Origin of the sequence: Sphingomonas sp. So64.6b (assembly GCF_014171475.1) — a bacterium.
Classification (GTDB): domain Bacteria; phylum Pseudomonadota; class Alphaproteobacteria; order Sphingomonadales; family Sphingomonadaceae; genus Sphingomonas; species Sphingomonas alpina_A.
Map to the genome: position 1 here is coordinate 170,698 of NZ_CP048817.1, position 230,686 is coordinate 401,383.

The 230,686-nt window shown below is 63.8% G+C and carries 209 protein-coding genes, 2 tRNA genes and 1 pseudogene (2 of these 212 running past the window's edge); 106 read left to right on the forward strand and 106 right to left on the reverse strand.

Going from position 1 to position 230,686, the window contains the following annotated elements; all coding sequences use genetic code 11:
- Positions 1–729, forward strand: partial view of an efflux transporter outer membrane subunit gene (locus G4G27_RS00820; protein WP_183111262.1) — the 3' portion only. 669 nt of this gene lie to the left of the window's left edge; only the last 729 of its 1,398 coding nucleotides appear in the window; the start codon falls outside the window, past its left edge; it ends in the stop codon at positions 727–729.
- Positions 730–733: 4 nt separating this feature from the next.
- Here the strand turns inward: G4G27_RS00820 and G4G27_RS00825 are convergent, their stop codons facing one another.
- Complete coding sequence (locus tag G4G27_RS00825; protein WP_183111264.1) at positions 734–1,117, reverse strand: VOC family protein; 384 nt, start codon at positions 1,115–1,117, stop codon at positions 734–736.
- 141 nt (positions 1,118–1,258) lie between these two features.
- On the opposite strand from G4G27_RS00825, the gene G4G27_RS00830 reads away from it, so the two are divergent.
- A complete protein-coding gene (locus G4G27_RS00830; protein WP_183111266.1) occupies positions 1,259–1,774 on the forward strand; it encodes a hypothetical protein in 516 nt (171 codons plus the stop codon).
- 75 nt (positions 1,775–1,849) lie between these two features.
- Here G4G27_RS00830 and G4G27_RS00835 read toward each other — a convergent pair whose 3' ends face one another.
- Together G4G27_RS00835 and G4G27_RS00840 are read right to left on the reverse strand one after the other, a co-directional pair.
- Positions 1,850–2,233, reverse strand: a complete 384-nt coding sequence (locus tag G4G27_RS00835; RefSeq protein WP_183111268.1) for a VOC family protein — start codon at positions 2,231–2,233, stop codon at positions 1,850–1,852.
- A gap of 13 nt (positions 2,234–2,246) precedes the next feature.
- Positions 2,247–5,006 (reverse strand): [protein-PII] uridylyltransferase, encoded by a 2,760-nt coding sequence (locus tag G4G27_RS00840; RefSeq protein ID WP_183111270.1) that lies wholly within the window; start codon positions 5,004–5,006, stop codon positions 2,247–2,249.
- A gap of 98 nt (positions 5,007–5,104) precedes the next feature.
- Here G4G27_RS00840 and G4G27_RS00845 point away from each other — a divergent pair, with 98 nt between their 5' ends.
- Positions 5,105–5,803 (forward strand): GNAT family N-acetyltransferase, encoded by a 699-nt coding sequence (locus G4G27_RS00845; protein ID WP_183111272.1) that lies wholly within the window; start codon positions 5,105–5,107, stop codon positions 5,801–5,803.
- A 24-nt stretch (positions 5,804–5,827) separates the two neighbouring features.
- Here G4G27_RS00845 and G4G27_RS00850 read toward each other — a convergent pair whose 3' ends face one another.
- The 3 genes from G4G27_RS00850 to mutS form a co-directional block, all read right to left on the reverse strand.
- The gene (locus G4G27_RS00850; protein WP_183111274.1) at positions 5,828–6,247 is read right to left on the reverse strand and encodes a lysozyme inhibitor LprI family protein; all 420 of its coding nucleotides are present in this window, start codon (positions 6,245–6,247) and stop codon (positions 5,828–5,830) included.
- 14 nt (positions 6,248–6,261) lie between these two features.
- Complete coding sequence (locus tag G4G27_RS00855) at positions 6,262–6,630, reverse strand: hypothetical protein (RefSeq protein ID WP_244624496.1); 369 nt, start codon at positions 6,628–6,630, stop codon at positions 6,262–6,264.
- 113 nt (positions 6,631–6,743) lie between these two features.
- Complete coding sequence (gene mutS, locus G4G27_RS00860) at positions 6,744–9,338, reverse strand: DNA mismatch repair protein MutS (RefSeq protein WP_183111276.1); 2,595 nt, start codon at positions 9,336–9,338, stop codon at positions 6,744–6,746.
- A gap of 578 nt (positions 9,339–9,916) precedes the next feature.
- Between mutS and G4G27_RS24065 the strand changes: the two are divergent.
- A pseudogene (locus tag G4G27_RS24065) lies at positions 9,917–10,174 on the forward strand (TrbC/VirB2 family protein); the annotation flags it as partial.
- Positions 10,175–10,364: 190 nt separating this feature from the next.
- On the opposite strand, the gene radC reads toward G4G27_RS24065, so the two are convergent.
- Positions 10,365–10,943, reverse strand: a complete 579-nt coding sequence (radC, locus tag G4G27_RS00870; RefSeq protein WP_183111278.1) for a DNA repair protein RadC — start codon at positions 10,941–10,943, stop codon at positions 10,365–10,367.
- Between the two features lie 1,111 nt (positions 10,944–12,054).
- Here radC and G4G27_RS00875 point away from each other — a divergent pair.
- Both G4G27_RS00875 and G4G27_RS00880 read left to right on the forward strand, forming a co-directional pair.
- Positions 12,055–12,903: a metal-dependent hydrolase gene (locus tag G4G27_RS00875; RefSeq protein ID WP_183111280.1), complete on the forward strand. Its 849-nt coding sequence runs from the start codon at positions 12,055–12,057 to the stop codon at positions 12,901–12,903.
- A 20-nt stretch (positions 12,904–12,923) separates the two neighbouring features.
- Positions 12,924–13,367 (forward strand): DUF2147 domain-containing protein, encoded by a 444-nt coding sequence (locus tag G4G27_RS00880; protein ID WP_183111282.1) that lies wholly within the window; start codon positions 12,924–12,926, stop codon positions 13,365–13,367.
- 213 nt (positions 13,368–13,580) lie between these two features.
- Here G4G27_RS00880 and G4G27_RS00885 read toward each other — a convergent pair whose 3' ends face one another.
- Positions 13,581–14,192, reverse strand: coding sequence for a TetR/AcrR family transcriptional regulator (locus G4G27_RS00885; RefSeq protein WP_183111284.1), 612 nt, complete (start codon positions 14,190–14,192; stop codon positions 13,581–13,583).
- Positions 14,193–14,416: 224 nt separating this feature from the next.
- On the opposite strand from G4G27_RS00885, the gene G4G27_RS00890 reads away from it, so the two are divergent.
- Positions 14,417–15,268: a PD40 domain-containing protein gene (locus tag G4G27_RS00890; protein WP_183111286.1), complete on the forward strand. Its 852-nt coding sequence runs from the start codon at positions 14,417–14,419 to the stop codon at positions 15,266–15,268.
- 194 nt (positions 15,269–15,462) lie between these two features.
- Positions 15,463–15,672, forward strand: coding sequence for a hypothetical protein (locus G4G27_RS00895; RefSeq protein ID WP_183111288.1), 210 nt, complete (start codon positions 15,463–15,465; stop codon positions 15,670–15,672).
- A gap of 78 nt (positions 15,673–15,750) precedes the next feature.
- Here G4G27_RS00895 and G4G27_RS00900 read toward each other — a convergent pair whose 3' ends face one another.
- Positions 15,751–16,635 (reverse strand): PD40 domain-containing protein, encoded by an 885-nt coding sequence (locus G4G27_RS00900; RefSeq protein ID WP_183111290.1) that lies wholly within the window; start codon positions 16,633–16,635, stop codon positions 15,751–15,753.
- A complete protein-coding gene (locus G4G27_RS00905) occupies positions 16,632–17,717 on the reverse strand; it encodes a hypothetical protein (protein ID WP_202049643.1) in 1,086 nt (361 codons plus the stop codon). Before G4G27_RS00905 ends, G4G27_RS00900 begins: the two co-directional genes overlap by 4 nt.
- 100 nt (positions 17,718–17,817) lie before the next feature.
- On the opposite strand from G4G27_RS00905, the gene G4G27_RS00910 reads away from it, so the two are divergent.
- Together G4G27_RS00910 and G4G27_RS00915 are read left to right on the forward strand one after the other, a co-directional pair.
- Positions 17,818–18,771: a LysR substrate-binding domain-containing protein gene (locus tag G4G27_RS00910; RefSeq protein WP_183111292.1), complete on the forward strand. Its 954-nt coding sequence runs from the start codon at positions 17,818–17,820 to the stop codon at positions 18,769–18,771.
- A gap of 118 nt (positions 18,772–18,889) precedes the next feature.
- Positions 18,890–19,453, forward strand: a complete 564-nt coding sequence (locus G4G27_RS00915; RefSeq protein ID WP_183111294.1) for a hypothetical protein — start codon at positions 18,890–18,892, stop codon at positions 19,451–19,453.
- Here G4G27_RS00915 and G4G27_RS00920 read toward each other — a convergent pair.
- Entirely contained in the window at positions 19,448–19,789 is a 342-nt protein-coding gene (locus tag G4G27_RS00920) for a helix-turn-helix domain-containing protein (protein WP_183111296.1), read from the reverse strand. The genes G4G27_RS00915 and G4G27_RS00920 overlap by 6 nt on opposite strands.
- A 101-nt stretch (positions 19,790–19,890) precedes the next feature.
- Between G4G27_RS00920 and G4G27_RS00925 the strand changes: the two genes are divergently transcribed.
- The 3 genes from G4G27_RS00925 (at position 19,891) to G4G27_RS00935 (ending at position 22,308) form a co-directional block, all read left to right on the forward strand.
- Positions 19,891–20,763, forward strand: a complete 873-nt coding sequence (locus G4G27_RS00925; protein ID WP_183111298.1) for an NAD(P)-binding domain-containing protein — start codon at positions 19,891–19,893, stop codon at positions 20,761–20,763.
- A gap of 76 nt (positions 20,764–20,839) precedes the next feature.
- The gene (locus G4G27_RS00930) at positions 20,840–21,730 is read left to right on the forward strand and encodes an MBL fold metallo-hydrolase (protein ID WP_244624497.1); all 891 of its coding nucleotides are present in this window, start codon (positions 20,840–20,842) and stop codon (positions 21,728–21,730) included.
- A gap of 20 nt (positions 21,731–21,750) precedes the next feature.
- Complete coding sequence (locus G4G27_RS00935; protein ID WP_183111302.1) at positions 21,751–22,308, forward strand: hypothetical protein; 558 nt, start codon at positions 21,751–21,753, stop codon at positions 22,306–22,308.
- Positions 22,309–22,414: 106 nt separating this feature from the next.
- Here G4G27_RS00935 and G4G27_RS00940 read toward each other — a convergent pair whose 3' ends face one another.
- From G4G27_RS00940 to G4G27_RS00955, 5 genes are all read right to left on the reverse strand, one after another.
- On the reverse strand, positions 22,415–23,896 hold the full coding sequence (locus tag G4G27_RS00940) for a PAS domain-containing sensor histidine kinase (protein ID WP_244624498.1): 1,482 nt from the start codon (positions 23,894–23,896) through the stop codon (positions 22,415–22,417).
- The gene (locus G4G27_RS24070; protein ID WP_244624499.1) at positions 23,796–24,380 is read right to left on the reverse strand and encodes a PAS domain-containing protein; all 585 of its coding nucleotides are present in this window, start codon (positions 24,378–24,380) and stop codon (positions 23,796–23,798) included. Before G4G27_RS24070 ends, G4G27_RS00940 begins: the two co-directional genes overlap by 101 nt.
- Positions 24,381–24,535: 155 nt before the next feature.
- Positions 24,536–24,967 carry a hypothetical protein gene (locus tag G4G27_RS00945; protein ID WP_183111304.1) on the reverse strand — a complete coding sequence of 144 codons (432 nt, stop codon included), beginning with the start codon at positions 24,965–24,967 and terminating at the stop codon, positions 24,536–24,538.
- On the reverse strand, positions 24,967–27,285 hold the full coding sequence (locus G4G27_RS00950; protein WP_183111306.1) for a GH92 family glycosyl hydrolase: 2,319 nt from the start codon (positions 27,283–27,285) through the stop codon (positions 24,967–24,969). Before G4G27_RS00950 ends, G4G27_RS00945 begins: the two co-directional genes overlap by 1 nt.
- Positions 27,286–27,475: 190 nt before the next feature.
- On the reverse strand, positions 27,476–28,012 hold the full coding sequence (locus tag G4G27_RS00955) for a hypothetical protein (protein ID WP_183111308.1): 537 nt from the start codon (positions 28,010–28,012) through the stop codon (positions 27,476–27,478).
- A 309-nt stretch (positions 28,013–28,321) separates the two neighbouring features.
- Between G4G27_RS00955 and G4G27_RS00960 the strand changes: the two genes are divergently transcribed.
- The gene (locus G4G27_RS00960; protein WP_183111310.1) at positions 28,322–28,723 is read left to right on the forward strand and encodes a hypothetical protein; all 402 of its coding nucleotides are present in this window, start codon (positions 28,322–28,324) and stop codon (positions 28,721–28,723) included.
- A gap of 28 nt (positions 28,724–28,751) precedes the next feature.
- Here the strand turns inward: G4G27_RS00960 and G4G27_RS00965 are convergent, their stop codons facing one another.
- Together G4G27_RS00965 and G4G27_RS00970 are read right to left on the reverse strand one after the other, a co-directional pair.
- Positions 28,752–30,065: an ATP-binding protein gene (locus G4G27_RS00965; RefSeq protein WP_183111311.1), complete on the reverse strand. Its 1,314-nt coding sequence runs from the start codon at positions 30,063–30,065 to the stop codon at positions 28,752–28,754.
- The gene (locus G4G27_RS00970; RefSeq protein WP_244624500.1) at positions 30,055–31,470 is read right to left on the reverse strand and encodes a sigma-54 dependent transcriptional regulator; all 1,416 of its coding nucleotides are present in this window, start codon (positions 31,468–31,470) and stop codon (positions 30,055–30,057) included. Before G4G27_RS00970 ends, G4G27_RS00965 begins: the two co-directional genes overlap by 11 nt.
- Positions 31,471–31,558: 88 nt before the next feature.
- Here G4G27_RS00970 and G4G27_RS00975 point away from each other — a divergent pair, with 88 nt between their 5' ends.
- The 6 genes from G4G27_RS00975 to G4G27_RS01000 all read left to right on the forward strand — a co-directional run bounded on the left by G4G27_RS00975 (position 31,559) and on the right by G4G27_RS01000 (position 38,345).
- Positions 31,559–31,744, forward strand: coding sequence for a hypothetical protein (locus G4G27_RS00975; RefSeq protein WP_183111315.1), 186 nt, complete (start codon positions 31,559–31,561; stop codon positions 31,742–31,744).
- Between the two features lie 155 nt (positions 31,745–31,899).
- Entirely contained in the window at positions 31,900–33,225 is a 1,326-nt protein-coding gene (locus tag G4G27_RS00980; RefSeq protein WP_244624501.1) for an efflux RND transporter periplasmic adaptor subunit, read from the forward strand.
- Positions 33,226–33,228: 3 nt separating this feature from the next.
- Entirely contained in the window at positions 33,229–33,909 is a 681-nt protein-coding gene (locus G4G27_RS00985) for an ABC transporter ATP-binding protein (protein WP_183111317.1), read from the forward strand.
- 29 nt (positions 33,910–33,938) lie between these two features.
- Positions 33,939–36,446, forward strand: coding sequence for an ABC transporter permease (locus G4G27_RS00990; protein WP_183111318.1), 2,508 nt, complete (start codon positions 33,939–33,941; stop codon positions 36,444–36,446).
- A gap of 259 nt (positions 36,447–36,705) precedes the next feature.
- The gene (locus G4G27_RS00995; protein WP_183111320.1) at positions 36,706–37,611 is read left to right on the forward strand and encodes a DUF3829 domain-containing protein; all 906 of its coding nucleotides are present in this window, start codon (positions 36,706–36,708) and stop codon (positions 37,609–37,611) included.
- 68 nt (positions 37,612–37,679) lie between these two features.
- Positions 37,680–38,345 (forward strand): hypothetical protein, encoded by a 666-nt coding sequence (locus G4G27_RS01000; protein ID WP_244624502.1) that lies wholly within the window; start codon positions 37,680–37,682, stop codon positions 38,343–38,345.
- A 91-nt stretch (positions 38,346–38,436) separates the two neighbouring features.
- Here the strand turns inward: G4G27_RS01000 and G4G27_RS24290 are convergent, their stop codons facing one another.
- From G4G27_RS24290 to G4G27_RS01025, 5 genes are all read right to left on the reverse strand, one after another.
- Entirely contained in the window at positions 38,437–41,025 is a 2,589-nt protein-coding gene (locus tag G4G27_RS24290; RefSeq protein ID WP_183111324.1) for a calcium-binding protein, read from the reverse strand.
- Positions 41,026–41,264: 239 nt separating this feature from the next.
- Positions 41,265–41,765, reverse strand: coding sequence for a GNAT family N-acetyltransferase (locus G4G27_RS01010; protein ID WP_244624503.1), 501 nt, complete (start codon positions 41,763–41,765; stop codon positions 41,265–41,267).
- A gap of 131 nt (positions 41,766–41,896) precedes the next feature.
- A complete protein-coding gene (locus G4G27_RS01015) occupies positions 41,897–43,450 on the reverse strand; it encodes a DHA2 family efflux MFS transporter permease subunit (RefSeq protein ID WP_183111326.1) in 1,554 nt (517 codons plus the stop codon).
- A gap of 1 nt (position 43,451) precedes the next feature.
- Positions 43,452–44,612: an HlyD family efflux transporter periplasmic adaptor subunit gene (locus G4G27_RS01020; protein ID WP_183111328.1), complete on the reverse strand. Its 1,161-nt coding sequence runs from the start codon at positions 44,610–44,612 to the stop codon at positions 43,452–43,454.
- The gene (locus G4G27_RS01025; RefSeq protein WP_183111330.1) at positions 44,613–46,049 is read right to left on the reverse strand and encodes an efflux transporter outer membrane subunit; all 1,437 of its coding nucleotides are present in this window, start codon (positions 46,047–46,049) and stop codon (positions 44,613–44,615) included. It abuts the gene before it with no gap.
- 198 nt (positions 46,050–46,247) lie between these two features.
- Between G4G27_RS01025 and G4G27_RS01030 the strand changes: the two genes are divergently transcribed.
- The 4 genes from G4G27_RS01030 to G4G27_RS01045 all read left to right on the forward strand — a co-directional run bounded on the left by G4G27_RS01030 (position 46,248) and on the right by G4G27_RS01045 (position 51,048).
- On the forward strand, positions 46,248–46,784 hold the full coding sequence (locus G4G27_RS01030) for a TetR/AcrR family transcriptional regulator C-terminal domain-containing protein (protein WP_244624504.1): 537 nt from the start codon (positions 46,248–46,250) through the stop codon (positions 46,782–46,784).
- A gap of 118 nt (positions 46,785–46,902) precedes the next feature.
- Positions 46,903–47,310, forward strand: coding sequence for a hypothetical protein (locus G4G27_RS01035; protein ID WP_183111334.1), 408 nt, complete (start codon positions 46,903–46,905; stop codon positions 47,308–47,310).
- A gap of 46 nt (positions 47,311–47,356) precedes the next feature.
- The gene (locus tag G4G27_RS01040) at positions 47,357–49,687 is read left to right on the forward strand and encodes a TonB-dependent receptor (protein ID WP_244624505.1); all 2,331 of its coding nucleotides are present in this window, start codon (positions 47,357–47,359) and stop codon (positions 49,685–49,687) included.
- Complete coding sequence (locus G4G27_RS01045) at positions 49,684–51,048, forward strand: PepSY domain-containing protein (protein ID WP_183111335.1); 1,365 nt, start codon at positions 49,684–49,686, stop codon at positions 51,046–51,048. The genes G4G27_RS01040 and G4G27_RS01045 overlap by 4 nt, the downstream gene beginning before the upstream one ends.
- A 154-nt stretch (positions 51,049–51,202) precedes the next feature.
- Here the strand turns inward: G4G27_RS01045 and G4G27_RS01050 are convergent, their stop codons facing one another.
- The 3 genes from G4G27_RS01050 to acs form a co-directional block, all read right to left on the reverse strand.
- Complete coding sequence (locus tag G4G27_RS01050; protein WP_183111337.1) at positions 51,203–53,245, reverse strand: M13 family metallopeptidase; 2,043 nt, start codon at positions 53,243–53,245, stop codon at positions 51,203–51,205.
- Positions 53,246–53,353: 108 nt separating this feature from the next.
- Positions 53,354–53,968, reverse strand: coding sequence for a hypothetical protein (locus tag G4G27_RS01055; RefSeq protein WP_183111339.1), 615 nt, complete (start codon positions 53,966–53,968; stop codon positions 53,354–53,356).
- Positions 53,969–54,100: 132 nt separating this feature from the next.
- A complete protein-coding gene (gene acs, locus G4G27_RS01060; RefSeq protein ID WP_183111341.1) occupies positions 54,101–56,041 on the reverse strand; it encodes an acetate--CoA ligase in 1,941 nt (646 codons plus the stop codon).
- Positions 56,042–56,155: 114 nt separating this feature from the next.
- Between acs and G4G27_RS01065 the strand changes: the two genes are divergently transcribed.
- On the forward strand, positions 56,156–57,172 hold the full coding sequence (locus G4G27_RS01065) for an NAD-dependent epimerase/dehydratase family protein (RefSeq protein WP_183111343.1): 1,017 nt from the start codon (positions 56,156–56,158) through the stop codon (positions 57,170–57,172).
- Here the strand turns inward: G4G27_RS01065 and G4G27_RS01070 are convergent, their stop codons facing one another.
- From G4G27_RS01070 to G4G27_RS01105, 8 genes are all read right to left on the reverse strand, one after another.
- Entirely contained in the window at positions 57,173–57,877 is a 705-nt protein-coding gene (locus G4G27_RS01070) for a Stf0 family sulfotransferase (protein WP_183111345.1), read from the reverse strand.
- A 4-nt stretch (positions 57,878–57,881) separates the two neighbouring features.
- On the reverse strand, positions 57,882–58,520 hold the full coding sequence (locus G4G27_RS01075; protein WP_183111347.1) for a 2OG-Fe(II) oxygenase: 639 nt from the start codon (positions 58,518–58,520) through the stop codon (positions 57,882–57,884).
- The gene (locus tag G4G27_RS01080; RefSeq protein ID WP_183111349.1) at positions 58,517–59,236 is read right to left on the reverse strand and encodes a hypothetical protein; all 720 of its coding nucleotides are present in this window, start codon (positions 59,234–59,236) and stop codon (positions 58,517–58,519) included. Before G4G27_RS01080 ends, G4G27_RS01075 begins: the two co-directional genes overlap by 4 nt.
- Positions 59,236–60,117: a hypothetical protein gene (locus tag G4G27_RS01085; protein WP_183111351.1), complete on the reverse strand. Its 882-nt coding sequence runs from the start codon at positions 60,115–60,117 to the stop codon at positions 59,236–59,238. Before G4G27_RS01085 ends, G4G27_RS01080 begins: the two co-directional genes overlap by 1 nt.
- On the reverse strand, positions 60,114–60,884 hold the full coding sequence (locus tag G4G27_RS01090; protein ID WP_183111353.1) for a hypothetical protein: 771 nt from the start codon (positions 60,882–60,884) through the stop codon (positions 60,114–60,116). Before G4G27_RS01090 ends, G4G27_RS01085 begins: the two co-directional genes overlap by 4 nt.
- Before the next feature lie 49 nt (positions 60,885–60,933).
- On the reverse strand, positions 60,934–61,443 hold the full coding sequence (locus G4G27_RS01095; RefSeq protein ID WP_183111355.1) for a hypothetical protein: 510 nt from the start codon (positions 61,441–61,443) through the stop codon (positions 60,934–60,936).
- An 11-nt stretch (positions 61,444–61,454) separates the two neighbouring features.
- Positions 61,455–61,766: a pentapeptide repeat-containing protein gene (locus tag G4G27_RS01100; RefSeq protein ID WP_183111356.1), complete on the reverse strand. Its 312-nt coding sequence runs from the start codon at positions 61,764–61,766 to the stop codon at positions 61,455–61,457.
- Between the two features lie 237 nt (positions 61,767–62,003).
- Positions 62,004–63,404 carry a helix-turn-helix transcriptional regulator gene (locus G4G27_RS01105; protein ID WP_183111358.1) on the reverse strand — a complete coding sequence of 467 codons (1,401 nt, stop codon included), beginning with the start codon at positions 63,402–63,404 and terminating at the stop codon, positions 62,004–62,006.
- 278 nt (positions 63,405–63,682) lie between these two features.
- Between G4G27_RS01105 and G4G27_RS01110 the strand changes: the two genes are divergently transcribed.
- The 9 genes from G4G27_RS01110 (at position 63,683) to G4G27_RS01150 (ending at position 73,690) form a co-directional block, all read left to right on the forward strand.
- Positions 63,683–65,209, forward strand: a complete 1,527-nt coding sequence (locus G4G27_RS01110) for an acyl-CoA carboxylase subunit beta (protein WP_183111360.1) — start codon at positions 63,683–63,685, stop codon at positions 65,207–65,209.
- Between the two features lie 20 nt (positions 65,210–65,229).
- A complete protein-coding gene (locus G4G27_RS01115) occupies positions 65,230–65,805 on the forward strand; it encodes a hypothetical protein (RefSeq protein ID WP_183111362.1) in 576 nt (191 codons plus the stop codon).
- Positions 65,806–65,815: 10 nt separating this feature from the next.
- Complete coding sequence (gene mce / locus G4G27_RS01120) at positions 65,816–66,235, forward strand: methylmalonyl-CoA epimerase (protein WP_183111363.1); 420 nt, start codon at positions 65,816–65,818, stop codon at positions 66,233–66,235.
- 58 nt (positions 66,236–66,293) lie between these two features.
- A complete protein-coding gene (locus G4G27_RS01125) occupies positions 66,294–67,034 on the forward strand; it encodes an enoyl-CoA hydratase-related protein (RefSeq protein ID WP_183113543.1) in 741 nt (246 codons plus the stop codon).
- A 4-nt stretch (positions 67,035–67,038) separates the two neighbouring features.
- Positions 67,039–67,635 carry a histidine phosphatase family protein gene (locus G4G27_RS01130; protein WP_202049645.1) on the forward strand — a complete coding sequence of 199 codons (597 nt, stop codon included), beginning with the start codon at positions 67,039–67,041 and terminating at the stop codon, positions 67,633–67,635.
- Complete coding sequence (scpA, locus tag G4G27_RS01135; protein ID WP_183111367.1) at positions 67,635–69,788, forward strand: methylmalonyl-CoA mutase; 2,154 nt, start codon at positions 67,635–67,637, stop codon at positions 69,786–69,788. Before G4G27_RS01130 ends, scpA begins: the two co-directional genes overlap by 1 nt.
- Before the next feature lie 77 nt (positions 69,789–69,865).
- The gene (gene bioB / locus G4G27_RS01140; protein ID WP_183111368.1) at positions 69,866–70,906 is read left to right on the forward strand and encodes a biotin synthase BioB; all 1,041 of its coding nucleotides are present in this window, start codon (positions 69,866–69,868) and stop codon (positions 70,904–70,906) included.
- Positions 70,897–71,268 carry a lysozyme inhibitor LprI family protein gene (locus tag G4G27_RS01145; protein ID WP_183111370.1) on the forward strand — a complete coding sequence of 124 codons (372 nt, stop codon included), beginning with the start codon at positions 70,897–70,899 and terminating at the stop codon, positions 71,266–71,268. The genes bioB and G4G27_RS01145 overlap by 10 nt, the downstream gene beginning before the upstream one ends.
- Before the next feature lie 403 nt (positions 71,269–71,671).
- On the forward strand, positions 71,672–73,690 hold the full coding sequence (locus G4G27_RS01150) for an acetyl/propionyl/methylcrotonyl-CoA carboxylase subunit alpha (RefSeq protein WP_183111372.1): 2,019 nt from the start codon (positions 71,672–71,674) through the stop codon (positions 73,688–73,690).
- Positions 73,691–73,707: 17 nt separating this feature from the next.
- Here the strand turns inward: G4G27_RS01150 and G4G27_RS01155 are convergent, their stop codons facing one another.
- From G4G27_RS01155 to G4G27_RS01165, 3 genes are all read right to left on the reverse strand, one after another.
- Positions 73,708–74,202 carry a helix-turn-helix domain-containing protein gene (locus tag G4G27_RS01155; RefSeq protein ID WP_183111374.1) on the reverse strand — a complete coding sequence of 165 codons (495 nt, stop codon included), beginning with the start codon at positions 74,200–74,202 and terminating at the stop codon, positions 73,708–73,710.
- Between the two features lie 261 nt (positions 74,203–74,463).
- Positions 74,464–74,823 (reverse strand): hypothetical protein, encoded by a 360-nt coding sequence (locus G4G27_RS01160; protein WP_183111376.1) that lies wholly within the window; start codon positions 74,821–74,823, stop codon positions 74,464–74,466.
- A gap of 143 nt (positions 74,824–74,966) precedes the next feature.
- Positions 74,967–75,509 carry a hypothetical protein gene (locus tag G4G27_RS01165; RefSeq protein ID WP_183111378.1) on the reverse strand — a complete coding sequence of 181 codons (543 nt, stop codon included), beginning with the start codon at positions 75,507–75,509 and terminating at the stop codon, positions 74,967–74,969.
- 136 nt (positions 75,510–75,645) lie between these two features.
- Between G4G27_RS01165 and G4G27_RS01170 the strand changes: the two genes are divergently transcribed.
- Genes G4G27_RS01170 through G4G27_RS01185 form a run of 4 tightly spaced genes read left to right on the forward strand, consistent with a single transcriptional unit; the run spans position 75,646 to position 80,505 of the window.
- Positions 75,646–77,115, forward strand: a complete 1,470-nt coding sequence (locus G4G27_RS01170) for an efflux transporter outer membrane subunit (RefSeq protein ID WP_244624506.1) — start codon at positions 75,646–75,648, stop codon at positions 77,113–77,115.
- A gap of 3 nt (positions 77,116–77,118) precedes the next feature.
- Positions 77,119–78,513 carry an efflux RND transporter periplasmic adaptor subunit gene (locus G4G27_RS01175; RefSeq protein WP_183111380.1) on the forward strand — a complete coding sequence of 465 codons (1,395 nt, stop codon included), beginning with the start codon at positions 77,119–77,121 and terminating at the stop codon, positions 78,511–78,513.
- On the forward strand, positions 78,503–79,246 hold the full coding sequence (locus tag G4G27_RS01180) for an ABC transporter ATP-binding protein (RefSeq protein ID WP_183111382.1): 744 nt from the start codon (positions 78,503–78,505) through the stop codon (positions 79,244–79,246). Before G4G27_RS01175 ends, G4G27_RS01180 begins: the two co-directional genes overlap by 11 nt.
- Positions 79,247–79,296: 50 nt before the next feature.
- Positions 79,297–80,505: an ABC transporter permease gene (locus G4G27_RS01185; protein ID WP_183111383.1), complete on the forward strand. Its 1,209-nt coding sequence runs from the start codon at positions 79,297–79,299 to the stop codon at positions 80,503–80,505.
- Here the strand turns inward: G4G27_RS01185 and G4G27_RS01190 are convergent.
- The 5 genes from G4G27_RS01190 to G4G27_RS01210 form a co-directional block, all read right to left on the reverse strand.
- Complete coding sequence (locus tag G4G27_RS01190; RefSeq protein WP_183111385.1) at positions 80,496–81,101, reverse strand: nucleotidyltransferase family protein; 606 nt, start codon at positions 81,099–81,101, stop codon at positions 80,496–80,498. The two genes, G4G27_RS01185 and G4G27_RS01190, sit on opposite strands and share 10 nt — an antisense overlap.
- 20 nt (positions 81,102–81,121) lie before the next feature.
- Complete coding sequence (locus tag G4G27_RS01195) at positions 81,122–82,045, reverse strand: XdhC family protein (protein ID WP_183111387.1); 924 nt, start codon at positions 82,043–82,045, stop codon at positions 81,122–81,124.
- Between the two features lie 69 nt (positions 82,046–82,114).
- A complete protein-coding gene (locus G4G27_RS01200) occupies positions 82,115–84,319 on the reverse strand; it encodes a xanthine dehydrogenase family protein molybdopterin-binding subunit (protein WP_183111389.1) in 2,205 nt (734 codons plus the stop codon).
- The gene (locus G4G27_RS01205; protein WP_183111391.1) at positions 84,316–85,308 is read right to left on the reverse strand and encodes a xanthine dehydrogenase family protein subunit M; all 993 of its coding nucleotides are present in this window, start codon (positions 85,306–85,308) and stop codon (positions 84,316–84,318) included. The genes G4G27_RS01200 and G4G27_RS01205 overlap by 4 nt, the downstream gene beginning before the upstream one ends.
- Positions 85,305–85,847, reverse strand: coding sequence for a 2Fe-2S iron-sulfur cluster-binding protein (locus tag G4G27_RS01210; RefSeq protein WP_183111392.1), 543 nt, complete (start codon positions 85,845–85,847; stop codon positions 85,305–85,307). The genes G4G27_RS01205 and G4G27_RS01210 overlap by 4 nt, the downstream gene beginning before the upstream one ends.
- A gap of 165 nt (positions 85,848–86,012) precedes the next feature.
- Between G4G27_RS01210 and G4G27_RS01215 the strand changes: the two genes are divergently transcribed.
- Together G4G27_RS01215 and G4G27_RS01220 are read left to right on the forward strand one after the other, a co-directional pair.
- Positions 86,013–87,014, forward strand: coding sequence for a glycerophosphodiester phosphodiesterase (locus G4G27_RS01215; RefSeq protein ID WP_244624507.1), 1,002 nt, complete (start codon positions 86,013–86,015; stop codon positions 87,012–87,014).
- Positions 87,015–87,022: 8 nt separating this feature from the next.
- A complete protein-coding gene (locus G4G27_RS01220; protein ID WP_183111396.1) occupies positions 87,023–87,322 on the forward strand; it encodes a hypothetical protein in 300 nt (99 codons plus the stop codon).
- 37 nt (positions 87,323–87,359) lie between these two features.
- On the opposite strand, the gene G4G27_RS01225 is transcribed toward G4G27_RS01220, so the two are convergent.
- The 7 genes from G4G27_RS01225 to G4G27_RS01255 all read right to left on the reverse strand — a co-directional run bounded on the left by G4G27_RS01225 (position 87,360) and on the right by G4G27_RS01255 (position 93,177).
- On the reverse strand, positions 87,360–88,367 hold the full coding sequence (locus G4G27_RS01225) for a sugar kinase (protein ID WP_183111398.1): 1,008 nt from the start codon (positions 88,365–88,367) through the stop codon (positions 87,360–87,362).
- Positions 88,364–89,119, reverse strand: coding sequence for a 2-dehydro-3-deoxy-D-gluconate 5-dehydrogenase KduD (gene kduD / locus G4G27_RS01230; protein WP_183111400.1), 756 nt, complete (start codon positions 89,117–89,119; stop codon positions 88,364–88,366). Before kduD ends, G4G27_RS01225 begins: the two co-directional genes overlap by 4 nt.
- Before the next feature lie 9 nt (positions 89,120–89,128).
- Positions 89,129–89,968, reverse strand: coding sequence for a 5-dehydro-4-deoxy-D-glucuronate isomerase (gene kduI / locus G4G27_RS01235; protein ID WP_183111402.1), 840 nt, complete (start codon positions 89,966–89,968; stop codon positions 89,129–89,131).
- Between the two features lie 153 nt (positions 89,969–90,121).
- Positions 90,122–91,153: a LacI family DNA-binding transcriptional regulator gene (locus G4G27_RS01240; protein ID WP_183111403.1), complete on the reverse strand. Its 1,032-nt coding sequence runs from the start codon at positions 91,151–91,153 to the stop codon at positions 90,122–90,124.
- A complete protein-coding gene (locus G4G27_RS01245; RefSeq protein ID WP_183111405.1) occupies positions 91,150–91,626 on the reverse strand; it encodes a right-handed parallel beta-helix repeat-containing protein in 477 nt (158 codons plus the stop codon). Before G4G27_RS01245 ends, G4G27_RS01240 begins: the two co-directional genes overlap by 4 nt.
- Positions 91,627–91,785: 159 nt before the next feature.
- Positions 91,786–92,088 (reverse strand): antibiotic biosynthesis monooxygenase, encoded by a 303-nt coding sequence (locus G4G27_RS01250; RefSeq protein WP_183111407.1) that lies wholly within the window; start codon positions 92,086–92,088, stop codon positions 91,786–91,788.
- A 96-nt stretch (positions 92,089–92,184) separates the two neighbouring features.
- On the reverse strand, positions 92,185–93,177 hold the full coding sequence (locus tag G4G27_RS01255) for a helix-turn-helix domain-containing protein (protein WP_183111409.1): 993 nt from the start codon (positions 93,175–93,177) through the stop codon (positions 92,185–92,187).
- A gap of 108 nt (positions 93,178–93,285) precedes the next feature.
- Between G4G27_RS01255 and G4G27_RS01260 the strand changes: the two genes are divergently transcribed.
- Both G4G27_RS01260 and G4G27_RS01265 read left to right on the forward strand, forming a co-directional pair.
- Entirely contained in the window at positions 93,286–93,984 is a 699-nt protein-coding gene (locus G4G27_RS01260; protein ID WP_183111411.1) for an AzlC family ABC transporter permease, read from the forward strand.
- Position 93,985: 1 nt separating this feature from the next.
- Complete coding sequence (locus G4G27_RS01265; RefSeq protein WP_183111413.1) at positions 93,986–94,270, forward strand: AzlD domain-containing protein; 285 nt, start codon at positions 93,986–93,988, stop codon at positions 94,268–94,270.
- 15 nt (positions 94,271–94,285) lie between these two features.
- On the opposite strand, the gene G4G27_RS01270 is transcribed toward G4G27_RS01265, so the two are convergent.
- From G4G27_RS01270 to G4G27_RS01280, 3 genes are read right to left on the reverse strand one after another with little or no spacing between them, the layout of a single operon-like run.
- On the reverse strand, positions 94,286–95,386 hold the full coding sequence (locus G4G27_RS01270; protein WP_183111415.1) for a hypothetical protein: 1,101 nt from the start codon (positions 95,384–95,386) through the stop codon (positions 94,286–94,288).
- Positions 95,387–95,429: 43 nt separating this feature from the next.
- Complete coding sequence (locus G4G27_RS01275) at positions 95,430–96,200, reverse strand: NIPSNAP family protein (RefSeq protein WP_183111417.1); 771 nt, start codon at positions 96,198–96,200, stop codon at positions 95,430–95,432.
- 41 nt (positions 96,201–96,241) lie between these two features.
- A complete protein-coding gene (locus G4G27_RS01280) occupies positions 96,242–96,697 on the reverse strand; it encodes a DUF1579 domain-containing protein (RefSeq protein WP_202049646.1) in 456 nt (151 codons plus the stop codon).
- Between the two features lie 122 nt (positions 96,698–96,819).
- Here G4G27_RS01280 and G4G27_RS01285 point away from each other — a divergent pair, with 122 nt between their 5' ends.
- On the forward strand, positions 96,820–97,461 hold the full coding sequence (locus G4G27_RS01285; RefSeq protein ID WP_183111419.1) for a TetR/AcrR family transcriptional regulator: 642 nt from the start codon (positions 96,820–96,822) through the stop codon (positions 97,459–97,461).
- Here the strand turns inward: G4G27_RS01285 and G4G27_RS01290 are convergent.
- Complete coding sequence (locus G4G27_RS01290; RefSeq protein ID WP_183111421.1) at positions 97,452–98,837, reverse strand: peptide MFS transporter; 1,386 nt, start codon at positions 98,835–98,837, stop codon at positions 97,452–97,454. The two genes, G4G27_RS01285 and G4G27_RS01290, sit on opposite strands and share 10 nt — an antisense overlap.
- Before the next feature lie 303 nt (positions 98,838–99,140).
- Here G4G27_RS01290 and G4G27_RS01295 point away from each other — a divergent pair, with 303 nt between their 5' ends.
- Positions 99,141–101,222, forward strand: a complete 2,082-nt coding sequence (locus G4G27_RS01295) for a TonB-dependent siderophore receptor (RefSeq protein ID WP_183111423.1) — start codon at positions 99,141–99,143, stop codon at positions 101,220–101,222.
- A gap of 145 nt (positions 101,223–101,367) precedes the next feature.
- Here the strand turns inward: G4G27_RS01295 and G4G27_RS01300 are convergent, their stop codons facing one another.
- Positions 101,368–102,102: a helix-turn-helix transcriptional regulator gene (locus G4G27_RS01300; RefSeq protein ID WP_244624508.1), complete on the reverse strand. Its 735-nt coding sequence runs from the start codon at positions 102,100–102,102 to the stop codon at positions 101,368–101,370.
- A 190-nt stretch (positions 102,103–102,292) separates the two neighbouring features.
- Between G4G27_RS01300 and G4G27_RS01305 the strand changes: the two genes are divergently transcribed.
- Positions 102,293–102,688 carry a hypothetical protein gene (locus G4G27_RS01305; RefSeq protein ID WP_183111427.1) on the forward strand — a complete coding sequence of 132 codons (396 nt, stop codon included), beginning with the start codon at positions 102,293–102,295 and terminating at the stop codon, positions 102,686–102,688.
- 79 nt (positions 102,689–102,767) lie between these two features.
- Here the strand turns inward: G4G27_RS01305 and G4G27_RS01310 are convergent, their stop codons facing one another.
- The 5 genes from G4G27_RS01310 to G4G27_RS01330 all read right to left on the reverse strand — a co-directional run bounded on the left by G4G27_RS01310 (position 102,768) and on the right by G4G27_RS01330 (position 110,241).
- A complete protein-coding gene (locus tag G4G27_RS01310; protein ID WP_183111429.1) occupies positions 102,768–104,390 on the reverse strand; it encodes an SDR family oxidoreductase in 1,623 nt (540 codons plus the stop codon).
- Positions 104,387–104,818 (reverse strand): DCC1-like thiol-disulfide oxidoreductase family protein, encoded by a 432-nt coding sequence (locus tag G4G27_RS01315; protein WP_183111431.1) that lies wholly within the window; start codon positions 104,816–104,818, stop codon positions 104,387–104,389. The genes G4G27_RS01310 and G4G27_RS01315 overlap by 4 nt, the downstream gene beginning before the upstream one ends.
- Positions 104,819–104,884: 66 nt before the next feature.
- Complete coding sequence (locus G4G27_RS01320) at positions 104,885–105,763, reverse strand: DUF4886 domain-containing protein (protein WP_183111432.1); 879 nt, start codon at positions 105,761–105,763, stop codon at positions 104,885–104,887.
- A gap of 9 nt (positions 105,764–105,772) precedes the next feature.
- Positions 105,773–108,892: a TonB-dependent receptor gene (locus G4G27_RS01325; RefSeq protein WP_183111433.1), complete on the reverse strand. Its 3,120-nt coding sequence runs from the start codon at positions 108,890–108,892 to the stop codon at positions 105,773–105,775.
- 2 nt (positions 108,893–108,894) lie between these two features.
- Positions 108,895–110,241, reverse strand: coding sequence for a dicarboxylate/amino acid:cation symporter (locus tag G4G27_RS01330; protein WP_183111435.1), 1,347 nt, complete (start codon positions 110,239–110,241; stop codon positions 108,895–108,897).
- Positions 110,242–110,455: 214 nt separating this feature from the next.
- Between G4G27_RS01330 and G4G27_RS01335 the strand changes: the two genes are divergently transcribed.
- Positions 110,456–112,234: an ATP-binding protein gene (locus tag G4G27_RS01335; protein WP_183111437.1), complete on the forward strand. Its 1,779-nt coding sequence runs from the start codon at positions 110,456–110,458 to the stop codon at positions 112,232–112,234.
- Entirely contained in the window at positions 112,234–113,571 is a 1,338-nt protein-coding gene (locus G4G27_RS01340; RefSeq protein ID WP_183111439.1) for a sigma-54 dependent transcriptional regulator, read from the forward strand. Before G4G27_RS01335 ends, G4G27_RS01340 begins: the two co-directional genes overlap by 1 nt.
- 40 nt (positions 113,572–113,611) lie before the next feature.
- Here the strand turns inward: G4G27_RS01340 and G4G27_RS01345 are convergent, their stop codons facing one another.
- The 3 genes from G4G27_RS01345 to G4G27_RS01355 form a co-directional block, all read right to left on the reverse strand.
- Complete coding sequence (locus G4G27_RS01345; protein ID WP_183111441.1) at positions 113,612–115,147, reverse strand: hypothetical protein; 1,536 nt, start codon at positions 115,145–115,147, stop codon at positions 113,612–113,614.
- Positions 115,148–115,169: 22 nt separating this feature from the next.
- Positions 115,170–116,624 carry an ATP-binding protein gene (locus tag G4G27_RS01350; protein WP_183111443.1) on the reverse strand — a complete coding sequence of 485 codons (1,455 nt, stop codon included), beginning with the start codon at positions 116,622–116,624 and terminating at the stop codon, positions 115,170–115,172.
- Between the two features lie 188 nt (positions 116,625–116,812).
- Positions 116,813–117,640 carry a CoA ester lyase gene (locus tag G4G27_RS01355; RefSeq protein ID WP_275944105.1) on the reverse strand — a complete coding sequence of 276 codons (828 nt, stop codon included), beginning with the start codon at positions 117,638–117,640 and terminating at the stop codon, positions 116,813–116,815.
- 359 nt (positions 117,641–117,999) lie between these two features.
- Between G4G27_RS01355 and G4G27_RS01360 the strand changes: the two genes are divergently transcribed.
- The 6 genes from G4G27_RS01360 (at position 118,000) to G4G27_RS01385 (ending at position 124,406) form a co-directional block, all read left to right on the forward strand.
- The gene (locus G4G27_RS01360) at positions 118,000–119,454 is read left to right on the forward strand and encodes a carotenoid oxygenase family protein (RefSeq protein ID WP_183111446.1); all 1,455 of its coding nucleotides are present in this window, start codon (positions 118,000–118,002) and stop codon (positions 119,452–119,454) included.
- A gap of 156 nt (positions 119,455–119,610) precedes the next feature.
- Positions 119,611–120,738, forward strand: a complete 1,128-nt coding sequence (locus G4G27_RS01365) for a hypothetical protein (RefSeq protein WP_183111448.1) — start codon at positions 119,611–119,613, stop codon at positions 120,736–120,738.
- The gene (locus tag G4G27_RS01370) at positions 120,735–121,730 is read left to right on the forward strand and encodes a hypothetical protein (protein WP_183111450.1); all 996 of its coding nucleotides are present in this window, start codon (positions 120,735–120,737) and stop codon (positions 121,728–121,730) included. The genes G4G27_RS01365 and G4G27_RS01370 overlap by 4 nt, the downstream gene beginning before the upstream one ends.
- 53 nt (positions 121,731–121,783) lie before the next feature.
- On the forward strand, positions 121,784–122,809 hold the full coding sequence (locus G4G27_RS01375) for a hypothetical protein (protein ID WP_202049647.1): 1,026 nt from the start codon (positions 121,784–121,786) through the stop codon (positions 122,807–122,809).
- Between the two features lie 361 nt (positions 122,810–123,170).
- Positions 123,171–123,833 (forward strand): hypothetical protein, encoded by a 663-nt coding sequence (locus G4G27_RS01380; protein WP_183111453.1) that lies wholly within the window; start codon positions 123,171–123,173, stop codon positions 123,831–123,833.
- Positions 123,834–123,893: 60 nt separating this feature from the next.
- Positions 123,894–124,406, forward strand: a complete 513-nt coding sequence (locus G4G27_RS01385; RefSeq protein ID WP_183111455.1) for a nuclear transport factor 2 family protein — start codon at positions 123,894–123,896, stop codon at positions 124,404–124,406.
- Here the strand turns inward: G4G27_RS01385 and G4G27_RS01390 are convergent.
- The 3 genes from G4G27_RS01390 to G4G27_RS01400 all read right to left on the reverse strand — a co-directional run bounded on the left by G4G27_RS01390 (position 124,348) and on the right by G4G27_RS01400 (position 126,895).
- The gene (locus G4G27_RS01390; protein ID WP_183111457.1) at positions 124,348–125,469 is read right to left on the reverse strand and encodes an alpha/beta fold hydrolase; all 1,122 of its coding nucleotides are present in this window, start codon (positions 125,467–125,469) and stop codon (positions 124,348–124,350) included. The two genes, G4G27_RS01385 and G4G27_RS01390, sit on opposite strands and share 59 nt — an antisense overlap.
- A gap of 219 nt (positions 125,470–125,688) precedes the next feature.
- The gene (locus G4G27_RS01395) at positions 125,689–126,267 is read right to left on the reverse strand and encodes a hypothetical protein (RefSeq protein ID WP_183111459.1); all 579 of its coding nucleotides are present in this window, start codon (positions 126,265–126,267) and stop codon (positions 125,689–125,691) included.
- Positions 126,242–126,895, reverse strand: a complete 654-nt coding sequence (locus G4G27_RS01400) for a TetR/AcrR family transcriptional regulator (protein WP_183111461.1) — start codon at positions 126,893–126,895, stop codon at positions 126,242–126,244. The genes G4G27_RS01395 and G4G27_RS01400 overlap by 26 nt, the downstream gene beginning before the upstream one ends.
- 99 nt (positions 126,896–126,994) lie before the next feature.
- Between G4G27_RS01400 and G4G27_RS01405 the strand changes: the two genes are divergently transcribed.
- Together G4G27_RS01405 and G4G27_RS01410 are read left to right on the forward strand one after the other, a co-directional pair.
- On the forward strand, positions 126,995–127,519 hold the full coding sequence (locus G4G27_RS01405) for a hypothetical protein (protein WP_183111463.1): 525 nt from the start codon (positions 126,995–126,997) through the stop codon (positions 127,517–127,519).
- A 424-nt stretch (positions 127,520–127,943) separates the two neighbouring features.
- Complete coding sequence (locus tag G4G27_RS01410; RefSeq protein ID WP_183111465.1) at positions 127,944–128,432, forward strand: helix-turn-helix domain-containing protein; 489 nt, start codon at positions 127,944–127,946, stop codon at positions 128,430–128,432.
- A gap of 163 nt (positions 128,433–128,595) precedes the next feature.
- On the opposite strand, the gene G4G27_RS01415 is transcribed toward G4G27_RS01410, so the two are convergent.
- The 3 genes from G4G27_RS01415 to G4G27_RS01425 form a co-directional block, all read right to left on the reverse strand.
- The gene (locus G4G27_RS01415) at positions 128,596–129,405 is read right to left on the reverse strand and encodes a class I SAM-dependent methyltransferase (protein WP_183111467.1); all 810 of its coding nucleotides are present in this window, start codon (positions 129,403–129,405) and stop codon (positions 128,596–128,598) included.
- Positions 129,406–129,681: 276 nt separating this feature from the next.
- The gene (locus G4G27_RS01420) at positions 129,682–130,839 is read right to left on the reverse strand and encodes an HD-GYP domain-containing protein (RefSeq protein WP_183111469.1); all 1,158 of its coding nucleotides are present in this window, start codon (positions 130,837–130,839) and stop codon (positions 129,682–129,684) included.
- A 131-nt stretch (positions 130,840–130,970) separates the two neighbouring features.
- Positions 130,971–131,408, reverse strand: a complete 438-nt coding sequence (locus tag G4G27_RS01425; RefSeq protein ID WP_183111471.1) for a helix-turn-helix domain-containing protein — start codon at positions 131,406–131,408, stop codon at positions 130,971–130,973.
- A gap of 72 nt (positions 131,409–131,480) precedes the next feature.
- Between G4G27_RS01425 and G4G27_RS01430 the strand changes: the two genes are divergently transcribed.
- The 3 genes from G4G27_RS01430 to G4G27_RS01440 all read left to right on the forward strand — a co-directional run bounded on the left by G4G27_RS01430 (position 131,481) and on the right by G4G27_RS01440 (position 133,946).
- Positions 131,481–132,341, forward strand: coding sequence for a class I SAM-dependent methyltransferase (locus G4G27_RS01430; protein WP_183111473.1), 861 nt, complete (start codon positions 131,481–131,483; stop codon positions 132,339–132,341).
- Positions 132,342–132,414: 73 nt separating this feature from the next.
- A complete protein-coding gene (locus G4G27_RS01435; protein ID WP_183111474.1) occupies positions 132,415–133,650 on the forward strand; it encodes a nucleotidyltransferase family protein in 1,236 nt (411 codons plus the stop codon).
- The gene (locus G4G27_RS01440) at positions 133,647–133,946 is read left to right on the forward strand and encodes a hypothetical protein (protein ID WP_183111476.1); all 300 of its coding nucleotides are present in this window, start codon (positions 133,647–133,649) and stop codon (positions 133,944–133,946) included. The genes G4G27_RS01435 and G4G27_RS01440 overlap by 4 nt, the downstream gene beginning before the upstream one ends.
- Here the strand turns inward: G4G27_RS01440 and G4G27_RS01445 are convergent.
- The 4 genes from G4G27_RS01445 to G4G27_RS01460 are packed head-to-tail and all read right to left on the reverse strand — an operon-like array spanning position 133,925 to position 136,147.
- Entirely contained in the window at positions 133,925–134,446 is a 522-nt protein-coding gene (locus tag G4G27_RS01445; protein ID WP_183111478.1) for a GNAT family N-acetyltransferase, read from the reverse strand. The two genes, G4G27_RS01440 and G4G27_RS01445, sit on opposite strands and share 22 nt — an antisense overlap.
- 4 nt (positions 134,447–134,450) lie before the next feature.
- On the reverse strand, positions 134,451–135,014 hold the full coding sequence (locus G4G27_RS01450) for a tail fiber protein (protein WP_183111480.1): 564 nt from the start codon (positions 135,012–135,014) through the stop codon (positions 134,451–134,453).
- A gap of 21 nt (positions 135,015–135,035) precedes the next feature.
- Positions 135,036–135,566: a tail fiber protein gene (locus tag G4G27_RS01455; RefSeq protein WP_183111482.1), complete on the reverse strand. Its 531-nt coding sequence runs from the start codon at positions 135,564–135,566 to the stop codon at positions 135,036–135,038.
- Positions 135,567–135,604: 38 nt separating this feature from the next.
- The gene (locus G4G27_RS01460) at positions 135,605–136,147 is read right to left on the reverse strand and encodes a tail fiber protein (RefSeq protein WP_183111484.1); all 543 of its coding nucleotides are present in this window, start codon (positions 136,145–136,147) and stop codon (positions 135,605–135,607) included.
- 448 nt (positions 136,148–136,595) lie between these two features.
- On the opposite strand from G4G27_RS01460, the gene G4G27_RS01465 reads away from it, so the two are divergent.
- Positions 136,596–136,766 carry a hypothetical protein gene (locus tag G4G27_RS01465; protein WP_183111486.1) on the forward strand — a complete coding sequence of 57 codons (171 nt, stop codon included), beginning with the start codon at positions 136,596–136,598 and terminating at the stop codon, positions 136,764–136,766.
- 28 nt (positions 136,767–136,794) lie between these two features.
- A complete protein-coding gene (locus G4G27_RS01470) occupies positions 136,795–138,702 on the forward strand; it encodes an asparagine synthase-related protein (protein WP_183111488.1) in 1,908 nt (635 codons plus the stop codon).
- Positions 138,703–138,749: 47 nt separating this feature from the next.
- On the opposite strand, the gene G4G27_RS01475 is transcribed toward G4G27_RS01470, so the two are convergent.
- Positions 138,750–140,453 carry an ABC transporter ATP-binding protein gene (locus G4G27_RS01475; protein ID WP_183111490.1) on the reverse strand — a complete coding sequence of 568 codons (1,704 nt, stop codon included), beginning with the start codon at positions 140,451–140,453 and terminating at the stop codon, positions 138,750–138,752.
- Positions 140,454–140,868: 415 nt separating this feature from the next.
- Between G4G27_RS01475 and G4G27_RS01480 the strand changes: the two genes are divergently transcribed.
- The 3 genes from G4G27_RS01480 to G4G27_RS01490 are packed head-to-tail and all read left to right on the forward strand — an operon-like array spanning position 140,869 to position 146,706.
- Positions 140,869–142,074 carry an efflux RND transporter periplasmic adaptor subunit gene (locus tag G4G27_RS01480; RefSeq protein WP_244624509.1) on the forward strand — a complete coding sequence of 402 codons (1,206 nt, stop codon included), beginning with the start codon at positions 140,869–140,871 and terminating at the stop codon, positions 142,072–142,074.
- A 4-nt stretch (positions 142,075–142,078) separates the two neighbouring features.
- Positions 142,079–145,273 (forward strand): multidrug efflux RND transporter permease subunit, encoded by a 3,195-nt coding sequence (locus G4G27_RS01485; RefSeq protein WP_183111492.1) that lies wholly within the window; start codon positions 142,079–142,081, stop codon positions 145,271–145,273.
- Positions 145,270–146,706: an efflux transporter outer membrane subunit gene (locus tag G4G27_RS01490; RefSeq protein WP_183111494.1), complete on the forward strand. Its 1,437-nt coding sequence runs from the start codon at positions 145,270–145,272 to the stop codon at positions 146,704–146,706. The genes G4G27_RS01485 and G4G27_RS01490 overlap by 4 nt, the downstream gene beginning before the upstream one ends.
- Position 146,707: 1 nt before the next feature.
- Here the strand turns inward: G4G27_RS01490 and G4G27_RS01495 are convergent, their stop codons facing one another.
- Together G4G27_RS01495 and G4G27_RS01500 are read right to left on the reverse strand one after the other, a co-directional pair.
- Positions 146,708–147,655, reverse strand: coding sequence for a FecR domain-containing protein (locus tag G4G27_RS01495; protein WP_183111496.1), 948 nt, complete (start codon positions 147,653–147,655; stop codon positions 146,708–146,710).
- Positions 147,652–148,173, reverse strand: a complete 522-nt coding sequence (locus G4G27_RS01500; RefSeq protein WP_244624510.1) for a sigma-70 family RNA polymerase sigma factor — start codon at positions 148,171–148,173, stop codon at positions 147,652–147,654. The genes G4G27_RS01495 and G4G27_RS01500 overlap by 4 nt, the downstream gene beginning before the upstream one ends.
- A 179-nt stretch (positions 148,174–148,352) precedes the next feature.
- Here G4G27_RS01500 and G4G27_RS01505 point away from each other — a divergent pair, with 179 nt between their 5' ends.
- The 3 genes from G4G27_RS01505 to G4G27_RS01515 are packed head-to-tail and all read left to right on the forward strand — an operon-like array spanning position 148,353 to position 154,976.
- A complete protein-coding gene (locus tag G4G27_RS01505; protein WP_202049648.1) occupies positions 148,353–151,742 on the forward strand; it encodes a TonB-dependent receptor in 3,390 nt (1,129 codons plus the stop codon).
- Complete coding sequence (gene ggt, locus G4G27_RS01510; RefSeq protein WP_183111498.1) at positions 151,742–153,496, forward strand: gamma-glutamyltransferase; 1,755 nt, start codon at positions 151,742–151,744, stop codon at positions 153,494–153,496. Before G4G27_RS01505 ends, ggt begins: the two co-directional genes overlap by 1 nt.
- A 16-nt stretch (positions 153,497–153,512) precedes the next feature.
- Positions 153,513–154,976: an amidohydrolase gene (locus tag G4G27_RS01515; protein ID WP_244624511.1), complete on the forward strand. Its 1,464-nt coding sequence runs from the start codon at positions 153,513–153,515 to the stop codon at positions 154,974–154,976.
- A 72-nt stretch (positions 154,977–155,048) separates the two neighbouring features.
- Here the strand turns inward: G4G27_RS01515 and G4G27_RS01520 are convergent, their stop codons facing one another.
- Both G4G27_RS01520 and G4G27_RS01525 read right to left on the reverse strand, forming a co-directional pair.
- Positions 155,049–156,383, reverse strand: a complete 1,335-nt coding sequence (locus G4G27_RS01520; protein WP_183111500.1) for an Nramp family divalent metal transporter — start codon at positions 156,381–156,383, stop codon at positions 155,049–155,051.
- Between the two features lie 71 nt (positions 156,384–156,454).
- Positions 156,455–157,327 carry an S-methyl-5'-thioadenosine phosphorylase gene (locus tag G4G27_RS01525; RefSeq protein ID WP_183111502.1) on the reverse strand — a complete coding sequence of 291 codons (873 nt, stop codon included), beginning with the start codon at positions 157,325–157,327 and terminating at the stop codon, positions 156,455–156,457.
- Between the two features lie 64 nt (positions 157,328–157,391).
- On the opposite strand from G4G27_RS01525, the gene G4G27_RS01530 reads away from it, so the two are divergent.
- The 6 genes from G4G27_RS01530 (at position 157,392) to G4G27_RS01555 (ending at position 162,661) form a co-directional block, all read left to right on the forward strand.
- Complete coding sequence (locus G4G27_RS01530) at positions 157,392–157,814, forward strand: DUF2147 domain-containing protein (protein WP_244624512.1); 423 nt, start codon at positions 157,392–157,394, stop codon at positions 157,812–157,814.
- Between the two features lie 144 nt (positions 157,815–157,958).
- Positions 157,959–158,288, forward strand: a complete 330-nt coding sequence (locus G4G27_RS01535) for a hypothetical protein (protein WP_183111504.1) — start codon at positions 157,959–157,961, stop codon at positions 158,286–158,288.
- A 313-nt stretch (positions 158,289–158,601) separates the two neighbouring features.
- Positions 158,602–159,105, forward strand: coding sequence for a spore coat U domain-containing protein (locus G4G27_RS01540; protein WP_183113551.1), 504 nt, complete (start codon positions 158,602–158,604; stop codon positions 159,103–159,105).
- A 22-nt stretch (positions 159,106–159,127) separates the two neighbouring features.
- On the forward strand, positions 159,128–159,856 hold the full coding sequence (locus tag G4G27_RS01545; RefSeq protein ID WP_183111506.1) for a fimbria/pilus periplasmic chaperone: 729 nt from the start codon (positions 159,128–159,130) through the stop codon (positions 159,854–159,856).
- Positions 159,837–162,167 (forward strand): fimbria/pilus outer membrane usher protein, encoded by a 2,331-nt coding sequence (locus G4G27_RS01550; RefSeq protein ID WP_183111508.1) that lies wholly within the window; start codon positions 159,837–159,839, stop codon positions 162,165–162,167. Before G4G27_RS01545 ends, G4G27_RS01550 begins: the two co-directional genes overlap by 20 nt.
- A complete protein-coding gene (locus G4G27_RS01555) occupies positions 162,164–162,661 on the forward strand; it encodes a spore coat U domain-containing protein (RefSeq protein ID WP_183111510.1) in 498 nt (165 codons plus the stop codon). Before G4G27_RS01550 ends, G4G27_RS01555 begins: the two co-directional genes overlap by 4 nt.
- Before the next feature lie 12 nt (positions 162,662–162,673).
- Here G4G27_RS01555 and G4G27_RS01560 read toward each other — a convergent pair whose 3' ends face one another.
- Entirely contained in the window at positions 162,674–163,297 is a 624-nt protein-coding gene (locus G4G27_RS01560) for a DNA-3-methyladenine glycosylase 2 family protein (RefSeq protein WP_183111511.1), read from the reverse strand.
- Positions 163,298–163,369: 72 nt separating this feature from the next.
- Here G4G27_RS01560 and G4G27_RS01565 point away from each other — a divergent pair, with 72 nt between their 5' ends.
- Complete coding sequence (locus tag G4G27_RS01565) at positions 163,370–163,687, forward strand: 2Fe-2S iron-sulfur cluster-binding protein (RefSeq protein ID WP_183111513.1); 318 nt, start codon at positions 163,370–163,372, stop codon at positions 163,685–163,687.
- A 144-nt stretch (positions 163,688–163,831) separates the two neighbouring features.
- Here the strand turns inward: G4G27_RS01565 and G4G27_RS01570 are convergent, their stop codons facing one another.
- From G4G27_RS01570 to G4G27_RS01580, 3 genes are read right to left on the reverse strand one after another with little or no spacing between them, the layout of a single operon-like run.
- Positions 163,832–164,617, reverse strand: a complete 786-nt coding sequence (locus G4G27_RS01570; RefSeq protein ID WP_183111515.1) for a hypothetical protein — start codon at positions 164,615–164,617, stop codon at positions 163,832–163,834.
- 27 nt (positions 164,618–164,644) lie between these two features.
- Entirely contained in the window at positions 164,645–165,391 is a 747-nt protein-coding gene (gene rlmB, locus G4G27_RS01575; RefSeq protein ID WP_183113552.1) for a 23S rRNA (guanosine(2251)-2'-O)-methyltransferase RlmB, read from the reverse strand.
- A 2-nt stretch (positions 165,392–165,393) separates the two neighbouring features.
- A complete protein-coding gene (locus G4G27_RS01580) occupies positions 165,394–167,025 on the reverse strand; it encodes a M20/M25/M40 family metallo-hydrolase (RefSeq protein WP_183111517.1) in 1,632 nt (543 codons plus the stop codon).
- 151 nt (positions 167,026–167,176) lie between these two features.
- On the opposite strand from G4G27_RS01580, the gene G4G27_RS01585 reads away from it, so the two are divergent.
- A tRNA-Tyr gene (locus tag G4G27_RS01585) sits at positions 167,177–167,262 on the forward strand.
- A 197-nt stretch (positions 167,263–167,459) separates the two neighbouring features.
- Here G4G27_RS01585 and G4G27_RS01590 read toward each other — a convergent pair.
- From G4G27_RS01590 to G4G27_RS01610, 5 genes are all read right to left on the reverse strand, one after another.
- A complete protein-coding gene (locus tag G4G27_RS01590) occupies positions 167,460–168,398 on the reverse strand; it encodes a BadF/BadG/BcrA/BcrD ATPase family protein (protein WP_183111518.1) in 939 nt (312 codons plus the stop codon).
- Positions 168,395–169,534, reverse strand: coding sequence for an SIS domain-containing protein (locus G4G27_RS01595; protein ID WP_183111520.1), 1,140 nt, complete (start codon positions 169,532–169,534; stop codon positions 168,395–168,397). The genes G4G27_RS01590 and G4G27_RS01595 overlap by 4 nt, the downstream gene beginning before the upstream one ends.
- Positions 169,527–170,810 carry a D-tagatose-bisphosphate aldolase, class II, non-catalytic subunit gene (locus G4G27_RS01600; RefSeq protein ID WP_183111522.1) on the reverse strand — a complete coding sequence of 428 codons (1,284 nt, stop codon included), beginning with the start codon at positions 170,808–170,810 and terminating at the stop codon, positions 169,527–169,529. Before G4G27_RS01600 ends, G4G27_RS01595 begins: the two co-directional genes overlap by 8 nt.
- A 69-nt stretch (positions 170,811–170,879) precedes the next feature.
- Entirely contained in the window at positions 170,880–171,800 is a 921-nt protein-coding gene (locus G4G27_RS01605; RefSeq protein ID WP_183111524.1) for a DMT family transporter, read from the reverse strand.
- On the reverse strand, positions 171,797–173,890 hold the full coding sequence (locus G4G27_RS01610) for a glycoside hydrolase family 36 protein (RefSeq protein WP_183111526.1): 2,094 nt from the start codon (positions 173,888–173,890) through the stop codon (positions 171,797–171,799). Before G4G27_RS01610 ends, G4G27_RS01605 begins: the two co-directional genes overlap by 4 nt.
- A 147-nt stretch (positions 173,891–174,037) precedes the next feature.
- Here G4G27_RS01610 and G4G27_RS01615 point away from each other — a divergent pair, with 147 nt between their 5' ends.
- On the forward strand, positions 174,038–175,156 hold the full coding sequence (locus G4G27_RS01615) for an amidohydrolase family protein (protein WP_183111528.1): 1,119 nt from the start codon (positions 174,038–174,040) through the stop codon (positions 175,154–175,156).
- Positions 175,157–175,167: 11 nt separating this feature from the next.
- On the opposite strand, the gene agaR is transcribed toward G4G27_RS01615, so the two are convergent.
- Positions 175,168–175,944 (reverse strand): transcriptional repressor AgaR, encoded by a 777-nt coding sequence (gene agaR / locus G4G27_RS01620; protein WP_183111530.1) that lies wholly within the window; start codon positions 175,942–175,944, stop codon positions 175,168–175,170.
- A 173-nt stretch (positions 175,945–176,117) separates the two neighbouring features.
- On the opposite strand from agaR, the gene G4G27_RS01625 reads away from it, so the two are divergent.
- Positions 176,118–179,012 carry a TonB-dependent receptor gene (locus G4G27_RS01625; RefSeq protein ID WP_183111532.1) on the forward strand — a complete coding sequence of 965 codons (2,895 nt, stop codon included), beginning with the start codon at positions 176,118–176,120 and terminating at the stop codon, positions 179,010–179,012.
- Between the two features lie 10 nt (positions 179,013–179,022).
- Positions 179,023–180,588 carry a twin-arginine translocation signal domain-containing protein gene (locus G4G27_RS01630; RefSeq protein ID WP_202049649.1) on the forward strand — a complete coding sequence of 522 codons (1,566 nt, stop codon included), beginning with the start codon at positions 179,023–179,025 and terminating at the stop codon, positions 180,586–180,588.
- Positions 180,589–180,656: 68 nt separating this feature from the next.
- On the opposite strand, the gene G4G27_RS01635 is transcribed toward G4G27_RS01630, so the two are convergent.
- Positions 180,657–182,117, reverse strand: coding sequence for an efflux transporter outer membrane subunit (locus G4G27_RS01635; protein WP_183111534.1), 1,461 nt, complete (start codon positions 182,115–182,117; stop codon positions 180,657–180,659).
- Between the two features lie 535 nt (positions 182,118–182,652).
- Here G4G27_RS01635 and G4G27_RS01640 point away from each other — a divergent pair.
- Both G4G27_RS01640 and G4G27_RS01645 read left to right on the forward strand, forming a co-directional pair.
- The gene (locus G4G27_RS01640; protein WP_183111536.1) at positions 182,653–183,897 is read left to right on the forward strand and encodes an HlyD family efflux transporter periplasmic adaptor subunit; all 1,245 of its coding nucleotides are present in this window, start codon (positions 182,653–182,655) and stop codon (positions 183,895–183,897) included.
- Positions 183,894–186,026, forward strand: coding sequence for a peptidase domain-containing ABC transporter (locus tag G4G27_RS01645; protein WP_183111538.1), 2,133 nt, complete (start codon positions 183,894–183,896; stop codon positions 186,024–186,026). Before G4G27_RS01640 ends, G4G27_RS01645 begins: the two co-directional genes overlap by 4 nt.
- Positions 186,027–186,075: 49 nt before the next feature.
- Here the strand turns inward: G4G27_RS01645 and G4G27_RS01650 are convergent, their stop codons facing one another.
- Positions 186,076–186,663: an isochorismatase family cysteine hydrolase gene (locus G4G27_RS01650; RefSeq protein WP_183111540.1), complete on the reverse strand. Its 588-nt coding sequence runs from the start codon at positions 186,661–186,663 to the stop codon at positions 186,076–186,078.
- Between the two features lie 80 nt (positions 186,664–186,743).
- Between G4G27_RS01650 and G4G27_RS01655 the strand changes: the two genes are divergently transcribed.
- From G4G27_RS01655 to pncB, 4 genes are read left to right on the forward strand one after another with little or no spacing between them, the layout of a single operon-like run.
- A complete protein-coding gene (locus tag G4G27_RS01655) occupies positions 186,744–187,481 on the forward strand; it encodes an NUDIX domain-containing protein (protein ID WP_183111541.1) in 738 nt (245 codons plus the stop codon).
- Positions 187,481–188,479, forward strand: a complete 999-nt coding sequence (locus G4G27_RS01660; protein ID WP_183111543.1) for an SPFH domain-containing protein — start codon at positions 187,481–187,483, stop codon at positions 188,477–188,479. Before G4G27_RS01655 ends, G4G27_RS01660 begins: the two co-directional genes overlap by 1 nt.
- A gap of 8 nt (positions 188,480–188,487) precedes the next feature.
- Positions 188,488–189,381 (forward strand): NAD(+)/NADH kinase, encoded by an 894-nt coding sequence (locus G4G27_RS01665; protein ID WP_183111545.1) that lies wholly within the window; start codon positions 188,488–188,490, stop codon positions 189,379–189,381.
- A 15-nt stretch (positions 189,382–189,396) separates the two neighbouring features.
- A complete protein-coding gene (gene pncB / locus G4G27_RS01670; RefSeq protein WP_183111547.1) occupies positions 189,397–190,701 on the forward strand; it encodes a nicotinate phosphoribosyltransferase in 1,305 nt (434 codons plus the stop codon).
- Between the two features lie 282 nt (positions 190,702–190,983).
- Here the strand turns inward: pncB and G4G27_RS01675 are convergent, their stop codons facing one another.
- From G4G27_RS01675 to G4G27_RS01695, 5 genes are all read right to left on the reverse strand, one after another.
- A complete protein-coding gene (locus G4G27_RS01675; RefSeq protein WP_183111549.1) occupies positions 190,984–191,742 on the reverse strand; it encodes a hypothetical protein in 759 nt (252 codons plus the stop codon).
- Between the two features lie 119 nt (positions 191,743–191,861).
- The gene (locus tag G4G27_RS01680) at positions 191,862–192,242 is read right to left on the reverse strand and encodes a nuclear transport factor 2 family protein (RefSeq protein ID WP_183111551.1); all 381 of its coding nucleotides are present in this window, start codon (positions 192,240–192,242) and stop codon (positions 191,862–191,864) included.
- A 73-nt stretch (positions 192,243–192,315) separates the two neighbouring features.
- Entirely contained in the window at positions 192,316–192,903 is a 588-nt protein-coding gene (locus G4G27_RS01685; RefSeq protein WP_183111553.1) for a TetR/AcrR family transcriptional regulator, read from the reverse strand.
- 93 nt (positions 192,904–192,996) lie between these two features.
- Positions 192,997–193,710: an SDR family oxidoreductase gene (gene bdcA, locus G4G27_RS01690; RefSeq protein ID WP_183111555.1), complete on the reverse strand. Its 714-nt coding sequence runs from the start codon at positions 193,708–193,710 to the stop codon at positions 192,997–192,999.
- 55 nt (positions 193,711–193,765) lie between these two features.
- A complete protein-coding gene (locus G4G27_RS01695) occupies positions 193,766–194,680 on the reverse strand; it encodes an alpha/beta hydrolase (RefSeq protein WP_183111557.1) in 915 nt (304 codons plus the stop codon).
- 116 nt (positions 194,681–194,796) lie between these two features.
- Here G4G27_RS01695 and G4G27_RS01700 point away from each other — a divergent pair, with 116 nt between their 5' ends.
- Positions 194,797–195,693, forward strand: a complete 897-nt coding sequence (locus G4G27_RS01700; RefSeq protein ID WP_183111559.1) for a LysR family transcriptional regulator — start codon at positions 194,797–194,799, stop codon at positions 195,691–195,693.
- Positions 195,694–195,697: 4 nt separating this feature from the next.
- On the opposite strand, the gene G4G27_RS01705 is transcribed toward G4G27_RS01700, so the two are convergent.
- A complete protein-coding gene (locus G4G27_RS01705) occupies positions 195,698–196,009 on the reverse strand; it encodes a cupin (RefSeq protein ID WP_183111561.1) in 312 nt (103 codons plus the stop codon).
- A 114-nt stretch (positions 196,010–196,123) separates the two neighbouring features.
- Here G4G27_RS01705 and G4G27_RS01710 point away from each other — a divergent pair, with 114 nt between their 5' ends.
- The 4 genes from G4G27_RS01710 (at position 196,124) to G4G27_RS01725 (ending at position 199,045) form a co-directional block, all read left to right on the forward strand.
- Positions 196,124–196,570: an Lrp/AsnC family transcriptional regulator gene (locus tag G4G27_RS01710; RefSeq protein WP_183111562.1), complete on the forward strand. Its 447-nt coding sequence runs from the start codon at positions 196,124–196,126 to the stop codon at positions 196,568–196,570.
- A 172-nt stretch (positions 196,571–196,742) separates the two neighbouring features.
- Positions 196,743–197,405, forward strand: a complete 663-nt coding sequence (locus G4G27_RS01715; protein ID WP_202049650.1) for a glutathione S-transferase family protein — start codon at positions 196,743–196,745, stop codon at positions 197,403–197,405.
- Positions 197,406–197,426: 21 nt separating this feature from the next.
- Complete coding sequence (locus G4G27_RS01720) at positions 197,427–197,852, forward strand: GNAT family N-acetyltransferase (RefSeq protein WP_202049651.1); 426 nt, start codon at positions 197,427–197,429, stop codon at positions 197,850–197,852.
- 50 nt (positions 197,853–197,902) lie between these two features.
- Positions 197,903–199,045 (forward strand): aminotransferase, encoded by a 1,143-nt coding sequence (locus tag G4G27_RS01725; RefSeq protein WP_183111564.1) that lies wholly within the window; start codon positions 197,903–197,905, stop codon positions 199,043–199,045.
- 9 nt (positions 199,046–199,054) lie between these two features.
- Here G4G27_RS01725 and G4G27_RS01730 read toward each other — a convergent pair whose 3' ends face one another.
- Positions 199,055–199,888 (reverse strand): DUF2306 domain-containing protein, encoded by an 834-nt coding sequence (locus tag G4G27_RS01730; RefSeq protein WP_183111566.1) that lies wholly within the window; start codon positions 199,886–199,888, stop codon positions 199,055–199,057.
- 114 nt (positions 199,889–200,002) lie between these two features.
- On the opposite strand from G4G27_RS01730, the gene G4G27_RS01735 reads away from it, so the two are divergent.
- Both G4G27_RS01735 and G4G27_RS01740 read left to right on the forward strand, forming a co-directional pair.
- Positions 200,003–201,016: an AraC family transcriptional regulator gene (locus tag G4G27_RS01735; protein WP_183111568.1), complete on the forward strand. Its 1,014-nt coding sequence runs from the start codon at positions 200,003–200,005 to the stop codon at positions 201,014–201,016.
- Between the two features lie 121 nt (positions 201,017–201,137).
- On the forward strand, positions 201,138–201,527 hold the full coding sequence (locus G4G27_RS01740) for a VOC family protein (RefSeq protein ID WP_183111570.1): 390 nt from the start codon (positions 201,138–201,140) through the stop codon (positions 201,525–201,527).
- Between the two features lie 7 nt (positions 201,528–201,534).
- On the opposite strand, the gene G4G27_RS01745 is transcribed toward G4G27_RS01740, so the two are convergent.
- Positions 201,535–201,608 (reverse strand) — tRNA-Gly (locus G4G27_RS01745).
- 149 nt (positions 201,609–201,757) lie between these two features.
- Here G4G27_RS01745 and G4G27_RS01750 point away from each other — a divergent pair.
- From G4G27_RS01750 to G4G27_RS01770, 5 genes are all read left to right on the forward strand, one after another.
- Positions 201,758–202,270, forward strand: coding sequence for a sigma-70 family RNA polymerase sigma factor (locus tag G4G27_RS01750; protein WP_183111571.1), 513 nt, complete (start codon positions 201,758–201,760; stop codon positions 202,268–202,270).
- Positions 202,271–202,303: 33 nt separating this feature from the next.
- On the forward strand, positions 202,304–203,254 hold the full coding sequence (locus G4G27_RS01755; protein ID WP_183111573.1) for a FecR domain-containing protein: 951 nt from the start codon (positions 202,304–202,306) through the stop codon (positions 203,252–203,254).
- The gene (locus tag G4G27_RS01760) at positions 203,241–205,733 is read left to right on the forward strand and encodes a TonB-dependent receptor (RefSeq protein WP_244624513.1); all 2,493 of its coding nucleotides are present in this window, start codon (positions 203,241–203,243) and stop codon (positions 205,731–205,733) included. The genes G4G27_RS01755 and G4G27_RS01760 overlap by 14 nt, the downstream gene beginning before the upstream one ends.
- A gap of 103 nt (positions 205,734–205,836) precedes the next feature.
- Positions 205,837–209,172 carry an autotransporter outer membrane beta-barrel domain-containing protein gene (locus G4G27_RS01765; protein ID WP_183111583.1) on the forward strand — a complete coding sequence of 1,112 codons (3,336 nt, stop codon included), beginning with the start codon at positions 205,837–205,839 and terminating at the stop codon, positions 209,170–209,172.
- A gap of 145 nt (positions 209,173–209,317) precedes the next feature.
- Positions 209,318–210,616 carry an isoprenylcysteine carboxylmethyltransferase family protein gene (locus tag G4G27_RS01770; protein WP_183111585.1) on the forward strand — a complete coding sequence of 433 codons (1,299 nt, stop codon included), beginning with the start codon at positions 209,318–209,320 and terminating at the stop codon, positions 210,614–210,616.
- Here the strand turns inward: G4G27_RS01770 and G4G27_RS01775 are convergent.
- The 4 genes from G4G27_RS01775 to G4G27_RS01790 form a co-directional block, all read right to left on the reverse strand.
- Positions 210,613–211,872, reverse strand: coding sequence for an RNA polymerase sigma factor (locus G4G27_RS01775; RefSeq protein ID WP_183111587.1), 1,260 nt, complete (start codon positions 211,870–211,872; stop codon positions 210,613–210,615). The genes G4G27_RS01770 and G4G27_RS01775 overlap by 4 nt on opposite strands.
- A 43-nt stretch (positions 211,873–211,915) precedes the next feature.
- The gene (locus G4G27_RS01780; protein ID WP_183111589.1) at positions 211,916–212,344 is read right to left on the reverse strand and encodes a YciI family protein; all 429 of its coding nucleotides are present in this window, start codon (positions 212,342–212,344) and stop codon (positions 211,916–211,918) included.
- Between the two features lie 188 nt (positions 212,345–212,532).
- Entirely contained in the window at positions 212,533–213,906 is a 1,374-nt protein-coding gene (locus tag G4G27_RS01785) for a glutamate--cysteine ligase (protein WP_183111591.1), read from the reverse strand.
- Positions 213,907–213,954: 48 nt separating this feature from the next.
- Positions 213,955–214,656: a Crp/Fnr family transcriptional regulator gene (locus G4G27_RS01790; protein ID WP_183111593.1), complete on the reverse strand. Its 702-nt coding sequence runs from the start codon at positions 214,654–214,656 to the stop codon at positions 213,955–213,957.
- Between the two features lie 173 nt (positions 214,657–214,829).
- On the opposite strand from G4G27_RS01790, the gene G4G27_RS01795 reads away from it, so the two are divergent.
- From G4G27_RS01795 to G4G27_RS01810, 4 genes are read left to right on the forward strand one after another with little or no spacing between them, the layout of a single operon-like run.
- Entirely contained in the window at positions 214,830–217,067 is a 2,238-nt protein-coding gene (locus G4G27_RS01795) for a TonB-dependent receptor (protein WP_183111594.1), read from the forward strand.
- 30 nt (positions 217,068–217,097) lie between these two features.
- Entirely contained in the window at positions 217,098–218,420 is a 1,323-nt protein-coding gene (locus G4G27_RS01800; RefSeq protein WP_183111595.1) for a citrate:proton symporter, read from the forward strand.
- A 7-nt stretch (positions 218,421–218,427) separates the two neighbouring features.
- Positions 218,428–219,825, forward strand: a complete 1,398-nt coding sequence (locus tag G4G27_RS01805) for an acyclic terpene utilization AtuA family protein (protein ID WP_183111596.1) — start codon at positions 218,428–218,430, stop codon at positions 219,823–219,825.
- A complete protein-coding gene (locus tag G4G27_RS01810) occupies positions 219,812–220,114 on the forward strand; it encodes a DUF4387 domain-containing protein (RefSeq protein ID WP_183111597.1) in 303 nt (100 codons plus the stop codon). Before G4G27_RS01805 ends, G4G27_RS01810 begins: the two co-directional genes overlap by 14 nt.
- A gap of 3 nt (positions 220,115–220,117) precedes the next feature.
- Here G4G27_RS01810 and G4G27_RS01815 read toward each other — a convergent pair whose 3' ends face one another.
- The gene (locus G4G27_RS01815; RefSeq protein WP_183111598.1) at positions 220,118–220,858 is read right to left on the reverse strand and encodes a 16S rRNA (uracil(1498)-N(3))-methyltransferase; all 741 of its coding nucleotides are present in this window, start codon (positions 220,856–220,858) and stop codon (positions 220,118–220,120) included.
- 137 nt (positions 220,859–220,995) lie between these two features.
- Here G4G27_RS01815 and G4G27_RS01820 point away from each other — a divergent pair, with 137 nt between their 5' ends.
- The 5 genes from G4G27_RS01820 to G4G27_RS01840 all read left to right on the forward strand — a co-directional run bounded on the left by G4G27_RS01820 (position 220,996) and on the right by G4G27_RS01840 (position 225,220).
- Complete coding sequence (locus G4G27_RS01820; RefSeq protein WP_183111599.1) at positions 220,996–221,628, forward strand: LysE family translocator; 633 nt, start codon at positions 220,996–220,998, stop codon at positions 221,626–221,628.
- Positions 221,629–221,695: 67 nt separating this feature from the next.
- Complete coding sequence (locus tag G4G27_RS01825; RefSeq protein WP_183111600.1) at positions 221,696–222,106, forward strand: hypothetical protein; 411 nt, start codon at positions 221,696–221,698, stop codon at positions 222,104–222,106.
- A 45-nt stretch (positions 222,107–222,151) separates the two neighbouring features.
- Positions 222,152–223,063 (forward strand): 4-hydroxybenzoate octaprenyltransferase, encoded by a 912-nt coding sequence (ubiA, locus tag G4G27_RS01830; protein WP_183111601.1) that lies wholly within the window; start codon positions 222,152–222,154, stop codon positions 223,061–223,063.
- A gap of 41 nt (positions 223,064–223,104) precedes the next feature.
- Positions 223,105–224,451 carry a TldD/PmbA family protein gene (locus G4G27_RS01835; protein ID WP_183111602.1) on the forward strand — a complete coding sequence of 449 codons (1,347 nt, stop codon included), beginning with the start codon at positions 223,105–223,107 and terminating at the stop codon, positions 224,449–224,451.
- Complete coding sequence (locus G4G27_RS01840) at positions 224,444–225,220, forward strand: 3'(2'),5'-bisphosphate nucleotidase CysQ (RefSeq protein ID WP_183111603.1); 777 nt, start codon at positions 224,444–224,446, stop codon at positions 225,218–225,220. Before G4G27_RS01835 ends, G4G27_RS01840 begins: the two co-directional genes overlap by 8 nt.
- On the opposite strand, the gene G4G27_RS01845 is transcribed toward G4G27_RS01840, so the two are convergent.
- Positions 225,166–225,621 (reverse strand): hypothetical protein, encoded by a 456-nt coding sequence (locus tag G4G27_RS01845; protein ID WP_183111604.1) that lies wholly within the window; start codon positions 225,619–225,621, stop codon positions 225,166–225,168. The genes G4G27_RS01840 and G4G27_RS01845 overlap by 55 nt on opposite strands.
- 164 nt (positions 225,622–225,785) lie before the next feature.
- On the opposite strand from G4G27_RS01845, the gene G4G27_RS01850 reads away from it, so the two are divergent.
- Both G4G27_RS01850 and G4G27_RS01855 read left to right on the forward strand, forming a co-directional pair.
- Entirely contained in the window at positions 225,786–226,916 is a 1,131-nt protein-coding gene (locus G4G27_RS01850) for a serine hydrolase domain-containing protein (protein WP_202049652.1), read from the forward strand.
- A 211-nt stretch (positions 226,917–227,127) separates the two neighbouring features.
- Positions 227,128–228,039 carry a creatininase family protein gene (locus tag G4G27_RS01855; RefSeq protein ID WP_183111606.1) on the forward strand — a complete coding sequence of 304 codons (912 nt, stop codon included), beginning with the start codon at positions 227,128–227,130 and terminating at the stop codon, positions 228,037–228,039.
- Positions 228,040–228,086: 47 nt separating this feature from the next.
- Here the strand turns inward: G4G27_RS01855 and G4G27_RS01860 are convergent, their stop codons facing one another.
- From G4G27_RS01860 to G4G27_RS01870, 3 genes are all read right to left on the reverse strand, one after another.
- On the reverse strand, positions 228,087–229,190 hold the full coding sequence (locus G4G27_RS01860) for a DUF4272 domain-containing protein (protein WP_183111608.1): 1,104 nt from the start codon (positions 229,188–229,190) through the stop codon (positions 228,087–228,089).
- A gap of 175 nt (positions 229,191–229,365) precedes the next feature.
- Positions 229,366–230,073, reverse strand: coding sequence for a hypothetical protein (locus G4G27_RS01865; RefSeq protein ID WP_183111609.1), 708 nt, complete (start codon positions 230,071–230,073; stop codon positions 229,366–229,368).
- A 16-nt stretch (positions 230,074–230,089) separates the two neighbouring features.
- Positions 230,090–230,686, reverse strand: partial view of a toxic anion resistance protein gene (locus tag G4G27_RS01870; RefSeq protein WP_183111610.1) — the end only. It continues 630 nt past the right edge of the window; only the last 597 of its 1,227 coding nucleotides appear in the window; its start codon lies beyond the right edge, outside the window; its stop codon occupies positions 230,090–230,092.

Here is a 230,686-nt window from a genome sequence, read left to right on the forward strand (position 1 = left end):
GCCGCTTTGCTGTCGAGTGCGCGTGCCGAGCTGTCCGCGGTGGCGGGCGACCGTGCCGCGTTCGAACATGCCATTGCCGCACTGGTCGGGGAGTCGCCGTCGAGCTTCTCGATTCCCGTCGCCGAGACGCAACGCCAGCCGCCGGCTATTCCAGTCGGCGTGCCCTCGACGCTGTTGCAGCGCCGCCCCGATATCGTCGCCGCGGAACGTCGCGTTGCCGCCGCCAACGCGCGGATCGGCGTGGCGCGCGCGGCGCTGTTCCCATCCTTGACGCTCGGCGCAAGCGGCGGGTTCGAGGCGGGCAATCGCGACATCCTCAGCGCGCCGAACGGTTTCTGGGCGCTCGGGCCGCTGTCGGCGGCGTTGTCGATCTTCGATGGCGGCGCGCGCCGCGCGCGCGTGCGGATCAGCCGTGCGCAATATGACGAGGCAGTTGCCAGCTATCGCTCGACCGTGCTCGCCGCGTTTCGCGAGGTCGAGGACGACCTGGCGCGTGCGCACAGTCTCGCTGCGCAGGAACAGGATCAGCAGGCCGCGACCCGCGCCGCAGAGCGCACCCGCGACCTCGCGCTGATCCGCTACCGCGACGGCGCGTCGGACTATCTCGAAGTCGTCACCGCACAGACCGCCGCGCTCGATGCGCAGCGGTCCTTACTCGAGGTGCAGAGCCGTCGGCTGCAGATCGCGGTCGATACGGTTCGCGCGGTCGGCGGCACGACGGCCGAATGATCGATCAGGCAGGAATGCGGTGCATCGCGCACAGCTTGTTGCCCGCCGGATCACGCAGATAGGCGAGGTAGAGCTGGCCGAAACTGCCCTGGCGGATGCCGGGCGGATCCTCGCAGGTCGACCCGCCATTGGCGATACCGGCGGCGTGCCAGGCATCGACCAGCTCCGGAGTTTCCGCAGCGAAGCCGATCGTCGCCCCGTTCGCACATGATGCGGGCTTGCCGTCGATCGGCTTGCTGATCGCGAAGATGCCGGTCTGCGTCACGTAGAAAACGCGGCCCTTATCGTCGATCCTGCCAGGCTTCACGCCCAACACATCGAGCGTGGAGTCGTAGAATGTCTTGGACACATCGATGCTGTCCGCACCGACCATGATATGACTGAACATCTTTTCTCTCCGCTGTAATGTCCCGTCGGTCGAATGCCGGAGATCATCCGCCCTGTCGACCGGCTACGCGTTGGCACGGCAAAGCGACGGCGGTTGACGGCTGCCGATCGATTGCGCGATCGGTGGCTCATGGACGATCTCATGCCCAAGCAACACTTTGCCGATGCGCTGATTAGCGCAGCGCCGAGCGGATCCATTCCGCCGGAGCAACGCATCTTCGCGCCCTTTATCGGATCGTGGAGTCTTGCGATCAACTGGATCGATCTAGAAGGAAGGGTCGAGCGCGAGGAGCGTGGAGAGTGGCATTTCTCCTGGGTGCTCGACGGGTGCGGGATACAGGATGTGTGGATCTGGCCGCCGCGTGCCGAGCGCGAGGCGCGACCCGGCGTGGGTGAATATGGCACGAGCCTCCGCTTCTACGACGCCGATCTCGGCGCCTGGCAGTCCATATGGGTCGGACCAGCGCACCGCTATGTGCGGCGCTTCACCGCGAGTGGTGTGGCGGGCGAGGTGACGCTCCAGACGCAGCCGGATGAGAAACCGGCGATGCGCTGGACCTTCCACGACGTGCAGGCCGATTCGTTCAAGTGGCGCAACGAAGTGTATGAGGATGGCCGCTGGCGCGTGCAGCAGCGGTTCGTCGCGCGGCGAGTCTGATCACCGCCGTAGTAAGGGCCACGCACCAGCGATTTTCCCGTGCAATCCGCGTCGGCAGCGCGGGCTGCCGATCAGTCATTTGATCGGCGGTTCCCACAGTTCGATCGCATTGCCTTCGGGATCGTGGATGCGGGCGAACTGGCCGATCGACGGGTCGTTCCATTCCGGCTTGGTGATGATGTCGATGCCCGAAGCGTTGAGCTGTTCGAGCAGCGAATCCAGATCGCGCACGCGCAAATTGAGCATGAACTGCTTGTCGGCGGCGAAATAGTCGGTCTCGTGCTTGAACGGCGCGAACACCACCGGGCCACCCTCTGCCTGCCATGACCATTCGTCCGGCGTCGCGCCCTCGGTCGTGACGCAGCCCGCGCCGATGCCGAGATGCTCACGGTACCAGGCGGACAATGCGTCCGGATCCTTCGCGCGAAAGAACAGGCCTCCAATTCCCAATACCGGCATCGTCCGTCTCCTTTTATTCGGTTTCGACCATATCCCGTCCCGCCGCCGCGTCGAGCAAGCGGCGTTCGATCGTTTTCAACCGCGGTCCGCCGGCGATCTTGTCGCCGAGCAAATCGGTCAGATAAAAGGTATCGACCGCGCGCTCGCCATAAGTGGCGACGTGCGACGAGTGGATCGTCACCTTCGACTGGAAGAGCGTGTAGGCAAGCTGGTGCAGCAGCGCCGGGCGGTCGCGGGCATTGACCTCGACCACGGTGAAGCGGTTCGACGCCTTGTTGTCGATCAGCACATTGGGCGCGATCTCGAATGCTTCGGCGCGCGTGCGGGGCAGGGGCTTGGCCATCAGTCGGTCGAGCATCTTGCCGCGATTGGCGAGCGCGTCCTCGATCGCGGTCTGCAGCCGGTCGAGCTGCCCGGCATCGTCGAACGGGCGGCCGAACGGGTCCTGGACGAGGAAATTGTCGAGCGCCATGCCGTCGCGCGTCGTGTGGATGCGCGCGTCGATGATGTTGCCGCCCGCGACATGGATCGCCCCGGCGATGCGGTAGAACAGGCCGGGATGGTCGGCGGCATAGACAGTGACCAGGGTCGCGCCGCGTTCGGGATAGACCTGCGCCGCGATCGATAGTTGCGCGCCATTCGGTCCCGGGCCGGCCGCCTCGATCAGCCGGGCATTGCGCGCCAGCACATCGTCGGGTTCGGCCACCCAATAGGGTTCGGGCAAGCGCTTGACCAAGCGAGCGAAGGTCGCCTCGTCCCAGCCGAGCGCCGCCTGCAACGCCTCTTGTTTGGCCGCGATGCGTTCGGTGCGGCCCTTCTGCTTGTGGCCAAGGCGCAGCACTTCTTCGGCGGATTCGTAGAGGTCGGACAGCAATTGGCGTTTCCAGCCGTTCCACACCCCCGGACCAACCGCGCGGATATCGACCACGGTCAGGGTGAGCAGCAAGCGCAGCCGTTCCGGGCTCTGCACGGCTTCGGCGAAATCGAGGATCGTCTTGAAATCCGACAGGTCGCGCTTGAACGCGGTCGCCGACATCAACAGATGCGCGCGGACCAGCCAGGCGACCGTCTCGGTCTCCGCCGGAGAGAGGCCGAAGCGTGGGCAGAGCCGATGTGCGACCTCAGCGCCGAGCACCGAATGGTCGCCGCCGCGTCCCTTGGCGATGTCGTGCAGCAGCACCGCGACGTAAAGCACGCGGCGCGACACGATCTGCTTCATGATCGCGGTGGAGAGCGGGTGATCCTCGTTGAGCTCGCCATGTTCGATCTTCGACAACAGGCCGATCGCGCGGATCGTGTGCTCGTCGACCGTATAGTGATGATACATGTCGAACTGCATCTGCGCGACGACACGGCCGAAATCGGGCACGAAGCGTCCGAACACGCCCGCCTCATTCATCCAGCGCAGCACCGTTTCGGGATCACGCGGACTGGTCAGCACGTCGAGGAAGAAGGCGTTGGCCTCGGGATCCTTGCGGATGTCGTCGGCAAGTTTCGCATCGCGCGCGGCGGCGCGCATCGCCAGCGGGTGGATTTCCAGCCCATGCTTGTCGGCGAGGGCGAACATCTCGATCAGTCGCACCGGTTTCTTCACCAGAAAATCGTCCGACGGCAGCGTAATCCGGCCGCGTTCGAGCCGGAAGCCGTTGAGCTTGCTCGGATGACGCCGAAGCGTCGGCAGGCCGAAGCGGCGCCCGCGCGCGGCGAACTTCTCGTCGAGATGCGCGAGGAAGACGCCAGTCAAATTGCCGACGGTCTTGGCCTGCAGGAAGTAATATTGCATGAAGCGCTCGACGCTCGATTTGCCCGGGCGATCGGCGAAGCGCAATCGCTCGGCGATCTCGCGCTGCAGGTCGAAAGTCAGCCGGTCCTCGGCGCGGCCGGCGATGCTGTGCAGCTGGCAGCGCACCGCCCAGAGGAAATTCTCTGCGCGGTGGAACTGGCGATATTCGTCGGCGGTCAACAGCCCGGCACCGACCAGCTCGGCCGAGCTTTGCACGTTATAGGCGTATTTGCCGATCCAGAAGAGCGTATGGAGATCGCGCAGGCCGCCCTTGCCTTCCTTCACATTGGGTTCGACGACGTAGCGCGTGTCGCCCATCTTGCGGTGACGGATGTCGCGCTCGACCAGCTTGTCGGCGATGAAGGCGCGCGCGGTGTCGGTCTGTATCTCCGCCTTGAAACGCCGCGCGGCTTCTTCATACAGTTCGGTATCGCCCCACACATAACGCGCCTCGAGCAGGGCGGTACGGATCGTGATGTCGCTCTTCGCCTGGCGCACCATCTCATCAAGCGAGCGGCTGCTATGGCCGACCTTCAGGCCAAGATCCCATAGCGCATAGAGCATGGTCTCGATCACCTGCTCGCTCCACCCGGTCTGCTTCCAGGGGGTGAGGAAGCCGATGTCGATATCCGAATGCGGCGCCATCTCGCCGCGGCCATAACCGCCGACCGCGATCAGCGTGAGCCGTTCCGAGGCGGTCGCATTGTTGACCGGATAAAGCCGGGTGACGGTGAAATCGTAGAGCAGCCGCAGCAGCTGGTCGGTCAGGAACGCCTGGGCGGCAGCTGCCTCGAGTCCGCGCGAAGGGTGTTCGACCAGCCGGCGCGCGATCTCCGCACGCCCGGCGTCGAGCGCCGCCTTGAGCTGCATCGCGGCGGCGCGGCGCAGCGCGACCTTGTCGTCGCCCTTCAGCGCGGCGAGCGTGTCGGCAAGGGCGCGGCGATCGATGATCGCGCGGCGCTGGGGTAAGGAGTCGAAGCGGCCGGTCATGCGGATCAGATAGTGGGTTCCGCGGCTTGCGTCACGAGCGATAGTTTGGGCACATGATACGGGGTGATCCCGCGCACCGATCGTGTTTGAAGGCAGCCATGACGAACAATCTTCATCCGCTCGACCGGCCCGTCTGGAATTCGCTGACCACGCGCCAGGCGCATCTTGCGCTCGGCGATACGCGTGCGCTGCGTTATGCGCCGGCGATCAACCTGTTCGGCGCCGCAGCCGATAACAGTCCGGCCAATCTGTTCGCGCTCGCCTGCCTGTTGCCGCCGGGCGGAACGCTTGGGCTGGTCGAGGCCGGCGACGTGGCGTTGCCGCCAGACAGCGCGATCCGGTCGCGCGCGACGATCAATCAGATGGTGCTGACCGAACTGAATGCGCCCGGATCGCAGATTGGGGGCGATCCGATCGACTTCGTCGCGCTGAGCGATGACGACGCACCGGAGATGCTCGCGCTGGCGACGCTGACCGCGCCGGGACCGTTCTTCGCCCAGACCAATCGGCTCGGTGATTTCATTGGCGTGAAGCAGGACGGGCGGCTCGTCGCGATGGCCGGCGAGCGGATGAAACCGACCGGCTTCACCGAGGTCAGCGCGGTATGCACCCATCCCGACCATCGCGGCCATGGCTACGCCCGCGTCCTGATGCAGATAGTGATCGAGCGCATTCTTGCGCGGAATGAAACGGCATTCCTGCACGTCTATCCTGGCAATGGTGCGATCCCGCTTTATGAAGCGCTGGGTTTCTCGTTGCGCGCGGCGATGACTTATACGGTGCTGGAGCGTAGCTGAATCGGAACAGTCAGATCGCGGTAATCAGGAATCGATCGCAACGATCCGCGCATCGCTTTCGAGTTGAAGCGCACGGTCGCGAACGATGACCGTCGCGCCGGCCGCCTGCATCGGCACATACATCGTGCCTTGCCGGGTCGCGAAGAGCGCGCCGCGCGCCTTGCTCTCGGCGTCGCGAAAGGCGAGCCACGCTTGCTGGGTCTGGCGCAGCGTCTGCGCCGCGGGCCGGGGCAGAGTACGCATCAATATCGCATAGGCGGCATTCATGCGGCGATCATAGGCGCGCGCCGCGTCCACTTCGCATTGGGTCTGGCCGGCGGTCGACGCGTTGGCGGCATCGTCGAGGCAGCGGGTCAGCGCGACAGCGGTCGCGTCCCCCTGAGGCGTCGCCGCCATGCCTGTCGATCCGATGCCGGCCAGCAGTATGATCGACGGCTTGATCATGTTCGCCATCCTCATCACCGGTCACGCTGGACCCGTGATTTCCGCACCGCGACAGCGCCACCGATCGTCACAGCCAGCCCGATCCCGATCAGGAACATCGCCAGCGTATTGCCGCCGATTTCACGACTATTGGCGGCGCTGATCGCCCGTGCCGCACTGTCCGCATCCGTCGCGGTCATTGCGGCGGCGAAGGCGGTGTCGCGGCATTTCTCCAGCATCCCCGGCTCCTGATCCGCGCCGCGATCCCTGACCTGCTCCTGGCACTGTGTCACCATCGCGGAATCCGCCTGGGGCGGGCCGCCGGTCAGGCTCAGGATCGCGCCGGCGGCGAGCAGCACCAGGCCGAGGATGACCAGCAGCAGCGGATATTTCTTCAGCACCATCGACTCCCGTCACACGACCGCTTTGTCGCCAGCAGCTTTAACGGGCGATCGATGGCCTTTGTTTCGCCGATCCGGAATAGAGCATGTCGTTCAGTGCGTAAGCGTCACCGCCCTCAACCATTTCCCTCGCGCGCCAGCGCCTTGAGCCGATACAACACCTCCAGCGCTTCGCGCGGGGTGAGAGCATCGACGTCGAGCGTTTCGACTTCGGCGCGGATCGCGTCGCTTTCCTCCTCCGCCGTCTCGACCATCGCGGCGAACAGGGGAAGGTCGTCGAGGCCGGCGGCAAGGCCACCGGTTTTCGCACGACCTGCCTCGAGTTTTGCGAGGACCGATTTCGCACGCGCGATGGTGATCGGCGGCAAGCCGGCGAGACGGGCGACGGCGAGGCCGTAGCTGCGGTCGGCAGGCCCTTCGGAAACCTCGTGCAGCAACACCAGCTCACCCTTCCATTCGCGGGCGCGGACATGGTGCAGGGTGAGTGCGTCGCAGCGTTCGGCGAGGCGGGTCAGTTCGTGATAATGCGTCGCGAACAGGCAGCGGCAGCGATTATCCTCATGGATCGCCTCGACCACAGCCCAGGCGATAGCGAGGCCGTCATAAGTGCTGGTGCCGCGCCCGACTTCATCGAGGATGACGAAGCTGCGCGGGGTCGCCTGTGCCAGGATCGCGGCGGTTTCGACCATCTCGACCATGAAGGTCGAGCGGCCGCGGGCGAGATTGTCCGACGCGCCGACCCGGCTGAACAGCCGATCGACCAGGCCAAGTGTTGCGGAAGAAGCGGGCACATAGCTGCCGGCTTGCGCCAGCACCGCGATCAGTGCGTTCTGGCGCAGGAAGGTCGATTTGCCGCCCATGTTCGGGCCGGTGACGAGCCACAGGCGCGAGTCCTCGGACAAGCGGCAGTCATTGGCGACGAAGCGTTCGCCGCGCTTGGCCAGCGCGTCCTCGACCACCGGATGGCGGCCGCCTTCGATCTCAAAACAGGCATGGTCGACCAGAGCCGGGCGAGTCCAGCCGCCTTCGCTGGCGCGTTCGGCAAGGCCGGCGGCGACGTCCAGCCGGGCAAGCGCATCGGCGGTTGCGGCGATTGGTTCGCGCCGGTCGAGTGCTGCTTGAGTCAGGTCTTCGAGATGCGCAGCCTCGGCGGCGAGCGCATGCGCACCCGCCTGAGTCACCTTGAGCGCGACCTCATGCAGTTCAGGCGCGTTGAAGCGCACCGCGCCGGCCATGGTCTGGCGGTGCGTGAAGCCGCTTTCGGGTTTCATCAAGGCGTCGGCGACACGCGCCGGCACTTCGATATGATAACCGAGCACGCCATTGTGGCGGATCTTCAATTGGGCGATGCCGGTACGCGAGCGATAATCGGCTTCCAGCGCGGCGATGGCGCGCCTGCCGCCGGCGCCGGCATCGCGCAGGTCGTCGAGCGCGGCGTCGTACCCCGGGGCGATATAACCGCCGTCCGAGGCATCGATCGGGGGCGAGGGGGCCAGCGCGCGGGTCAGCAGGTCGATCAGCGCGCTATGCCCGCGAAGCTGCGGCGCGAGCATGGCGAGCAACGCGGGCGGCTCGTCAACGCGGTCGAGCCGCTCGCCCAATCGCCCACTGAGACTCTGGGCGCCATTGAGCCCGTCGCGGAGCTGACCAAGATCGCGCGGTGAGCCGCGTCCCGCCGCGAGCCGGCCGAGCGCGCGGCCGATATCGGGCAGACTGCGCAGGGTGGCGCGGAGCTGTTCGCGCAGGCCTGAATCATCGGCGAGCGACTGGACGAGGTTGAGCCGGTCCTCGATGCCCGTACGGTCCATCAGCGGTGCGCCGATATCGGCGGCGAGCAGGCGCGCGCCGGCGCCGGTGACGGTGCGGTCGATCGCGTCGAGCAGGCTGCCCTTGCGTTGCCCGGTTGCGGTCTGAGTCAGTTCGAGACTTTCGCGCGTCGCGGCATCGATCGCCATCTGGCGCGCCGCCTGATGCAGGCGCGGCGGGCGCAAAAAGGGTAGCGACCCGCGCGCGGTATGGTCGAGATAGGCGACCAGTCCGCCCGCCGCAGCGAGGGCGGCGCGGCTGAACTGGCCGAAACCGTCGAGCGTCGCGACGCCGAACAGCTCCTTCAACCGCGCTTCACCGCGCGCGCTGTCGAACTCGGTTTTCGGGCGCAGCATCGTCGCCGCCTCGCCGAATGCGGTTGCGTCCGACGCGATCGTCTCGGCCGGATTGAGCCGGGCGAGTTGCGCGCCGAGGCCGGCCGCATCGGCCTCGATCAATTCGAAACGGCCGGTCGAGACGTCGGCGGCGGCGATCGCCACTGAGCCTTGCGCTTCGCCGATCGCGACGCACCAATTGGCGGTGCGCGCGTCGAGCAGCGCCTCTTCGGTCAGCGTACCGGCGGTGACGACGCGGACGATGGCGCGGCCGACCAATGTCTTGCCGCCGCGCTTCTTGGCTTCGGCCGGGCTTTCGGTCTGTTCGGCCAGGGCGACGCGGTGGCCGGCCTTGATCAGGCGCGCGAGATATCCTTCAGCCGAATGCGCGGGTACGCCGCACATCGGGATCGGCACGCCGTCATGCTCGCCACGCGCGGTGAGCGCGATGTCGAGACAGGCGGCGGCGATCTTCGCGTCTTCGAAGAACATTTCGAAGAAATCGCCCATGCGATAGAAAAGAAGGCAATCATCGGCCTCCGCTTTCAGCGCGAGATATTGCGCCATCATCGGAGTCGGGGCGGGGAGGTCTGGACGGGAATCTGGGTGGGGGCCATGGCCATTCGGTTAGCGGGAAATTCCCGGCTCGTCATGCCGGAGTTAGGCCCGCGCGACGCAATAAATAGAGCGTGGATTTTCATAGCAGGTGCGGACCGGCCTTATGCGCCCGCCGCCCGGCGGCAATCCTGTTTGCGACAATAAGAAAGAGCGCGCCGATATGGAGCCGGCAAGCGATGCCAGACCATATGCGGAGCCATGGTTGAATCATTGCACATGGCCGACCCGGGACCTGGAATAGCGAGATATGGGACACCGGTAACGTGCCGTTTCTCAGGCTGTTGCTTCAGGCGAAATCGTTATAATATCTATAAATATCAAATACTTAATCTTCAAACAGGCGAGATTGATGGTTGCCGGGATCTGACGAGATATAGGACATCGAGCGACCCTGAAATCGACCGGGCTTTCGCGCGCCAACGACATTTCGTGCGAGTTGCGATGTGGCTTTGGGGAGATGGTCAAGTCGCTGGCTGATCGACCGGCGCGCTGCTAAACGATCCGGCACAACATCCGGGACGCCCATCGCCATGGCGAGCTTCGCCGTCTTTTCCTATTCGCTGGCCGATCCGATCGGGTCCGATCCGCTGGTCGCAGCGATGGCGTGGTTGCAAGGAAGCTTGCTCGGCACAGTAGCGACGACAATCGCGGTCGTCGCGGTCGCGGTGATCGGGCTGATGATGCTGAGCGGACGGATCAACTGGCGCTATGGCGCAACGGTGATCACGGGGTGTTTCATCTTGTTCGGCGCAGGCACCATCGCCGCGGGAATCCGCTCAGCATCTGGCGGCGGCGGTAGCTATGAACCGGTCGTCGCAGCGCCTTATGTCGCTGCGCCGGTGCCGCCGCCGCCCGTCATTCGGGCGCCGCCACCAACCGCTTACGATCCTTATGCCGGGGCTGCACCGCGCAATATGTAGGTAAAGGAGCCGGGCTGGCCGAGAGGGTCGGGGCTATCGCGCCCGCCACCGTAATCGCTCACCACAGCCCCAGATCGACCATACTCGCATGGCCCGTGCTGCCGATGATCAGATGATCGATCACGGAGACCCCGACGGTCTTGGTCGCGGCGGCGACCGCGCGGGTCAGGTCGGTGTCGGAACGGCTTGGCGTGACATCGCCGGAGGGATGGTTGTGCACCAGGATCAGCCCGTTTGCGTCGAGTTCCAGCGCGCGCTTGACGATCGTGCGGATATGGACCTGGCATTGGTCGACCGTCCCGGTCCACATTTCCTCGTCGCGGATCAGCCGATGGCGCACGTCGAGGAAGAGCACGCGAAAATGCTCATCGCCGGCATAGGCCAGTTCGGCACGGAGATAATCGAGCACCGCCGTCATGTTAGGCATCAGCGGCCGTTGCCGCAGGTCGGTGCGCAGCGCGTGCCGCATCGCCTGGCGGAACGCGGCGATCAGGCTGACCGCACGGGTGTCGCCACCTGTCGCGCGCATCTGCGCCCGGCGTGTCGCAGCAAGGACGCCGGGAAAGGAACCGAACTCCGCGATCAGCGCGGCAGCGGTAGCGGAGACGGCCGGGCCGGGGGGGGGATCCGCCGGCAATGACCCCTTCGAGGATACGTCGGCACCCAGCGGCGCCCGCCGATGCTGATGCCTTCAGGCTACGACGACGAGAAGTATTGCCGCCGGCCAGCTCCAAAACGACAGCATGATTTGAGACGCGGTTCGGATGACGTGCGGATCGAGCAGCTTCGTGATGTCCCCGCCGGCCGCTATTAATAAAAAGACGCTCATCCATATCGGCCACACCCCTGTTGGCTCGGAGCATCATAGCCAAGATGACGAGAAATAACAAGTCATTGATGACGAGAATCGCGCCTCAATTTTTGAAGTAGTGCAGCTATTTGTATGCTCAGCTAACAATCATCGGTTCATCGGTGGCAAGACAGGCACAAGCAGTGAGGCGTGAGGTGCCCGGCTAATATCTGGCACCTTGAGCAAAGTGATGCGTAACAGCTCCAGGAAGGCAATGATTCATCCACTACGGCGATGTATATTGTATACGTAGCCAAGTTAATAATCCATCTGCATTACAACTCCAGACAGCGCTGATCGGCTGGAAAAGAATATCGCAGTCGAGCCAAGCCGCACAGACCGGCGTCGTCGTGCGTGCGGCAGGGCCGGCCGGACGAAGTCACGCCGCGCCTCGATCAAGCGGCTGGAAAGAAGGCTTCGTGATTGTCTCCATCGGGGTCCCGATCGCAGACTGGTTCGAAGGGGGCGGGTATGTAAGGACCAACTCCGCCGCGCTCGACCCGGTTGTCGCGCCGCGCAGCCTAGTCGTGTCTTCGGTTTCGCGACGGATGGTGTGATGCGACCCGCCGAGAAGACGAGCAATATCCTCGCTACGCTTGCCTTGGCCAACGAGGCGCAGGCACTCGATTTGCCTTGCCGGCAGCTGATCAAGCCCGTCTTCGGTCATTTCCCACCGTCATCGAAACGATCTTAAGCTAAAGTGAAAGCGATGTCGCCATCAACAAAATTACAATTTTAACGCTCATTACGGCTCGATCAGAACGCGAAGCCGCCGGCTGCTTTTCGTTTCGCTGGTCATCGTCAAGGCAAAAAAGGCGACGTGCCGGGCATATTGACATTGATGTCAAAATCTATATGAACATCAATCTCAATATAGTTTCCATAAAGCGAGGCCGTCATGAACCAAACCCTCACGCCGCCCGACATCGCCATTCCGCTGCGCGATCTGCGGTTCAATCGCGACGCCGCTCAGCATCCGCGCTGGTGGCATGGCGGCGATCCCGTCGCGACCGCCTTTTTCAACGCGCTGTCCTGCACATTCCCAGCGGGCGAGAAATTCTTCATGGACAGCGTGCGGGCGTATCGGCGCTCGGTCGATCCAGTGCTGCAGAAGCAGATCGGAGGCTTCATCGCGCAGGAAGCGGTGCACAGCCGCGAGCATGCCGCGTTCAACAAACTGGCGGCGGATAGTGGTTATACCGTCGCGACGCTCGAGGCGCGGACCAAGCGCGTGCTCGATTTCGCGCGCACCCGGGCAAAGGAACATCAGCTTGCCGCAACCTGTGCGCTGGAGCATTTCACCGCGATCCTGGCGCATGAACTGCTCGCCACCAACGGCCGCGACATGGACGCAGCACCCGAGGATGCGGCGCGGCTGTGGGGATGGCACGCGATCGAGGAGGTGGAGCACAAGGCCGTCGCCTTCGACACTTTTCTCGCGGTTACCGCCCATTGGTCGGGCTTGCGGCGCTATGCATTGCGAGTGCGGGCGATGATCCTCGCGACGATCATTCTGGTCGTTACGATGCGCGCCAATATGGCCGATCTGTACCGTGAGGATGGTCTGCGTGGCCCGCGCATCTGGTGGCGCACGCTCAAATTCCTGTTCGGCCGCCCCGGCATGCTGCGCCGCGTGACGCCCGCCTGGCTGACCTATTTTCGCCCCGGTTTCCATCCCTGGCAGCATGACGACCGGGCGGTGCTCGCGTCGGCGCAGAAGCGGCTGGGCATCGCGGCGGCCATATGATTAAGGGGGCTATGACGAAAATGATCAGGATCGCGCCCGTCACCGCTATCGCCACGGCATTGCTGGCAACCTGCTGGACCGGATCTGCGCTGGCTGCGAACGACGATGCCCTGATCGGGCGCTGGCGTACGCAGGAGCGCGGCGGGGTGGTCGAGATTCATCGATGCGGCGCGGCCTTGTGCGGGCGCGTCGTCGATGGCGCGCCGCTCCGTGCAAATCCCGATCAGCGCGATGTGAAGAATGGCGACAAGGCGCTACGCACGCGCAAGCTGATGGGCTTGCGCATTCTGGGCGGCTTCACCGGCGGGCCGACCGAATGGAAGGGTGGGCCGCTCTACGATCCCAATAGCGGCGATGGCGCGGCGACCGGTTATCTGATGCTGGCCGGACCCGACACGCTCAAGGTGAAGGGGTGTCTGGCGCTGTTCCTGTGCCGGACACAGACCTGGCAGCGCGCACGCTAAACGGCAGGAGGCTGTTTGAAAACTCGCGGTAGAGCGAGTTTTGAAGGCGGTTCCGCCCGCCGCAGCCTTTCCATCAATGCTTCGCATCGCCGAAACCTTGGGCTGCTCCGCCCGCCCGCCTCCCGACCACCCATTCAGGATATGCTGTGGGCGGTCGGGAGGGGGAGCGGGCCGGAACCGCCAAATGCGCCTCAGCGCATTTCCAAACAGATCCTAAAGTCCCGACTGGATCAGGGCCGGCAGAATTTGCGCCATCACGCCACGCCCCGCATCGGGTTTCTGACCAAGCATCTCGCGCAGCTGCGGGCCGATCACCGCGTCGCCGAACGCGCAGACCGCGATGAGCAGGACGATCGAGCGGATCTTCGCGTCCGATTCCGGGCCGATGGCGAGTTTCTCACCGATCGCGCCGACCAGGTCGAGCACCGCCTGACGGATCGGCTCGAGATGGTCGAACTCGCGCGACAGCATCAGCCAGGCGGCCAGTTGCCCCGCGCCGCCGCCGTCGAACGCATCGAACACTTTCTCGACCAGGATCGACGGTGCGCCGGCATCGGTTTTGAGATGCGCCACGGCATCGTCGAGCGCGTCGGCGAGGTCGCGGATCATCGATGCCATCAGCGCGCTCTGCATTTCGCCCGCCGAACCGAAATGATGGATCAGGTTGGTGTGCGACATGCCGATGCGATTGCCGACATTGGCCAGCGTGACTGCCGCCGGCCCACCCTCCAGCAAGAGTTCACGCGCCGCGACAAGGCCTTCCTCGCGCGCTTCCGCGGCGTTGCGCTTGCGCCGCTTCGCGCGAACCGGACCGGTGACCTCCAAGATAATTCCCCCCCCGGCCTTGCCGCTACGGAAAGGCCAGGGGGCACTATGACGCAGCGGGCGGGGTGGGATCAACAGTTAACGCGTTCGCGCGTCGTGCCGTATCCGTCATGTGTGTCCGTCGGCCGCCCGAGCTGATCGTTTGGCAGCTAACCGCTTCGTATCGGCGTGCAGGGCGTTATAACTGGACTCACCACCGAAACCGGTTGAGGGTATAAATCCGCATGTTGAAGAATATCATGCTTGCCGTGCTGTTCGTGTCGGCGCCGGGTGTCGCCGCCGAACATGCCGAGCGCCTGTCGATCTCGACCATGGTGTCAGATGTGCGCCTCGCCGTCTCGCCTGACGAGACGCACCGGTTATGGGGACTGGTCAACCGCACGCCCGGCGCCGGGCTGGAGATCGTCGAATCGCGGCTCGTCGAGGGTCAATGGAGCGCGCCGTTGCCGGTCTCGTTCAACGGGCCGGCGAATGACTTCGACCCGAGCTTCTCGCCCGATGGCCGGACGGTCTATTTCTTCTCCAACCGCCCCGGCGGCGCGGGGGGCGACGATCTCTATGCGGTATCCTATGATCCGGGGACACGCGTCTATGGCGAACCACGCAACCTTGGACCCAAGGTCAACACCGATGGCGACGAATGGGCGCCGACCGTCTCGCCCGATGGCCGCACGCTGATGTTCGCATCGAACCGACATGGCCTGTCCGGCGGGCAGAATCTGTTCGTCGCGCCGCTCAAAGGGGGCGAGATCGGCACGCCGGTCGCGCTCGACGCGGTGATCGATACCGCCGAGGACGAATATGATGCGACCTTTGTCGGTGGCGCGGACCGTATCGTATTTGCACGCGGCGATGCCTATGGCGACAAGGGTGCGAAGCTCCATTCGGCGGTGAAGGATGGGAAGGGCTGGCGCGACGAAGGGCCGTTGCCGCCGACGATCAATTGCTCGGCCGAGCTCAATATCGGCCCCTCGGTGTCGCCCTCGGGAAAATTCTACTGGTCGGCGGCGTGCGGTCCGGGGGAGACGCGGCTCGACCTGTGGACCGGCGACTTGCCCTCCGTCACGCGCCGGTAAGAAGCGCGGCGGTAGGGTGTTCCCACTGCGGGAATTCAGTCGCTCGCTAAATCAGGTCCGATCATCTATAGCGGGCCAATCGCCGGCGCGACGCCGGGACATGCAGCGACCGGAAGCCGATCCGCTCCCCTTTTGCCGACGTCCTCGCCAACGTCCGGCCGCCTGACGATCCCGTCGGCGGTGAGGAGAAGACTATGTCGAGAATTCCCGTTCGCCCATTCCTAATCGCCAAGGACGAGGATGGCGTGTTTCGCCTGACCGTGCGCAGCACGCGCTACAATTCGCAGAATTACCCGATCGTCACCGCCGCGCTGCAGGACGAGACTTTCAAGACCGCCACCGCGGCGCGCGCCTTTGCGCGCGACAATTTCGGCGCCGAACCGGGGCAATACGCCTCCAAATAACGACGTCCGCCGGCCTCCCGGGATTTTAGCCGGTTTTGATCCGGACGGTCCCGGAACGTGCCCGCCGCGTGCGGCGCATCACCGTCGGTAGCGTATCAGATAAAGCTCCATTGACGTTGCCTCGGCCCGCTGCCCCGAAAAGGTCAGCCGGTCGGGTTGCGACCAGTCGAGCATTGCGCCGTAACTGTCCTTGTCAGACATGTTGACGCTCGCCGGCAGGACGGTGCCCGCGTGGTAGCGGCCGCCGGCGGGGCGCGTCTGGAACAGGTCGATGCGGTCGACACTGAAATCGGCGGCGCGCGCGAAGACGATCGCCGCACTGTCGGACAGGAAGGTCGCGTCGAACTCGTCGCCCGCCGTGTTGACCGCGCCGGGCAAGGGCCGCGCAGGCGCGAAGCGGACGCCTTGCCGGGTCGCGATATACAGGTCCTGGCGACCAGCGCCGCCGGGGCGGTCGCTCGAGAAGAGCAGGGTCTTGCCGTCGGGCGAGATCATCGGGGCGAACTCGTTGCCCGCGCTGTTGACGGCCGCGTCCAAGCGCTCGACCGGCCCGAAGCCGTCGCGCGTCACGGCCACGCGATAGACATCGTCGCCGCCCAGTCCGCCCGGCCGGTCGGAACAGAAATAGACCTGACGTCCGTCGGCCGAGAAAGCCGGGTCGAAGTCGCGCGTCGGCGAATTGAACGGTACCGGCTGCGCTTGCGCCCATCGTCCAGCCACCAGGCGCGATATCCAGATGTCATAGCCCCCCGCGCCGCCGGGGCGGTTGCGGCTGAACCACAAGGCGGTACGGCCATCGGGGCTGATCGTCAGCCGCACCTCCGACGACGCGGTCGAGGCGATGCCCGGCGCGAAGAGCTCCGCGGATCCGACGATTTCGATACCCGGCCGGCGTGGAGCGGCCGCGCCGCCCAGCGCAGCGATCAAGCCGATCGCGGCGGCGATGCGGTATGCGCGCCTCATGCGACCCTCGTGAAGTCGCTGGTCCAGTTGACTTCCCAGGTCGCACCGCCATCGGCCGACAGCGCCTGTTCCCAGCGCGCCGTGGTGGCCGAGATGCGCGACCAGATGATCCGCGCCTTGACCGGCTTGCCTTCATGCTCATCGTCGCCGAGCAGCATGCGGGTGCCATCGGCGAACTTGCCGCGGACCGGCGCGGCGATCGCGGCGGGCGTGCGGCCATCGAGCCACCAGCTGGTCCATTCGCCTGTATCTCCATCGAGCGCGCGCAAGCCGATGCCACGGTACGGCGCGCCGGGCACGTTCATCACATTGTCCCCGACATTGCCGCGCCCGCCAAGCACCGGCCAGTTGGTGAAGGTGCCATCGAACTCGATCCAGTCATTGCTGCCGACCAGCCGCCGCGCGAGCTTGCGGTGCCGCACCGTCCAGTTGCCGGCCAGGAAATCCCAATCGCCCATACCCGGTGCGCTATCGGTCCGCGCCGGCAATGGTGCCGGTGTCGGCGAGGTGCGCGTAAAATAGTTGCGCCAGTTGATCTCCCAGTTCTTGCCGCCATCGGCCGACAGCGCCTGGTCCCAATGCGGCCGGACGCTATGGATCTCGTGCCAGCGAAACCGTGCGATGACCGGACGACCCTCGAACAGGTCCGGGCCGGAGAACTCGCCCTCATCGCCGTGGAAGCCGCCGCGGACCGGAGCGTCGATCCGCGTCGCGTTGCGCCCGTCGAGCCACCAGATTGACCAGGTCCCGCTGGCGGGATCGAACGCGCGGATGCCGAGCCCGCGATAGGTGCCGCCGGGCAAGTCGAGCGCATTGTCGTCGATCGTGCCGAGCCCGCCGAGCGTGGTCCACAACACGCTCTTGCCGGCAAATTCTTCCCAGTCATTATTGCCGGCGAGGCGCTTCTTCAGCCTTTGGTGCGACACGTCCCAGGTGCCACGCAGCCAGTCCCAGTCATGCGCATGCGCGGCCGCGTCGCCCGGCAGCGCCAAGGCAGCTGTGTCGGGAAGCAGCGCCGCGCCGCCTGCCATCGCCATGCCGGCAAGTACATTGCGGCGCGAACAGAGAAATGGCTCGGTCAAAGTCGCGTCCTCTCGAAACCTGGTCGTGATGTCATCGGAATGGCAGGGCAGGGCGATCATTGGCTATGCGAAGATAGCGGAGTGAGGCTAAGTCAGGCTTATGGTCGATCTACACCGATTCCCCTCACTCGCCTCGATCCGCGCATTCGAATGCGCGGCTCGGCTCGGCAGCTTCACCCGGGCGGCGGCGGAGTTGGGCACCTCCTCGGCCTCGGTCAGCTATCATGTCCGCCAGCTCGAAGCGCAGATCGGCGTTGTGCTGTTTCGCCGCCATGCCCAGCGCGTCGAACTGACCGGACCCGGCGCGATCGTCGCGAAGGAGACGATCGCCGCTTTCGCGGCGCTGCGCGCGACCTTTGTGCGCGCGGGCGAAGCGGACGAAAAGAAGCTGTCGATCACCGCGCTTCCGACCTTCGGCACGAGCTGGCTGACGCCGCGGCTCGGCCGCTTCCGTGCGCAGCAGCCGGAGATATTGCTCGATCTGGATTTGTCGGTCGAGGCGCATGACCTGGGCGCCGGAGGATTCGATGCGGCGATCCGCAACGGCTATGGGCGCTGGCCCGGGTTGCGCGCCGTGAAGCTTATGCCGAGCATCTTCGCGCCGCTCTGCGCGCCGGCATTGGCGGAGACGGCGGCCGGTTTCGCCGATCCGCGCCGGCCTTCGACGATACCGCTGCTCGGCCGCCCCGACTGGTGGGCCTTATGGTATGGAGCGCTCGGGGTGGCCGATGCGGTACCGCCCGAGCGTTTCGGCACGACCCTGTCGGCAGAGTATCTCGACATGGCGGCGGCGATCGCCGGTCACGGTATCGCAATGGGGTCGCCTTTGCTGTTCGCCGATGAAATCAGGGCCGGCCGCCTGGTCCTTGCGCATGATCTGGTGATCGACACCGGCCGGTCGTTCTGGCTGACTTTCCCGGTGACGCGCCAGCGCAGCCGGAAGATTGCGCGCTTCCGTGAATGGGTCTGCGATGAAGCGCTGCGCGAATGCGCGGCGGCGGCGGCGTTGATCCGGCGCGCCGTTCCGGCCGCGGATCAGGACATGCCATCCTGATTGAAGAGGGCGACATTCGACCATGGCCGTCGCTGTCTGCACCAAAATCTCACACGTCGCTCATCCGGATCACATGTCACCGCGTTAGAACAAGGCCTCATAATGTGGGAGCAACGCAATGGCAGGGGTAGCGCAAGGCGATAATAAGCGGCGTGGAATTCCGTGGAGGATTGCCGGCTGGGGTGCGGCCGCGTTCGTCCTTCTGTTGCCCCTGATCGCGAGAGCGCCCTGGACCCTGTCCGACTTCGTCGTCATGGGCATCCTGATAGGGAGCGCGGGACTGGCGTTGGAACTCGCGGTGAGGGCGTCCGGCAGCATCTACTATCGGGCCGGCGCCGGCGTTGCGGTTGCTGCCGCTTTCCTCCTCATCTGGGTGAACGGAGCGGTCGGTTTCCTCGGCGACGAGAGCAACCCGGCCAATCTGATGTTTGCCGGCGTGCTCGCCATCGCGGTTCTCGGCTCGGTCCTTGCGCGTTTTCGACCTGGCGGAATGGCCCGGGCAATGTTCTTGACCGCTGCCGCGCAGATTCTGGTCGGCGTGGTCGCGCTGGCCGTCGGACTGGGCTCCCCGGGGTATGAGGGGCTCTACGAAGTCGTGATCGGCACGAGCCTCTTCGCCGCGTTGTGGCGGATCTCGGCCGGGCTTTTCCGCAAGGCGGCGGGTGGCGGTTCTGCTTCATGAAGCGGCTCCCGGATACCGACCCATCGTCCTGGCATAGGCTTCGCCCCAATCGGCCACCGGGGCCAGTGCCGCATTGAGCGTCGCGCCCCAGCTCGTGAGCGCGTAATCGACGCGCGGCGGTACTTGGCTGAATACTTCGCGCGTGATCAACGAATCGCGTTCAAGCTCGCGCAATTGCTGGATCAGCATCTTCTCGGTCACGCCGACCACGCGACGCTTGAGCTCGCCGAAGCGCACCGGGCCGGCGTTGAGTTCCCACAATATCACCGCTTTCCACTTGCCGCCGACGACGTCGAACGCCGGACCGACGCCGCAGGCATAAGGTTTTTCCGCCATGATATCAGTATTACTCCCAAAAAGGTAAGTACCTGACAAAATAGTCGGTACTTGCTTGGTGGATCGTGGTCTTCCTATCTCCTGCCGCGTTGAAAGAGGAGATGAAAATGACCGACGTTACGATAATCGGGCTGGGTTCGATGGGCCTGACAATGGCGGAGCTGATGCTTGGCGCGGGCAGGTCGGTTACGTTGTGGAATCGCAGCGCGGACAAAGCCACCGATCTGGTCGCGCGGGGCGCGCATTTTGCGCCGAGCCCGGCGGCGGCAATCGCGGCCAGCCCGGTCATATTGATCTGTGTGTTCGACTATACGGCGGCACAAGCCATTCTCGATGCGGACGGCGCGGCGGCCGCGCTCGACGGTCGGCTGCTGGTCAATCTCGGCACAGGCAGCCCGGAAGATGCGCGCGATGCCGAGATATTCGTTGCCGGTCATGGCGGGCGTTACCTCGACGGTGCGATCCAGGCGGCACCGAGCCAGATGGGGCAGGACGACACGCCGATCCTCGTTTCCGGCGCAGCAACGGTGTTCGCCGAGGCGCTGCCGCTGCTGAGGGTGCTGGCGGGCAGTCCGATGCATCTCGGCGAGCGTATCGACGCGGCGGCGTTCATGGACCTCGCCACTTTGTCCTATGTCTATGGCGCGTTCGGCGGCTTCCTGCACGGCGCACGGATTGCAGAATCGGTCGATATCAGCGTCGCGACCTTCGGCAGGATCGTCGAGCAGATATCGCCGACCTTCGGCGCTTTCTTCAAGCATGAGGCAGCGGTGATCGAGTCCGGCGATTTCGCCATCACCGAAAGCCCGTTGCGCATTTCGATCCCGGCGGTCGAGCGCATCCTGCGCACCTCCGAAGCACTTGGTATCAATACCGAGCTGCCGGCGCTGGTGCACGAATGGCTTGGCCGGGCCGACCGGGCTGGTCTTGCGAATGAGGAACTGGCCTCGCTGATCAAGATTCTCCGCGGTTGAATGGGAAGGTCGCGGCGGGCATCATGGGAGGCCCTCCGTCCCCCTGGGCGCGTGGGTCTAGTTCATGGAGCCGGTGATGCCCGCGAACCCGATTATCGAGGCGTTCTTCGACGAGCCGACCAATACGATCAGTTATCTGGTGGCCGACCCCGTCACGGGCGATGCGGCGGTGATCGATCCGGTGCTGGATTTCGATCTGGCGAGCGGCGAGGCCGATATCCGCTCGGCCGAACGCATTCTGGCGTGCGCCGCCGCACGCGGCTGGACCATCGTCATGGTGCTGGAGACGCATGCGCATGCCGATCATTTATCGGCCGCGCCGTATATCAAGGCGAAGACCGGCGCGGCGATCGGTATCGGCGATCATATCCGCGACGTGCAGAAGATTTTCCGGCCCATGTTCGCGTTCGACGATCTCGCGACCGACGGATCGGATTTCGACCGCCTGTTCAGCGACGGTGACCGGTTTGCGATCGGCCAGCTCGATGTGACGGTGATGTATGTCCCCGGCCATACCCCGGCCGATATTGCTTATCGTATCGGCGACGCGGCCTTTGTCGGCGATACCCTGTTCATGCCCGATTACGGCACCGCGCGTGCGGACTTCCCCGGCGGCGACGCGCGCCAGCTCTATCGGTCGATCCGGCGTGTGTTGAGCCTGCCCGACGAAACGCGGCTGTTCCTGTGCCATGACTATAAGGCACCGGGACGTGAGGAGTATCGCTGGGAAACGACGGTGGGCGAAGTGCGGTGCACCAGCGTCCATGTTCGTGACGAGATCGGCGAGGACGCTTTCGTTGCGATGCGTGAGGCGCGCGATGCGACGCTGTCGGTGCCGAAGCTGCTCCTGCCCGCGATCCAGGTGAACATCCGCGCCGGGCGCTTTCCGGCGGCGGAGGCGAATGGCGTCAATTATTTGCGCATCCCGGTTACGGCGACGTTCGGAATGGACGGGACGGGTATTTGATCGAAACGTCGGAGTAAATGATGGCGAGCGATACAAATCCCCGATCCGCAATCGCCTCGCTCCTGGCGGCCGCCCCGCTCGGGGCGTTGGAGCGCCGCTATCGCGAGCCATGGCGGCATTACCATGCTTGGGATCACCCGAAGGCGATGCTGGCGCATCTCGACCGGGCGATTGGCGATGCGGTACCGGTGGTCGATCCGGCCGCCTGTGCCGGTTTCGTCCTGTGGCATGACTCGATCTATGATCCACAGGCGCCGCACGGGCGCAACGAAGAACTGAGTGCGGCGCTCTGTGTGGCGGAAATGAGCCTCATCGCGAATGCTCTCGTTACCGCTCGCGCCGGTGCGGCGATCCTGGCTACGATCCGCCACCTGCCGCCAGCCCCAAACGACTGCCCAGATGGTGCGCTGCTACTGGATATCGATCTGTCGATCCTGGGCCAGTCGCCGACGATGTTCGACGTGTATGACCGGCAGATCCGCGCGGAATATGCTCATGTCGAGCCCTCGCTTTACGGCACGGCACGGCACGCGCGAGCATCCTGCGCAATTTCCTGGCTCGCGACCGCCTGTTCCTGACCGATTGGGGTTTCGCGCAATGGGAGCAGCCGGCTCGCGATAATCTGCGCCGCGCAATCCCCTTGCTGGAGGAGCCGACTCTCGCGACGTGAGCGCCGCGCCACCGCTATGCCAGCGGGCGATTCTTCGCTCCGACTACTTCTGCCAAGGCTGCAGCGAGGCTCTCCGCGCCATAGGGTTTGGGCAAGACGGTGAGGTCGCCGGCCGTACCCAGGGCGACCTCTTCGCTATAGCCGCTGGCGAGCAGCACCGGGATGTCGGGGAATCGTGCGCGTACGATGCGCTCCAGCTCGACGCCGCTCAGTCCCGGCATGACGACGTCGGAAAAGACCAGGTCGATCCGCTCGGCCTCAAGCCGTTCGACCGCCGTTTCCGCGCAATCCACGCTGATCACGCGATAACCAAGCTCAGTCAGCAGGCCATGGGCGAAGTCGCGTACCGCGGCATTGTCCTCGACCAATAACAATGTCCGGCCATCGCCATTCGCGCTGCCCGACCTGAGCGTCACGGCGGTAGTGGCCGGCTTGTCCGTGCGGGGCAGCAGGATGTGGACCGTCGTGCCTTTTTCGGGGACCGACGTCAGCTCCACTCGGCCGCCGGCCTGGGCGGCAAAGCCGTGGATCTGCGATAAGCCGAGTCCGGTGCCCTTGCCGATCACCTTGGTGGTGAAAAACGGCTCGAACACCCGATCCAGCACTTCAGGCGTCATGCCCTCACCGGTATCACTCAGCGCGACGCAGACCATTTTTCCCGCCGCATCATCGATATTGCGCGTCGAGAGTGTCAGCGTACCACCGCCCGGCATCGCGTCGCGGGCGTTGATCGCGGCATTGAGCAACGCGGTTTCGAGTTGCGTGGAATCGACTTCGACCAGGCCGAGCGCGGGTGACAGGTCCAAACTCACTTCGATCTTGCCACCCAGCGTGCGCGATAGCATTTCGGCAAAGGCATCGAGCCGGACATTGAGGTCGATGACCTCAGGCTTGAGCGCCTGGCGACGGCCAAAGGCGAGCAAATGGCTGGTCAGAGTCGCGGCATGATCCGCCGTTTCGACGATCGCGGCCAGATACTGGTCGCGTTTTTGCGTGCTCAAGCCTTCGCGGCGCAGCAGGTCGGCCGAACCGCGGATGACGGTGAGCAGATTGTTGAAGTCATGCGCGATACCGCCGGTCAGCTCACCCAGCGCTTGAAGCTTTTGCGATTGGAACAGCGCGTCGCGCGTTTCCTCCAGCTGCTTCTGGGTTTCGCGCTTCTCCGTCACGTCGCGGGTGATCTTGGCGAAGCCGATATGCCGGCCGTCATCGTTGCGGATCGGGTCAATTACGACATGTGCCCAGAAGATCGCGCCGCCCTTGCGCACACGTTGCGCTTCGGCCTCATATTTGCCTTCGCGCAGCGCCGTGTCGAGCGCCCGCGCGGGTTCGCCCGTCGCGCGGTCCTGTTCGGTGTAGAAGCGCGAGAAATGCTCGCCGATGATCTCGGCTGCGTCATAGCCCTTGATCGTTGCCGCGCCGCTGTTCCAGCTGGTCACGCGGCCCTGCGGGTCGAGCATGTAGATGGCGTAATCGGTCACACCTTGCACGAGCATGCGGAAATGTTGTTCGCTGGAAAACAGCTTCTGCTCGGCTTCGCGCTTTGCGGTAATGTCGCGCGTGATCTTCGAAACCGATCAGCACCCCGGCATCGTCGCGAATCGGATCAATCACCGCGCTCACCCAGAAGCGCGACCCGTCTTTCCTGACCCGCCAGCCTTCCGCCTCGAACCGTCCTTCCGCCGCCGCGGTGCGCAACGCATGTCCGGGCAAGCCCGCCGCGCGATCTTTCTCTTCGAAGAAGCGGGAGAAATGCTGGCCGATGATCTCGTCGGCCTCATAACCCTTGAAACGCCGCGCGCCGGGGTTCCAGCTGACGACATGGCCCGCGGGGTCAAGCATGTAGATCGCATAGTCTGTGACGGCATTGACCAGCAGTTGGAATCGCTGGTCGGACAGGTGCAGATCGAAACCGGGTTTATCTGTCATCAGTCGTGTGAAGGCCATGTTCCGAAAGGGAAATCGGCCGAAGCCGAACACCGACCTTATCCTTCCCGGCCGCCATTCGGCAAGCGACATGGATCAAGGTCGGTGTAGGAAAATGGGGCAATGGCGCTCGATCGGTTTGTGCAGGTGGCGCGTCGCATCGCTGATGCTCAAAGTAGGCGAATCCGCGCCGTGCAACGATTTGGACCTTAGCTACCGCATTGTCCCGTGAGTGTTGCCAGAGGTCTTTCGCGTCGCATCATCGCCTGTATCTGGTCGCGGAAGCGCTCGAGATCTGGATAGTTGGCGCGAAACGCGGTTCGACAAAGATGTTGCTCGTCATTCATATCGGCGATCGTGACGATCACGTCGAGATCACCTGTCTTGTTCGCGGGAGCGATCCTGATCTTGACGATCGAGCGGTAATTGCCGTCGTTATCCCACTGACCCCAATCGGCTTCCGGCGGATCGTCGTCCGGAATCGGATAGGCGAGTAGCAGGGCGCTCCATTCCGCAACATCTTGCCATTGCACCCAAAATCCGCCGGACCCGCTAAACCGCGGAGTGTGGACCCTGGTCTCCAGCCAGCCAAAGTCATCATCCCGGCCGAACTCATATTGGAGCGTGAGGCTGGCGCTCATTACCGCGCCGTGCTCGACGAAAAGGGTCGGTCGCCCGCTGCCGTCGCCCACGCCTTGTTCGGCTGGGCTTGCATCGTGAAGCGCAATTCGCCGCCGGCCATGATCTCGGCGTGCCGGATATACCCGCGCGCAAGGGGACGCCCATTGAGCGACACGCTCCCGACATAGGGATGCGCGTCGTCAAGCCCGTTGGCGACCACGATGAATTTCTTGCCCCCCGGCAGGGCCAGCGCCGCACGCTTCACGAACGGGCGGCCGATGACATATTCCAGGCTGCCCGGCGTGACCGGATAGAAACCGAGCGCGGTGAACACCAGCCAAGCCGACATCTGCCCCAGATCGTCATTGCCCGACAGGCCGTCCGGGGTCGGTTTGTACTGGCTCGCGACGATCTGAGTCAGCCGCGCCTGTGTGCGCCACGGCGCGCCGGCATAATTGTAGAGATAGGCGACATGATGGCTCGGTTCGTTGCCATGGATATACTGGCCGATCAGCCCGGCGATATCCTCGGCATGGCTATAGTCGAGCTTCGAATTGTCGTAATCGAACATCGCATCAAGCTTGGTGACGCTTGCCTTGTCGCCGCCCATTGCACGCACCAGCCCGGCCTGATCCTGCGGCACGAACCAGCTATATTGCCACGCATTGCCCTCGGTATAATCCGACCCGTAATTGATTGCGGTCGGGTCGAACGGGACACGGAAAGCGCCGTCGCTCTTGCGTGCGCGGACAAAGCCGGTCTTCGCATCGAAACTGTTGCGCCAGTTGGCCCCGCGCTTGTCGAACGCGTCGGCGATATCCTTGCGCCCCATCGCCCGCGCCATCCGTGCAATGGTCCAGTCGTCATAGGCATATTCGACCGTCTTCGATGCAGCCTCAGGCTCGCGGTCGATCGCGACGTAACCGAGCTTCATATAGTCGCCGAGCCCGCCATAGGGCGCATAGCTCGCGCTCGCGACCATTGCGTCGAGCGCCTCTTTCGCATCGAACCCGCCCACGCCTTTCAGATACGCGTCGGCGATTACCGGCACGGCGTGATAGCCGATCATCGTCCAGGTCTCGCGCCCCTGGAACTGCCACACCGGCAGGATGCCGTCGGGGCTGTATCTGCGGCTGGCAAGCAGCGAGCGGACGATATCGCTATTGGTCTTTTCCGGCTGCACCAGGGTCAGCAGCGGATGTTCGGCGCGAAACGTGTCCCAGAGCGAAAAGGTCGAGCGGAAGGTGAAGTCCTTCGCCTGATGCACCTGGTCGTCGGGGCCGCGATAGCGCCCATCGGCATCGCCCGCGACCGAGGGGGCCAGCAGCGCATGATAGAGCGCGGTGGCGACATTAGTCTTCATCGGCGTGGGCGCGTCGATGTCGAGCACGCCAAGCGCCTTGTCCCATGCGGCTTTGGTCTTTGCCCGCACCGTGTCGAAATCGCCCGGCTCGCTGTCGAGATTGGCGGTCGCGCCGGCTTCATCGACCGAGGAGATCGCGACCTTGACCTCGAGCGGCTTGTCGAGCGCACCGAAATCGAGCCGTGCGACCAAGGCCCTGCCGCTCTTTTCGGCCAGCGCATCGCTGCCACGCCCCGGCCCCTGGAACCCCTTATAGGGCACGTCTTTTTCGGTGCTGACGAATGCATGGTCGGTCAGTGACGCGGAGAAGCGCATCGCGAAATACAGCTTGCGCCCCGGTGCCCAGCCGCGCGTTTCGCGCGCGCCGGTGATCGTGCCGTCCGAATTCAGGCGAAGTGACGACCACAGGATCTTACCGGGATAATTATACAGCGAACTGCGCAGATCGATCAGCAGATGCGCCGCTTTGCCGACTGGAAAGGCGTAGCGATGCACCCCGATCCGCGTGCCTGCGGTCATCTCCGCGCGAATGCCGGGATCGCTGAGCGTCACCGCATAATAGCCCGGCTTGGACACTTCGTCCTTGTGATCGAAGCGCGAGCGATAGCCCGATCCCGGCTTTGCGGGATCGCCGGGCTCGAGCACCACCTTGTCGCCGGCGACCGGCATGACCAGGAAATCGCCCAGGTCGGAATGTCCCGCACCGGAGAAATGCGTGTGCGAAAAGCCCTGGATCGTCGGGTCGGTGTAGCGATAGCCCGCCGCCCATTTGTAGCTGTCGCGGATGACATGGCTGGTGTCGGTGTCGGGGCTCAGCTGCACCATCCCGAACGGCGCGACCGCGCCTGGGAAAGTGTGCCCCTCGCCGCCGGTGCCGATGAACGGATCGACCGCGTCGGATGCGGACTGGCCGAGCGAAGGAGTGGCCAGGCTCAGCGCGAGCAGGGCGGCGATGGTGCGACGGGGGATCGACATGGCCGGAGTAGAGCAGGGGATTGGAGGAAGGGGAAGGTACCTTAATCCTCCCTCGCTTTAGCGGGGGAGGGGGACCATTTGCTCCTTTGCAAATGGTGGAGGGGGCTTGGCCGGCTGCGGGCCGCTCGCTTCGCTCCCCCGTTGCATAATTTCGACGTCTCGATCGACTATTGCGCGGGCGGCGGCATGGTCATTTTTCGCCGGGCAGTTTCACATCGGTGACATAGGAGCATCCGAGCAGCGTCTTGCCGGGATGGCTGGATACGTTGGACAGGTTGCGCGTGATCCGCGTCGTGATGGTCCAACCATTTTCCGGATCTTTTTCGACCTTGTTGAGCATTTCGCGCTCGCCGAGAAATTTGCCCGAGCCCGGCGCGACATTCTCGATCCCTTCCTGCTCCGCCAGGTCGTTTGGGTCGGGGATATCGAGCACCGCGAGCACTGCATTGCTGCTGAACACGATGGTGCGCGTCTGGTGACCGCCAATCTCGATCGGTGCCGGCAAGCGATATTGCGACAGGAACGGATTGCCCGACTCCTGCTTGATCCAGCCGCGCTTGCGGTAGCCGCTATCCTCGTCGCCCAGCGTGATGGAGAAGCCCATATAGTCGCGCGCATCGATCGCGCAGTTGATCGCATCGACGACATCGACCTTGGCCGGATCGAACTCTTCGTCCGATTGCGCTGTCGCCGGCGAGGCGAACAGGATCAGCGCCGACAATGCCACTCGAAATATCATAAGCCGCGCTCCGCAAATCCGCTTTGGTCGGGCGCGGCGTTACCATGGGCCGGCGTGCGCGCAAATCCCGCGCGGGTCCGCCCCGACAAGCTTGACCGCCGGGAACGATCTTTGATGTGCGGCAATTACGTAAGGAGCGCGTGACCATTGATTAATGGCATTCGCGCATTGTCGTTGAATGAAGACGATGGCGGATCAGTATAGCATGGGCCTCCGCAAATTCGATCGGGTTACAATCCGTCAAAACCGGCCCGTTAATCATCTGGCTGTATCGATGGTTTTTGCGGATCAGGACGAATGATGACGCCGAGCTATAATTTCGATTATGATGCTCGGCGACGGTTGCTCAAATTGACCCTTTCCGGAATGTGGGACCGTGCGACTCTCTCCGCTTTCCAGCGCGAGGCGGCGGCCCTGTTGAACAGAGTCGAGAACGCCGGGCATACCGATCTCGGCGGCAGAATCCTGATCGACCTGACCGACTTTGCCGTACAGTCGCAGGATATCGCCGATGATGTCAGCACGCTCATCCCGACTTATGCGATCAGGGCAGGGCGCATCGCGGTGATCCGGTCCCAATCCGCGCTGCAGAAAATGCAGATGCGGCGACTTTTGTCGTCCACCAAACTCTGCTTCGTGACGTCGGAAGCGGAAGGGCTTGCCTGGCTGTTCGAGGAGGCGCCGACAGCGGCGGAGTGACGCTCCCCGGGATCCGGAGCGCTGGAATTTACAACAGGATCCGGAACACCGCGCCTTCCTGTGTATCGACCAGATCGATTGAGCCACCATGAGCGATCACGATCTGCCGTACGAGATTCAGCCCAACCCCGGTGCCCGCCGCGCGCGTCGTGAAGAAGGGCAGGAACACGTCTTTCCGCACCGCTTCGGGCACGCCGGGGCCATTGTCCGCCACCTCGATCAGCGTGGCGCCATCGGCGCGCTTCGTGATCGTCATACGCACTTCGCCGTCGCGGCCGGCCTCACTGGTCGCCTGCGCGGCATTGCGCAGCAAGTTGATCAGCGCCTGGGCAAGCAGGTCGGGATCGGCCTCCAGAATAAGGTTCGGCGCCACTTCGATGGTCAGTGCGACATTTGGCCAATCTGCTGCGAACAGGCGGTCGAGTTCTTGCGCAAAGGGTTCGGCGCCGAATGCCCGCGCCCTGACTTCAGGTGGCTTTGCCACCGCGCGATAACTGTCGATGAAATGGCGCAATCCATCCGCGCGTCGCACCAAAGTGTTCATCGCGGTACGCGCCGAATCGATATCCGGCGGATCGGTATCGAGGACCGCGGCCGCGGTCCCGGCAAGCGACGTCACCGGAGTCAAGGAATTGAGGATCTCATGCGTCAGCACGCGGACCAGATCGGTCTGCGCGGCCATTTCGACCGCGTCGAGCGTGCCCTGTACTGGCTCGACGGTAACCGCGCGGACCTGCAGGCCGAGCCGGTCGAGCGCCCCGGTGCGCACGATCGCGCGTTGTGGCCCGGCCGGCAGGCGCAGGATCAACACCTCCTGACCCGCATTGCCGGCGCGCGCGAGGCGCGCGGCGAAGGTCGCGCCGTAACGCGCGAAATCCTCCGGCCTGGTGCCCTGATCATGGTCGAACAACCGCCGCGCGGCCTTGTTGACCAGCCGAACGCCATGGGCGTCGTCGACCGTCAGCAGTGCGACCGGCACATCGTCGACCAACGCCTCGAGGAAACGGAGTTCGCGCAGGCCCTCGTCGCGCTGGACGTGCAGCTTGCGCATCGCATCGTCGAGCGCGCTACCCAGAGTCGCGAAACCCGCGCCGCCGCGCCCGTCGAAACGCGCCGTGACGTCGCCGAAACGCAGCGCCTCGACAAAGCGCGCGATCAGCAAATTGGTGCGCTCGACATGGCGCCACAGGCCCCACACGACCGCCGCGACGATCGCCACCGCCAGGATTCGCGCGACCGCCAGCCCGGGCGTCTGAAAGGCGAGCTGCGCTACCACCAACGCGAGGATCAGCCCGGCGACCCACCCCGCCAGCACCAGGGTAAAACGGCGGTCAAAGCCCATGCTTTTCCATCCGGCGATACAGCGCGGCGCGTGACAGGCCCAGCTCGGAGGCAGCAGACGAGATGTTATAGGCGTGTTTCTTCAGCGCCTGTTCGACCAATTGCCGTTCGACCCGGTCGAGGTTGAGATCGGTCGCGGCCGGAGCGACCACCGCCTCGGGCGCGAGGCGTGGTGCGATGTGGGACGCGGCTGGCGTGACGGGGCTGCCGAGCGGAAAATCCTCCGGCTCGAGCGGTGCGTCGCCGGCAAGGATCACCGCGCGCTCGATCGCATGACGCAGCGCGCGGACATTGCCCGGCCAGTCATGCGCGGTGAGCGCAGCGCGCGCGGCCGATGTCAGGGTCGGGGCAGGGCGATTATAACGTTTCGCATAATGGCTGAGGAAATGATCGACCAGGGCTGGCACGTCTTCCTGTCGGTCGCGCAAGGGGGGCAGCTCGATCTCGACCGTGTTGAGCCGGAACAGCAGATCCTGGCGAAACAGGCGATCGTCGCGCAACTGCGCCGGGGTCATGTTGGTCGCCGCGATCACCCGGATATCGACCGGCACGGGGCGGTTGGCGCCGACCGGAGTGACTTGCCGCTGTTCGAGCACGGTAAGCAATTTGGGTTGCAGATGAAGTGGCAGGTTGCCGATTTCGTCGAGGAACAAGGTACCGCCGCTCGCCGCCTGGATGCGCCCGATCCGGTCGCCCTTGGCATCGGTAAAGGCGCCCTTCACATGGCCGAACAGTTCGGAATCGATCAGCTCGGTGGCGATCGCGCCAAGATCAACGGTCAACATCGGTTGCCCGGCGCGCAGCGACTGACGGTGCAGCGCACGCGCGACCAGTTCCTTGCCGGTGCCGTTCTCGCCCAGCACCAGAACATTGGCGTCGGTCGGTGCGGCGCGCGCGATCAGCGAATTGACCCGCGCCATGCCCGGCGCCGTGCCGATCAGGGGCGGGGTACTGCCCGGTACCGGGTCGGCGACAGCGGCGACCCGCGCGCGTTCCGTCGCGACGGTGCGTTTCGATCGGCGTAACGTGGCGGCGGTGCGTACCGTGGTCATCAGCCGTTCGTTCGACCATGGCTTGGACACGAAATCGGTCGCGCCGCGCTTCATCGCCTCGACCGCGACATTTACGCCCGCATGCGCGGTGATCATCACCACAATCAATTCGGGATCGGCGGCGAGCAGCCGGTCAAGCAGAGCCAACCCCTCCGCCGCATTGGTCGCGCCGCGCGCAAAATTGGCATCGAGCAGAGCGACGTCCGGCGAATGCGCCGCCAACGCCGTCATCGCTTCGTCCGGGCTCGACGCGGTGATCACCTCACGGAACAGGGTACGCAGCAACAGTCGCGCAGCGGTCAGGATGTCCTCGTCATCGTCGATGACCAGGCAGCAATCGAATTCTTTGTTCATTTCGTTCGCCATGTGACCGCTCCCGTACAGTCGGTGTGCGGAATCGGACAATCAATTTCCGTGCCATAGGCCGCGATAATTGCCTAAAATGGCAGAAATCAGCCATTTTCTGAAAACTGGCACGGTCGATGCGATGCTGTTCACATCGGCACTCATGCCGACTTGGAGAATGATCGTGAAAAGCCCCTTCGCCTTCCGCATGCTGAGCGTCACCGGCGCCGTTTTTGCCACGTTGTGCCTGACCATCGCGTCGGCACCACCGGTCTTTGCATGAATGCGGCCGGATGCGGTTCCCGGCGTCCGTTTTCGGACACAAGTGTTCGAAAACGGACAATCGGTCCGGATTTCTGAATCTGAAATACTCATGCCCGCCTTGGGCAAGCCGCTGGCACGGCGCTTGCTAGTTCCGAAGCGGAAAGGAAGAGCCGTATGAGCGTTGTGCGAATGCCCCAGGACCAGGTCATCCCGAAAAAGGCCGTCACTGGCTCCGGCATGGACCGCGCCGTCGAAGTGCGCCGTCTGCCCGGCTGGACCAAATGGGCCGTCATCGCGGCCGTCCTGATTGCCGCATTCGCCGCCTTCTGGCTTTACGCCCCGCGCACCGGTTCGCAGACCGTCGCCGCCGACCGGCTGACCATCTCGCCCGTGCGTTCCGGCAAGTTCGAGGATTTCGTACCGCTTCGCGCCCGCGTCACGCCATTGTTCACCGTTTTCCTCGATGCGATCGAGGGCGGGCGGGTCGAGAAGGTCATTGCCGAGGACGGCGCCGACCTCGCCCCCGGCGAACTCATCGTCGTGTTGTCCAACGCCGAACTGCAGCTCTCGGTGCTCGCGCGCCAGACCGAGGTCGAGCAGCAAGTCAACAATATGCGCAGCCAGGAACTGGCGCTGTCGCAGACCCGCATTGCCAACCAGCGCTCGGTGCTCGAAGCCGATCTGTCTGCCGAAAAGGCGCGTCGCCAATATGAGCGCGAGGCACCACTCGCCGCCAAGGGTTTCGTCGCGGGCAAGCAGTTCGCCGACACCAGCGACCAATATCGTTACGAACGGCAACGCCTCGCCGTGGTGCGCCGCGGTCAGGGGATCGACGAGCGCCTGCAGGGCAGCCAGCTCGCGCAGCAACGCGCCTCGTCCGCCTCGCTCCAGTCAAGCTTGAAACTCGCTCGCGCCAGCCTTGAGGCGCTTAACCTGCGCGCGCCCGTTGGCGGCAAGCTGTCCGGTTTCGACATCCAGGTCGGTCAATCGCTCAAACGCGGCGAACGCATCGGCCAGGTCGACAGCCCGGGGCGCAACAAGCTGATGGCCGGTGTCGACGAATTCTATCTCGGCCGCGTACAGCTGGGTCAGAAGGCGAGCGTCGAGCTTGCCGGCAAAACCTATCCGGCGCGCGTCACCAAAATCTATCCGCAGGTGCAAAACGGTCAGTTCCAGGTCGATCTGCAATTCAACGGCGCGGAACCGGCCGCGATCCAGCGCGGCCAGACATTGCAGGCCAAACTGACGCTTGGCGATCCGGAACCCGCCCGGCTGATTCCGGCCGGCGCCTTTTACAACGAGACCGGCGGCAACTGGGTGTTTGTCGTCTCACCCGACGGCAAGTCGGCGGTGAAACGCACCGTTCGCCTCGGCCGGCGCAATCCGGACTCGATCGAGGTGCTCGAAGGCCTCGACGCCGGGGAGCGCGTCATCACCTCGCCCTATACCGGTTTCGTCGACAAGGACCGGCTCGATATCGACCTCACGGCAAAGGACTGAAACATGCTTGAGATGCGTTCACTTTCGCGGACCTACCGCACCGACACGATCGAAACGACCGCACTCGATGCGATCGACCTGGACATTGCCGATGGCGAATTCGTCGCGATCATGGGCCCATCGGGCTGCGGCAAATCGACCCTGCTCAACTTAATGGGGATGCTCGATGCGCCCTCGTCCGGCTCTTATGTGTTCAACGGCACTGAGGTCGCCGGGCTTGGCGAGGGCAAGCTTGCCGCGTTCCGCAAGGAAAATATCGGCTTCATCTTCCAAAGCTTCAATCTGGTCGACGAATTGTCGGTGCGCGAGAATATCGAGCTCGCTCTGCTCTATCACGACGTCTCTGCCGCCGATCGCCGCACCCGCACCGATGCGGTGATGGACCGGGTCGGGGTCGGCCACCGCGCGCGCCATCGGCCTAGCCAATTGTCGGGCGGCCAGCAGCAACGCGTTGCGGTCGCGCGCGCATTGGTCGCCGAACCCAAGCTGATCCTTGCCGACGAACCGACCGGCAACCTCGATACCAATCATGGCGAGGAAGTGATGCGCATGCTCCAGCAATTGAATGCCGAAGGATCGACCATCGTGATGGTGACGCACAGCCCGGCGCATGCCGATTACGCCAGCCGCGTGGTCAACATGCTCGATGGCCGCATCCTGCAGCAGCAGCGCCGCGCGGCCTGACAACTTCTTTTGATCCTCGGAGAAAGCCCATGTGGCGCAATTATCTGACCGTCGGCATCCGCGCACTCGCCAAGAATCGCGTCTATGCCGCCATCAACATTGCCGGCCTTGCGCTCGGCATCGCCGCATGCCTGCTGATCCTCGGCTTTGTACGCTACGAATTCAGCTATGATAGCTGGCTGCCCAATTCCGACCGCACGTTCCAGCTCCAGGCCTATTACAAGGCCACCCCGCAAGGCGGCGAGGAGATGAAGCTGCAACAGACCAGCTATATCTCCGGCCAGGCGCTGAAGAAGGACTTCCCTCAGGTCGACCATCTCGCCTTTGTCAGCAGCCAGCAGATCGTAATCATCAAGGATGGGCAGCCTTCCACCGTGGCTGGCGCGCTGTTTACTGACGCCAATCTGTTCGACGTGCTCGAAGTGCCGTTCCTCAAAGGCGATCCGAAACACGCGCTCGACGATCCCCATGCGCTGGTGCTCGGCGAAAGGGCGGCGATCAAATTGTTCGGTAACGCCGATCCGATGGGCAAGACCGTCACCCTGACCAGCGGTGACATGAAGGCCGATTACCGCGTCACCGGTGTTCACCAGGATTTGCCCAAGAACAGCTCACTCGCCTTTGGCATGGTCGCGCGGTACGATCCCGCCACCTATAACGCGACGACGCCCGATATGCTGACCAGCTGGAACTGGCAGGAGGGCAGTTATTGGGTGAAGCTCAAACCGGGCTCTGATGTCAACCAGATGAACGGACAGATGAACGCTTGGGAACAGCGCAACATCCCGCCCTCGGACAGCGTCGTCGAAGGCGAGGATCCAAGCAAGTTCCAGGACTTCAAACTGGTCAACATCCGCGACGTCCATCTCGGTGAGGCGCAGAATGGCGCGCAACGGCCGGGCAATGATCGCGGCACGATCGTCACCTTCGCGGTGATTGCCCTGCTCATTCTCGGCATGGCGTGCGTCAACTTCACCAATCTTGCCACTGCCCGCGCCACCCAACGTGCCCGCGAAGTCGCATTGCGCAAGGTGCTCGGCGCGACGCGCGGGCAATTGATCACTCAGTTCATCGGTGAATCGATCCTGCTCGCCACCGCCGCGATGGTCGTCGCGCTGGCGATCGTCGAACTGGCGCTGCCCGCGCTCAATGGCTTTCTCGATGCGCAGATCACGATCCGTTATTTCGCGCTCGACGGGCTGGTCGGCCCGATCATCCTGCTGACCTTGCTTGTCGGCCTCGCCGGCGGCATTTATCCCGCACTTGTCCTGTCGCGTTTCGAGCCCGCTCGGGTGCTCAAGGCGAACAAATCGGCGGCCGACGCGGAAGGCTCGGGGCGCCTGCGCAACATTCTCGTCGTCAGTCAGTTCGCGGTGTCGATCGGCCTGATCATCTGTACTTTGATCGTCTATAGCCAGACGGCATATGCACGTAATGCGGATGGCGGTTTCCGCCGCGATGGATTGCTTCAGATCGACAACCTCGGTCGACCGCAGGTCGATCAGGCCGCGACCTCGCTGATGCAGGAGATCAAGCGCATCCCCGGCGTGACCAGCGTCGGCCGTACCACCATTGCGGTCGATAATGGCCGCCATTCGGCAACCGGCGTGCAGCTTGCCGGCCGTCCGGAAAAAATCCAGCTCGGCGTCTATGGCGTCGATCCGGGTTTCGTGCCCGCGATGGGCATGAAGCTGCTCGCGGGCCGCAACTTTATCGAAAACCAGCCGATGGACGATGCCAGCCTGCCTTTGCCGGTCACGCCAGAGGCTGAACGCGCTCTGGTCCAGCGCGGCGTCAACATTCTGGTCAGCGCGGAGGCGGCGCGACGGCTCGGCTATAACAACCCGGCCGACGCGATCGGCAAGCAGATCGGCACCAGCCTGGTCGATGACAGTTTGGGGCTGGTGCCCTCGACCATCATCGGCGTAGTCAACGATGTGCGCTTCCGCTCCGCGCGCGAACCGATCCAGCCCAATTTCTACTTCAACAAAACGCACAATTTCTCGCAGTTGCTGGTGCGGTTCCAGGGCGTGGAGCCCAAGGCGCTGTCCGGCCGGGTCGAGACGAGCTGGAAACGAGTGGCGCCCGACATCCCGTTCCGCGCCCGCTTCATGACTGACATCATCACCACGCTGTACAATCAGGATGCGGCGCGCGCGGCGCTGTTCGGCGCCTTCGCGATCCTTGCGGTGGTGATCGGGTGCCTCGGCTTGTTCGGCCTTGCTGCTTTCACCGCGGAACGCCGCACCAAGGAGATCGGCATCCGCAAGGTATTGGGCGCCGGCAACCGCGATATCGTCCAGCTATTGGTATGGCAGTTCAGCCGCCCGGTGCTGATCGCCAATCTGATTGCTTGGCCACTCGCCTGGTGGGTGATGCGCGGCTGGCTCAATGGCTTCGATACACGCATGACGCTGACCCCGATGCCGTTCGTGATGGCCGGCACTCTCGCACTGATCATCGCGATCGGCACGATCAGTGCGCATGCTTACCGCGTTGCCCGAACCAACCCAATCAAGGCGCTGCGATACGAATAGGGCGGGCCGCAAGTCCGACCCTTGGGGTGACGCGGAGGCCGCTCGCGTCACCCTCTTATCTTGATCCGATATCTCGTCGGCTCCACCCGCCGCTGTGCTCAACCATTTTCGGGCGATCGCCGCAGCGTGACAACGGCCCACCGCATGTCAGCCGTTTAATTCCCTGCACCCATCGTCTTTCCGGGAACCGGAATCGCTTTCCCGCGCTATCGTTTCGGTAGAGGTACAAACGGGGGTACACACATTGCAACGTAACAACATGATTCTCATCGTGGCGGCGACACTCGCACTGTCGGCCTGCGACAAGCCCGGACAGTCATCCGCCACGGGGTCCGGCATATTTGGACAGGGCGACGAAGCCGCCAAGGCCAAGCTCAGCGCCTATACCGAGGGTTATAACAAGCTGCTCGACACATTTGGCCTGCAGGAAACAGCCGAAGCCTATGCCAAGCAGGATATCCCCAACCAGTCGCCCTCCGACACTATTGTGGTGACCACAGGCTGGCTCGAACAAGGCATTACATTGCTCAAGGCGGCGCGCGCCAAGTCCGGCGGTCCGGCCGATCTGGACAAAGCGGGGGATGCGTTGATCGGCGCGCTCGACACCGCACTCAAGCGGCTGACCGGCCTCAACGTCTATTATGAGAGCAAGGCCTATCGCGAAGACGGCTTGGCACGCGGCAAGAAAGAAGATGCCGCGATGAAGGCCGAGTTCCAGGCGGCGTTCACCGCGATGGAGCAACTGGGGACGATCATCGACCGCGAACGCAAGTCCGTGACGACCGCAGAACTCGCCGCGCTAAAAGCCAAGGGCGACATGCTCGGTTACAATACCAAGCTCGCGCTGCAAGAGGCCGCGTCGCTGGTCGCCCTGTTCAAGGGTCCGGACGACATCAACAATGCGGCAGTTTTCGTTGAGGCGGACAAGCAGCTGGCGACGCTGGAGAAGACTCTGGCGGCGCAGCGCGACGAACTGGCCAAGGCCAAGGCGGCGATCAAACCCGGCGAGCATGTCGATGTCAATTACGAGCTGGTCAATGGGCGGCTCAACACCTTCGTCGGCGGTTACCGCGAGCTGCGTGGAAGCCATAAGCCGGAGGATTATAATCGCCTGGTCGACAATTATAACGACGCGATCGGCGACGCGAACGACATCCGGGAATGATCGCTGCGGCGATCGCATCTGGGTCCGGATATCGCCGCGCCGGACGGGCGGTTCTCGCGGCGGCCTGCATGTTCCACATGACCCCGGCGACAGCGCAGGCTGTTGCCGGGGAAACGCCGACCATGGACCTGCATGTCCCGCCACCGACACCGCCCGCGAATAGCTGGGCGGGCGAATACCGTATTTCCCAACACGAACTCGTTGCGGGCATCGCGCTGAATACCGACGGCACCTTCCGTTACGGCCTGACGGTGGGCTCCCTCGACGAGACCGCCAGTGGCCGCTGGAGCGCGACGGGCAACCATATCCAGCTGGTCAGCGAGCCTCGCCCGGTGCCGCCGGCGATCACCGTGGGGCCGGCACTGCGCGATCCAAAGGTGGGCCTGTCGCTCAAGGTCATCGCGCCGAAAGGGCGCGGCGTGGCCGGCGTCGATCTGGTGGTCGGCTTCGACGACGGCGGCACCGTGCAGGATTATACTCAGGTCTATGGCTGGACCGTGCCGGATGAGGAGAAACGCGCGCCCCGCTGGGTGCAATTCTCGCTCGAATCCTATGGTCTCAGGTCGCCGCGCTTTCCGGTCGATCGGAACGTCGCGAACACATTGACCTTCATCCTGACGCCGAATGATTTCGGCGTGGTCGATTTCACCGGCGTGCCGGTCGAGGTCGACAGCGACAGCCTGGTGATCCACCGTGAAGGCGGCGACATGCGCTTCCGCAGGGTGCGCGACTAGATGCCGGAAGCGATCAAGGTCCGCGCCAATGGGCTGGGATATTGTCTGTGCGGAACCCGTTGGAGCGGCGAGCGACCGCCGCCCCAAATGATCAGATGATGACAAAATCCGCGCTCGAGATCGTCGGGTGACCCTGTAGCGTGGCGAAAATGATTGCGGCACCTGCGCCCGACCCATCGGCATCGTAGGACAAATTGCCCGTGGCGGCATCGTACAGGATATGCTGCGCGGTCGTTGTCGCCGCGCCGATCGCGAAGCCGGTGGTCGCGAGCGTGCCGACACCCATAGCGGCGAAGATCGAGTGGCTCAGTTCGATCCGGTCGGCGCCATGAACGAAGTCGTTGATCGTATCGACATTGCCCGCTCCGAGTGCTGTGTTGAACACGAAAGTGTCGGCACCGCCCGCGCCGACCAGCGTATCGTTGCCCTGGCGCCCTTCCAGGCGATTGGCCTGTGCATCGCCGATGATGAAATCATTGTAGAGATTGCCGATGATATTCTCGATTCCCGAGAAGGTATCACCCTCGGCGGCGTTGCCATAACCGAGGCCGGTCGAGAGGTTGATGAAGATCGGGCCCTGATTATCCTCATATGAGGCCGTATCATTGCCGTCACCGCCGATGATCGCATCGGCCCCGAGCGCGCCGATGATGTAATCGTCGCCCGCGCCGCCATCGATGCGGTTGCCGACCGCGCTGCCGATGATGAAGTCGGCATAGATTCCGCCGGTGATGTTCTCGATGCCGATGAAGCTGTCACCCTGCGCGGCATTGTTATACCCGGGCCCCGAGGTCAGGTTGATGAAGATCGGCCCCTGATTGTCGATATAGCTGACCGTATCGATCCCCGCACCGCCGTCGAACACATCCGCGCCAAGCGATCCGATTAGGGTGTCGTTGCCACCCAACCCCTCAAGCCGGTTAGCGGCATTGTCGCCGATGACGAAGTCGTCGAGGTTGGTGCCGCGGACATTCTCGATGCCGCTATACGTATCGCCCTGTGCAGCGCCGCCAAAGCCGAGCCCGGTGGTCAGGTTGACGAAGATCGCGCCGAAATTGTCGTCATATGCTGCCGTGTCGACGCCCGCGCCGCCGATTAATTGGTCGGCACCAAGCCCGCCGGTCAGCACGTCATTGCCGCCCGCGCCGTTCAATATGTTCACGCCGCTGGTGCCGACGAAATTATTCGTGCCGGCGCTTCCGATCACATTTTCGAAGCCGTTATAATATTCGTTGATGAAATTGCTTTGCCCGGTGGTCAGGTTCACATTCTGGATCGCACCTTCCAGAACGAACGAGAAATCTATCGTGTCGGTGCCATTTCCACCGTCGAAATGCTGAATCGAGCTGTCATCGGCGATGATAGTATCGTTGCCCTCGCCGCCGAAGATCGCGGCGCCGTTGACGCTGGTGATCACGTCGTTGCCGGCTCCGCCATAGACGAAGAATGACGAGGCATGGACGGTGAAAACGTCATTGCCGACCGTACCAACCTGTGTTTCGGTATTGCCCAGGCTGGGTGCCGGCGTCGCGTTGACCGCATCGCGCGTGTCGAGGAATTCGAGCGAGATGTTGGAACTTGCGTCCCAAGTCACGCTGGCGAACCGTCCGTCATTCAATGCGATGATGTTTGGCTGATCGTTTCCGATGGCGGCATAGATGAAGGAGCCGAGAGCGACGCCGGTCGCGCTGAAATGCGTGGCTTCCAGTCCATTCACGCCGCTTTCATTGCTTTCGAACGCAACGATGAAAGAGCCGTCGGGCAGGCCGGTGATGGTTGGATGGCTATTATTGTTGTTCGCGACATCGGTTCCGGCCGTGGCGGTGACGATCGGTATGCCGCCGGAATTATAGGTTCGAACCAATACATTGGTTTCGCCGCCCGGCGTTGTGCTGGTGTAGGCGATCGCAAACCCACCGCCGGCCAGGCCGGCGACAACGGGCTCGCGATCGAAGCCGCCGCCCTGTGTCCCACTGATCGGGCTCATCGTCAGGCTGGCACCGGTATCTGATCGGACGTTGACGTAAAGACCGTTATCTGTGCCCGACGTCGGCGCTTCCCGTCCGACGATGACGAAATAACCATTGGTCAAGGCCGCCACGTCGACATCGACGTTGATGCCGCCAGTGATGGAGGTGAATGGTATTCCGAAGGTGGCTGTCGCTGGATTGTAAATGACCCCTTCGATAAAGGCGTCGGTCGCGCTGTTATACTGGGTATAGGCGATGAGTACCGTGCCGGTCGACGAGACCGTCACCTGTGGATCCGCGAAATTGGGATAGGAAAGGGATCCCAGCGCGATCGACGGGGTGAATGCGCCGGCAACGCCGGCGCCGTCGAACTGATCGATGCAGAGCCGGGTGCCGGCATCTTCGGCGCGGCTATACACCACGACAAATCCACCGTTCGGCAATGCGGCCACATCGGGGAATTCCTCGTTAAACGCAAACGCGCCGTCGTTGAGGAGAATCTCCCCGGTGACCGGATTGCCGACGGCATCAAAGATGCGGCCGATGATATCGGTGCCCGCAGGGCTGCCCACGCCACTGCTGTCCGCGCTGCGCCATGCGACCAGAATGTTGCCATTGGCGAGCTGAGTCACGACCGGCTGGTCCTGGGTGCTGACATTTGCGGTGCTGACGGTGAACTGGTCGCGCCAAGTAACGGGGGCTGCGGGCATGGCATGATCCTTCGGCATGGCGGCGGCGCCGCGTTGATACGGGACGCCGGACGTTGAGCCCGTCGCCTGCCTCGCCCGGCCGTACCCAATCAATTCCGCTGCCGTATCCAAGACAGCCCGTAAAACGGCAAATCCCCGTCGATTAGGACACGGGGTTCAAATTTATTTGCAATGCCTATTGCGGGTTCGTGTCGCGCCACGGCAAATGGCCGCAGGAAGCGCCGGTCGATGACCCTCCTTCAAAGCCATCGATGCATCACGTTCAGCGCCACATCGCCGTGCACTGGATGAGCGAACGCCCCCGGCACCACGCCGACCACCTCAAAGCCTAGCGAGCGCCAGAGATGCACTGCCGCCGCATTGGTCGAGACCACCGCGTTAAACTGCATCGCGCGGAATCCCGCCGTTCGCGCCCAGTCGATCGCCGCCTCGCCCAGTGTGCGGCCGACGCCGCCTCCGCGCCCCGCTGGCGACACCATGAAGCTCGCTGTCGCGACATGGCTGCCGGCGCCGGCCTGGTTGCGATTGATCTTGGCGGTACCGAGGATCGTGCCGTTCGCATCCGTCGCGACGATCGTCCGGCCCGGCGGCGCTTCCATCCACAACGCCTTGGCGGTGTGCTCGTCCAGATCGCGCGGATAGGTGAAAGTGTCGCCAGCCGCAGCGACGGCGCGCAGGATCGGCCAGAGCGCAGGCCAATCGTCGCCTGTCGCGGTGCGGATGGTCACGTCGTAGCGCACGAATGCTCCCTTGCTTGCTGGCCGGGAAAGGCGGCCTAAACGAGTGCGACAATGCGCCGGCCCAGCCAAGGGTCAAGCTGCGTGCTTGCCGACCCGCATGGCGGTCGTGCCAATGCAGGCTATACAGCGCCTCAGTGCGCAGCGCCCATTTGAACCCCGCGCTTCGGTTTGGGCGCCACCCACACGATCGCCGCCGCCATCAGGAACACGGTGAACGCCAGTGCGAAGACATGCGTCGCGCCGACCGTCGATGCCTGCGCATCGACCAGTCGGTCGATCGCGCCGCGTGCCTGTTCGGTCGACAGCCCGCGCGCCTCGAGCTGACTCATCCGGTCGGCCACCCCGTTAAGCGCCGGGACCATCTCCGACCGGCTGACCCGGCTGGCATTGTCCCAGGCGGTCGTCGCCATCGCCGTGCCAATCGCGCCGCACAAGGTCCGTACGAAACTCATGATGCCCGCCGCCGACGTCGTCTCGCTCGGCTTGACCGCCGACAGCGCCAGCGCGGTCAGGCCGATGAAGAAGAACGGCATGCCGAAACCTTGCAATAGTTGCGGCATCGACAGCGCCCAGAAGGTGGAATCGGTACTCCAGCCTGTGCGCAACAGCGACATTACCGCCAGCCAGGTGATCCCAGCACAGACCGAGATGCGCAGATCGACTTTGCCGATGAGCCGCGCCGCGATCGGCGACATCACGATCGCGAACACGCCGACGAACGCGGTGGCATAACCCGCCTCGGTCGCGGTGTAACCGACCACCGACTGCAACCATAGCGGCGTCAGCACGACCGATGCGAAGAACGCGCCGAAGCCCAATGCAACCGCGATCGTGCCGACCGCGAAGCCACGGTGGCGGAACACCTTGATATCGACGATCGGATTTTTCTCGCCCAGCTCCCAGATCACGAACGCAGGAAAGCCGATCGCCGCGACGATCGCCATCGCGACAACGAAGGGGGAGGAGAACCAGTCATGCTCGCGCCCTGTGTCGAGCATCAGCTGGAATGCGCCGACCCACACCACCAGCAGGACAAGTCCGACTACGTCCATGCCGACCTTGGCTTTCTTGGTCTCGAACGGCGTGACCAGCCGCGATACCGCGAAGATGCACAAAGCGACGACCGGAATGTTGATGAAGAAGATCCACGGCCAGGTCCAATTGTCGCTGATCAGCCCGCCCAGGATCGGCCCGGCGACCGGCGCGCAGACCGTGGTCATCGCCCATAAGCCCATTGCCGCGCCGGCGCTCTTCTTGGGGAAGATGCGCAGCAGCAGCGATTGCGACAGCGGCATCAGCGGGCCGCCCGACAAGCCCTGCAGGATGCGGAAGATGACCAGCATCGACAGGCTGCCCGACAGGCCGCACATCATCGAGAAGAAACCGAATCCGATCAGCGACATGATGAACCAGCGCACCGTGCCGAAGCGCGATGCGAGCCAGCCGGTCAGCGGCACGCTGATTGCGTCGGCCACCGAATAGGAAGTGATCACCCAGGTGCCTTGCGTGGGCGAAATCGCCAGCCCGCCGGCGATGTGCGGTACCGAGACATTGGCGATCGTCGTGTCGAGCACCACGACGAAATTGGCCAGCGCCAGCGCGACTCCGGCGAGCAGCAGCTTGGCGCCGCTCAGCGGTGTCGGCTCGGCGTCTTCACCGCCCGCTTCAAGCGCCGCGTTGGCCATCTTATTTGCCGCGCGTGTCGATGACCGCATCCATCGTCAGCCCGACGCGAAGCGGATGATCGCGCAGGTCCTTCGGGTCGATCGTCACGCGCACCGGCAGGCGTTGCACGACCTTGACCCAATTGCCCGTCGCGTTTTGCGCGGGGATCAGCGAGAAGGCCGCGCCGGTGCCGCCGGCAAAGCCGGTGACCTTGCCGTGGAACACCACGTCGCCGCCGTAGAAGTCGGACGTCAGCTCGACCGGCTGGCCAAAGCGCACTTCGCGCAACTGACTCTCTTTGAAATTGGCGTCGACATAGGCGGTCGCGACCGGGACGATCGTCATGATCGGCGCACCGGCCGCGATGCGCTGGCCGATCTGCACCTGGCGGTTGGTGACGATGCCGTCGACCGGCGCGCGGATCACGGTACGCGCAAGATCGAGTTGCGCCTTGTCGAGCCGCGCACGCGCGGTCGCGACATCGGGCGCGGTGTCGATCGTGGTGCCGCGCACCAGCGCCTCGCTCGCTGCGGCGTCCCCGCCGGCCGAGGTTTGTGTCGCGATCGCGGAGGTGATCCCGGCCCGCGCCAGGTCGCGCCCAGCGAGTGCTGTCTGATAGGCGGCACGCGCGGTGCTCAATTCCTCACCTGACGCGGCGCCGCTGCCGATCAATTGCTGGCGTCGGTCGAGATCGATTTTCGCACGGGCGAGCGTGGCATTGGCTTCTACCAGTTGGGCGCGGGCCTGAGCGATCTCGGCACTGCGCGACTGTGCCTTTGCGCGCGCCGATCCGGCGAGCGCGGCGGACTGGCCGAAGCGCTGCTGCGCCTGGCGCAGCGCGGCCTCGGCGGTCGCGACGTCGATCTTCGCATCGGCCGGGTCGATCACGACCAGGATATCGCCCTTTTTGACCACTTGCGTGCCGCCGACCCGAACATCGATCACCGCGCCCGAGACGAGCGAGGTCACCTGCGCCGAATCCGCGCCGACATAGGCATTGTCGGTATGCACCCGGCCCGCCTGGGTCAGGAAATACCACAGGCCCCAGATCGCCGCCGCGACGACCACCACGATCGCGAGGATCGTCAGCAGTTTCCTGCGCTTGCCGGCAGTCGGCGGCGCGATGGTGTCGGATGCGGGGGCGGCGTTGGCGGTTGGCTCCGCGGCGGGGGCATCGGCCATTTACTTGGTCTCCGTGGTATTGGTCTGGCGGTATCCACCGCCGAGCGCGCGGATCAGCGCGATATCCAGTGTGAGGCGTCGCGCCTCCAGGTCCGCTACCGCACGTCGCGCCGTCAGCTCGAAATCATTGGCGGTTAGCACGGTCAGCTGGGTCGACAGCCCGCCTTCATAACGCAGCGTCGCGATCCGGCTCGCATCCGCCGCCGCGACAAGCGAGGCGCGTTGCTCGGCAAGCCGCTGGTCGAGCGCACGCTGGCTTGCGACCGCATCGGCGGCTTCGTGCAGCGCAGTGACCAGCACCCCATCATAACGCGCGACAGCGGTGTCGTAATCGGCGCGTGCCTCGGCATAGCGCCCCCTGATCCGCCCGCCGTCGAAGATCGGCAAGCTAAATGCTGGACCGGCATTGCCATAGCTCGATCCGCCCTCGAACAGCTGCCCGAGACCAAGCGATTGCAGCCCGACCAAAGCGGTCAGGTTGATATTGGGATAGAAATCCGCCTTCGCGATCTTGATCCGTTTGCTCGCCGCCTCGGCGCGCAGCCGCGCCGCGACGATGTCCGGACGCCGGCCGATCAGATCGATTCCGACATTGTCGGGCAGGCCAGCAGGGGCGGTGGCAATGGCCGGCCGCTTTATGCTCAAGCCGCGATCGGGGCCTGCGCCGGCTAGCGCGGCCAACCGGTTACGGGTGAGGGCGATCGCTTCGTCGAGCGCGGCGATGTCGGCGCGAGCGGCGGGCACGCGCGACTCGGCCTGGCGCTGGCTGCCGCGTGCATCGACGCCGACCGCGACGCGTTGCGCAGTCAATGTCGCGCTTGCGCTACGCACTCTGAGCGCTTCGACCGCAACATCGCGCTCGGCATGATATTGCGCCAGCTCGGCATAGGCGGCGGCGATATTGGTGGTCAGCATCAGTCGCGCCTGATCGGCATCGACTCGCGCTGCTTCGGCCTCGGATGTCGCGGCGGCGAGCGCAGCGCGGTTCTTGCCCCACAGATCGAGGTTGAACGATGCCGTCGCCGTGAGCCGCCCGGTATCCTGGATGCCATTGGGCACGAATTGTGGCGGGATGCCGAGATTTTTGCTCTGCTTGTTGCCGCCGACCGTGCCGTCCACCGTCAGCCCTGGCTGCAGCGCCGCGCCGGTCTGTCGCGCCAAGGCCTCGGCGGCGGCGATCCGCGCCGTCGCGGCGGCGACATCAGGCGACGCTTTCAACGCTTCGTCGATCAGTCCGTCGAGCTGTGGATCGCCAAACGCCTTCCACCAATCGGCGGCTGGCCAGTTGCGCTGTTGGACACCCGATGCGGCAAGCGCTTGTGACGATTCGAGCGCTGCCGGCCCACGCAATTCCGGTTTCGCACCGAGATCGGGCACGCTCGCGCACCCGCCGAGCAGGGCGGCGAGACTCACGGAAATGAGAAGAAATCGACTCATGGTCAGGCCTGATACTATCTGGTATCATTGCGCCCCTGATCCTGTTCGCAACGGCTGTCAACAAAAATGATACCAGATAGTACTGTTCTTGCCGAAGCCGCTGAGACCGCGCCATCGGACGCGCGAGCGCTCCGGCGACAGGCCTTTGTCGTTGTCGCGCGCGAGGCATTTTTCGAACATGGTTATGGAGAGACGGCCATGTCCTCGATCGCGTCCGAAGTCGGCGGATCGAAGACCACGCTCTGGTCCTATTTTCCGTCCAAGCAGGATCTGTTCGCCGCTGTGGTCGACGACATTGTCGAGCGATATGCCGCTGCGCTGACCATCGAGTTGGACGATGCCGAACCGGTCGAGCCGGCGTTGCGCCGCTTCGGTAACGCGATGATGGCGACCATTCTGGCGCCGTCGATCGTCGCGCTGCACCGTGTGGTGATCGGCGAGGCGCGGCGTTTCCCCGAGCTTGGTGAACTATTCTATGCGCGGGGTTCGCGGCGCGGCAAGGAACGGCTCGCCGGCTTCGTTGCCGCCGCGATGGCCGACGGGCGGCTCCGTCAGGGCGACCCGATGGTCGCGGCCCGCCAGTTCGCCTCGATGTGCCAGTCTGGCTGTTTCCAGGAATCGCTGCTTGGTATCGACCAAGGGCGCTGCGCCGATCGGATCGCGCAGGACGTCGATACCGCGCTCGACAGCTTCATGCGCGCTTGGGCGCCGGATCCGGTTGAGCTCGGGGGCTAACCCTGCGGGGCGCGGCCTCGGGGCACTTTGGGGAAATACCGCAGTCATCGGGCGCGACGTCAAACTGGATCAAAGTCCGCTTGCCGATCCGCCGCCGGTACGCCAGATACGCGCCGCAATGGGGCTCCGTCATTCCATCAGCGTCGGCCGGCGCACCCTGATCCTCGCGGTCTTCGCGTGTGCGATCCTGGTGCGCGCGCTCGTGCCGGCGGGATGGATGCCGTCGGTCGGCGCAGATGGCGGCGTGGTGATTTCGCTCTGCACCGGCGCCGGCGCGGTCGACATGGTGCTCGCCGCCGATGGCACGGTGCATGAAAAGGCTCCGGTCAAGCATGACGGCGCCAACGATCACCCTTGCGCCTTTGCCGGCCTGGCTCAGGCTTTCGCCGCCGCCGATCCTGTCGTACTGCCCGGTACTCTGCCAGCGCCGGTCATCGATCCGCCGCTTGTGTCCGCCAGCGTTGCGGTCGGTCGCGGTCTGGCCGCGCCACCACCGCCGCAAACCGGACCGCCGCTCCTCGTCTGAACCCTTACGCGCCCGAGGGCGCACCCGTTCGGACAGGATTCTCTCAATGCCCAGTTTCAAACGCGCCATGCTGCGCGTCTCGCTTTGTGCGGTCGCCGTTGCGATCGCGCACCCGGCTTTGGCCGCCGATGACGACGATAAGGACATCCTGGTCATCGGACAGAAAGATGCGCCCATCTCGATCGAACCACGTGGCCTGTCGGTGAGCCTCGGCCAGGATCAATTCGACGGCGTCAATGCCTTCAATACCGAAGATCTGATCAAATATGCGCCCGATTTCTTCGTGCGCACCCGCTATATCGGTGACAATAACGCGGTGCCGGGCTTTCGCGGCACCCATAGTGCGCAGAGTGCCCGGTCGCTGGTGATGGTCGACGGCTTCGTTGTTTCCAACTTCCTCGGCAATTCGTTCGGTTTTCCACCCGCCTGGGGCATTGTCAGCCCGACCGAGGTCAAGCAGTTCGATATCGTCTACGGCCCCTATTCGGCACGTTATCCGGGCAATTCGATGGGTGGCATCGTCAACATCTCCACCCGCGCGCCCGACCGCAACGAAGCGTTCGGCACCGTGCAGACCTTCGTCCAGCCCTATCGCCAATATGGTACGCGCGACGATTTCTACGGCTATGCTGCAGAGGCCGGTTTCGCGCTGAAGGGCGATAACAGCCCGTTCGGCTTTCGCGCCTCGGTGCGGCGGCTGCGCAACGACAGCCAGCCGATGCAATATTATCAGTTCGGTTATTCGGCCACGCTCTACGACAAGCCCAATGACGGGACGCCGGTCACCGGTGCCTATGCCGATCCGGCGCTGATCCCCGTTGCAGGCGCGAACGTCGTTGCCCCGGTGATCGGCGACTATAGCTCGGTCGCGACGCGGCAGGATCAAGTCCGTGCGCAACTCCGCTTCGACCACGGGGAGTTCCATGCCGAAGCGCTGTTCACCTATTGGTGGAACCGCGAGGAGACACTCCATCCGAAAACCTATCTCCGCGATGCAGCGGGCAACCCCTTTTACGGTGATGCAACCGGGCAGGCGAGTTTCGGCGGGCATACATACACGCTCAATCCCACGAGCAGTTTCCGCCTCGGCCTTGCCGCCAAGGACGAATGGCTGGCGGGGTTGAAGCTGGAAGGCCCGATCGCCGGTTTTGACGTGCGCGCCAATCTTTCGACGCTGCGCTTTGACCGGCAAGAAAGCCGCAGCTCGGGCGGTTATGCCGCCGGCATCGCCAACGGCGCGGGACAGGTGACCGAACAGGGACCGACCGGCTGGTACACCGGCGACTTGATCGTCACCCGGACATTGGGCAGCCATGACATTGCGTTCGGCGTGAACGGCAATCTCTATGAAACTGATCAGTCGGTGTTCGACACGACCAATTGGCGCGCCGCCAGCGGCCGAACTCAGCGCACCCGCACCTTTGGACGCACGCGCACGATCGGAGTCTTCGCCGAGGATGTGATTGGCCTCGATGCCGATACGCTGCTGACCCTGGGGCTACGCGCCGACTGGTGGCGCGGTTATGATGGCGGTCTGACGGCACGTGCGACCAGCGGTGCGCAGGCCGGGCAATTGGTCATGCAGCGCTATGCCGCGCGCACGGAAACCGCGCTTAACCCCAAGCTCGCGCTCAAGCGTGGTCTGGGCGATGGCTGGGCGGCCGAGCTCTCCCTCGCGCTGGCGACGCGCTTTCCTACCGTTGGCGAGCTGTTCCAAGGATCGCTCAATGGCGATGGCAGCTTCAATCAGAACAGTTTCGATCCCAATCTGAAGCCCGAGAAGAGCCGCGACGCGAACTTCCTGCTGCGCAAGCGCTTTGGCCCCGTCACGCTGACCGGTAGCCTGTTCTACCAGCGCATCCGCGATGCGATCTTCAGCTATGTCGGGTTCAATCAGGCAGGCGTCTCGACGTCCAATTTCAAGAATATCGACCTGACCCGCCAATATGGCGCAGAACTGATCGCGGAGGTACGCGACTGGCCCGCACAAGGCCTGGATATCGACGCCAATGCCGCCTGGATCAATGTCGAAACGGTGCGCAACCGCGCCGATCGAAACTCGGAAGGGGTGCAATTCCCGCGCATCCCGAGCTGGCGGCTCAACGGCAATCTGCGCTGGCGGCTTTTGCCATCGCTGCAGGCCGTGATCGGCGTGCGTTTTGCGAGCCGGCCCAATACCGATCTCGACGGGCTGCAGCGCGGCGACGCCTATGGTTATACCTCGGAATTGTTCGCACTCGACCTCAAGGCAAATCTGGACCTGGCGAAGAATCTGCGTCTTGCGGCCGGGGTCAACAATCTCACCAATGACAGCGCCTGGGTGTTTCATCCCTATCCGCAGCGCACCTTCCTGATCGAAGCGGGGATCAAGCTATGAGCGTCAAGCCGCCCGGAACGCGCTGGTACAATGCGGTGTGGCGCTGGCATTTCTACGCCGCCTTGCTGTGCGTGCCGTTCGTCATCTGGCTCGCGCTGACCGGCACGATCTATACTTGGAAACCGCAGATCGAGGGCTGGATTGATCGCCCTTATGACACGCTGGCGGTCGCGCCGGCGGCGAGTGTCGAGGCGCAGGTCGCCGCCGCGCTAGCGGCGGTGCCGCGCGCGCGGCTGCACAAATATGAACTGCCCGAAGGACCCGGCCATGCCGCGCGGGTGATCGTCGGCACGGGCAAGATGCAGACACGTGTCTATGTCGATCCGGCAACGCTTCGCGTGCTGAAGCAGGTCGGCGAGGAAGAGCGCTTCATGCGTTATATCTTCCGCCTGCATGGCGAACTGATGGCCGGCAATCCCGGCAGCTATCTGGTCGAGCTTGCCGCATGCTGGGCGATCGTGATGATCCTGACCGGCCTGTACCTGTGGTGGCCGCGCGGTGCGACCGGGCTGGGCGGGTTGCTCTATCCCAGGCTGCGCCAGGGGCGCCGCCTGTTCTGGCGCGACATCCACGCGGTGTCGGGAATCTGGGTCTCGTTGCTCGCGCTCGGTCTGATCACGACAGGACTGCCCTGGGCCAAGGCCTGGGGGGGCTATTTCAAGGAGGTGCGCGCCATCACCGGCACTGCCGATGGTCCGGTGGACTGGCCGACCGGAGTGACCTCTGTCGCCGCGCCGCCCGCCGTCACGACACCTGGCGAACGCGCGATGCTCGACGAGCATGCCGAACATATGGGCATGTCGATGGCGCATCTCGCGCCGCGCGCCGGCGATCTCGACCGTGTCGTCCGCACGATCATGCCGCTGCGCATTGCGCCGCCGGTGCTGGTTGCGCCGCCAGCGGATGGGGCGCTGGCCTGGACGGTCACGTCGGACGCGGACAACCGCCCGCTGCGCACGCAGCTGACGATCGACGGCCGGAGCGGAGAGATCCTCAGCCGTCGTAATTTCGACCAGCGGCACTGGATCGATCGCGCGGTCGGCTATGGTATCGCCGCGCATGAGGGCGCGCTGTTTGGTATCGCCAACCAGCTGCTGGGTACGCTCGCTGCCTTGCTGCTCGTGACGCTGGCGGTGTCGGGCACGGTGCTGTGGTGGCGCCGAAGGCCGGTCGGCCTGATCGGAGCGCCAATCCCGCTGTCCCGGCCGCGCTTTGGCCCGGTGCTGATCGGCGTCGTGGTGTTGCTTGGCGTGCTACTGCCGCTGTTCGGCGCCTCGCTGATCGCCGTGCTGGTGATCGAGCGGCTGGCGCTGCGCAGGATCCCGCCGGTTCGCTACTGGCTCGGGTTGCGCGCGGCCTAGCAAAAAAGCCGTTCGTGCTGAGCTTGTCGAAGCACCGTCTTTTTTCTCCGGCGTGAGAGAAAGAACAGCGGCCCCTTTCGACTGCCTGCTAAGGCAGGCGCTCAGGACAGGCTTCAACAGGCTCAGGGCGAACGGGGAGGAAAGCCCCCTCAGCTTACCAGATGTGAACGCGCTGCTCGGGCGGCAGGTACAGCTTGTCGCCCGGCTTCACGTCGAACGCCGCATACCAGGCATCGACATTGCGCAGGATGCCGTTGACCCGAAACATCGCTGGCGAATGCGGATCGGTGAGCAGCAATTGCCGCGCCAGCGCCTCGCGCCGCTTGGTCTGCCATGCCTGGGCATAGGCGAGGAAGAAGCGCTGATCGCCGGTTAGCCCGCCGATCACCGGCGCCTTGCCGTGCTTCTGTTGGTAGATTTTGTACGCGGTATAAGCCGCTTCGACCCCGCCGAGATCGCCGATATTCTCGCCCAGGGTCAGCTTGCCGTTGATCTTGGTGCCGGGGACCGGTTCATACTGGTCATATTGCGCGGCCAGCGCGCCGGTGCTGCCCTTGAACGCGGTCGATGACGCGGGCGTCCACCAATTCTCGAACTTGCCGGTCGGGCCGAACTGGCTGCCCTGATCGTCGAAGCCATGGCCCATCTCATGGCCGATGATCGCGCCGATCGCGCCATAATTGACCGCCGGATCGGCATTGGGATCAAAGAAGGGCGGCTGCAGGATCGCTGCCGGGAACGTGATCTGGTTCGACAGCGGATTGTAATAGGCATTCACCGTCTGCGGGGTCATTTCCCACAAGCTGCGATCGACCGGCTTGGGAAAACGCGACAGTTGCAGCTGCTGCTCGAATTCGCCCGAGCGCATCGCATTGCCAAGCAGATCGCCGCGTTCCACTTTCAACGCCGAATAATCGACATAACGCACCGGGTGACCGATGCGCGGCTCGAACGCGGCGAGCTTGACCAGCGCCGCCTTGCGGGTGGCATCATCCATCCAGGTCGACGCCGAAATACGCTGCTGATAGGCTTCGCGCAGATTCTCGATCAGCTCGCCCATCTGTTTTTCGGCTGCGGGCGGGAAATATTTCGCGACATAAATCTGGCCGACCGCCTCGCCGAGCGATCCGTTCATCAACTGGATGCCGCGCTTCCAGCGATCGCGCTGCACCTGCACGCCTGACAGGGTCTTGGAGAAGAAATTGAACTGTGCGTCGTCGAACGCCTTGGGCAGGAAGGTCGCGTGGTCGCTGACGAAGTGGAAGGCGATATAGTCCTTCCAGGTCTGCAGCGGGGTCGCCACCAGCAGCTTGCCCATCGCGGTCAGCGCGGTGTTCTGCGTCATCAGCACGGTCGGTGACGAATCGAGGCCGGAGGTCTTCAGCAGCAGCGCCCAGTCGAATTCCGGCGCCTTTTCCTCGAGGCCGGCCAGCGGCTGCGGATCGTTCAACTTGGCGATGTCGCGGCTTTGTTCGGGCGACCATTGCTCCTTGGCCATCGCGGTTTCGAGCGCCATGATCGCGTCGGCCTTGGCGCTGGCATCGGGGATGCCGGCCAGTTCCTGGATCTGCTGGATATAGGCGCGGTACGCCTTGCGGTAGCCGTCATACTTTTCGCCCGGCAGCAGGTAGTTGTCGCGTGCCATGCCGAGACCGCTCTGGCCCGCAGCAGCGGTGTAGCGCGTCGGATCGGCCAGGTCCGGGATGATCCCGATCCCGACTGGAGAGGCATAGCCCACGGTCGCGAACAGCGTCTGCAACCCGGTCAGATCCTTCACCGCGGCGATCTTCGTGAGATAGGGCTTCAGCGGCGCCGTGCCCTTCGCTTCGATCCCGGCAGTGTCCATCCAGCTGGCATAGAAATCGCCGACCTGCTTGCCGGTCGCGCCATATTGCGCGGGGTTGGCGGCCATGTCGTCGAGGATCTTGCGGACATTGACCTCGGCTTCGTCGGACAGGATCGAGCCGAACCCGGCCGAGCCTTTGTCGGCGGGAATCTCGGTCTTCGCGGCCCAGCCACCATTGGCATAGGTCCAGAAATCATCGCCGGGCTTCACGCCTGTTTGACGCGCTGTTTGATCGATGCCGAACGCGCCGTAGCGCGCGACCTTGGTGGCAGCGTCCTTGGACAGCGCCGGAATGGCGATAGCGAGAGCGGCGGTAGCCGCGGTGAGACGAACCAGAACGGAAACGCGCATTGGGAGAATCCTCGGACAAGTGTATTGCCGTGGCATAGCGGTGGGTCAGGGTTGAGGCAATCGACAAGGCATGCACCGCTTGCCGCGCTTTCCTATCGAGCGGTGCGTCTATTTGAACTGGGCGATCCGCTCCACCGCGCGAACCTGATCGTCCGCGCAGGAATCGATCATCACCCAGTCAGGCCCATCTTTTTTGCTCCAGCGCGTACGGCAGACCGCAAAGGCGCGATCGAGCGCAGGACCGCCATAGGCCTTTTTAAGCAATGCGAACGCGCGATGGCCGATCGCCTGATCGGTGAGGCATTCTTCCGCGGTCGTCGGCAGACGCTCGATCCCTGGTATACTCGTGTGGATTTCCACGTCGCACAGGCGGCGAGACTGTTTGACATCGAAGTCGCTGCCCGCACGCGTTGCTTCGGCCAACGGCGTGCTGTCCTCGTTGAAACATACCCGGGCCATCTGCCAGTCGATCGCCTCGGCCTTGCGCCATTTCTCGATGCACCCCTCCTGCATCGTCTTGCTGCCGGGGCCGAGATGCTGCGCCAGCAGCGCGAATTCGCGATACCCTAGCCATTGTCCTTCGAGACAGCTGAGCTGCGCATCGAGATCATCGGCATCGTCGCCCTGCGCGCATTGCCGGGCGACGATGGCCGTATCGAACGGGACGGTGTTGCGGATCACCGGAAGATCCGCCGCCAGCAGTGTTAGTGCGAGAAAAAGCATGGGCATGTCCCCGAAACCCCGCCTGCGATCGGCGCGTGGTTTGACGGCGTATGCGGACAGGCTTTTGAGTTGCGTCCGCGATCGTCGCAAGACCCGTTCATCAGCGCGCTAACCGCAGTTGGAGGCGGTCGCTCATGCCACCCGGTTGGCCAACAGATCGTCGACCACCGCCGGATCGGCCAGCGTGCTGGTATCGCCGAGCGACGAAACATCGCCCTCGGCGATCTTGCGCAGGATGCGGCGCATGATCTTGCCCGACCTGGTCTTGGGCAGGCCCGGCGCGAACTGCAGCTTGTCGGGTGCGGCGATCGGGCCGATTTCGCTGCGCACCCATTTTATCAGCGTGCCGCGCAATTCGTCCGACGCCGTCTCGCCCGAATTGAGCGTGACATAGGCATAGATGCCCTGGCCCTTGATATCGTGCGGCATGCCGACCACGGCGGCCTCGGCGACCTGCGGGTGAAGCACCAGCGCGGATTCGACTTCGGCGGTGCCCATGCGGTGGCCCGACACGTTGATCACATCATCGACCCGGCCGGTGATCCACCAATAACCGTCTTCGTCACGCCGTGCGCCGTCGCCGGTGAAATATTTGCCCGGATAGGTGGTGAAATAGGTCTGGAAGAAGCGCGCATGATCGCCCCACACAGTGCGCATCTGGCCCGGCCAGCTCCTGGCGATGACGAGATTGCCCTCGGTCGCACCGTTCAGCACCTCGCCTTCGGCATCGACCAGTTGCGGATCGACCCCCGGCATCGGCCGCGTCGCGCTGCCTGGCTTCAGGTCGGTCGCGCCGGGCATCGGCGCGATCATCGCAGCTCCGGTCTCGGTCTGCCACCAGGTGTCGATGATCGGGCAGCGGCCTTCGCCGACCACTTCATGATACCAGCGCCACGCCTCGGGATTGATCGGTTCGCCGACCGTGCCGAGCAATTTCAGTGAGGAGCGGTTGGTCTTCGTGACAAAGTCGTCGCCATCCTTCATCAGCGCGCGGAGCGCGGTCGGCGCGGTGAAGATGGTGTGGACCTTATGCCGGTCGACCACTTGCCAGATGCGGCTCGCATCGGGCCAGTTGGGCAGGCCTTCGTACATCAGGGTCGTCGCGCCATTGGCGAGCGGGCCGTAGAGGATATAGCTGTGCCCGGTGACCCAGCCGATATCAGCTGCGCACCACCACACATCGCCGGGCCGGTAATCGAAGGCGAGCTCATGCGTCAGGCTTGCCCAGAGCAGATAGCCGCCGCTGCTGTGCAGCACACCCTTGGGCTGGCCAGTCGATCCGCTGGTGTAGAGGATGAACAACGGGTCTTCCGCGCCCATCGGCTCTGGCGGGCAGGTCGTCGGCTGATCCGCCGCTGCCTCATGATACCAGATGTCGCGACCGTCGCGCATCGTCACATCGCCGCCTGTCGCCCTGACCACGATCACCGTCTTCAGCGCCGGCGCGCGTTCCGCAGCGGCGTCGACATTGGCCTTGAGCGGGACCTTCTTGCCGCCGCGGCGCCCCTCATCGGCGGTGACGACGATGTTCGAATCGCAATCGGTGACCCGCCCCGCCAGCGCCTCGGGTGAGAAGCCGCCGAACACCACCGAATGGATCGCGCCGATCCGCGCGCAAGCGAGGATCGCAAACGCCGCTTCGGGGATCATCGGCATATAAATGGTGACGCGGTCGCCCTTCTTCGCACCTTGCGCCTTCAGCACATTGGCGAAGCGGCACACCTCGGCATGAAGCTGGCGATAGGTGAATTGGCGCGGCTGTTCGCTTGGCTCGTCCGGTTCCCAGATCAACGCGACCTGCTCGCCGCGCCTGGCGAGATGTCGGTCGAGGCAGTTCGCGGCAACATTGAGCCGCCCGTCGGCGAACCACTGGATGTGGAAATCTTTTTCCGCGAACGACCAGTCGCCAGCGATCTCGGGCCGCTTGATCCAGTCGAGACGGCGCGCTTGTTCGAGCCAGAAGCTGCCCGGATCGGCCAGCGAGCGGCCGTAAAGCTGCTCATATCCCGCCGCATCGAACCGCGCGCGCTTCGCCCATTCTGGGGGCACGGGGTAGAGATCCTGATCGGCCATGTAACGCTCTCCTGCCGTCCCATTTGCCGGGGGGAGACAGGCGAATGCAAGGCCCAGCTTGCCATAAATTAGGTTTCAATATAAAACCTTATTCATATAGACGGGAGTGGATCGATGGCGGGCACGGTTTTGGTGACGGGCGGCAGCGGTTACATCGCCGGCTATCTTATTCGGCAGCTGGTCCGCGAAGGCTGGACCGTTCACACGACGATCCGCTCGCTCGGGCGAGAAGCGGAAGTACGCGAAACACTCGGCATTGCGGGACCGGAGCTGCAATTCTTCGCCGCCGACCTGATGAACGACGCGGGTTGGGCCGACGCGGTCGCCGGTTGCACCCATGTCGCGCATGTCGCGTCACCTTTTCCCCCCGGCGCGATCAAGCATGAGGACGATCTTATCGTTCCGGCGCGCGAGGGCGCGTTGAGGGCGCTGCGTTTCGCCCGGGAAGCCGGCGTCCAGCGCTTCGTTCAGACCTCGTCAGTCGCGGCAATCGCTTATGGCCGCGATGATCTGGACCGGCCCTTTACCGAGGCGGACTGGAGCGACATGACCTCACCAAACGTTGCCGCCTATCCCAAGTCGAAGACGATTGCCGAACGCGCCGCGCGCGACTGGATGACGGCGAACGGCGGCGCGATGGAATATTGCTCGATCAATCCGGCGGCTGTGCTGGGTCCGGTCCTGAGCGCCGATTATTCGGCTTCGATCGAGTTCGTCAAACGCGCGATCGACGGGTCGGTCCCGGGTTTCCCGCGACTTGGCTTCGCTGTCGTCGATGTCCGCGACCTCGCCGATCTTCATGTCCGCGCACTGACCGTGCCGGGTCTCGCCAATGAACGCTTCATCGCGGCCGGTCGGTTTTTGATGATGAACGAAGTGGGCCAGATCCTGCGCGATCGGCTCGGGCCCGACGCGAGGAAGGTGCCGAAGCGCAACATCCCCGATTTCGCCGTCAGGCTGATCGCGTTGTTCGATGGTAGCCTGCGCCAGGTGCTTGGCGAATTGGGCCGGGTCCGTGCCGTCGATTCCAGCCATGCGCTCGAGGTATTTGGCTGGCAGACGCGTCCGATCGAGGACTCGATTGTGGATACCGCGCGGAGTTTGATCGATCGGGGGATTGTGAAAATCTGATCAGGCCGCACTTTCCGCGACGAAGCGGTCGCGCCACGCGCGCGACTGATCGTCGGCTTGCTGCTTGAGCTGCGTGATATGGGCCGGCCGCTGTTGCGTCTCCACCCCCAAAAACGGAAGCAATGCCGCGATCTCGCCGCGTGCTACGTCCTCGTAGAACAGGCGCAACGGGTCGATCGCGTGGCGCACGAAGAACGTCTCCCATAGTTGGCGATTTTCCTCGATCACGGACAGGGCGCCGGCGATCGCGGTGCGGCTGTAGGTCAGTCGCGGCGGCGGGAGCGTCCGATAAGATGACCAGATGTTCGTTTCCATCGCACGTACCAGCGATATGGCCTGCATGACGATATCGCGTCGGTCGAGGAATATGAGCTTGAGCGGGCCGGTCATCGCCTCGATCGGTTCCAGCCCCCCTCCACCGATGCGGGTATATCGCCTGATATCACGGCGAAGGCCAGCGAACTGGGGCCACATCAGCTTGCAGCCGAACACGCCGTTGCGCGTGGAGCAGAACCGGAAAAAATCGTAGAAATAGGCGATATGGCTGGCATGGCCGTGATGGCCGGACCATGTCGCCCCGTCGTCCAGCAGGCCATATTCCTGCGGATAGCCGACCGATCCAAGCGTCGCCAGCATCTCACACAGCAGAAAGCTGCCCGTGCGGGGTAGCGCCGCGATGATATAACCCCGGTCGATGCCGTACAATGTTTCAAATCCAGCTGGTGAGAGCGAAGCGCCGGTCGGCAAAGCACGGCGTGGACAACGATACCGGCAAAATCTCATGGAGTGTGTTCGATGGGAAAATCGTCGCGACATTATGACGCGGCGCGATCGTCTGCACCGGACCGAAGCGCTGCCGCGCCGCGTCCTGAAAGCCGTGCAGGGTGAGTTCCCCACCGGCAAAGCGACAGGGGAAGCGATGCAGGTAGACGACGACCGTGAAGGATCGGTGCGCGACGGGGGCGGCGCCGTCATCACGATGCGGGCCGAACCAGTCGCCGTCGCCGCTCGCGGCGAGCTCGGATTCTTCGACGGGCGCCGTCAGTATCCGGTCGCCGAAGCGCGCGCGAAGTGCATCGCCGTGTCTCAAGGCGATCGTCGCCATCAGGTCGCGATGCATTTCATGCTGTGCCAGCGTCCGCGCACTGCGATGTCGTCCGGCATGCAATTCCAGGTGCGACGACAATGTCAGCGCATCGCCGAACATCGCCTCGCTGGCGATCGCGAAAGTAAGCAACGCCGCTGCGTCGGCTTTGGGTAGCGCATCGGACAGGACCAGCGCCGGGAGTGCTGGCATCGCCTCGGGCATGGCGCGCGCGGGATAGGCCGATTTGCGGGCGTCGCTCACCAGTAAAGGATCCAGCGGCCGGCAATGCGCAATCCGTGCCCCTGCAACGTTATCCGACGATCATCGCCATGGATGGTGCCAGGCGACGATATCCGGTGCAGCCACAGCCCGCGATGAATCAATAACTGGCCGACGGAATAGGGATGATACGCAAGGATCCGGCGACGTGCCATGTCGTCGAGCGTCGCGACGCGACCCGCCTTGAATGCCCGGTCGAAATCCTCGACCGTGACGTCCCACAGGTCGAGCCCGCTGCCCTCCGTCGGCAGTTCGAGTGCCAGCGTGAACGATATCGGATCGTCCTCGACCGGTCCCGGCGGGAAGCGCAAACGTTCGTACTGGATATCGAAATGCCGCCCGCTTTTTCCGGCGCCGAGAATGCCGCGGCCCAGGAAGATGTGAAACCCGGGAATGGCGAGCCTATCGGCCAGCACCACCTCGCCCTGCAATTCGGCGGCCAGCCGGTCGAGCAGGGAGGCGTAGAGATCACCGAACATCGCAATCAATTCACCGTTGGCGGCGTCGATCTTGCCATAATAGGTGCTTTGTGGATCGGCATCCGGTGGGCACGCATCGAGATAACTGGCACGCCCGAGCGTGAAGAATGTCGCGTCGCCGCGCGGGCTGCGGTCGATCCAATTGTCCCGATTGCCGACCACACGCTCGACCACTGAGCGACAGCCATTCGTATCCAGCAGGCCCGTGGCGGCGATCATCACCGCGCCTTCATCAATATGGCGATCAGCGCGGCGGTGATGCTGCCGTCCAGACGATTGTCGTAGGAATTATAGCCAGGCATCGGGTTGGCCTCGAGCAACCAGAACTGCCCGTCCCGGTCGATCTTGAAGTCCCACCCCGAAAAGATCAGCCCCATGTCGTGCGCGGCGCGCGTCATGCGTGCGACCAATGCGTCCGGCAATTTGATCGGGGCATAGTTCGCATCGCCGTCGATGCGGTAATCGGTCGCCTCGCTGTCGATGCGCAGCGCGAGCACGGTATCGCCAACGACATGGGCGCGCACGTCCGCGCCCTCCACCCGTCGCTGCAGATGGATCGGCCCGCTTTCCGGCTGGAAGGCAGTGAAATCGTCCGGCGTCACGCTCCAGCAATCGGCGCGGGCGCCGGAAACAGTTTTCACGATCGACGGCGCGCGCGCAAAGGCCGATAGCGCCTCGCCGTCCGAACTGGTCAGCGATGCGGGCACGAGGAAACCGCTGCGCGCCAGCAGCGCCTCATGCAGCGGCTTTGACCCGTTATCCTGGACATGACCCGGCCGGTTGACGACAATCGCCTCGCCAATGCTTTCCAGCCACGCACACAATGCCTGTACCATCGACTGCCAGGACATGCCGTTACGCTGCGACGCGATGACTGACGACAGGTCGATCGGGCGAACATAGTATCGGCCGCCGGCGGACAATCGCCGCTCCTTCTCGCCATCGCGCCAGATCGCGTCATGGCCAGGCAGCGGGAACATCCAGTCCGCCAGCGCCAGGTCGTGCAGGTCGACCAGTTCCACCTCGGTGCCGCTCGCTTCGCATCGTGCCACGAAATGCCGGATGGTCGGATCCGTGCCCAGGCCGATCGCGGTGATCATTGCGTCAGGTGCGAAATGGCGGCGGATGCGAACGCATCCCAGGCGAAACCGATGTCTTCACGGTGCGGCCAGGGTGTTATTCGCGCCAGATACGGGTCGTGCAGATCCTCCGACAGCGCCCATATGATCAGCGCCATGTCAAGCCCGAGCCGCTCGGCCAGCATCACGCTATCCAGTGCGAGATCATGGCCGGCAACCTGCTGTCCGCTGCGGCACCATGCGTCCCGGCCGAGCACCAGCACGAATTCATATTGTTCGCCCGGCCTTACATATCGCCCGCGTTGCGGCCCCGGATAGGCGGCACGCTGATCGTGGCTCAACGGTTCCAGGGAATCGGGCGATTTGAAATACCAACCGGTGTCGCTTTGCGGCCATGTCGCGCCCTGCATGAACAACTCCATGCGATCGGTGCGCAGCCCGCCGCGTAGTTCGTTCACCGATGCCGACAGACTGCAGCCGCCGCCAAAGCCCATTGGCCCCGGGCGTCCCAGCACCGGCGCGGTGCTCAACGCGCCGATTGCCCATAACGCGGCCAACGCCTCGCCCTGCAGGAATCGTGCGTCGGCGCTTCGCGTACCGGACACGCGCGGCGCGCGGATGATCATCGGTATTCGCGGCGTCACGATGGCATCGCCATCCTGCACCATGACCGTGAACCGCTGTGCCGCGGCCGTCGCATCGAGGCAGACCGGGATCCGACCGGCCGCGGCGATCGGACCCGCCAGCGCATTTGCAAAGCTGTCACCCGGTTCGCTCACGATCAGCACGATATTGTCGGTGGCGTCGTGGCCGGAGGCCTCGAGAGCGCCCCCGGGGTCAGAACATCTGGACACTCTTGATGAACCCCCGCACGCCATTGGCGTGCTGTTGCGCAACCTGATTCATCAGCGACCAGTTCAACCGTTCGACTTCGCCAAAGCGGCTGAACGGGTCCGAAGCCTCGCTTCCCGCCATCTTGCCCCCATCGGAGCTTTCCTTGCCGGCTTCCTTGGAATCCTTGGATTCCTTACCCTCCTTGCTTTCCTTCGAGTCTTTGGATTCCTTGCCTTCCTTGCTTTCCTTGCCCTTGGGGAATTTGGGCGGCTGCCAGGGAGAGTAAACCGTCTCGTCGGCGACCTCGATGCCGCCAAGGCTGACCGAGATGCCATCCATGCCGCCATTCTTGCCGTCGAGCTTGACCTCTTCCGGATTGCGGATTCCGTTTGCGACAGCGTCGTTAACGGCGCTGTCGAATGCGCGAATTCGGGTGCCCGCAAGTTGCGCGAGCAGGTCGTGGCGATGCGTTGCGCCGATGAACGGAGCGGGGTCGGACTTGTCGTTGGGCATTGTCTCGCTCCTTATTTCACGAGTAGAAGTTTAAGCAGCGAACCAATATTGATTCCGTCGATCACGAGTCCATCGACGTCGCAGTTTTTCAATTGCACAGCACGAAGAGAGCAATTTTCCATAACAGCGCCATCGAATTCGCATGCACTAAAATGCGTGCTTTCGAAGTTACTGCGGTGAAATGCGGAATTGAAAAAATTGGATGCTCCAAAAATGGAGTGTCCAACTGTCATGTTGCTGAAGGTAGAACTCGTCGCGTCTTGTGCAACGCAGATCATATTAGGGGATAATAAAGGTTTTTGCTCAGCGGCACTTTTTGTCATTCAAGCCTCCACTACCCCTGCGAACAGAGGCGATTGTTTGGCGCGGCCCGAATCATCAGGTCTACAATAATGTGACCCGTTTCATGTACAATGACACAAGTGGACTACAGGAGTCTAGGTTATTGGGATGATAGATGGTGTCGGTACGGGTAACCAATTTGAACCATACTGGATCAAATCATGCGAACGATGGATGTATATGAGACGAGCCGCGGTTATGGCGCGCCGGATTTCGCCTTATACGATGCGGTACGGCACTGTTCCGCGCAGATCGGGATCGACCGCGATACTTCGGTCGGCGGGTGGGAAGGCGCGCTGATCGCAATTGTCGCGCGGACACAAGCGACAGGATATACCGATTGGCGTTGCGGCCGAGTGCCGGTCCAATGCATCGGCATAGACAAAGTCTGCGGCATGTTCAGCTTCGCATCCGAGCGTGACGGCGTAGCGACGCGGGGTGCGCATGAAACTGCCTGATGGCTTCACCAATCCCTTGGCCATCGACACATATTGCACCCCGTCGGGCGTCGCCGCGTGCTGGACCACGATGCGATCGGGGATCGCCGCGGCCTCATGCACGATCCATAATGGGCAGGCGCCGCCAAAGCGCGCGAATTGAAACCGTGTCGCGGAGTGGCGCTTGGTGATGTTGCCGGCCATATCGACGCGGCAGAAATAGAAGGGGATGCCTTCCTCGCCGGGCCGCTGCAGCGTCGAGAGCCGGTGGCAACATTGCTCGAAGCTCACCCCGAAACTTCGGCACAGCCGATCGATATCGTGCCGTGCTGCCCGCGCGGCGGCGCGGAACGTTGCATAAGGCATCATCAGCGCGCCGGCGGCATAATTGGCCAGGCCGATACGCAACAGATTGCGCGCAGCATCGCTGGTCAGCGGTGCACCCGCCACGATCGCCTCGATCGCGCCGTCGAATTCGATCGCGGCAAGCTGATGCGCGATGAGGAAGCGGCGGCTTTCCGGCGGCAGCGCGCCACCAAGAGTCAGTGTGCCGGATGCCCGGTCAAACGATCTGAGCGGAGCAGGGTCGTCGCTGGCCGTCTCGATCGCGATCCCGTGACGTGCCAGCCCCGCAACAAAAGCCGGCTCACCAAGGCCGAGCGTTTCAGTCAGGGTCTCTGCTGCCCGGTCGAGCGGATCGACATAATTGCCCGCATGGTGAAACCAGTCGCGCACCGATTCCCACGGCATGCGTCCTCCGGTGTCCGGCGATCCCGCGCCGGAAGAGATCGTTTCCTCGACCATCTGCAGCCGTTCCTCCGCCGCACGCACCGCGCCGTGCAGCGCGATGATCCGGTCGGCGATCTCCGGCCGCTCCTCGGCGAGCCGGGCGATCGTCTCGGGCGGCGGAGCAGGGGGGAGCAATGGATCGGCGAGCGCCTCGGCAAGCGACGCGATGCGCATCGCCGGTGCGCTGTCCTCGATCGCCGCGAGCGCGTTGGGGTGATTGCGCCGCAACGCCGCGGTCACCGCCGGGGTCAGCGGCCGGATGCCGCTTTCGAGTTGCGACAGATAACTGACCGACAACCCGAGCCGCGCCGCCATCGCCGCCTGGTTGAGGCCGGCCGACTGGCGCAGGGCGCGGAGCTGTTCTCCGGCGAAGAGGCGGGTGGGGCGGGGCATCTCGACTTTCTCCACTCGCTGCAAGGGAGGGGGGGGGGTGGGTGCGCGCGTCTGCGCGCTCGAAAGGCCTTGTCTCACCAAGTGCCGAAGCATCGAAACGGGCATCGAGCCCGCTCCGACGCTAACCCACCCCTTACCCCTCCCTTGCAGGGAGGGGTGAAGAAGTAAGTATCTTCGGGTGTTACTTCACAATACAACCCTTCACAACTTCGCAAATTCACATTTGCAAAACCGGCGACTCCTTGAAAGAGAGGCGGTCCGCACTTCCGGAGAGCCGCATGTCGTCGACGATCGCCGAACTCGAACGCAAGCGCCAGGCGGCACGCATGGGCGGCGGCGAAAAGCGCATCGCGGCGCAACACGCCAAAGGCAAGCTGACCGCGCGCGAACGCCTCGATGTCCTGCTCGATGAAGGATCGTTCGAGGAACTCGACATGTATGTCGAACATAACTGCGTCGATTTCGGCATGCAGGACCAGATCATTCCCGGCGATGGCGTGGTTACGGGATCGGGCACGATCAACGGCCGGCTGGTCTTCGTGTTCAGTCAGGATTTCACCGTGTTCGGCGGCAGCCTCAGCGAACGCCATGCGCAGAAAATCTGCAAGGTGATGGATACCGCGCTAAAGGTCGGCGCCCCTGTGATCGGCCTCAACGATTCGGGTGGCGCGCGTATTCAGGAAGGCGTCGCCTCGCTTGGCGGTTATGCCGAGGTGTTCCAGCGCAACGTGCTCGCTTCGGGCGTCGTGCCGCAGATTTCGCTGATCATGGGGCCGTGCGCGGGCGGCGCAGTCTATTCCCCGGCCATGACCGACTTCATCTTCATGGTGAAGGACAGCTCCTACATGTTCGTCACCGGCCCCGATGTGGTGAAGACCGTCACCAACGAGATCGTCACGCAGGAGGAACTCGGCGGGGCGGTGACGCACACCACCAAGTCGGGCGTGGCCGATGTGGCGTTCGAGAATGATATCGAGGCACTGCTCGCGGCGCGCGACTTTGTCGATTTCCTGCCCGCATCGAACCGCGAAACCTCACCCGAGCGCCCGAGCTCGGACCCATGGGACCGGATCGAGGACAGTCTCGACACGCTGATCCCGGCTAGCGCCAATCAGCCCTATGATATGCATGAACTGATCCGGAAGACGGTCGACGAAGGCGATTTCTTCGAGGTCCAGCCGACCCATGCCGCCAATATCATCATTGGCTTTGGCCGGATCGAAGGGCGTACGGTCGGCTTCGTCGCCAATCAGCCGATGGTCCTGGCCGGCTGCCTCGACATCAATTCGTCGAAGAAGGCGGCCCGCTTCGTGCGCTTTTGCGACGCGTTCGACATTCCGATCGTGACATTCGTCGATGTGCCCGGCTTCCTGCCCGGCACCAGCCAGGAACTGAACGGCATCATTAAACATGGTGCGAAACTGCTCTTCGCCTATGCCGAGGCGACCGTGCCCAAGATCACCGTGATCACACGCAAGGCCTATGGCGGCGCGTATGACGTGATGGCCTCCAAGCATCTGCGCGGCGATCTCAACTATGCCTGGCCGACCGCGGAAATCGCGGTGATGGGCGCAAAAGGTGCGGTCGAGATCATCTTTCGCGGTAAGACGCCGGAAGAGATCGCCGAGCGCACCGCGCAATATGAGGCGCGCTTCGCCAACCCGTTCGTCGCCGCGTCGAAGGGTTTCATCGACGAGGTGATCCAGCCGCACTCGACCCGGCGGCGTGTCGCGCTAGGGTTGCGCAAGCTCCGCGGCAAGTCGCTCGAAAATCCGTGGAAGAAACACGACAACATTCCCCTGTGATATTCAGCGAGGCAAACATCATGCTCCCCATCATCCTTTTAGCGCTGCAAGCCGCCACGCCAGCGGCACCGGTTGCCGCTCCGCCCGCACCGGCTCCGGCACCCGTTGCGGCTCCAGCGCCTTGGGCGATACGCGAGCGTGCCGACGCGGCGAGCGGCGTCGCGACCACCTCGGCTTCCGCGATCGCGCGTGACGGATCGTCGCGGCTGACCGTGAAATGCGATCGTGCGGCCGAATCGATCGTCTCGGTTCAGTTCATCGCCAAACAACCGTTGCAGACCGCGTCGGATACCGGCGAGTTTGCCGATAAGCAGGTCTCGATGCGTTTCAACGGCGGCCCTGCGATCACCGACAATTGGCAGTTCCGCGCCACCGCGGCCTATATCGCCAGCTCGACGCCGGTCACCGCGCTGACCGTCCAGCTCGCCAAGGCAAAGGCGATCACGGTGGAGACGACCACCGCCGGCAATTTCGCTTTCTCCGCGACCTTCGATGGTCCGGCGACCAGCGCCCCGATCGTCCAGGTACTGACCGCCTGCGGTTACAAGCTCGGCGAAGTCCCGCCACCGCCGCCTGCGGAAAAGCCGAAGAAGTGAAGTTCGCCAAATGAAACTTGGGCGTCTCAATCATGTCGGCGTCGCTACGCCATCGATCACGGCGTCGATCGAGACCTATCGCACGCTGCTCGGCGCGAGCGCGATCGGCGAGCCGTTCGATTTGCCTGCGCAAGGCGTGAAAGTGTGTTTCATCGACGCGCCCAATACGCAGATTGAGTTGATCGAGCCCTATGACGACAGTTCGCCGATCGCCGGTTTCCTTCGCAAGAACCCGGCGGGTGGGCAGCATCATGTGTGTTTCGAAGTGCCCGACATTCATGAGGCGGTCGCGGACCTGAAAGCGAAGGGTGCAACGGTGCTCGGCGAACCGCGCATCGGCGCACACGGCACGCCGATCGTCTTCGTCCATCCGAAGGATTTCGGCGGGATGCTGGTCGAACTGATGGAAACGCCACCCGGCGATCATTGAGACGGAGAGATACGTGCCTGAATTCGAAACGATCCTGGCCGAACGGCGCGGCGACGTGATGCTGATCACGCTTAACCGTCCGGAGCGCCTCAACGCCGCGCCGCCGCAAATGGCGGACGAGATCGGCGCGGTGCTCGATCACCTCGATGGCGCGCGCGCGATCGTCATCACCGGCGCGGGCCGGGCTTTCTGTTCGGGGGCGGATCTGCAGGCGCGCGGCGGTGGGTCGATCAGCGGCGGGCGCGGATCGTACAATGCGCTGACCCGCCATTATAATCCGACAATGATGAAGCTCGCCGAGCTTGAGGTGCCGATCATCACCGCGGTCAATGGTCCGGCGGCAGGCATCGGTTGCTCGATCGCACTGTCCGGCGACTTCGTGCTCGCCGGGCGCTCGGCTTATTTCCTTCAGGCGTTCGTCAATATCGGTCTGGTGCCCGATGGCGGTGCGTCATGGATGCTGACCCGCCTGGTCGGCAAGGCGCGCGCGACCGAGATGATGCTGCTCGGCGAAAAGATCGGCGGCGAGAAGGCCGAAAGCTGGGGGATGATTTACAAGTGCGTCGACGACGACGCGCTGCTTTACGATGCGATGGCGCTGGCCGATCGGCTTGCGGCCGGTCCGACGCTTGCGCTCGGCATCATGCGCCGCAATATCGCCGCCGCGATGGACGGCACTTATGCCGAGGCCCTGAGCCGCGAGGCCAATGGTCAGCGCCTCGCCGGCGACAGCGCCGATGCGATGGAGGGGGCGATGTCCTTCCTGCAGAAGCGCAAGCCTGCGTTCAAGGGCGGCTGAAATAGTGGCGATCGCTTATTATCTTTCCCACCCAGAGGTCAGTGTCGATCCGGCGGTACCGGTGCCCGATTGGGGTTTGTCGGACGCTGGCCGTGATCGGCTGTCCGCGCTTGCCGGACGGGGCTGGCTGACCGGTGTTCGGCGCATCGTCTCGAGCGGTGAACGCAAGGCGATCGAGACGGCGGAGATGCTCGCCCCGATGACCGGCGCCACGGTGGAGGTGGTTGCGGCCATGCACGAGAATGATCGCAGCGCGACCGGGTTCCTGCCGCCCGAAGAGTTCGAGGCGACCGCCGACCTGTTCTTCGCGCAGCCCGCCCAGTCCGTTCGCGGCTGGGAGCGCGCGGTTGATGCCCAGGCGCGGATCGCGCGCGCCGTCCGGCGCAGTCTCGCGGACCGTGCCGATGACGAGACGATCCTGTTCGTCGGCCATGGCGGTGTCGGCACGCTGCTGAAATGCGCCATCGCAGGCGATCCGATCGACCGGCGCCACGACCAGGCGGCGGCAGGCGGCCATCCTGGCGGCGGCAATGTCCATGCGTTCGAAGCGGATCTCTCGGCATCGCGCTTTGGCTGGACGGCAATGGAAGAGCTTGCGTGATGACTGACAAATCCACCAGCGGTCCCACCCTCGACCAATGGCAGGCCGCGGCCGCCAAGGAAGTCAAAGGCAAGGATCTCAATTGGCCGACGCCCGAGGGCATCAGGGTCAAGCCGCTCTATACGGCGGAGGATGTGGCGGAGATCGATCCCGGCCTGCCCGGTTTCGCGCCGTTCACGCGCGGGGTGCGCGCATCGATGTATGCCGGTCGGCCCTGGACGATCCGTCAATATGCCGGTTTCTCCACCGCCGAGGCAAGCAACGCATTCTATCGCCGCAACCTCGCCGCCGGGCAGAAGGGGCTGTCGGTCGCGTTCGATCTCGCCACGCACCGCGGCTACGACAGCGACCATCCGCGCGTGACCGGCGATGTCGGCAAGGCGGGCGTCGCGATCGACACGATCGACGACATGAAGATCCTGTTCGACGGCATCCCGCTCGACAAGATGAGCGTGTCGATGACGATGAACGGCGCGGTGATCCCGATCCTCGCTTTCTTCATCGTTGCGGGCGAGGAGCAGGGCGTGCCTCAGGAACTGCTCGACGGCACGATCCAGAACGACATCCTCAAGGAGTTCATGGTCCGCAACACCTATATCTACCCGCCCGAACCGAGCATGCGGATCATCTCGGACATCATTGGCTACACGTCGCGGCACATGCCGAAGTTCAACTCGATCTCGATCTCCGGCTATCACATGCAGGAAGCCGGGGCGACGCAGCTCCAGGAACTCGCCTTCACCATCGCCGACGGGCGTGAGTACGCGAAAGCGGCGATGGCATCGGGGCTCAACCTCGATGCCTTTGCCGGGCGGCTGTCCTTCTTTTTCGCGATCGGGATGAACTTCTTCATGGAAGTCGCGAAACTGCGCGCGGCGCGGAAACTGTGGCACCGGGTGATGACCGATCTCGGCGCGAAGGACGAGCGCTCGAAGATGCTGCGCACGCATTGCCAGACCAGCGGCGTGTCGCTGACCGAGCAGGACCCGTACAACAACGTCATCCGCACCACCATCGAGGCGATGGCGGCGATGCTCGGCGGCACGCAAAGCCTCCACACCAACGCGCTCGACGAAGCGATCGCGCTGCCGACCGATTTCTCCGCCCGCATCGCGCGCAACACGCAGATCGTGATCCAGGAAGAGACGGGGATGACCAAGGTCGTCGATCCGCTCGGCGGCTCCTATTATATCGAGAGCCTCACGCAGGAACTCTACGACAAGGCGTGGGAGATCATCGAGCGCGTCGAGAGCGAAGGCGGCATGGCCAAGGCGGTCGCCGCCGGCTGGCCCAAGGCGATGATCGAAGAGGCGAGCGCAGGCCGCGCCGCGCGCGTCGATATGGGGCAGGATGTCATCGTCGGCGTCAACAAGTACAAGCTCGCCGAGGAAGACGATATCGACATCCTCGACGTCGACAATGTCGCTGTCCGTGAATCGCAGATCGCCCGGATCAAGAAATCCAAGGCTGGCCGCGACGAGGCAAAATGCGCAGCGGCGCTCGACGCGCTGCGTGACGGCGCGCGCGGTACCGAAAACGTACTCGGTCTCGCGGTCGAAGCGGCGCGTCAACGCGCGACGCTTGGCGAGATCAGCCAGGCGATGGAAGATGTGTTCGGCCGCTATGGCACCAAGCCGACCCCGGTCTCGGGAATCTATGGTGGCGCGCATGAATTCGACAAACGCTGGCAGGGGCTGCTCGACGGGGTCGGATCGCTCACGCAGCGCAAGGGCCGTCGCCCGCGTCTGCTCGTCGCCAAGATGGGGCAGGATGGGCATGATCGCGGCGCCAATCTGGTGTCTTCGGCGTTCGGCGATCTCGGTTTCGAGGTCGTGCCCGGCCCGCTGTTCCAGACGCCCAAGGAGGCTGCGGATCTCGCGATCAGCTCGGACGTAGACGTGGTCGGCGCTTCGTCGCTGGCGGCGGGCCACAAGACGCTGATCCCCGAACTGATCGGCCATCTGCGCGACGCGGGGCGCAGCGACATCAAGGTGATCGCCGGCGGGGTCATCCCGGCACAGGATTATCAATATCTGCGCGACGCGGGCGTGCAGGGAATTTTCGGGCCGGGCACCAACCTGGTCAATGCGGCGGGCGAAGTGCTCAAGCTGCTCGGACACAATATGCCCCCGATAGAGGAAGCTGCGGAATGAGTGATTCGATCGATCTCCCCTCCCGCTTGCGGGAGGGGCCAGGGGTGGGCCCGCGCTCTCAGCCGGACGATTCGACGATGGCGGGAGCCCACCCCCCAACCCCCTCCCGCGAGCGGGAGGGGGAGCAGAGAACCGACTGGACCCGCGAAGAAATCGCCGCCTTGTTCGACCTGCCATTCACCGACCTTGTCCTGCGCGCCGCGCAGACTCACGCCGCGCATCACGCGACCGGCGAGGTGCAGCTCTGCACGCTCCTGTCGATCAAGACCGGCGGCTGTCCCGAGGACTGCGGTTATTGCAACCAGTCCGCCAGCGCCGAGACCGATCTCAAGGCGACCAAGCTGATGGACGTCCGTGCCGTGCTGCAATCGGCGGCGCAGGCGCGCGATGCCGGGTCGCAGCGTTTCTGCATGGGCGCCGCCTGGCGTAATCCCAAGGATCGCGACATGCCCGCGATCATCGAGATGGTGAAGGGCGTGCGGCAGATGGGGCTGGAGACCTGCATGACGCTGGGTATGCTCGAGCCGCATCAGGCGCAGCAACTGGCCGATGCGGGGCTCGATTACTACAACCACAATATCGACACCGCGCCGGAGAAATACGGCGACATCATCACCACGCGGACCTTTCAGGACCGGCTCGACACGTTGGAGAATGTGCGCGAGGCGGGGATCAACGTGTGCTGCGGCGGCATTGTCGGCATGGGTGAGACGCGGAGCGACCGGGTCGGCTTCATCCATGCGCTCGCCACACTGCCGCGCCATCCGGAAAGCGTGCCGGTCAATGCGCTGATCCCGATCAAGGGCACGGTGCTCGGCAACATGCTTGCCGACACGCCGCTCGCCAAGATCGACGATATCGAGTTCGTCCGGACCGTTGCAGTGGCGCGCATCACCATGCCGATGAGCATGGTGCGCTTGTCGGCCGGTCGCGAGAGCATGTCCGATGCGACCCAGGCGTTGTGCTTCATGGCCGGTGCCAATTCGATCTTCACCGGCGACAAGCTGCTCACCTCGGGCAATGCCGGCGACGATGCCGACGCCGCGCTGTTCGCCAAGCTCGGCTTGCGGCCGATGCAGGGCGAAGAGCCGATGCGGCAGGAAAAGACATGCTGCTGATCGCCCTGCTGCTCGCCGCCGCACCTGCCAATTGCGCCAACCCACAAACCCAGGCGGACATAACGCAATGCGCCGGCCGTGCGGCGCAGCGCGCCGATGCGGAGATGACCCGGCAGTGGAACGCGACCTATGCGTATATGAAGCGGCGCGACGCGCAGGACAGGTCGCGCGGCGGTGGATTCGGTTATGCGCCCGCGTTGCTGGCAAGCCAGCGCGCCTGGCTGAAGTTCCGCGACACCCAATGCGTGATCGAAGGCGGCCAGTTCGCCGGTGGCTCGGCCCAGCCGATGGCGCAGGCGCAGTGTAAGGAGCGGCTGACCAAGGCTCGGACCGTGCAGTTGCGCGGGTTGGTGTGGAAGTGAGGGCGATCCCGGTCTTCATCGGCGACAATTTGCTCACCGCTGGCAATGCCGGTCACGAACCCGCGCTGTTTGCCAAGCGGGGACTGCGTCTGATGCAGTGTGTTGAGTTGATTCGGGTGACGGCGGGGTGAGCCTTGCCGCTATCGGATGTGTGTGGTTGGCGTTTGTCTTGCCACTGGTAGTCGCTGCCATTGGACGGCACCGCACTAGCACAAAAATCTGGACCTTGGTCGCACTTGCCTTGGTACTTGCCGCGAGTTGGTTGCTCGTCATCCTGGTGCTGGGCGATCTTTCCGCCAACCATGACTCCGCTTCGTGGCCATCACCGCTGGCCATCGCTGGAGCGTTTCTCATTACTTACACGGTGGTGGCAGTTGCTGCCTTTCGACGGAAGCTTGCATAGATGTTCAAGAAAATCCTCGTCGCCAATCGCGGCGAAATCGCTTGCCGCGTCATGCGCACTGCCAAGAAGATGGGTATCGCCACCGTGGCGGTCTATTCCGACGCGGATGCCCGTGCGCCGCATGTGCTGATGGCCGATGAGGCGGTCCGGCTCGGGCCGCCGCCGGCGGGTGAGAGCTATCTGCTCGCCGATCTGATCCTGCTTGCCGCCAAGGAAACCGGCGCGGACTGCATCCATCCCGGTTACGGCTTTCTGTCCGAACGCGAGAGTTTCGCCAAAGCCTGTGCAGAGGCGGGGATCGCCTTTGTCGGGCCGCCGCCGAACGCGATCGCGGCGATGGGCGACAAGATCGAATCCAAGAAGCTCGCCAAGGCCGCGGGCGTCAATGTCGTGCCCGGCTTCCTCGGCGAGATCGCCGATACCGACGATGCGGTCAGGATCGCCGGCGAGATCGGCTATCCGGTGATGATGAAAGCCTCGGCCGGCGGTGGCGGCAAGGGCATGCGGCTTGCCTATAGCGAACAAGATGTCCGCGAAGGGTTCGAAGCGACCAAGCGCGAGGGGCTCGCCAGCTTCGGCGACGACCGCGTGTTCATCGAGAAGTTCATCGAAAGCCCGCGCCACATCGAAATTCAGGTGATGGGCGACCAGCACGGCAACATCGTCTATCTCGGCGAGCGTGAGTGCTCGATCCAGCGCCGCCACCAGAAGGTCGTCGAGGAAGCGCCGTCGCCTTTCGTCACGCCAGTCATGCGCAAGGCGATGGGCGAACAGGCGGTCGCGCTGGCGCGTGCGGTCGGCTATTATTCCGCCGGCACGGTCGAGCTGATCGTCTCCGGTGCCGACACGACGGGGCAGGGTTTCTACTTCCTCGAAATGAACACACGGCTGCAGGTCGAACACCCGGTAACCGAAGCGATCACTGGCCTCGATCTGGTCGAACTGATGATCCGCGTTGCCGCCGGCGAGCCGCTCGGCTTTGCGCAGGACGACGTCACGCTGACCGGCTGGGCGATCGAAAATCGCGTCTATGCCGAAGACCCGTATCGCGGTTTCCTGCCCTCGATCGGGCGGCTGGTGCGCTACAATCCGCCCGAGGATGCGCGGCCCGACTATGGCACGGTCGACCCGGACGGGGCGGGCTATGTCCGCGTCGATGACGGCGTACGCGAGGGCGGCGAAGTGTCGATGTTCTACGACCCGATGATCGCCAAGCTGATCACTCATGCCGGCACGCGCGAAGCTGCGATTGAATTGCAAATCGCTGCGCTCGACCAGTTCGAGATCGATGGCCCCGGCAACAATATCGATTTCCTCTCCGCACTGATGCAGCATCCGCGCTTCCGTTCGGGCGCGATCACCACCGGCTTTATCGCCGAGGAATATCCCGACGGTTTCCACGGCGCGCCCGCCAATGCCGATCTGTTGCGCAGCCTGTCGGCAATCGCCGCCTTCGCCGCCACGGCGGAAGCGGACCGCGCGCGTCGTATCGACGGGCAACTCGGCAAGCGCTTGCGCCCGCCAGCCGACTGGTCGGTCAGGATCGATGGCGCGGAGCATGATGTGTCGATCTCCACAGACGGCGTCATCGTCGATGGCGAGGATCTCGACATCGCGCTCGAATACACGCCGGGCGACCGCGTTGTGCATGCCGAGATCGGCGAGGACGACCTCTCGGTGCGCATCGCCAGGACACGCGGCGGCTTCAAGCTGACGGCGCGCGGTGCTTCGCACGTTGCTCGGGTCCTGCCGGCGCATGTCGCGCCCTACACACAGCATTTGATCGACAAGATTCCGCCCGATCTGTCGAAATTCCTGCTTTGCCCGATGCCCGGCCTGCTGATGCGGCTGGACGTCGGTGCCGGAGACAAGGTCGAGGCCGGCCAGCCGCTTGCGGTGGTCGAGGCGATGAAAATGGAGAATATCCTGCGCGCCGAGAAAGCGGGCACGGTGAAGTCGGTCAACGCCAAGCCGGGTGACAGCCTCGCCGTGGATGAGGTCATTCTGGAGATGGAGTGACGCCCTGTCGGGCATATTCAGCCTGATCCGGATGCAAGATGCGGCGGCTGACCGGAGGATCGCGAGCCCGCGATTCGCTCCACCCGCTCCATCGCCTTGCGGATTTCTTCGGCGATATTGGTATCCTCCTCAGGCGGCGGGGTGGGGCAGGCCCAGACCGCGGGGCGCCGCGCGCGCAGCCACTGGTGTGCCGCGGTGACATCGGCGCGGACTTCCCGCTTGTAGCGCACGATCACCGGCTCCTTCGCGCCGGCCGGTAGTGATACGCTGACCGCCTCCTCCTCATAGCCGATCGCTCGTTCGTAGAGCGCTCGCTCGACGCGATCGTCGGCAACCTCCTTGCCGAGCCTTGTCGCCTCGGCGAACTCAGGGTGCGCGGCGCGCCAGCGGAAGATCGTGCTGCGCGAGACCCCGAACGCTGCGGCGAGCTCGCGATCGGTCAGGCCCTCGGCGTAAAGCTCGCGAGCCTGGCGGATGTAAGCGGGTTTGAAGGTCGAGGGGCGAGTTTCCATGCCGGTCGCGATAGCGGAGCCGGAATAGTGGTTGAATCGATCCGCACAGGGCAGACATAAATGGTCGGCAGAGATATGGGACACCGGATTGTCGCATATCTTAGATGCCGGATTAGTCAATTAAGGCATAAAACTCAATAGTTTATCTGAATTAAGGTATTGGCGAAATAATCTTATCGGCAAGATGAATGTTGTGTTCCACAATTCTCGCCGCCCGTTTTCTCACGACGGGGCGCTGAATGATTGTCGCCATGTCCAACTTCAGCCGCTGGGATTGGCCATCGGCTCAAGTTTGTCCTTGACGCTCTCGAACTCTGCTATGTCCGAGGGCGATAGGTTGGGATTGCTGGACATCAGCCCAACGGCGATTTCGCATTTGACGAAATAGGTTTCGCCGGCTTCAATCTCCAGGTTGACGGCGTCTTTGGACAGATTCTTTGCCCAGTATTGATGCGTGCCTGGGTCGGCATAGTGGACAAAATACCGGTCCTTAGTCAGCTTCGAGAGACGGGTTTCGGCCGCGCGTTCGCCTTCGCGAACCATGCAACCCAACGCCAAGGGCGGGCCGCCAGCGCGATAGAAGATGACCTGACCTTTGTTCACCGGTGGAGGATCAAACATCCCGGCTATTTTGGCCGCCGATTGGGGCGCGGCATTCGCGGAGACAGATTGCGCAGTGGTCCCGGATTGGTCTGCGGCTTTCGAACTTTGCGCTGAGGCAGGGGCGGCGAGTATCAGTAGCGGAATCACGACGGACGGAAGTCTCACTTCTTAAACCCCTGTTGCTCTGCGATGCCGGGTGTGACGACACAACTCCCTGCCACCTTTGCTACGGCTGTGCTGCCGGCGGGAATGTCCGTGTTGTTAGCAATGGCGATCGGACCAGCCACGGACGAATAGACGTAGCCATTGATACCGGCGCGATTGATGCGCAATCCCCGCAACGGGAGTCGTGCATCCTTGAGGTTGAGATAACGTGCGGCGACGATGAGCTCGCCGGGCTTGTTGGTCATGAATCGCACATGTGTTGCGTGAATGACTTCGCCAATGCCCGGCGTTCCTACGGGCAGGAGAGCCTTTCCGTCGATGACAAGCGGTGCCGACAGCCGAATGGTGAATTTGTCGCCGATCTTCGCCGTCCGGGATTGAACCGCATCGACGACTTCGATCTCGATCGCCGTATCGGGAGGAATCAGGCGACATGCCTCAGTATCGACGCTAGTTCCGGGCTCGATTGATGAGCCTTGGGGTGCCGTCAGCCAAACGGGAACAACGGCTAGCGCCGCCCATGCTGTTAGGATCATCATAATTCCGCCCCGATCATATAAAACCTAAAGTTCGATCGGCAATTTGCAAGTGAATAAGATCGCACAGCTACTGCCTTAGCGGGGCATTTTTAAACCGTTCACATCTGGGCAAGCGACAAATTGCGACAATAAAACGATGGACCAAAAGCCGCACCACGACCATTTGAGCAGCATGGTCAGTTCGCGCATCTCTCTTCTGTTCGTCATCGCCCTGCCACTTCAGGCTTGCGCGGTTGGCCCGAACTACAGGCCACCGGCCACAGCGTCGCTCGGCGTACCCGGGACTTATTCGACGCCGGCGCCAACGGGGGCGTTGCCCGACATTACGACCTGGTGGACCAGTTTCAACGATCCGCTGCTCGACTCGATCGTCGATCGCGCGCGGCGCGACAATCTCGATATTGCCCAGGCATTATCGCGCCTGCGCCAGGCACGCGAAGGGCTGGTCCAGTCGCGCGCCGATCTCCTGCCGCAGGTCGGTGCATCGGCGGGCTATTCGCGCACTTTCAACCTGAAAGGGCAGAGTTTCGGCAACGTCACCGATGCCGGGATCGTCAACCAGAGCTATTCCGTGTCGGGCGACGTGTCCTATCAGGCCGACATATTCGGCGGGGTAAGGCGTTCGATCGAGGCGGCACGCGGCACTTATGAAGCGAGCGGCTTCGACCTCGCCACGGTGCAGACCTCGATCGCGTCGGAAGTGGCGCGCAACTATATCCTCGCGCGTTCGGCGCAAGCCAATCTCGCCATCGCCCGCGCCTCGCTCGCGATCCAGGACGACAATCTCGAAATCGCCGGCTTCCGCGTCCAGGCGGGGCTCGTGTCATCACTCGATAGCGAACAGGCACGCGCGCAGCGGGCACAGACCGCGGCGCAAGTGCCGTCGCTCGAACAGAGTTTCCAGCAAGCGGCGAACCGGCTCGGCGTATTGACCGGCCAGGCGCCGGGTTCGCTCAAGACCGAACTGGCGGCGACCGCGCCGATTCCGATCGGGCCCATGGCCGTGCCGGTCGGCCTGCCCGCCGACATCATCCGCCAGCGTCCCGATGTCCGCGCCGCCGAACGCAATCTCGCCGTCGCGACCGCGCAGATCGGCGTGGCCGAGGCGCAGCTTTACCCCGCACTCAATATCGGCGGCAGCATCAGCACCAATGCCGGCGTGCTCAGCTCGCTCGCCGATGTCATCACCGGCCGACTGTTCGCCAACATCGCGCAGACGATCTTCGATGGCGGGCGTAATCGCTCGGTAGTGCGCGCGCGCAAGGCGGCCGCCGATGGAGCATTCGCGGCATATAAATCGACCGTGCTGACATCGCTGGAGGATGTCGAGAATGCGCTGACCGCGCTCGATACCGCAAAGGCGCGTCAGCGCGAATTCGCGATCCAGCTCGACGCGTCGAACAATGCCGCGATCCTGGCGCGCAGCCAATATCGTGCCGGCCTGACCGACATCACCACGCTCAACGGTTCGGAAAGCTCATTGCTGTCCGCGCAGAATGGTCTGGCGGGCGCAAAGGCCGATCAGGCGCAGGCGCTGGTGCAACTCTATCTCGCGCTGGGCGGTGGCTGGAACAGCACCGAAACCCCGCAAGCCCCCCAGGAATAAGCCATGGCCGACAGCAATCTCGACGAATTCCTCGGCGCCAAGCCGCAGCCGGCCTGGCAGCGCTATTTGAAATGGGTGCTGATCGCGATCGGCGTGATCCTGCTGGCGCTGGCGGCCAGAAGCTATTTCGGTGGTGGCGGTACGCCCGATTACACGACCGAAAAGGTCGCGCAGGGCTCGTTCCAGGTGACGGTGTCGGCCACCGGCAAACTCGCCCCGACCAACCAGGTGCAGGTCGGCTCGGAACTGTCCGGCCTGGTCACCAAGGTGGTGGTCGACGTCAACGACCGGGTCGTGGTCGGTCAGCCGCTTGCGCTGGTCGATCCCTCGCGCTTCCAGGATACGGTCAACCAGAGCAAGGCCGCGCTTGCCGCCAATGTCGCCGCCGTGGCGCAGGCGCAAGCGACACTGTCCCAGTCGAGCGCGCAGCTTGCGCGCCTGCAGGAGGTCAGCCGGTTGTCGGGCGGTCGCGTGCCCGCCAAGACCGAGATGGAGCAGGCGATCGCCGATCGCTCGCGCGCGGTCGCCAATCTCCGTGCCGCACAGGCCAATGTCCAATCGGCTCAGGCGACGCTGTCGTCCAACGCGACACAGCTGGTGAAGACGGTGATCCGCTCGCCGGTCAACGGCGTCGTCCTCGCGCGCCAGATCGAGCCCGGCCAGACCGTCGCCGCATCGTTCAGCACGCCGACCTTGTTCGTCATCGCCGAGGATCTGTCGGCGATGAAGCTCGAAGTCGCGATCGACGAAGCCGATGTCGGCTCGGTCAAGCAGGGGCAGAAGGCGACCTTCACCGTCGATGCCTTTCCGGGCCAGACCTTCCCCGCCGACATCACCCGCGTCGATCTCGGCTCGAACCTGAGCGCGCAGACCACCACGACGACTGCGAGTACGACCACCGCGCAAGTGGTGTCTTATGGCGCGACGCTGAGCGTGGCCAATCCCAAGCTCGAGCTGCGCCCGGGCATGACCGCCACCGCCGACATCGTCACGACGGCGAAGAGCAATGTCCTACTCGTCCCCAACGCCGCGCTGCGCTTCAAACCCGATACAAGCGGCACCCCCGCTGCGAGCAGCAGTGGCGGGATCGCCGGCGCACTCGTCCCATCCCGCCCGCGTCGCGGCGGTGGCGGTGGTGGTGGCGCGCGCACCGCGAAAATCGAGCGCGGTGGCCATCAGACCGTCTATATCAAGGACGAGACCGGACAGCCCAAGGCGATTGACATCACCACCGGCGAAACCAATGGATCGGTCACCGAAGTCACCGGCGGCGACCTGAAGCCGGGCATGGAAGTGATCACCGGCCAGCTGGCAAGCGGCGACAAGGCGTCGTCGCGCAGCGGCGGTGGCCAGCGTCGTCGCCAAGGCGCGTCGGGTGGCGCTGCAAGTGGCCAGTAAACTTTCAGCCAATAACGTTGGCCCCCAGCCGCTGATCCGGCTGCGCGGCGTCACCAAGACCTATGGCGAGGGTGCGACCGCGTTCCAGGCGCTGAAAGGTATCGATCTCGACATCCAGGCGGGCGATTTCGTCGCGGTGATGGGTGCGTCGGGATCGGGCAAGTCGACGACGATGAATATCCTCGGCTGCCTCGATGTGCCGACCGGCGGGACGTTCGAGTTTCGCGGCCATCATGTCGAGACGCTCGACCGCGACCAGCGCGCGCTGCTGCGGCGCAAATATCTCGGTTTCGTATTCCAGGGTTTCAACCTGCTTGCCCGCACCAGCGCATTGGAGAATGTCGAGCTGCCCCTGCTTTATCGCGGCGATGCCAAAAAGGCGCGCCATGATGCGGCGATGGCCGCGCTTGACAAGGTCGGGCTGGCCGAGTGGTGGGATCATACCCCGGCCGAATTGTCCGGCGGTCAGCAACAGCGTGTCGCGATCGCCCGCGCGATCGTCACCTCACCCGATGTGCTGCTGGCCGACGAACCGACCGGCAACCTCGATTCCGAACGCTCGGTCGAGATCATGGAATTGCTCAGCGGTCTCAACCGCGACAACGACATCACCGTGCTGATGGTGACGCACGAACCCGACATGGCCGCTTTCGCGCGCACCGTGGTGCATTTCAAGGACGGGCTGGTCGAGCGCATCGAGGCGCAACACCGCCAGGGCGAGGCGGTGTCGTGATGAATGGTTTTCCTTCCCCCTTCCCGCGTGCGGGAGGGGAGGAGACCATAATGCTCGGAACCACCTTCCTTCTCGCGATCCGGTCGATCATGCGCCACAAGCTGCGCTCGATCCTGACCGCGCTCGGCATCATCATCGGTGTCGCGGCGGTGGTGACGATGGTCACGCTTGGCCAGGCGACGACCGCCGCAGTGCAGAAGCAGATCGCCGCACTCGGCACCAATATCCTGCAGATCCGGCCGGGTCAGGGATTCGGCCGCGGTGGCGGCGGGCCGCGTCCGCCCGACTTCGATCAGCGCGATGTCGAGGCGATCACGCGCCAGATCGCCGGTGTCACTGCGGTTGCGCCGCAAGCGCAATCGACCGCCACCGCAATCTATGAAGGCGCGAACTGGTCGACCACGATCAACGGCACGACCTCGGCCTATTTCCAGGTCCAGCCCTGGCCGCTGACCACCGGCCGGTTGTTCACCCCGGCGGAGGAGCAGGCGGGCAAGTCGGTGTGCATCATCGGCACCACCGTGCAAACCAACCTGTTCCGCGGTGGGCGCAGCGTCGGGCGGCGCATCCGGCTCGGCGGTATCTCGTGCGATGTGATCGGGGTGCTCTCGACGCGTGGCCAGGCGGGGTTTGGCGGCGATCAGGACGATGTCGTGATCATGCCGATCAAGACCGTGCAGCGGCGCTTCACCGGTACGCAGGATATCCGCCTGATGCTGGTCGGGGTCGATCAGGCTTATTCGACCGCCACCGTCCAGGCCGCGATCAGCGATCTTTTGCGCGAACGCCGCAACATTACGGGATCGAAGGACGACGACTTCAACATCTTCGATACCAAGCAGATTTCCGACACGCTGACCGGTACGACGACCTTGCTCACCGGGATCGTCACGGCGGTCGCGGCGATCAGCCTGATCGTCGGCGGGATCGGCATCATGAACATCATGCTGGTGTCGGTGACCGAGCGCACGCGCGAGATCGGCATCCGGCTCGCGATCGGCGCGGTCGCGGGTGAGGTGTTGCTGCAATTCCTGGTCGAGGCGGTGGCGCTGTCGATGATGGGCGGCTTGATCGGTCTGGTGGTCGCGCAGATCGCGGTGGTCTCGCTCGCGCCGGTGATGAAGGTCGACTGGATCTTCGTGCCGCAGATCAATTTGATCGCGTTCGGTATTTCGGCGGTGATCGGCGTGGTGTTCGGATATTTCCCGGCGCGGCGTGCGGCGGCGCTCAATCCGATCGACGCGCTCCGTCACGAATAAGGCGGGACGTCACGAATAGGACGAACGAGCGCACGCAGCCGCTCCAGATCTTCGGGTGTGTCGATATCGATCAGTTCGTTGACCGGGGCGACGACATGTTTGCCAGCGCGAACCATCTCGCGTGCGCCGTAGTCGCCTTGCAAGGCCAGTAAGGCTTCGCACTGATCGATACCGAATACGGCGGGCGGACGGGGGTGTCTTCCGTCGCTCGACGCGACCACCGCGTCGCGGCCATCGGCGACCTCGAGCAGGCTGTGGATGAGGGAGGCGGTAACACGCGGCATGTCGGCCAGCGCGAACAACACCGCCTCAGGTTCCAGTTCGCGCGCGGCCGCGACGCCGAGGCGGATCGAACTCGACAAATTGCCCTTCGGCGTATCGTTGGGAACGACCCGGTAGCCGCGCGACGCGAAGTCCAATTTGGTATGGCTGGTCACCGCGATGCGGCCGAGAAACGGCACGCTTTCCAGCGCGGTGACGACGTGGAAGGCGAGTGGCTTATGCAGGAATTCCTGCTCCAGCTTGTCCTTGTCGCCAAACCGCAGCGACCGGCCAGCGGCGAGCAGAATCAGAACGGTGCGGTTGACGGGGATCATCAATCTCTCCTGTTCATGTGCTAACGCCGTGGTGCGTTGAAGGCTCCGACCATCGCCGCGGCGATCGACAGCGCGATCTCGGCCGGGCCGATCGCCCCGATATCAAGGCCGACCGGTGCATCGATCCGGTCGAGATCGGCCTCGCCCAGTCCGGTCGCCGCGAGCCGTTCGCGCCGTGCGGCATGGCTGCGCCTCGAGCCGAGCGCACCGACATAGGCGGCATTGGTCGCCAGCGCCGCGATCAGTGCGGGGTCGTCGATCTTGGTGTCGTGGCTGAGCGTCACCACGGCAGTCGACGGACCGGGCGCGTAAGCGGTCACCGCCTCGTCGGGCCAGCGATCGTCGAGCGTCACGCCGGGGAAGCGCTCTTCGGTGAGGAAACGCGCGCGCGGATCGATCACCACCGTGTCGATGCCGAGTTCGCGCGCCAGGCCGGCCAGCGCTTGGGCGATCTGCACCGCGCCGATGATCAACAGGCGGCGCGGCGGATCGTAGCGATTGACGAACGCGGCGCCCTCGATCTCGCGCAGCGAACTTGTCCCGCTGTCGAGGTCGGTCGCGACGTTCAGCGCCTTGCCCGCATCACGGGCTTCGGCGATGCGGTCGAACAGTTCGGGGTCGAACCCGGTCGCCGATACCGGCTGCACCATCACCGCGATCTGTCCGCCGCACGGCAGGCCGACTTCCCATGCGGCGGCGTCCTCGACGCCATAGTTCTTCACCACGAAAGGTGCGCCGGCGATCACATCAGCGGCGGTGGCAAGGATATCGCTCTCGACGCAGCCGCCCGAGACTGAGCCCTCGAACCGGCCATCGGCATGAACCAGCATATGGCTGCCGCGGGGGCGCGGTGCGGAGCCCCAAGTCGAGACGACCGTGGCGAGCGCCATCGGTGCGCCTTTCCAGGTGCCGGCGGCGGTCAGGACGGAATCGTTATCGGCCATCAGCTATTTCTCATTTCATTCACCGGCGGTCCGCTCGAAACGACCGGGGAGCGCGCGTGACGCGTTAAATCAAACCGGCGGCAAGCCTGCCAATATCTTGTCCAGCGTCATCGGAAACTCGCGCACCCGCACGCCACAGGCATTGTAGATCGCGTTGGTCACCGCCGCGCCCGCGCCCGAAATGGTCAGCTCGCCCAACCCCTTTACGCCGATCGGATTGGCGTGATGGTCGATATCCTCGATGAAATGCACGTCGAGATGCGGCACATCGGCATGGACCGGCACATGATATTCGCCGAGATCGTGATTGACGAACTGGCCGTATCGTTTGTCGAGCACGGCATCTTCCATCAGCGCATAACCGATGCCCCAGATCATCCCGCCGATCGCCTGGCTGCGTGCGGTCTTGGCATTGAGGATGCGGCCCGCCTCGAACACGCCGAGCATGCGCCGCACGCGGACTTCGCCGGTCACCGCGTTGACGCCGACCTCGGCGAATTGCGCGCCGTGTGCCGCCTGGCTGAACGTGCGCGCATTGCTGCCCTGGCTGATCTTGCCGGTCGCGACGATCGGCGCGTCGCCAACCAGTTGGTCGAGCGACACGCGGCGATTGCCGGCGATCGCGTGACCGTCCTTCAGCGTCATGTCTTCCGGCCTGGCTTTCATGCGGTTGGCCAGTTCGGCGACGATGTCCTCGCACGCGAGCGCAACGGACGAGCCGGCACTCGCGGCGCCGAACGATCCGCCCGAGCCGGAGCCCGGCGGCAGATCGGTATCGCCCAGCTTCACATCGACGCAGTGCACCGGGAGGCCAAGTGACTCGCCGGCGATCTGCGACAGGATCGTGTAGGTGCCGGTGCCGATATCGGTCATGTCGGTTTCGACCGTCGCGCGGCCATCGACGCCCAGCGTCACGCGTGCTTCGGAATCGATCAGCAGGTTGATGCGCACCGCCGCTGCCACGCCCATGCCGACCAGCCATTCGCCGTCGCGCACCGATCCTGGCGTTGCTTCGCGCTGTGTCCAGCCGAAACGCTTCGCGCCTTCGTCGAGGCATTCGACCAGCCGCCTGGTCGAGAAGGGCGCGCCGGTGGTCGGATCGACCTCGGGTTCGTTGAGCTTGCGGAAATCGATCGGGTCGCGGCCAAGCTGTTCGGCCATTTCGTCGATCGCGGTTTCCAGCGCGAGCATGCCGACCGCTTCGCCCGGCGCACGCACCGCGCCCGCCTGCACCATGTCGAGCGTGACCACCTTGTGGCTGAAGTGCCGCGTTGCAGCCGCATAAAGCGCGATCGTGCCGAGCGCGACCGGCTCCATGAAACCGCCATCCGGCCCCTGGCTCACCACATTGTCATGGCCGATCGCGGTCAGGCGACCATCGGCACCGGCGGCGAGGCGGATGCGCTGATGCGTATCGGTGCGGCGATAGACGTTATGGAACAGCTGCGCGCGCGCCATCGCGATCTTGACCGGCCGGCCAAGGCGCTGCGACGCGATTGCCGCCATCACAGCTTCGGGCCCGAGCATCTTCCCGCCGAATCCGCCGCCGATATAGGGCGAAATGATGCGGACATTGGCGGGGGCGATGCCGACCGCCTTGGCCAGTACGGGTTTGGCGACGTTGAGGATCTGCAGGCTCGAATAGAGTGTCAGCTTGCCATCTTCCCAGGTCGCGATCGAAGCGTGCGGTTCCATTGCGGCATGGACCTGGTTCGGCGTGCTGTAGAGTTGATCCACGGTGACGTCGGCCACGGCCATTGCCGCGTCGATATCGCCCTTGGCCACATCCTGCAGACGCGACTCCTTTGGCGGTCCGCTTGCTTTGGCAATGTCTGCCATCGTGTCGAACCGGCCGTCCTCGGCGGCAATCTCGACTCGTACCGCACGAGCTGCGGCGCGTGCAGCCTCGAAGCTTGTCGCGATCGCGGCGCCGAGTACCTGATCGAAATGATCAACCGCCTCATTGCCATTGGCCGCCGTGACGAAGCTCGCCGCCTGGCGCGCGACGCGCTGATCGTCGATGATGATCTCGAGTACGCCGGGCATTGCCCGTGCCGCCGCGATATCGAAGCCGATTACCTTGCCCTTGGCGACCGGTGCGGTGATCAGATAGCCATAGGCTACATTTTCGAGTTGATGTTCATAACCATAGGTCGCTGCGCCCATGACCTTGAGCACACCCTCGACCCGGTCGATGCCTTTGCCGAGCACACCCTGCACGCCGCGATCCATCGCCAGACCGGCATGGTCGGCGTCCATCTTGAATGCGGTCATCGCGCGTTCCCCGGAGCATCCGTCAGGTCGCGCAGGCAGGCAATGAGCAGACGGCGCGTTAGTGGTATCTTGAAGTCGTTCGATCCGAAACCTCGCGCATCGGCAAGCAGCGCGTCGGCCGCCGCCTCGAACGTCGCTGTGGACGGCGGCTGGCCGATGAGCGCCGCCTCGACCGCCGCATCGCGCCAGGGCATCGGCCCGAGCCCGCCAAAGGCAAGCGCCGCGACGGAAATCTTGCCGTTCTCGACCGATATGATACCGGCCAGCGACACCAACGCAAAGGCATAGGACGCCCGGTCGCGCACTTTGCGATAGAGTTGCGCGCCTTTGGGTGGCGGCGGCAACTCGACATGCGTGATCAGTTCGCCGGGCTTAAGCACGGTCTCGATCTGCGGCGTGTCGCCGGGCAGGCGATAGAAGTCGCCGATCGCGATCCGGCGCTTGTCACCGTCCGGCTTCAATGTGACGATCGTCGCATCCAGCGCGCGCATCGCCACCGCCATATCGCTCGGATGAGTCGCGATGCATTGCTCGCTCGTGCCGAGGATCGCGAGGATTCGGTTGAATCCACCGATCGCCGAACAGCCCGAACCGGGGGCGCGTTTGTTGCACGCCATCGCGGTGTCGTAGAAATAATAGCAGCGCGTCCGTTGCAGCAGATTGCCGCCAGTCGTCGCCTTGTTGCGCAACTGTCCCGAGGCGCCGGCGAGCAGCGCACGGCTTAGCACTGGATAACCCGCTATGATCCGCCGGTCGGCAGCGAGGTCGCTATTCGGTACAAGCGCGCCGATCGACACGCCGCCATCGGCAGTGTCCTCGATCGCCGCCAGGTCGAGCCGGGAGATATCGACGAGTTTGTCGGGCGTCTCGATCTGCAGCTTCATCAGGTCGAGCAAATTGGTGCCGCCGGCGATGAATTTGGTGCCTGCGCCGATATCAGCGACTGCCGCTTCGGGGCTGTCTGCCTTGGCATATTCGAAAATCTTCATGCGTCTGTTCCGGCGACTTCACGGCCAGCGGGCGAGAGCCCGGATACTTCGCGACCGGATACTTCACGAATCGCATCGACGATGTTGGGATAAGCCGAGCAGCGGCAGATATTGCCGCTCATCCGTTCGGATATCTCGGCATCGGTCAGTTCGATATCGGTCAGGTCGCCGCTGGCATGGCTTGGCCAGCCCTTCCTGACCTCGTCGAGCATCGCCACCGCCGAGCAGATCTGCCCTGGCGTGCAATAACCGCATTGATAACCGTCGTGGCGAATAAATGCCGATTGCATTGGATGCAGATCATCGGCGCTGCCCAGCCCTTCGATCGTCAATATGTCATCTTCCTGGTGCATCACCGCGAGCGTGAGACAGGAATTGATCCGCCGCCCGTTGACGATCACCGTGCATGCGCCACACTGGCCATGGTCGCAGCCCTTTTTGGTGCCGATCAGGCCAAGATGTTCGCGCAACAGGTCGAGCAGCGAGGCACGAATGTCCGGCTCGGCGGTGTGGACCTTGCCGTTAATGGTGAAATGCATGGGAATCACGCCTTGTTCGAAGTCGGATTAACGCGTTTGATGAAATCGGTATCCAGGATCGGTAGCGTAATGAAATCTTTTATCGCTGTGTACTGCAACCGCTTTGTCGCGGCTTGTCTCTTCGTGCTGCTGGCATCCGGCGGCGTCACGATGCAAGATAGGGCCATGGCCGCCGATACCAAGAGCCCGATCGTTATTGCGCATCGCGGCGCGAGCGGCCTGCGGCCCGAACACACCATCGCGTCCTATACGCTGGCGATCGAGCAGGGTGCCGATTTCATCGAACCCGATCTGGTCCTGACCAAGGACAATGTCTTCGTCGCGCGGCATGAGAATGACATCACCGGCACCACCGATGTCGCCGCCCATCCCGAATTCGCCGATCGCAAGAGAACCAAGGTGATCGACGGCGAAAGCCATACCGGCTGGTTTACCGAGGATTTCACGCTCGCCGAGTTGCAGACGCTCCGCGCGAAAGAGCGGCTGCCGCAACTTCGGCCTGACAATGCCAAATATGATGGTCAGTTCGAGATACCGACGCTTGCCGAGATCATCGCGCTCGCCAAGGCGCAATCCAAGGCGACAGGCCGGACGATCGGTATCTATCCGGAGACCAAGCACCCCAGCTATTTCGCCTCGATCGGGTTGCCGATGGAAGCGAAGCTCGTCGCCGAGTTGAAAGCCGTGGGATGGAGCGATGCCAAGGCGCCGGTGTTCATCCAGTCGTTCGAAGTCGATAATCTCAAGCGCCTGCACAAGCTGACCCATATCCGGCTGATCCAGTTGATGGATGCGGCCGGTGGTCCCGCCGACAAGGCGGTCGCGAGCTATGCCGAGATGGCCACTCCGGCCGGGCTCAAGGTCGTGGCGACCTATGCCTATGGCATTGGTCCGTCCAAATCGATGATCCGTAATGGTGACGCGCCGCCGACCATGCTGATCGTGGACGCGCATAAGGCGGGTTTACGCGTCCATCCCTGGACGTTCCGTGCGGAGAATTTCTTCTTGCCGCCGAGCCTGAAGACCGGAGTCGACCCTGCCGCCCATGGCCGTCTTTCGGACGAAATTGCGCTTTATATCAAAGATGGCGTCGACGGGTTCTTCACCGATTTCCCGGGGATCGGCGCCGAAGCGCGCGATGCGAGCAAGCATCCGCGTCAACCATAGAGATCATCATGCGCAAGTTGCTTATCGCTTCCATCGCCCTCACGCCGCTGCTCTCTGGCGGCTGCGTGCGTACCGTGGCCAGTGTGGTCACCGCGCCGGTCAAGGTTGCCGGCAAGGCGGTCGACTGGACGACCACCAGCCAGTCCGAGGCCGACCGCAATTACGGCCGCAAGATGCGCAAACAGGAGGAACGCGAAGGTCGCGAGCGCAAAAAGGCGGAAAAGGCGTGCCGCAAGGATCCGGACAACTGCCAGCCCTATGACGGGTATCGCGCGGGTCAGAGCGAGCCGGAGTACGAACCGCGATAGCGGCTGCCACCCGGCCATGGCCGGGGAAATCTATCGACTATCGCCGCACATCCAGCCCGCCCGCCAGGAACGCGTCGATATCGGCCTGGCGGAACAGGCTCGCATCGCCGGGCAGCGAATGTTTGAGTGCGGTCAGCGCCAGGCCGATGCGTGCCGCTTCGGTTATGTCGCCGCCGCTGCGCAAGGCATGGAGCACGCCGCTGGCAAAGGCATCGCCCGCGCCGATCCGATCGACGATCCCGGCAAGCACGACCTCCTCGGTCTGCGCAAAGCCGTTACGCGCATCAATCCGCGCGGACAGGCGGTGGTCGTCGACCGTGACGACATGGCGTGCGGTCGAAGCGATCATCTGCAGGTTGGGAAAGGCGGCGAACGCCGCATCCGCGGCCTCGCGCCGCCGATCCTCGCCGTCCGCGGTAAAGTCGCGGCCGAGCAGCAGCGCGACGTCGCGGTGATTGCCAAACATCAGATCGGCATGGCGCACCAGCTCGGTCAGCGTGGTGCGCGGGTCGCTGTCCCAGCGCTCCCACAGCTTCGCGCGGAAATTGCCGTCGAACGACACGGCAATGCCGCGCGCCTTTGCCGCGCGCACCGCGGCGATCGCGCTCTCACCCGGCACCGGACCGAGCGCCGGCGTGATACCCGACAGATGCAGCCGGTCGACCCCGTCGAACAGTGCGTCCCAGTCCCAGGCGCTCACCGGCGCCTCGGCAAAGGCGGAACCGGCGCGATCGTAGATCACTTCGGTTGCGCGCATGCCGGTGCCCGAGGTGACGAAATACAGCCCGATCCGCTCACCGCCAAAGGCGATGCCGCGGGTGTCGACGCCGTGTCCGCGCAAGGTCGCGATCGCCGATCGGCCGAGATCGTTATCGGGTACCATGCTGGCAAAACCGACCTCATGGCCAAGTCGCGCCAGTGCGGTCGCGACATTGGCCTCCGCGCCGGCGACCCACACGTCGAGCTTGGGTGTCTGGAGCAACAGCTCGCGCCCCGGTGGGGAGAGGCGGAGCATGATTTCGCCAAAGGCAAGCAGCTTGGTCATCGTGCGAGCCACCCGCCATCGACGGCGAGGATATGGCCGTTGACATAACCGGCGCTGCGCGAGGCAAGGAACACCGCCGCGCCGCCGAGATCCTCAGGGTCGCCCCAGCGGCCCGCCGGGATGCGCTCGAGGATCGATCTGTTGCGCGCTTCGTCGGCGCGTAGCGCGGTGGTGTTGTTGGTGGCGATATAACCCGGCGCGATTGCGTTCACGGTCACCCCCCTTGCCGCCCATTCATTGGCAAGCAGCTTGGTCAGCCCGCCGATCCCCGATTTGGAGGCGGTATAGCTCGGCACGCGGATGCCGCCCTGGAACGTCAGCATCGAGGCGATGTTGATGATCCGCCCCGACTGCTGCGCGATCATGTGCCGCCCCGCTGCCTGACACAGGAAGAACACCGATTTCAGATTGGTGTCGATCACCGCATCCCAGTCTTCTTCAGTGAAGTCGACCGAGTCCGCGCGGCGGATGATGCCGGCATTGTTGACCAATATGTCGAGCCGGCCAAGCTTAGCGATCGTCTCGTCGACGACGCGCTGCACCGGCTCGATCGTCGAGAGGTCGGCCGAGACGATCTCCGCCCGTCGCCCGAGCGCGCGGACCCTGGCCACGGTCTCCTCGGCCGGGGTGCGCCCGACCGCGGCGATGTCCGCGCCGGCAGCAGCAAGCGCCAGCGCGATCGACTGGCCGATGCCGGTATTGGCACCGGTGACGATCGCGACCTGGCCGCCAAGGTCGAAGGGATTGGTCATGCGCTCAACTCAAGCCAACTGACAAATGTCGAGGACGGTCATGTCGGTATAATCCTGGTTCTCGCCCGCCATCGCCCAGATAAAGGCATAGGCCTTGGTGCCCGATCCCATATGCACCGACCAGGGCGGGCTGATCACCGCTTCTTCATTGGCGATGACGATATGGCGCAGCGCTTCGCCTTCGCCCATATAATGGAACACGCGGTCGGCCTGGCCGTCCAGTTCGAAGTAGAAATAGATTTCCGAACGCCGTTCATGGATGTGCGGCGGCATGGTGTTCCACACGCTGCCCGGCTTGAGCACGGTCAGGCCCATGACCAGCTGGGCTGAATCGCATATGCCGGGAATGACGAGCTGGAAGATGGTCCGCTCATTCGATTCCTCAAGGCTGCCGCGCTCCAGCGCATTGGCGTCGCCAATGCCGAGCTTGCGCGTGACGAACGCCTTGTGCGCCGGGCAGGAGGCGAGATAGAAACGCGCGCCCGCGCCGGAGAAGCTCACGTCCTTTGCGCCCATCGTGACGTACAGGCAGTCCTTGTTGCCCAGCGTGAACGTCTCGCCATCGACGGTGACCACACCCTCCACCGCACCGACATTGACCACCGCCAGTTCGCGCCGTTCAAGGAACGGATGACCCACAGCCGAGGCCGGCTCGCTCTGGTCGGGCAACTTCACCGCACCGCTGCCCACCGCAACGCCACCGATCACAAAACGGTCGGCATGCGTGTAATTGAGCACGCACTCACCCTCGCGGAACAAATCGTCGATCAAATACCGATCGCGCAACTCGTCGTTCGACACGCACTCCATCATGTCCGGATGCGTCGCGTAATAAGTCCGGTCGAACATCATTCTCTCCATTGGAATCTCAAGAGCACCATAGCGTGAGCGGATCGGCCTCGGAACAATTGATCGCGGCCGAGGATCGTTGGACGGGTCATCTGCTGGTCACAGCGCGTTCCCGCGTCGCTAGCCTAGACACCGGTGTCAATGGAAGCCAAATCATTCCGGCTGAGGCCGCGCAACCGAGGCACGGCGGATCAGTTTGGAAAGGAACAGCGATGGCTCCTCGATCCCGTTATCGTCGTCGAGCGTGCCGGCGAGCAGCTTCAGCGCGGCAGAGCGCGCCATCGACTGGATCGGCCAACGCACGGTGGTCAGCGGCGGCCAGACATGCCCGGCAATTTCGGTATCGTCGAAGCCGATCACCGACAAATCCTGCGGCACCGCCAGGTTTCGCTGGCGCGCGGCGTGAAGCACGCCGGCGGCCATTTCGTCGTTGGAGGCAAAGATCGCAGTCGGTATCGGCACCTGATCGAGCAGGCGATTGCCCGCCTCGACCCCTGATTCGAAGCGATAATCGCCCGTTGCGACGAGCCCGCGCGGCAATTTGATCCCCGCCTCGGCGAGCGCCTTTTCGAAGCCGCTGCGCCGTTCGAATGCGGAGCGGAAACCATGCGGCCCGGTGACCAGGCCAATGCGGCGATGGCCCTGTTCGATCAGATAGCGCGTCGCCTCGGTCACCGCCTCGGCATCGTTCGACGCGACCGAATGATGATCGTCATCAAGCTTGGCCGACCCCATCCGGACGTAGCGGCAGCCGAGCGATTCGCACAATTTAGCGAGCTCGTCATTCTCCGAGATCGGTGGCAGCAGCAGCACGCCGAACAAGCGCTGGCGTTCGAGAAAATGCCGCACATCATCGAGCATCGCGCCCGACCCACGATCGACCGGGCGCACGACCAATGCGAATTCGGTCTCGCGGATCGCTTCGAGAATACCCTGCTGCACCCCCAGCACCATTTGCGAGTTGGGGTTATCGTGGATCAGCCCGATCAGGAAATTGCGCCTGAGCGCGAGCCCGCGCGCCTGCGGGTTGGGGATATAACCAAGCTCGCCAATCACCGCCTCGACACGCAGGCGCGTTTCATCGGTGAGCAGCGGCGAGCGATTAATCACCCGGCTGACGGTCTTTTTCGAAACGCCGGCCAAGCGGGCAACGTCGTTGATTGTGGGATTGCCGCCTGCCTTCATGGGTATGGAGCATATCGCCGCGCCCGGTCCTTGGGAAGGATCGAGGAGAACGCCCCGTCGGTCGTATTCCCGTCCAGGCGATTGTCGCCATAGCTTTTCACAGTTGCCGAACCGAGAAGGGTGATGCCGGTCCCGTCATTGGTGACCGTCGTGTTGCCGACGCGTGCCGTTGTTGCCGCACCGTTGATGATCATGCCGAAGCCGGTATTCTGGGCGACGTTCGAATCCGTCAGCGTGAAATCTGCAGCCCCGGTGAACGAACAACTGCGCATTGGAGCTGGGCGAAAGTCGATCCCGTAGCCATTCCGGAAACCGCGGATCTTGGTGTTGCGGACGATCAACGATGCACCGTTGAGGAAGTTGATGCCGTTAACGCCTGGCGATACCGAGTTGCCCAGACCCTCGATATCGAAGCCGGATATGACGACGCTGATGTTCGTGCCATTGATGATGAAAGCGGTGGTGCCCGCCACCAGGATGCCCGCTTCGGTATAGTCGCAGATCAGCGATATCGATTTGGTGATGGTGAGCGCGCCGAAGCCGCCCGGATCGAGGCAGTTGATCTCGCCGCCAGCGGCGGAGGCGTAACTGGCATTTGTGCCATCTCGTTACTCCGACGTATCGTCTGAACGTCAGGCCGCCAGCATCTCGTGATGCTCGACGCGGGGCGTCATCTCGATCAGGAAATCGGGATCGAACGGATAATATTTCGCCACGTCCGGATCGCTCCCGGCAAAGCGCGCGATCGCCGCCATATCGGTCCAGAAAGTGAGCATTGTAATGTGCGTGAGATGATCGCTCTCGTGGTGGAGACACCATGCACCGGCATTGCCCTCGATCGCGCGATAGTCGGGCAGCGACACCGACCGCATCAAGTCGAGATAATCGGCGGCCTTTGCCGTCGGCACCGCGCCCTTCCAGATTCTGGCAATCATCGCAAATCTCGCTCGGCTATTTGGTGGCCGATTATCCGCCGATCGGTCGGAAATGGCGATCATCGGGCATGCCAAAGGGGCGGAAGATCGCGCCAATCATTCGGCTGCCCGGAGCCATTCCCCATTGTGCTGGAAGGCGGCGCGGAACTGGCTCGGCGTGGTGCCAACGACGCGGCGAAAATGGTGCCGAAAGGTATCGGCCGCACCGAATCCGGCGCGCTCCGCGATGCGCTCGACCGGCAGATCGCCTTCCGCGAGCATTGCCTTGGCCAGCCGGATGCGTTCGAGCAGGATCCAGTCATAGGGGGTATGTCCGGTCGCGGCGCGAAATTTACGGAAAAAAGTGCGCGGGCTCATCGCGGCCATCGCGGCGAGCGTCTCGATCCGGTGGTCGCCCGCGGGATCGCGCCGCAACTGCTCGATCACCATCGAAAAGGCCTTGTGGTGAACCTCGGGAATAGGGGTTTCGGCATATTGCGCCTGGCCGCCTTCGCGGTGTGGCGGCACGACCATCGCGCGGGCAGCCTCGTTGCACGCGGCGGATCCGAAATCGCGACGCATGAGATGGAGCAACATGTCGATCCCGGCCGACGATCCGGCCGAGGTGACGATACTGCCTTCGTCGATATAGAGCGCCATCGGATCGACCGTGACTCGTGGATGGTCGTGCGCGAGCTGTTCGGCGAATTGCCAATGCGTCGTCGCGCGCCGCTCGTCGATAAGCCCCGCTGCCGCCAGCACGAACGCGCCGGTACAGATCGATACGATCCGCGCGCCGCCGCGATGCGCCATGGCCAGCGCGGCGGCGATCTGATCCGGCACCGGTCCCATGCGCCATCCCGGCACGACAATGGTTTGCGCGTCGTAAAATACCTCGTCCGATGCCTCGACCATGATCGACACCCCGCGATCGGTCAGGATCGAAGAGCCTTCGAGCGAGAAGCTGGCAACCGCATAAAGTGGCTCACCGTTAGTGGAACGGCGGTTGCTCAGCACCTCCAGCGCGGTCGCATATTCGAACAGGCAGAGGCCCTGATAGGCCAGGATCGCAACCGAATGCGTTGAATTGGGATAGCGAGCATTTGGCATGATATTCGTTTAACGGAATATCATGCCAATTTCAATGATTGGCGCGATGTTCATTGCATTGGCATTGGCATCGCTTGCCCGGCGCGCGTGGGACGATAGGGTCGCGTGATGCCTGTTGCCTCAACAGATTTGTCCCTTGCCGGTGTCGGGCGTGGGTTTCGCGACCTGTTCGCCGCCGCGATCGCGGTCGCCGTATTCGGCATCGGCTTCGGCGCGGCGGCGGTCGAAGCAGGCCTGAGCCCTGCGGCGGCCGCAGCGATGAGCGGTTTCGTTTTCGCCGGCGCGGCGCAATATGCGGTGCTCGATTTGTGGCATTATCCGCTGCCCTGGCTCGCGATCCTGATGACCACATTGGCGATCAATGGACGCCATGTCGTGCTTGGCGCGACGCTGGGGGACTATCTCGGTGCCGCGCCACCAGTGCGGCGTTATGCCGTGCTTGCGGTGCTCAGCGACGCCAACTGGGCATCGACCCGTCAAGCGATTTCGGGTGGCGAGCGCGACCTCGGCCATCTGCTCGGCGGCGGCCTGTTGCTCTGGCTGACCTGGATCGCCGGAACCTTGGTTGGCGCCTTTGCCGGCGAGGCGATCGGCGATCCGCGACACTTCGGCGTGGATGCGCTGATGCCGGCATTCTTCGTCTGCGTCCTGATCGGCGCCGCAAAGGGCGTGCGCGACGTGCCGCCCTGGATCGTCGCGGGTGGCGCGGCGGCGGGGCTCTCGCTCGCCATGCCGACGCATTGGGCGGTCATCTCGGGCGCACTTGGTGGCGCGCTGTTCGGCTATTGCTTCGATGCCCGGCGCTGAAATGACTGCGCTTGCGATCGGCATGATGGCGCTCGCCACCTATGCCACGCGCATCCTTGGCGCCTGGCTGGTCGCGACCGGCCGCGTGCCCGATTCCGTACGCCGGCTGCTCGACCATCTCGCGACCTGCACGCTCGCCGCATTCGTCGTGCCGGTGATCCTGGCTGGTGACGTGGCGCTGGCGGCGGGTGTCGCCGGGGCGATGATTGCGATGCTGATCTGGCGCTCGCCGCTCCTGTCGATGGGGGTTGCGGTGGTAGGGACCGCGCTGATCAGGCTGATCTGAAGCGCATAAGCGAGGTCATGAGGTCGATGGCTGGACCGGGCATTCGCCATCGCGCTTTCCGCTGACGCTGCCGACACCGAGGATGATCTTCGCCCGCCGTTCGAAGGTCAGTGCCTGCCACCGCCCGCTATTGCCGATCGCGGTGCGGCTGCGCAGAAAAGTGAGGCTGAGCAGCTCATATTGCTCCGCATCGATCGCGCCGGCATCGATCATGCAGGTCCAGCGCTGCGCATTCCATTGATAGTCGCGGCTCACGCCATCCTGGTCGATCGTCTCGGCCAGCGCCTTGTACCAGGTGATGATCGCGCGCAGTCGCGGCCAGCGTTCGACCTCGGGCACCGCAGCCAACTTCGCTCGCAGCCGCGCCACATCCTCGTCGCCGGGCAGAAAGCCTTGCTGCACTCGGGTGTCGATCGCCCAACGGACCTTGCGCAGGGTCATCGGCCCGGTCGGAAAGACGCGCAACAGATCGAGCCGCACCGCATCGAGCAGTTCGATATAGGTATCGGTCTGGACCTGCAGCATGGCGTCGCTTTCGAAGATCGCGGTCAGTTCCGCCGCGATCGCCGGGTTCAGCCGCCCGGTCGCATCCTCCGCCGCAAGGATCGCGGCGCGGCATTTGTCGCGCACCGGCACCGCGCGGCAATCCTTCGAGAAGAGCATTTTGCCATAGGTCGGCGCGAGCGCCTTCAGCGCGCGTTTGAACCGCCCGCCCGAGTCGAATCCTTCGCGCCAGCGGAGCAGCACCGGCTGCAGGCTGCCGGTGCCGAAATTCCACTGCGCCATGCCGACCGAGATCAGCTGGCTGTCGAAATTACCCGCCGGCATGGCCCAGCAGCCCATCGTCTCGGGGATCGAGGTTTCCGCCATGCGCGCGAAAATGCCTGCACGGTCGAGCCCGATTTCGGCCATGCGCGTGGCGGCTGCGGGATCGATGCGGATGAACTGTGGCACGCCTGCCGCGCTCGACACGTCGCCGACCATGCGGCACGGCGGCGGGGCAGGGGGCTCGGCCGGAAGCGCGTCCTGCGCCCGGGCGCCCGTTGCAACGAGTGCCAACAGCGCGGCGCCGATCACGGCGGTTGCCCGGCTGGCGTGGAATGCTTCGATGGTCATGCCGCCAGCTTACCGCGCCGGCGGGCCGGAGCAATGTGCCTGCTCAGCGCAACGTCGAGCGGGAGGCCGGTGCGAGCCGCAGTATCTGTGCCGCGCGCTCTTCGAAATCGTCGAGCGCGGGGCCGGTCGTGGCATGCCAGAGCTTGTTCGCACGCAATCTCGCCATTGCCTCGTTATAAGCGGCGGCATCCGGAACGCGCGTGAACCAGACGAACAGCTTCTCGCTTTGCCGCACCGGCAAACGCGGGAAATTATTCGGTTCGCGCTCGGGGACATAGGCGGACAGGACGGGCAGGCCCGCCGTGGTGAGCGCCGGTTGCATCCGTTCCTGAAAGAAGCTGCCAAACCCCTCGCCGGCATCTTTCCACAGATAATGGATCGTCGCGATCACCAGGCCCGCGGGGCCGCCCGCCATGACCGGGCGCGTCAGCGGGCCGAAGCCAAACCCGGCGGCGGCGGGATGCAGCAACAGGACATTGTCATTGTCGTCGAGCAGGGCATTGGCGGCATCGCGATGCGCTTGCCAGACGGGCCCGAAATAAAAGGCGTTGAGCGCGGTGGCACGCGCCGCCATGCTCTCGAATTCGCGAACCCAGATGAAGCGGTCGGGATCGTTGAGATCGCGGAATTGCCCGATGATGCGCATGCCGAGCGCTTCCTGGCTCTCGACGAACTCGCGCTCGAACAGGGCGATCATCGCGTCGCGGCGACCCTTGAGGATCTTGTACTGGCGCAGCTCGATCACCTTCTGTGTCGTCGGCGCGTCGGCGGCAATGGCGCCGCTGCTCAGCGCCGCAAGTCCGGTCATGGTCATTCCGATCAGTCTCCTGCGCGATAAAAGAGTGTCGATCTCGGTCATTGGCGGTGGAATTCCATGATCCAATTGACCTCCCAGCTCGCCCCGCCATCGGCCGAGAAGGCCTGAGTCCATTCCGCACGCGTGTCATCGAAGGGTTCATAGGTCGTCCGGACGCGGATCGGTTTTCCGGCGAACAGATCGTCGCCGAAGAATGTCCCTTTGCGTCCCTCGAACCCGCCGATCACCGGCGGATCGATCGTGGTCGAGCGCCGGTCGATCCACCATATCGACCACAGGCCGGTCGACGCATCGAACAGCCGGAGCGAGTGCGCGCGATACGCGCCGTTCGGGTCGTCCAGCACGTTGACGTCGATATTGCCCAGGCCGTCCAGCACCGGATCGACCTGCAGCGTGCCGGGGAAATCGAACCAGTCCCGAGCACCGGCCAGCCGCGCGCCGAGCTTCCGGTGCGTGACCCGCCATTGTCCATGGAGGAAGTCGAAGCCCGCCATTCGGCCTGTCATCGCTTTAATCCGCTTCACGACTCGCCTTCTCCTCCGTTTCGTATGCCATAACAGACCGGTTGTCCGGTTTTGTCAATGATGCTAGTGGAGAATGCGATCAGGAGGCATGAATGGTACGGGCGGAGCGGGCGAAATTTCGGAAGAATGATCCGGCGGGCATGCGCAAGCGCGTGATCGATGCCGCGGCCTGCGCATTCCAGGCGCAGGGCTATGGCGCGACCAGCATGCATGATGTGGTGCGCGCGGCGGCGGTGACCGGCGGTGCGCTTTATCATCATTTTCCGACCAAGAAAGACCTCGCGCTGGCGGTGGTCGCGGAGCGCGTCTCGGGGGAGATCGCCGATACCTGGATCGCGGCGGTCGATGGTGCGCCGTCCGGGGCGGAAGGGATCGTCGGCGTGTTCGAGGAGACCGCCGACGCGCTCGATCGGCAGGGCTCGGTCTCGGGTTGCCCGCTCGGCAATCTCGCGCTCGAACTGTCGCTCGCCGATGACGGATTGCGCCGCGCGGTGGAGGACGAATATCGCGCCTGGCAGGACGCGATCGCCGCGCGGCTCGATCGTGACGAACGTGCGGGGCGGGCCGATTTCGTCGCGGGCGATGCGGCGGGGCTGGCCGGCACGGTGGTGGCGATGTTTACCGGTGCCATGTCGATCGCCAAGGCGCGGCAGGACGCGACGGCGCTGCGCGCCTGTGCCCGCCGGTTGCGGCGGATGATGGGATTACCGGCCGGGAGTGGGGATCAGGGCTGAGGCGGGCCGCCCGTCAGCCGACGGGTGAGCGCACGGCCGAACAGCAGCACCAGCAGCGCGCCGATCATCGAGATGCCGGCATTCAGCATCCAGAATGCTCCCGGCGTCATCGTCTCGTACAGCGTCCCGACCGAGCCCATGATGATGTTGCCGATGAACAGCGAGAGATAGGCGCACCCCATCATCGTCGCATTCACGTTGGGCGGCGCCGCGCGTGACATCAATGCGAGATAGGGCGGCCAGTAATAAAGGAACGCGACCCCGACCAGCGCGAAGGCCGCGAACGGGATCAATGCGCTCGCCGTGCCCGCGCCGGCGAGCATCGCCGCCAGTGCCATGATCGCGGCCGAGATCGCGGCGAGCACAGCGCCAATGCCGATCTTGGTCAGGTCGCTCGATTCCTGCCCGCGCCGAGCCTCGCGCGCCCACAGCCAGATCAAGGGCGGCACCGCGATGACGCTGAAAAATGCATCGACCGAATTGAACCAGGGGGCGGGGATATGGCCGAGCGGCGTGGTTAGATCGGCGTGGCTATCGATCCATACCAGCCCGACATTGAAGAACTGGAAATAGGTGATGGTCTGGAACACCGTGATGCCCATCACCACCACCAGCAGCAGCACGGTGCGCCACTCCGCAGCGGTCAGCGGCACCGCCGCCACGCGATCGCGTCGACGCGGACGCTGGTCGGGCAGATAGCGCTGTCCCGCCAGATAGGTGACGGTGGCGAGCAGCATCAGCACTCCGGCGGTGCCGAAGCCGACATGCCAGCCATAGGCCTGGGCCAATCCAGCGCACACCAGCGGCCCGAGCACCGCGCCGATATTGATCGCCATGCTGAAGATGGTGAAGGCGCGCGTCCGCCGTGATTCGTCGTCGGCCGGATAGAGGTGCCCGATCTGCGCCGAGATATTGCCCTTGAGACACCCGGACCCGAGGATCAGCAACAGCAAGGCGAGCAGGAAACTATGGTCGAACGCCATGGCGAAATGCCCCGCGCTCATCAGCAGTGCGCCGATCACCACGGTCCGCTTCGCGCCGAGCAGCCGATCGGCGATCCACCCGCCCAGGATCGGCGTGAAATAGACCAGACCGGAATATAATCCGAAGGTCTGCGACGCGAGGCCCTGCGCCGATAGCGGGCCGAGTACCGATTCGAGCGCCGCGCGATAGGTCGGCAGCCCGGCGACATTCTCGACATGGCCGGGCAGGAACAGTTGCTGGACCATGTAAAGCACGACCAGAGCGGTCATGCCGTAATAGGAAAACCGTTCCCACGCTTCGGTGAAGGCGAGATAGGCCAGGCCCTTGGGATGGCCGAGAAAGGAGCGGTCGGCAGTGATCGAAGCAGTGATCAGCGGGGCTGGGTCCGACATGGTTTGTGCCTTCGTTTCCATGATCGTCACATCCCAGTTCGAGCGCGCAACAGTCTGACGCACCGCGGTGATGCGCTAGGGTTCAAACGCGATCACCGCAATGGTCGGGCACCGCAATGGCCGGAATCATCCGGAGCTTTGTCCGTGCGGCCAACACTGGCAACGCCTTGGCGAATCGGAAGCTTCAACCAGGTCGCGATGACCGGCGATGCGACGTTGCCGGGGCGGAAGCATCGCGGTAGATTTTATCGTTGCGATCAATTCGCATTAGCGATAGAGGCTCGCCCCGCTAAGGGGATCGCAATGACATCGAGCAAGTTTCTTGGGCTTTCGGGCGCCGTATTGATCGCGCTGACAAGCGGCACGGCATGGGCGGCGGACGGCGCGCCAACCGGGACGCCGGACGGCGACCGGCGCGATGATATCATCGTCACGGGCGAGCGCGCCAAGCAGGATGCAGGTGCCGGCACCAAGACCGCCACCCCGCTGATCGAGACGCCGCAGCCAATCACGATCCTGACCGAAGACATGTTCCGCGCGCAGGGCGCGATCAGTATCAGTGACACGGTGCGTTATGCCGCCGGGATCACGGCGAATCCCTATGGCCGCGACACGCGCGTCGACAGCTTTGCCATTCGCGGCATCGATGCGCTGCAGTTCCGTGACGGCATGCGTGACATTTTCGGCTCCTATGTCAGCACCACGTCCGACCCGTATAATTTTTCGCGGGTTGAGGTGGTGCGCGGGCCAGCTTCGGTCCTGTTTGGCCAGGGGTCGATCGGCGGCATCGTCAACCTTGTGTCAAAGACTCCCGAGTTCACGACCCGCGGTGAGATCGCGGCAGTTTATGGCAGCGACAACCGCAAGGAGCTGCTCGCCGACATCAACGGCCCGATCGCCGACGGCTTGGCCGCGCGGCTGGTCGCACGGGTGCGTGATTCCGATACGTTCATCGACAATGTGCGTGACGATCGCGTGATGATCGCGCCGTCGCTGCGCTGGCAGCCCGGCACCGACACGGACATCACGCTGCTGGGTCTTTATCAGAACGATCATGGCGGCTCGACACCGCAATTCCTGCCGATCGTCGGCACGCTGTACGACAATCCCGGCAATCCGCGGCTGCCGCGCACCTTGTTCGTCGGAAAGCCGGGCCATGACCGCTATGATGGCCGGCTGCTGCAGGGCACGGCGATGGTCAAGCAGCGCATCACCGACCAGATCGAGCTGAACCTGAAGGCGCGTTATATCGACAGCGATGTGAGCTATTTCACGCATTATACCAACAGCTATTCAAATCCGACCGACCCTTATCTGGCCGGTAGCAACGGGCGGTTGATCCAGCTTTACAGCGACGACAAGCTGGCGACGCTGAACGTCTTCACCACCGACAATAACCTTCAGATCAAGTTCGATACGGGCGCCGGGATCAGTCATCTGCTGCTCGTGGGCGTGGATTATAGCTGGAACCGCTTTACCGAGCGTTATGGGTCAGGCGTCGAAACCGTCGACCTGTACAATATTGATCGTGCCGCGCTGTCTATTCCGGTGATCGACCCCGTCGCGGCGCGACAATCGCAAAAACAGCTTGGCCTTTATGTCCAGGACCAGATCCGCTTTGCCGACCGCGTCTCGGTAGTGCTCGGCGCGCGGCGCGATCATGTCTCAAGCCCCGGCGTGCCGTCCGATAATGCCACGACCTTCCGCGCCGGCATCATCGGCGAGATCGGCGCCGGCATCTCGCCCTTTTTCAGCTACACCGAAAGCTTCCAGCCGATCGCCGGGTTCAGCACCGGCGGTTCGGCGTTCAAACCCCAGAAGGGAACCCAATATGAGGCTGGTGTGAAATGGCAGCCCGACGCTTCTACGCTGGTGACCGTCACAGGATTCCATATCCGGGAGAGCAACCGTCCGATCGCTGACCCGGCCAATCCGCTCGGTCAGATCCAGTCGGGCGAACTGACAACCAAGGGGTTCGAGGTCGAAGCGACCCGCACCCTGCCGGGCAATTACGAGCTGTCGGTCAACTATGGTTATAACAAGCTCGAGACGAAGGACTCGCCCTACTTCGACTATTACCCGCGTCACAACGCATCGATCTGGGGCATGAAGACGCTGCCGGTGAGTGATGCCGTCTCGCTCCGGCTCGGCGCCGGCGTTCGCTACACTGGAAATCGCAAGTCGGTCGGTCCGGTCTGGACGATTGTGACGGGCGACAACACACTGGTCGATGCGCTGGCCGAACTCGAATGGAGCAAATGGCGCCTGTCGGTGAACGCCACGAACCTGTTCAACCAATCTTATTTCGCTTCTTGCCTGTCGCGCGGTGATTGCTTCATCGGCGCGCCCCGCAACGTGATGGGCACGCTGGCCTACCACTTCTGACCCGAGTGAGCGGCGCGGCTGCCTGGGTTGGCCGAATCAAACCACCTCCGTTCGGGCTGAGCTTGTCGAAGCCCAAGCGCTGCACATGCCCTTCGACAAGCTCAGGGCGAACGGTGGGTGGTGGATGAAGCCAGTGCGAACTGCCCTAGCCGTTGCCGCTTGCCGACGCCCTGACCATCTCCGCTGTCGCGTCGTCGGCGGGAAAAAAGGTTTCCAGCGTCAGTTCCGACAAGGTCACGTCCTGCGCCGTGCCGAACACGGTGGTGGTACTGAGGAAGCTCAACACCTGATCGCCGGCGAGTAATTTCAGCGGCACGGCGATACCGCCCAGATCCTGCGGCCGTACATCGGCCATTGGCGGGGCCGGATAGCTTTCCAGTTCGATGACGAGATCGTCCAGGTCGGCGTCGCCGACCGCCTGCGCCTGTTGCCTGAGGCGTGTGATCAGATGGTGACGCCATTCCGCGAGGTTGACGATGCGCGGCGCGAGCCCTTCAGGATGCAGCGCCAGCCGTAGGACGTTGGGTGCCTCAAGCAGTGCCGGCGCCACGCCGACGAGGAGCGGGGCGACCCCGCGATTCGCCGCGATCAGGTTCCAGCGCCGGTCGGCCACCAGGGCGGGCCAGGGTTCGTGGCCCGTCAGGATCAGGTCGATCGCGCGCCGCGCGCCGGCCATCTCCGGATCGTCGAGCGATCGTTCGCCGAACAGCGGCGCGAAGCCGGCGGCGGTCAGCATCAAATTGCGCTCGCGCATCGGCACGTCGAGCTGTTCCGACAGGCGTAGCACCATGTCGCGGCTCGGCCGCGCGCGCCCAGTTTCGACGAAACTCAGATGGCGTGCGGAAATCTCCGTATCGAGCGCGAGATCAAGCTGGCTCATGCGCCGTTTACGGCGCCATTCGCGCAAATGATCTCCAACGTTCCGTGCAGCAACCGACATGGGCGTTCCTCCGTGACAGGTGAATAGATCGGCATACGACGAGCCGCCATTACCTTCGACGTAATCGACGCGCCTACCTCGTTCGGCGAGAACCTCCTCACCAACAACGCCTGCCCAAATGGAGGACATCATGACCGACACGACCAATCAGACCGTCCGCAAGATCCTCGGCCTCGATGCGCTGACTTGCCTGCTCGCCGGTGCGGCGATGAGCCTTGGTGCGACGATGCTCGCCGGGCCGACCGGCCTTCATGCGACTCTCTTGCTGATTGCCGGGGTCAGCCTGTTCCCGGTTGCTGCGCTGTTTGCCTGGATGGCCAGAACGCCGCTGCTCAATACACCGCTCGTCCTGCTGGCGGTGATCGGCAATATCGGCTGGGTTGCAGCAAGTATCGCCGTGCTGCTGATGACCGAGCCGACCGCGTTCGGTGCGATCTTCGTGCTCGCCCAGGCGCTGGTGGTCGCGCTGCTCGCCTGGCTTGAGTTCAATCATCGTCCGCAGGCTCGCGCGACGCTCGCCGTCTGAAAAAATCAATGGTTCTTTGGCGGTGGTCCCATAAGGGGCCGCCGCCTTCTTTCGCGGGTCGCCCGTGGCGGGGCGGAGTTTAAGCCGGCACCAGCCATCCCCGATAATGGATCACCGGCCCGATCAGCGGCAACGCGATCGGCACGTCGAACTTGAACCGCCCATCCTCGACCCATTCCCGCGCCACCGTGCGCGGCGCGAGGAACAGAGGCAGGGGGAGGCGCAGAACGGACCAGCCTCGCATTAGCATCGTCAATCCCTGCTCGTCCGAGGGCAAGTCGAAGCGGAATCGTAAAGGTCCGAAACGCTCGACCAACTGCCCGCTTTCCTCGCAAAGATTGCTATGGAAAGCCTGGTCCGAAAAGGTCCGCGTCCAGCGCTCGACCCCATGCTCTTCGCGAAACCCGACATGCAGCGTATGCTCGCCCGCGGCCGGAAAGCGCATCAGTGCGCCGATCAGCCGGGCCAGCGGATTGCGCCCGCGCTCGACCGTCGCCCGCCCGCTCGCGCCGCCGTCACGCAGCACCTGGTGCATGGCCCGCACCTCGAGCGGCAGCGCCGCGAAACGAACGCCCATGACGCGGTCGTACAGCGCGGGCCGCTGCTCGAATTCCTCGCTCTCATGCCGGATCGATAGCCCGGTAAAGCTGGGCTCGAAGTCGGCAAGATCGAGCAGTGGTCCGGCATCGCCCGCACCGTGCGGCATGCCGGCGATCCGGTCGGCGATGATTTCGGCGGCCAGCGTCGGAATCTCCGGCCCGTCGCCATCGCTCGCGATCAATGTCCAGCGGCGTTCGACCCTTCTGCCCGCGACCAGCCCGAACACGCGCACGACCATCGCGGAGCGGTCCGACCCCCAGCCGGCGGTCAGTCGCTGCAACGGCAACAACCACCGCGCCAGGCCGGCCAGCGACCCGAGCCAGCCCCATCGCACCAGCCAGCTCGCCATCCATAAGGTCAGGTTCTGGAACGCCAGCTCGGTCCCGGCGCGAAAGATGACCGCCGGCTTACCCGGCAGCCGGCCTGGCAGCAGATCGAGATCGGGCACATCGGCCAGCGCGACCAGCCGGTGGCTGAGCGCGGTGCCGTCGCGCAGTGCGAAGCGCTCGCGCCGCATCTCCTGCCAGCCATGCGACGTGAACCGGCGTGCGCCGCGCCACAGGGACAGGGGTTTGCCGGCATAACTCAGAATTGCCGCAGCGACCGACGCACCCGCCGCCGCCCGGTTGGACGCGCTGATCGCCATTTCGACTGCTGTCACCCGCTCCATGCCGATTGTCAGGTTTCGAATCACGGCACCCGATAAGGCGGGGACGCTGGACGCGCCCGATACAACCGCCACGCCGGCTTCCTTTGCCGCCCCATCAAGCATTGAGATGCCCGCGACGAAGGCGCGACCATCGGCAAGATCGAGATAATGGACCTGCGCGTCGATACAGGCCTGGACGACATGGTGACCGCTGCCCTGGAACGGCCCGGCCGCATCGATCAGCAGGTCGGGATGATGTTCGGCCAACACCGCGCCGAGATCGCCATCGCGATCGGCGACGACCGGCATGGCATTGGGCAGATCATCGCAGAATGCCGCCGCCTTGCCGAGATGCCGCCCCGCCACCAGTATGTCATGCCCCCGGGCAGCAAGGCGCCGCGACAGTCGCGCGCCGAACCCGCCATAGCCGCCGAGAATCAGGATGCGGCTCACAATACGCGTGCGCGATCGGCGGGGGAGGGCAGCCAGCATGTCTCGCGCTTACCAAACAGCCGGTAGCGGTTGCTCGCGATCAGGCGATAGATCGGGTCACGCAGGATATGCGGCACCAGGCGAAACACTTCCGCCGCGCGCCATGGCCAGCCGCAGCCCGACCAGATCGCGATCACCGCATCGGAATCGGTCAGGACTTGCCGCCCATCGACGACGATCAGCGTCTCGGGTCTGGCCGGGTCGATGCCATGCGCGCGATACAGCGCATCACCGATCGGTCCCTGCATCGACGCCAGGCGGAAATGGTGGCGCTTGTCATGGCGCAGGACGAACCGGGCATTCGCCGAACACAATATGCACAGCGCATCGAACACGATGATCGGGCCGTCGCGAGTGATCCTGTCGAGGTCGAGCGTGTCGGGCGGCATTGGCTGCCTTAAGCCCGTGGGGAGGGCGCGTGTCCAGCATATCCTCCCCGTGCCGGGGATTAGGGATCAGCCCTTCCTCAGTTGCTCCGACGCCACTCGCTGCAACGCCACCGCCTCGCTTGGCGAGATACCCAGCTCGTCTGCCGCGCGTTCCTTATCGCCGAGCGTGCGCGGATCGACGCCGGTGATCTTCCCGAACACCATCAGCGCTTCGAGATAATAGCCATAGGTGCTGCCGTGATACTGGTCATAGGTCCACAGATCGACCTGGCCAAACGGCTTGCCATCATAAGGATTGGCGTCGGCGACACCTTCACTCATCGCACGGGTCCAGGCTTCGCCGACCGGGATCACGCCGTCGATGTCGCGTGATGACCGTTTCGCCAGATCCGACGCCGCGCGCAGGTTGGCGGTCATCACGGTGATCGGCTTGTCCAGCCATGGGCTCTTCTTCCTGTACACCAGATCGGCGCGCGCCCAGGTCGCGATCAGCTCGACATCGACCGCCGGATTGGCGGCGGTGAACATTGCGGCGAGCAGGCCGGCATTGGCGACATGCGAGCGCGGATCGCCCGGCGCGTCGCGGTTGAGCGTGCTGTGGCCCTGCAAGATGACCACGTCCCAGGCCCGGTTGAGCAGCGCGCGCTTGGTCTGGTAATGCCGGTCCAGGCCCTGGCCGCCGATCGTCTCCAGGCTGACGGCGTAGTTCAGTCCGGCCTGTTCGGTGAAGGTCTTGAACAGCGCGGGTATGCCACCGACGCGCTCGTTGTTCAGGTCGGTCACCGCGTCGCTGCGATAGTAATGCACCGCCGAATGGCCGCCATAGGTGAAGCTGTTGCCGACGAACAGGATCGTGCGCGCCTTTTCCTGCGCTGCGGCGGGCGCGATGCTCGCCCCCAGCGCCGCTAACGCCAGACCCGTCCTCAGCAAAAGCTTGATCATCATGTCGTCCTTTTAGAATTTCTTGCCGATGGTGACATAAAGCTGGCGACCATAGGGGCTGTAAAGCGATCCCAGATAGCCGTCCGCGGTGATCGGCGGCTGCTTATCGAACAGGTTGCGCGCGCCAAGCCGGATGCGCGTGCCGTCCAGCGCGCCGCCCTTGAAGCGATATTGCGCGTAGAGGTTGAACGTCGTCTGGCCCTCGATGACATAGGGGTTGCCCTCCGTGTCGAGGAAGTTGGTGTCGTAGACCGAACTGGTCAGATTGGCGAAGCCGCCGATCTGGATCCGGTCGAGCGTCCAGGTCAGCGATCCGGTCACGCGCCACTTCGGCTTGCCGCGCACCTGGATCAGGTCACTCGCATCCGTCAGCGGCGTCGCCGAGTTGATGTCGCCTGCAGCACGTGCGTCGAACAGGGCTTGCACCGCCGGCGGCGTGTCGCGCGAATATTTGGTCAGCCGCGCGGCGTTGATCGACAGGTCGAAATCGCCGATTCCGGTCTTTTTGACGTTGTAGAGCAGCGCGAGATCGATGCCCTGCACCGTCTGCGGCAGCAAATTGACGAACTGGTCGCGGATCTGCGTCACGGCACCCGCCGGTGCCAGTCCGGTGCCCGCGAAAAATGCAATATCGTCGGCGTTCGGCACGGCGCGGATGACATTCGGATTGCTCGATCCCTGCATGCGCAGCAGATAGTCGAGCACCAGTGCGTTCTGTGGGCCGAACTGGCCGACGATGCCGACCTGGCTGATCGCCCAGAAGTCCGCGGTCAGGGTCAGCCTGCCATAGCGGCTCGGCCAGAATTTGGGCTGCAATACCGTGCCCACGCTCCAGTTGGTGCTGTTCTCCGGCTTCAGGTCAGGATTGCCGCTGACGAAGATTGAATAGCTGATGCCGCGCGAGCAGGCGCCAAAGTTCGGGATCGGGGTGCGCGGCGGGGGGAGGTGCAGGTCGGCTTCGCAGCGGTAGAAATCGGTGTTCGACCCCAAGCGAGAATATTGCACCGTCTTGGTCTGCTCCAGGTTCGGCGCACGGAAGCCCTTGGACCAGGAACCACGTAGCCGCAGCCCGTCGACAAGGTCCCAGGCAGCGGCGATCTTCGGCTTCGCAACCGATCCGAAGTCGCTGTAATGCTCGTAACGACCGGCCAGTTGGACATCGAGGCGGCGAACCAGCGGGATGTTCATGTCCGGCCCGACAATGGGCACGGCCAGTTCGGCGAACCCGGAGAACACTGTGCGGTCGCCTTGCGTGCTCGGCGTCGGGCTGACCGCCGCGACGTTGCTGGTCGAGACTTCGCCGGTCACCGAATCGGTGAAGACGATGTCACCATTGAGATTGGAATCGCGCTCGTCACGCTGCGTTTCATGCCGTGCCTCGATCCCGAACGCGATGCCCAGGTCGCCGCCGGGCAGAGTGAACAGATCGGGGCGCGACAGCTTGAAATCGCCCAGAGTCAGCGTGGTGGTCGATTGCCGGCGCAGCTTGAACTTGATCGCATCGATCGCCGCCTGGGAGGAGGGGTTGCAGTCGCCGGCGCTCGGCGTCGCCGCACAGCCGCCGTTGAACGGGTTATAGGCATCGGGCGTGGAGAGCGCGAGGCTGCGTTGCAGCGCGGTCATGTTGATCGCGTCGGAGCGGTCGGTCGCCCGCGCCTTCGAATAGAGCAAAGCGGTATCGAAATCGAAGCTGCCGATCCTGCCCTTCAGTCCGCCGAGAAAGCGCACCTGCCAATTCTTCACATCGACATATTGCGGCCCGGTATCGACGAAACGATAGGTCGACAGCCGTACCGGCAGGCCGGCCACGGGCACATTGGTCAGACCCGGAATGCGGTTCGGATTGGCCGCGCCATTGGCGAAGGTTACCGGTCCGAACGGGTTCCAGTAATTGCTCGCGGGAACGACAATCGCGTTGAGATTGATCGTCGGCGGTTGGATCGCGTGCGTTTCGGCCTGGTAATAGCCGATTTCGGCATAGGCGGTGACGTTGTCGCTGATGTCGTAATGCGCGGTCAGGAAGCTGTTGTAGCGCTCGATACTCGGCGTGACGGTGGTGCCGATCGCGCCATCGAACCGCTCGTTGCGCAGCGTCGTCGCGGTCGCGCGCGTGCCGGAGCCATAGCAGGTGTCGGCGTTGATCGTGACAAGGCAGCCGGGATTGAGAATCGACTGGGTGTGGAACGCGCCGGCCGAGCTGGTCAGCGCGCGCGTGCCCATGCGGATCGTGCCGGGACCGCCGACGACCGCGAAGTTCGCCCAGGGCGCTTGGGTCGCACGTCCGTCCGAGCCGAGATTGCTCGCGAAATCAGGGTTGTCCGCAAAGAAGGCACGCAGGTCGGCGGTCGCGGTATAGGGCTGGTCCTCGGCCAGCTGCGCGGTGCGTTTGGTGTAATCGAGGAACAGCGAGACATTGCCGCGCCCGTCGGCGAAATTGGTGCCGCCGAACGCGGTCAGCTCATATTCCTTGCGGTGCGTACCCTCGGCATATTGATAGCGGCCATCAACCGTCAGGCCTTGAAAGTCGGTCTTGGTCACGGTGTTGACCACGCCGGCGACCGCGTCCGCGCCATAGATAGCGGCGGCGCCATCGCGCAGGATTTCGAGCCGCTCGATACCGGCAACGGGAATCGCGTTGGAATTATAGCCAAGTACGGGGATATTGCCCTCGCCGGCCTGGCTGGAGGGATGCTGCACCAGGCGGCGGCCGTTGAGCAGCACCAAAGTGTTGCCGGTGCCGAGGTTGCGCAAATTGATCGAATTGACGTCTCCGCGCGCGGCGTTGCTGGTCTGCGGGTTATTCGACGGGTTGAAGCTGACTTCGCCCATTTGCGGGATCGAGCGGATCAGATCGTCGCCCGACAACGCGCCGGTTGCTTCGATCTCCTTCGCGCTGACCACCGTTACCGGCAGCGCCGCGGTCGAACTAACGCCGCGGATCTGCGTGCCGACGACGACGATGTCGCCCTCGGGCTGCGGCGTCCCGGCATCATCTGGCGTATCCGATGCGATCCCCGGCACTGTGTTGTCGACCGGCTGTGGCGGCGCCTCCTGTGCCAAGGCCGCGCCTGATATGGTCAGCGCAATCAACCCTGTTCCCGCGCAAAGCACGGCACGAAGCCCCTTGGTCATGTCTATCCTCCCTGTTCGATTATTGTTTTGTCGTTGTCGGCGATCAGATCGGCGGTCTGACGATTGGCCAGCACCGCATTGAGCTGGTCGCGGTCGAGCGCATTTTCCCAGCGCGCGACGACGATCGTCGCGACCGCATTGCCCATGAAATTGGTCAGGCTGCGGCATTCCGACATAAAGCGGTCGACGCCGAGGATCAGCGCCATGCCCGCGACCGGCACCGAGGGTACGATCGACAGCGTCGCGGCGAGCGTGATGAAGCCCGCCCCGGTGACGCCCGCCGCGCCCTTGGACGACAGCATCGCCACGCCGAGCAGCGCGAGTTCCTGTCCCAAAGTCAGGTCGACATTGCACGCCTGCGCGATGAACAGGGCGGCCAGCGTCATATAGATGTTGGTGCCGTCGAGATTGAACGAATAACCGGTCGGCACGACCAGCCCGACGATCTTCTTGTCGCAGCCGGCGCGCTCAAGCTTCTCCATCAGGCTGGGCAAGGCGGCCTCGGATGAAGAGGTGCCGAGTACGAGCAGCAGTTCGGCCTTGAGATAGGCGATCAGGCGGAAGATCGAGAAGCCATGCAGCCGCGCAACCGCGCCGAGGATGACCAGCACGAAGAATAGCGACGTCAGATAGAAGGTCGCGACCAGCGCGCCGAGATTGACCAGGCTGCCCGCGCCATATTTGCCGATGGTGAAGGCGATCGCACCGAACGCGCCGATCGGCGCGACGCGCATCAGGATCGCGACCAGCTTGAACACCACGATGGCAGTGCGTTCGATCAGGTCGAGGATCGGCTCGCCCGGCCTTCCGACCAGCAGCAGCGAAATGCCGAACAGGATCGCGACGAACAATGTCTGCAGGATCGATCCGTCGGTCAGTGCCGAGACCATCGTCGTCGGTACGATCGCCATCAGGAAATCGACGAAGTTGGTTTCAGCCGCCTGGTGGCTGTAATCGGCCACCGCCGCGCTGTGCAGCGTCGAGGGGTCGATGTTCATGCCCGCGCCCGGCTGCACGACATTGGCGACGACCAGGCCGACGACCAGCGCAAGGGTCGAGAAGAACAGGAAATAACCGAACGCCTTGCCGGCGACGCGGCCGACGGTCGACAGTTCGCGCATGCTGGCGATGCCGCTGACCACGGTCAGGAGGATCACCGGCGCGATGATCATCTTCACCAGCTTGATGAAGAAATCGCCGAGCGGCTTCAGCGCTTCGCCGGTCGCTGGCCAGAAATGGCCGACGATCACGCCAAGGATGATCGCGACGATCACCTGGACATAGAGATGCGCGTAGATCGGCGTGCGGCGATGGGCACCGGGCAATGCTGCGCTGACAGATACTTTCATCGATCCCCTCAAAGGCGCTTGATGCGCCGGGCCTCTTTGTAGCTGGACCCTCTGCGGCTATCCTAATCTCGCCTTGGGCCCGTGCCAGCAAAGCGATGAAATGCTTCAAGGTATTGGGATCAAATGATAATTCCTCCGGCTTGTGGATATATGGACTTGAGAAATGTGCGATTATCCGCACATGCATTTTCCTGATGTGTGATAAATCGCTCAAGTGACTCGATTCCGTACCCCCCGGTTTGCCCTGATCCTGGCTTTGCTGCTGATCGGCGCGGCAGCGCTGATCCTGGCCAGCGGGCGCTGGGCACTGGGTGAGGCTGAACGTCATGCCGACACGGCGGCTCGCCAGACGGCGAACGTGCAGGCCGGCTTGCTCGCCAGCGAGCTGCAGAAATTCCGTCTCCTGCCGCTGGTGCTGATCGACTATCCCGATGTCGCCACGATGCTCGATGGCGGCGACGCGGCGACGCAGCAGCGGCTTAACGGCACACTCGAACTGTTCGCGCATCGCACCGATGCGGCGGCGATCTATGTGATCGATGCCCAGGGCCGTACGCGCGCCGCAAGCAACTGGCGGTTGCCGACCAGCTTCGTCGGGCAGAATTATGCTTTCCGTCCCTATTTCCGCGACGCGATGCGCGCCGGCGGGTCGGAGCTGTTCGCGCTCGGCACAGTCAGCGGACGGCCCGGCCTGTTCCTCGCCCGGCGGGTCGATCGCGGCGGTCGCGCGCTTGGCACGGTCGTGGTCAAGGTCGAGTTCGACCGCGTCGAGCAAGCCTGGGCACATGCCGGCGGAATCAGTTTCGTGACCGATCCGCACGGTGTGATCCTGATCACCAGCCGGCCCGACTGGCGCTTCCGCACCACTCATGCGCTTGACGCCGCGACGCTGGCCGATGCGCGTCGTACCCTGCAGTTCGGCGCGAAACCGCCAGTGGCCGCACCGCTCTCGTTGGGCCGATCCTCCGCGACCGTACCGCTCGGTGACCGCACGGCGCGCTACCGTGTGGCGCGCTCGCCTGCCGCGCTTTCCGGCGCGGTACTGGTGCGGCTCGAGCCGCTCGAACCGGCGCTGGCCGCTGCAACGACGCGTGCCCGGCTCTGGGGCGTTGCGATCCTGTTGCTGGTCGGTCTCGCGGCGGGGTTCTTCATTCGCGCTGCCGACACGCGGCGCTTGCAGAACGAGGCGCGCGTCGCGCTTGAGAAGGAAGTGGCGCACCGCACTGTCGAGCTACGCGACGCCAATGCCCGGCTGACGGTGGAATCGCACGAACGGATCGAAGCCGATCACCGCTTTCGCGCCGCGCGTGAGGAACTCGCTCAGGCCAACCGCCTCGGATCAATCGGGCAAATCACGGCGGGCGTCGCGCATGAGATCAATCAGCCGGTCGCCGCGATTCGCACCTTTGCCGAAAACGCCGTGCGTTTCCTCGACCGCGGCGCACCCGATACGGCGCGCGGCAATCTCGATCAGATCGTCGGCCTCACCGCGCGGATCGGCACGATCACCGCTGAACTGCGCTCCTTTGCGCGGCGCCGCACGCCGGCGACCGGCGCGGTGCCGATCGCCTCGGTGATCGATGGTGCGTTGTTGCTGATCGGCGAGCAGGCCAGGAGGGTGATCGCGGTCGACCTGCCGCCATCCTTGCGCGATGTGACGGTGGTGGGCGACCGCGTGCGGCTCGAACAGGTGCTGATCAACCTGCTGCAGAATGCGCTCGATGCGGTCGAGACGATGGCCGATCGGCACGTGTCGATCCGGGTCACCGGGGACACCGATGTGCAACTCGCGGTCACCGACAATGGCGGCGGCATCGACCCCGGCATCGCGGACACGCTGTTCACGCCCTTCGCCTCGTCCAAGCCCGAAGGCCTTGGTCTCGGTCTCGCCATCGCCCGTGACATCGCGCGCGAATTCGGCGGCGATGTCGCGCTTAGTCCGCCGTCATCGCCGACCGGCGCAACTTTCCTTTTCGCATTGAGGCGCGCCTGATGTTCGACATCGCCCAATCGGTCATCTTCGTCGAAGATGACGACCAGCTTCGCGACGCGACCGTCCAGGCGCTCGAACTGGCCGGTTTCGCGGTGCAGGCCTTTGCCGGCGCATCGGACGCGCTGCTCGCGATCACCCCGGATTTCACCGGTGTCGTCGTCTCCGACATCCGCATGCCGAAGATGGACGGGCTGCAACTGCTCGATCATGTCCGCGCGCTCGACGCCGACATTCCGGTGATCCTGGTCACCGGGCATGGCGACGTGACCATGGCAGTGTCGGCGCTGCACGACGGCGCGTTCGATTTCCTGATCAAGCCGTTCGCCGCCGATCACCTGACCGCAAGCGTCGCGCGCGCTCTCGAACGCCGGCAGTTGGTGATCGACAATCGTTCCTTGCGCGCGGCGGCGGCGGAAGGGGACAGCGATAGCCCGTTGATCGGGGACAGCGCGCCGATGGTCCGGCTGCGCGCGACGATCCGGCAATTGGCGCAGGCCGATGTCGATGTGCTGGTCGAGGGGGAGACCGGCACCGGCAAGGAACTGGTCGCGCTGATGCTTCACCGCCTCGGCCCCCGGCGCGGCCGCCCGTTCGTCGCGGTCGATTGCGCTGCCTTGCCCGATGCGCTCGCCGAGACCGAGCTGTTCGGCCATGCCGCCGACAGCGTCGTCCATACCCGCCTATCGCGCACCGGGCGGATCGCCGGATCGAGCGGCGGCACCTTGCTGCTCGATGAGATCGACAGCATGTCGCCGGCGATCCAGGCCAAATTGCTCCGCGTGCTGGAGGAGCGCGAGGTGCTGCCGCTCGGCGCCGACCGTCCTCAGCCGGTCGACCTTCACGTCGTCGCGACGAGCAAGCGCAACCTCGCCGAGGCGGTCGCCGACGGCGCCTTTCGCGCCGACCTGTTCTACCGCCTCAACGTGCTGCGCCTGCGCGTGCCGCCGTTACGCGAACGCGCCGGTGACGTGCTCGCCCTGTTCGCGACCTTTGTCGACGAATTCAGGCAGCGGCTCGATGGTGCCGATGTCGTGCTCGACGATGGTTTGCGGCGTAAATTGCAGACGCACGACTGGCCCGGCAATGTTCGCGAGCTGCGCAATTTCGCACTGGAAACAGTGCTTGGCCTTCAGTCCGAGGATCATGCGCCGGCGCAGCCCGGTGCCGACTTGCCGACCCGCGTCAACCAGTTCGAGGCCAAGGCGATCGAGGACGCGCTCCGCGCCACCGGCGGACGGGTCGCGGCGGCGCTGACGCTGCTCGGCATTCCGCGCAAGACATTCTACGACAAGATCACCCGCCACGGCATCGACCTCGCCGCTTATCGCAACGGGTAGCGGGCCGGTGCCGTCTTGCCGGATCAAACTCCAGAACCTTCTATTTCCCGTCGGGCCCGTCCAGCTGCGCCGCTCCGGCGATCGATTTGGCCAGCTCGGACCATGGCGTCGGCCCGATATGCATCATGAAGAAGCGCTCGGGCTTCAGCCCTTCGCGCGCCGCCGCGTCGGTCACTTCGCTCACCGCTTGCGGAAAGGAATAACCGCGCTCGCCGCCGCCCTGAAACGGGTCGCTGCCATAAAGCAACCGGTGCTCGGGAAACCAGATCATCATCTGCCGTTCACTGACTTCGCCGTGAAGCGGATAGATCACCATGCGGTTGGCACCCGTGCCCAGCGTCGTCGCGCCGCTTACCGGGCGCAGGATCGCCTTGCGCGGCTTGCGCTGCAGCGCGTCGGGGCGGCTGGTATAGGGCGCGGCGATCACGCGCTTGAGGATCGGCGCGTTGATGTCGAGATGATAGATCGGAATGCCCGCCGCGACATATTCGCGCACCCCCGCCAGATGCGGCCATGAATCCGACGTCGTCACTACTGCCTTGACCGGCAAATCGGGGAAACGCCGCCGTGCCTCGGCGATCGACTTGGCGGCATAACCCGATGAGATCGGCGCTTCGATGATCACCACGCCGTCATCCTGTCGCACGAATGCGACGTTCCACGGCCCCGGCACCAGCACGATGCCGGGCGCGAGATCGACCGGCGGCTGGCGCGTGCTGCCGAACGGCATATCGCCGGGCGCGACGGGCGCGGGCAGCGCGGCAAACGCCGCGCGGATTTCCGGCGTGATCTGCAACTCGGCCTCGGTCGCCGGCGTGTCGAGGCTCAGCGTGCCGATCGCCCAGCTGCCCTCGGGCTGGCCGTTTCGCGTTATGTCCCATTGCAGCGGCATCTTCACGCCGCCCTTGCCGATCCACCAGAAACTGTACGACGTGCGCACCACCGTATCGCCGAGGAAGCGCCAGTAACCGGCGCGCGCCAGCGGCCCGGCATAATCCATCGCGGTCGGCAGATGCGTGTAGCGATCGAGGAAGATCGTCACCGGCGCGCCGTCCAGGCTGAACCTCACCACATCCTGCGGCACCGATTGCATCGTGACCGCCGGCGCGACACGCACATCCGGCGCATCGAGCGCGGTGAGCAGCAAGCGTTCCGGGCTTAGCGCCAATGTCTCGCGCGACAGCGTCACCATTTCGGCGGTGCCCGGGCTGCGCGCTTCGCCGGCAAGGCGCATTGCGGTGCTCTTGTCGGCGATGAACCCGGTGGTGAACTTGCCCATCGGATTGATCGTCGATTCGGTCACGCTGCGCTGCCGCCCGCGCTCATGGTCGTGCACATCGCTCACCACTTGATGCTCGACGATATAGGGTCCCTCAGGCCGCTCCGATTGCTCGAGCATGTTGCGATAACCGGTCGCGCTCCACCGAACCGCCTTGATCGCACGCAATTTCTCTTCGCCGCCCTGCGCGCTCAGCGCCTTGCGCAGCAGCACGCCCGCTGCGGGGTCGGCGGGCGGCGCCGGCCTTGGCGCGGGTGCCGCCTGCAGGGCAATCGTCAGCACGGCCATCGCAAACATCATCGTCTCCTCGTCAGTTGCGTCACGCCGCGTCCGCCGCCGCCGTGGTCCAGCCCAGGCCGGGTATCGTGATCGACCGCCGCCCCGACAAATCGGTGCGCGTGACCAGGATGTTGCGCCCCTCCATATAACTCATCACCCGCCGCGCCCGGCCAAGCGAGCTGGTGCCATAGGTCCGCGCGACCTCTTCGTCGCTTGGGCATGGCTCGCCCTCCTTCGCCGCGCGCGCGACCAGCAGGAACGCGCCGAGCATATCGTCGGGCAAGTCGTTGGCGGCGCGGATCACCTCGGCCCATTCCTCGTCGAGCCCGCCAAAGATCCCGGCCCGCGCCGCCGCCAGCCGCCGCGCGAACGCCGACGGCGTCAACGGCACGCGGTAAACCCCCGCCATCCGGCAGCGCACCTGAAAATCCTGGAACAGGACCGCGGCGGTGCGCGACGCGGCATCGGGATCGGCGACGATCGCGCGCATTACCTCGATGATCACCGCCTCGATATGCGCCGGATCTTCCGCAGGCTTGTCCGGGGCGGGATGGGCCTCCTCGGCATGCGAAATCTGCTCGATCAGCTCCTCGGCCGGCGCGGGGCGCGGCGGGGGAGGGGGCGCGAGCGGCAACATGTCCTCCAGCCCCTCGAGCAGGAATTGTTTCATGTCCGCCGCCGGTGCGCTGGGCAGCGGGGTCAGCACCGGGCTGCTGCTCCGCGCGGAGGTGTCGACCGCGCCGATGCGGATTTCCACCGGCCGCCGCGACACCGCCGGCCCCAGCGCCAGGAACGTGCCACGCTGCAAATCGCGGATCGCCTCCGCCTGGCGCCGCTCCATGCCGAGCAGATCGGCCGCGCGCGCCATGTCGATGTCGAGAAAGGTCCGACCCATCAGGAAATTCGACGCCTCGGCCGCGACATTCTTCGACAATTTCGCGAGGCGCTGCGTCGCGATGATCCCGGCCAGCCCGCGCTTGCGCCCGCGACACATCAGATTGGTCATCGCCGACAGCGATGCGCGCCGGATCTCCTCCGACACCTCGGCGCCAGCGGCCGGCGCGAAGATCTGCGCTTCGTCGACCACGACCAGCGCCGGATACCAGAACTCGCGCGGCGCATCGAACAGCCCGGACAGGAACGCGGCGGCGCAGCGCATCTGCCCCTCCATCTCCAGCCCTTCGAGACTCAGCACCACCGACGCGCGATGCTCGCGACAGCGCGCCGCGAACCGCGTCACTTCGCTGACCGAATAGGCCACCGCCTCGATCGCGGTATGCCCGTAGGGCCCGGCCAAAGTGGTGAAGTCGCCTTCGGGATCGATGATGATCTGCTGCACCTGCCCGGCGCTGCGCTCGAGCAGGCGGCGCAGCAGGTGCGACTTGCCCGACCCCGAATTGCCCTGCACGAGCAACCGCGTCGCGAGCAATTCTTCGAGATCGATCGGCACGCTCTTACCCGCGCCGTCGGTGCCCATGTCCACCTGAAACGTCATGTGCGCGACATGGCCGATGCAGGGGCAGGGGAGCAAGAGGTAAGCGTCGGACGGCCTTCTAAATTCCTCCCTCGCGCAGCGGGGGAGGGGGACCATTCGCCTCTTCCGGCGAATGGTGGAGGGGGCGCCCTCCACGAGCGCAGCGCCTGCGGCCCGGCCCCCTCGCTCCTCCCCGTGCCGGGGAGGATTTAGGAAGAAACCATCTCCCACAACGCAATCACCGCCTCGGCCTCGGCGAGATGCAGCCGCTCCACCATCCGCCCCTCGACCCTGAGCGCCCCCTTGTCCGCATTCTCCGGCAGCCCAAACGCCGCCACCACAACCCGCGCCGCCGCCACCTCGGCCTCGCTCGGCGTAAACGCCCGATTGCACACCGCGATCTGCTTCGGATGGATCAACGTCTTCCCATCGAACCCGAACGCCCTGGCCTGCCGGCACTGCGCCTCCAGCCCGGCCTCATCCTCGATAGAGTTATAGACCCCGTCCAAAATCGTCAGCCCATGGGCCCGCGCCGCCGCCACCGACTGCGCCAGGAATCCCAGGAACGGCACCCGCGCCACATCCAGCGTCGCGCGCATTTCCTTGGCCAGGTCGTTGGTCCCCATCACCCACGCCGCCAGCCTTGTGGTCCGCGCCTGCGCCGCGATCTCCTCCAGCCGGAACATCGACCGCGCCGTCTCGATCATCGCCCACAGCCTGGTATGTCCGGGCGCGGCGGCGATCGCCGCATCATAGGCCGCGACCTCCGCCCCATCATTGACCTTTGGCACCAGGATCGCATCCGGCCCGGCAAGCGCCAGCGCGGTCAGGTCGTCCCGCCCCCATGGCGTATCGATCCCGTTCGCCCGCACGATTAGCGCGCGCTGGCCAAACCCGCCCTCACGCACCACCGCCACCGCAGTCTCGCGCGCGGCGACTTTGGCCTCGGGCGCCACCGCATCCTCCAGGTCGAGCACCACCGCATCACACGGCAATTCCCGCGCCTTCTCGATCGCGCGCAGATTGGAGGCGGGCATATACAACAGGCTGCGCAAGGGGCGGGGGCGGGGATGGGGCTGGGTCATAGGGGCCTTAATACCGCTAAAACCGGCTTGGTCGATCCGCTACAACCCCCACCACCGTTCGTTTCGAGCGTAGTCGAGAAACAGGCAACAGGCGCTGCGCACGGTTTCTCGATCTCTCGACTTTGCTCGATAGAACCTTCGCTCGAAACGAATGGCAGAGGCAGGCGCCCGCCAGCCCCCAAAACGCAACACCTCCGCGTCCTCCGCGCCAAACCTCGCCCCGAAACCACCGCCATCATCACGAACCCAATCACTGGACGCCACCCCGATCCCGGTCCTACCATCCGCACAGCACAAAAAGGCAAAAGCCCATGCAGATCAGCCGCCTCGACCCCGTCATCGCGACGCTGCAACCAAGCAACCACCCCTATCTCAACGGCGCCTGGACCCCGCAGCATGAGGAGGTCACCGCCACCGACCTGCACGTGATCGAGGGCGAAATCCCCACCGATCTCGACGGCATCTACCTGCGCAACACCGAAAACCAGCTGCATCAGCCGCTCGGTCGCTACCACCCGTTCGACGGCGACGGCATGATTCATCAGATCGATTTCCGCGCCGGCACGGCCAGCTACCGCAACCGCTGGGTCCGCACCCGCTGCTTCGCGGCGGAGCAGGAGGCGGTCGGCTCGCTCTGGGGCGGCCTTGCCGATCGCGCCGGCACCTCGAAACGCCCCGGCTTCGGCGCGCACGGCTCACTCAAGGACAGCTCCAGCACCGACATCACCGTCCATGCCGGAAAGGCGATCTCGACCTTTTACCAATGCGGCGAAGGGTACATGCTCGACCCCGAAACGCTGGAGCCACTCGGTCTCGCCCCCTGGGTCCCGCTCGACGGCATCTCCGCCCACCCGAAGGTCGATGATCGCACCGGCGAACTGATGTTCTTCAACTATTCGAAACACGCGCCCTACATGCATTACGGCGTGGTCGACCGCGCGGGGAAACTGACCGACTACATCCCCGTGGCGCTGCCCGGCCCGCGCCTGCCGCACGACATGACGTTCAGCGAACACTGGTCGATCGTCAACGACCTGCCCGTCTTCTGGGATGCGGAGCTGTTGAAGCGCGACATCCACGCCGCCCGCCTGCACGACGGCGTGCCCGCCCGCTTCGCGCTGATCCCGCGCCACGGCACCCCGGAGGAAATCCGCTGGTTCGAGGCTACCCCGACCTACATCCTCCACTTCCTCAACGCCTATGAGGATGGCGACGAAGTGGTGATGGATGGCTATTTTCAGGAAAACCCGACGCCCGCGCCGCTGGAGAATGCCGACGGCTATGGCCACCTCATGGCCTATGTCGACGAACACAGCTTCCGCTCGAAACTGCACCGTTGGCGCTTCAACCTGGCCGACGGCACCACGAAGGAGGAACGGCTCGACGACCGCGTGCTCGAATTCGGCATGATCAACCAACGCGTCGCCGGCCGGCGTCATCGTTATATCTACAGCAGCACCTCGAAACCCGGCTGGTTCCTGTTCAACGGTTTCGTCAAACACGACCTCGACACCGGCGAGTCATGGGAAGTGACGCTGGACGAAGGCCGCTACGCCAGCGAAGCCCCGTTCGCGCCAAGGGCGCGCGCGGTGGATGAGGATGACGGCTATCTGGTGAGCTTCGTCACCGATGAGGCGAGAGGCACGTCGGAGTGCATCCTGATCGACTGCAAGCGCTTCAACGATGGGCCGGTGTGTCGGATCGCGCTGCCGCATAAGATTTCCAGCGGGACGCATGCGTGTTGGGCGGAGCGGGGAATTGAGTAACAGAGCGCTGCCCTGTGAACGATTTGGCTGCACATCAGGATTGCCCTCATATTTGAACATTGCGTGCTTAGCCGATATGGCAAGGCGGGGCGTCGAATGGGGCCGTATCATTTTTTCGTAGGGTAGCTTTTTTGATGCGCTGCCAAGGGGAACAGTATGGAAATGGGCGACATTCCGCTCAAGCAGGCGTGTCGGGTGCCTGTCGAGTGGCTACAATTCGATCCTATCAATCCCCGGTTCACGCCGGACGCTGACGTCGATGGCGGCAGCGACGTCGCTGTTATACGCTTTCTGAACAGGCACGCCGACCTCGGCGAACTGCTTCAATCGATTGCGAACAGCGGCTATGTTGACATCGAACCGTTGATCGTTCTGATTGATGGCGGGAAGCTCATTGTTCTCGAAGGCAATCGGCGGCTGGCCGCATTGAAGCTTTTTCTTGCGCCCGAATTGGCAGGGCAAGCCGACGTATCTCTTCCGCACGTAGATGCTGCAAAGTTGGCGGTGATGGGGCAGGTAACGGTTTATCGTGTCGCTAATCGCGATGAAGCGCGCGACTTCATTGGGTTCAAGCATATCAACGGTCCTCACCGTTGGGATAGTTTGGCCAAGGGGCAGTTCGCTGCCAATTGGTTCAAGGCCGAGCGTGAGAATGGACTATCTCTCGCCGACATCGCGGCACGTATGGGAGACCGGCACGATACGATACAGCGCATGGTCGCGGGCGTTTATGTGCTGGAGCAGGCAACATCTGCGGGGTTATTCGAAGTTGAGGATCGGTATCCCGGCAGGCCGTTCTCCTTCTCGCATTTGTACACCGCTCTGACCCGCCCCGGATACCGGCAGTTTCTCGGCCTCAATGAAAGCTGGCGGGCCGAAGACCCCGTTCCGAACCCCGTACCAGAAGAAAAATTACCACAATTAAAACAGGTAATGGTTTGGCTGTACGGGTCCAAGCTCGATGAAGTTCGGCCTGTCGTCACTTCCCAAAATCCGCACGTTAAGCAACTCGCGGAGGTTCTAGCAAAACCAAAAGCACGCGCCATTATGATGGCAACCAATAACTTGAACGTCGCATATCAGGAGGTGGATACCGAAGTTGCGCAGTTCGAGCGGTCCCTCGTAGAGGCGCACCAAGCAGTTGAACAGGTGCTAAAGAAGGTCAGTTCTTACGACGGAACGGATGAAAGTCTCTATCAGATCGCAAATGAGATGCAGAAAAATACAAAAAATATTTATCTCATTATGGATGTGGCGTATAATGACGCCAAGACCAATCTGTGAGCCTAGACAACAGGCTTTCAAGCCCCAACGTAGATATGTCGAATCGTATTCAGGCCGATTGGCTTGAACTTGTCGCGTATTATTCTGATTACGGTGTGGCGGCGCTTGACGTTCTCATTTCACAACTTGAAATGGAAGCGGATCGAGAGAATGAAGATACGTCGGAAGATGACGAGTTCGTCGAGGACACCAAGCTTGGTGTAATCGGCGAGGTAGAGCGTCGAGCGCAGATTTTGGGTCAGGCGTACCCTTTTGCGATGAGCGCAGACGGTGCGCAACTGCGAATGGTTTTCGATGGGAGTGTGGGGCAAGCGATATACCTGTTCTCGCTAATCATGGCTCACGCACGCGGTAGCGCCCTAGTCACTGAAGACTTGCAGCCATCGGCAGCGACCCTCGTTACGGCGCGAGACGTTTTTCAAATCTGCGCGACATTAGGCGCTGCGGGACGGACTGGTGGCCCCGCATTTTCCGTTGGCTGGCCGCGAGCGGACAAAACCGGCTTTCTCGAAAAGTTGAAAGAGATTTGGGCGCAGTTCGGCGACGGCTTGCCGCATGACGTTGCACCGGACCACGCACCTGAGTCTGTCAAAGATGCAGGGATTGACGTTTTGTCGTGGTTTCCGGAGGCTGACGGACAGCCGGGTCATGGCTTTGTGCTAGGTCAAGTTGCTTCAGGGGCAAACTGGAAGGACAAGAGCATAAGGCCGGACATTGAACAATTCATGGCTCTATGGTTTCAAACGCAACCCGTAAGTCATCCCCACCCAATAATGTTCATCCCGTTTTTACTTGATCCTTATCTTATGTTAAATCAAACTCCCCGGCACGGTTACATACTGGATCGCGGTCGCTTGCCGGCATATGCGGCAAAAGCGTTTGATGTCGTCGCGGCAGGCGTTGGGCCGGTCGAGCGATTGGATGAGGCAGTGCGCATCCAGAATTGGCTTCGCGATCAGCGTGCAGAGTTGGTGCAACGGTGGGCGGCATGAGGCATCGGCTCCACGCGCTTTGTCCATATTTTGCAATGTTTCCCGAGACTTTCGTGCAGAAGCACCTCGCGTGGTCGAAGCCGGGAGAACTCGTATTTGACCCTTTTAGTGGGCGAGGAACCACTGTTTTCGAGGCAGTGCTTAATGATCGCCGGGCCGCAGCCTGTGACACCAACCCCGTCGCGGCCTGTGTCTCTCGAGCGAAAGTCAACGCCCCTCCGATTGACGCTTTGTTGGCGCGATTGAACGAACTTCAGCGCCTGCCAATTGCCCACTACGAGAAAGTCGATAAAACGGACTTTTTCTTGCTATGCTTTCATGAGGAAACTTACGACGAATTAATGCACCTTCGTGTCAATCTCGACTGGCAAAATGACCCGGTAGATTGTTTTCTGGCAGCAGCTTCTTTGGGCCTCCTTCACGGGGAAAGCCATCGTAGCCCTCGTTACTTTAGCAACAGGATGCCGAGAACAATCAGCACAAAGCCCGATTATTCGGTTAGATGGTGGACGAAAAATAACTGCCTCCCGCCGCGACGCGATGTGTTTGAGCTCTTGCGCACGGAAATTGACTATCGCTACGTTACGCCACCACCATCCAACTCTGGACGAGTGCTGCACATAGACGCTCGTGAAGCATCTGCGCAGTTTCCCGAATATAAAGGAGAGGTTGCGCTTGTAATAACTTCGCCGCCCTATCTCGACACGACCAATTTTGCGGAAGACCAGTGGCTACGTCTTTGGTTTTTGGGCGGCGCAGAGCGCCCAAACTCGTCACTTGGCGTTGATGACCGCTATATCCGGCGCGAAGAATATTGGGGGTTTTTACGGGAGGTATGGGCCGGAATGGCGGATATGATGCGCAGCGAAGCTCGTGTGATTGTTCGAATGGGCGGAAGCAAACTTAACTATGACGAAACCACGGAAGGGTTGGAGAAATCGCTATTGCTCGGGCTGGGTAAAAAGGTTTCTCTTGTTGAAAAACGCGTTTCTGACATCACTGGCGGTCAGCTTAGATCCTTTCGTCCAAATGCTGCCGGAACAAAAGTGGAGTACGATTATCATTTTGCGATAAGCTAGACGAGTCAAGGCAAAGTCATACGTGACTCTGCGCATGTGACCTAAGGAGAGGGAACGGCAAGCGTGCCATACGGGGCCACGTGACCACTACTTTACTATCTTACGAGTTCTATTACTCGGAATTATTGTGACAGGCTACTCAATCTCTAAAATCAATCCCCATTTTCTTTCGACTACCGGAAAACTGCAATTATCGGCAGTGACGCGTTTATTATGATATCCGCTTCGACGGGCACCCCTAATCTCAGTCTATATTAATGCACCATCTCCGAGTATCCTCGCAGGCCGCCACAAACCACTACGGTCGAACCTCACCCTCATCCATGCTACGGCACACCCGAAACGATCGGAGCGCATATCAATGCGGGTTCTCACCATCGCCGCCGCCATTCTCCTGTCCGTCCCCATTCCCGCCGCCGCGCAACGCGCCCCGGCCTCGCGTCTCACCGACGCGCAACTCAATGACTCGCTCGAACTGGGGCAGGAGATCGAAAGCCGCGTCGATGGCGACCTGAACGGCGACGGGCTGATCGACACGGCCTATGTCGCGGGCAGCCCGGACGCGCGCACCGTGACGGTGCTGATCGCGCAACGCCCCGGCGCGAAGACGCCCTTTCGGTCGATCGGCGACCTGAAGCTCGAACCGTCGCCGCTCGGCCCGGCCACGGTGTCGATCGCCAAAGGCGTGCTCAAGGTCGAGGATCTGACCGGCGGCGGCACCGCGATTTCCGCCATCTATCGCTTTCGTATCGATCCGGGGCAGGGGAAAGGGCAGGGGCGCATGCGGCTGATCGGGCTCGACGCGACGCTCTACAGCCGCACCTACGCCCATGACGGTTATGAGATGAGCTGGAACCTGCTGACCAGCGACATCGTGACGCGCGACCTGCGCCTCAACAAGGGCGGCGGCGATGCGGCCTATGACAAGGTCTTCGAACATCGCTCCAGGCGGCCGAGCAAGCCGCTCTATATGGAGGATACCCCCGACCCCGAAATGATCATGGTCGATCTGCGCAAGCGCTAGGTTTGGATCCTAAGTCAGGCGGTGCTTGATCAATCGCCTCGCGCCATGTCTATTCCGGTCATGCCCGTCTTCAAATTCCTTCTCGCCGCGCTCGCGCTGACCCTTGCCACGCCATGCGCCGCCGGGCCGGTGGAGGATCGTGCCGCGATCCTCGCGGTGGTCGCGCGGATGGAGTCGGCGTGGAACCGCGGCGATTTCCGCGGCTATATGGCGGGGTTCCAGAATCCCGATGTGGTGTTCGTTTCCGGCGGCAAGTTTCAGGACGGGTGGCAGGGGACGCTCGACCATTATGTCCGTGACTATGGCGCGTCGCCCGCGACGCGCGGCACGCTGCATTTCTACGACATGAAGGTCGAACTGCTCGCGCCCGACGCGGCGATGCTGGTCGGCCGCTATCATCTCGAACGCCCGGTCCGCGCAGCCGAAGGGGTCAATACCCGGCTGTTCCGCAAGATCGGTGGTGAGTGGCTGATCACGCTCAACCATGTCTCGGCCTATGACGTGGCGCCCGCGCCTACTTCCCCGGCGCCTCCGTCCGTGCCAGCAGCGCCGTCAGGTCGTCCCGCCAATTGACCGCCCATGTATGGGTGCCGTGGCCATGCGTATCGTCGGTCTCGGGGATCAGGCGGAACCGCGCATCCTTCATCCGCGCGACTGCCCGCACCGGATAATCGAGATTGCGCGGGTTGATGAAATCATCGGCCGAATTGATCCAGGTCAGCGGCGCAGTGATCGCCTCCAGCTTCGGCCAGGGATTATAGCTGCGCGAGGCATCGACCTGGTAGATCAGGTCATTGGCGTCGGTCCCCGCGATCGACTTCGCGACACGCTCCTGCGCAAAGGCCGCCGCCTTGTCGCGATCGGGATAGAGTTTCTGCAAATTGACCGGCGCCGCGCCGGCGATGAACAACAGCGTCGCCGCGGTGCGCAGGCCCTGCACCGGCGGCGCGGTATAATCCCCCCCGCTCCACGCCGGATCGGCCTTGATCCCGTCGATCAGCAATTGCCGCCACATGCGGTTGAGCCCGGCCAGTTCGACCGGCTCGCACGCCAGCGGCATCAGCGCGCGGGCGAAGTCGGGATGCGTCTCGCCCCACACCAGGCTGTGCATGCAGCCCATCGACGTGCCCATGATCAACCGCATGCGCCGGATGCCGAGCCCGTCGCTCAGCAGGCGATATTGCGCCGCGACCATGTCGTCATAATCATAGCGCGGGAAACGCATGTGCAGCCCGTCGGACGGCTTGGACGATTTTCCATGCCCGATATTGTCGGGCAGGATGATCCAGTAGCGCGTGATGTCGAGCGGCTGACCCGGACCGTATAACTGGTCGGCGAATTGCGGTGAGAGGAACTGCTGCCCGGTGCCGCCGGTGCCGTGCAGCACCATCACCGCATTGTCGATCTGCCCCCGTGCGTCACGATGCGGCTTGCCGAGCGTGGTGTAATGCAGCTTCAGATCGGGCAGCGTCTCCCCCGATGCGAAGTGGAAATCCCTGATATGGAAATCCGCTTCGGCGGTCGGCCATTTGCTGGTCGGTGCGGGCGCCGGCGAGGCGCTGATCGGCAACGCCGCGGGTGTTGCCTGAGGGGCGGCGGCGGTCTGCGCGGCGAGCAGAAGAAGGGCTGCGATCATCCGCCAGTTCTACCCTTTGCGGGCTTGCCTGCCAAGCCGCCCGTGGTTCAATCCGACAGCTCATGATGCCGGTATCGTGCTTACGGGCAAGGCAATCCGGACGGCCCTTTCTTCATGAACCAGACCGAGGAAGGCACGCTGTTTCGTCGGAAAACAGCGGCGGTCCGCTTGCGGTTATGGAAACGGCGCCCCGCTCTGCAGTCGCACTGAAACCAGGGGCTAAACCTGGCGTTTGCGAACTGACCATACGAAGCTGTCGTACCAGAAATGGAGCAGTGAGCAGGCGACAAACGGCGCGGCAAACACTTTGGCGCTGCCCGCGGCGGCGGCATATCCAATCCGAATACCATGCGGATCGTGGCTTGCGCGCAAATTCAGCGCTTCTCGAAATTCCGCTTCGCCGAACGCTGGATGCCGATCACCCGCCATTGATCGAAGGTGCGGCAGATCATCTTGCGGCTCGGCTTGTCGTAAAGGCACACGACACGATCCCCCGGCACCGCCGATGTCGATCCCATGATCTCGCGAGGCATTTGCCCAGGGGCGGGCGCTGATGAGGAGAACTGCCCCGACTTGTCCTGCGCCGACGCGGCCAGGCACGGCGTCGCCGACATCGACAGCATCCAGCCGCCAGAGCGAAGAAACAAACGAGACATCCCCGTATCTTAGTGCTTCAAAGCAGTGACGCCATAAGTTCATCGAATCTTCACCATCTTTGCCGGATTTCAGGGGGCGCGCGTGCGGCAGGTCGGAATGGAACTGCCATTCGCTTTCAGGAACGGGATCGACCCGGTTCATAGGCCGCGAGGAAGACCCGAATAGCGGCGCCGACATGGGCGTCCCTTTTGGCGGAGGTCATGCTTGCCCCCTCATCGCCATAGAACATCGCTCGGTTGACCGGCTCACCCATGATCAACCAGTTGAATTGTGTTGCCGCGACCAATGGATCGTCGACCGTCAGCAATCCGCGCTGAGCCCAGCGCTCTAATACCGTCGCCAGGCCGCTGATCGCCCGACCCGGCCCACCTTCGTATAGCGCCTTGCCCAGCTCCGGAAATCGCATTGCCTCCCCGATCACGAGCCGGCGAAGCTGCAGCAACTGCGGTGTGAGCGCGATCGTCAACAATCGATCGGCATGCCCGCGAAGCTCGTCCGCCATCTCCGCCGCGTCTGCGGGGTCCTCCATTCCCGTCTGGACCCGGTCGGAAGCGTGGCCGGTCAGGCTCTGCACGATCCCAACGAACAACGCCTCCTTGCTCGCGAATTGCTTGTAGACGGTCTGCTTCGAAACCGACGCGAGCGACGCGACCTCGTCCATGCTCGTGCCGAGAAAGCCCTGGCGCAGGAACAATGTCGTCGCCGCATCCAGGATCGTGCGCCGTTTGGATTCCGTTCGGCCCAGGTTTTCGACCGTCGTTTCACTCATCGCTCAATCCTCGTGCGGCCGCATCACCTTGACAGCCAGTTATATCGATCAGTACTATACGGTCTAGTTCTAAAACGGCCGCATAGATCGGAGATTATCATGAGCAGTCGTGGCGAGGGACAAAAAGCGGCATGCCGATGCGGGCATGTGAGTTTCGATGTCGCTGGCCCACCGATCCTGCACACCAAATGCTATTGCGACAGCTGCCGCACCGCAGGACAAGCCTTCGCGGAGGCTGCCGACGGAAACTCGGTTGTCGACGATGACGGCGGCACCGACCTCGTTCTTTACCGCAAGGATCGCATCGGATTTATCGGCGGCGGCGACCAGTTGCGCGACCATCGGCTCAAACCGGAATCGCCGACCCGGCGAATGGTCGCCGCGTGCTGCGGGGCACCGATGTTTCTGGAATTCACCAAAGGGCATTGGCTGAGCGTCTACGCCGATCGTCTGTCGGCGCCCGTGGCGGCGCTGGATATGCGGGTCATGACCGCCGACCGACCGGAAGGGCCGGCACTTCCCGACGACGTCCCCAAACATGCCAAATACCCCGCCCGCTTCATGCTGAAACTGCTCGGCGCATGGGCGAAGATGGGTTTCCGCAAGCCCAAGGTCGCATGGTAACCCCACCCGGGAAGAGTGCGACGGAGAACACCAATGTCGCCGGCCGCGCCTCATGCTGGTCGATGCGAACAATTATCAGGGCCACCGTCATTCCCGCGAAAGCGGGAATCCCGCTTCTTCTTCTGGCTGCAATTGTGGGGACACCAATTGTGGGGACACCACTAATTGTGGGGACACCAATTGTGGGGACACAATACTAATCTCGTGGGAGGTGATTTCCCTGACGTACGAATATATCAATAAGATATTGATATATAATAATATTTCACGCGGTGGCTTGCTTGCGCGCCGCGCCGCCCGCGCCCGTTGAGTACCGTGCTCGCGCGCACCAAAGATATACAACAACCGGTGTCCCATATCTCCCCTCGCTCTTCACCCAGCGCCTCGATTCAAACGCCGTTCAACCGCCGCTATCTCGCCCGGCATGGAAACGCGTCCCTCGACCTTCAAACCCGCTTATGTCCGTCAGGCGAAGGAGCTTTACGCGCAGGGCCTGACCGATCGCGAGCTTGCCGCGGCATTCGGTGTCTCGCGTAGCACCATCTTCCGCTGGCGCGCCGCTTATCCTGAGTTCGCCGAGGCGACAAAGCTTGGCAAAGACGTTGCCGACGATCGCGTCGAACGCGCGCTGTACGAACGCGCGATCGGTTATGAAGAGGAAGCGGTCCGCGTCTATCACCCGGCGGACGCCGAGGAGCCGGTGATCGTGCGCTACCAGCGCGAGGTCCGCCCCGATGTCACCGCTGCGCTGCAATGGATGCGCGCTCGCCGCCCCGGTATCTGGGCTCGCCCCATGCCGCCGCCTGAGGAGGATACAAACTGGGCCGAGGAAATGCGCCGGGCGGCAGAGCGGATCGGCGACCAGGCATTGCCTGAATTCCGTGCGGCATACTGTGCTCCGGCCCGCGAATAAGCGAGCGGTCGGCGCCGCCCTGACGCCTTCTCGGGCTCGGCGGCACCGGCCCGACGTCGGCCGGAGAGACTATACCCTCACGCGCCGTCCCGCTCTTTCTTATGACTGGCAAACACAGCCGACGGCGCGCCGCCGCCGTCGCGGGCGAAACCCGTTCCTTTGCCTATTTCGGCTTCACGAACTTCAACGTCATCCGGTCACTCTCGCCGATCGCCGCATAACGCGCGCGGTCGGCATCGCCTTCCTCATAGGTCGGCGGCAGCGTCCACACGCCCTTGGGGTAATCATGCGTGTCCTTCGGGTTGGCGTTGATCGCGCTCTCGGCGACCAGCTTGAACCCCGCCTTGGTCGCATAGGCGATCACCGAGGATTGCTTCATATAACCGCTCTTGCCTTCCTCGACCCCGACCTGGTCCTCGGGCAGGCGATGCTCCTCCACGCCAAGCGTGCCGCCGGGCTTGAGCATCGCGAACATCTGGTCGAACGCGGCTTGCGTCTTGTCGGTCTCGCCGAAGCGCCAGTTATGCACGTTGCGGAACGTCAGCACCGCATCGGCCGTGCCCGCCGGCACTGCGGTCGCGCCCGCGCCATCGGGGAAGATCGCGTATTTGACCGTGCGATAGGCTTCGGGTTGCAGCGCTTGCTTGGCCTTGACCGCGACCATGCCCTTCTCGCTCGCAGCAGCGACATAAAGCGTGCCCTTGCCGCTGAGATAGGGTGCGAGGATTTCGGTATACCACCCGCCGCCCGGCCAGATCTCGATCACCGTGTCGGTCGGCTTGACCCCGAAAAAGGCCAGCGTCTCGGCCGGGTGACGATATTGGTCGCGCGCGACGTTCGCCGTCGAGCGCGTCGTCGCCTTGGTCGCCGCAATCAGCGCCGCGCCGGGCGTGGCATCCTGTGCCGGGGCGCTGGTGGCAAGCGTACTGGCGCTAATCATCATAACGGCGGCGAAAACGGGCAGAGTGCGCATCGGGCATCCTTCTGTCGGGGTTATGGTCTGACGGCGCGCGCGCCGCTTCCTGACAAAGGGGTACGCGATGTTGCCGCTCAAATCCAAGTGAGCAATTGTTGCTGGCGGATCATTGGCCACCCGCCAGGGTTCGAGCTGAATCGATCCACTCCCTCCGTTCGCCCTGAGCTTGTCGAAGGGCCGTCCTTCTTCTGCTGCCTCTGTCACAGGAAAGAACGGGGCTTCGACAAGCTCAGCCCGAACGGAAGGGGTGATTCCACCCAAACCAACGCTGCGCTAGCCCTCCCGCGCCGCCGCGCCACCCAGAGCCGCCGCGCGGATCGCCGGCCAGTCCTCCAGCCCCCACGCCGCCGCGCTCTCCACCGCCATCACCCGGTCGTGCCGCGTGTCGACATCGCGCCAGGCGATGCGCCGTCCGGTCGACGCGCAGTAAAAGGCGCGGACCATTGGGTTCATCGGGTCGACCTCGGGCCGGTCGCCCGCCACCACGCCGAGCCGCTGGCTGTCGAGCCGGACCAGCGACCCGACCGGAAACGCGCCCAGCGTGGGCACGAAGACCGACAGCAATTGCCGGTCGAAATGGCCCGACGATCCCATCATCCACTCGATCGCCTCGCCCGCCGACCAGGCGCGCTTGTACGATCGTTGCGAGGTCACCGCGTCGTACACGTCGCAGATCGCCGCCATCCGCGCATAAAGGCTGAGAGTGTCGATCGTCTTGCCATACGGGTAACCGCGGCCGTCGATCCGCTCGTGATGGTTCAGGCATACATCGATCACCAGCGGCGATATGCCTTCGGTCCGCGACAATATCTCGACCCCGCGCTCGGTGTGCGATTTGACCAGCCGGAATTCGTCATTGGTCAGCGCGCCTGCCTTATCGAGCAGCAAATTGGGGATGCGCGCCTTGCCGATATCGTGGAGCAGCCCGGCCAGCCCGATCTCATGCACCACCGCTTCGTCCAGGTTGAGCTGCCGCGCAAACGCGATCATCAACCCGCACACCGCGACCGAATGGACATAGGTATATTCGTGACGCCGCTTCAGCCGCGTGACGATCGGCACCGCAACGGGATCGCGCGCGATCGATGCGGTGATCGCGGAGATGATCGGGGTCAGCGCGCGCAGGTCGATCGGCCGGCCCTCCGCCGCGGCCGCCATCGCCCCCTCGATCGCCACCACGCCTTCGGCCACCACCGCCACCGCGCGCGACCGCTCCGTCCGCCAGTCGCCGGGCTTGGCTTTCAGGTGCAGCGCCGGGCGGCTGACCGCTGGCACAGCCGCGCGTTTGCCCGGCAACCGCGCGACCGCAATGACGGGGCCACGCCAATCCTCCGCGATCAGCCGATCGGCGACGCGCGGCAACGGCTCCGCACCGGCGGCGTTGTCCGCCATCGGTGTTGCCCGCTCACGATCGTCGCGATGGTCCCGCATCGTCCCCATATCCACCACGGTATCGGCGATGAGGTTAAGGAGGCGTGTGGGGTTTGGAAAAAAGCAGCCAGTAAAGTCTGTTAGGATCGTCGAGCTTAGAAACCTGCGCTGATTCAAACTTGCGGGTGAGGCTATATTGAGTGCCGCTTCACTGGCTTCGACGCCGGTACCGGGAGCAGTCCATTGGCCGCCTTTTTCAAGATGCCCCTGAATGTCGGGCAATCCATATGGTGCGCCGCCGGGCAGGCCGCGGCATGACGCAGCCCGTCGCGCATCGCCTTCAACCGCCGGATATCGCCGTCCAGTTCGTCCGCTTTGTCGGTCAGTTTCGCCCGGTCGATCGCCGGCCGGCCTTCGCCGGTGACCATCTCGCCGATCTCGTCCAGCGCGAACCCCGCCGCCCGGCCCAGCGCGATCAGCGCGAGTCGCTCCAGCACGCCGGGGTCGAACAGCCGCCGGAGGCCACGCCGCCCGATCGAAACGATCAGGCCTTTTTCCTCATAATAACGGATCGTCGATGCGCGCAGGCCGGAGCGCCGCGACACCTCGTTTATGTCCAGATCTTTCATGCTTGACCTCAAGTCGACTTGAAGTCGTACAATGACCATCGCACGACATTAGGCAAGCCAGAGGATGTGTTTATGGAACAGCAATCGCCCGTGATTCCGGGGCAGGCCAATCAGGCCCAGTCCGCTTTATGGAACGACCGCGCCGGCCGGACCTGGGCGGAACTCAACACCATGCTCGACGACTTGCTGCGCCCGGTGCAGGATCTGCTCGTCGAACAGGTGGCGACCGCGCCGGCCAGCCGCGTGCTCGATGTCGGTTGCGGTGGCGGCGGCACCACGCTGGCGGTCGCGCGGCATCTCGCGCCCGACCATGAATGCTTGGGCATCGACATCTCGGCGCCGCTGATCGCCGCTGCCGGTGCGCGCGCGGCTGCCGCGGGGCTGGACCGGGTCCGCTTCCTCCGCGCCGATGCCCAGACTCATGATTTCGCCGGCGCCCGTTTCGACACGATCCTCTCGCGCTTCGGCGTCATGTTCTTCGACGATCCCGTGGCGGCCTTCGCCAATCTGCGCCGCGCGGCGCTGCCCGGCGCCCGGCTCGTCTTCGCCGCCTGGCGCGGCGCGGCCGACAATCCCTTCATGACCACCGCCGAAACCGCCGCGGCGTCAGTGATCTCGACCATCCCGCCGCGCGGCGCAGACGGCCCCGGCCAGTTCGCCTTTGCCGACCCGGCTTATGTGCGCGACATCCTGACCCGCAGCGGCTGGACCGCGATCGACATCCGGCCGGTCGATCCCGTCTGTCATTTGCCGGAACGCGATCTGATGACCTATGCCACGCGGCTCGGGCCGGTCGGTCTGCTGCTGCAGGATCTGGCGGTGGAGGATCGGGCTCAGGTGATCGCGGCGATCCGCGCCGCCTTCGCCCGCTATGTGCATGGCGACGATGTGCGCTTCACCGCCGCTTGCTGGCTGGTTACCGCGCGCGCCTGACGGGGCAGCGCGCTCGGCGCCTCCGGTGCGGCAAGCGTTTGTGTCGTGCCGCTCCTCGCGATAGGGCGGTTCGATGCGGGGCAAGACAATCACCAGGAGTCCGGTCGCAACCATCTCGCCCGAGATGCGGCTGGTCGCGGCATGCTGTCGCTGGCCGGCGACGCCCGCGCGCGACGCGGCAGTGCGGGCCGCCGCCGGTGACGTGGACTGGCCGCGCTTCCTGAAGCTGGTGGGTCGGCATCGGGTGATCGGCCTGGCTTATGCTGGCCTGTCCTCGGCCGGCGTGACCCTGCCCGGGAATGGCGCCCGCTGGCTGATGACTCGCGTTGCGCAGATGGCCGAGCAGAACAGGATCCTGGGGGCGGAATCGGCGCGCCTGCAATCTCTGCTCGACGCAGCGGGGATCCCGTCACTGCTGGTCAAGGGTGCGCCGCTCGCCGAGCTCGCTTATGGGTCGCTCGCGATCAAGCACGCCAAGGATATCGACTTGCTGGTACGCCCGGTCGATCTGGCTGCCGCGCTCGCGCTGGTGCGGGGCGATGGCTATGAGCTTTGGCTGCCGGCCAGGGAATTGACCGAACGCCAGCTTGGCGATGTCATGCGTCACAGCCGCGACATCGCGCTGATCAATCCCGATCGCCACGTGCAGCTCGAACTTCACTGGGGCCTGACCGACAATCCGCGTATGCTCGCCGGGCTCGGTGCAACGGCCGAGACGCAAGCGGTGACGCTCGGCCAGGGCGGACCCAGCGTGCGCACGCTCGCGCGCGACGATCTGTTCGCCTATCTCTGCGTCCATGGCGCGGCGCATGGCTGGATCAGGTTGAAATGGCTCGCCGACGTCGCCGCGCTCGCCGCTCAACTCCCAGAGGTGGAAATCGAGCGATTGTACCGTGCTTCGGTCGAGCGCGGCGTAGGACATTGCGCGGCACAGGCTCTGCTCCTGTCGCAGGCGCTGCTCGGCCTGACATTGCCGGCGGCCCTGGCGGATGAACTGGCTGCCAGCCGCCGCGTGCGCAAGCTGGTCGCTGTCGCACTCGACATCATGACCGGGCCGGGCGCGGAGGCGGAGATTGCCGATCGCCGCTTTGGTCAGGCGCGGCTGATCCGGGCGCGGTTCCTGCTCTCGCGCGACTGGCGCGATCTCGGCGTCAATCTCGTCACGCATATGACCGCGTTGGAGGACGTGCTGGCCGTACCGCTGCCATCACGGTTGCATCTCCTCTACCCTGTGTTGCGCGTGCCGCTATGGATTGGGCGGCGGGCCGGAGTCATCGGCCGCACCAAAAAGGAGGGGAGGGCGGTATGACCGAGTTGCTGACCAGCGAGATGTTCACGCCACATATCGGCAGCGCGTTCGCGGTACGAATGGGCGATCATGCGGATGTGCTGACTCTGGTCGGGGTCGACGAACTGCGGCACCGCGGGCCGGACGTCAGCCGGCCCCCCTTCGCCCTGTCGTTCGTCGGGGCGAGCACCGAAACGCTGTTCGACCAGCAGATGCTCGCGCTCGATCATCCGGTAATGGGCGTGAACGAGATCATGCTGACACCATGCGGGCGCGAAGCCGATCGTCGCTTTCGCTATGAAGCGGTGTTCAACTGAAACACGGCCGCAGCGGGTATCACTCCTTCCGGAAACCATTCCATCAGCCAATAGGGGCCGCGCTGCTCGATCTCCTGGAATCCCTTGCGGTCGTATAAGCGGCGCGCCGGGTTGAAGCCCTCGACATGGATCGATACGCCACGGCCGAGCGCGGCCGCTTCGGTCATCACCTGGTCGAGCAAAGCACCGCCGATCCCCTTGCCCGAAACCTCCGGCAGCAGCGAGATGTCGACGATGCGGTGATCGCGCCGTCCGCGGAACAGATAGAGCCGCCCGACGGCCGCGCCATCGGCCTCGATCACGCTGAATTCGGCGTCGTGATAATGCGTCCGATAATGGCTGCGTTGCATCGAGAATTGCTGCTCGAGGAACGTCTGGCGCATCTCCTCGGGCCACCCCATCGCCTCGACCTCGGGCATGCGGATCGCGACATAGAGGCGGCGGAGGAACGGTTCGTCCTCCGCCCTCTCCGGGCGTAGTGTGAAGTCCGGCGTCGTCAAAGGCTCAGTTCCGCGACGGGTAGACCCCGTTGATGCAGATACAGACAATCAACGGCAGATAAGGCTGCCTGTTTTCGTGCGGGCTGGTGCCGCCGGTCACGCCGATCGTCATTGGGCTCATCATCACCGGCTGCGTCAGCGGCGGCTTGGCATAGGCGGCGCCAGGTGTGCCGGTCGGTGAGACGAGGCGGCTGAGACTGGTGATCCCAGTCGGGACATTTTCAAGTCCGGGCGGCGCAACGCCCGGGCTGCCGACTACGGTTTTGTTGTGCACGATGTGATTATGCGACGGCATATCCGACTGGAGCAGAGTGACCGCCTCACTGCCAAATTGTGATCCGACGACGTAGCCGGAAAGTCCCGGACCCTGACCGGTGCTGATCGGGCCGCGCCCTTGATAATTGGGCAGCGCGAAAGTGGTCGAGCCGTTGCCGCCGTACATCGTGCCGATGATTGAAAACAGCGCCGAATATTGCTGAAGCGGCAATATGTTGCCGTTGCATTGCAACCAGCCCGAGGGAGCGAAAGTGAAAGCGAAGGCGCGAATCTCGCCGAGAAAGCCGTCCATGATATTTTCCCCTGTTTGCCGTCAGTTGCGGCTGGGATAGATGCCAGCGAGCGAAATAATGTAGGTTGCCGTCAATGTGGGCATCTGGTTGTTATGTGGCTGGTTCCCGCCGGCCGGCTGCACGACATCGACAGGAAGCGTCACGTCGTTCGGCGTAAGCCCGGTCGGATTGAGATAGAGCAGATCGCCATCCGCCGGCTGGGCCAGCGAATTTGCGCTGGGACTGGCCGTGTTTCCGGTCGCCGCCTGGGCGACGAGGCTGTGGGAGTGCGCCGGCATTTGCGTCTGCAAAAGCGTCACCTGCTCAGTCCCTGCCATTTCGCCGACGAAATGCGGCGACAGCCCAGCGCCCTGGCCCTGACCGATCGGGAAGCGGCCACGCAGGTCGGGCAAGGCGAACGTGGTCTGGCCATCGCCGCCATAGGTTGTGCCAAGCAGCGAGAATAGTGTGTCGTAGTCCGCGATCGACAACAGCGATCCATCGCAGAGATGCCAGTTCGCGGGTGCAAAATACCCGCCGAACAGGCGGATTTCGCCAAGATAAGGAGTCATTTCTCACATCCTCCAGGAGGGGCCGTGGTCCGACCAAGTCAGTTGCGCGAGGGGAAGATGCCCGATGTCGCGATACAGTAATTGACGGTCAGATAAGGCTGCATGTTGTAATGCGGCAGGCTGCCACCGCTGCTCGAAATACTCGTTCCGGCAAGCGCGACTGAATTCGTCGTGGTGTTGACGTAGATCAGCTCATCGCTCCCGCCCGCCGGCGTGGTCTGCGCATTGCTCAGATAATTTCCTGCCGCGGCCGCGACGTTGCCGTTTGCCCCCGTCGCGATCATCATATGATTGTGCGCCGGGATCTGGCTGGTAACGAGCGTGACGTTCTCGACGCCGCCCATCGCGCCTTCGGGATAATAGGATCCGCCCGGAAGCTGGCCCATGCCCAGGATAACCCGCCCGCGCAGGTCGGGCAGGGCGAAGGTCTGGACGCCGTTGCCGCCATAAGTAGTGCCTAGCAAGGCGAACAATGCCTGATTCTGTGCGATGCCCAGGATGGCGCCGTTGCACAGCGCCCAATATTTGGGTGGCCAGTCCCATGGAAACATACGGATTTCGCCCAAGAAATAATCCGACATAGGCCCTCCCCTACAGGCGCGACTCTTCACACCGACCGAAGGTCGGATCACATGAAAGCGCGTACCGTGATCAGTAAACAAACAAGGTCGTCGGTAGCCACGTCAATAAAACGGCGGAAAGTCCGCCGCGAGCCGTAGGCAATCCCGACCGGCGACATATAGGCGCATCTAACGATAAGCAGTCAAGTCGATCTCTTCTGCTGCTTTGCGGCATCGGCCGTATTTTTGATCCAAATTGGTTTTTGTTCTTCGCTGTGCCCTTATCACCAATGAACTCCTCACCGATATAACGGCCTTATGGGCCATTGACCGTGCAGGTAATCGTAGGCCATTGATTGTACGATTCAGAGCCGATCGATTTGACCGGAGGCGTTTTCTTGGCGCCGTTTTCGAATTGCGTCGTTGCTTGGGTGCGATATAGCCTGCGGCAACATATTTGGGGGTTATGATGGACGTGAACATTGAGGCGCCACTTGAGACCGGGGAAGTCGGCGAAATCGATACGCGAAAGCCGTGGCACACGCCGGCCGTGATCGAACCCGCCCGCATCAAGTCGGACACCAGCTATCTGCCCGGCGCCGCAGGCGACAGCTATACCTTCTCCAACGTCACGAGCTGATCGACCGCCAACATAAGGCGCCGACACGATGGGAGAATTTGCGGGCGTCATCCGGTTTGATGACGCCGCTATCGATACTGCAACATGCGAGCGGCTGGGGCGTGGCGTTGCCGGTCAGGTCAGGGCGTCGTTGTGGCGCGACGGCAGCGTGGCGATCGCCGAACGTCCGGCGTTGCGGGTCGCGTTTCCGGCGCCGGCCCAGCTGGTCGAACTCCCATCCGGCGGGGTGGTTGTCGCCGACATTCGGCTCGATGATCGTGATGATGCCATTCGGGCGCTCGGGGTCGATCGCGCCCAGTCATCGGACGACATGGCTATTCTCGGCGCGGCCTGCGAGAAATGGGGCGCGGACACAGCAGCGCGACTCTATGGCGATTTCGCCTTTGCGCTATGGGATGATCGGGCGCGCCGGCTGACCCTGGCGCGCGACGCGCTCGGCGTCCGCACACTCTATTATTTCACCGACGGGCAATCGATCGTGTTCGCCACGACATTGCGGAAGATGCTCGCATTGCCGCAGGTGCCACGCGATCTCGACGATATCGCGGTCGCCAATTACATGACTCACACGCGTGGTGATGTCGAACGCACACTTTATCGCCATATCCGCCGAGTACCGCCCGGCGGGACGGTGGTGATCGAGCGTGGTGCGATCCGGGTCGATCGATATTGGACGCCGCAATTGATCGCGTCGGTGCATTATGGTCGCGATCAGGACTATGTCGATGCGGCGCGCGACCTGTTTGATCGTGCGGTAGCGAACCGATTGCCGGTAAGTGGCGGTGTCGCCGCGATGCTGTCCGGCGGGCTCGATTCGACCGGCGTCGCGGGGACCGCCGCGCGCTTGCTCGGCGATCGCCGCATTGCCGCCTACACCCGCGTGCCCGGTGCGGATCACCCCTACGATACGCTCGATGAAGCGACGCTCGCCCGGCAATTGGTAGGCAGCTACGGCAATATCGACTGGGCCGTGATCGACGATGATTATCAGATGGCGCGCGATCTCGAACCGGAGCTGGAAGCGTCGATCCTCGGCCAGCCACGCAATGGCGGTTTCAATCCAAGCTGGTACCGACCGTTGCTCGATGCGGTCGAACAGTCGGGCGCGAACGTGCTGCTCAACGGCGGGATGGGCAACATGACCCTCTCTTGGTCCGGAGTGCCGCCCTATGTCGAGAATTTGCGCCGTGGCCGGTTGATCGCCGCTGCTCGCGTGGCGCTCGACACCGCACGCGTCCAACACCGGTCACTCCATGATGTCATCCGCAAGGACCTGATCCCGGCGGTGGAACCGCGCGGCTTGCGGTTGTGGCGGTGGAAACGCCATGACGGCGGTGCGCCCGCTATGCTCCGCCATAGCGTCGTAGCGACTGCTTTTCTGGAATCGCTCCATTTCCAGCGTCACGCACGCGCCCTCGATCAGGAACTTCCCTTCGAGCAGATCGGCGATGTCCGTGCCTGGCGGATGAAGTTCATCCACACGCAGGACGCGCGCGACATCATGGCGGGCTCACGACACTTCTTCTCCTTTGATCAACGCGATCCGATGACCGACCGGCGGCTCGCCGAATTCACGCTCGGGGTGCCGGAGGATCAATTCTTCCACAAGGGAGAGGGCCGCTGGCTGGCGCGCCGCGTGCTGGCCGATCGCGTGCCGCACGCGATTGCCACCGAACAGCGCAAGGGCCGGCAGTGCCCCGAGTGGTATCATATTGCGAGCAAGCGGCGCGACGCGATGGCGGCATCGATCGAGCGGATCGAACGATCACCGATCGCCAGCCGGGTGCTCGATATCCCACGCCTGAAGATGCTGCTCGACACATTTCCCAAGGATGCGGAGGCGGCGATGAGCAGCAGTGCCGAGCACGGCCCGATACTTCAGCGCGGCATTCTGATGGGCAGCTTCCTGCGTTGGCACGAAGGCGGCAACGACTAGCAGGTCTGTTTAACAGGGACGGCACGGCTGGTGCCGTCTACCAAGCCCTAAGCAGTGACCTGCCCCAGTTCCACCCGGACCACGCGGTCGCATAGCGCCATGCTCTCCGCGCGGTGCGAGATCATCACGATCGTCGGGCGCGGTTCGAGCGTCGCGAGCCGCGCAAGCAACGCCGCTTCGCCATCGGCGTCGATCGCGTTGGCCGCCTCGTCGAGCACCAGCAGCCGAGGATTGCGAAGCAGCGCTCGGGCGAGCGCAATGCGCTGGCGTTCGCCGCCCGACAGCATCGCGCCACGCTCGCCGATCACAGTTTCCAGCCCGAGTTCCAGCCGCGCGATCAGTTCTTGCGCTCCGGCCAGTTCCAGCGCGCGTGCGATCGCTGCGTCGTCGATCGCCGGATCGCCCCAATCGAGGTTGCGACGCACCGTGTCGTGGAACAGGAAGCCGTCCTGCGGGACATAGGCCAGGGTCTCGCGCCAGCCCGCGCGCCGGGCATCGTCGAGCACCACGCCACCGACGATCACCGCGCCGGATTGCGGCACGAGCAGCCCGATCAGCATATCGATTAGCGTCGTCTTGCCGGCACCCGACGGACCACTGACACCGACAAAGCTTCCCGGCGCGATCGTCAGACTCGCCTCGCGCACGCCACCGCCGCCCGGGTGGAGAAACACCGCGGAGCGCAGTTCGACCGGTCCAGCCGGCGGTGCGATCGGCACCGGAACGGGGGCGTCGCTGCGGCCCAGATCCATTTCCAACTGTCGGATCGCCTCGAAGCTCGGCAGGCCGAAAAAGAAATTCTGCGCAGCGCCCTGGATCTGTTGGGCGGGTCCGCTCATCCGCGCGAAGATCAGCACCAGCGCGATCAATACCGCCGGCGACACATTGGCGGCGACCCCGGTCAGCACCACCGTTGCGCCGGCGATCGACGACCCGATCGCGAAGCCGGCGCGCGCGCGCGCCTGGCGCCGCTGGAAACTCAATTGCCGGCCGCGCAACTGAGTCTGGATCGTCTCGAACTCGCCAACGAACCGGTGCTGGCCATTCTGCGCCGCTGCTGCCTTTAATCCGCCGAGCAGTCCCGTCGCGCTGCCCATCAGGGCCTGACTGTGCTTTACGACATCACTGCCAAGATCGCGCGAGCGGCCGTGTGATGTCAGCACGAACACACCGCCGACCAGCAGCAGCAGGATGACGGCGGTGGCGAAGCCGGGTGCGAGCCAGATCGCGAGAGCGCCTTGGACGATCAGCAGGACGATCGCGACGGTCCCCTGAATCATGAACTGCGCGCTGCCGCCGAGCCGCTGCATCTCGGTCCCGAGCAGGTTGGTGATGCGCGAATGACGCAGCGCGACGATTCGGCTCCAGGGCGCGGCGGCGAGCGTGGCCAGCACTTGGTTACGCTGCTGTTCGACAAAACCCGTCTGCAATTTGGCCAGGGTCAGGTCGCGTGCATAAAGAAGGCAGGCGCGGATCAGCGCGACACTGACGAACGCGGCGAGCAACAGCGCCAGTTGTGCCACAGGCGTGGTTGCGCCCGTCGCGGTCAGCGCTTCGCCGATCCTGATCCGCCAGGGATCACCGTTGCGCGGTGAGACGACGACGCTGAGGATTGGGATCAGCAACAAGACGCTGACGCCTTCGAGCAGTGCGCCGGTGCCGACCAGCCCAGCGGCGAGCCAGCCGCGCCACCGTGCATAACCGGTAAAGGCGCCGGCGAAAGCCGCCGCCGATCGCCACGGGCTGGCCATCAGGCGTGCCCGATTTGCGATGTACGCCGGGTCGGGCCGACCGCGACACGGCGTTGGCGACATCCTGTGCCGAGCAGGAGCGCCGCTGTCGACGCAAAGGCTTGCGAGGCATCGCCCGCTGGAATATCACTCATTACGGCCCCGTTCCCCGTCATATGAACGCTGGTATAGAGGCATCACCAGTCAGCGCCAATCATGCGGCGGGATCGCATCTCCTCAACCGTAAATTGTGCGACGCACAAAATAATGTTTCGTGATTTCCGTTACTTGTCGATTCCATACCGACCGGTACTTGCAAACCGTTCCTGGCCACCGCATTTTCCGTGATTATGCCCTGCCGAGCGCCAAAGCCGGAGGGTCACTCGTGCGGGTCTCAGGGACCGGTAACGTCACGTTGTTTGGGGAATAAACGGCAATGATGGATAGCCAGGGCTGGGTGCGCGGCGTGGGAAGCGGTCTGCTACTGCTGCTGGTTTCCGCTTGCTCGGGCGCGAAGCCGCCTGCGGGGCCGCCGCCGACGAACGTCACTGTGGCCGTGCCCTTGCAGCGCGACGTCGTCGATTGGGACGAATATGTCGGCCGGTTCGAGGCGGTTCAGGACGTCGAGCTGCGCCCGCGCGTTTCGGGTACGATCGATCGCGTATTGTTCACCGACGGTCAGAATGTCGGTCAGGGCCAGGCGTTGTTCACGATCGATCCGCGCCCCTATCGTGCCGCGCTCGGCCAGGCTCAGGCGGCTGCGGCCAAAGCTGCCGCATCGCTCGCCAATGCCCGTTCGGAGCAAGCGCGCGCGCAGAAACTGCTCGAGGTCCAGGCGATCTCGAAGGAGGAGTTCGAGACCAAGCAAGCGGCTGTGCGTACGTCCGCCGCGGATCTCGCCGCGGCGCAGGCGTCGGTCAGCAACGCGTTGCTCAATCTCGGTTTCACCACCGTACGCTCGCCGATCTCGGGTCGGGTTTCCGATCGCCGCGTGTCGAGCGGCAATTTCGCGACCGAGGGGCAGACCGTGCTGACTCGCGTGGTATCGACCAACCCGATCTGGTTCTCGTTCGAGGGTGCGGAAAGCTTCTATCTCAAATATCTGCGCCAGGATCGCACCGGGGAACGCGGCTCGTCTCGCAATACGGCGAATCCGGTCCAGATCCAGCTCGCCGACGAAAGCGGGTATCGCTGGCACGGCAGGATGGACTTTCTCGACAATGCGATCGACCAGAATTCCGGCACGATCCGCGCCCATGCGGTGATTGCCAACCCCGATGGTTTCCTGACCCCGGGCATGTTCGGTCGCGCGCGCTTGCTCGGCTCCGGCACCTATAAGGCGATGCTGGTCCCCGATGAGGCGATCACCACCGATCAGACGCGCAAGCTGGTCTATGTGGTCGGCAAGGACGGTAAGGCGACGGCGCGGCCGGTCGAGACCGGGCCGCAGGTCGAAGGATTGCGCGTCGTTAAAAAGGGGCTCGCCGCGACGGACCGGGTGGTGATCGAGGGGCTGACGACGCTGCAGCCCGGGGCCATAGTCAAGGCGAATCTGATCAAGATGCAGCCGCGTGCCGCCAACACCGCGCCGACATCGCAACCGGATACGGCGCCGCCGCCGTCCGAAGCCACGGCGCGCTGATCCCGTGAAATTTCCCCATTTCTTCATCGAGCGGCCGATTTTCGCCGCCGTCCTGTCGATCCTGATCGTGGTGTTCGGGATCGTCGCCTATCCCGGCCTGCCGGTCGCGCAATATCCCGAGATCGCGCCGCCGACCGTGGTGGTCAGCGCCAATTATCCGGGTGCGACCGCCGAGACGCTGGCCGAAACCGTCGCCGCGCCGCTTGAGGAATCGATCAACGGCGTGGAGAATATGATCTACATGTCGTCCTCGTCGACGGGTGACGGCGCGATCGCCATCACCGTCACGTTCAAACAGGGCGTCGATGTCGATCAGGCGCAGGTCCTGGTGCAGAACCGCGTTTCGACCGCCGAGCCGCGCCTGCCCGAGGAAGTGCGCCAGATCGGCGTGACGGTGCGCAAGAATTCGCCCGACATATTGATGGTCATCGCACTGACCTCGCCCGACGGCTCGCTGTCGCAGCAATATATCTCCAACTATGCCACGACGCAGCTGATCGACCGGCTGTCGCGCATCCAGGGCATTGGTGGCGTGCGCTCGTTCGGCGGGCGCGATTATAATATGCGCGTGTGGATCGACCCCGACCGGGCATCGTCGCGCAACCTGACCGTCGATGAGATCATCGCTTCGATCCGCGCGCAGAACGCGCAAGTCGCGGTGGGATCGGTTGGGCAGCCACCGTTCAACCAGGGGGGTACCGCGTTCCAGCTTGGCATCCAGACCGAAGGCCGGCTGACCACCACCGATCAGTTCGGCGAGATCATCGTCAAGCGCGATGATCAGGGCCGGCTGACGCGGTTGCGCGATGTGGCACGGATTGAACTCGGCGCGCAGGATTACGGAATCAACGCGCAGTTGAGCGGCAAGCCGACCACCGCGCTTGGCATCACCCAATTGCCCGGATCGAACGCGCTGACCACGGCGGATGCGGTCAAACAGGAAATCGCCGAGGCAAGTAAATCCTTCCCGGCGGGGATGAGTTATTCGATTCCCTATAATCCGACCGAATATATCGAAGCGTCGATCGAGGCGGTGTATCATACGCTGATCGAGGCGATCATCCTCGTCGCGCTGGTCGTGTTGCTGTTCCTGCAAAGCTGGCGCGCGACGATCATCCCGCTGATCGCGGTGCCGGTCGCGCTGGTCGGGTCGCTGGCAATGCTCGCGGTATTCGGCTTCTCGCTCAACAACCTCTCGCTGTTCGGGATGGTGTTGGCGGTCGGCATCGTGGTCGATGATGCGATTGTCGTGGTCGAGAATATCGAGCGATTGATGGAGGAAAAGGGGCTCTCCCCACGCGAGGCCGCGCATGAAACGATGGACGAAGTATCGGGCGCGCTGATCGCGATCTCGCTGGTGTTGTGCGGCGTGTTCATTCCGACCAGTTTTATCCCGGGAATTTCCGGGCAATTCTATCAACAGTTCGCGCTGACCATCGTCTCCGCGGCAGTGATTTCCGCATTCGTGTCGCTGACCCTTTCGCCGGCGCTCGCCGCGATGATCCTGAAACCCAAGCATGAGAATGAACCGCGCGCGGGCTGGCTCGGCTACCCCGCGCGCTTCGCGCGGGGTTTCAATCGCGGCTTCAACAAACTCGGCGAGAAGTTCGGCAAATTCACCGCCCGCGCCGTGCGCTCGCTCGTGCTGGTCGGGATTGTCTATGTCTGCCTGATCGGGCTGGCCGGCTGGCGCTTTACCGCGACGCCGACCGGCTTCATCCCGGCGCAGGATCAGGGCTATCTGATCGCGGTGATTCAGTTGCCGCCGGGATCGTCGCTGCAGCGCACGACCGAGATCATGAACAAGGCCAGCGCGATCGCCCGCGCCAATCCGGCAACCCAGGGGACGGTCGAGTTTGCCGGCCTGGACGGCGCGACCTTCTCGAACGCGCCCAATGCCGGTGCGATGTTCATTCCATTGAAGCCGCATGCCGACCGCAAGAATGCGAATATAATCGCCGGCGAGATGCGCAAGGCATTCGGTCCGCTCACCGGTGGCAACATCCTGGTCATCCCGCCGCCGCCGGTGCGCGGGATCGGTACCGGCGGCGGCTGGAAAATGCTGATCGAGGATCGCAACAATCAGGGCTACAAGGCGCTTGAGGGCGCGGCGTTCGCGATGATGATGAAGGCCAACCAGGCGCAGGGTATCACCAGCGCCTTCACCACCTTCAACACGCGCACGCCGCGGCTCTATGCCGATATCGACCGCGAGCGCGCCGAACAGCTTGGCGTGCCGGTGGACAGCGTGTTCCGCACGCTCGGCACCTATCTCGGCTCGACCTATATCAACGACTTCAATTTCATCGGCCGCACCTTCCGTGTGACCGCGCAGGCCGATGCGCCGTACCGCGACCAGATCTCCGATGTCGGCCATCTCAAGACGCGCTCAGCGGCGGGCAATATGGTGCCGCTCGATGCGGTGCTGACGTTGAGGAACGACAGCGGGCCGTACCGCGTGGTGCGCTACAATCTCTATCCCTCGGCCGAGTTGCAGGGCGATACCGTGCCCGGCTTCTCGTCCGGACAGTCGCTCACCACCATGGCGACACTCGCGGCGCAGACCTTGCCCAAGGGCATGTCGTTCGAATGGACCGAACTGGCTTATGAACAGCAACAGGCGGGCAATACCGGGGCGCTGGTATTTGGGCTCGCCGTGTTGTTCGTGTTCCTGCTGCTCGCGGCGAATTACGAAAGCCTGGTGCTGCCGCTCGCGGTGATCCTGATCGTGCCGATGTGCCTGCTCGCGGCGATTGTCGGGGTGAACATCTTTGGCGGCGACAATAATATCCTCACCCAGATCGGGCTGGTCGTGCTGATCGGGCTGGCGGCGAAGAACGCGATCCTGATCGTTGAATTCGCGCGCCAGAACGAGGACGCGGGGATGGAGATGCACAAAGCGGCCGAACATGCCGCCGAGCAGCGTCTGCGCCCGATCGTGATGACCTCGATCGCCTTCATCCTCGGCGTATTGCCGCTGGTCATCGGCACCGGCCCGGGCGCCGAGATGCGCCAGGCGCTTGGCGTCGCGGTGTTCTTCGGCATGATCGGCGTGACGACATTCGGCCTGCTCTTCACGCCGAGCTTCTATATCATCAGTCGCAAGTTCGGCGACTGGACCAGCGCCAAGCTGCGCCGCAAGCCGAAGTCTGAAGCGGAGCTTGCACCAGCACCAACACCGGAGGGAGGCGCGGCATGACAAGGTTTGCGTTGATCCCCGCGCTGGCATCGACTCTGGCGCTCTCCGCGTGCGCGGTTGGACCCAATTATGAGCGCCCGGCCACATCGACCACGGCGGCGGGCAACTTCAGCGAAGCCGCGCGCGGCGGCGGGGTCGCGGCCACTGCGCTGCCCGACGATTGGTGGAAGCTTTATGATGACCCGATCCTCGATCGGCTGATCACCGACGCGCTCGCGCATAATACCGATATCCGCATCGCCGCCGCCAATCTGGCGCGTGCGCGGGCGGCATTGTCCGAACAGCGCGGTGCACGGCTACCATCGACCGATGCCAGTGCGTCCGCGACGCGCAGCCGCACGGCGGCGGGGCAGAGCCCCACGGGGCAAGCGTTCGAGATCGATTATTATTCGGTCGGCTTCGATGCCTCTTATGAAATCGATCTGTTCGGCGGTGTGACCCGCGCGATCCAGGCGGCGCGCGGCGATGCCGATGCCGCCGCCGCGCAACTCGACGCCGCGCGCGTCTCAATCGCGGCGGAGACCGCCCGTGCTTACGCCGCCGCCTGCAGCAATGCGGCGCAGCGCGCGGTGGCGCAGGAGACGGTCGGGCTGCAGCAACAGACGCTCGACCTGACCAATCGGCTGTTCGACGCCGGACGTGGCACGCGGCGCGATGTCGAGCGCGCTGATGTGCTGCTTGCCCAGACCCAGGCGCAGATCCCTGGCTTCGAGGCCGAGCGTCGTGCCTCGCTTTATGCGCTGGCGACGCTGACCGGCCGTCCGCCGGCGGAGATCGATGGTGATGCCGATCGCTGCACGACGCCACCGCGCGTTCGGGCGATCCTGCCGGTCGGTGACGGGACGACATTGCTCGCCCGCCGCCCCGATGTCCGCGCGGCGGAGCGCACGCTTGCCGCCGATACCGCGCGCGTCGGCGTCGCGACCGCCGATCTTTACCCCTCGATCCGGCTGCTCGGCAGTATCGGTTTCGGTGCGACCAAGCCGGGCGATGTGTTCAAGAGCTCTGGCTTCTCCTATTCGCTCGGCCCGCTCATTTCGTGGAATTTCCCCAACCAGACTCAGGCGCGTGCGCGGCTGCGTCAGGCCGAGGCGACTTCGGACGGTTCGCTCGCACGCTTCGACGGGACGGTGCTGACCGCGTTGAAGGAAGTCGAGCAAGCCCTTGCGCGTTATGCCGGTGCGCTCGACACCAACGCGGCGCTGGTCCGTGCCGAGCGTGCGAGCGGAGAGGCAGCGAAACTGTCCAAGCTGCGCTTCGATTATGGCGCCGACAGCTTCCTGCTGCTGATCGATGCCGAGCGCGACCGTGCGAGTGCGCGTGCCGCGCGTGCGCAATCGGATGCGGCAGTGGCAGACGCGCAGATCAGCCTGTTCAAGGCGCTCGGCGGTGGCTGGGAGGATGCGCCGGCGGTAACCCGGCGCGAGCCTTGATTTAATGTTCCGCCGTCTTTGACAAGGTCGCCGTTGGCGCCTCCAGCGGCTCGATCGCAATCGCATGCGGATTGGCGATAAGATCGCGGATCGCGGCAGTGTCGCCCTGGTCGATTATGCCAAAGACCGGCATCGAGCCGGCCTTGGGGTCGGTCAGCACCACCCGGTCGCGTGCGTAGAGATTGATCTTGGCAATGACGTCGCGCAGCGGCTCGCCGCGAAAGACCAGTTGGCCGCGCGTCCAGGCGGTGGCGCTGTCGGCGTCGAGGTCGCTCGCCTGGCGGATAAAACCCACGCTGCCGCCGTCGCGCGTGGTCATCCCGAAGGCCACGCGTTCGCCTTTGCGTGCGAGTTTCTCGATCGGTTCGCTCGCGCGCGTATTGTGCGCACTATCGCGCAATGCGATGCGGATCACACCCTCGACCACGGTGACCTCGGCCTCGCGCGCTGCCACCGCGACGTCGAACGCCGTGCCAACCGCCTTCACCTCGCCATGCGGGGTCTCGACGATGAACGGCCGCGCGGCGTTGTGCGCGACCTTGAACAGTGCCTCGCCGCCGCTCAGCCGGAGCCGGCGCTCGGTGGGCGTATAGCTGATCTCGACCCGGCTGTTGGCGGCGAGCGTGACCGTCGAACCGTCGGCCAGCCGGATCAGCCGCCGCTCGGCATGGCTGGTCGCATAATGTTGAGCGAAATCGCGCTCCGCTGCGGGATGGGTAAACCAGGTGACGACGCCGATCGTGGCGAACACTACGGCCGCCAGGGCTGCGACGCGCGCCGGCCATACGCGTCGCACCGCCGGTGCCTCTGCCGGGCGTTCGAAATCGCCGAGCCAGCCCCAGAACGCCGTGGCCTCTTGCCGGTCGGCGGGATGCAGGTCGCCGCCGCGTCCGGTGAGCAGCGCATCGAAGACCGCCTCGGCGCGGTGCCCCAGGTCGCGGTCGTTCATTGACCACGTTCCATCAGATGGCCGAGCCGGGCATAGAGATGCGTGGCGGCATGGGTCAGGTGCTTCTGCACCATGCGCGAACTGATGCCGAGTTCGCGCGCGATCTCGCCAGTGCTGCGTTCATCGAACCGGCGCATCACGAATACCGCGCGACAGCGCGATCCAAGCTCATCGAGCGCAGCTTCGAGTGCAGCCTGCAGATCGGCGACACGCCGTCCATCTTCTTGCGCGGGGCGGACGGGCAGGTCGTGTTCGTCGAGCAGCGGCGCGGTGCTGATCGTGCGCCGATGGCGATCTGCGATCAGATTGGCGGCGATGCGGAAGAGATAGGCCTGCGGTTCATCGAGCGTCTGTGTTCGCGCTCGGGCGATCAGCCGCGTGCATGCCTCCTGCACCAGATCTTCGGCTTCGGTGGGGTTGACGACGCGTCGTGCGACAAAGGCGCGAAGCGCTGCGCGATAGGCGTCGAAGCCCTGATCCGCCGCATTGCTCGTGTCGCTGTTCGTCGCCCCGCGCACAATCCTTGCCCCTTCGGTCCGTCACCCCTCCCTGCCATGACGCGGGGAAAGGGCAAAGGCGAACCCGACAGCGACCGGCGATAAAATAATTTCGGTCGGGGTTCGGGTTCGATCCATTTTGGCGTCATTGAAATATCGGCCCTGGGGAGGGCTGCATAACGAGCGAAGGGGGCCCGCCGATGAACACACGCCATCTGTTATTCGCCACGACCGCGATCATCATGGCCATGCCTGCCGCTGCCCAAGCGGCAGCGGATGTTCGCCATGCCATCGACCTTCCGGCCGGACCGCTCGACACCGCCTTGTTTCAGGTCGCGCGCCAGACGGGCGTACAACTTGTTTTCACCGATCCGGAGATCGCCGGAATTCGGATTGCGCGCGTGTCCGGCACTTATACGACGCGTCAGTTGCTCGACACGTTGCTGGCGAAAACCGGCTATACCTATCGCTTCACCGGTGCGCGCAGCGTCCGCGTGATCCCGCTTGCCAAGGGCGGAAAGGTCAGGCCGGCGGCGCTCACCCAAACCGCGCCGCAGAGTAACGACGGACGGGCCGAGGGCGAAGCGGCCAGCACCATCCAGGCCGAAAATGCCGTGGACGGCAATGATCAGCAGGAACAGGGCGATATCGTCGTCGTCGGCACCCAGATCAAGGGCAGCAAGGTCACCGAAGCGCTGCCCGTGACGGTGGTCGGCGAGCAGGAGATTCGCGCGACCGGAGCGGTGTCGGGCGACGAGCTGTTCCGTTCGATCCCGCAAATGGGCGATGTCAGCTTCAATTCGAGCTATTTGCCCAACAGCTCCAACTCGGCGCGCGGCGATGTCGGGTCGGTCAATCTGCGTAACCTGGGTGTCGGCAATACGCTGACCTTGCTCAACGGCCGTCGTGTCGTCGCGCATCCGACCAGCCGCGCCGACGACAATCTCGTGCCCGTGCAGACCTATAATACCAACGCGATTCCGGTGTTCGGGTTCGAACGGCTGGAGATATTGCGCGATGGCGCGGCGGCGATCTACGGCTCGGACGCGGTGGCCGGCGTGGTCAACACCGTGCTCAAGACCGATTATTCCGGCGTCCAGATCGAGGGGCAGACCGGCTGGGCCGAGGGCACCAACCTGGCCGAAAGCAACCTCAACCTGCTGGCGGGCAAGAATCTCGGCGATCGAGGCAATATCACGCTGTTCGCGAGCTATAATCGGCGTACCTCGCTCGATGCGTCCGACCAGGACTATACCGCCTCAGCCAATGTCACGCCGCTTTTCGCCGGTACCCGCTTCGCCAGCGCGACCTCGCTCGACGGGCGCAGTACGATCACGCCATGGGGCTCCTTCCAGACATTGGGCGGCATCGTCGTCCGGCAGGGCGCCACCAACCTGACCAACGCTTCGGGGCAGTTTCACATCCAGCCGCTTGGCAATGCCGGCTGCGCCACCAATGCGGCGACCGGCTTGCCCGGGGGCATTTGCATTGACGATGGCGTCAATTCTGCGGCGGCCGACCGCAATCTCCGCTTCGACGCGCCGCACGCCTTCAATACCAGCGTGATGCCGTCCCTGAAGCGCGCGAACTTTTTCCTGACCGGCCATTACGCGCTGACCGACGGCCTCGAATTCTTTGGTGAGGCGGGCTATTATACCGCGAAGACGCGGAGCATTCAGTCATCGACCGGAACGCTGAGTTCGGGCCCTTTGGTGATCCCCGCATCGAACTACTGGAATCCGTTCGGCCCGGTGACCTTAAACGGCCAGGCCAATCCTAACCGACTGCCCGGCATCAACGCGCCCGCCGCCGGCCTGCCGGTCATATTGAGCAGTTATAATTTCGCCGATGTCGGTCCCAACATCGTTGATGTGAAGAACACGCAATACCGCCTGCTTGGCGGGCTGCGCTGGAATTTCCTTGGCTTCCAATGGGAAAGTGCCGCGCTTTATTCCGCGGCGAAGGTTCGCGATACGTCGGACGGCATTAGCCAGACATTGCTGCAACGCCAACTCGCGCTGTCGACGCCCGATGCCTATAATCCGTTCAACGGCGGCAACCTGCTCGACCCGAGTGGCGCCGATACGACGCCGAACAGCCGCGCGGCGGTCGATGCGATCCGGATCAAGACCCAGCGAGTGAGTAAATCGACGCTCGCGATGATCGATCTCAAGGGATCGAACGCCGCTCTGTTCAAGCTGCCCGCCGGCGATGTCGGGCTCGCGATCGGTGGCGAACTTCGCCGTGAGACGCAGCGCGACGATCGCGATCCCCGCGTCGATGGCACGATCACCTTTACCGATGCGGTGAACGGCGCGGTCAACGGGTCCGACCTAGTCGGTACCAGTCCTTCGCCAGATACCAGCGGTCGCCGCACCGTCGCCGCGGCCTATATCGAGCTGGCGGTGCCGGTGATCAGCCCCGAGATGAACATCCCGCTGATCAATAAGATCGAATTGCAGATCGCGGGACGGTTCGAGCATTACGACGATGTCGGCAGCGTCGCGAAACCCAAGATCGCCGGCGCCTGGGACGTGTTCCGCGGCCTGCGCTTCCGGGGTTCCTATGCGCAAGGTTTCAAGGCACCCAATCTCGAACAGATCAACGCGACGGTGGTCACGCGATCGAACACGCGCACCGACTATATCCGCTGCGAGGCGCAACTCCGAACCGGGGCGATTGCGAATTTCGCCGCCTGTTCGCAGGGCTTTGCGACCACGGCGCAGCGTTCGGGCAATCCCAATCTCAAACCCGAAACCTCGAATACCTGGTCGGCGGGTGTCGTGCTGCAGCCCTATTTCCTCGACGGTGCGATCGGCCGGATCACGTTCACGGCCGATTATTGGCACGTCAGCCAGAAGGGCATTGTCGGCCTGTTCGGGGAAGGCAATGCGCTGATCAACGATTATCTGCTGCGCGCGCAGGGCAGTTCGGATCCCAACGTCATCCGCGCCGCACCGACCGCCGACGATACCGCGCTGTTTGCCGGAACAAGCCTGGCGCCGGCCGGTCGCGTGCTGTTCGTCAAGGATCAGTACGTCAACCTGCTTCCGCAAGAGGCGGCAGGCCTCGATCTCGGCCTGATCTGGCGGTTGCCGGATTTCGGCATCGGCCGGTTCAACTTCACCGCCAATGCCGCCCATCTCCGCAAATTCTTCCTCAAGCCCTCGCCCAATATCCAGACCCTGCTCGATGCGCGGGCGGCGGGTACGATCAATGCCGGCACCACGATCACCGGCGGCGGCGACCTGATCCGGCAGAATGGCAAGCCGCGCTGGAAGGTCACCGGTACGGCGACGTGGAGCTACAAGCATTTCGAACTGGGCGGCTATACGCAATATACCAGCGACGTCGATGACACCGGCCTGATCGATTCCGTCGGCAATGCCTGGCTGATCGAGGATCAGATGACGTTCAACGCCTATGCCCAGGTTTCGGTCGGCAATAATCGCGAGGGCAATTACCGCCTCCGCTTCGGAGTCAGGAACCTGACCAACGAAGCGCCGCCCTTGTCGTCGAACGGGTATCTCGGCTCGATGTACAATCCCTATGGCCGTTATTGGTACGCCAGCGTCCGGGCGTCATTCTGATGCATCGCCTCCTGCGCTGCGCCGCGGCATGTGCCGCCCTGCTTTCACTGGTCGGTACGCCAGTCGCGGTGTCGGCACAGGAAGATCCGCCGACGGTGCGTGCCACCAGCGGCGGCGACATCGTTGCCTATGACCAGATCCACAAACCGGTGATCGGCCGGGGCGGCATGGTCGTGAGCCAGAATGCGGTCGCTGCCAAAGTCGGTGCCGATATCCTGCGCAAGGGCGGCAATGCGGTCGACGCGGCGGTTGCGGTTGGTTTCGCGCTTGCGGTGGTGCTGCCCCGCGCGGGCAATGTCGGCGGCGGCGGTTATATGCTGGTGCACATGCCGGCCAAAGGCGGCAAGCCGGCGGCCGACCTGGCGATCGACTATTACGGCCAGGCTTCGCGCAACACGACGCCGGACCTGTTGCTCGACGTCAAAGGCAAGTTCGACCCGGCCAAGGGTTATTCGATGAAGGGTGTCGCCATTCCCGGCACCGTCGCCGGTTTATGGGAGGCGCATCAGCGTTTCGGCAGCTTGCCGTGGGGCACACTGATCGCACCGGCGATCGCCATGGCGACCAAAGGCGTCAAGCTGAGCGATGACGAGGCGCAAGCCAATGCCGACCAGAAAAAGGCGATGGCCGATGATCCAGCAGCGCTGGCGGTCTATTTCAAGCCCGACGGCAGCGCCTATGCGCCGGGCGAGACCTGGCGCCAGCCGGACCTGGCGGACACGCTCAAGACGATCGCCGCCAAGGGGCGCGACGGATTTTATGCCGGGCCGCTCGCGGAGAAGATCACCGCCGGGATCAAAGCCGGGGGCGGGGTGATCGACGCGCGCGACCTCGCCGACTATCGCCCGATCGTCTCGGCGCCGATCTGGTCGAGCTATCGTGGCCGCAGGATCGCCTATATGCCGCCGACCGCCTCCGGGGTGAGCGTTGCCGAGGCGATGAACATCCTCGAAACTTTTCCGGTGCGGGAGGGCAAATGGGGTAGCACTGCCAATCTTCACCTGCTCGCCGAAACGCTGAAGATCGTGTCGTCCGACCGCCGCCTGGTTGGTGGCGGGCCCGATTGGCGGACTCCGGCGTCGGGGCTGGCGAGCAAGGGTTATGCAGCCGAGCGTGCGAAGTTGATCCGTACCGATCGCTCGCTTGGCCGGCACGATGTGCCCGACGGCAATCCCTATCCGTTCGAGAGCAAGGACACGACGCACTTCTCGATCGTCGATGGGCAGGGCGGGGCGGTCAGCAACACCTATACGCTGTCGGCTTCCTATGGTGCGCATGTCGTTGCGCCGGGCACCGGCATCCTGCTCAACAACTCGCTCGGCAATCTCGCATGGGGTCGCGGCACCGATGGTGAGCGCCAGGCAACGCTGCCGGTAGCGGGCAAGCGCGTCGGTTCGACGATCACGCCGATCATCGTCTTCCAGAACGACAAGCCATGGCTGGTCACCGGCACGCCGGGCGGCGGCTATATCATCGCGACGATGGTGCAGATGCTGTCCAATGTGATGGACTTCGATCTCAACGTGGCCGAGGCGGCGGAGCGCCCCCGCATCAACCAGGGTGGTGGCGACGCGCCGCTGGAACTCGAACAGGGCTTTTCGCCCGACCTCATCGGATTGCTCGAAGCGAAGGGTCACAAGGTACGGATGTCGAACACGATGGGCAGCGTGCAATCGGTCATGGTCGACGGCGACCGCTTCCTCGGCGCGGCTGATACACGCCGCCCGGATGCAATGGCGGTCGGGGTTCGCTAGCCTCCGAGAAAAGGGAATGACGATGATTCGCAGCCTGCTCTTTGCCACAACGGCGCTCGCGCTCTCCGCAGCCGCGCGCGCCCAGCCGCTGCCCGATGCGCAGCGCGGCGCGATCCTCGCCAATGTCGATGGCCGCGCGCCGGCACTGGCTGCGACCGCGAAGAAGATCTGGGACTATGCCGAAGTCGGCTTTCAGGAGACCAAGAGTTCGGAGCTGCTTCAGGCCGATCTCAAAAAAGCCGGATTCGCCCTCACGCCGGGCGTCGCGGGTATGCCGACAGCGTTCGTCGCCAGCTTCAAGAACGGCAACGGCCCGGTGATTGCCGTGTTGGCCGAATTCGATGCGCTGCCCGGCCTCGCGCAGGAAGCGACGCCGACGCGCGCCCCGATTGCCGGGAAGGCGGCCGGTCATGGTTGTGGCCATAATATCTTTGGCGCTGCGTCGATCACCGCCGCGATGGCGATCAAGGACTGGATGGTCGCCAACAAGATCCAGGGCGAACTCCGCGTCTACGGCACGCCGGCGGAAGAGGGCGGCTCGGGCAAGGTCTATATGGTGCGCGCCGGCCTGTTCGACGATGTCGATGCGGTGCTGCACTGGCATCCCGGCGACCAGAACGGCGTCGCGGTGGGCAAGAGCCAGGCGAATATCTCGGGCAAGTTCCGCTTCCATGGCCTCGCCGCGCACGCCTCGGCCGCACCCGACAAGGGGCGGTCAGCGCTCGACGGGGTCGAGGTGATGAACGTCGCGGTCAATTACTTGCGCGAGCACATCCCGATGTCGACGCGTATCCATTACATCGTCACCAATGGCGGCCAGGCGCCCAACGTCGTGCCCGACTTCGCCGAAAGCTATTATTACGTGCGCAACACCGATCCGGCGATCGTCAAATCGGTGATGGCGCGGGTGCAGAAGGCGGCCGAGGGTGCCGCGATCGCGACCGGCACCACGGTCGAGTTCGAGGCGACCGGTGGCGTCTATTCGATGCTGGCGAGCAACACATTGGCGGCGGTCATGCAGCGCAACCTGAAGAGTGTCGGTGGCGAGACCTGGACGCCGGAGGAACTACAATGGGCCACCGCCATTCAGAAGACATTGCCGACGCAAAAGCCACTCGCTGCGGTCGCCGGGATCGATCCGATCTGGGCCGGTGACATGGGTGGATCGACCGATGTGTCGGACATCAGCTGGACGACGCCGACGATTGGCCTCGGCACGGCAACCTGGGTGCCCGGCACACCGGCACATAGCTGGCAGGCAGTCGCCGCGTCGGGGATGAGCATCGGCGCAAAGGGTGGGGTTGTCGCCGCCAAGACAATCGCGCTGACCGCCGCCGACCTGTTCACCAGTCCGCAGACGCTGGCCGAGGCGAAGGCGGAGTTGGTCAAGGCGCGCGGCCCGAACTTCCGCTACGAAGCGATGCTCGGCGAGCGCAAGCCGGCGCTCGATTATCGGAAGGCAACGGGCGGATCGGAGTAAGGGGAAGCGGCTCCCTCTGTCCTCCCCGCGAAACCGGGGATGACGGGCCAGTTCAGTCCGAAGTCATCCTGTTTAAAAGAAGAACTGAATCAGCAGCGTCGTGTTCAACCCGATCACGACCGCCGCGATTCCCCAGGCGGTGACCTTCAGCCATAGCGGATTGGCGAACACGCCCATTGTCGCGCGGCTGCTGGTGAAGCTGACCAGCGGCACGATCGCGAAGGGCAATTGCAGACTCAGCACGACCTGGCTCAACACCAGCAATTGAGTCGCGCCGGCATTACCCGCGATCGCCACGACGATCACGGCGGGCACGATCGCGATCATGCGTGTCACCATGCGCCGGATCCACACGCGCAGCTTGAGGTTGAGGAATCCCTCCATCACGATCTGGCCGGCGAGCGTGCCGGTGACGGTCGAATTCTGCCCCGACGCGAGCAAGGCCACCGCGAACACCACGCTCGCCGCGCCCGCACCGAGCGTCGGGGACAGGAGCTTATAGGCCTGGTCGATATCGGCGACATCGGTCTGGCCGGTGGTGTGGAACGCAGCCGCCGCGAGGATCAGGATCGAGGCGTTGATGAACAGCGCGAGGCCGAGTGCGATGGTGCTGTCGAGCGTCGCATGGCGCACCGCATCGCGCTTGCCCGCCTCGTCCTGGCCGAACTGGCGGGTCTGCACGATCGAGCTGTGCAGGTAAAGATTATGGGGCATCACGGTCGCACCGAGAATGCCGATTGCGATATAGAGCATCGCCGGATTGGTGACGATCTCGGTGGTCGGGATCAGTCCGCCCATGATCGCGGCGATGCTCGGCTGGGCGATCGCCAGTTCATAGGCGAAGCAGCCGGCGATGACGATCAGCAGCGTGATGATGAACGCCTCGAGCTTGCGGAAGCCGAAGCGCTGTAGTGACAGGATGATGAGCACGTCGAACGCAGTCAGACATACACCCGCGACAAGCGGCAGGCCGAAGAGCAATTGCAAGGCGATCGCCGTGCCGAGTACTTCGGCCAGATCGCAAGCGATGATCGCCAGTTCGCACAACAGCCACAGTGCGAAATTGACCGTGCGGCCATAATGGGCGCGGCACGCCTGGGCGAGATCGAGCCCGGCGACGATGCCGAGCTTCGCCGACAATGACTGCAGCACCATCGCCATCAGGTTCGACAGCAGGATGACCGAGAGCAAAGTATAGCCGAACGCGGAACCGCCCGCGAGGTCGGTCGCCCAGTTACCCGGATCCATATAACCGACTGCGACAAGATAACCGGGCCCGGCAAACGCGCCGAGCTTGCCCCAGAAGCGCCCCCTGCCGAGCGGCACGGCGACCGTGCGGTAACTTTCCGACAGTGACGGCGTGCGTTCGTGCGCGACGGCTTCGGAAAAAGGTGGCGGCGGCGGCATCGGGTTTTTCAGTCACCGATGCGGAGGCTGGCGTCAACCGATCACTTGACCCTCCCCGTTCCGGGGAGGAACTACTTGCCCAAAACCCGCCCCATCACCGCATCGAGCTTCGCCAGCAATGCCGGGTCGCGAGCCTCGGGTGCGGTGATCAGAGCGGCATCGAGCACCGTATCGAGTGGGCAGGGGGTTCGCTCCGCCGGAAGTGCTCCGGCAAATGCGGCCACAGCCTGCCGCGCGATGGCCCCATTTGCGCCCATCTGTGTAATTATTGCGCTGACTTCCACATGATGAGCCTCTTCTCTCCAGCAGTCATAATCAGTGACCATTCCGACCAGCGCGTAGGGCAGTTCCGCCTCGCGCGCGAGCCTGGCTTCGGGCATTGCGGTCATGCCGATTACGTCGGCACCCCATTGCCGGTAAAGCAGGCTTTCCGCGCGGCTGGAGAATTGCGGCCCCTCCATGGCGAGATAGGTACCACCCTTGGTGACCGTGCCACCCGCGGCGTTCACCGCTTCGGCGGCAAAGGCCGAGAGGCGCGGACAGACTGGTTCGGCCATCGAGACATGTGCGACCATGCCGCTGCCGAAGAAGCTCGATGGCCTGGCGACGGTACGATCGATGAACTGGTCGACCACCACGAAGCTGCCCGGCGGCAATTCCTCGCGCAGCGACCCGATCGACGAGATCGCGAGAATATCGGTGCAGCCGGCACGTTTCAGCGCGTCGATATTGGCGCGCGCGTTCAATTCGGACGGCGAAATATGGTGTCCCCTTCCGTGACGGGGCAGAAACACCAGCTTGACTCCACCGATCGATCCGAACAGCAATTCATCGGATGGGTCGCCCCATGGAGTCTCGACACGCCGCCATTCGGCGTCCTCAAGCGCGTCGATCGCATAAAGGCCCGACCCGCCGATGATCCCGATCGTCCAACCGTCACCCATCCGTCACCCTCCGCCGTTACCGAATCGCGGCGTATGAACTGCCGTTTCCTGGAGCTATGATATTATGCGTATCGCCGCATTCCTTTCCGTATTTTTTGCAACGTCGGCGCTGTTTCCTGCGATGGCGCAGGCCGCCGAGCCGGTGCTCGGCCGCTGGGTGACGCAGAACCAGAAGGCGGTGGTCGAGATTGCGCCATGCGGCTCTGCAGTGTGCGGCCATATCGTCAAGCTGCTGCCCAAGTCCGATGTCGGCAAGACGGTGGACGAGCGCAATTCCAACCCGAAGCTGCGCCGGCGTCCATTGGTCGGCCTGCCGATCTTTCTCAGTATGAAAGACAGCGGCGACGACTGGCGCGGGCGGCTCTACGATCCGCAATATGGCAACACCTATAGCTCTGTGGTGAGCCGTAATCCGGATGGCACGCTGCGCGTGAAGGGATGTTACTTCATCATTTGTAAGACGCAGACCTGGAAGCCGGCGGGGTGACCGTCCGGACCTGAGGCGAACGGTTTATTCATCGCGAGGTTTCATCCGTGATGCGGATGATGTGTCGGCTATCCCGATATGGGCCATTCGCTGTCGTGTCGGGGATGGCGGCTGGTGGCGTTTTGACATAGGCCGCAAAGCGCCGTGCGCGCATCGAAAATCCTCTGGCGGACAGCGATTGCAACGCTGGTCTTGATGGCGCCTGCCGCATCGCACGCGGCGCCCAACGGCCTCTCGGTCGGCGCGACCGTCGTCGCGCCATGCGCTATCTCGGCGGTGCAATGGCAGGGGCGGCAGGCGGACGACTTACGCCCCGTGTCGGTCGACTGTGCTTCGTCAGATCAATCATTCGCTGTCGTGATCGACCGGGCAGGGATGGTTGCGCAACCCGATCTGCCCCCCGAGGGAGGAGGCGCCAGCGACTGGGAAGGTGCCGTTGAAGCGGACGATATCGAGGTCAAGATAATTTTCTGACGGTCAGCCGTGCTGAAGCGTCCGAATTCTGACATTGAATAACATCCGTTATGGATGTATCCGGTAATACATCAGTGGCGTCACATAGTCATTACCCCAGGCATAATACGTAATATACGCTTATGACTATCCTGTGATAATCAACGTTAAGTTGAGTATGGCAGCATTTACGATTACAATAATTTAATATCTTCAGGGTAAATGGAGGCTATCTCTAATGGCGGATCATTATTCTGTTGGGAGTTTCGTAATGCTGTAGAGAGTTCGCGGCATATTGTTGCGTATAATACGTATTTCGGAAGGCTATATGACCATGCGTGTCAATCTTTTTGCTTCCAGTTCGATCTGCGTCGTCAGTGTCGGCTTGCTCCTCGCACCAGCCGCACAGGCGGCAACCACCACAACCACGTTCCCGGTGACGGCGACGGTCCTTAAGGCCTGTGTCGTCAGTGCCAATCCGCTGTCGTTCGGCAATTATGATCCGACCGCGACATCGCCGGTCGATGCCTCAACCACGCTTTCCGTTCTGTGCACCGTCGGCACATCCTTCACGGTTGGCCTCAATGCAGGCACTGGCTCGGGCGCGACGGTCACCACGCGGCGCATGACGAGCGGTGCGAACACGCTGGACTATGCATTGTATCAGGAGACCGGCCGTACCAATAACTGGGGCAACACGCCGGGCACTGACACGCCGTTGGCGACGACGGCACCCATTCTTGCGTCGACCCTGACCGTCTATGGCCGTCTTCCCGCCAGTCAGAATGTCCCGATCGGCAGCTATGCCGACACCATCACCGTCACCGTGAATTATTGAGGCCGGTTTGATGCGCGCGTCGATGCGCGCAAGCGCCGTCACCTTCGCGATAATCTTGTTGGCGGTGGCGGCGCAGGCTGTCTCGCTTAGACTGTATCCGGTCCGGATCGTGCTGACCCCGAAGGCTCCGGTGCAGACGATGAAGATCCAGAACAGCAGTGCGGAGTCCGCGCGTATCCAGGTCCGTGTGTTCGCCTGGCGCCAGGTCGGCGGCGAGGATGTGTTCGAGGAGACGCGCGACATACTCGCCAATCCCGGCCTGTTCGAGATTGCGGCCCAGGGCGAACAGATTGCGCGCTTCGGGCTGCGTACCCAGCCAGGTACGATCGAGAAGAGCTATCGCGTGTTCCTCGAAGAAGTGCCCGGTTCGCGCGCGGTTCAGCCCGGCGAAGTCCGTACGTTGCTTCGTATCAGCATCCCGATCTTCGTACCCGCGCCGCAGGCGACCGGCCGCCTCATTTGGCGCGCCTGGCCGGCGAGTTCCGGGAAGATGGCGTTCGCGATCAGCAATACGGGTACTGCGCATATCCAGATCAATCGGCTCGCGCTGGCGCGCGCCGATGGCACGAAATTGGGTGCCGACGACATGTCGGTCTACCTGCTGCCCGGTGCGTCAAAGCAGATCATGCTCAATGTCGATGCGTCGGTCCGCGCCGGGGAGGCGCTCAAGTTGAACGCGGTGACGGACCAGGCGCCCCTGTCCGTGGATCTCGTCAGCGAGGCGGCCCCGCATGAAGCTGGCCGCCCTTAATTTCGTCATGGCTGCGCTGTGCCCCGTTGCCGAACCGAGCACCGCAAGAGCGCAGTCCGCGGCGCACGATCCGCCGGCGCGGCAGCAACATGCCGACGGAACCGAGTTGCTGTTCGTGGCGGTCTCGATCAACGGCCTCGCTCAGGACGAGGATTATCTGCTGGCACGGCGCGATGGCGTCTTCCTCATGCGCACGGTCGACCTGACGCGCTGGAATGTCCGGCTGCCCGCAGCACCGACGATCATGATCGATGCCGAATCCTATGTCCCGTTGAGCGCGCTGCCCGGCGTCACGCTGCGGTTCGATGCCGCGCGCCAGCAAATCGGGCTGACCATTCCCGCCAAGCTGTTCGATGCTCATAGCATTTCCGGGGCCGCGGCGCTTGTGCTGCCGACCGAGAGCGCCTTCGCGGCGTTCCTCAACTATGATTTGTCCGTGCAATATGACGGCAAAGCCCAGACCGCTGCGTTTCTGGAGGCCGGCATATCGGATGATTGGGGCTTGCTCACTTCCACCATGGCGATCGGCCAGCGTGCCGGGTCCAGCGGTGTGACGCGGCTCGACAGCTATTTCCTGCGTGACGATCCCGGTGCGCTGACCCGCCTGGTGATCGGCGATGCGGTCACCGATGCGCGTGACTGGTCGCGTCAGATACGTTTCGGCGGTGTCCGGTTCGGTACCGAATTCGGCCTGCAGCCGGGCTTGGTGACCTTTCCCACACCCGCCTTTACCGGCCGCACCGCGATCCCCTCCAATGTCGAACTGTTGGTCAACAATGCGCGGCGCTTTCAGACCGATGTCGCCCAGGGGCCTTTCTCGATCGACCAGGTGCCGTTGGTCAACGGCGCGGGTCAAGTGACACTCGTCATCCGCGACGCACTGGGCGTGGAGCGTCGCGTGACATCGTCTTATTATGTCAGCTCGCGCCTGCTCAGCCGCGGCCTGAGCGCCTGGTCGCTCGAGGCGGGCGGGGAACGGCGCGATTACGGCATCAGCAACTTCGCGTATCGCAATCCCTTCGCCGCTGGTTCCTATCGACGCGGTATCACCGACTGGTTGAGCCTCGAAGGGCGCGCGGAACTGAGTGGCGATGTGCGTATGATCGGTGCCGGCGCGGATATCGTCTGGCCGGCGATTGGCGAAGTCGGGATTGCCGCCGGCGCATCACAGGGTGGGGACGGCAGCGGCGCATTCTACCGCGTTTTCTTCAGCCGCATCTCGCCGGCATGGAATGTCGCGATAAGTTATCAGCACGCCTCGCGCGATTTCGACCAGCTCGGCATCTATCGCGACGCGGAACGCATCACCGATCAGCTTCAGGGATCGGCCGGAGTCTCGCTTGGCCGGTGGGGCAATATCGGCATCGTCTATACCGGACTCGAATATGCGGACCGCAATCGCACCCGCCTCACATCGGCCAGTTACAGCGTGGCGGTCGGTGATCGCGGTTATGTCAGCCTGTTCGGGCTGCGCAGCGATATCGAGGGATTTGGGGTCGATACCACTTTCGGGGCCGGCCTCACCATCCCGTTCGGATCGCGCGGCAGCGGTTATGCCCGTGCCGACAACCGCAATGTGCTCGCGGAAGTCCGCCGGACGCCGCCGACCCAGGGCGGCTGGGGTTATCGCCTCACCGCCGCCGCGGGCGAGAGCGACCGTCAGCAGGCCGAACTGCTGTGGCGCGGCGACCCTGGTGAAGTCAGCCTGGAGGCCGGACGGGTCGAGGGCAATGCGGGCGTCAGGGCGCTCGCAAGCGGCGGACTGCTCTTCACCGGCGGCCGCGCTTATGCGACGCGGCGCGTCGAGGACGCGGTGGGCGTCGTCGACGTACCGGATCTCGCGGATGTTCGCATCTACCAGGAGAACCGGCCCGTTACCCGGACGGACGCCAAGGGGCGTGCGATCATCCCGGATCTGCGCGCCTATGAACAGAACCGGATCGCGATCGACCCCGGCGATGTGCCGATCGATGCACGCATGTCCAACGACACGCTGCTGGTCGTGCCACGCTATCGCGGTGCGGTCAGGGCGCGCTTTGCGATCGAAAAGGACCATCCCGCCACCATCGTGCTGCAGGCGGCGGACGGTACGCCCATCGAAGCAGGCACCGATGTGCGGCTCGACACCGGCGAAACGGTGTTCGCCGGCTATGGCGGCGAAGTCTTCGTGCGTGAGGTGCGACCGGGTATGGTCATCGAGTTCGAGACCCGGCAGGGCCCATGCCGGCTGATTCTCGGGGCGTTGCCCGCCGGCGATGTCTTGCCGCGCATCGGACCGCTACGCTGCGACCTGGCGGCCGGCGCGCGATGAATTTCCGGCGCCTCTTTTTCGCGCTGGCGATATTGCTCGGTTCGCTGGTGGTCACGTCCACACCTGCCGAAGCGGCTTGTGCGCCCTTGTCGCTCTGCAGTTGCACCGTTTCCACTACCGGAATCAGTTTTGGCAGTTATATTCCGGTCGATGCGACGAATAATGAGTCGTCCGGCACGGTGCGGGTTCAATGTGTTTTGCTCGTTGCGCTCGCTGGCTCGTATACGATCGATCTGAGCACCGGCTCTTCCGGAACCTATGCCCAGCGCACGCTCCGCAACGGTGCGTCGATCCTCACCTACAATATCTATGTCGACGCGGCTCGCAGCCAGATCCTCGGAAACGGTTCGGGCGGCTCATCGCGCATCACCCGAAACTTCACGGCGCTGCTCGGGGTCGACCAGACGACGACGGTTTATGGCCGCATTCCCGCTGGTCAGAATGTCCCCGCCGGCAGCTATAGCGATACGATCATCGTCACGGTGACCTACTGAACCAAGCCGATTTCAGATCACTTGCGTGCCGATGCCATATTGGTGCCAGGCGAAGATTGCTGCCGCACCGCGGTGCGGGCGCCATGCCTCGGCCAGTTCGCGAATGAGCTTTTCGCTGGGGCGCGTTTCGTGGCCGAGAATCCGCCCGACTTCGATCTGCACCGCGAGATCGCCCGCCGGCCAGATATCGCCGCGTCCTTCGGCGAACAGCAGATAGACTTCCGCCGACCAGCGGCCGATACCCTTGACGCGGACCAATGCGGCGACAGCCTCATCATCATCGGCGGGAAGGTTGGCGAGATCGAGCCGCCCGCTCGTCACCTCATCGGCAAGGCTGCGCGCATAGCTCGCCTTTTGCCGTGACATGCCGGCCTCGCGCAGTTGCTCGTCGCTCGCGCGGGTGATGTTGCCGGGATCGTCCAGGCTGCCGACGATGCTCTCCAACTTGTTCCACACGCTTTGTGCGGACTGCACGCTGACCTGTTGCCCGATGATCGTGCGCAGCAGCGTGGCATAACCACGCTCGCGGATTCGCGGCGGCGGATAACCCACGCGCGCGATGGCGGCGGCGAAGGCGGGTTCGTTTGCGGCGAGCGTATCGAGTGCGCCGCGAAGCTGAACTGCGGTCAGGCCCATATCATCTTGCCTTGATCGAGGATGCGCGGCGCGGCATGGCGTGCGCCAAGATCTGCACCGGAGGGATGTTGCATGCCAAAACTTATCGTCGTGACGCGCGAAGGGGAAGAACGCGAAATCAATGGCGAGGCCGGTCTTTCGGTCATGGAAGTCATTCGCGACGCCGGCATCGACGAGGTCCTTGCTCTGTGTGGTGGCTGCTGCTCCTGCGCCACCTGCCATGTGCATGTCGATCCGGAATTTGCTGCCAAACTTCCGCCGATGAGCGAGGACGAGAACGACCTACTCGATTCGTCGAGCGATCGTAACGAAAACTCGCGCCTGTCGTGCCAGATCGAATTCGGCGATGCGCTGGATGGATTGCGCGTGACGGTGGCGGCCGAGGATTAGGTTTTCCCCTCCCTGCAAGGGAAGGGTTAGGGGTGGGTCAGCGGCGGGCGGGGCTCGAAGCCCCGTTCGGCGCTTCGCACCGAGCGATGCGCTTCGCGATCGCACCCACCCCCAGCCCCTCCCTTGCAGGGAGGGGAGTTTTCGCTACTTGAACCGCAGCACCGCCATCGGTGCAGTCTTCGACAGCGGGGTCGCTTTCCACGTCACCGTCTTGCGGCCGCCGGCGCTTGCCGCGCCGTCTTCATTGTTCTGGCTGACGATTTCGGCATCGGTGTCGAGTGTGAATACACCATCGAGCTTGCTCGATGCCTGGTCGGCGCCCGGCATGCCCTTGCTCGTGCTTTCATTGGCGAAGGCCGGGGCCTTGATCCGCACCGTATTGTTGGCGCGCACCTCGACCACGATGAACGGGAAAACCGCCTCGGCGTCGACATTGTACGGATAGACGAAGCTATGCGTCAGCGTGCCCGAGATCTGGTAATCCACCTCGAACTTGCCGTCGCCCATATAGGTTACCTTGCGGTATCCCGCTTCCTTGGACAGGGCCTCGGCAATCGCCTTGTTCTTGATCTCGGCCGCGGCTTTCTTGGCCGCCGCATCGGCCTTCTTGTCGGCGTCATCGTCTTTCGACTCACTGTCCTGCAGCGCGATCTTCCACAGCGCCGGCTGTAGTTCTTCGCCCTTGCCGTCATCAGTGCTCGGCTCGGGCGTGTCGCCGGACGGCGTGTCGCTGGAAAAGGCGTCGCCCATGCCCTTGCCGAACTCGCTGCCGAGGTCGAGTGCCATCACCTCGCCGACATAGGAGAAGGTGAAGCTGCGATCGGCGTTGATCGTCATCTTCGACACGAACTTGCCCGGCGCAAGCACGCAACCGGCAAGCGCCAGCGGCATGAGCATACCGATGATGACACGCAGCAGACGTCCGATCATAAGAACTCCCCCGCTTCAGCCCAGAACTCAACCCCGCGTCGTCACCGCATACAGCGCGATCGCCGCCGCGTTGGACACGTTCAGGCTCTCGATCTTAGGCGAGATCGGCAGGCGCGCAAGCTCATCGCAATGCGCCGCGGTATTGTGCCGCATGCCTTCGCCTTCGGCGCCGAGCACCAGCGCGACGCGCGTTTCACCCATCGCCTCGGCCAGGGTCTGCGTTGCCTCGCCAGTCAGGCCGACACGCCAGAAACCCGCCTCGGCGATTTCCTCCAGCGCGCGGGCGAGATTGACCACGCGCACCCAGGGCACGATCTCGAGCGCGCCCGATGCGGCGCGTGCAATGGTGCCGGATTCGGGCGGCGAGTGGCGATCGGGCGTGACGATGCCGAGCGCGTCGAATGCGGCGGCGGAGCGCAGGATCGCACCGACATTGTGCGGATCGGTGACCTGGTCGAGCACGATCAGCGGGCGGCGGTCGCCCGCGCCCTGATCGAGCAGATCGCCGAGCCAGACGTCTTCGAGCGGATCAACTTCAGCGACCAGGCCCTGATGCGGCGCATCGCCCGGCACGAGCCGCGCAAGATCGGCGACATCGGCGAAGGTGATCGGGATCACTGGCGGAATGTCGAGCGACGCCAGCGCCTCGCGCGTCGCCCACATTTTCCGCACGACGCGCTCGGGATTGGCGAGCGCGGCCGTAACCGCGTGCCGTCCCCAGAAACGGGGGCGGCCGGCGGCGGCCTGAGAGGGGCGATGTCCTTTGCGTGCCATCATCAATCCTCGTCGTCGTTATAAGCGAACGGGTCGGTCACCACCGGCTGGGTCGGCAGCGGCGGCCGCGGCAGTGCCTTGTCCGCGTTTGCCGCATTGGCCAGGAACGACGCCAGGATGATCGACCCCTGGCGCAGATCGTCCGCCTTCAGATGGTCGAACGTGTCGACGCTCGAATGGTGCGTGCGGCTGTTGTAATCAAGCGGATCCTGGATGAACTGGAAGCCCGGCGCACCGACCGCCTGCATGAACACATGGTCGGTGCCGCCGGTCTTGCGGATCACGACACTGGTCGCGCCCATCGACGCGAAGGGCGCGAGCCATTCCTTGAAAGTCGCGACCACAGCCGGGTTATTCTCCGCATAGATGCCGCGGATCTTGCCCGATCCATTGTCGAGATTGAAATAGGCGGCAAGGTCGCCATAGCCTGGTTGCGGCTTGATCGGCCAGCGGTTCGACCAGCCGTAAAAACGCTTCATGCCGGTCTGCGCCGGATCGCTGGCGTTGCCACGCGTGGCGAGATGCTGTTCGACATAAGCAAGGCTGCCGAGCAGGCCCTGTTCCTCGCCGACCCACAGCGCAAAGCGGATCGTGCGCTTCGGCCGTAGGCCGCTTGCCGACAGGATGCGCGCCGCCTCCATGATCATTGCGGTGCCCGCGCCATTGTCGCCCGCGCCGTCGCCCGCGACCCATGAATCGAGATGCGCACCTGCCATCACATAACCGGCCTTGGGGTCGGTGCCGGGGATTTCGGCGATGACATTATATGCCTTGGTGTCGCTATCGTCGAAGCGCACTTCGGTGTTGATTTCGAGCGTCGGTGCGGGGCCGATCTTGGCGAGGCGAGCGAGGCGACGATAATCCTCCGCCGCGATCTCCACGCCGGGGAGCGGCATCGTGTCGCCGACGCCGAACAGATAGCCCTCGCCATGCACCAGCTTGCCGTCGCGGTACGACATGGTCGCATAGGCCACGGCACCCTCAGCCTTGAGGAAATCACCGAGCTTCTTGGTGTAATCCAGCCGCTTCAGGCGACGATCGGCCGCCTCAGGGTCGTATTTGGGCTGCTCATACTGATCGAGCTTGGCCAGTTCCTCGGCGGTGTAGCGTTTGAACGGCGCGGTGTCGGGTTCGTTGCCGCTATTGGGCAGGGTGACCAGTACGATCTTGCCCTTCAATTGCCCGTGCCATTTGTCGAAGTCGCGCTCGCGCTTCATCGGCGCGACGAACACAGGGGCGGAGATGGTGCCGTTGGTGCCCGGCGTCCAGGCGATCGGAATCGCGGTGAGCTGGATCGGACGCGGCGTGACCATGCGCACGCTCGACCGGTCGAGCGTCCAGCCACGGCCGAACTCGAAGCCTTCCTTATGGACGTTCTTCAGTCCCCATTCGGTGAATTGCTTCTGCGTCCAGTCCTCCGCCACGCGCATCGACGGCGAATTGGTCAGCCGCGGGCCGATCACGTCGGACAGATGCGCCGCGGTCAGCATCACCTGACTGCGCGTAATACCCTCGTCGATGATCTTGTTGACTTGCGCCTTGTCGACCTGGCCGCCCGCATTTTTTGCGGTCTGAGCGGAAATCGGCGCGGCAATGGCGATCGCCGCGACGGCGGTGAAGAGATATAAGCGCATGGAGACCCTTTGAAGCGATTGAGCAACAATGTTGCGCCACGCTATTCGGTGCCCCGTCCGCGTGCAAGCTTTGACAGCGGGTGTAACGGAGGCGTTGACACGCGCGCGATCCGCCGCCATTGGACCGCCTCGCTTTTTAGGCGGCCCGGATGGACAGGTGGCCGAGTGGTTAAAGGCAGCAGACTGTAAATCTGCCCGTGCAAGCGTACGCTGGTTCGAATCCAGCCCTGTCCACCAACTCTTCGCATCCGCAGGAGTCCTGGAAAACCAAGGCTTCTTGGATTTCGTGATTCGGCTCAACGTCAATTCGCTGGCTTCACGCCATGACCGACGAATTGCGAAGCTTATCGGCGCTGTGCCGGTCTGTTGCCGCCAAGGATGAATGCAAGGTCGCCAGTGTCTCGCACTGCCCCGCCAACCAGCCTTCCGGGCAACTACCCGCCGGTAGCCAGCTGCCTAGCATACAGGGCGGCACCGTATCCCGGTGCGTGACGTGGCTCGGCCAGCGCGAAGAGCCCGGTGTCGGCAACGATCTTCGCGAAGGCCTGGCGGACCAACGGCTCCTGCAACAGCACGCCACCAGACCAGGACAGCGGAACCCGCTCGTCGGGCGGAAAGGACAGGGTAGTGCGCAAGCTGATCGCCAGCGCCGCGAGTTCATGGGCGGCCAACGCGAGAATTGCGTTGGCCCCGGTATCGCCATCGGCTGCGGCACGCGACACCAGACCCGCCAGCGCGGCGATCTCGCCGCGGCTCATCGCTGCCGGCCCTATGATGCGTTGACACAGGTCAAGGTCATTGCCGAGCGACAGCGCCTCGACGATCCGCTGATGCAGAACGCCTTTGGGCGCGCGACCATCGCTCATGCGCGAAAATAGCGCGAGGCCCTGCACCGCGATCCAATAGGCCGAGCCTTCGTCGCCGAACACTTCACCCCAGCCGCCCGCGCGCGCCGTTTTGCCTTGTCGTTCGCCATAGGCGATCGATCCGGTGCCGGCGACGATGTTGATCCCGTCCTTGCAGTCGAGCGACCCCGCCCAGCCGCACACCATGTCGTTGCCGCACACGTAACGCTCATGGCCGAGCAAGCTGCGACAGGCAGCGTGAAGCTGCGGATCGATGACGCTGTCCTCGCCATAGGCAGGCAGGCCGAAAAAGACGAAGCCAAGCGCATCGGGCTGGATGTCGAGCTGACCGCAGATCGCTGCGATCCCCTGCTCAAGCCGCGACACGGTTTCAATCATCCCGATCTCAAGATGATAGGTTGTCCCGGTCAGGGCACGCGCTTTTATCGTGCCGGTGGCGTCGATACAGACGAACTCGGTTTTGGTGCCGCCGCCGTCGACGCCTAGAAAATATGTGCGCTCGGTCATGGTTGCGCAGCGTAGATCCGCACGCCCTGTACAACACGATTTACGGTGCCGCTGGCATTGGGGCGGTCGGGTGTGAGCCCTAGCGCGAGCGAGACATGCAGGCCGAACATTTGCGCCGGTACGATGAACGGAAACAGCAGATCGGCATCGGTCGCATCGGCCATACCGGTGATCGTTATATCCGCGCCGTCGCCGGGTTGGGCGGAGATGACCGCCAGCGCGCCGCAATGGCCGTCGCTGCGCAGTTCCTCGACGATGTCGAGATCATAGCGGCGCGTGAGCGGATCGTTCGACACGAACACCACGGCCAGCGTGTCGGTGTTGACGATCGTTTTCGGGCCGTGACGAAAGCCCAGCGCGGTATCGAACGCGGTGACCACCGCGCCGTCGCTCAGCTCCATCAGCTTGAGCGCCGCTTCGCGCGCGAGCCCCTTGAACACGCCGCTGCCGAGATAGACGACACGCTTGAATCCGCGCGTTGCCAGGCTGGCGACCAATGGCTCGCACTGCGTGAGCACCTCGTCTACAGCCGCGGCGATGGCGGACTCTCGCGCATCAAGCGTATCGATGCCGGCAAGGATCGCCAGCGCCGCCAGCATCATCGCGCTGAAGCTGGAGGTCATGGCGAAGCCGCGATCATGCGTCGCTTCCGGCAACACGACGACATGCGTGTTGTCGCTGGCGCGCCGGGCCAGTTCACCCGCGGCATTGCAGGTCACGATCAGGTGATAGGCCTCGCCAATGGTCGCATCGGCCAGGTCGGCCGCGGCGACGCTTTCCGGGCTGCTGCCCGAACGACCGAACGAGACCAACAATGTCGGTGCATCGGCCCGCAGGTAAAGCGACGGTGCGCTGACGATATCGGTAGTCGCGATCGCCTCGACCGGGCGGCCCAGCTCGCGCGATAGCCAGGGCGCGAGGCACTCGCCGATGAACGCGGAAGTGCCGGCGCCGGTCAGCACGATGCGCAGCTCGGGTCGGGCGAGCAAAGGGGTGATGAACGCTTCGATCTCTGCCCGGCGGTCGCGCAGCAATGCCTGGGTCGCGCGCAGCGTTTCGGGCTGCTGATCGATTTCGCGGCGAGTCCAGGACGTGTCGAGACCGTCGGTCTTGGGGGAGAGCAAGGTCTCAGGCATCGGGAAAGCAAGCTCCATGATAGGCGTCGAGCATCGCGGCGATATGCGCCATGACGAGCTCGGCAGGGTCGAGTGTCGCCCGGCCGGCGCGTACCGCGGCATAAGCGAGCGGCAGATACTGGCTGACCAACCCGAGCGGCGGCGGCGTCCGACGCAGATTGGCGAATAGCTTTTCCTGGGCATCGGCGATCTCGGCATCGGGCCAGTAATAGCGGATGCGATCCGACAGGCTGTATTGCAGTTGCAAATCCAGCGCGGAGTCGGCGGCGTGGTAATATTTCCGCCAATGCTTCGGCTCGGCATGCATGCGCGACAGCGTGACGGCCCGCAACGCCGCGCGGTCGGGGGCTGGAATGGTCTCCGCCTCAATCGCATCCAGCGCCCAGAGCGCTTCGCGCAACGCGAAGGTAACGCCGGGGCCGACCTTCAGGATCGCATAATGGTCGCGGACCAGGGCGGCGAGCGCATCGGGCGTCTGGTAATCGGTGGAATGCGCCTCGAACACGAGGTGCTCGACCGGCTCGATCGCATGACTAAGCGCGGTGGCGCGTTCGGGGCGATAATCGACCACCTTGTCGTGATCGAATTCTACGCCGGGCTGGACGACGGTAGCAATTACGCGGTCCCAGGCGCTCTCCAGACCCGAGGTGCGAAACAGGTCGCGGTGCATGTCGACCGTCGCGATCGCCGCTTCGGGTGTGGTGACCGCCAGTTCCTCGAGGTCCTCGGCCGCGCCGCCTGGAACGGGCACTTCGGTGCCGATCACATAGACCGGCGCATCGGCGGCATCGCCCTCGAACGCAGCCTCGGCCACACGGCACAGACGCGCGGCGCGCTCGGCGATGGTAGGTTCGGGCAACGGCACCGGATCGTCGGCGCAGCTCATCGAGCAATCGAGATGGATCTTGCGAAAGCCAGCACGGACATAATCCGCGATCATCACTGCAGCCTTGTCTAGCGCTTCGGCAGCCGGCGCGGTCGTCCAGACGTTGGGGCCGAGATGATCGCCGCCAAGCACGAGGCGATCCAGCGGGAATCCAACCCTGGCGGCGATCGCTTGCACGAAATCGCGATAATCGGCGGGCACCATGCCGGTATAACCGCCGTCCTGGTTCACCTGGTTGGAGGTGGCCTCGATCAGGGCGATCGGCTGGCCGGTGGCGAGCGCATGGCGCAACGTCGCCTCGATCACCAACGGGTGCGCGGAACAGACCGACGTCACGCCGATCCGCTCACCGGCCTTGTGCCGAAGCACCATCTCTAGAATCGCTTGCACATCGGCTCCTTCTGGGAACGGCTGTATCTTATTATAATGGGAAAAACAACGAAACGAAATATAACGAAACTATTTTGTTTCGGCAATTGCATCCGGATCCTTGGCATCGGGCTCGATCGCCAACAACAGCGACGCGACGAGCGCAAGGAGGATGCCGACGGTCTTGAGCGGCCCGGGCACGACGCCCAGGATCACCAACGACAGCAAGGCGGTGGCAAGCGGCGCGCCGGCATTGGCAAGCGGGGCGACGATGATCGCCTTGCCGTAACGGAACGCGAAGACCAGGGTCAGCGCGCCAATCGCGTTGAGCAGCTGGATCAGCGCGGCGAGCCACGGACCGTCCAGCCCCCAGTTGATCGGTCGTGCGAAGTCGGTCATCGCCCAGGCGACCGGGATCAGCACCAGCCCGGACAGCATCATATAGACGAAGATGCTTTCGCCCGACATGACGTGGTTGGCCGCCTTCATGAAATAGGCTTGCACGCCCCAGCACAGCATCACGACCATCGCCGGGATGAGCCAGGCCGACGAAGCGCCGCCGCCGCTGCCCGGCGCAAAGTCGAAGGTTGGCAGCGCGAGCAGCGCGAGCAGGATGCCAAGCGTGCCGAGCCGCCCGGTGCGTTCGCGCATCAGCACGAACGACAACGCGATCGTCACGATCGGCGACAGCGAGATGATCGGGAAGATGAGATAGGCCGGCCCGCGCGCGACGGCGTAGAACAATACCATCTGCCCGCCCGCGCCAAGCAACCCGATCGCCAGACCATAGCCGATCGCGCGCGGCGAGATGTCGAGCTTCCAGCCGGCCAGCCCCAGCACGACCAACGCAGGCGGAATCATCGTCAGCGCCCAGACGCAATAAACCAGGGTTTCGGGAAAGCCATGCTGCGGGGACAGGCCGGAAAAAGCGCCCCATACGCCCCACAGAATGACGGTGACCAGCGCATTGAACAGCCAGGCGCGGCTTGACGGCGCGACCATCCCGGTCATGCTTTCCCTCCCGGTGCAGGCGTGGCTCGCACGAGCAGGAAGCGCTGGAATTTGGCTTGGATGCTGTTCTTCTCCGCCGTCGCCGTGCCGAGCGGACTGCCGGTGAAACTGTCGGTCAGCGTGTAGCGACCGGCACCGAGCCCGCGCAGCATGAGCGGGCCATCCCAGGTATCGGCATAAAAGGCGTAATGCAGCGCACCATCGCGTTCGATCGCATGCGCCTCCGGCTTGTCGAATCCGATATCGTAGAGGCCGCCGAGGTAGCGCCCCTTGGGCAGCATATTGGCGCGGTACAGGTCGATCCACTTGCGCCACAGCGCTTCCTTCTGCGCCGTCAGCACAAAGCCACCGGGCGGGAGCGGTTCGGCGGGATTGGGCACGTCTTTCGGCCAGGTGAATTTGGTCGAAGGGATCGCACCGATCCCATAGGTGGAGGCGAAGTCATCGCGCCCGTCGCTCAATTCGACATGGTCGCCGGAAAATGGCGCGGACGGGCCCATCAGCGCCTTGAACGTCTTGCCTTTCAGCCGGACTTGCCAGGACGAGGTGGGATCGGACGCCGGCGTATTGTTCATCGCCGGGATATTATGGAACGCGAAGCTGTCGCCGCACGGGCACAGCTCGATCACCGCCTGCGGGTTGATCGCCATCGCCTCGTCATAGATCGCCTTCCAGAAATCCTGAAGCTTCTCGAACGATTCCTCAGGGCGGGCATGGTTGTGCGCGGGGTTGTAGCAGGGTGCGACGCCGTTCAGATGCTGCCCGTCGAGCTTCAGCCCCTCGAACCCCCAATCGCCGATGATGCGGCGGACCTGTTTGCGGAAGAATTCGATCGTCGGTGGATAGGCCGGACACATGGTGAAGGCGCTCCACCAGCTGACATTCTGCGCCGCGCCGTCACGATCGAGGATCAGCATATCGGCATGGTCGCGCAGGATATCAGTGCCGGGATCGATCGCCAGCGGGGCAAACCACAAGCGCGGGCGCATGCCGTCGGCTTTGATGCGATCGGCGAAGGCCTTCATGTCGGCATCCCCGCGCGGGAATTTCTTGCGATCGAGTTTCCAGTCGCCTTCGGACGTTTGCCAGCCATCGTCGAGCACTGCCCATTCGAAGCCCAGCTCCTTCGCCTTGGGCAGCGTGCCGTACACCTGTTCGGGGGTGAAGTTGCGCTCATAGCCCCAGGCGCACCAGATCGGGCCATAGCTCGATTCCGGGATAGCGGGGGCAGCAAGACCGCGTTCCGCCATGATGCGGCGATAGGCGTCGAGCGGGCGGAAATGATCGCCGCTATGCGCCATCAGGAAAGCGGTCGGCAGAGTCAGCGTGGCGCCGGGCGCGAGCAAGGTCGGCTCGTCGCCCGACAGGCCGATGCGCGTTCCGTCCGGCTGCGCCGCAACCGGCAGCGAGACCAGCCGTGGCACCGTTTCGACATGGCCGACCGCCAGGCCCACATCGCGGCGCCACACCACGGCGACCGGCGTGCCGCCGCCATAATCGGAGCCGTTCATGCCCATGAAATTACGCTGCTCGAAACCAGGCGCGACCTTTTGCACCCAGTCGCGGCGATCGGGATAAGAGGCGCCGGCGAAGCTCCACGCGCCTGCCGGATGAGTCAGCAGATCGTGAGTCGCGACGCGCCAGCCGGCGATCGCCAGCGGGACCGTGCCGGTGTTGCGATAGCGTAGCGCGTACAAGGCGAGACCGGGATAATGATCGAGGAAGGTGACATCGAGCAGCTGTTCCATCGCGCCGCTGGCCGTGGCGCGCAGCTGGTGCCGGGCGCCCGGGCCGTGCGGGCCTGATACGGCTGTTTCCTTATGGTCGAGCAGCAGGAAACGATCGAGCCTGCGATGATCGGCGAGGAACAATGCCTCGCCGGCCGCCATCGGTGTCACCGGCTTGCCGCCATGCGACACGCGGGACTGCATCGCGGCATCGAACTCGATTGTCAGCGTCCCATCGGAAAGCTTCACGGCCGCCGGCGCCGCGGCCCAGGCGCGGGCAGTCAGCGTCGGCCCGGCGACCAGGGCTGCGCCGGCCATCAGGCGGCTGAGCATCGCACGACGATCAACAAGGTTGGACAGCATGGCGATAGGCTCTCCTGATATCGGCCGAGGGGCAAACGGACGGCCACAGAAGAAAGATGTTGCACGAACGGCAGGGGCGGCGCAAACCATATTCGCAATTTAATGGATCGTTTTGTTTCGTTTCGTTTGTTTCGGAGAGGCCAAAAGATGCGTTCACTGAAGACCATCATGTGGCTGGCAACGTCTGCGCTGCTGATCGGCGCTGCCGCGCCGTCGCCGGGTTATAGCGAGGCGGATTTCGCGCGGGTCGCCAAGTTTGACGCGCACGTCCATGCCAACGTCAACGATCCGCGTTTCCTGGACGTGGCGCGGCGCGATGGGTTCGAGCTGCTGTCGATCAACGTCGACTATCCCGATTTTCCGTCATTGCCGTTACAGGCGACGGTCGCGCATCAGATGCGGGCGAGCAATGCCCGGCGCTTCCACTTTGCCACCACACTGTCGATGCAGGGCTTCGGTACGCCAGGCTGGACCGAGCGCACCAACCGCGCGCTGGACGACGCATTTGCGCGCGGCGCGGTGGCCGTGAAGGTGTGGAAAAATATCGGCATGGTCGCCACCGATGCGCAGGGGAAACGCGTTTTCCTTGACGATCCGCGTTTCGACAGGGTGATGGCGCATCTCGAGCAGCGCGGCGTGCCGCTGATCGCGCACCAGGCCGAACCGAAGAATTGCTGGTTGCCGCTCGACCAGATGACGACCGAGAATGACCGCTCCTATTTCAAGGAGCACCCCGAATATTACATGTACCTCCATCCCGAAGAGCCGAGGTACGAGGCGCTGATGGCGGCGCGCGACCGGTTCGTCGCCCGCCATCCCAAACTCGCCTTTGACGGTGCACATATGGCAAGCCTTGAATGGAGTGTGGACGAGCTGGCGCGATTCTTCGATCGCTACCCCAATACGGTGGTGGATCTCGCGGCACGCATGTCCAACCTGCAGGTTCAGTCCAACGCCGACATCGCCAAGGTACGCACCTTCTTCGTCAAGTATCAGGATCGTATCATGTACGGCACCGACTTGACGGACAGCCCGCCAGATCCCGCCGCCCGCGCGCAGAACCCGCCCGCCACCGGCAATTTCGCCAAAGAGGCCGACCAGGTATGGCGCGCGGACTGGCGCTATCTGGCGACTCCGCTCAGCCAGCGGGTCGATGCGATCAATGCCGATGCCAAGGGCCTGAACCTACCCCGTACGGTGATCGACAAGATCTATTGGAAGAATGCCCGGCGCTTCTTCAAACTGCCCGGCGCTCCTTCAAGCTGAAGGCCTGACGCTCAGGCGATGTGAAGGCGGAAACCCAGCCGGTCGGCCGCTGCCTGCATGCCGGCAGCGGCGGCATCGGTGACGAGATCGTCGATCTCGGCCACGTTCATGATGCGGTGCAGGCAGACGCGGCCGAACTTGGACTGGTCGGTCACTGCGATCACTTGCCCCGCCGCCTTGACCATCTTTCGGTTGAGTACCGCTTCGGGCTCGAAATGAGTGGTGATGCCACGCTCGATATCGAATCCATCCACGCCCAGGAACAGCTTGTCGACATGCAGATCGTCGAATGCGCTCTCGGTCTGCGCGCCGTAAAAGGCACGATTGCGTCGCCGCAACGCGCCGCCCAGCATAACGACGTTGATCCGCTCCTTTCCCGCCAGCGCACATAGAATATCCAGGTCGTTGGTCAGCACGGTGACGTCGTCGATATCGCATAGGTGCAACGCGATCTGCAGCGCGGTGGTGCCCGAATCGAGCACGATCGAATCGCCCGGCATCACCATCGCGGCTGCCAATGCGCCGATCCGCGCCTTTTCATCGACATTGATCGCGCGTTTGGCTTCCACTGGAGGTTCGGCCGCGACGTTGACGGCGTCGGTCGCAATCGCCCCGCCATAGGATCGCTCTGCGATGCCGCGTTTCGCCAGGTAATGCAGGTCCTTTCGGATCGTTTGCATCGATACGCCGAAGCGCTCTGCGAGTGGCACCACCTGGACGCTGCCGCGCTCACGCACCAATGCAGTGATCTGCTGTCTTCGGCCGCTGGTGTCGCGAGTAACGGACATATAGGCTCCTCCTGTTGCGCATTTGCATATCAGCCTAAAATCGCTCGCACAACAAACCGACAAGTTTCGTTTCTTTTCTGTTTGACAGTTTCGCTACGATCGCGATACCAAACCGCAATAAATCGCACGAACTCCTTTGAAATGGAGATCGTGCAGCGGCTAGGGGATTAAAAATGACGCAGCGACGCATTTTGCGGGATTTGGTGCTCACCGGAGTCAGCGTTGCGGCGTTGCTGACCTCATCCACCGCGGTAGCGCAAACCGACGCCGCCAAGCCCCCGACCGCCGAAACCGATACCGCGGCGGCGTCGGCCGACTCGGCGCAACAGCCCGGCGATACCAATGCTTCGGACAATAGCGTCGGTCCCGACATAATCGTGCGCGGCGTGCGCGGCAGCTTGTTGCGGTCGATCCAGGCGAAGCGCAACGCCGACACGATCGTCGATGCCATTTCAGCCGAGGAACTCGGCAAGTTTCCCAACCGCAACGTCGCCGAAGCGCTGGCCAACATTCCTGGCGTGACCGTCGGCCGCGACGGCCGCGGCGAAGGCCGTTCGATCACGGTGCGCGGGCTCGGCGAAAATTTCGCGATCACCACGCTCAACGGGCGCATCCTGCCGACCGACGGCACCGATCGGTCGTTCGCATTCGACGTGCTGCCGTCGGAAATCATTTCCGGCGCGGAAGTACAGAAGGCCGTGCGTTCGTCGGAACTGGAGGGCAGCATCGGCGGCAACATCAATTTGCGCACCGCGCGCCCGCTCGACCATCCGGGGCTACATGCCTCCGCCTCGATGGAAGGCCAGTATAACGATTTCGTCGACAAGGGCGGCTACAAGATCACCGGCGTGGTCAGTACGACCTTTGCCCAGGACACGATGGGCGTGATGGTGGGTGCGAGCTACAACAAGTATAAGTTCCGCACCGACAATCTCGGCGAATATTCGATCACTGACGGCACGGAAGCCGCTTACGGCGTCGATTTCAACCGGGACGGTCAGGTCAATCCCGACGCCAATGGGCCGGCCTATATCTGGCCGGATTATTACAGCGTCGGCACCGTGCAGGGCGAGCGCGAACGGATCGGCGCGGCGGGCGCGTTCCAGTGGAAACCGTCCAGCAATTTCGAGCTGACGATCGACGGCATCTACAGCCAGTATAAGGTCACGCAGCACAATTACCGCTCGTCCAACTATCTCAACCCGCTGGGCGATGACGGTTCGCTGCGCTGGGATCCAGCATCGATCACGGTGGATTCCAACAATGTCGTGACCGGTTTCAAGATCAACGACCTGGTCAGCGAAGTGCTGACCACCGACGAGCCGCGCAACAGCGAGACCTATCAGTTCGGCGGTCATATCGACTGGCAGCCGACCGACCGGCTGAAGGTCGCGCTCGACGGTTATTACGGCAAGGCGCGTGACGATACGGGCGGGCAGAACCGTTTCGTCGTGGCCGGCATTCCCGGCGCATCCGCGACCTTCGCCACACGCGACGGCAGCATCCCCGATCTCGACATCACGATTCCCGGCGGACGCACGCTCGACCAAGCGACCAATGACGATTTCCGCGCACATTATATCGGCATCCAGGGCCAGAATATCGAGGATCGCACGCAAGGCGCGAAGCTCGACCTGACCTATGACGTCGATAACGACACCTTCAAGTCCATCACCTTCGGCGGCGCCTGGACCGATCGCCGCAAGAGCGTGGAGACGATCGACAACCAATACACCACGTCGTGCAATTATTGCGGCTATCCCTTCACCTTCGGTCAGTTGGGCGCGTCAGTGGTGCAGCCGGGCACCGGCAATATCCTGTCCACCCTGCCAGGCAATTTTCCGCGCAACTTCCCCTATTTCGACATCGATACCTATCTGGCGGCGCTGCCCCGTGCGGACAACAACCCGGCGATCCTCGATCCCAACTCCTGTCTCGATGCGACCGGTACGCCGATCCCGGGCTGCGCATTGTCGCCTTATCCCGCGGGCTTCTCGACTCAGGTCATCCAGCCAGACCTTCCCGCCTCCTATCTGATCAAGGAACGGACCTGGGCGGGTTATGTGCAGTTCAACCTGGCCGGCAAACGCTGGCGTGGTGATATCGGCTTGCGTCTGGTGTCGACCAAAGTGACATCGACAGGCTATGGTGCCAGCATCGCCAGCATCATCCCGCGCGTCGGCACGCAGGACAATGACGTGAACTTCAACCCGGTCGATGCGATCAATGGCGGCGGCGACTATCTGCGCCTGCTCCCGTCGGTCAATTTCGCCTATGACATTACGGATGGTTTCCGCGTCCGGCTTGCCGCATCGCGGGCGATCTCGCGACCGAGCTTTGGTGAATTGTCGCCGGCCAAGGATGCGACCTCGGCGCAGTCCGGCACCTTCATCATCTACGATGCCGGCAATCCGAATTTGAAGCCGACCAGCGCGGACCAGTTCGACGTGTCGTTCGAATATTATCCTTCGAACCGCCTCGCGCTGACGGCGGCGGCATTCTATAAACACATCACCAATTTCGTCTCGACCGTGCCGGTCGATGTCGTGATCACGCCCACGGCGCAACCCGCCAACCAGCAACAGGCTTTCGACTTCGTCGAATATCAGGTGATCAATGGCGACAGCGCCAAAGTGTATGGCCTGGAGGTCGGCGGCCAGTATTTCCTCGACAATGGCTTCGGCGTGCAGGCGAACCTGACCTACAATCATTCGCGCGCGACCTCTGGCGCGGTGACGACCGGCCTGCCCGGCGCGATCCCGTTCTCGGCCAATGCCAAGCTATTCTACGAAAAGCACGGCATCGGCGCGCAGGTCTCGTACAGCTATCAGTCGCGCTACACCTATGCGCAGTCGGGCAATCTGGGGTATTTGCCGGTCAAGGAAGACGGCTATCACGAAATGTCGGCCAGCCTGTCCTACGACCTGAACGACCATCTGTCGGTCTACGCGCAGGGCTCCAACCTGCTCGGCTCGGCGATCAAGCGCTACAACACCTATAGCAACGTGCCGAACTTCTACGAATATTCGGGCCGCTCCTTCTTCTTCGGAATCCGTACCCGCTTGTGATGCAAGGTCGGTGAGCGGCGTGGACATCGATCGGCGAACCTTCCTGACGGCAAGCGCAGCCGCCGGGGCCGGCCTTGCCGCCGCGCCCGCCGCCGCCCGTATGCCGGAACATGTCTGGGGCGGGTTCGATTGGGGCAATGGTCCGCCGGTGCCCGACCGGCTCTATCAGGGTCCGTTTCCACAATATGGCGCGGGCGCCGTCGTGCCGGGCAGCGAAGTCGTGATGGTCACCAGCCCGTCGCGTGACATCGTGCCCAATCGCGGCATGGGCCTTACCGTCTATATTTCCGGCGACACCGGCCCGCCGCGCATTCCCGGCGAGACGCTGGAAAAGTCGATCGAGGATCTGATCCGGCTGCCCTTCGTGCAGAAAGTCTATCTTCGCCCCAATTGGCGCGAGGTGCAGCAGCGCCCGGGTCGGCTCGATCTGCCGGGCTGGTGGCAGGTCACTTTCGATCTCGCCCGGCGCTATGGCAAGCAGGTCGGTTTCCGCATCATGCTGGAAAACCCGGATTTCGCCGAGCCGGGGATGCCGGCATTCCTGATGGACAAAGTGCCGTCGATTCGCCTGAAAGGCAGCTGGAAGGGCGACCGGACACAGACGCGCTACAACAAGCACCACGCACTGCCGCGCTACGATCATCCGGCCTATCTCGCCGCGTTCGAGGAACTGAACGGGTTGCTGGCGGCCGAGCTGAACGGCAGCCCCGATGTCGAATATATGGACACGATGATGTACGGCTTCTGGGGCGAGGGCCATAGCTGGCCGTTCGAGGGGCATGTGTTTCAAAGCGATCTCGTCGCCGAGCAGACCTGGCGGCGGATGCTCGATATCCAACTCGCCGCGTGGAGCAGGACGCCGCTGGTCACCAACACCCAGCCCGATTTCAACAATGTCGGCAACGCCGACATGCTCGATCGCACGGTGCGCAGCGGCAACTGGATCCGCAGCGACACGATCTTCATCGAGAACACGCAGATCGAGGCGCTGAGCAACCGCCCGTCCTGGACCGCGGCGATCAGCGAAGTCGGCATGACCTCCGGTGCGCCCGCCGAGCTCGGGCTGGACGACGGCATCACACAAAACGAGCGGATCATCGATCATGTGCTGGCGGTCGGCGCCAATTACTGGTCGGTGTGGAATTGGCACAACGAAGCGGCAGCGAACGTGCTGAGCTATTACGATCGTTTTCCCGCACCGATCGATGAAGCGGCACGGCGCATCGGCTATCGCGTCTATCCCTCCTTCATCTGGGCGTTCGAGCGGGACGGTCAGGCCGGGCTGGTGATCGGGCTCGCCAATGCCGGCGTGGCCGCGCCACCCGGCGTGGTGCGCTTGACCGTGCAGGATGCGCGAGGTCGCGATTTGACGAGCGGATGTGTGGATGCCGGCTTTCCGCGTCCGACCGGTATTCATCAGGCGATGTTGATGCTGCCGCGCGGCTATGGCTGGGAGGGCCTTCGGCTCAAGGCCGAGTTGGAGATCAAGGGCATCCGCCATGCGTTACGATGGGCGTGTCGTCAGCAACTCAACGCGGATTCTTCGCTCTCGCTGAAGCGGAATGTCAGGCAATGATGCTGCTGGACGGGCCGCCGAAGCGCAGACATTGGGCGCATTCGGCGGTGCGCCACGATCCGGGACAATTATCGCGTGGCTATCGTGCCGGCTGCCGGCCAGTCGATGTTCGGCGTACCGCCTAGCGCCTTGTAGAGATCGATCGCCGCGATCAGGCGTTCCTCGCGCGCCAGGACATAACTGTCCTCGACCGCGATCTGGCTGCGCTGCGCGTCGAGCACGGTGCCGAGATCCGCTTCGCCTTCGATATATTGCCGCCGGGCGAGAACGGTCGTGCTGCGGGCATCGTCGATCGCACCCGCCAGGATCGTTACCCGGCGTTCGGTCCCGTCGATCGCGGCGAGCGCGTTATTGCCTTCGGCGAGCGAGGTCAGCAGTGCCTGGCGATACAAAGCGACACTTTCCCTTTGGCTGGCCGATGCGCCTTCGAGCTGACTGCGCAGCCGACCGCCCTGAAAGATCGGCGCGACCAGGCCGCCGGTCAGCGACAATGTGGCGCCGAACGGACCCGCTAGTGTCGCGGCTTGGCCGAGCGCGCTCGCGGAGAGTTTTAACGATGGCTTGAACGCTGCACGCGCTTGGTCGACATCGCCGCGTGCGGCCGCGATCCGAGCCTCCGCCGCCAGAATGTCAGGCCGGCGGAACAACAGTTCGCCGGGTTGTCCCGGATCCAGCCCGGGCAGCGAAAAGGTCGCGAGCGAGGCCGGATCCAGCGTGAAGCCGGGCGCTTCCCGACCGAGCAGCACCGCCAGCGCGGCGAGGATCCGGCGCCGCGACTGGTCGAGCGTGGTGCGGGTTGCGGCGAATTTGCTCACCTCGACCGATTGCGCGCGATAGTCCAGCATGGTTGCGACGCCTTCGCGCCGCCGGACGTCGATGATCCGTAGCAGGTCGCGGGCATTGGTCAGATTGCGATCGACCAATGCGATCCGATCGCAGAGTGCCGCATATTGGACGAAGCTACGGGCGACGTCGGTTTCAATCACCAGCGCCGCGGCCGCCGTATCGAACCGGGTCGCGGCATAGCGGCCGACCGCAGCCCGCTTTCCCGCGCGGGCGCCGCCGAACAAGTCCAGGTCATAAGCGATGTCGAGCCCGGCCGAGCCAGCGCTATAAGCGAAGATCGGCGCACCGGTATTGTCGGTCCGGGTGGCGGCGAAGCCGGTATTGGCGCTGACCGTCGGCAACAGCGCGGCCCGTGCGATGCCGATATCGGCCCGCGCCTTGACGACACGCTCACGCGCGGCATCCAGCGATGCGTTTGCCGCTCGCGCTTCGGCGATCAGGTCCGTGAGCACTGGTGAACCGAACGCCGGCCAAAAGTCGGCCGGTTGGACCGTTGGCGATGCAGGCCCCGATCGTGACGTCGTTTCCGTCCAGTCCTGGGAAAGCACGATCGGGGGGAGCGCCAGCCGCGGCGTCGGGGCGCATCCGGCAAGGCACAGACCAAGGGTCAGCAGCGATTCGGAATTGCCGTGTATTCCAGCGACATAAGCCGTGATTGATGAACGCTCCGGCTTGTCGCGCATCGGCTTCATCCCAAAATGAAACATTCTTGCCTTAACCACGATCGGTCCCATTCCAGGTCAATGTGCCATCACATTGATTCATTTATAAAATTATCATACTTAATATAGGCTATGATATTCAGGTTTATATTGCATTACCGATCAAGCACTCGGATAAATATCAGGCCCAATCCGGGCTAACATTATCGGAGATTAACATGCGTACTCTGAGCACCGAAGAAACCATGGATGTATCGGGCGGCGGATTCTGCTTGCCTGTTCTCGGCCTTGTCGGTGGCCTGCTGCACGGCACAGCAAACCTGCTGAATGGTGTTGCTGGGGCACTTCAGCCTTGCGCTCCTGCGCCATCGAATTGCCATCCTCGGCCACGTTGCCGGTAATTATTGATACGGAATATTTGAAGTGATGACTGGACCATGAAGGGCTGTAGCATCTATGCTGCAGCCCTTCTCAATTTCTAATACGTAAATTACGTAATTGAGGCCCTGAGGCTGGTTAAAACGATTTAACCCGTTCCCCGGTAACCAAACCGGTGATGGTAAACCAACTTTTCAGGCGCGAGGCGATCGAGGCGAGGCGCGATCGGCTGACTGGCACTGTCGTCGCCGCGACGCCGCCCCGCGCCGGCATCTACACCATCCTGATCGTCGGGATCTGCGCCGCGATGCTGCTGATCGTCACGCTCGGCCAGTTCGCCTCACGCGCTCGCGTAACGGGCGTCGTGGCTTATGACCGAGGCATAGCCCGCATCTATCCGCCTGCCATGGCGGAAATCCGCGCCATTCATGTTCAAGAGGGCGACATGGTTCAAGCGGGCACACCGTTGCTGACCATCGCGCTCAGCCAGGGCCGTAACGCCGATGGCGACGGTGTCGCCAGCCAACTCGCCCAGATCAGCCGCCAGGACGACGAACTCGCCCGCCAGCAGCAGCTTGGCACCATGCTCGGTGCCAGTGAAACCCAAGGCCTCGCCCAGCAACGTGATTCACTCCGCGCGGCGATCGCCTCGCTGAAGCGGCAGGCGGTGATTGCTGCCGAACAGGTGCGGATCGCGGAGAGCCAGGGCGCCCGGGCTGGGCGGCTGGCACGCGCAAGTGCCGGCAGCGTGCGCCAGGCCGAGGAAGCGAAAGGGATAATTTTGACGCGTCGCGCCGATCGCGAGGCGATCGAGGAACGTATCATCACTCAACAGGAAGCGCTGCGCAGCACCGAAGCGCAGATCACGCAACGCGATATGGGCACCAGTCAGACCTTGTCGCAAATCGCCGGCCGGCGCGCCGAACTCGCCGCGCAACGCGCGCTCGTGCTACGGCTCGATCGGTTGGTGCTGACCGCGCCGATCGCCGGACGGGTCGGCGACCTGATCGGGCAGGTCGGCAGCCGCGCGCGGCCTGAGATATCGCTGGTCACCGTGATTCCCAATGACAGCCGGCTGGAGGCCTGGCTCTACACGCCGACGCGCGCTGCCGGCTTCGTCCATCTCGGGCAGGAAGTGCGGTTGCAGTTCGACGCCTTTCCGTTCCAGAAATATGGCGCGGGCCGGGGTGTTGTCACCGAGATATCTCGCGTGCCGACCGATGCAAACGCGATCGACCCTGGCTTGAAGATCGATCAGCCGGTCTTTCGGATTCGCGTGCGGATCGATCGCGGTACAAGCAAGCCGGGCGCCGCCGACCGGCCCTTGCGCCCCGGCATGACGCTGGCGGCCAATCTCGTGCTCGAACGTCGTTCGCTATGGGAAGTCTTGCTCGATCCACTGCTGCGGGCGTTGCGCGGATGAGCGGGTTCCAGTTTCCCTGGTCGCGCCAGCTGACGCCGGTACTGCAGGCCGAAGCGGCGGAGTGTGGGCTGGCCTGCCTGACCATGGCCGCCAACGCCTTTGGCCACAAGACCAACCTGCCCGGCCTGCGCCGGCGCTATTCGACCTCGATGAAGGGGGCGACGCTGGCCGAACTGATGCTGATCGCGTCGGATCTGGAACTGGGGCCCCGGCCGCTTCGGCTCGAACTCGAGGAATTGCCCGAGCTGCGTCTGCCTGCGGTCCTGCATTGGGATCTCAATCATTTCGTCGTGCTGGAGAAACTGGCGCCAGGCCGCGCCATAATCCTCGACCCCGCGATCGGTCGGCGGTCGATCGGACTGGAGACGGTGTCACGACATTTCACCGGCGTCGCGCTGGAATTTCAACCCACGCCGGAATTCCGGCCGAGGGAGGAGCGATCGATCCTCCGCATCACCGACCTGTGGAGCAAATTGACCAATTATGGCGGCGCGACCGCGCAGGTCGTCCTGCTGTCACTGCTGCTCCAGATTACCGCGCTGGCGATGCCGCTGTTCATGCAGCTGACCATTGATGAGGCGATTGGGCAGAGCGACGCCAATCTGCTTGGGCTGCTCGCGATCGGTTTCGGCACGGTTTATTGTCTTAATGCGGTGATCCAGGGCCTGCGCTCCTGGGTCGTGCTGACTTTGGGCGAATCGCTCGCCTATCAACTGGCCGGCAATATCACGCGTCACTTGATCCGCTTGCCGCTGGCCTATTTCGAGCGCCGCCATGTCGGCGACCTGTTGTCGCGTATCGGCTCGATCCGGCCGATCCAGGATCTGCTGACGCAGGGGCTCGTCAATGTCGCGATCGACTTCTTGCTGGCGTTGACCACGCTGATCGTGATGATGCTGATCAGCGTGCCCCTGGCGCTGACGGTAGTCTTCTCCACCTTGCTTTATTTCGGCATTTCGCTCGCGCTCTTTCCGCGGCTGCGACAGCGCTCGGAAGAGGAAATTCTCGCTCGTGCGCAGGAGGAGACCTATCTGCTCGAAACGATCCGGGCGATGCGCGCGGTCAAGCTTCACGGCAGCGAGGCGATGCGCCAGGCGGGGTGGCGCAACCGCAATGCCGATGTGATTTCAGCCAATTATCGTTCGGGCATGATCGGGATCCGGCTGGCGCTGGCCGAGAATATCCTGTTCAGCCTGCAACTGATCGTCGTTGTCTATCTCGGCGCGCAGGCGGTGATCGACGAAACCATGACGATCGGCCTGTTGCTGGCGTTCATGTCCTATCGCACCAGTTTTTCGGACAGCGCGGCCAAGCTGATCAACCAGATCCAGCAATGGCGCATGATCGCGCTGCATCTCGACCGGCTGTCCGATATTGTCGGCGAACAGCCCGAACAGATCGGCATCGCGCCGCCCAGGGGCACCCGATCGCGCCCGGCGGCGATCCGGGTCGAGCATCTCAGTTTCAGCTACAGCCCGACCGAGCGCCCGATCCTCGACGATGTGTCGTTCGAGATACCGGCCGGGGGTTTCGCCGCGTTTGTCGGGCCGTCGGGTGCCGGCAAGACGACGCTGATGCGGCTGTTGCTAGGCCTGCTCGACCCCAGTTCGGGCCGGATCCTGATCGACGGCGTGCCGCTGGGGCCGGCAACGATTGCCGGATGGCGCGCGCGGGTCGGCGCGGTGCTGCAGGATGATAGCCTGCTGACCGGCACGCTGGGCGACAATATCGGCTTCTTCGATACGCAACTCGACATGGATCATGCCGAACGCTGCGCCCGTTTCGCACGCGTGCACGATGATATCGCAGCGATGCCGATGGGCTATTTCAGCCTGATCGGTGATATGGGCTCGACGCTGTCGGGCGGCCAGCGCCAGCGCTTGCTATTGGCGCGCGCACTGTACCGCAAACCCGATGGACTGTTCCTCGATGAAGGCACCGCCAATCTCGATCTGGCCAACGAAACCGCGATCAGCGACGCGGTATCGACGCTGGCGATCACTCGGGTGGTGATCGCGCATCGCCCGGCGCTGATCGAGCGTGCCCAGCAGATCTTCGAAGTGATCGACGGCAAGGTGCATTGCACATGGCATCAGCCGGCCGCAGCGCCATCGGCTCTGGCCGGGTGAGGCGCGAGGGTGGGGCCGCGATACTGCCAAAACTGAATGCGGATCCATCCTAAGCGATGGCCACCTCCGTGCGACCCCATTCATCGGCGATCACGGCATCGATCTGGCGCTTGATACCCCGGGTCAGGGCAGGCGGGATCGTCACTTTGAAGCCGTGTTCGATCAGGCCCTTGGCGGCCCAGCGAACGCAGAAATCGGCGGCGACGCCGATTACCCGTACATGCTCCACGCCATCCTGCTTCAGCCTCGCGAAGAAATCCTCACGCGGCACCGGAGGCGCGTCACCGTCCAGCCTCTCGATCATGATGCCCGGCTCGGCCCACATGTCGAACACGCCCTTTTCGAGGCGGTAGCAGGGGATGACGGGGTCGATCACCGCCGGATCGATCAACAATGCCCAGCCCGGCGTACCGCGCATGCAGTGCGGCGGAAACTGCTTCGCCTCTTCCGACCGCGCATAGATGTCCGGCTCATGCGTGTCGGCGGTGAACAGTACACCGGCGGTCTCGTCCGGCTGCAAGGCGCGGAGCCATTCGGTCATCGGGGCGAGCAACGCGTCGGCACCCGCCACCGGGAGTGCGCCATCGGCGTTGATGAAATCGCCCTGCATATCCACGACCACCACGAAGCTCTTCATCACCGACCCCCTTCCGATACGGATTGACATATATCCGAATCGCATATAAGTAAAGCGCACAACGCATATAAGGTACGAAGATGAACGAGGCGAGCTTCCTCGACCATTATGATCCCACTGCTTACGAGAAACCCTCGGTTGCAGTCGATCTGGTTTTGATGAGCATCGTCAACGGCACACCGGCGGTGCTGCTGGTCTGCCGCGACGCGCATCCATTTCAGCATTGCTGGGCCTTGCCCGGCGGATTCGTCGGGATCGGCGAAGGGCTGGATGAGGCCGCGCATCGCATCCTCGCCGACAAGGCGCATATGGGCGAGGCCTATGTCGAACAACTCTATACCTTCGGTGCGGTCGACCGCGATCCACGCATGCGCATCGTCAGCGTCGCTTATTTCGCGCTGCTTCCCGCCGCCAGCTTCACCGCCGCGCTGAAGGCCGCGTCCGACTTGACGCTGGCCAAGCTCTTCGTGCCCTGGGCGGGAGAGACGGGCGGGATGGTCCAGGCACACTCGGCCGATGGCAAGACTCTTGCCTTGGCGTTCGACCATGACGCGATGCTCGGCGTCGCGATGCTTCGGCTGCGCGGCAAGCTCGACTATTCGGCGCTCGGTTTCGCGCTTCTGCCCGAACTTTTCACCTTGCGCGCGTTGCAGGACGTGCATGAGGCGATCCTTGGCGTGCGGCTCAACAAACCCGCCTTTCGCCGTCGCATGCTCGATCGCGGCTGGCTCGAACCAACCGGCGAGCGCGAGACCGGGGCGTCGTTCCGGCCCGCCGAACTCTATCGCTACCGCAATCCGTCCGAAGGAGGTGAATGATGGCCTATATCAAGAATTTCGGGTTCGCCGCCCAGCTGCGCAGCGATGCCAGCAACCATGTCATTCGTTATCGCAACGGCCGGGTGCGGCAGAGCGGGCGCGGGCTGGTCTTCTGGTTCCGGCCGCAGACCGCGAGCATCGCCGAACTGCCGATGGACGATCGCGAGATGGCGTTGTTCGTGAAGGGCCGCAGCCAGGATTTCCAGGCGGTCGCAGTACAGGGCACGCTGACCTGGCATGTCGACGATCCGCAATTGCTCGCCAGCAGGGTCGATTTCAGCATCGGCCTGCTCACCGGCGCCTATCAGTCCGAACCGATCCAGCGCATCGAGACGCGGCTCGCCGGTCTCGTCAACCAGGCGGCGCTGCAATATCTCGCACAGGCGCCGGTCCGCGCTTTGCTCGACGCTGGCCCCGAACCGTTGCGGGCGGCACTCGAAGCCGCGCTGGCGCGCGATTCCGCGCTGGGCGAGATCGGCATCTCCGTCGCCGCGATCCGGCTGACCAACCTCGCGCCGTCGAGTGAATTGGAACGCGCGTTGCAGACTCCGACCTTCGAGGCGCTCCAGCAAAAGGCCGATGAAGCGGTGTTCGAACGCCGCGCGCTCGCGGTCGACAAGGAACGCGCGATTGCCGAGAATGAACTGGCCAACAAGACCGAGCTCGCCCGGCGCGAAAAGACACTGATCGCGGAAGAATCGGAGAATGCCCGCAACCGCGCGACCGGCGTGGCCGAGGCGCAGCAAGTCGAGGCGGCGGCGGAGGCCGAACGTATCCGCACCGTCGAGGGCGCGAAGGCCGAGGCCGAGCAGGAGCGCATCGCCATTTATCGCGACCTGCCGCCTTCCGTGCTGCTCGGCCTCGCCGCACGCGAACTGGCCGGCAACATCGGCACGATCGAGCATGTCAATGTGACGCCCGATCTGCTCGCGAGCATCCTCGGCGAATTCCGTCGCGAAGCGCCGGCGCTCCCGGCCCCGACAGCACCGGCGAACTGAGAGCGGGCATGTCCACCAACACGCCGCGCGCGGTCTTCGTCACGCGTGAAACCGACTATGAACTCCTGCTCGCGCGCCATGCGACGCGCGGGCAGGCGCGCTTCTTCCTCGAATCGCGCGGGCAGAAGATCGAGACGGTCGAGCAGCGCCATGAAGAACTCCATGTTGCGCTGCGCATGGCGCGCACACTGGTACCCGGCGACTGGCGTCAGGCGCTGGTTGGGCGCGCAGATCTCGATCGTTTTCTGTTTGGCCCCGAAGATGTGGTGATCCCGGTCGGGCAAGATGGGTTGGTCGCCAATGTCGCCAAATATCTGTCGGGGCAGCCGGTGCTCGGCATCAACCCGTCGCCCGACCTTTATGACGGCGTGCTGGTCCGCGTATCGCTCGATCGGCTCGCGCGGTTGCTGCCCGCCAGCATCGCGGGCGCGGCGCCGGTCGAACATCGCACCATGGTCGAAGCGACGCTCGACTCGGGCGAAAAGCTGCTTGCGCTCAATGAGGTGTTCGTCGGCCATCGCAGCCACCAATCGGCGCGCTACAGCATTGCCACCGGTGACGCGCGCGAAGATCATTCGTCGAGCGGTCTGATCGTCGCCTCGGGCACCGGAGCGACCGGCTGGGCGCGCTCGATCATGGAGGCGACGCATGAACAGGTCGCGCTGACGCCCGAGGAACGCGCGGTGTGTTATTTCGTGCGCGAGCCCTTTCCGAGCAAGGCGACCGGCACCGCGATGCGCTTCGGCAAGCTCAGCGAGGAACCGCTCGGCGTGGTTTCACGCATGAACGAGGGCGGGGTGATCTTTGCCGACGGCATCGAACAGGATTTCCTTGCCTTCGATTGGGGACGACGGGTCACGCTCGGCCCGGCCGCCCACGCCTTGCATCTGGTCACCGGTTGAGCTGGAAGGATTTCCATGGCCATCACCGACATCGCAACCCGCACCTACGATCATGGCTGGCGGCTCGACCCGATCGTGCGGTCGCTGCTCGATACCGATTTCTACAAGCTGCTGATGCTGCAGATGATCCGCCATCTGCATCCGGACGTGCAGGCGACCTTCGCGCTGATCAACCGCAGCAAGACGGTCCGCCTCGCCGAGGTGATCGACGAAAGGGAATTACGCGAGCAACTCGATCACGCTCGCACGCTGCGCTTCGGCAAGAAGGAGCTGATCTGGCTCGCGGGTAACAGTTTCTATGGGCGCGAACGCATGTTCGCGCCCGACTTCATTGCCTGGCTCGCCGATTTCCGGCTGCCCGACTATGAATTGCGCACTGTCGATGGGCAATTCGAACTGACCTTTGACGGTCCCTGGACGCACACCAGCATGTGGGAAATCCCGGCGCTGGCGATCGTCAACGAACTGCGCTCGCGGTCGGTGTTGAAGGGCAAGGGACGCTTCGCACTCGACGTGCTTTATGCGCGCGGCAAGGCGCGGCTTTGGGCCAAGGTCGAACGATTGCGGCAATTGCCCGATCTCGTCATTTCCGATTTCGGCACGCGGCGCCGGCATGGTTTTCTATGGCAGCGCTGGTGCGTCGAGGCTTTGAAGGAAGGGCTGGGAAAGCGCTTCATCGGCACGTCGAACGTGCTGCTGGCGATGGACAATGATCTGGAAGCGATCGGCACCAACGCGCATGAATTGCCGATGGTGGAGGCGGCACTGGCCGATGACGATGCCGGGATCGCCGCTGCGCCCTATCGCGTGCTTGAGGACTGGCAGGCGCATTATGACGGCAATCTGCTGATCGCACTGCCCGATGCGTTCGGCACCGCCGCTTTCCTGCGTAATGCACCCGACTGGCTCGCCGACTGGACCGGCTTTCGCCCCGACAGTGCCCCGCCGATCGAGGGCGGCGAACAGATCATCGCCTGGTGGCAAGCACATGGTCGCGACCCGCGCAGCAAGCTGCTGATCTTCTCCGACGGTATGGACGTCGACTCGATCGAGGCGACCTATCGCCATTTCCATGGCCGGGTGAGGATGAGTTTTGGCTGGGGCACCAATCTGACCAATGATTTCCGCGATTGCGACCCGGATGGCGCGCATGGGCTCGAGCCGATCTCGCTCGTCGCCAAGGTGATCCGCGCCAATGGCCGTCCGGCGGTGAAAATGTCCGACAATCCGGCCAAGGCGACCGGCGACCCGGCCGAGATCGCGCGTTATCTGCGCATTTTCGGCGAGGATGGCCGCACGCCATCGACGGTAAGCGTCTGATATCGGAGCGCGCTGAACTTCATCGCCTATCTGCGTAAATATCTGTATTATAAAGATTATTATTTCAGGTTTGCGACAATATGGTGTCCCATATCTCGCCCGACCGGCGCAGAAGATATACAACAATGGGTGTCCCATATCTCCCCCCGCGCCGTCGGCGTAGCGCGATTCAACCACACCGCAATCGCGACCATTTAGCGATCCAGTCGACTTCTCATCGGCCGCCGATCCGCTCTTTCACATGATGAAGACCACAACACCGTTTCCGGCGAACGTGCGTCGCTATTTGACGATACCGACCTTGATATCGAACCGGATCCTGACCCACGCGCCGATCACCGGCTTGCCGTTGATGCGCGGCGGTCGGACGAGGAATTGCCAGGCCGCCTGGCGCAAGCCACGCGCCAGGCCCGAACCGGGCGGTGATTCGCCGAGCGAGCGGCAATTCTCGACCCGGTTGCCGGCTATCGTCTGGCACGCGATCATTGCCGAGCCGGTCTCGAGGTTGGTGGGCATATAGGTGGCAAGTTCGGCGCGGCTCGGTTCGCGCACCCATTCGGCGCCGTACAGCGTCTTGCCGCCCGGTCCGTCGCCCGGCCCATAGACCGCGGCGCTATCCTTGCCCGATCCCTGATCGTCGCCGGCACCATTGTCGTCGCGATGCGACGGCAGTTTCGAGACGTCAGTCGCGGCGAACTCCTCGCTGTTCAACTGCAAGTATTTGGACGGCAGGGTCGGGGGTACTGGCGGCTTGACCTCCGGCGTCCGCACACGCGGTGCGGCGCCGCTGCTGTCCTGCTTTTTCTTGGCAACGGTTTTCGCGCGCGGTTTGGGCACCGATGCGACCTTCGCTTCGGGCGCCATCTGGAACGTGGCGACCGGGTAGGTCTTTTCCTGTGGCTTCCGGAACTCGGGTGCGGCGATGAACCATAGTGCCAGACCGACCAGCGTTTCGACCGCCAGCGCCAGCGCCAGCGCTATGGCGCGGCGCCCGAAGGCGCGACGCCGGTCCGACGCGGATTGATAAGGCGCCGAACGCATCGCCGGATCGCCTAGACCCGGCGATCGGACACCGCAACTGGCTCAGCGACCCAAAAGCGACCATTTGCCGGTCTTCAGCGCCCGACGATCGCATGTCGTCGTGGCCGGGCTGAAAGCACTCAACCTGCCGCCATTGGGGTGATGAGTTGGCGGGGGTCGTAAAAGAAGCGCTCCTCCGCGATCCGGTCGCCCGACCAACGCTGCCAGGCGATTTCTTCCATCGCGCGAGTTACCCCGTCCAGGCCGTCGAACTCGAAACGCCAGGCGATCGCCACACGGTCGCCATCGATCGCCGGCGCGTCCAGGCGCGTGCCCCTGACCGCCTTGTTGCGCGCGAGTGTCTTGTACTCTTCGGCAATCAATATGTCGCGACCGACACGCGGCCGGGCACCGTTCTCGCTGGTCGCGGCGTCCTCGACGTAGAAGGTTTCGAGCGCCGCGACATACTCACCGGCCTCGACCATCGCCATGAACTGCTCGACTCGTTCCGCGCTCGGCATAAAAGCTCCCGTCAGAAAACAGACTTGGAGTCTGTTATTGATCGAAAGGGTATTATGTCAAGCGGCTCACCCGTCAGATCGCTTGCTCGACTCCGGATAGCATCCTCTGAAACGCGCCGGTGAAATCGCGCGCGCTTGCTGCAGCATCGTCCGATGTGCCGCAGGCGAGCGCTGCCTCCATGATCGCGCCCAGCGCGAGTCGGGTCACTGCATCGGCGTCTTTGGACTCGGCCGGTTCGTTCATCAGCTTGCCGATACCGGCGCGCATCGCAGCGGCGAAATAAAGATCGTCGATTTCGCGCCACCGCTGCCAGCCAAGCACCGCCGGTCCATCAACCAGCAGGATGCGGTTGCGGTCCGGCTCGATCGCGGCCTGCAGATAGATGCCGACGCTGAGCGCGATGCTGTTCGCAGTGGCCGGCCCGCTCGACGCCTCGGCCGCGAGCTGCGCGGCCAGTTCGCCCTGCAGCGTGTCGACCAGCCGTTCGAGCAGGTCGCGCTTAGAGGCGAAGTGATGGTAGAACGCGCCCTTGGCCACGCCGGCGCGCTGTACCACCAGATCGAGACTGACCGCTTCATAACCCTGGTCGGAAAACAGCGCACGTGCAGCGTCCATGATCGCCTGGATCGTCGCCGCGCTTCTCTCTGCTTGACGAACCATGCGCTGACCGAACACCCACTGAAGACCGACCCCGTCGGCCGGTAGCTTGGAAGCAAGTGCGCACAGAGCGCAATACTTGTTTACCCATTGGCCTTACGCGCCGAACCCGCCATCGATCGTGTGCAGCGCACCGGTCACGATGCCGGCTTCGGGGCCGGCGAGGTATGCGACCATGCCGGCAACCTCTCCGCCCGTGGCATGACGCTTGATCGCCATGAAGCCATGCATGATGTCACTCATCGGCCCGCTGGCCGGGTTCATGTCGGTATCGGTCGGGCCGGGCTGAACGATATTGACGGTGATCCCGCGGTCCCCGAAATCGCGCGCCAGCCCGCGTGCCATGCCCTGCAGCGCGGCCTTGGTCAGCGCATAGGCGGCGGCCCCGGCAAACGGCATGCGATCGCCATTGACCGATCCGATCACGATAATCCTTCCGCCATCGGGCATCGACCGCGCTGCCTCGACTGCGGCATGATAGGGCGCTCGCACGTTGATATCGATCATCCGGTCGACCGCGTCGGGGTCGGCCTCGGTCGCATTGCCGGCAACGAACGTTCCGGCGTTGACCACCAGAATGTCGAGCGCGCCGCGCCCCTTGACCAGATCGATCACCGCGTCGCGATCGGCGGCATCGGACTGGATCGCGGTCGCGCCGGTTTCTTGCGCCAGCGCCAGCGCCGCATCGGTCGATCCGGCATAACTGAATGCGACGGTGCCGCCGTCGCTGGAGAAGCGCCGCACGATCGCCGCGCCGATGCCTCGGCTGCCGCCGATGACGAGGATGGTCTTGCCAGTGAAATCGGTCATGGTCGGTCCCTTGCCGTTGTTGTGTAATGAGTGTTCGATGGTCCGGTCGCCGCGCTCATTTTCCCGCGTCCAGGAACTTGCGCACTTCGGCGACCGTCGCTGTGGGCTGTTCCTCCATCAACCAATGGCCGGCATCAGCGATCACCGCCTGCTGCACGTCGGTTGCCGCGAAACGCATCACCGTCGCCATCATCGGCCCGAATGACTTATCGCCGCCAATCGCGAGCACCGGCATGGCCAGCTTGCCCGCCGCGACGAACTGCTTGTTGTCGATCGCATCCTGGTCGAACGCGGCGAACTGCGCGAAGCCGGCATGCATCGCGCCCGGCATCGCGTAAAGCGCGGCATAATGAACGCGCGATGCTTCGCTGAATTTGGCCGGCGTGGCGGAGAATTCATTCCAGAAGCGGTCGAGATAGATCCGCTCACGCCCGGCGACCAATCGCTCCATGTCCGGACCGCCGAAACGGAAATGCCACAGCAGCGGGTTCTTGAGGATATCCTCCCACGGCCCGACGCCGGGCAATGGCGCATCCATCAACACGAAGCGGCCCATCCGGGCGCGATATTGTGCGGCAAAGGCATAACCGACCATGTTGCCGATATCGTGCGTGACAAGATCGGTTCTCGTCACCTTGAGCGTGTCGAGCACGCCCGCGACATCGGCGCCTTGCGTCTTCTTGTCATATCCGCCGGCTGGTTTGGCCGACAGGCCCATGCCGCGCAAATCAGGCACGATGACGGTATGGTCGCGCGCCAGGTCAGCGGCGAGCGGCGCCCACATGTCGCCGGTCTCGCCATAGCCGTGGAGCAGGACTACTGCCGGCCCTTTGCCGCCGACCCGGACATGGATCGTGGTGCCGTTGGTCATGATCTCCTGCGTTTTGAAACTCGCCGGGAAGGGTTCGACCTGCGCTATGGCGGGCAGGGGAAGCGCGATCAGCGCGGCGGCGATCAATGTACGAAACATGGATGGTCTCCCTGTAGCGAGCACGGCCGTGCCGGGCTCTGGACAGGAAGATGGACCGCGCGCATCGTACGCACTAGCCGGTAAGTTCCGAAACCGGCTTACGGGATTGCCGAACGATGATGAAGCTCGATGGAGTGGCGGCGTTTGTCGCGGTGGCCGAGGCCGGATCGATCAGCGAGGCGGCGCGGCGCATGGGGCTGGCCAAGTCGGTGGTCAGCGAACGACTTGCCGAACTCGAACGCAGTGCCGGTGCACGGCTGATGCAGCGTACGACGCGCAAGCTTTCGCTGACTGAGGACGGCCAGGCTTTTCTCGAACGCGCGCGGCGCATCGTGCGCGAGATGGCCGAGGCGGCCGAGGAACTGACGCAGCGGCGTGGCACCCTGTCGGGCCCGTTACGCCTCGCCGGGCCGATCAGCTTCGGCAGCCTGCATCTCGGGCCGGCGCTTTATCCCTTCCTCGCCGCGCATCCGCTGATCAACCTCAGCCTCGATCTCGACGACCGGTTCATCGACGTCGCGGCGGACGGTTATGACGCGGTGATCCGCCACGGTCCGATCCGCGACAAGAATTTAATCGCAAAACGGCTGGGGTCGAGCCGCCGGCTGCTCGTCGCGTCGCCCGCCTATCTCGCGGCCAATGGCACGCCGGCATCGCTCGACGATATCGTGGCTGCATCGGCGATCCTCTACACGAATCGCGAGACCGACTGGCGGTTTCGCGAAGGGGCGGGCGAGACGGTGATACGGCCACGCGCGGCACTTCGCGTCAACAATGGCGTGGTGATGCGCGACGCCGCCTTGGCCGGGCTTGGCATCACGCTGCTGCCGACCTTCTTCATCCATCGTCACCTGGCCGACGGATCGCTGGTCCACATCGACATCGGCGTCGAGGCGGAGGGTGCCGAGCTCAACATCGCCTATCCGCAGAACCGCAGTTCGTCCGCCAAGATCATCGCGCTGACCGAATGGCTGCGAAAGGCGTTTGGCGACCCCGCTTATTGGGAGGTGTGAACCGCTATACGCTGCCCGCGCGCTCGATCACCAAAATACGCGCCGCGCCGATCGGCTGCGCGACATGCTCGTCGCCCGGTTCGGCGCTGAAGATATCGCCGGCGTTCAACCGCGAAACCGTCTCGCCCGCATCGTCGCGCATATGCATGTCGACCACGCCATCGAGGACGACGAACACCTCGGCACCATCATTGACGTGCCAGCGATAGGGCCGGTCGGTCCAATGCAGGGTGACCGTCACGTCGTCGACTCGTCCGATAGGTAAAGCATCCCAGGCGCGGGTACCGGTGAAATCCAGGCTGCGAACGGTGCGCATCACGACCCTCTCGATCAATACATTGGCTTGGCGCATGATAGGGCAAGGACGAGCGGCCCGCGCTGCGCAAGGTGCCGCGCGCGCCTGCACTTCGTCGAGAATGAGGGTAGTGACGTGCGAAACGACGGTGAACCGGATGCGACCGACCGCAGGATACTTGCCGCTCTGAAGAACAATGCGCGGGCATCGGCGACGGCACTGGGCCAGATGGTCAATCTGTCGCGCACCTCGGTACAGGCACGGATTGCGCGACTCGAACAGCGCGGCGACATCATTGGTTACGCGGCGATCGTGCGGCAACAGGATGACGGCGCGACGGTCGAAGCGATCTTGTCGTTGACCTTCGGCGAACGCCCTTGCGCGCCGGTTATCGCGCGCTTCGCGCATTGGCCGGAGATCGTCTCGCTTTATTCGACGGCGGGGCCGATCGATGCGGTGGCGGTCGTGCGGACAGGCAGCGCGGCGGAACTGTCGCGGCTGATCGATCGGCTATCGGCGGTTGCAGGAATACAGTCGATGCAGTCGGCGATCATATTGGCGGAACACGGCATCCGCGCCTGATCCGCGTCGATCGATGCACTGGCGCCCGAAAAAGGCGCGAGCGAGGCCGATTCCGCCGCCAAACGCCACGAATTCACCGTAGCATCCAATTTGAGCGGGCCGGCCGGCCCGGAAATGCTCTGGCGTCATCGCCGAATGCCACCGGCTCACGCCGCCCCTCGAAGGAACGTTCATGTCGTTGACCTTGCTCTACCAGACCCATTCGCCATACGCGCGTAAAGCGCTCGTTTTCGCCCACGAAGCCGGCCTTGCCGGGCAGATCGCCGTGGTCCATCACGAAACCAGCCCGACGCTGCGCAACGATCAGGTGTTCGCGGAGAATCCACTCGGCAAGGTACCCGTACTCCTGCGCACCGATGCACAGCCGATCTTCGATTCCGATGTCATTTGCGACTATCTCGACACGCTCAATCCGGGCCGCAAACTGATCCCCGAACAAGGCGAGGCGCGTTGGCAGGCGTTGAGGGTGCAGGCGGTGGCGCAAGGGTTGGCCGACGCCGGGATCGCTGTACGCTGGGAAACGGTGCGCCGTCCTGAGGCGTTGCGCTATCCGCCGCTACGCGACGGTTATGTCGAGAAGCTCGTCGCTAGCTATGACTGGCTCGAACGCGAACTGGACGTGACCGCCGATCTCCATGTCGGCCATATCGCACTGGCGACGACGCTCGACTGGCTGGCATTCCGCGAACTGCCTTCGTTCCGTGACGGCCGCCCCTTGCTGTCGGCATGGTTCGACGAATTCCTGCGCCGCCCATCGATGCGCGCGACGCCACTTTCCGGCGATACTCATGACATCGCGGCGCCCGAATCCGGGACCACGCCCGCCAACACCTGAAATCGTACGAGGACCGCAAAAGTGATCGAGCAAGCCATTACCGACGAACAGATTGCCGCGACCTTCGATGTCATGCAGCAATTGCGCCCCGATCTTGTCGCCGACACCTATCTCGCGCGGATTCGCGGCTTGATGGCGTCCGACGGTTTCCGGCTGGCGGCGCTGCGCGAAGATGGCGTGGTGCGCGCCGTCGCCGGTTATCGCGTGATGGACATGCTCTATTGCGGCCGGCTGCTCAGCATAGACGATCTTGTCGCCGACGAACGGGTGCGGTCAAAGGGCTATGGCGCGCGCCTGCTCGACTGGCTGAAGGCGGAAGGGCGGGCCGCCGGGTGCAATGAATTGCAGCTCGTATCGCGCGTGATCCGCGAACAGGCTCACCGCTTCTACTTCCGTGAAGGACTGGGCATCGACTGTTTCCATTTCCGCGTGACGCTCAAGGATTGATGCCCGGCCGCGCTTGACTTGCTGGCCCGAACGCCGCGAAGCAATGCGCCATGAACCCGCTTTACACCTCGCTCGGCACGACGGTCTTCGAAACCATGTCGGCGCGGGCACGTGCCACGGGAGCGATCAATCTCGGACAGGGTTTTCCCGACGGGCGCGGGCCGGAGGATGTGCTGGCCGAGGCGGCGCGCGCGCTGGTCGAGGAGTCGAACCAATATCCGCCGATGCTCGGCGTGCCGGCGTTGCGTGAAGCGGTCGCAGCGCATTATGCCGCGCATCAGGGGCTGGACCTGACTCCGGCCGAAGTCGTGGTCACCTCGGGCGCGACCGAGGCGCTGGCGGCGGCGATCCTTGCTCTGGTCTCGCCGGGCGACGAAGTGGTGATGTTCCAGCCGCTTTACGACGCCTATTGGCCCCTGGTCGTGCGTGCCGGTGGCGTGCCGAAGCTGGTCCGGCTCGAACCGCCTGAATGGCGCATCACCGCCGCGGCGCTGTCGGCAGTGGCGAGCGTGCGCACGAAGCTGGTCATCCTCAACACCCCGCTCAACCCCACGGCGACGATCGCTTCGGATGAGGAACTGACCTTGCTCGCTGACTTCTGCATCGCGCACGATGCAATCGCGGTCTGCGACGAGGTTTGGGAACAGGTCGTCTTTGACGGTGCTGTCCATCGCTCGCTGATGACCTTTCCGGGCATGCGTGAGCGGACGGTCAAGATCGGTTCGGCGGGCAAGATCTTCTCGCTCACCGGATGGAAGGTCGGCTGGATGTGCGCCGCGCCGCGCATCGCCGCGGTGCTGGCTAAGGCGCATCAATTCCTGACCTTCACCACGCCGCCCAATCTTCAGACCGCCGCCGCTTACGGCCTGGGCAAGGATATGGCCTATTTCGTGGAGATGCGCGCCGCGTTCCAGCGCTCGCGTGACCGGCTTGCTGCCGGTCTGACCAAGCTCGGTTATACCGTGCTGCCGAGCTCTGCGACTTATTTCCTGTCGATCGATCTCGATCGTTCGGGCGTCGGCATGGGCGATCAGGCATTCTGCGAATGGCTGATCGAACAGGCCGGCGTCGCGGCGATCCCGGTGTCGGCATTCTATGTCGAGGCGCCGGTGACCAACGTCGTGCGGCTGTGCTTCGCCAAGACCGATGCGACGCTGGACGACGCGCTGGAGCGGATGAGTGTGCGGCCTTGACGCTGCCATTCAGCCGCCGGCCATCCGCGGCAACCACATGCCCATGAACGCGCCGAAGATGCCGATCCCGACTCCGGCGGTCAGCACGAATAACAGCCCCGCCATCATGAATTTACTTGAGGGGCCACCACGATCCTGCGCGCGCAGATAGAGTTCGAGCACCGCGAGCGGCACAAGATAGCAGCCATAGGCCCAGAAGCGGACGAATGGGCCGTCGAACCCTTTCCCGCCGATACCGACCGGGCCGCTATTGGCGATAATCCACAGCATCAGCCCGACTCGAAAGAACCACACCCCGCTGACCAGAATGAAACTGCGAAGCGCCCAGCGACGGTGCGCGGCGATCTTGCGCGCGATCGCATAACGCCAGGCCATCGCCGCACAGACCAGGATCAGGACGGCGTTGATGCTGATCCCGAAGCGCATCGAAAAGCCGCCGGCCGTACCCCGCGTCCACACCATGTACAGGCCGGTCAGGCTCATGACGATCGCCGTCAGCATGTACAGCCGGCCATTCCAGCGATGGAAGGAAAGGGCATGGGTGCGCAGATACGGCACCAGCTGCAGCGGCCCGCCGACCGTGATGATGATGGCGAGCAGGAGGTGCGCGGCAAGCGCCACATTGCCGATCGTACCGCCCGCGACATAGCCGCCGACCAGCACGTCGTTCCATTTCTCGAAATTCCCGACGGTTGCGGCTGCGCCATAGAAGGCGGCGATATAGGCGACGAACAGCCATTGCCCGATGACTGCAGTCACGTACCAGAGGACGGCCGACGCGTCGAGCGCCTTGGTTGCCGTGGATCGCCAGACCGGAGATCCGGCCGCAACGGTTTCGGTCATTTTTGTCCCTCCGGGCGGCCCATCTGGTTCTCCCCCGGCGATAGATTGGCTATGACCCGCAGCACATGACCGCGCAGATCAAAAACCTGACTTTCGGATCGCAGGAGCGTTCCAATGGCTGAGCCCACGGTATCGACCGGCTATACGGTCAACCTGCTGGAGTTCTCGGTCTCGAGGGGTGCCGACCGACAGCAGCTGTACGACCTTTCGGGAATCGATCCCGGCCTTTTGTCCGATCCCGACAATCGCATGCCGCTCGCGTGTTACGTCGCACTGATGCGCGCTGCGAAGCGGTTGTGCGATGAGCCGGCATTGGCACTCGAGCTCGGCGCCGAGAAGGACTTCAAGGAAATCTCGGTCGTCGGCCTGATCTGCTACGCCGCACCGACCATGGGCGAGGCCTTTACCGAACTAAGTCGCTATGCGCGCCTTGTGGCCGAGGTCGACCTGCCCGGGCTTGGCGGGCGGTTCGAGCTGGCATGGATCGGCGGGGAGCTATGGATGGTCGACCGGCGCACCGACCCCAACAGCTTTCCGGAAATGACCGAATCGACCTGGTCGCGGTTCATCTGCGAAACCGCGCGCCACTTTCCCGGCGCGCCTTTTGCCAAAGCGGTGCATTTCACGCATTCCGCACCGGATTATCGTGCGGATTATGATCGCGTCCTGAAGGCGCCGATCACCTTCGACAGCGACAGGAATGCGATCATGATCGATCCATCCTGGCTCTCGATCGAACTGCATCAGCCCAATCGCTATGTGTTCGGCGTGCTGAGCGAGCATGCCGACAAATTGCTCCGGGACCTCGAAAATACGCAGACGATGCGTGGGCGAGTCGAAAGCATATTGATTCCGAAACTGCACCGGGGCGATGTGAGCATGGACGACGTCGCCGGGCAGCTGGGGCTCAGCCGTCAGTCGCTTTACCGCCGGCTGAAGGCGGAGAATGTCAGCTATGAGGGATCGGTCGACGATCTGCGCCACCGCATGGCATTGCACTATCTGGGCGGCAAAAAGGCATCGGTGAACGAAACCGCCTATCTGGTCGGTTTTTCCGATCCGTCTTCCTTTTCGCGGGCGTTCAAGCGATGGACGGGATCGAGCCCGCGTGAGTGGAAAGCCGGCTGATTTGCTGGGCCTTGCCGATTGAAGAGCAGCAACGACACGACCGTCCGCCGCCCGTTGAACGATGGCCCTGCGGCTTTGTCCGCTTTATGGATCAGCCATCGACCTCAAGCGGGGACCGGGCATGAACCTTCTGCAATCGAGCACGCCGGTGGCATATCTTACCGTCAGCGACCGTGGGCGGGCGCTGGGTTTTTACCGCGATACGCTCGGGTTTGTGTTGCACAGTTCGGACGATTTCGGTGACTTTATCGAGGTTGGTGGGGGATTGTTGCGGATGACCGTGATGGCCGACCACAAGGCACATGGTCATCCCGTGTTCGGTTGGAATGTCGATGATATCCGCGCGGCAGTGGAGGTTCTGCGCGATGGGGGCATCGCGTTCACCATTTACGAGGGGATGGGTCAGGACCCGCTCGGGATCTGGACCTCACCCGATGGCAAGACGAAGGTCGCCTTCTTCGCTGACCAGGACGGCAATGTCCTGTCGCTGTCCCAGGCCGCCCCTGGATGATGAAGAATGGAGCGGGTAGCGGGAATCGAACCCGCGTATTCAGCTTGGAAGGCTGCTGCACTACCATTGTGCTATACCCGCATCACTGACACTCGCCCGATCGAGCGGTCCGCCAGCATGGTTCCGCCGTGCGGATAGCGTGGGCCGGTTGGCGGCGCAAGTCGGGTGCGCGCCTACGCCAAACACACTGACGCTTGGCAACTGGCGAATTGGGTGCTTTGACGCACGCGATGGCGCAACCCCAACCGAGCGGACTGGCCCAGGTCTTCATGGAGAATCGCGAGCGGCTGCTCCGGTTTCTGGCGGCGCGTGGGGCGGGTGATGCGGCCGAGGATCTGTTACAGGAGCTGTGGGAGCGGGTTTCATCGACTCCGGCCCAGCCGGTCGCGGCGCCGCTTGGTTATCTTTACCGCGCGGCCGAAAACCTGATGCGCGACCGCTATCGCGCCAATACCAGCCGTGCGCGGCGCGAGCAGGATTATGTCGAGGCGACCGATATGGCGGTCGCCGAACCCGGCATCGAACGCGCTTTGCTCGCGCGTGAGCGATTGCGGGCGGTGGAAGCGGCACTGTCGTTGCTTGGCCCACGCAGCGAGCGCGTATTCCGCATGTACCGGCTCGACGGCATCGGCCAGGCGGTGATCGCACGCGAGCTGGGCGTCAGCCTCAGTACCGTCGAAAAGGATCTGCAACGGGCATATCGCGCGCTTGGCGCGCTTCGGGAGAGCGACGATGCGGAATGACGCGATCGGCTCCGTCCTGTCAGGGACATGCGCATGACTCCGCCTTTTGACGATACGATCCGCGACCAGGCACAGCTCTGGGCGATGCGGTTACACGACGCCGCGTTCGTCGACTGGGACGGTTTCACTGCCTGGCTGGAGGCTGATGCCAGCCATAGCGCCGCCTATGATGCCGCGGTCGCGCGCGATGCCGGAATCGTCGAATTACTCGAGACCGCCCCGCGCCCGGTCATGCCGGCGGCACAACCAGTCACGCCGCGTGTCACGCGCCGCGTCTGGCTTGGTGGGGCGATGGCGGCGGCGGTTGCCGGCATGATCGGCTATGCGACGCTTCGTGACACGGCCTCACCCTATGTCATCGAGACCGCGCCCGGCGTTCATCGCACGCTCACGCTCGCCGATGGCAGCAGCGTCGCGCTCAATGGCGGCACGCGGATCGTGCTCGATCACGCCGCGCCGCGCCGCGCGACGCTTGAGCGCGGAGAAGCGCTGTTCACCATTCGCCATAACGAGCGCGATCCGTTCGAGGTCAATGTCGGCGGCACGCGGCTGGTTGATGCCGGTACGGTGTTCAATCTGATCCGCGATGCCGGTGCGACGCGGGTGTCGGTCAGCGAAGGCGCGGTGATCTTTGCGCCCGACACGGACTCGGTCCGGCTCGACGCCGGGCAAGCGCTCAGCGCGGTCGATGGCGCCCGGCCGGTCCGGTCGCAGGCAGAAGTCTCAGGCGTCGGTGCCTGGCAAAGCGGGCAACTCGTCTACAGCAATGCGCCGCTTGCACTTGTCGCCACCGATCTGTCGCGCAATCTCGGCAAGCGGGTTGCTACAACCACCGATGCCGCGACGATGCGCTTTACCGGCATCATCAACCTTGACCAGAAGGCGGCCGATCCGATCGCGCCGATCGCGCCCTTGCTCGGCGTTCAGGCCGAGCGTAACGGACGCGGCTGGACTTTGACTCGGGCGGATCGTGCGCACCGCTAAATATCTCCTTCCCACCCTCTGCCTGATCGTCGCGACCTCGGCTGAGGCGAGGCACGTTTCCGGTCACGCGCCGAGCGTCAGCGTGCCCGCCACGCAACTCGACGCGGCGATCGTCATTCTCGGCCGCCAGACCGGCGTCAGCATCGGCTTGCGCGACCGGCGTATCGCCACGATCAGGGTGCGCGCGGTTTCGGGCAGGATCGACGCGGTCAAGGCGCTCGACCGGATGCTGCGTGGCACCGGCGTGGCCGCTGTGCAGGTCTCTCCGGGCGTATTCGTGATCGAGGCATCTGTCCCGCTCAGGCCGAAGCCCAAGCCTCCTTCACGGCCGGCGGTGCCGATGCCCGAACCGCAGCCGGTCATGGACGACATCATCGTCACGGCAGCCAAATATGACCGGCGACTGCGCGACTTGCCGGGGATGGCGGCGGTCATCCAGGGGCGCGATTTGTCGCTGGCGGAGGGCGGGCAGGGGTCGGACGCGATCGAGGCGCGGGTGGCCAGCGTCGCGTCGACCCATCTCGGCGCCGGCCGCAACAAGCTGTTCATTCGTGGCGTGGCGGATTCGAGCTTCACTGGCCCGACCCAGTCGACGGTCGGCCAATATTGGGGCGACACACGAATCAACTATAGCGCGCCCGACCCGAGCCTGAGGCTCTATGACGTTCGCTCGATCGAAGTATTGGAGGGGCCTCAGGGGACGCTGTACGGCGCGGGTTCGCTTGGCGGTATCATCCGTATCGTGCCCGAGGCACCCGATATGGGCATCGTCGCGGCACGCGGGTGGAGCGGGCTCGCCTTCACCGAACACGGCAAGCCCGGCGGCGATGCCGGAGCGCTGGTCAACTTGCCGATCGCCGACGATACGCTGGCGCTGCGCGCGCTGGCCTATGGTGGAATCGATGGCGGTTATATCGACGATCGCCGGCGCGGCCTGACCGACGTCAACCGGGTCGAAACGATCGGCGGGCGCGCCGCGTTGCGCGCAACGCCGGGCGATGGCTGGACGATCGACCTGTCGGGCAATTTCCAGCGCATCTCAGGAGACGATGCGCAATATGCCGATCGTCACGACCTTAGCCGGTCGAGCGCGCTCGCCCAGCCCTATCGCAACGACTATCTCCTTGGCGAACTGGTGATCGGCAAGGATTGGGGCGCGACCAGGCTGATATCGTCGACCGGCGTTGTCGATCAATATGTCGCCGAACGGTTCGACGCGACGCCGCCTGGCGGCCTGGCCAAGGCCTATGATCAGGTCAGCCGGATCAGGATGATCAGTTCCGAAACGCGCTTGTCGCACAGTGGCGACAATGGCGATGGGTGGGTGATCGGTGCGAGCTTGCTGAGTACCACGACGCGTCAAGACCGGACCTATGATCTGCAATTCGTTCCGATCGGCGGGGTGACCGTTCTCGACGGAATGGTTACTGGCTCGGTGGGAAGCTCCGGCAGCCTGATCGCCGTCCCGTTCTTCACCTCGGGAGTGGTCGGGGTCCGCAATCGCGTCGACGAAGCGACGCTGTACGGTGAGGCGACGATCGTGCCGTTGCCCTGGCTATCGCTGACCGGCGGCGGACGGCTGACCCATTCGCGGCTGTCGGGCAGGGCGCTGGATCGACCCGAGGCACTGGCGTTTCGCCTCGATCAGGAAGCGCAGGGTCGGCGCACCGAGACGCGCTTTCTACCCTCGCTTGCAATATCGCTGCATCCGGCGGGGCCGGTAACCGCCTTTGTCCGCTACCAGCAGGGTTATCGCCCCGGTGGTTTGTCGGTCGGCACCGACATCATCCAATATTATAAGGGCGATGCGGTCGAAACCGGCGAAGTCGGTTTGCGTTATGCGGGTGGTGATCGCTTCGATGTCGCGGTTACGCTCGCGCACACGCGCTGGCGCGATATTCAGGCCGATCTGATCGACGCGTCGGGGTTCCCGGTCACCGCCAATATCGGCGATGGACGGATCACCTCGGCGGGGATCAGCGTGCGCTGGCGGCCCTTGCCGCGCCTCGACCTGCAGGGCTCGGTCTATTTCAACAATTCCGAGGTCACGACGCCGTCGACGATCCTCGTTGCGGCCTATGCGGCCGATCGCGTCGGGCCGCCAATGCCCTATGCCGCGGATCGGGCCGGGCCGTCGCTGCCCAATGTCGCCGATGCCAGCGGGCTGGTCCGCGCGCGATATTCGGCGCCGATCGGTCGTGCCTATTATCTCACGCTCGATGCGAACGCGCGTTATGTCGGCCAGTCGCGGCTCGGCATCGGCCCCATATTGGGGCGTCCGCAAGGCAATACGCTCGATACCGGCGTCGAACTCAGAATCGGTGACGAACGACGCGGCCTGACCTTGTCCCTGACCAATCTGCTCGACAAGGAAGGCAATCGCTTTGCGCTCGGCAGCCCCTTTCTGATGGGTGGCTCAAACCAGATCACGCCGCTTCGTCCGCGCAGCATCCGCATCGGCTTCGACGCCAACTTTTAACCTTTTGTCCTGCGGGTTTTTCCGACCGGCTCCGTCTGGATGTCGGGGAGGGGCCGGCCAACGCCGTCATTTCCCCGAGCACATCAGCGGCCCCGAGGAAATTATGCGTCATTTGCTTGCCACCACCTGCCTCACCCCAATTCTGTTTGCCGCCCTGCCAGCCGTGGCGCAAACCACCATCTCCACCAAGGTGACGACGCCGGTATCGACGTCGACTGCGGCAAGCGGCCAGCCTTCGGACATCACGATCACCTCGACCGGGTCGGTCGAACCGGCCGGCGGCAACGCGGTCACGCTCGACAGCGCCAACAACGTCAAGAACGAAGGCAAGATTCTCATCAGCAACGCCAGCAATGCGAACGGAATCTTCGTCGCTGCGGGCGGGTCTGGCACGATCACCAATAGTGGCTCGATCGTCATCGACGAAAGCTATGCGCCGACCGATGCCGACAATGACGGGGACATCGACGGCCCCTTCGCACAAGGGTCGAACCGCTTCGGCATCCGCACCGCAGACGGCGCGGCGTTCACCGGCAGCATCGTCAACAGCGGCACGATCACCGTCGAGGGTAACGATTCTGGCGGCATCCGGCTTGGCGGCCCTGTAACCGGATCGGTCACCAGCAGCGGCACGGTCACTGTCACCGGCGATCGCGCGGTCGGCGTGCGCACCGACGCGGTGTCGGGCAATGTGCGGCTCACCGGTACGATCACCGTGCAGGGCGCTGGCGCGGTCGGCGTCGCGGCGGATGGCGACATCGGCGGGCAATTCTCCGTCCAGGGCAACATCACCGCGAGCGGCTATCGCAACCCCGCTGCCGATCCGGCCAAGCTGGACGCGGACGATTTGCTGCAAGGCGGTCCGGCGGTCAGGGTCTCCGGCAATGTCGGCGGCGGTATATTGTTCGACGCACCACCGCCGGACAAGGTCAGCACCGATCCCGACGAGGACAAGGACGGCGTGCCCGATGCCAATGAAGGCACCGCGAAGATCGTCTCTAATGGCGCTGCGCCCGCAGTCGAAATCGGTTCGGCGACGCGCGACCTGACGATCGGTGCGGTCGCGGGCAATACGGGCAGTCATTCGGTGGTGGTGAATGGATCGATCGCCGGCAACGGCATTTACGCTCTGGTCAACGCGACCGGCATGTCGATCGGTGGGCAGGGGCATGCGGTCAACCTCGGCAACGGCATTTCGGTCGCCGGCTCGATTACCGCATCCGGAAAGGCCAATGCCACCGCGCTGAAGCTCGGTGCCGGCACGACGATGCTCGAAACGGTCAACAGCGGCACAATCTCGGCGGCTGGCGGCGCCGATTCGACTCATCAGGCCCGTGCGATCTCGATCGAGGCGGGCGCGTCCCTTCCCACCATCCGCAATAGCGGCGCGATCGGTGCCACGGCCTCCGGCGTCGGCACCGCCACCGCGATTTACGATGGATCGGGCACGCTGAAGCTGATCGAGAATAGTGGCGGGATCGGTGCCTCGGGCTCGACCGATCCAACGCGCAATATCGCGATCGACGTACGGTCGGTGACCAGTGGCACGACCGTCAGGCAGGTTGCAGCGGAAAGCGGAAAGACCGCGCCGCAGATCGTCGGCGCGGTCCTGTTCGGCAGCGGCAATGACCTGTTCGACATCGCCGATGGCAGCTATGCCGGCAACGCCGATTTCGGTGCGGGTGATAACCGGCTCGCGCTCAGCGGCGACGCGGTCCAGACCGGCGCGGTCCGCTTTGGCAGCGGTGCCGATACCGTGACGCTCGTGGGCACCGCCAAGACCAATGGCGACATGTATTTCGGCACCGGCGCGAACAGCGTGTCGTTCGGTGACAGCACGTCGCATACCGGTCTGCTTCAGTTCGAGAACGGGGCCGACACGGTGACCCTGTCGGGCACCTCGAAAATCAACGGCGATATCGATTTCGGCGGGGGCGCCGACACGCTGACGCTCGGCGCCGGCACCGCCATGCGCGGTTATCTGTTCAATAGCGGCGGTGCAGTCGCGCGGGTTTCGGGCCTGCTCGATTTGCGCAATACCGGCACGGTCGGCCTGTCCTCGCTCGAGGTCGGCGCGGCCGGCACGATCAGCGTCAACATCAACGCCGCGAACGGAACGTCGACGATTTATGACGTTACCGGCAATGCGAGCTTTGCGACGGGGTCGAAGGTGCTGGTTCGTCTCGACAGCGTCAATCGCGCGGCTGGAATCTACACCATCGTCAGGGCGGGTAGCATCACCGGTGGCAGCAACCTGACGATAAACGACATGTACATTCCTTTCCTGTTCAGCGGCAGCCTGGCCACCGATCCAGGCAACACCGCGATCAAGCTGACCATCGCGCGCAAGACCGCCAGCCAGCTGGGTATCACCGCGGGATCGGCGGCGGCGTATGACGCGGTTTTCGCGGTGATCGACAAGGACGCCAAAATCTCTGCGACGATCCTCGCGATCGGCGATGGTGAGACATTCCGCCAGCGCTACTCCAGCTTTCTGCCCGACTATGCCGGCGGCGTGTTCGAATCGGTTACGCAAGGGTCGCGCGCCACCGCGCGCTTTCTGCAGGACGCTAATCCGAACATCGTTGATATGGGCGGTTGGGGCTTTTGGGTGCAGCAAGTTGCCTGGGGCACGTCGAAGAATCTCGGCGACAGCGCGGCCTATGACGTCAGCGGTTATGGCGTGAACGGTGGTATCGAGATTGGGGTCGGCGCGATCGGCCGTGTCGGCCTGTCGCTGGCCTACCTCGCCGGGACCGATGGCGACGGATCGAACGACAATGAGATCCAGGCGAACCAATATGAGGCGGCGGTGCATTGGCGCAATCGCTGGGGCGGCCTGGCGGTCGGTGCACGCGCGTCGGCGGCGACGATCAACTTTGACGGGTCGCGTCACTTCGACGGCAGCAGCGACGGTAGTGCCTTCAATCGCGTCGCCGAGAGCAAATGGACCGGGAAGCTTTATTCGGCAGCGGGATTCGCCGCATATGACCTGCGTGTCGGCAAGCGGTTGCACCTTCGACCGATCGGCGCGATCGACTATTACCGGCTGAGCGAAGGTGCGCATACTGAAACGGGCGGTGGCGAGGCCTTCAACCTGATCGTCGGCAAGCGCAGCAGCGACGAACTCGCCGCGACCGGCTCGCTGGCGCTGGGGTATGATTTCGGTAGCCTTGATCCCGATCGCACCTGGATGCGGCTCAACCTGGAAGCCGGCCGGCGCCAGATTGTCGGGGGATCGCTCGGCGTCACCGTCGCGCGCTTTGCGACCGGCAACAGTTTCACACTCGCCCCCGAAGAACGGGAGAGCGGCTTTATCGGGCGGGTCGGAGTAGCCGGTGGCAACGGGAGCTTCGCGCTGACCGCCGAGGCGAGCGCCGAAGAACAGCAGGGCCATGCCGCAGTCGCCTTCCGCCTCGGGATCAGACTCGGCATGTGACGATCAGTCCGGCTCATGGTGAAGGCCGTGAGCCGGACAGTGACGGCCAGCTGACGTCATCCATGACGACAAGATCGTTCAGCTGCTGAAACTGGATCAAGTCATCCTTCACGGCTTGCTTACCATTCCGCGTTAAATCGCTGCCATGTTCCACGATACCGCTCTCGCGCGCGCCACCAAGGCGGATCCGCGGCCCAAATCCGCCGTCAGCTCCGGCTGCGGCCTGGCCGGTCTGGCCGGGTTGCTCATCTGGGTCGCGCTCGCGCGCCATTATCAGATGGATGGACCGTATTCCGCATTGGCCAATGTCGCATCGTGCGGCGTGCCAATGGTATTATGGGCGGTGCTGGTCGACAAGGTTCACCTCAACCCGACCACCGGAATCGACTGGTGGGCGCCGAAACCGTGGCGCGAGACATTCGACATCAGTCTCACCAAGCTTGCCGGCCTGTGGGTCACCTGGGGCGGAATCGCGCTGATTTATGCCGTTGGGCGTTTCTACGGCGAAGGTAATTTCCAGTTCTCGATGTGGTGTTTCCAGGTCGCGGCACCCGCGCTGTTCGCGCTGTCGATTCCATATATCCTGTGGATGGACCGCCGCGCGGTCGAGCCTAAGGATGGCTCCTGGGCGCTCGGTGCCTGGCTGATGGGTTTGAAGGAACCGGTCGACAAGGAATCGATCTACAACCATCTGCGCAGCTGGGCGGTGAAGGGTTTTTTCCTCGCTTTCATGCTGGCGATCGTGCCCGGTGGTTTTGGTGAATTCATCCGCGGCGATACGTCACAGGTGCTGCACGATCCGGTCGCGCTGGCCAACTGGCTGATCACCTTCATGTTCGTGATCGACGTCGCTTTCGCAACCGTGGGGTACATTCTCACCTTTCGCCCGCTTGATTCGCATATCCGTACCGCCAACCCGTTTGCCGCCGGATGGATGGGTGCGCTGATCTGCTATCCGCCGTTCATCCTGATGGGCGATAACGGGCCGTTCGACTATCACCCGGGCACGTCGGAATGGTCGGTCTGGTTCGCCGGTCATCCGATCATCCTGACGCTGATCGGCACGGTCCTCGTCGCGCTGACCGCGATCTATGCCTGGGCGACGATGGCGTTCGGTTTCCGCTTCTCGAACCTGACGCATCGCGGCATCCTAACGCATGGTCCTTATGCGTTTTCGCGTCATCCGGCCTATCTGTCGAAGAACCTGTTCTGGTGGATTTCGACCATCCCGATCCTGACCACCGGGAGCATGGCCGATGCCGCGCGCTCGACCATCCTGATGGGAGTGGTCGCCGGCATCTATTACTGGCGTGCGCGGACCGAGGAGCGCCATCTCGGCATGGATCCGGCCTATCAGGAATATTCCGCCTGGATGGCCCGCAACGGCCTGGTGCCGCGCTTTTTTGCCTGGGTGATGGGCAAGTCGACGGTAACGCAGGCTTAAGCGATCGACGCCGCGCGGGCCTCCAGCAATGCCGTCTCGCGATCGCTACGCGCAAGCGATGCGGCCTTGAGCAGCGCCTCGCGCGCTTCGCTCGTTCGCCCCAGCTTGGCGAGGAAATCGCCTCGAACACTGAACAGCAGATAATAATTTTCGAGCACCCCTTCGGCGACAAGCTCATCGACCAGCGCCAGTCCGATCGCCGGTCCGAACGCCATCGATCTGGCGACGGCGCGATTGAGGTCGACCACTGGGGAGGGCAGCGTGCGGCTCAGTTCGTCATAGAGTGACGCGATCCGTTCCCAATCAGTTGCATCCGGGGTCAGTGCTCGCGCGTGACAGGCGGCGATCGACGCCTGCAGAGTATAGGGTCCGGCCGGATCGGAAAGGCTTTCCGCGATCGCCAATACCTTCAGCCCATGCAGGATAAGTACCCGGTCCCAGCGTGCGCGATCCTGATCGAGCAATAGGATCGGCGCACCGTCCGGCCCGGTCCGCGTCGGCAAGCGTGAGGCCTGAAGTTCCATCAGCGCGAGCAGGCCGTGCACTTCCGCTTCTACGGGGGTGAGGCCGGCGAGAATCCGGCCAAGCCGCATCGCTTCCTCGCACAGCGCAGGCCGTGTCCAGGCATCTTCGGCCGCGGGCGAATAGCCTTCGCCGAAGATCAGATAGATGACTTCGAGCACCGACGAAAGCCGGGCATCGCGCTCGGCACCGCGCGGGACTTCATAGGCGACGTCTGCCTTGGCCAGCGTCTTCTTCGCGCGCACGATGCGTTGTGCGACGGTCGCCTCGGAGGTCAGGAACGCGCTGGCGATCTCCTCGGTCGACAGGCCGCCGATCAGCCGCAAGGTGAGGGCGACGCGTGCTTCGGTCGCCAGCACGGGATGACATGCTATGAAAATGAGCGCGAGCAGTTCGTCGCCGATCTCGTCATCGATCGCAGCCACGATTTCGTCTTCGACGGAATGATCCAGGACATCGACCTCGCCCGCAAGCTTGCGGTGCTTCTCGTCAATCATGCGGGACCGGCGGAATCCGTCGATCGCCCGCCGCTTGCCCGTGGCCATCAACCAAGCGCCGGGATTGCGCGGCACCCCCTCCTCCGGCCATTGCCGCAGCGCGGCTTCGAGCGCCTCCTGCGCCAGTTCCTCGGCCTCAGTCAGGTCGCGCGTCATGCGGGCCAGACCGGCGATCAGCCTGGCGGACTCGATCCGCCACACTGTCTCGATCGCACGCAAGGCATCCGCCGTTCCCATCCCGATAGTTTAGGCAGGGGGAACGGCGGAGGCAAAGTGCGTCTTACTGGCCGTAATTGCCGATCTGATCGCGCATCGCTTCTTCTCGTGCCTGTAGTTCGGGTGTGTAGGCCTCGCCGAAATCGGCCGCGTCGAACACCTGGCGGATTTCGATTTCGTGATGCGCGCCATCGGGATTGGGCACGCGACGGATCCACTCGATCGCTTCATCCATCGACTTGACCTGAAGCAGCCAGAAACCACAGATCAGTTCCTTGGTCTCGGCAAACGGGCCGTTGAGGACGCTGGTCTTGTCGCCGTCGAAGCGGACCCGCGCGCCCTTCGACGAGGGATGCAGGCCTTCGCCGGCGAGCATCATGCCGGCCTTGACCAGTTCCTCATTATACGCGGTCATCTCGGCCAGCAGTCGTTCACTCGGCATGACGCCGGCTTCGCTCTCGGCGCTCGCCTTCATGATCACCATTACACGCATGACATTCACTCCTGGTTATCGTGAGCGATCCCGGGATGTCTTACCCCGTTCAAGATGGCTCTGATGACACGTCGATTGAGCAAACGGGATATCGACACATGTGCGAAATTATTTTTTGCAGCGAGACAGAATGCCGTCCGGCAAACAAACTTAAGCCCCTCCCTTGAAGGGAAGGGGCTTAGAAGGAATTAAAACCGCATCTCATCATAGACCTTCGAGACGTCGCCGCCCCAAGCGCCATGATAGCGTTCGAGCAGGATCTCAGCCGGGACCTTGCCCGACCGCACGATCTCGCGCAGCGGATCGAGGAAACCCGTTTCGTTGCTGCCCGATGAATCGATCCGCGCCCGGGCGGTCAATCCCGCGTTGGCGATGTCGAGCACCTCACCGGCGATATCGCGCAGTCTGCCGCCGCCTGGAATCGGTGCATCCAGTGCCAGCTTTGGCACCGCGTCGCGTAGCGCCTGACGTTCCTCGATCGTCCAGTCCTTGACCACATCCCATGCCGCGTCGAGCGCGCCATTGTCGTAGAGCAAGCCGACCCACAGAGCTGGCAGTGCGCAAATCTTGTTCCACGGTCCGCCGTCGGCGCCACGCATCTCGAGAAAGGTCTTCAGGCGCACTTCGGGAAAGGCGGTCGACAGATGATCGGCCCAATCGTCGATCGTCGGCTTTTCGCCCGGCAGTACCGCCAGATCGCCGCGCAGAAAGTCGCGGAAACTCAGGCCCGCCGCATCGATATATTTGCCGTCGCGGTAGACGAAGTACATCGGCACATCGAGCGCATAGTCGGTGTAGCGTTCGTAGCCGAAGCCGTCCTCGAACACGAAGGGCAGCATGCCGGTACGCGCCGGATCGGTGTCCGACCAGATATGGCTGCGGTACGACAGCATGCCGTTGGGCTTGCCCTCGGTGAACGGCGAATTGGCGAACAGCGCGGTCGCGAGCGGCTGAAGAGCGAGGCCGACGCGGAACTTTTTCGCCATATCGGCTTCGGTTTCGTAGTCGAGATTAACCTGGATTGTGCAGGTGCGGAGCATCATGTCGAGCCCCATCGACCCAACGCGCGGCATATGCCGCAGCATGATCGCGTAACGACCCTTGGGCATGATCGGCAGCTCTGCGCGCGTCTTGTCCGGCCACATGCCGAGGCCGAGGAAGCCGATCCCGAACTTGTCGCCGATCGCCTTGACCTGCTCGAGATGGCGGCCGGTCTCGGCGCAGGTCTCGTGCAGATTGTCGAGCGGCGCGCCCGACAGTTCGAACTGGCCGGCCGGCTCCAAGCTGACCGATCCATCGGCGCCCGACAGCGCGATGACCTTCCCGCCCTCCAGTACCGGGCGCCAGCCATAGTCGGTCAGTGCGTCGAGCAGGTCCTTGATCCCGCCCGGTTCGTCGTAACTCGGTGCATGATGATCGGACAGGGCATAGACGAACTTCTCATGCTCGGTGCCGATGCGCCAATCCTTGATCGGCTTCTCACCCTTGGCGAAACTCGCGACGAGTTGATCGCGGCTCTCGATGACCGCTGCGTTGCTCTTTGAAACGGTCTTCGTGCTCATGGCGCGCATGTAGCGATGCCGCGAGGGCGGCGCTAGTGGGCAGGCAAGCTAGTAAGAGCAGATCTGCCGCAACCGCTCGCTATCGATCACCACCCAATCGCCGTGGCGCTTGTCGACGATTCCGAGTTGCTTGAGGTGGCTGACCTCACGATGCACGCTTTGCCGCGTCACGTCGAAGATGTCGGCGATGTTGGACTGTGTGATCGGCAACAGAATCCGGGTTTCCCCTCCGACGACCGATTCGCCGGCATGCTCGGCCAGGTTTGCGAACATCGTGGCGATGCGCTGGCCAAGACGCTGCGTGGCGCGCTGTTCGCGGCTCGCCATCTGGCGCGAGATCGCTTCGGCGAACTTGCGGCACAAGGCTTCGGGGATTTCGGGATGGCGGTGATAGAGCTCCCAGAAATCGTCGCGCTCGAGTTGGCGAACCACCGCTGGCGTTAGTGCGATGGTGGTATGGTTATGTTCGCGCCGGACGATCATCGCGGTTTCGCTGAAACAGTTGCCGGCAGCATAAATGGTGATCAGCGCCTGTCGGCCGTCGACGTGAAGCCCGATCAGGCTCAGGAAACCGGTCTCGACCTGAAAGATGCGGGTCGCCGCTTCGCCGGCGCGCTTGACCGGCATGCCCGGTGCCACGGTAAAGCGAGTCATCCGCGCCTCGATCGCCTCCCGGACGGGTGCGGGAAGCGCGCCGATCCAGTTCTCGCGATTGATGATGCCGACGGTCGTCGGCTCGGCCGTATCCATCTTCCACTCCTGACTGCGATCGGTGAAGCATAGCCCAAATAAATTCCACCCGATGTAACATTGGCGACACGCAGCCCGAGTCCTCCGGGTGCAATGGCTCCGACGCGGACGGCGAAAACACCGCCGCGATCACGGACCGCTGCTCCTAACGCACGGCCAGGGGAGGATAGGATATGACCAGATTTCGCAAAGCGCTGAGCGCCACGACCGCTGCCGGCGCCTTGTTCGCCGCACCGGCACTCGCGCAGACGGTGCCAGAAGAGGCTCATGCGGTTGAAGCTCCCGAGTCGAACTCGGCGATCCAGGATATCGTGGTCACCGCGCGCCGCCGGGAGGAATCGCTGCAGAACGCGCCGGTTACCGTCACCGCGTTTACCGGCGCGCAATTGCAGGAAAAGGGCATCAACGACTTTGCCCGATTGGCACAAGCAACGCCGGGCGTGAACTTCGATGCCTTTCCACGCGCGGCGCCGCGTCCTTTTTTCCGCGGCATCGGTAGTTCAAACCAGGGAGCGGGCGGCGATCCGTCGTCGGTCGCGTTCCTCGACGGCGTCTATCTTGGCCGCGCCGCGATGCTCGGCATCGATTTTTTCGACATGCAGCGCATCGAAGTGCTGAAGGGGCCGCAAGGCACGTTGTTCGGCAAGAACGTCGTCGGCGGGGCAGTCAACTTCATCACCGCGAAGCCGACCAGCGAGGCCGCTGCCCATGCCCAGCTGACGGCCGGCGAATATAGCCAGCTCAACGGTAATGTAATGCTCAACCTGCCGATCACCGACACGATCGCGACTCGCGTGGTACTCGGCGCAGTCACCAATGACGGCTTTCGTCATACGCCGGGCGGACGTTCGCTTGACGATGAGAACAAGATCAGCGCGCGCGTCCAGACCATGGTCGGTATCGGCACCGGCACAACTTTCCTCCTTGCCGGCGACATCGCCAAGCAGGATCTGGGTCAGGGGTCGCACTTCAACGTGCGGACATTGCCCTTCCGTACGTCCGGTCCGCGCGGCTATGACGATTTCGACAAGCCGCGCGTCGCCGATCCGGATCGTTATGGCGGCATCAATACGCAGACCGGTGGCGTCCGGGGCGAATTGAATACCGACATACTCGGCTTCGCCACGCTGACCGCGACGGCCGCCTGGCGCACGCTCGACTACACGTCATCCGACGATCTCGACGGCAGCAACGCGGCTGCCAATCTCGCGGCAGGCGTCGTGGCACCGGCGATCCAAACGCTGGCGAAGGAAAACGCCGATTCCTATTCGGCCGAAACACGCCTGACCTCGCTTGGGTCCGGGCCATTCAGCTGGGTGTTCGGGCTCTATTACAACCATGACAGGATCAGTCGCGAGCGCGAGAGTGAGACCGACGTGGTCGACACCAGCGAGAATCGCTTCGTCGCTCATTCGACCAATCGCAGCTATGCCGCCTTTGGCGAAGTTCAGTACAAGTTCGGCTTTGGGCTCGGGGTCTTCGGCGGCGCGCGCTACACCGATGAGAAGAAGACTTATGACGTCACCCGGCTGATCGGGAATCCCGCCGCGCCGACGATCGGCTACACGACAGTCGGTACGCCGGGCGAGGCGGGGCAGCGGCTGGTGACCTATCGGGTTGGGACCGATTTTCGCGTCAACGACAATATCTTCCTGTTCGGCACGGTTTCGACCGGTTTCAAATCGGGCGCGTTTCCGGAACAGCCGGGTAGCGCGGTCCTCGCACGCATCGCGACCGCGCCGGAAAAGGTCACCAATTACGAGGCGGGGTTCAAGACCGACTGGCTCGACCGGCGGCTGCGCGCCAATGTCTCGGCGTTCGTCGCCAAGTACAAGAATTTCCAGACCATCCAGGTGATCCCCGACGCGACTGCGGGGCCGGGCGGATCGCGCGTATCGACCGACACTGGCGACGCGACGATCAAGGGCGTCGAAACCGAACTGATCTTCGCGCCGGTCGATCTGGTCGATCTGACGGTGCGTTACACCTATCTCGATGCGCGCTTCGACCAACTGACCCAGACCTCGGCGATCCTGGCCGATGGCTCCGCGGTGCAGCGCGACCTGGCGGGCAACCGCCTCAGCCGTACCCCGAAACATGCGATCACAGCCGATCTCGGTTTCACCACGCCAAAGAGCGACTGGGGATGGCTGCGCGCCTTGGTGTCGATGGACTACCAGAGCGATATCTATGACGACAACGATAACGACTTCATCGAATATCGCCGCGCCCGGACGCTGTGGGACGCCAGCCTGACCTATCATGTCGACGATCGTTTCTCGGCGCAGCTTTGGGTCAGAAACCTGACCGACAAGGAATACCGTACCTTCCAGGTCGACTCCGCCAACGGCCTGTTCGTGCAATATGGCCCGCCGCGTCAGATCGGCGTGACACTCAATGCGTCGTTCTGAGAGTGAGATGATCTTGATAAAGCACCTCCAATGCTGATGCTGCTCGGCTATCTGATGGTCGCCACGTTCATGATCCTGATCATGACGCGGCGGCTGTCGGCGCTGGTTGCGCTGATCCTGGTGCCGCTGATCTTCGGCGTGGTCGCGGGGCATGGCGCCGATCTCGGACCGATGGCGGTCGATGGCCTCGCCAAGCTCGCGCCGACCGCCGCTTTGCTGCTTTTCGCGGTGTTGTTCTTCGCGATCATGATCGATGCCGGACTGTTCGAGCCGCTCGTCACACGGATCCTGCGCTTTGCCGGCGACGATCCGGTGCGGGTGGCGGTCGGCACGGCCATGATGGCGAGCGTGGTGTCGCTGGACGGGGACGGCGCGACCACCGCACTGATCACGATCACCGCTTTCCTGCCGGTCTATCGCCGGCTCGGCATGAACCCTTTGGTGCTGGCAGTGATCCTGGCGTCGGCGAATACCGTGATCAACCTCGCGCCATGGGGCGGACCGACCGGCCGCGTCGCCGCCGCGCTGCGTCTCGACGTGGCCGATGTGTTCGTGCCGCTGTTGCCGGCAATGGTCGCGGGCATCGTCGCGACGTTCGGGATCGCATGGTATCTTGGCCGCGCAGAACGTCGTCGCCTGGCTGCCGCACCGGGAGGTGGTTCGTCCCCTTCGACCGACAGCGCTTCGATCGTCGCGCCGCTCATCGGCGGTGAGGTCGATGCGGCGACCGCGGCGCTGCGCCGGCCCAGGCTCTTTGTCGTCAATCTACTGCTCACTATTGCGGTGATCGGTCTGGCCGTCCTGCACATCGTGCCGCTGCCTTTGGTCTTCATGGTCGGCCTGTCGATCGCACTGATGGTCAATTATCCGCGCCTCAACGACCAGCGCGACCGGCTGGCGGCGCATGCCGCGACGGCGCTGCCGATCCTGATCCTGATCCTCGCGGCGGGTGTGTTCACCGGCGTCATGGCGGGCACCGGCATGGTCGACGCGATGGCGAAGGGTGCGATGACCACGATACCGCCATCGCTGGGCCCATGGCTCGGCCCGATTACCGCCTTCATGGCCGCGCCGCTGACTTTCGCCTTGTCCAACGACGCTTTTTATTTCGGTGTCGTGCCGGTGATCGCGCAGACCGCCGCGCAATACGGCATCGCGCCGGTCGAGATCGGCCGAGCGTCGCTGCTGGCGCAACCGATCCACGCGCTCAGCCCGCTACTCGCGGCGCTCTATTTCTCCTCCGGTCTGCTCGGCGTCGATGTCGGCGCGCTGCAGCGCTTCGCGCTCAAATGGGCTTGCCTGCTCACCCTCGTCCTGATCGCCACCGCGTGGCTCACCGGCGCAATCACCTGAGGTATCGATGACTGAACGGCTCACCAACACGATCAACGTCCTTGTGCCGGTCGGCGCGGTCGGTGCAGGCGTCCGCGACAGCGATGTGCAGCACGGCCTCGCCGCCGGAGCGCATGCCATCGCTTGCGACGCGGGATCGACCGATAGCGGCCCAGCCTATCTCGCCACTGGCCGGTCGAAATATTCGCGCGATGCGGTGAAAGCGGATCTCGCCATATTGATGCGCGCCCAGGCGGTGGCGGCCATACCATTGCTGATCGGGTCGTGCGGTACGTCCGGTTGCGACATGGCAGTCGACTGGATGCGCGATATCGCGCTGGAGATCGCACGCGAAGAGGGGTTGAGCCCGCGCATCGCGACACTTTATTCGGAACAGGATGCCGCGTTTCTGGCCGAAGCGGCGACCGATGGCCGGATCATTCCACTGGCACCGTTTACCGGAACCGACCTCGCGGTGTTCGCCGAGTGCGACCATATCGTCGCGCTGATGGGGCCGGAGCCCTATATCGCTGCGCTGCGCGCCGGTGCCGATATCGTGCTCGGCGGCCGTACCACCGATACGGCGGTGATCGCCGCTGTGCCGTTGATGCATGGCGCGGGCGCGGGACCGGCCTGGCATGCCGGCAAGACGGCCGAGTGTGGCGGGCAGTGCACTGTCACGACACGTGATGGCGGCGTGATGGTCCGGGTCGGCCACCACGCGTTTGAGGTCGAGCCACTCAGCCCGCACAACGCCTGCACGCCGGCTACGGTGTCTGCGCACATGCTGTACGAAAACACCGACCCGTTCGAATTGCTCGAACCCGGTGGCGTACTCGATGTCCGTCACGCGACCTATGTAGCAGTCGATGATCGGATCGTGCTGGTCTCCGGCTCGTGCTTCAATGCCATGCCCTATACGATGAAGCTCGAAGGGGCGGCGGGGAGCGATTTCCAGACGATCATGCTGGTCGGTATCCAGGATCGCGGCGTACTCGGCGAGATCGACCGGTTCATCGCTCAGATGCACGCTTATCTCACTGGCCGCGTCGAGGCGGCGATGGGTGAGCGGGCGGGCAGGTTCGATATCTCGCTGCGGCCCTATGGCTGGAACGCGGTATCGGGCAGCGTGATCGGCGGACCGCAGCCGGTGCCGCGCGAAATCGGCCTGTTGTTCGTCGCGACCGCCGCGAGCCAGGAAATCGCCACCCAGATCGCTAAGACTTGCAATCCGGCCTTTTTTCACATGCCGCTCGATCCGGATCAGGAATTACCCAGCTACGCCTTTCCCTTTTCGCCGGCCGAAACGGAGCGCGGGCAGGTGTTCGACTTCAAGCTTAATCACGTGGTCCGGGTGGATGACGGCATGCAACTCGTGCGGACGATATTTTGCGACAAGGATGCCCTGCTCGATGCCCAAGCTTAGTGACGTCTGCCATGTACGATCGAAGAATGCCGGGCCATTCTGGATCACGCTCGACCTGTTCTTCGCCGATCGCCAGGCGTTCGATCTTTATGCCGATGACGCGTCGCTCGGCGCTGCCGCGATCGCGCGTCTGTTCGAGGTTGATGCCGGCCTGATCAAGCGTTTTGCCCTGCCCGACCTGTTCGTCGTGAAGCTCTCCTATCCCCGTGCCGTGCCGCAGGGCGGATATCTGGAACGCGATATGCACGGCGGGCAGCAATATGTCCGGCTGCTCGACTTGGAGCTTTAGGCGCTACCAGTCGCCCCGCGCCGCCATCCACACCGCGACCGCCGCCGCCGCCGCCGTGTCCGCGCGCAGGATGCGCGGGCCGAGCCCGATCCCGACCGCATCCGGCAACGCGCGAATCGCCTCGCGCTCCTCCGTATCGAACCCGCCCTCCGGCCCGACCAGGATCGCCGCCGCGCCGGTCGCTCCGCGCATCGCCTCGAAGGCCGGAACGCCGCCCGTCTCGTCGGCAAAAAACAGCGTTCGCCCTGCCCGCCAGTCGCGCAGCAAAGCCGCCAACTTGACTGGCTCCGCCAGCTCGGGGATCGCGGTCCGTCCGCATTGCTCCGCCGCCTCGATCATATGCGCGCGCAGGCGGTCGAGATTGAGCCGGTCGACCATCGTGCGGCGCGTCAGCACCGGCACGATCCGGCCCACGCCGAGCTCGCATGCCTTTTCGATCGCCCAGTCGATCCGCCCTTTCTTCAGCGGCGCCATGCACAGCCACAGATCAGGCACCGCCTCGCGCTCACGCAAGCGCTCGGTCACGTCGAGCATCAGGGCGCGCTTGCCGACCATGCTCGCCACGCCGAGCCATTCACCGGTCGCGTCGTCGAACAGTTTGACCGGATCGCCCACTTTCATGCGCATCACCGACACGAGATAATGCGCCTGCGGCCCGTCGATCCGAATCGATCCGGGCGCGAGTTCGGTTTCGACGAACAATCGCGGCGTCGATTGCGGTGGCCAGGCGGGGGTGGCGGGCATAAGGCCGTCCTACGGTCCAAACCCGATCACCGCAACGAGCGCAAAAGGCCAAGCACGGCTTGCACGGACGAAAGCGAAGGTCGGTCGCGGCCATACGCGATCTGCATTAGAAGCGGCGGCACAAAAGGGAGCAGCCCATGCCGACCACCGCCAGCCTGATCGCTTTCGCTCTTCTGGCGCTGGGCATGGCCCTGACGCCGGGGCCGAACATGATCTACCTGATCTCGCGCTCGATCGGTCAGGGCCCCAAAGCGGGCTTCATCTCGCTTGGCGGCGTCGCGCTTGGTTTCCTGTTCTACATGTTGTGCGCGGCGTTCGGCATCACCGCCTTCATGATGGCCGTGCCCTTCGCTTATGATGCGTTGCGTATCGGTGGTGCACTTTATCTTCTCTATCTCGCCTGGCAGGCGATCAAACCGGGCGGCAGGTCACCCTTTCAGGTACGCGATCTGCCGGTCGATGGCCCGCGCCGCCTGTTCGCGATGGGCTTCGTCACGAATTTGCTCAACCCGAAGATCGCGGTGATGTACCTCTCGCTGCTGCCGCAATTCATCGATCCCCATCGTGGCAGCGTGCTGGTCCAGTCGCTTGTCCTGGGTTCGGTTCAGATCGTGGCGAGTGTCAGTATCAATGCCATCGTCGCTCTGATGGCGGGCTCGATCGCGGCCTTCCTCGCCGGCCGTCCGCGCTGGGCGACGGTCCAGCGCTGGATCATGGCGACCCTGCTCGGTGGTCTGGCGGTGCGCATGGCGACCGAGGCGCGGCGGTAAGAAGATTCGCGCTCTTGTAATTCCGACTGTCATGATATGATATCGCCCTGACAGTGGGAGGGCCATCATGAAGATTCACCTTGCGGCCATTGGCATGCTGATGTGCCTTGCCGGATGTTCGAAAGCCGAAGAAGCGACTGGCGAAGCGCAACACCAAGGCCGCTATGTCGGGATCGGCATTTACAGTCCGAGCAAGCTTTGGTCGCTACTGAAACCCGCTGGCTCGCCCAAGGATAAGACGGCCGCAACGCTCGACGACGACAGCCATGTGATCGTTCTGGTCGATAGCAAGACCGGCGAAGTGCGCCAGTGCGGCAACCTGTCGGGTTATTGCGTCCGGATGGATCCATGGAGCGGATCCTTGCCTGCTGCACCCGCCAGCCTGACCAAACATGCTGCCGATCTGGCGGCCGCAGAGGCAGCGGAGGAGACAACGACGGTCGCCAATGCCGCGGAACCGATGTCCAACGCTCGCTGATCGGAACCTTGTCGGCGACGGCGATGCATGGTCTAGACGCGTCCCATGTCGCCCGCTGAAATCACGCCTGACACCGAACATCGCGGCCTGGTCGGCGCGCTGCCCGCCGCCGTCCGCCCGTTTGCGCTGCTTGCCCGCTTCGATCGACCGATCGGCTGGTGGCTGTTGTTCTGGCCCGGCGCCTGGGCAGTCGCGCTGGCTGGCGGCGCGCTTGCGCGCTGGGACCTGATCCTGTGGCTGTTGCTTGGCGCGATCGCGATGCGCGGGGCGGGGTGTGTTTATAACGACATTGTCGATCGCGATCTCGACAAGCTGGTCGCGCGTACGCGCAGCCGGCCGCTGGCAAGTGGCGCGGTATCGCTGACCGCCGCCTGGGTTTGGCTGGTGCTGATTTGCCTGATCGGCCTTGCCGTGTTGCTGCAGCTGCATCTCTACGCCGCGGTGGTCGCGGTGCTCAGTCTCGCGCCGGTCGCCGCTTATCCGTTCATGAAGCGTATCACCTGGTGGCCGCAGGCGTGGCTCGGCATCGTCTTTTCCTGGGCGGCCCTGGTCGGATGGAGCGATATTGCGGGTGCGCTCACCGTGCCCGGCTTGCTACTCTATGCCGGGTCGATCGCCTGGGTGATTGGTTACGACACCATCTATGCGCTGCAGGACCGTGAGGACGACGCGTTGATCGGGGTGCGGTCGTCGGCTTTGCGTATGGGCAGCAAGGTTCGCCCTGGGGTCGGGGCATTCTATGCCGTGGCACTGGCGTTCTGGGGTGGAGCGATCTGGTTGATCCGACCTGATATGCTTGCGCTCGTGGCGTTGATTCCGGTGGCGCTGCATTTCGTGTGGCAGGTCGTGACGCTCGATCCGGCGGATGGGGCAGGGGCGCTGGACCGGTTTCGGAGTAACCGCTTCGCCGGGTTTCTAATGTTCTGTGCGTGTTTTGTTGTGGGGACGGCGGCCTAAGAGTGGTTGCGCGACCCTCCCGGCGCACCTAAGTCCGCCCGATGCTGACCACCGACCAGGCGCGCGACCGCGCCGCTGATATCGTCGCCCGCGCTACTGCCGCCGGGGCCGACGCCGCCGATGCCGTTTATGCCGCGGACACTGCGCTAGACGTATCGGTGAGGCTCGGTGCGCTGGAGGATGTCGGCCGTTCGGAAAGCGCCGAACTCGGCTTGCGCGTATTTGTCGGCAAGCGCTCCGCCAGCGTATCCACCTCCGATCTTTCGGTCGATGCACTCAAGGCGCTGGTCGATCGCGCCGTCGCGATGGCGCGTGAAGCACCCGAGGATGAATGGGCCGGTCTCGCGCCGCAGGACCGCCTGATGCGCGGCAATGCGCCGCAACTCGATCTCGACGATGGCGGCGAGGTCGCTCCCGCCGAACTCAAACAGGCGGCACTTGCGGCGGAAGACGCCGCCCGCGCCGTTTCCGGCGTGTCGAACAGCGAAGGCGGTGGTGCGAGCGCGTCGCGCTCGATCTGGGCGCTGGCCACCAGCCATGGTTTCGCCGCCGCTTATGCCGCGACCGGTTATGGCATCTCGGCCAGCGTGCTGGCGGGCGAGGGCGGGGCGATGGTGCGTGACTATGCCCATCATGGCGCGCGTCATCGCGCGGCCCTGGAGGATTCGACGACCGTCGGCACTCGCGCCGGCGAGCGTGCCGTTGCCCGGGTCAATCCCGCGACGGTCAAGAGCGGCGCGATGCCGGTCGTGTTCGATCCGCGTGTCGGCTCCTCCATGCTCGGCCATCTGATCGGCGCGATCTCGGGCCAGGCGATCACGCGCAAGACCAGCTTCCTGCTCGACTCGCTTGGTACGCGCGTCTTCGCCAAGGGTGTGACGATCGCCGACGATCCACACCGCCCGCACGGCCTGCGTTCACGCCCGTTCGACGGCGAAGGGTTGCCGGTGTCGCCGACCGAGTTCGTGTCCGACGGCATGCTCGAGACCTGGCTGCTCGACAGCGGTTCGGCGCGGCAGCTCGGGCTCGAGCCGACCGGGCATGCCGCGCGCGGCGTTGGCGGCAATCCCGGGGTCGCGACGAGCAATTTGTTCATGGCGGCGGGCAGCACGCCGCCGGAAACGCTGATCGCCGATATCGCGCACGGCATCTATATCACCGAACTGATCGGCATGGGCGTCAACGGCGTGACCGGCGACTACAGCCGGGGCGCGGCGGGTTTCCTGATCGAAAATGGCGAGATCGCCGGCCCAGTCGCGGAATTCACCATCGCGGGCAATCTGAAGGACATGTTCCTCAACCTGACCCCGGCTAACGATCTCGAATTCCGCTATGGCAGCAACACGCCGACCCTGCGCATCGATGGTATGACGGTCGCCGGTGCCTGAGACACTCGCCGACCAAATCGCCGCGATCGCCGCAGAGGCGGGCGCGCATGCCTTTGCCAAATGGCGTACCGACTTTAAGCAATGGGAAAAGGCCCCCGGCAACCCGGTGTGCGAGGTCGACCTGGAGGTCAATGTCCTGATCCGCCAGCGCTTGTCCGCGCTGTTGCCCGAGGCTGGCTGGCTGTCGGAGGAGACGGTCGACAATGCCGATCGCCTCGCGCTCGACCGGCTGTGGGTGGTCGATCCGATCGACGGCACGCGCGACTATGTCCGCGGCCGCCCCGGTTGGGCGGTGTCGATCGCGCTGGTCGAGCATGGCCAGCCGGTGATCGGCATACTCGATGCGCCGGCGCGCGGCGAAGTGTGGCGCGCCGAGGCGGGCGAGGGTGCGACGCTTAACGGCGTCTCTGTCCATGCTGGCGTGCGCACCGAGTTTTCCGGTGCGCGGGTACCGACCGATGCGCTGCCCAAGGTCGACAGCGATCTGGTCGCGGTCGACAAACCCAACTCGATCGCGCTGCGCATCGCGATGGTCGCCGCCGACCAGGCGGATCTTGTCGCGACGTTGCGCTGGGGCAATGAATGGGACGTCGCGGCGGCGGTACTGATCGCCGTCGAAGCGGGTGCGACGGTTAGCGACGCACTTGGCCAGCCGCTCAAGTTCAACACGCCGAGCGCGCAGGCATTCGGCGTACTCGCAACGACGCCGGGCATTCACAAGGCGGCGGTCGAGCGGTTGAGCGAACGGGCGAAGACGCTTTCCAAATAGTCGTTGAGGCGTGGTTGGGGCGGAGCCGAACCGCTGCCAGTGAACCGCGCGGCCAGGCGTCCGGCGCCTGTTCCTTGTAATGGACAGGGCGAGTTGTTCTTCGTCATGAGAAAGAGCGGGTCGGCGATCGACGAGATGTGATCGGGCTGTTCTGGCCGCAATCGCGACGAGTTTGAATCGACCAGGTAGCGCTCGCCGATACCGTGCATGTGTTGATGACGTCTCGTAACCTGAACGGATTTGACGTCTGGGGCGAGCTTCATGCTTGCTGCGGTCGCGGCTTTAACGGCGTTCGTATCAAACCGCGCAGCGGGACGCGGAGAGATATGGGACACCGGTTGTTGTATATCCTTGGCGCGGGGCGAGCGAGGCATTCCAGCGATGCGGCCGATATAATTCACTTAAATACAATGATTTAGGAGTCTTCGCACGTGTTGTCGTCACTGCGCCGTTCGATGAACCCCTCGGGCCATCAAACTCAGAGCAATTTTCGCCGGATTGACGTTGCGCATCCGAAACTTGTGTCTATCGGGAACGTCATTTCAAATTGGAAAATTGCCTGATCATGACCAGAATAGTCTCGACGCTGTGCGCCGTTGCCATCACGGTTTTGCTGCCGGTAGCGGCTCCGGCCAACCCGGCACCGAAGACTCAGGCCGCAAAGCGCGATGCCAACGCTTTGGCGCGCGCCTTCATGCTGGAGAAAATGGCAGCCAAGCGCATCCCCGGGGCACAGATCGCGGTCGTGCGCGGTGGGCGGATCGTGATGTCGGGCGCATTCGGCGTCGCCAATGTCGAACACCAAGTCGCGGTAACGCCAGATACCGTGTTCCCGATCAATTCGGCGACCAAATCGTTCACCGGCGTCGCCGCGATGCAATTGGTCGAAGTCGGAAAACTGGACCTCGACGCGCCCATCTCGCAGTATATCGACGGTCTGCCGGCCGGATGGCAGGCCATCCGGGTCCGTCAGCTTCTGGCGCATACCTCTGGCCTGCCGGATATCGTCGGTGGCAATGGGTTGATCGGCAGCGGCGGCGAGGCGGCAGCCTGGGCGGCGGTGAAGGCGCTGCCGATGGAATCCGTCGCGGGCACCCGTTTTGCTTATAACCAGACCAACTACGCTTTGCTGGCTCAGATTATCGACAAGCAAAGCGGCATGCCCTTTGCCGATTATCTCGCGGCCAAGCAGTTCAAGCCGGCCGGCATGACGCATGTCCGGTTTGGCGATGGCTTCGACATCGTCCCCCATGCCGCGACGCCCTATAGCTTTTATGGAGCAGGTCATGGCGGCGCCGTGACGACGGTATTGGGCCGCTGGCGGGACGACCTGCCGCCCTTCACGCGAACCGGCGCGGGCATGAATGCATCGGCACGGGAGATAGCCGGCTGGATCGTCGCGCTTCAGGGCGGCAAGCTTTTGACAAAACCGGACAGCCTGACGCGCCTTTGGACCGCCGAGACTCTCAACAACGGCACGCCCAATGCGTGGGCTATGGGCTGGCCGGTCGTGCGCGCGGCGCCACACCGGATCGTCGGCGGCATTGGCGGCGGCCGCGCGGCCTTTTTCATCTATCCCGATGATGATCTGGCAATCGTGGTGCTGACCAATCTCGTCGGCAGTGACCCGCAGGGGTTTATCGATGAGATCGCAGCACTTTACGCACCGTCGATTGCTGGCTCGACACGAAACTGAGCTGGCGGGACGGCGCGATTAGGGGCGGTCGCCTCCGGGCACGTCCACGGTCTGCTGGACATCCGAGTCCGGGCGGAACGCCATTGGCACTATGGCGACCGCCAGCGCCTGGTTATGCGGTTGGGACGTACTCGCACCGTTATTGCGATATGTCATACGGTCCCAAGCCAGCGAAGGACATCCAATGAGTATCAGTAAGGGTTCAAATAAAATGCGCCGATATCGGGCCTGTGGAATCCTGGCCGCATTGCTGGCGGTCGCCACGGCAGCGCCGGCCGCTGCGCGTGAGCCGTCAGGGGCCTCTCCGCTTGCCGGCACGATCGCGACGGAGTCCTACCGGGATCTCGAACGAAAAGTGTCGCACGGCGCGATCGCTTTATGGGCGCTTGGCGCGATCGAGGAGCATGGGCCGCATCTGCCGTTGATGACCGATGTCGTCGTTCCGTCGGGCCAATTGCGCATCGCGGCGGGGGCGCTTGAGCGTCGCGGCGTGCCGAGCGTCATCGTGCCTCCCTATTATTGGGGCGTGAACAATGTGACCGGCGCGTTTGCCGGTTCGATCTCGATCCGCCCTGAAGTGATGACCGAATTGATGCTCGACGTGTTTCGCAGCATGGCGAAGGCCGGGATCAAGCGGATTTATTGCATCACCGGGCATTTCGATGCGGCACATGCGGGGACGATCGCCGCTGCGGTCAAGCGGGCCAATGACGAGAAGATCATCGAGGCGCGCTTCGTCGTCCCGGCGCCGCTCGGCAAGCGGCTTGGGCTGGTGTCGGGGCAATCCGGCGCGATCTTCGCGGAGTGGCCAGCTCCGCCCGCCGGCGAGCCGGATCTTCACGCCGGCGAAATGGAAACATCGGCGATGCTCGATCTCGCCCCGGAGTTGGTACAGCGAGACATCGCTAGCACTCTGCCGCCAACCGGCCTAACGCCTGAGCAGCTTGCCGGCTGGCGAAAGGGCGGGGACACGGCCCGGTCGATTACGCCATCGGGCTATCTGGGCCGACCGGCCGACGCGACGGCGGCAAAGGGAAGCGCACGATTGGCGCTCGAAGCCGGTGCCTATGCCGATGCGATTAGTGCCGATTTGAAAGCCGTCGACGGTTCTTCCGGGAACTAGGTGGAGGCCATGTCGCGGATGCTCGCCGATCAGTAGGGCATTCTGAATCAGGTCGGAGTGTCCGTATCATCCCAGGAAACGTCGAAATCGTTTTGGAAACTGGCCAGCCAATTGAGCGCAGCATGGCGTTCCGCCACGACGTCGCGGCTTATCGCGACGAGGGGGATGCCCTTCTGGCTGGCCTGCCGCGCGGCCCAATGCTCAAGCCAGGTCCTGTCCAGCGCATCGAGAATTTCCCTGACTGGACGCAGCTGCGCCGCTTCTGCCCCCGCTTCGTTACACGCGGCGCTCGCCACGGACAGCCAGAGCGCATCGACATCAATCATCTGGTCGCTGTCTGCGATGTGTGCCGCATCGAAACCGAGTGCCCACAACAGCGTGTTTGCTGCCTCGAAACGCCATGTGATCGTAGTAGCAGTCGCTAAATCGGATGCGCCGGATTCAACAAAAGCGGCCTCCCGCGGTGTCAGCGAGGCGAAGCCGATCGGATTATGTTCGCGTTGTCCTCCAGGGATTGGTTCTACGCCGAGGCGATGTACCTGAGCGCGCACGGCGACATAGAATAGTGCGAGCGCGCGCTGCAGGACTTCGGCAGGAGGTCGCAGAACGACTTCGGCTTCGCCGATCGCGGGTGGTATGCTTGCTGGCGGCTGCGGGTCCATGAGCTTTAGCCGTTCGCGTGTCCTCTCGCGGCGCGCGACGGCATCGGGCTGGTATGGCAGGGCTGCCGACGGCGATGTTTCTCCCTCAGCGGACATTATGACCGCCATGTCCGGCGCACGCACCGATCCGTCGGGAAGAAAAAGCACGGCATTGGCCATACGCGCCCACGCCTCGACCTGCGGAAGATCAGGGGGGATCGCCTCGAAACTAATGTGGTTACGTACGCGCTGGAGATGTCGCCACAGATGATAGCGCGTTGTCGTCATCTGGCCGTCGCCGCGTCCCATCACATAGCCGATAAAACCTTCGAGATGGGGCGCCAGTTCGGGATCGGAAAGATCGCGCCGCCCACGCACTTGATGGGGGAAGTCGAGCGGCGGCAGGTCACGAACTGTGGCATAGGCGTTGATGAGGAGCGATTCCACCGGAGCGGCTGGGGTTTCGGGCGCCAATTCGCCCCGGCCGAAAAGTCGCTTCAGGAAATTCATCGCCGTCTCCACTCCCGCGCATATTGAGGGCTAATGGCACCGTTCCCCACCAAGCGCCTTTTCGTGACGAAGGCGATCACGCGACCATCGGAAGGAACGATTCCCTGCCCGAAGTTAAGGGCTGATGCTTAGCGGACCGTCTGCTTTTCCGGGCCGCTCATCACGCCGCCGGGATTCAGCTGCCCAACCCATCCTCGCGATACTTGATCTCCAGGAATCGCCCGCGCGTCGCCAGCAGGTTGAGATCGCCCTCGGCCAGTTGCGCCGACATGCCGGCGATCTGCTCGTCGATCACCTTCAACCCGTCGGCGAGTTGCTGGTCGGGCGTCTTGCCGTTGCGTTCGATGCCGCGCAGCGCCTGGGGCACCTTCGAATAGCCCTTGAGCAGTTCGGGCAATTGCTCGCCGATCAGCTTGCGCACTTCGGCCGCCGCTGGTTCCTGTTCGTTCAGGTCGACCATTTGCGGGGTGAGTGCCTCCAGCCGCACGCCGATGCCGTCGACCAGCGACTGGGCCGGGGCGGGGAGGGCGGGGCGTTGTGATTCCAGCCATTGCTCGGTCTTCATCGGCAGCAGCTTGAGCGGCGTCTGGCCGAACGTCTCGGGCTTCACGTCGGGCGCGGTCGGGAAGATCGCCAGCGCGAGCGTCGCCGCGATCAGCGCGGCCATCACCAGCATCGCGCCGCCGATGCCGAGCGGTACGATCCACCCGACCACCACCGCGGCGATCAGGATGGTCACGTCGACCGCGGCGATGCGGCCGAGCCGGGTCAGCACTTCGGTACCCTGGCGCTTGCGCCGCCGCGCGGCGAGCGCCGCCGCGCGATCACGGGTGCGGTCGAGATATTCGGTGCTGCGTGCGATCTGGCGATCGACGTCGGTCATTTTGTGTCACTCACCTTTATAGGGCCTCTAGTTTGAACATCTCGCCGCCGCCCGATTTGCCGCCCTGCGACTGACCCTCGGCACGGGCGATATAACCCTTCGACTTCTCGACTTCATTGCCGAGCGCAGTGACGGTGGTCTTCATCGAATCCAGCGCCTTCAGCTTGAAGGTGTCGATCGCGTCCATCGTATCGTAGATGTTCTGGAACGCGCGCTGCAGCGTTTCGAGCGGGATGGTCGATGCCGCGGCCTGTTCGTGGATCTGCGCGGTCTGGCTCTTGAGCAGCTTGCCGGTCGAATCGATGATCCCGGCGGTGGTGGTGTTGAGCGCGGTGATCTGTTCGAGCACGAGCCGCTGATTGGTCAACGCCTGCGCCACCGTCACTGCGGTGCGCAGCGCCGAGACCGTCGTGGTGGAGGCGCGATCGACGCCCTTCACGAGTTCGACATTGTTCTTCTTGACCAGATCGAGCGCGAGATAACCCTGCACCGTTACCGCCATCTGGGTGAGCAGGTCCTGGGTGCGCTGGCGGACATAGAAGAGCGCGGTCTCGCGGATCGCCTTGGCCTTGGCCGGATCGGTATGATCGAGCTCGTTGGCCTTGTCCTCGAG

Coding starts and splice junctions, on each gene's coding strand:
- G4G27_RS01220 (WP_183111396.1), top strand. CDS start 87,023: ATGCGCAAGTTGCTTATCGCTTCCATCGCCCTCACGCCGCTGCTCTCT.
- G4G27_RS01250 (WP_183111407.1), bottom strand. CDS start 92,088: ATGATTGCCAGAATCTGGAAGGGCGCGGTGCCGACGGCAAAGGCCGCC.
- G4G27_RS00930 (WP_244624497.1), top strand. CDS start 20,840: ATGCCCGCGAACCCGATTATCGAGGCGTTCTTCGACGAGCCGACCAAT.
- G4G27_RS01460 (WP_183111484.1), bottom strand. CDS start 136,147: ATGTCGGATTATTTCTTGGGCGAAATCCGTATGTTTCCATGGGACTGG.
- G4G27_RS01520 (WP_183111500.1), bottom strand. CDS start 156,383: ATGCCGCCGCCGCCACCTTTTTCCGAAGCCGTCGCGCACGAACGCACG.
- G4G27_RS01280 (WP_202049646.1), bottom strand. CDS start 96,697: ATGGCGGGCTTCGACTTCCTCCATGGACAATGGCGGGTCACGCACCGG.
- G4G27_RS00950 (WP_183111306.1), bottom strand. CDS start 27,285: ATGTCGATCCCCCGTCGCACCATCGCCGCCCTGCTCGCGCTGAGCCTG.
- G4G27_RS00970 (WP_244624500.1), bottom strand. CDS start 31,470: ATGAACAAAGAATTCGATTGCTGCCTGGTCATCGACGATGACGAGGAC.
- G4G27_RS00975 (WP_183111315.1), top strand. CDS start 31,559: ATGGCAGAAATCAGCCATTTTCTGAAAACTGGCACGGTCGATGCGATG.
- G4G27_RS00890 (WP_183111286.1), top strand. CDS start 14,417: ATGTTGAAGAATATCATGCTTGCCGTGCTGTTCGTGTCGGCGCCGGGT.
- G4G27_RS01015 (WP_183111326.1), bottom strand. CDS start 43,450: ATGGCCAACGCGGCGCTTGAAGCGGGCGGTGAAGACGCCGAGCCGACA.
- G4G27_RS01100 (WP_183111356.1), bottom strand. CDS start 61,766: ATGACAAAAAGTGCCGCTGAGCAAAAACCTTTATTATCCCCTAATATG.
- G4G27_RS01350 (WP_183111443.1), bottom strand. CDS start 116,624: ATGACGTTTCAGGTGGACATGGGCACCGACGGCGCGGGTAAGAGCGTG.
- G4G27_RS01305 (WP_183111427.1), top strand. CDS start 102,293: ATGACCGACACGACCAATCAGACCGTCCGCAAGATCCTCGGCCTCGAT.
- G4G27_RS01125 (WP_183113543.1), top strand. CDS start 66,294: ATGCTGATCACGCTTAACCGTCCGGAGCGCCTCAACGCCGCGCCGCCG.
- G4G27_RS01145 (WP_183111370.1), top strand. CDS start 70,897: ATGCTGCTGATCGCCCTGCTGCTCGCCGCCGCACCTGCCAATTGCGCC.
- scpA (WP_183111367.1), top strand. CDS start 67,635: ATGACTGACAAATCCACCAGCGGTCCCACCCTCGACCAATGGCAGGCC.
- G4G27_RS01215 (WP_244624507.1), top strand. CDS start 86,013: ATGGCCGCCGATACCAAGAGCCCGATCGTTATTGCGCATCGCGGCGCG.
- G4G27_RS01000 (WP_244624502.1), top strand. CDS start 37,680: ATGTTCCACATGACCCCGGCGACAGCGCAGGCTGTTGCCGGGGAAACG.
- G4G27_RS00910 (WP_183111292.1), top strand. CDS start 17,818: ATGGTCGATCTACACCGATTCCCCTCACTCGCCTCGATCCGCGCATTC.
- G4G27_RS01495 (WP_183111496.1), bottom strand. CDS start 147,655: ATGAACGACCGCGACCTGGGGCACCGCGCCGAGGCGGTCTTCGATGCG.
- G4G27_RS01365 (WP_183111448.1), top strand. CDS start 119,611: ATGGAAATGGGCGACATTCCGCTCAAGCAGGCGTGTCGGGTGCCTGTC.
- G4G27_RS01545 (WP_183111506.1), top strand. CDS start 159,128: ATGCGCGCAAGCGCCGTCACCTTCGCGATAATCTTGTTGGCGGTGGCG.
- G4G27_RS01605 (WP_183111524.1), bottom strand. CDS start 171,800: ATGACCGGGATGGTCGCGCCGTCAAGCCGCGCCTGGCTGTTCAATGCG.
- G4G27_RS01860 (WP_183111608.1), bottom strand. CDS start 229,190: ATGAATTTCCTGAAGCGACTTTTCGGCCGGGGCGAATTGGCGCCCGAA.
- G4G27_RS01225 (WP_183111398.1), bottom strand. CDS start 88,367: ATGACCAAGCTGCTTGCCTTTGGCGAAATCATGCTCCGCCTCTCCCCA.
- G4G27_RS01465 (WP_183111486.1), top strand. CDS start 136,596: ATGGACGTGAACATTGAGGCGCCACTTGAGACCGGGGAAGTCGGCGAA.
- G4G27_RS01730 (WP_183111566.1), bottom strand. CDS start 199,888: ATGACCGAAACCGTTGCGGCCGGATCTCCGGTCTGGCGATCCACGGCA.
- G4G27_RS01765 (WP_183111583.1), top strand. CDS start 205,837: ATGCGTCATTTGCTTGCCACCACCTGCCTCACCCCAATTCTGTTTGCC.
- G4G27_RS01170 (WP_244624506.1), top strand. CDS start 75,646: ATGGACCAAAAGCCGCACCACGACCATTTGAGCAGCATGGTCAGTTCG.
- G4G27_RS00895 (WP_183111288.1), top strand. CDS start 15,463: ATGTCGAGAATTCCCGTTCGCCCATTCCTAATCGCCAAGGACGAGGAT.
- G4G27_RS01505 (WP_202049648.1), top strand. CDS start 148,353: ATGAACACACGCCATCTGTTATTCGCCACGACCGCGATCATCATGGCC.
- G4G27_RS00985 (WP_183111317.1), top strand. CDS start 33,229: ATGCTTGAGATGCGTTCACTTTCGCGGACCTACCGCACCGACACGATC.
- G4G27_RS01715 (WP_202049650.1), top strand. CDS start 196,743: ATGTCGTTGACCTTGCTCTACCAGACCCATTCGCCATACGCGCGTAAA.
- G4G27_RS01525 (WP_183111502.1), bottom strand. CDS start 157,327: ATGGGTGACGGTTGGACGATCGGGATCATCGGCGGGTCGGGCCTTTAT.
- G4G27_RS01410 (WP_183111465.1), top strand. CDS start 127,944: ATGGAAACGCGTCCCTCGACCTTCAAACCCGCTTATGTCCGTCAGGCG.
- G4G27_RS01260 (WP_183111411.1), top strand. CDS start 93,286: ATGCCTGTTGCCTCAACAGATTTGTCCCTTGCCGGTGTCGGGCGTGGG.
- G4G27_RS01150 (WP_183111372.1), top strand. CDS start 71,672: ATGTTCAAGAAAATCCTCGTCGCCAATCGCGGCGAAATCGCTTGCCGC.
- G4G27_RS01645 (WP_183111538.1), top strand. CDS start 183,894: ATGAGCGGGTTCCAGTTTCCCTGGTCGCGCCAGCTGACGCCGGTACTG.
- G4G27_RS00925 (WP_183111298.1), top strand. CDS start 19,891: ATGAAAATGACCGACGTTACGATAATCGGGCTGGGTTCGATGGGCCTG.
- G4G27_RS24290 (WP_183111324.1), bottom strand. CDS start 41,025: ATGCCCGCAGCCCCCGTTACTTGGCGCGACCAGTTCACCGTCAGCACC.
- G4G27_RS01565 (WP_183111513.1), top strand. CDS start 163,370: ATGCCAAAACTTATCGTCGTGACGCGCGAAGGGGAAGAACGCGAAATC.
- G4G27_RS00990 (WP_183111318.1), top strand. CDS start 33,939: ATGTGGCGCAATTATCTGACCGTCGGCATCCGCGCACTCGCCAAGAAT.
- G4G27_RS01380 (WP_183111453.1), top strand. CDS start 123,171: ATGCGGGTTCTCACCATCGCCGCCGCCATTCTCCTGTCCGTCCCCATT.
- G4G27_RS01095 (WP_183111355.1), bottom strand. CDS start 61,443: ATGCCCAACGACAAGTCCGACCCCGCTCCGTTCATCGGCGCAACGCAT.
- G4G27_RS01430 (WP_183111473.1), top strand. CDS start 131,481: ATGGAACAGCAATCGCCCGTGATTCCGGGGCAGGCCAATCAGGCCCAG.
- G4G27_RS01065 (WP_183111343.1), top strand. CDS start 56,156: ATGGCGGGCACGGTTTTGGTGACGGGCGGCAGCGGTTACATCGCCGGC.
- rlmB (WP_183113552.1), bottom strand. CDS start 165,391: ATGGCACGCAAAGGACATCGCCCCTCTCAGGCCGCCGCCGGCCGCCCC.
- G4G27_RS00845 (WP_183111272.1), top strand. CDS start 5,105: ATGACGAACAATCTTCATCCGCTCGACCGGCCCGTCTGGAATTCGCTG.
- G4G27_RS01285 (WP_183111419.1), top strand. CDS start 96,820: ATGGTACGGGCGGAGCGGGCGAAATTTCGGAAGAATGATCCGGCGGGC.
- kduD (WP_183111400.1), bottom strand. CDS start 89,119: ATGACCAATCCCTTCGACCTTGGCGGCCAGGTCGCGATCGTCACCGGT.
- G4G27_RS01390 (WP_183111457.1), bottom strand. CDS start 125,469: ATGATCGCAGCCCTTCTTCTGCTCGCCGCGCAGACCGCCGCCGCCCCT.
- G4G27_RS00920 (WP_183111296.1), bottom strand. CDS start 19,789: ATGGCGGAAAAACCTTATGCCTGCGGCGTCGGTCCGGCGTTCGACGTC.
- G4G27_RS01450 (WP_183111480.1), bottom strand. CDS start 135,014: ATGGACGGCTTTCTCGGCGAGATTCGCGCCTTCGCTTTCACTTTCGCT.
- ggt (WP_183111498.1), top strand. CDS start 151,742: ATGCATCGCCTCCTGCGCTGCGCCGCGGCATGTGCCGCCCTGCTTTCA.
- G4G27_RS01750 (WP_183111571.1), top strand. CDS start 201,758: ATGGCGCAACCCCAACCGAGCGGACTGGCCCAGGTCTTCATGGAGAAT.
- G4G27_RS01105 (WP_183111358.1), bottom strand. CDS start 63,404: ATGCCCCGCCCCACCCGCCTCTTCGCCGGAGAACAGCTCCGCGCCCTG.
- G4G27_RS01035 (WP_183111334.1), top strand. CDS start 46,903: ATGGGGCTCCGTCATTCCATCAGCGTCGGCCGGCGCACCCTGATCCTC.
- G4G27_RS01660 (WP_183111543.1), top strand. CDS start 187,481: ATGGCCTATATCAAGAATTTCGGGTTCGCCGCCCAGCTGCGCAGCGAT.
- G4G27_RS00935 (WP_183111302.1), top strand. CDS start 21,751: ATGGCGAGCGATACAAATCCCCGATCCGCAATCGCCTCGCTCCTGGCG.
- G4G27_RS01540 (WP_183113551.1), top strand. CDS start 158,602: ATGCGTGTCAATCTTTTTGCTTCCAGTTCGATCTGCGTCGTCAGTGTC.
- G4G27_RS01315 (WP_183111431.1), bottom strand. CDS start 104,818: ATGCCGCCCGACACGCTCGACCTCGACAGGATCACTCGCGACGGCCCG.
- G4G27_RS01040 (WP_244624505.1), top strand. CDS start 47,357: ATGCCCAGTTTCAAACGCGCCATGCTGCGCGTCTCGCTTTGTGCGGTC.
- G4G27_RS00855 (WP_244624496.1), bottom strand. CDS start 6,630: ATGGTGCTGAAGAAATATCCGCTGCTGCTGGTCATCCTCGGCCTGGTG.
- G4G27_RS01400 (WP_183111461.1), bottom strand. CDS start 126,895: ATGAGTGAAACGACGGTCGAAAACCTGGGCCGAACGGAATCCAAACGG.
- G4G27_RS01020 (WP_183111328.1), bottom strand. CDS start 44,612: ATGGCCGATGCCCCCGCCGCGGAGCCAACCGCCAACGCCGCCCCCGCA.
- G4G27_RS01835 (WP_183111602.1), top strand. CDS start 223,105: ATGCTGACCACCGACCAGGCGCGCGACCGCGCCGCTGATATCGTCGCC.
- G4G27_RS00945 (WP_183111304.1), bottom strand. CDS start 24,967: ATGAGCGCCAGCCTCACGCTCCAATATGAGTTCGGCCGGGATGATGAC.
- G4G27_RS01755 (WP_183111573.1), top strand. CDS start 202,304: ATGACTCCGCCTTTTGACGATACGATCCGCGACCAGGCACAGCTCTGG.
- G4G27_RS01160 (WP_183111376.1), bottom strand. CDS start 74,823: ATGTTTGATCCTCCACCGGTGAACAAAGGTCAGGTCATCTTCTATCGC.
- G4G27_RS01255 (WP_183111409.1), bottom strand. CDS start 93,177: ATGCCAAATGCTCGCTATCCCAATTCAACGCATTCGGTTGCGATCCTG.
- G4G27_RS01205 (WP_183111391.1), bottom strand. CDS start 85,308: ATGAAGATTTTCGAATATGCCAAGGCAGACAGCCCCGAAGCGGCAGTC.
- G4G27_RS01570 (WP_183111515.1), bottom strand. CDS start 164,617: ATGATCGGACGTCTGCTGCGTGTCATCATCGGTATGCTCATGCCGCTG.
- G4G27_RS01435 (WP_183111474.1), top strand. CDS start 132,415: ATGCGGGGCAAGACAATCACCAGGAGTCCGGTCGCAACCATCTCGCCC.
- G4G27_RS00900 (WP_183111290.1), bottom strand. CDS start 16,635: ATGAGGCGCGCATACCGCATCGCCGCCGCGATCGGCTTGATCGCTGCG.
- kduI (WP_183111402.1), bottom strand. CDS start 89,968: ATGTTCGACCGGACTTATTACGCGACGCATCCGGACATGATGGAGTGC.
- G4G27_RS01190 (WP_183111385.1), bottom strand. CDS start 81,101: ATGATCCCCGTCAACCGCACCGTTCTGATTCTGCTCGCCGCTGGCCGG.
- G4G27_RS01865 (WP_183111609.1), bottom strand. CDS start 230,073: ATGACCGACGTCGATCGCCAGATCGCACGCAGCACCGAATATCTCGAC.
- G4G27_RS00835 (WP_183111268.1), bottom strand. CDS start 2,233: ATGCCGGTATTGGGAATTGGAGGCCTGTTCTTTCGCGCGAAGGATCCG.
- agaR (WP_183111530.1), bottom strand. CDS start 175,944: ATGTCCGTTACTCGCGACACCAGCGGCCGAAGACAGCAGATCACTGCA.
- G4G27_RS01320 (WP_183111432.1), bottom strand. CDS start 105,763: ATGATGATCAAGCTTTTGCTGAGGACGGGTCTGGCGTTAGCGGCGCTG.
- G4G27_RS01675 (WP_183111549.1), bottom strand. CDS start 191,742: ATGCGTTCGGCGCCTTATCAATCCGCGTCGGACCGGCGTCGCGCCTTC.
- G4G27_RS01440 (WP_183111476.1), top strand. CDS start 133,647: ATGACCGAGTTGCTGACCAGCGAGATGTTCACGCCACATATCGGCAGC.
- bioB (WP_183111368.1), top strand. CDS start 69,866: ATGGCGGGAGCCCACCCCCCAACCCCCTCCCGCGAGCGGGAGGGGGAG.
- bdcA (WP_183111555.1), bottom strand. CDS start 193,710: ATGACCGATTTCACTGGCAAGACCATCCTCGTCATCGGCGGCAGCCGA.
- G4G27_RS01700 (WP_183111559.1), top strand. CDS start 194,797: ATGATGAAGCTCGATGGAGTGGCGGCGTTTGTCGCGGTGGCCGAGGCC.
- G4G27_RS01780 (WP_183111589.1), bottom strand. CDS start 212,344: ATGCGTGTAATGGTGATCATGAAGGCGAGCGCCGAGAGCGAAGCCGGC.
- G4G27_RS01610 (WP_183111526.1), bottom strand. CDS start 173,890: ATGCTGTCCAACCTTGTTGATCGTCGTGCGATGCTCAGCCGCCTGATG.
- G4G27_RS01275 (WP_183111417.1), bottom strand. CDS start 96,200: ATGACCATGACCGGACTTGCGGCGCTGAGCAGCGGCGCCATTGCCGCC.
- G4G27_RS01655 (WP_183111541.1), top strand. CDS start 186,744: ATGAACGAGGCGAGCTTCCTCGACCATTATGATCCCACTGCTTACGAG.
- G4G27_RS01815 (WP_183111598.1), bottom strand. CDS start 220,858: ATGCCCGCCACCCCCGCCTGGCCACCGCAATCGACGCCGCGATTGTTC.
- G4G27_RS01165 (WP_183111378.1), bottom strand. CDS start 75,509: ATGATGATCCTAACAGCATGGGCGGCGCTAGCCGTTGTTCCCGTTTGG.
- G4G27_RS01405 (WP_183111463.1), top strand. CDS start 126,995: ATGAGCAGTCGTGGCGAGGGACAAAAAGCGGCATGCCGATGCGGGCAT.
- G4G27_RS01850 (WP_202049652.1), top strand. CDS start 225,786: ATGACCAGAATAGTCTCGACGCTGTGCGCCGTTGCCATCACGGTTTTG.
- G4G27_RS01650 (WP_183111540.1), bottom strand. CDS start 186,663: ATGAAGAGCTTCGTGGTGGTCGTGGATATGCAGGGCGATTTCATCAAC.
- G4G27_RS00995 (WP_183111320.1), top strand. CDS start 36,706: ATGATTCTCATCGTGGCGGCGACACTCGCACTGTCGGCCTGCGACAAG.
- ubiA (WP_183111601.1), top strand. CDS start 222,152: ATGTCGCCCGCTGAAATCACGCCTGACACCGAACATCGCGGCCTGGTC.
- G4G27_RS01590 (WP_183111518.1), bottom strand. CDS start 168,398: ATGACCGAGCGCACATATTTTCTAGGCGTCGACGGCGGCGGCACCAAA.
- G4G27_RS01270 (WP_183111415.1), bottom strand. CDS start 95,386: ATGACCATCGAAGCATTCCACGCCAGCCGGGCAACCGCCGTGATCGGC.
- G4G27_RS01805 (WP_183111596.1), top strand. CDS start 218,428: ATGACTGAACGGCTCACCAACACGATCAACGTCCTTGTGCCGGTCGGC.
- G4G27_RS01265 (WP_183111413.1), top strand. CDS start 93,986: ATGACTGCGCTTGCGATCGGCATGATGGCGCTCGCCACCTATGCCACG.
- G4G27_RS01200 (WP_183111389.1), bottom strand. CDS start 84,319: ATGACCGCATTCAAGATGGACGCCGACCATGCCGGTCTGGCGATGGAT.
- G4G27_RS01725 (WP_183111564.1), top strand. CDS start 197,903: ATGAACCCGCTTTACACCTCGCTCGGCACGACGGTCTTCGAAACCATG.
- G4G27_RS00875 (WP_183111280.1), top strand. CDS start 12,055: ATGAACCAAACCCTCACGCCGCCCGACATCGCCATTCCGCTGCGCGAT.
- G4G27_RS01330 (WP_183111435.1), bottom strand. CDS start 110,241: ATGAAAGTATCTGTCAGCGCAGCATTGCCCGGTGCCCATCGCCGCACG.
- G4G27_RS01325 (WP_183111433.1), bottom strand. CDS start 108,892: ATGACCAAGGGGCTTCGTGCCGTGCTTTGCGCGGGAACAGGGTTGATT.
- G4G27_RS01415 (WP_183111467.1), bottom strand. CDS start 129,405: ATGCGCACTCTGCCCGTTTTCGCCGCCGTTATGATGATTAGCGCCAGT.
- G4G27_RS01640 (WP_183111536.1), top strand. CDS start 182,653: ATGGTAAACCAACTTTTCAGGCGCGAGGCGATCGAGGCGAGGCGCGAT.
- G4G27_RS01045 (WP_183111335.1), top strand. CDS start 49,684: ATGAGCGTCAAGCCGCCCGGAACGCGCTGGTACAATGCGGTGTGGCGC.
- G4G27_RS01055 (WP_183111339.1), bottom strand. CDS start 53,968: ATGCTTTTTCTCGCACTAACACTGCTGGCGGCGGATCTTCCGGTGATC.
- G4G27_RS01475 (WP_183111490.1), bottom strand. CDS start 140,453: ATGGCCAGCCCGTGGCGATCGGCGGCGGCTTTCGCCGGCGCCTTTACC.
- G4G27_RS00850 (WP_183111274.1), bottom strand. CDS start 6,247: ATGATCAAGCCGTCGATCATACTGCTGGCCGGCATCGGATCGACAGGC.
- G4G27_RS01560 (WP_183111511.1), bottom strand. CDS start 163,297: ATGGGCCTGACCGCAGTTCAGCTTCGCGGCGCACTCGATACGCTCGCC.
- G4G27_RS01355 (WP_275944105.1), bottom strand. CDS start 117,640: ATGCCCGCCTCCAATCTGCGCGCGATCGAGAAGGCGCGGGAATTGCCG.
- G4G27_RS01795 (WP_183111594.1), top strand. CDS start 214,830: ATGACCAGATTTCGCAAAGCGCTGAGCGCCACGACCGCTGCCGGCGCC.
- G4G27_RS01740 (WP_183111570.1), top strand. CDS start 201,138: ATGAACCTTCTGCAATCGAGCACGCCGGTGGCATATCTTACCGTCAGC.
- G4G27_RS01360 (WP_183111446.1), top strand. CDS start 118,000: ATGCAGATCAGCCGCCTCGACCCCGTCATCGCGACGCTGCAACCAAGC.
- G4G27_RS01810 (WP_183111597.1), top strand. CDS start 219,812: ATGCCCAAGCTTAGTGACGTCTGCCATGTACGATCGAAGAATGCCGGG.
- G4G27_RS01080 (WP_183111349.1), bottom strand. CDS start 59,236: ATGATCGCCGCCACGGGCCTGCTGGATACGAATGGCTGTCGCTCAGTG.
- G4G27_RS00965 (WP_183111311.1), bottom strand. CDS start 30,065: ATGGGCTTTGACCGCCGTTTTACCCTGGTGCTGGCGGGGTGGGTCGCC.
- G4G27_RS01195 (WP_183111387.1), bottom strand. CDS start 82,045: ATGGCCGATAACGATTCCGTCCTGACCGCCGCCGGCACCTGGAAAGGC.
- G4G27_RS01530 (WP_244624512.1), top strand. CDS start 157,392: ATGCGTATCGCCGCATTCCTTTCCGTATTTTTTGCAACGTCGGCGCTG.
- G4G27_RS01820 (WP_183111599.1), top strand. CDS start 220,996: ATGCCGACCACCGCCAGCCTGATCGCTTTCGCTCTTCTGGCGCTGGGC.
- G4G27_RS01635 (WP_183111534.1), bottom strand. CDS start 182,117: ATGCGCGACAAGCCGGAGCGTTCATCAATCACGGCTTATGTCGCTGGA.
- G4G27_RS01295 (WP_183111423.1), top strand. CDS start 99,141: ATGACATCGAGCAAGTTTCTTGGGCTTTCGGGCGCCGTATTGATCGCG.
- G4G27_RS00940 (WP_244624498.1), bottom strand. CDS start 23,896: ATGCTCGTGCAAGGTGTGACCGATTACGCCATCTACATGCTCGACCCG.
- G4G27_RS01555 (WP_183111510.1), top strand. CDS start 162,164: ATGAATTTCCGGCGCCTCTTTTTCGCGCTGGCGATATTGCTCGGTTCG.
- G4G27_RS01455 (WP_183111482.1), bottom strand. CDS start 135,566: ATGACTCCTTATCTTGGCGAAATCCGCCTGTTCGGCGGGTATTTTGCA.
- G4G27_RS01115 (WP_183111362.1), top strand. CDS start 65,230: ATGCTCCCCATCATCCTTTTAGCGCTGCAAGCCGCCACGCCAGCGGCA.
- mutS (WP_183111276.1), bottom strand. CDS start 9,338: ATGATGGCGCAATATCTCGCGCTGAAAGCGGAGGCCGATGATTGCCTT.
- G4G27_RS01185 (WP_183111383.1), top strand. CDS start 79,297: ATGCTCGGAACCACCTTCCTTCTCGCGATCCGGTCGATCATGCGCCAC.
- G4G27_RS01490 (WP_183111494.1), top strand. CDS start 145,270: ATGACAAGGTTTGCGTTGATCCCCGCGCTGGCATCGACTCTGGCGCTC.
- pncB (WP_183111547.1), top strand. CDS start 189,397: ATGGCCATCACCGACATCGCAACCCGCACCTACGATCATGGCTGGCGG.
- G4G27_RS00980 (WP_244624501.1), top strand. CDS start 31,900: ATGAGCGTTGTGCGAATGCCCCAGGACCAGGTCATCCCGAAAAAGGCC.
- G4G27_RS00840 (WP_183111270.1), bottom strand. CDS start 5,006: ATGACCGGCCGCTTCGACTCCTTACCCCAGCGCCGCGCGATCATCGAT.
- G4G27_RS01480 (WP_244624509.1), top strand. CDS start 140,869: ATGATGGATAGCCAGGGCTGGGTGCGCGGCGTGGGAAGCGGTCTGCTA.
- G4G27_RS01050 (WP_183111337.1), bottom strand. CDS start 53,245: ATGCGCGTTTCCGTTCTGGTTCGTCTCACCGCGGCTACCGCCGCTCTC.
- G4G27_RS00825 (WP_183111264.1), bottom strand. CDS start 1,117: ATGTTCAGTCATATCATGGTCGGTGCGGACAGCATCGATGTGTCCAAG.
- mce (WP_183111363.1), top strand. CDS start 65,816: ATGAAACTTGGGCGTCTCAATCATGTCGGCGTCGCTACGCCATCGATC.
- G4G27_RS01030 (WP_244624504.1), top strand. CDS start 46,248: ATGTCCTCGATCGCGTCCGAAGTCGGCGGATCGAAGACCACGCTCTGG.
- G4G27_RS01705 (WP_183111561.1), bottom strand. CDS start 196,009: ATGCGCACCGTTCGCAGCCTGGATTTCACCGGTACCCGCGCCTGGGAT.
- G4G27_RS01685 (WP_183111553.1), bottom strand. CDS start 192,903: ATGGTTCGTCAAGCAGAGAGAAGCGCGGCGACGATCCAGGCGATCATG.
- G4G27_RS01290 (WP_183111421.1), bottom strand. CDS start 98,837: ATGTCGGACCCAGCCCCGCTGATCACTGCTTCGATCACTGCCGACCGC.
- G4G27_RS01770 (WP_183111585.1), top strand. CDS start 209,318: ATGTTCCACGATACCGCTCTCGCGCGCGCCACCAAGGCGGATCCGCGG.
- G4G27_RS00830 (WP_183111266.1), top strand. CDS start 1,259: ATGCCCAAGCAACACTTTGCCGATGCGCTGATTAGCGCAGCGCCGAGC.
- G4G27_RS01855 (WP_183111606.1), top strand. CDS start 227,128: ATGCGCCGATATCGGGCCTGTGGAATCCTGGCCGCATTGCTGGCGGTC.
- G4G27_RS01680 (WP_183111551.1), bottom strand. CDS start 192,242: ATGCCGAGCGCGGAACGAGTCGAGCAGTTCATGGCGATGGTCGAGGCC.
- G4G27_RS01695 (WP_183111557.1), bottom strand. CDS start 194,680: ATGTTTCGTACATTGATCGCCGCCGCGCTGATCGCGCTTCCCCTGCCC.
- G4G27_RS01420 (WP_183111469.1), bottom strand. CDS start 130,839: ATGCGGGACCATCGCGACGATCGTGAGCGGGCAACACCGATGGCGGAC.
- G4G27_RS01595 (WP_183111520.1), bottom strand. CDS start 169,534: ATGCCTGAGACCTTGCTCTCCCCCAAGACCGACGGTCTCGACACGTCC.
- G4G27_RS01550 (WP_183111508.1), top strand. CDS start 159,837: ATGAAGCTGGCCGCCCTTAATTTCGTCATGGCTGCGCTGTGCCCCGTT.
- G4G27_RS00960 (WP_183111310.1), top strand. CDS start 28,322: ATGATGACGCCGAGCTATAATTTCGATTATGATGCTCGGCGACGGTTG.
- G4G27_RS01210 (WP_183111392.1), bottom strand. CDS start 85,847: ATGCATTTCACCATTAACGGCAAGGTCCACACCGCCGAGCCGGACATT.
- G4G27_RS01775 (WP_183111587.1), bottom strand. CDS start 211,872: ATGGGAACGGCGGATGCCTTGCGTGCGATCGAGACAGTGTGGCGGATC.
- G4G27_RS01155 (WP_183111374.1), bottom strand. CDS start 74,202: ATGGAAACTCGCCCCTCGACCTTCAAACCCGCTTACATCCGCCAGGCT.
- G4G27_RS01110 (WP_183111360.1), top strand. CDS start 63,683: ATGTCGTCGACGATCGCCGAACTCGAACGCAAGCGCCAGGCGGCACGC.
- G4G27_RS01735 (WP_183111568.1), top strand. CDS start 200,003: ATGGCTGAGCCCACGGTATCGACCGGCTATACGGTCAACCTGCTGGAG.
- G4G27_RS01470 (WP_183111488.1), top strand. CDS start 136,795: ATGGGAGAATTTGCGGGCGTCATCCGGTTTGATGACGCCGCTATCGAT.
- G4G27_RS01385 (WP_183111455.1), top strand. CDS start 123,894: ATGCCCGTCTTCAAATTCCTTCTCGCCGCGCTCGCGCTGACCCTTGCC.
- G4G27_RS01175 (WP_183111380.1), top strand. CDS start 77,119: ATGGCCGACAGCAATCTCGACGAATTCCTCGGCGCCAAGCCGCAGCCG.
- G4G27_RS01300 (WP_244624508.1), bottom strand. CDS start 102,102: ATGAGCCAGCTTGATCTCGCGCTCGATACGGAGATTTCCGCACGCCAT.
- G4G27_RS01515 (WP_244624511.1), top strand. CDS start 153,513: ATGACGATGATTCGCAGCCTGCTCTTTGCCACAACGGCGCTCGCGCTC.
- G4G27_RS01025 (WP_183111330.1), bottom strand. CDS start 46,049: ATGAGTCGATTTCTTCTCATTTCCGTGAGTCTCGCCGCCCTGCTCGGC.
- acs (WP_183111341.1), bottom strand. CDS start 56,041: ATGGCCGATCAGGATCTCTACCCCGTGCCCCCAGAATGGGCGAAGCGC.
- G4G27_RS01800 (WP_183111595.1), top strand. CDS start 217,098: ATGCTGATGCTGCTCGGCTATCTGATGGTCGCCACGTTCATGATCCTG.
- G4G27_RS01425 (WP_183111471.1), bottom strand. CDS start 131,408: ATGAAAGATCTGGACATAAACGAGGTGTCGCGGCGCTCCGGCCTGCGC.
- G4G27_RS01395 (WP_183111459.1), bottom strand. CDS start 126,267: ATGAACCGGGTCGATCCCGTTCCTGAAAGCGAATGGCAGTTCCATTCC.
- G4G27_RS00915 (WP_183111294.1), top strand. CDS start 18,890: ATGGCAGGGGTAGCGCAAGGCGATAATAAGCGGCGTGGAATTCCGTGG.
- G4G27_RS01785 (WP_183111591.1), bottom strand. CDS start 213,906: ATGAGCACGAAGACCGTTTCAAAGAGCAACGCAGCGGTCATCGAGAGC.
- G4G27_RS01665 (WP_183111545.1), top strand. CDS start 188,488: ATGTCCACCAACACGCCGCGCGCGGTCTTCGTCACGCGTGAAACCGAC.
- G4G27_RS01340 (WP_183111439.1), top strand. CDS start 112,234: ATGTTCGACATCGCCCAATCGGTCATCTTCGTCGAAGATGACGACCAG.
- G4G27_RS01615 (WP_183111528.1), top strand. CDS start 174,038: ATGCGTTCACTGAAGACCATCATGTGGCTGGCAACGTCTGCGCTGCTG.
- G4G27_RS01580 (WP_183111517.1), bottom strand. CDS start 167,025: ATGCGCTTATATCTCTTCACCGCCGTCGCGGCGATCGCCATTGCCGCG.
- G4G27_RS00880 (WP_183111282.1), top strand. CDS start 12,924: ATGATCAGGATCGCGCCCGTCACCGCTATCGCCACGGCATTGCTGGCA.
- G4G27_RS01085 (WP_183111351.1), bottom strand. CDS start 60,117: ATGATCACCGCGATCGGCCTGGGCACGGATCCGACCATCCGGCATTTC.
- G4G27_RS01345 (WP_183111441.1), bottom strand. CDS start 115,147: ATGTTTGCGATGGCCGTGCTGACGATTGCCCTGCAGGCGGCACCCGCG.
- G4G27_RS01240 (WP_183111403.1), bottom strand. CDS start 91,153: ATGAAGGCAGGCGGCAATCCCACAATCAACGACGTTGCCCGCTTGGCC.
- G4G27_RS01790 (WP_183111593.1), bottom strand. CDS start 214,656: ATGGATACGGCCGAGCCGACGACCGTCGGCATCATCAATCGCGAGAAC.
- G4G27_RS01625 (WP_183111532.1), top strand. CDS start 176,118: ATGACGCAGCGACGCATTTTGCGGGATTTGGTGCTCACCGGAGTCAGC.
- G4G27_RS01825 (WP_183111600.1), top strand. CDS start 221,696: ATGAAGATTCACCTTGCGGCCATTGGCATGCTGATGTGCCTTGCCGGA.